This window comes from Marivivens marinus, from assembly GCF_035969385.1.
Lineage (GTDB): Bacteria > Pseudomonadota > Alphaproteobacteria > Rhodobacterales > Rhodobacteraceae > SELP01.
In genome coordinates this window covers 111,375-336,924 of record NZ_JAYKKJ010000003.1, presented here as the reverse complement: position 1 = coordinate 336,924, position 225,550 = coordinate 111,375, and the positions used below count along the sequence as shown (strand labels likewise).

Here is a 225,550-nt window from a genome sequence, read left to right as displayed (position 1 = left end):
GGCGGAAATGGCCCGCTACATGCCGCTGGCCCTGCTGATCGGCGTGGTGCTGATCATGCAACTGGCGCTGGCCTTTGGCGAATGGGGCTTTTCGGACGGGTTTGAAACCCGGCTGGCCGCCCCGGTCGAGGGCGGGATCCAGAACACCGCCGGGCTGGGGACGCTGATCTACGACAAATACATCATGCTGTTCCAGCTGGCCGGCCTGATCCTTCTGGTCGCGATGATCGGGGCGATCGTGCTGACGCTGCGCCACCGCACAGACATCAAGCGGCAGGACATCATCGCCCAGATGATGCGCGACCCGGCCAAGGCGATGGAACTGAAAGACGTGAAACCGGGGCAGGGGCTGTGAAGTTGTTGGTCGCAGCAACCATACCAGCAGCTTTGATAGGTTGCAGCGTGGCTTACCTGGAAAGGAATGCTCCAAGAGAAACTGTTGTGATCCCTCGCACTTCGGTTGATCCGCAGTCGTGCGCGACAAGTTTCATTCATCATTCGGCCGATGCACCCGAAGACTTTGGCCGTGGCATCGTTTCGACCCGTGCAGGTCATGTTGGGTACCATAGTGACTCTGATCATTGGGGTGCAGAGCGCATTTCTTTCACAGATTGCAGAAGCGGATCGTGGGTCACCTTGACGATTTCGGCGCGCGATGGCTCTGCCACTGAGATCATGAACAATGAAACAGTGCTGGCAGAGATCTTGGACCGCGGGTCTGATCTTTCTGGTCCTGATTTTGTTACATTCCTGCGTACAGAAGCAGAGTCGAATGAAATGGAACACTTCGCCGGACAAGCGACAAGCGAGAGCTGCGGCTGCCGGGCATTCTACCCATCCGCTGTTGGAGACAAAGCACCATATGAGGTTCAGCAATGATCGGACTTGAACATTACCTGACCGTTGCGGCGGCGTTGTTCGTTATCGGCATCTTCGGGCTCTTCCTGAACCGCAAGAACGTCATCATCCTGTTGATGAGCATCGAACTGATCCTTCTCAGCGTGAACATCAACTTTGTCGCCTTCTCGGCGCATCTGAATGACCTTGTGGGTCAGGTGTTCACCCTGTTCGTGCTGACCGTGGCCGCCGCCGAGGCCGCCATCGGGCTGGCGATCCTTGTGTGTTTCTTCCGCAACCGCGGGACCATCGACGTTGAAGACGTCAACGTGATGAAAGGCTGATCCGACATGGAAACGACAATCCTTTTCGCACCCCTTGTCGGGGCCATCATCGCGGGCTTCGGCTGGCGGATGATCGGGGAAACGGCGGCCCAATGGCTGACCACCGGTCTTCTGTTCCTTGCCGCGATCCTGTCCTGGGTCGTCTTCCTTGGCCATGACGGCACCACCCAGCACATTGAAATCCTGCGCTGGATCCAGTCCGGCGCACTGGACACCAGCTGGGGCATCCGGCTGGACCGCCTGACCGCGATCATGCTGATCGTGATCACGACGGTGTCGGCGCTCGTTCACCTGTATTCGATGGGCTACATGGCCCATGACGACAATTTCGAAGGGGCCAACTACAAGGCGCGCTTCTTCGCCTACCTGTCGTTCTTCACCTTCGCCATGCTGATGCTGGTCACATCGGACAACCTTGTTCAGATGTTCTTTGGCTGGGAAGGCGTGGGGGTCGCATCCTACCTGCTGATCGGCTTCTACTACAAGAAACCCAGCGCCAACGCCGCCGCGATCAAGGCCTTCGTGGTCAACCGGGTCGGTGACTTTGGCTTTGCCCTTGGCATTTTCGGCCTGTTCTTCCTGACCGACTCGATCAATTTCGACGTGATCTTTGCCGAGGCGCCGCATCTGGCGGAAACCCAACTGCACTTCCTCTGGACCGACTGGAACGCCGCGAACCTGCTGGCCTTCCTTCTGTTTGTCGGCGCGATGGGGAAATCGGCGCAGCTGATCCTGCACACCTGGTTGCCGGACGCGATGGAAGGCCCGACCCCTGTGTCGGCGCTGATCCACGCCGCGACCATGGTCACCGCCGGTGTCTTCCTTGTCTGCCGGATGTCGCCGCTTTATGAATTCGCGCCCGAGGCGAAGCAGTTCATCGTCTTCCTTGGCGCCTCGACCGCCTTCTTCGCCGCGACCGTGGGTCTGGTGCAGAACGACATCAAGCGTGTCATCGCCTATTCGACCTGTTCGCAGCTGGGCTACATGTTCGTCGCCGCCGGTGTGGGCGTCTATTCGGTCGCCATGTTCCACCTGCTGACCCACGCCTTCTTCAAGGCGATGCTGTTCCTTGGCGCGGGGTCCGTGATCCACGGGATGCACCATGAACAGGACATGCGGAATTATGGCGGTCTGCGTAAGAAACTGCCGCTGACCTTCTGGGCGATGCTGATCGGCACGCTGGCGATTACCGGTGTCGGGATCCCGCTAACCACGATCGGTTTTGCCGGGTTCCTGTCGAAGGACGCGATCATCGAAAGCGCCTATGCGGGCGGCACCGCCTATGCCTTCTGGCTTCTGGTGGTCGCGGCCGCGATGACCAGCTTCTACAGCTGGCGGCTGATGTTCCTGACCTTCTGGGGCACGCCGCGCGGCGACAAGCACACCCACGACCACGCCCATGAAAGCCCCGCCGTCATGACCGTTCCGCTGGGCGTTCTTGCGATCGGCGCGATCTTTTCGGGCATGGTGTTCTACGGGCCGTTCTTTGGCGACCACAACACGGTGAACAAGTTCTTTGGGATCACCCATGAAGAAACCGTGGCCGATGCCGGACATGGCGAAGACGCCGCCGCCGACGATCACGCCGCCCCCACCACGGAGGAAGGCGACCACGCCGCATCTACCGCGGAGGAGGGCGACCACGCCGCCACCGCTGCCGACGGTCATGCGGTTGCCGCGCCGGGGCAGGGGGCCATCTACATGGCCGCCGACAACCACGTGCTGGACGACGCGCACCACGCCCCGAAATGGGTCAAGGTTTCGCCCTTCGTTGCGATGATCCTTGGCTTTGCCCTGTCGTGGATCATGTATATCTGGCGCCCCGAATGGCCGGCCAAACTGGCCGAGCAGCAGCGCCCGCTGTATAACTTCCTGCTCAACAAGTGGTACTTTGACGAACTTTACGACGCGATCTTCGTGAAGCCCGCCAAGGCGCTTGGCCGCATCCTGTGGAAGGTCGGCGACGGCAAGATCATTGATGGCGCGATCAACGGGCTGGCGATGGGGATCGTTCCCTTCTTCACCCGCCTCGCGGGCCGGGCCCAGTCTGGCTACGTCTTCACCTATGCCTTCGCGATGGTTCTGGGCATCGTGGCAATCCTGACCTGGGTGGTTCTCACCGGGGGGGCGAACTAATGCAAAGTCTTCTGTCGATTACCACCTTCATCCCGCTGATCGCGGCCGCCATTCTGGCCCTGTTCCTGCGGGGCGATGATGCGGCGGCCCAACGCAATGCCAAATGGGTTGCGATGATCGCCACGCTGGCGACCTTCCTTGCCTCGCTGTTCATCTTCTTCGGCTTCGACCCCGCCGATACCGGGTTCCAGTTCGTGGAAGAACGCGATTGGATCCTTGGCCTGAAATACAAGATGGGCGTGGACGGGATCAGCGTGCTGTTCGTGATGCTGACCACGTTCCTCATGCCGCTGGTGATCTGGTCGGCCTGGGATGTGAAGGTCCGGGTCAAGGAATACATGATCGCCTTCCTGATCCTTGAAACGCTCATGCTGGGCGTGTTCATGGCGCTGGATCTTGTGCTGTTCTACCTCTTCTTCGAGGCGGGGCTGATCCCGATGTTCCTGATCATCGGTATCTGGGGCGGCAAGGACCGGATCTACGCCGCGTTCAAGTTCTTCCTATATACCTTCATCGGCTCGGTCCTGATGCTGGTTGCCATGATCGCCATGTATATGGATGCGGGCACCACCGATATTCCGACCCTGATGACCCATGTCTTCGCGCATGAGACCTTTGGCCTTCTGGGTATTCAGGTTGTCGGCGGGTTGCAGACACTTCTGTTCCTTGCCTTCTTCGCCAGCTTCGCGGTGAAAATGCCGATGTGGCCGGTCCACACCTGGTTGCCGGACGCCCACGTTCAGGCGCCGACCGCAGGGTCGGTCGTTCTGGCCGCGATCCTGTTGAAGATGGGCGGCTATGGTTTCCTGAGGTTCAGCCTGCCAATGTTCCCGGTCGGGACCACCGTGATGACCGACCTTGTCCTGTGGATGTCGGCGATTGCCATCGTCTACACCTCGCTGGTTGCGCTGGTGCAGGAAGACATGAAAAAGCTGATCGCCTATTCGTCGGTTGCGCACATGGGCTATGTCACCATGGGGATCTTCGCGGTGAACCAACAGGGGATCGACGGCGCCATCTTCCAGATGCTGTCCCACGGGTTCATTTCGGGCGCGCTGTTCCTTTGCGTCGGCGTGATCTATGACCGGATGCATACGCGTGAGATCGACGCCTATGGCGGCCTGGTGAACCGGATGCCCGCCTATGCGCTGATCTTCATGTTCTTCACCATGGCCAACGTCGGCCTGCCGGGCACCTCGGGCTTTATCGGGGAATTCCTGACGCTGATGGGTATCTTCCAGGTCAACACCTGGGTGGCGCTGGTTGCGACCTCGGGCGTGATCTTCTCTGCCGCCTATGCGCTCTGGCTCTATCGCCGGGTCGTGATGGGTGAACTGGTGAAGGAAGCGTTGAAGTCGATCACCGACATGACCGCGCGGGAAAAGATGATCTTTGCCCCGCTGGTGTTCTTCACCCTGCTTCTGGGCGTCTACCCGGCCCCGGTCCTTGACGTGATCGGGCCCAGCGTCGCCGCTCTTGTCGACCATGTCCACGCCAGCATCCCGGCCGAGATGATGGCCGATGCCGCAACCGCCGCCGCCGCGCATTAAGGAGAAGGCAAGATGATCTCTGCCGATATTCAGACCGTCCTGCCGGAAATCGTCCTGGCCGTTTACGCGATGCTGGCGCTGATCGGTGCCGTCTACACGACCAAGGACAAGGCCGCCCCCTTCTTGACATGGGCCACCGCTGGGCTGTTCGTGGTGCTCGCCGGGTGGGTCGGCATGAACGGGTCGGGCGTGACCGTGGCCTTTGACGGGGCCTTCGTCGACGACGCCTTCTCGCGCTTTGCCAAGGTGACGATCCTACTGTCCGCCGCCGCCGTTCTGGTGATGGGTCAGGACTACATGGCGCGCCGGGGTCTGCTGCGGTTCGAATACCCGATCCTGATCGCGCTCGCCGCCGTTGGGATGATGGTCATGGTCTCTGCCGGCGACCTGATGGCGCTCTACATGGGCCTCGAACTGCAATCCTTGTCGCTTTACGTCGTGGCCTCGCTGCGGCGTGACAGTGTGAAATCGACAGAAGCGGGTCTGAAATACTTCGTCCTCGGGGCGCTGTCCTCGGGCCTTCTGCTCTATGGTGCCTCGCTCACCTACGGCTTTGCAGGCACGACCCTGTTTTCGGGCATCATCGAGGCGGCAAGCCACGAACCGTCGCTGGGTCTGCTGTTTGGTCTGGTCTTCCTGATCTCTGGCTTCGCCTTCAAGGTCTCTGCCGCGCCGTTCCACATGTGGACGCCGGACGTCTACGAAGGGTCGCCGACCCCGGTCACCGCCTTCTTCGCAACCGCGCCCAAGGTCGCCGCGATGGGCCTGTTCGCCCGCGTCGTTTGGGATGCCTTCGGCGGGGTCACGGGCGAATGGCAGCAGATCGTCGCCTTCCTGTCGGTTGTGTCGATGTTCCTTGGGGCCGTGGCCGCCATTGGCCAGACCAATATCAAGCGTCTGATGGCCTATTCCTCGATCGCCCACATGGGCTTTGCCCTGATGGGTCTGGCTGCCGGGTCGCTTCTGGGTGTGCAGGCGATGCTGATCTACATGGCCATTTATGTGACCATGAACGTCGGCACCTTCGCCTTTATCCTGTCGATGGAAAAGGATGGCCGCCCGGTCACCGACATCGCCGCGCTGAACCAGTATTCCAAGCGCGAACCGCTCAAGGCGCTGGCCATGCTGGTGCTGATGTTCAGCCTTGCTGGCGTGCCGCCGATGGTGGGCTTCTTCGGCAAACTGTATGTGCTGCAGGCCGCTGTCGATGCGGGAATGGCATGGCTGGCGGTTGCCGGTGTGATCGCCTCGGTCATCGGGGCCTTCTACTACCTGCGGATCGTCTACTACATGTATTTCGGCAGCGATGGCGACGGCGTCGAAACCCGCATGTCGCCGGTTGGCTGGACGATGCTGATGGCCTCTGCTCTGATCATGGTCGTGGGCGTGGTGAACCTGTTCGGCATCGAACCGCTGGCCGCCGCCGCGGCCGGGTCGCTTGTCAACTGATCGCAGCCCCGGCGGGCATTGGCCCGAAGGATATGACCGCCTCATCCTGGACGAGGTGGACAGCACCATGGCGGAGGCCGCGCGTCGCGTCGGCCTTCTTGACCGTCCGACATGGATCATGGCCCGCAGGCAGACCGCCGGAAAAGGGCGGCAGGGGCGCCCGTGGTCCGATCCGCCGGGCAACCTTGCTGCCACGCTGATCTTCCGGCCCGAGGCCACCCCGGCAGAGGCCGCGCGGCGGTCCTTCCTTGCCGCCAACGCCCTTCTGGAATCCCTCGCGATCTATACCGATCGCGGCGGGCTGGCGCAGAAATGGCCCAATGACGTGCTGCTGAACGGCGGCAAGGTCGCAGGTATTCTGCTGGAAAGCTCCTCGGGCGGGGCTTTCGTCAATTGGCTGTCGATCGGGGTCGGCGTGAACCTGCGCCACCCACCCGCCGCCGTCAAAGACGCGACCTTTCGCCCGGTCAGCCTGCTGGACGAAGGCGGAGAGCCCGTCGCGCCCGAGGTGTTTCTGACCACTTTGGCCTCGGCCTATGCCACGCAGGAACGGAAACTGTCGCAGTTCGGCTTTGGCCGTATCCGGGCCGACTGGCTGCGGCACGCCGCCAAACTGGGCGAGGAAATCACCGCCCGCACCCCGCGCGAAGAGGTCACTGGCCTGTTCGACACGGTGGACGAGGACGGCAACCTTGTGCTTATCACCGCAACCGGACCCCGGCGGATCGCCGCGGCCGATGTGTATTTCTAGGGGACGGCCATGCTGCTGTGCATTGATACCGGCAATACGAACACCGTGTTTTCCATCTGGGACGGGACGCGGTTCATTTCCACTTGGCGGACCTCGACCGAGCATCAGCGCACGGCGGACCAGTATTTCGTCTGGCTGACGACCCTGATGCAGGCATCGAAGATCGACGTGACGATTGACGAGGTGATCATTTCCTCGACCGTGCCGCGCGTGGTGTTCAACCTACGCGTCCTGTGCGACCGGTATTTCAACTGCCGCCCGCTGGTCGTGGGTAAACCCGAATGCCTGCTGCCGGTGCCGCCGCGCGTCGATCCGGGCACAAGGGTCGGGCCGGACCGTCTGGCCAATGCGGTCGGCGCGTTTGACCGGCATGGCGGAAACTGTGTGGTGGTCGATTTCGGCACCGCCACCAACTTTGACGTGGTGGCCGAAGATGGTGCCTATGTCGGGGGTGTGATCTCTCCGGGGGTGAACCTCAGCCTCGAAGCCCTACATCAGGGGGCAGCGGCCCTGCCGCATGTTGATATTTCCCAGCCCGAGCGGGTGATCGGCACCAATACGGTGGCCTGTATCCAATCCGGTGTGTTCTGGGGCTACGTGGGCCTGATCCAGGGGATCATCGCCCGCATCAAGGACGAATACGGACGGCCGATGAAGGTCGTCGGCACCGGGGGGCTTGCGCCCCTCTTCGCGCAGGGTGAAGCCCTGTTTGACACAATTGAAGATGACCTGACGATGCACGGGCTGACCGTGATCCACAGGTTCAACAAGGAAACTCAATGAGTAATGAACGACTGATTTATCTCCCCCTCGGTGGCGCGGGGGAGATCGGGATGAACGCCTATGTCTACGGCTATGGCAAGCCCGGCAAGGAACGGCTGATCGTGGTCGATCTGGGCGTGACCTTCCCGGATATGGACACAAGCCCCGGCGTGGATCTGATCCTGCCTGATATCGCATGGCTTGAGGCCCGCAAGGGGCAGATCGACGGGATATTCATCACCCACGCCCACGAAGATCACATTGGCGCGATTGGCCATTTCTGGGAGCGTCTGGGCGCCCCGGTCTATGCCCGCGCCTTTACCGCCCATCACGCCCGCCGCAAGATGGAGGAAATGGGCCAGCCAGGGACCGCCGTTCACACGGCCAGCCCTTGGCCCGAGGTGACGCAGGCCGGTCCCTTTACCGTGGGCTTCGTGCCCCTGTCCCATTCCATCCCCGAAAGCGCGGGTCTGGTGATTGACAGTCCGGCAGGCCGGGTTGTCCATTCCGGCGACTTCAAGATCGACCATACGCCGGTCGTCGGCGAACCCTTTGACGAAGCGGTCTGGGAAGAGATTGCCAAGACCGGGGTCAAGGCGCTTGTCTGCGACTCGACCAATGTCTTCTCGCCAGACCCGGGCCGGTCCGAGGCGGGCCTTGCCGACCCGATCGAGGCCTTCATGCGCGACGCGACCGGCATGGTCGTGGCGACCACCTTTGCCTCCAACGTCGCGCGTCTGAAGACATTGGCCGAGGCCGCGAAAAAGGCGGGCCGGTCGGTCTGCCTTCTGGGCCGCGCCATGCGCCGCATGGTCGAGGCGGGGATCACCACCGGCGTCCTGTCGGATTTCCCATCCACCATCTCGCCAGAGGATGCGGTATCCGTCCCGCGCGAAAACCTGTTCCTGCTGGTGACCGGCAGCCAAGGCGAACGGCGCGCGGCCTCGGCCCAGCTGGCGCAGGGAAAATATCTTGGGATCAGTCTGAAAGAGGGCGATACCTTCCTGTTCAGTTCCAAGACCATTCCCGGCAACGAACGCGGCGTGATCAAGATCATGAACCAGCTGTCGGAAATGGGTGTCGACGTGGTCGACGACCGGGGCGGGCTGTATCACGTATCGGGCCACGCCAACCGGCCCGACCTTGAAACCATGCACCGGCTGATCCAGCCGCAGATCCTGATCCCGATGCACGGCGAACACCGGCATCTGCGCGAACATGCCAAACTGGGCACGGCAAAGGGGATCGAAAGCGTTGTCGCGGTCAACGGGATGATGATCGACCTGACCGGCAACCGCCCCGAGGTGGCCGACTATATCGAAACTGGCCGCACCTATCTGGACGGGTCGGTGAAGATCGGCGCGCTGGACGGGATCGTTCGCGACCGCATCCGCATGGCCCTGAACGGCCATGTCGCCGTGTCGCTCATCATGGATGAAAACGACGACCCGCTGGGCGATCCCTGGTGCGACCTGATGGGCCTGCCGGAACTGGGCCGCGGCAACGAACCGCTGGCCGAGGTGCTGGAGGCGGAACTGGCGCAGGTTCTGATGCGGATGGGGGACAAAACCCTGACCGACGACGACAAGCTGGAAAAGGAAATCCGGCAGACCGTGCGCCGCGCCGCCCAGAACGAGATCGGGAAGAAGCCCGAAGTGACGGTCATCATCAGCCGGCTGGGCTGACCGATTTCCGACCTCGGGGCGGTCGCAAAAGGCAAAGCATGGGCTAATTGGCGGGGGTCTCCTGAACGACAGGAGGACCCCGCCATGACCCATCGCGCCGAAGATCTGATAGACCTTGACCGCTACCCGATCCACGACCCCGCCCGCCGGGACGCGGTGATTGCACCCGTGCGCGAAAGCCTGCGACGGGACGGTTGCGCGGTGATCAAGGGATTCCTTCGGCCCGCGGGTGTCGCCGCGATCTGTGCCGAAGCCGACGCCGTGGCGCATCTGGGTCATCACAGCCGCAACCGCACAAATGTCTATTTCACCGCCGACAATCCGGACCTGCCCGACACGCATCCGGCCCGGCGGTTCTTTGACCGGTCGAACGCCTTCATCCCCGCCGATAATTTCGGCGCGGATGGCCCGCTGCGCACGGTCCATGATTTCGCGGCGTTCGAGCCGTTCATCAAGGACTGTCTGGAAGAGCCGAAGTTCTACCGCTACGCCGATCCGCTGGCCGATGTGATCGTGAACACCGCCGGGGAAGGCAACGGGTTCCCCTGGCATTTCGACACCAACAATTTCACCGTCACACTGGCGATCCAGAACGCAGAAGAGGGCGGGGAGTTCGAGTATGCCCCCAACATCCGCCGAGAAAATGAGAACCTGGACGAGGTGACTCGGGTCTTGGATGGCAGCTCGGACAAGGTCGTGTCGTTGCGGCTGGAACCGGGCGATCTGCAGCTGTTCCGGGGGCGGTATTCCCTGCATCGGGTCGCGCCCCTGCGTGGCGACAGGCCTCGCCATGTGGCGATCTTCAGCTATGTGGAAGAACCGGGCATGGTCGGCGCGCCCGAACGGACCCGGCAGCTCTACGGTCGTGTCCTGCCGATCCATCTGGAACGGGCCGGACATCGGGCCGATGCGCTGATGGACTAGCGCGCGGCCTCGGTCAGGCTGGCGACTTGCCGGGTAAGCCGGTCGGACAAAGCTCCGGGAAAGGCGGCGGTCAGGGCCGTGGACAGCGACTGGTAATACCAAAGCGTCCCGGCCTTTCCGGCGGTGAATCGGTCAAAAACCTCTGGTCCGACGGTGTGCAGGTCTTCAAGGATGGTGGTGACATTGTGGACCTTGTCCGCGCAGGTCACCAGCAGGGCATCGCCCTTGCCGGGGATCGCCGCGATATAGGCGTCCTTGCGTTGCTTCCACGGGGCCTTTTGGCCGCCGTCGCTGTCCGAACAGGCATAGACCATGTCGGCCACGCGGTCGCCGAACTGCGCGCGGATCGCCTCGCCGGTTGCATGGCCGCCCGCATCTTCGACCGCGTCGTGCAGCAGTCCCGCAATGGCCTGGTCTTCGTCCCCGCCATATTCGATCACGAGGGCCGAGACGGACAGAAGGTGAGACAGGTAAGGGATGGCCGTGACCTTGCGGCACTGGCTGCGATGCAACCGCGCGGCAAGGCACAACGCATCGTCGTAACGATGTGTCAGCATGGTGTTTTCCAATGTTTGGGAAGGTTGGGTGGGCCAAGGCCCACCCCTGTAAGATAGGCGTTCCGGTCAGGAACGCAAGGACGGGCCTATCCGGCCCGCCGTTCGGCAAAGCTGAGGCGGATGAAGGCGGGGGCGTCGTCGCCCATGCCAACGATCTGACGGTCATCACCGCCACGGCCGCCCTTACCACCGCGATTGCCTCGGTCGCCCCGATCCCCACGGTCACGGCGCGGCTTTTCGGCTTGCGGTTCCGCTGCGGGTGCCACGGGCTTGGCGGCCTCTTGCGGGGCGGCGGCCTGTTCCTGCGCCGGTGCGTCGTCCTTCTTGCGCGACCGGGACCGGCTGCGCTTGGGCTTGTCTTCGCGCGGGGTGTCGTCCCGTGCCTCGGCGGCAGGGGTGCCCAGCGGGTTTTCGATGCGCGGGATTTCCTTCTGGATCAGTTTCTCCACCGCATCGAAATACTTCTCGTCGCGGGGATTGCAGATCATCATCGCCTTGCCCGACCGACCGGCCCGGCCGGTGCGGCCGATGCGATGGACATAGTCCTCGGCATGGCTGGGCACGTCGAAGTTGAACACATGGCTGACCGCCGGAACGTCCAGCCCGCGGGCCGCCACGTCCGACGCCACCAGAAGGCGCAGCTTGCCGTTGCGGAAATCGTCCAATGTCCGGGTCCGCTGGCTTTGGTCCAGATCGCCATGGATGGCGGCGGCGTCATAGCCGTATTTCTTCAGGCTCTTGGCGACCACATCCACATCCATCTTGCGATTGCAGAAGATGATCGCGTTGGTGCAGGCCTCGCCCTCGCCGTCGATCAGGGCGCGCAGCAGGGCACGCTTTTCGCTGTCGGCCTTTTCCCGGCGCGACCCTTTGAACATGACCACGGCCTGTTCGATGGTCTCGGATGCGGTGGCCTGACGGGCAACCTCGATCCGGGCGGGGTTCGACAGGAAGGTGTTGGTGATCCGCTCGATCTCGGGCGCCATGGTGGCCGAGAAGAACAGCGTTTGCCGGGTAAAGGGCGTCAGCCCGAAGATGCGTTCGATATCGGGGATGAACCCCATGTCGAGCATCCGGTCGGCCTCGTCCACCACCATAACCTTCACGTCCGACAGGATCAGTTTGCCCCGTTCGAAATGGTCCAGCAGGCGGCCCGGCGTGGCGATCAGCACGTCGACGCCCTTGTCGATTAGCGTGTCCTGTTCCTTGAACGACACGCCGCCGATCAGCAGCGCCTTGGTCAGTTTGACGTTCTTGGCGTAGGTGTCGAAGTTTTCGGCCACCTGCGCCGCCAGTTCCCGCGTCGGGCAGAGGACAAGGCTGCGCGGCATCCGTGCCCGCGCACGCCCGCGTGCCAGCATGGTGATCATCGGCAGGGTGAAACTTGCGGTCTTGCCGGTGCCGGTCTGGGCGATTCCCAGAACATCGCGGCCTTCAAGGGCAGGGGGGATGGCCCCGGCCTGAATAGGGGTGGGGGTTTCGTAGCCGGCCTCTTCAATGGCCTTGAGAACCTTCTTATCAAGGTTCAGATCGGTGAATTTGGTCATATGCGTCCGTTCTAGGCGGCCCGACGGTTCGGGCGGCAGGTGATGGGACGCGAAATTCCGGGCGCCCCGCGATCGTCTTGGCCCAAACTCGGGCCACGCGCCGCTGCCTAAACCTTTGGGGGCAAAAGGTCAATCAATACGGGGGAAACACGCCGTTTTCGCAGGGCCGGGTTGTGCGTTTGACACTGGAATGCACGGGGCCAATCGGGTATCGGGGCGCCAAGCATCCGCAAAGGGGACCAAGATGGCACAGAAGAACGGGCTGACCTATGCCGACGCAGGGGTCGATATCGACGCGGGCAACACGCTGGTCGAGCGGATCAAACCGGCGGCGAAGGCCACCGCGCGGCCCGGCGTGATGTCCGGCCTTGGCGGATTTGGCGCACTGTTCGATCTCAAGGGCGCGGGCTATGTCGATCCGATCCTCGTTGCGGCCACCGATGGCGTCGGGACCAAGCTGCGCATCGCGATTGACACCGGAAACGTCGACACCATCGGCATCGACCTTGTCGCCATGTGCGTGAACGACCTTGTCTGCCAAGGGGCAGAGCCGCTGTTCTTCCTCGACTATTTCGCCACCGGCAAGCTGGAACTGGATCAAGCCACCCGGATCATCGAAGGCATCGCCAAGGGCTGTGAACTGTCCGGCTGCGCCCTGATCGGCGGCGAAACGGCGGAAATGCCCGGCATGTATCACAAGGGCGATTTCGACCTTGCGGGGTTCGCCGTGGGCGCGATGGAACGCGGCGCGGACCTGCCCGCCGGTGTGGCCGAAGGTGACGTGCTGCTGGGCCTTGGGTCCAACGGTGTTCATTCGAACGGCTATTCGCTGGTGCGCAAGGTGGTGGAACTGTCCGGCCTTGGCTGGGACGCTGCCAGCCCCTTTGGCGATGGCACACTGGGCGAGGCGCTTCTGGCCCCCACCCGTCTTTACGTCAAACAGGCGCTGGAAGCGGTTCGCGCGGGCGGCGTTCATGCGCTGGCCCATATCACTGGTGGCGGGCTGACCGAAAACCTGCCCCGCGTCCTGCCCGAGGGTCTGGGCGCCCATATCGACCTGTCGTCTTGGGAGTTGCCGCCGGTATTCCGCTGGTTGGCGGAAACCGCCGGTATGGCCGAATCCGAACTTCTGAAAACCTTCAACTCGGGCATCGGGATGATCCTTGTCGTCGACGCGGGCCGCGCCGACGCGTTGGAAGCCCTGCTGCTGGACGCGGGCGAAACCGTCAGCCGCCTTGGCACGGTCGAACCGGGCGAAGGCGTGCGCTACTCGGGTGCGTTTCTGTGACGAAACGGGTCGCCATCCTGATTTCGGGCGGCGGGTCCAATATGGTCACGCTGGCCGACAGTATGCGCGCAGACGATCACCCGGCGCGGCCGGTGCTGGTTCTGTCGAACGATCCGCAGGCGGGCGGGCTGGCCAAGGCGCGGGCGCTGAACATCCCGACCTTTGCCGTGGATCACCGCCCCTTTGGCAAGGACCGCGCGGGGTTTGAGGCGGAACTGAACCGCGTGCTGGAAAAGGCGCAGCCCGATATCATCTGCCTTGCCGGGTTCATGCGCATCCTGACCGCCGATTTCACGGCGAAATGGGAAGGGCGGATGCTGAACATCCACCCCTCGCTTCTGCCGAAATACAAAGGGCTGCATACCCATCAGCGCGCCATCGACGCGGGCGATACCGAGGCCGGGTGCACCGTGCACGAGGTGACCGCCGCGCTGGACGACGGCCCGATCCTTGGTCAGGCGCGGGTGCCGATCCTGCCGGGCGATACGGCCGATGATCTTGCCGCGCGGGTTCTGGTCCAGGAACACCGGCTGTATCCGGCTGTTCTGCGCCGCTACGCCGCCGCTGACCGGACCCCGGTTTTCCTGAGCGGCGAGATCAACGCGCCTTCGTAGGATTTCAGGCATGGCCGCGCCGTGGGCGTGTCCGCCGCGTCCAGTTCGGGGAACAGGACCGCGATTTCCGCCCGCGCCTCGTCCGACATTATCTCGATCGCCTCGGACCCAAGATGCAGGGATTCCGCCGGGCAGCCCTCGGCATAGATCACCTGATGCCCGTCAAGGATCATGTGGAAATAGGTCACCTTGGGGCAGGGGGTTTCACGGATCGTCCGGCCGTTCACAAGGTGTTTGGCCGCCACCAGGACCTGCGGGTCGCCGAATAGCAGCTCTGCCTGCCAGTCGCGGACCAGCATCCGGTGCTGGGGCGACACGCGCAGGCGGCGGTAATTGCCAAGGGCCCCCGGCTCGATCGTGATCGGGGCCATGGCGCGGTAACCCGGCACGGTGCTGGACCCGATCCAGAGGATTGGCATCAGCCCATCATCCATCGTCTTGACCAGATCACCGGCCTTCAGCGTCTCAATCGGCAGCGGTCCCATGTCGGTCTCAATCAGCGTACCCTTTGCAAAGCACGGGAAGGTGGGCGGAGTGGTCGCAAGATTGGAGAACGGAAATTCCTGATACCTTATTGGATTGAGGCCAGGGCCGATCTGATGTGTTCCGGTTCCAACACCGTCAAGGTCGATGATAAGCCCGGTGCTGCCGGGTCCGTCGATGATGATGTGTTCGGCTGACGTCGCCCGACCGTTGTAGTCATCCGTGTCGATTTCGAAGCTGTCATAAAGCGGAACCTCGGGGTCCGAGGTGGGCGGGTAGGCAAAAACCGAGACGGTCTGCCCCGTGACAAACCCGGTATCGCCGTCAACGATGTCTTCGATCACGATGCGAAAGCTGTCGGTCGCGCTGCCCAACGGATCTACGCCACCAAGGGTGACCTTGGTGCCGTTGGACTTTCCGCTGACTGAAACCGACGAGAAAAAACCGATCTCGTCGCCAGTCACAAACAGCTCGACTGTAGACAAGAAATGCTCCGCAACCTGCCCCCCAGGGTACGTGCGTAGAAAATAGCTTGAATTGTCGGGAACTACAACCCTAGCGGAAATCGGATGTCCTGCCCGCCCTTTCCAATCCCGACCCTTTCCAATATCAAGCATCAACCTTTTTTTGAACCGATGCAGGCCATATGAAAACGATTACCACGACCGAGGCGCTGGCCGAATTTTGTGAACGCGCCGCCCTTCACCCCTATGTAACCGTTGACACAGAGTTCCTGCGTGAGCGGACCTACTACTCAAAGTTGTGTCTGCTGCAAATGGCCTATTCCGATGCGGATGGTGGCGACGCTGTTCTGGTGGACCCGTTGGCCGAAGGGTTGTCGCTGGAACCGGTCTATGACCTGTTCCGCAATCCCAACGTGGTTAAGGTGTTCCACGCCGCACGGCAGGATCTGGAAATTTTCTATGTCGAGGCAGGGCTGATCCCCGAACCGCTGTTCGACACGCAGGTGGCGGCGATGGTCTGCGGCTATGGCGAACAGGTCGGATATGAAACGCTGGTCCGCAAGATCGCCAAGGCGGAGTTGGACAAATCCTCGCGGTTTACCGACTGGTCACGCCGCCCGCTGACCGATGCCCAGCTGACCTATGCAGTGGCCGATGTCACCCACCTGCGGCAGATCTACGAGGTGCTGTCCAAGCGGCTGGAACAGTCCGGCCGCGCCCGCTGGGTGGCCGAGGAAATGGCCGTTCTGCGCGACCCGGCCACCTATGTCACCAAGCCAAGCGAGGCCTGGGAACGGATCAAGACCCGCACCAACAGCCCGAAATTTCTGGCCGTGGTCAAGGAACTTGCCCGGTTCCGCGAAGGCTATGCTCAGTCCCGCAACATTCCGCGGACCCGGGTGTTCAAGGATGACGCGCTGATCGAGCTGGCGTCGACCAAACCCACGTCGGACAAGGATCTTAGCCGGTCCCGACTGCTGCTGCGCGAGGCCCGCAAGGGCGAGATCGCAGAGGGTATTCTGGCCGCGGTGAAGGCTGGGCTTGAAACCGCCCCCGACGACATGCCGCAACCTGACCGCAGCCGGGAAAAGCTACAGGTCAACCCGGCGCTGGCCGATCTGCTGCGCGTGCTTTTGAAGGCGCGTTCCGATCAGGAAGATGTGGCGCAGAAACTCATCGCTACCTCGGCGGACCTGGATCTGATCGCGGCGGGCGAACGGGATGTCCCGGCGCTCAAGGGCTGGCGGAAAGAAGTGTTCGGCGATGCGGCCATCGCGCTGTGCAATGGCAAGATCGGCCTTGCCACCAAGGGGCGCAAGGTCGTCACCTTCGATCTGGACTAGGATCAGCGGCTGGCGCTGCGGCTGTTGGAGGCACCCCGGACGACGATCCGGCGGATGCCCGCCAATTCCTCCGCGCTGATCGGTTCGGCCACGGTGATCCGGCGGCTTTGCGCGGGTCCGTCGGTGGTAAATTCACCGGGGGCCTCGACCCGGAAATCATAGGTGGCGGTGCCGTTTTCGACGGACACCAGAACCAGTTCGGCGTTGAAATACCCCTGCCGCGACGCGGTGCCGGTGGCCCGCAGGATCGCCCCGCTGGGCGAGCGAAGCACCTCGACCACATCGACCGTTGCGATCAGCACCCGGCCATCCACCACTTGCACCTGGCGGCCCTCAGGCACCAGCGGGCGGACCTCTTGCGGGGCGGTCGCCTCGGTCGCTTGGCGGCCATTGCCGAACCAGTTCATCGGGTTCATCCGGCTGTCGGCCAGACGGGCGCACCCCGACAGGGTCAGGGCAAGGCAAAGGGCGGTCACGGCGGGGCGCAGCATGGGCGAGCCTATCGGTTGGATCTTTCTGGAGAAAATGCCTAGCCCATCGCGGGCTTCTTGAAAAGCGCCCACTGGACCTTTGCGGCGCTGCCCCCTACATCACGGGCAACCGGAAAGGGATCGCCATGGCAACCGACGCCTTTGAAGAGATCGCAGAAACCTTCGATTTCCTTGACGATTGGGAGGACCGCTATCGTCATGTGATCGACCTTGGCAAGGCGATGGACCCGCTGGATGACGCGCTGAAGGTGCCCGCCTTCAAGGTGGATGGTTGCGCCAGTCAGGTCTGGCTGGTCCCGCAGATCGAAGGTGGGACATTCCGGTTCATGGGTGACAGTGACGCGATGATCGTGCGCGGGCTGATCGCGATCCTTGGCGCGCTTTACAACGGGCTGCCACTGGCCGAGGTCGGCAAGGTCGATGCGCGGGCGGAATTGGGGCGGTTGGGGCTGAACGAACACCTCTCGGCGCAACGGTCCAACGGGCTGCGCGCCATGGTGGAACGGATCGGCGCAACGGCGGCGGCCGCAGCCTAGGCCAGCTTTTCCAACGTGGTGGCCAGATCGCCGTAGCCGGTGAACCGCCGTTCAAACGCCAGACCCAGCCTGTCGGCGCAGGCACGGGCCTTTTCCGTCAGCTTCGGGTCGTCCACCTGCGCCTGATAGACCAGCTTGGTGTAATTGCCGAAGATCATGTCCCGCAACTGCGGGTGCCGGTCCAGGCCCATCGGTTTCCAGACGAAGGCATCGAACTGCCGCACCAGAAAGTCGGTCAGGAAAAAGGCGGTCATGTCCTCATCCGCCTTTGCGGCAAAGGCGTCGTTCCCTTCGAAAAAGGAATAGCAATGCGGCCCGGCGACCATTTCGACACCCAGATCCCGGCACCGCGCCTCAAGCAGCCCGCCGGTGCCGCAATCCGCGTAGACGACAAAGATCGTGTCATAGGCATCCCGGTGCTCTGCCACGGCTACGGTGACCGCTTCGGTGATCTGGTCGGGATAGAGGTGCAGCTTGGCGGGCAGGCATTGCAGGTCCATGTGGTCCCAGCCGTTGGCCCGCTTCAGCGCAAGGATTTCATGTGCCAGCGCCCCGCAGGCGATCAGCAGAATCCGGCCCTTGCCCTTGGGGTCAAGCCCGTCCTCGGTCAGCACCTTGTCGTCCAGATCGGCCATTGCGGTTCCTTTCGTATCGAGCGTGCCATGGGCGCCGGCCCCGGTCCCGGCGCAAATCGACATAAGCGGGGCAGGGCGCGGCATCAATGGGGTTGCGGGTTGCCATCCCCGCATCGAGTTTCGTAAACTTGGCCCGTGGTGTCGCGTCCTTCCCCCTTCTGGCGGCGCCCCTTCCCGATATCCACCGAAGGGGGGTGGCACATAGGGGAGGAACACCATGCCAGAAATTCTGATCCGCAACGCTGATACCATCCTGACGATGGATGACGACCGCCGCGAGCTTTCGGGCGCCGATATCCTGATCCGCGACGGGGTGGTTGCCGATGTCGGCCACGGACTGACTGCGCCGGGCGCACAGGTGGTCGAGGCGGCGGGCTGCGTCATCACACCCGGTCTCGTGAACACGCACCATCACCTGTATCAAACCCTGACCCGCGCGGTGCCAGGCGGGCAGGATGCGCTGCTGTTTGGCTGGTTGCAGACTCTCTACCCGATATGGGCTCGGTTCGGCCCGGACGAAATGTTCACCTCGGCGCAGGTGGGACTGGCCGAACTGGCGCTGTCGGGCTGCACCCTGACCTCGGATCACCTGTACCTCTATCCCAACGGGTCGCGGCTAGAGGACACCATTCACGCCGCGGCAGAGGTGGGACTCCGGTTCCATCCGACCCGGGGCGCAATGTCCATCGGCGAAAGCGATGGCGGGCTGCCGCCCGATGCGCTGGTCGAGCGGGAGCGGGACATTCTGGAGGATATGATCCGTGTGGTCGATGCCTTCCACAACCCGTCTGAGGGGGCGATGGTCCGCGTCGGTCTTGCGCCCTGTTCCCCTTTCTCGGTCAGCCGGGACCTGATGCGCGACGCCGCCTTGCTGGCCCGCGACAAGGGGGTAATGTTGCACACACACCTTGCCGAAAACGACGAGGACATCGCCTATTCCGAGGCGAAATTCGGCTGTCGTCCCGGCCAGTATGCCGAGGATCTGGGATGGACCGGGCCGGATGTCTGGCACGCCCATTGCGTGAAACTGGACGGGGCCGAGATTGACCTCTTCGCCCGGTCGCGCACCGGGGTCGCCCATTGCCCCTGTTCCAACTGCCGCCTTGGGTCCGGGATCGCGCCGGTCCGGGCGTTGCGCGACGCGGGCGTGCCGGTGGGCCTTGGCGTGGACGGGTCGGCCAGCAATGACGCGGGCAACCTGATTGCCGAGGCGCGACAAGCCATGCTGTTGCAGCGGGTGGCAGGCGGGGCCGACAAGATGAGCGCGCGCGAGGCGCTGGAGATCGCCACTAGGGGCGGGGCGGATGTGTTGGGTCGCCCGGATTGCGGGCGCATCGCGCCAGGCAAGCGGGCGGATATCGCCATCTGGGACACGACCGGGGTCGAAAGCGCCGGAAGCTGGGACCCGGCGGCGCTGCTACTGGCCGGGCCGACGCGGGTCCGGGATCTATTCGTCGAGGGGCGTCAGGTGGTTGCGGGCGGAGAGATGGCAACAATCGATCTTCCGCGCGTCATCGAAACCCAGAACCGCATGGCCCGTGCTTTGGCAGGCTAGAGCGTGTCGCGTTCAATTGAATTCATCGCCCCGGGCGAACGCGTTATGCTGCGCAAACGCTGCCTCGCCCAAGGCAATGAATACATGAATCCAATAAAACGCGATACACTCTAGATACAGCAAAATCCCGCCGGGCGGACCCGCGCCGCTTGATTGCGGCGCGGCGTGGTTGCAGAAGACTGCCATGCGTTTTCTTGCCCTCATCCTTCCGATTGCGCTTTCGGCCTGCATCGCCGTCGTTCCGGTCTATGTCCCGATCGGGCCGCAGCCGCCGGGCGAACCGGTTGCCCTGATGACGGGGCCAAACGCCGTCGACAGCTTTGGCCGCCGGTTGAACGCCGAGCGGGCGCGGGCCGGGGCTGGCCCGGTTGTCCGCAATCCGATGCTTGAGGCGGCGGCGATGGCCCACGCCCGCGACATGGCGGGCCGGGGCTATTTCGCGCATCGGTCGCCAGAGGGGCGCGGGGTGGGCGACCGGGCGCGCGCGCAGGGCTATGTCTGGTGCCAGATCGCAGAGAACCTCGCGCAGGGTCAGATGACCGAGGCGCAGGTGCTGGCCGATTGGATGGCCTCCACCGGGCACCGGCGCAACAACCTGCGGACCAGCGTCGATGAATACGGGCTTGCGCGGGTTGGCGACACCTGGGTCTTGGTCCTTGGGCGGCGCTGCTAGCCCAGCCGCTTTTCCCCAGCCACCCAGACCGCCCGCACTGCGCGGTCATCGCCCATCATGATGGTCGGGAACACCGCGTCCCAAATGTGTTCGGCCCGGTCCGTCCGCTGCTTGATGGCCGGGGTCGATCCAAGGTCCAAAACGGTAATGTCCGCCGCGGCGCCGGTGCCCAGATGGCCGATTTCACCGGACATATGCAGCGCCCGCGCTGACCCTTCGGTCGCCAGCCACATCAGCTGCGCCGGGTGCACGGCAATTCCCCGCAGCTGCCCGATCTCATAGGCCGCCGCCATGGTGTGCAGCATCGAAAAGGATGACCCGCCGCCGGTATCTGTCGCCAGACCCACGCGCATCCCCGCGCTGGCCAATCCCATCAAATCGAACAACCCAGACCCGATGAAGGTGTTCGAGGTCGGACAGTGTACAAGGCTGCAATCATATTCCGCCAGCCGCGCCTTTTCGCGATCTTCCAGCCAAATCGCATGGCCATAGAGGCCCTTGGTGCCCAGAAGGCCGAACTTTTCGTAGGTGTCCAGATAATCCCGCGCCTCGGGGAACAGCCGCTTGACCCAGTCGATTTCCGGCACCTGCTCGGACAGGTGGGTCTGCATCGGGCAGTCCGGAAATTCGGCCCAAAGCGCGCCCAGGGCCTCCAACTGCTCGGGCGTCGAAGTTGGGGAAAACCGGGGCGTGATCGCATAGGTCGCGCGACCAACCCCATGCCATTTCTGAAGCAGGCGTTTGCTGTCGTCATAGGCCGTCTGTGCCGTGTCGCGCAGCGTGTCGGGCGCGTTGCGGTCCATGCATGTCTTGCCCGCGACAACCGCCATGCCCCGATCCGCCGCCGCGCCAAAGAAGGCGTCCACGCTTTCGGGGTGGATGGTGCAGAAACTGGTCAGGGTCGTCGTGCCATGGGCCAGCGCAAGGTCACAGGTCCGGCCCGCTATGTCGGCGGCATAGGCCGGATCGCCGAACTTTGATTCCTCGGGGAAGGTGTAGGTGTTCAGCCAGTCGATCAGCTGCTTTCCCCAACTCGCGATCATCGCGGTCTGGGGATAATGCATATGGGCATCGACAAACCCGGCGGTGATCAACGCATCGCCATAATCCGTGACCGGCACCTGTGGGTTGGCCGCGCGCAGCACCTCCGCCTGACCAACCGCCGCAATCCGGCCGTCTTCAATCAGGACAGCCCCGCGCCGGGTGTGATGGGTCACATCCTCCCACGCGGTCTGGAACGGGTCGCCGGAAAAGGCCAGCGTCTGGCCAAGGAGAAGATGCTGTTGGGTCATGGGCGGACGTTATCCGTGACCCGTTTTCCGGTAAATCCGAAAAGTCCGAAGGGAGTTTATTCCGGAAGGCGAAAATCGACCGATCCTTCTCTCAAAGGATTGAGCGGGCCCGAAGGGGGCCCGCTCTGCTGATTTCGGGAATGCAACCGAAGGATCAGTTGAAGTTGTAGACGATCGAGGCGCCCAGCGTGTTTTCACTGTTCGACAGGGCGTTGAAGTCTGCCCCACCGAATTTCGACGTGTAGCTGGTGCGCATGGACAGGGTGTCGCTCAGCGCGACGTTCAGCGCCAGTTCGTTCACGATCGTCACGTCCGAGGCGGATCCGATCAGCTGCACATCGTCGGAAAGGAAGACACTGTCATTAAACCGCTGGAAGAAGTTGGCCTCGACGCTGTAGGCGGCTTCGTCGATCTGCGTGCCGACACCATCCTCGATGAAACGATAGCCCGGCCCGGCCTTGACCGCGAACTGGGTTTCCTCAGTGTTCACGATCCGGTAGCCGACCCCGACGCCAACAAAGGCATCGCGGGCGTTTTCGCCGACTTCATCGGCAAGACGGTCCCATTTCACGTTCAGATTGCCATAGCCAAAGAAGGCGTCGTTGAAATCGCGGGTATAGTCATAGCCCGCATTCAGGCTGTCGCGATCAACAACATCGCCGGTTTTGGAATAGGCGTAGGACAGGTTGAATTCCGACCCGTTGGTGCCGTCATAGAAGCCGTATTGCGCGCCCAGACCAATGGTCGTGGTCGTATCCGCGGTGTCCGAAGTCGAATGAAGGGCGCGCATCGCGATAGAGCCGTAGGTGCCCGGCGTCCGGCCTTCGTTCCCAAAGGTAAAGGTCGGCCGCTCGGCGTCGTCCTCGATGGCGTCCTGCAGGTCGGTCACCTCGTCCGAAGCGGACTGGGTTCCGAACAGGTCTTCTTGCGCATTGACCGCAGACACGGAAAAACCGGCAATCGCGGCGGCAAGGGCGAATTTCACTGTGGTAGACATGATGAACTCCTTTCAATCAGTTCCCCGCAAACATCGGGGATCGCTACATCACAGCGGCCAGATGATCCCGAATTCCGATGTCGACAACGGGGAAGAATTCGCCGGAATCCCCCCTCGGATTTTGTGCAACATAGGCGGTTTGCTGCGCAGTCCGTTCAAGGGTTTGAAGCAATTCCAGAAGCGAAAAACCCAATGCTTCGGCCCCAGATTCTTGCGCCTGGTTCCCGGCGAACTTCGGATGGGGCTTTTCCGCCGAAGGGCGGGAAATTTCTTGGACGGGGTCTTGCACAAATCTGCGTTCTGACAGGTGCGTGCGCGGTGCCTTTGGGCCCGCTTCAGGTCATTTTCGGCCGCACTTGCCGAGTCGAATCGCTGTGCGGCATCGGCCATGATCGCTCCTTTGTCAGGCGAACGCCGGTGAACCTGCCTGTCCCTGCGCAAGGCTGTTGTGGCGAGGCGCGCAATCGCTATGGTGCGCCAAGACCGGAGGTGCCGCCATGACCGAAGAGATTCTGGAGCATGAAGACGAAGAAGCCTTCGGTGTGACCGACAGGCTGATCGCCGAGGTTCTGGACGCGGTCGAGGCGCAGGACGCGGTGACGATCGACGCGCTTCTGGACCCGCTGCACGCTGCCGACATCGCCCACCTGATCGAACAGGTGGACGCCCGCGACCGGCGCGACCTGCTGACCGTCTGGAAGGGCGGGATGGACGGGGAAATCCTGTCCGAGCTTGATGAATCCCTGCGTGAAGAGATCATCGAAAACCTGGCCCCCGCCGAATTGGCCGAGGTCGTGCGCGACCTTGAATCCGATGACGTGGTCGATCTTGTCGAATACCTGGACGAAGACCAGCAGGAACAGGTTCTTGACGCGCTCGAGGCCACGGACAGGGTCGCGGTTGAAAAGGCGCTGACCTACCCCGAGGAATCGGCTGGCCGTCACATGCAGTCCGAGGTGGTTCGGGTTCCCGAACACTGGAGCGTGGGCGAGACCATCGACTTCCTGCGCTCCGACATCGAACTGCCCGACCAGTTCTATCACGTGATCCTTGTGGACCCACGGATGAAACCCGTGGCCTATGCCACCCTGGGTCGGATCCTGTCTTCAAAGCGGGAAGTGCCGCTGGCAGAAATCACCGAGGACAGTTTCAATACCTTTCACGTCGAAGACGATGTCGAGGACGTGGCCCATGCGTTCAACCACTACCACCTGATTTCGGCCCCGGTGGTCGATGACGACGACCGGCTGGTCGGGGTTATCACCATCGACGACGCTATGACCCTTCTGGACGAAGAACACGAAGAGGACATGCTGCGCCTTGCCGGTGTTGGCGAAGGCAGCCTGTCAGATTCCGTGCTGGACACCACCCGGCAGCGCCTGCCGTGGCTGGGGGTGAACCTTGTGACTGCGATCCTCGCCTCGGGGGTGATTGCCCTGTTCGAAGAGGTGATCGCCGGACTGGTCGCGCTGGCGGTGCTGATGCCGATCGTCGCTTCGATGGGCGGCAATGCGGGCACCCAGACCCTGACGGTCGCGGTGCGGGCCATTGCCACGCGCGACCTGACCGGGTCGAACGTCTGGCGGGTGATCCGGCGCGAGGTTCTGGTGGGCCTTTTGAACGGCATAATCTTTGCGCTGGTGATGGGGGTGATCGGATACCTCTGGTTCGGGACCATGATGCTGGGTGTCGTCATCGCCGCCGCAATGGTGATCAATCTGGTCGTTGCCGGGCTGGCGGGAACGGCAGTGCCGGTGCTTCTTGAAAAGGCGGGGGTGGACCCGGCGCTTGCGTCCGGGGCCTTCGTGACGACTGTGACCGACGTGGTGGGCTTCTTCGCCTTCCTTGGGCTTGCGGCTGTGTTCCTTCTATAATCCCGGCAAAGGTGCCCCTGTGATGACTGATCCTGACCTGACCGCCCGCAAGGCGGCTGCCCGCAAGGCCGCCTTTGTCCGCAGGGCCGAAGCCCATGCCCTTCATGGCAACGGCGCGACCGCCGCCCATCTGTCCGAGGTGCTGGCCGGGTATCGCGGCGTGCCGCTGGCGGGATACGCCCAGATGCGGACCGAGATCGACCCGACCCCGGCGATGGAAGAAGCGGCCGCCCACGGCCCGGTTGCCCTGCCTGTGATCATCGGCGCGGGTCAGGCCTTGAACTTCCGGGCATGGACTCCGGGCTGTGCCATGGCGGATGGCGAATTCGGCGCCCGTATTCCGGCCGAAGGCGATTGGATTGAACCCGAAATCCTGATCGTTCCGCTGGTGGCCTTTTCCCGCACGGGCGGGCGGCTGGGCTATGGCGGGGGGTTCTACGACCGGACGCTGGAAGGGCTGCGGGCCAAGCGCCCGACGATGGCCATCGGCTTTGCCTATTCGGCGCAGGAAGACGCGGACCTGCCACTGGAAGCGACAGACCAGTGGCTGGACCTGATCGTGACCGAAACCGGGGTGATCGAGCCCCGCCGCTAAGACATGGTGGGTCAAGACCCACCTTACCAGGAGGCGCTTCACCCACAGGGCCCCCAAAAGCGCATTTGAGTCCTGAAAAAGGATGATCTCTCATTTTGCCCCAAATACTCCGGGGTGAATGGCCCAAAGGGCCAGAGGGGCGGCGCCCCTTAAACGTAAGGTGGGTCTTGACCCACCATCCCCGCGCTTGCGCTTGTGCCGCCCCTTGCCTAGAGGAACCCCATGAGACTTTTATTCTTAGGCGATATCGTGGGCCGGGGTGGCCGTCAGGCCGTGGCCCAACGGCTGCCGAAGCTGCGTGACGACTGGCGGCTCGATTTTGTGGTGATCAACGGCGAAAACGCCACCGGCGGGATGGGCCTGTCGGGCAATCACGCCCGCGCCCTGTTCGAGGCGGGGGCCGATGTCGTTACCCTCGGCGATCATGCCTTCGACCAGAAGGACATGCTGCAATTCTGCGAACAGGAGCCGCGCATCATCCGGCCGCTGAACTTTTCCAAGGTCGCGCCGGGAAAGGGAGCGAGGGTGTTCACCGCCCGGGGCGGGCAAAAGGTTCTGGTGGCCCAGGTGCTGGGGCAGGTCTTCATGAAGCGGCCTTTTGACGATCCGTTCAGCGCCGTCGACGCCGTGCTGCGCCAATACCCCCTTGGCGGGATGGTACAGGCCAGCCTGATCGATGTGCATTGCGAGGCCACCAGCGAAAAGATGGCGATGGGCCATTTCTGCGACGGTCGCGCTTCGGTCATCGTCGGCACCCATACCCATGTGCCCACCGCCGATGCGATGATCCTGCCCAAGGGCAGCGCCTATCAGACCGACGCGGGCATGTGCGGCGACTACAATTCGGTCATCGGGATGAAGAAGGACGAACCGCTGCGTCGCTTCATTACTGGCATGGCGAAGGAGCGGTTCGAACCGGCCCTCGCCGATGTCACCCTGTCGGGCCTCTATGTCGAAACCGATGACCGCACCGGCAAGGCGACGAGGGTCGAACAGGTGCGTCAGGGCGGGCTCCTGTTCCCGGCCGGACCCGCATGACCGAGCCGGTCCGGGATCGGCTGGTTCTGAGCGGGATTCTTCTCGTGCTCGGGGCCGGTTGGGGGCTCTCTGTGCCGCTTAGCCGTATCGCCGTTTCCACCGGGCATCTGCCGTTCGGGCTTTTGTTCTGGCAGCTGTTGATCGGGTCCGTCCTGCTTGGGGGGCTGCTGGCCACGCGTCGCCGTCCCTTTCCGCTGGGCTGGGCCACGTTGCGGGTCTTCGTTGTGATCGCCTGTCTGGGGACAATTCTGCCCAATTCCTTCAGTTATCGCGCGGCGGCCCATCTTCCTGCCGGGATCATGGCGATCATCATCGCCACGGTGCCGATGTTCGCCTTTCCCGTGGCCTTGGCCCTTGGGCAGGACCGCTTTGCTCTGCGCCGCCTGGTCGGCCTGTGTCTAGGGCTTCTGGGCGTCGGTCTGATCGCGGCACCAGAGGCAAGCCTGCCCGACCCGGCCATGCTGGCCTGGATCCCCGTCGCCCTGATCGCGCCGCTTTGTTATGGGCTTGAGGGCAATGTCGTCGCCCGCTGGGGCCTGTCCGGGCTGGACCCGGTGCAGGCGCTTTTTGGTGCTTCGGTTCTGGGGGCTATTGTCATGGCGCCCGCCGCGCTGGCCACCGGGCAATTCATCGACCCGAGGGCGGGCATGGGCGCGCCGGAATGGGCGCTGGTCGCCTCGGCGCTGATCCACGCATCGGTCTATGCGGCCTATGTCTGGCTGGTGGGTCGTGCCGGGCCGGTCTTCGCCGGGCAAGTCGCCTATGTCGTCACCGGCTTTGGGGTGCTCTGGTCCATGATCCTCTTGTCCGAAACCTACGCCATCTGGGTCTGGGCGGCGCTGGGCGTGATGCTGTGCGGTATCGCGCTGGTGCAACCCCGCCCGCGCGAAACCCTTGCGCCAGAAGCGGAAGCGGTGGACAGTCAGGCGAACGCAGCGACCGAGGCCAGATGAACGACATTCTCCAACTGTCCGGAACCGGGCAGGCGATCCTTGCCCTGTCGGTTGTCGGGCTCATGTTCGCCCTTTTCCTGCGGGAAGTCCTGCCGACAGAAGTGGTCGCGCTGACCGGTGTGGCGCTTTTGCTCGTCACCGGCGTCCTGCCCTACCAAATGGCCGTGGATGTGCTGGCCAACCCCGCCCCATGGACCATTGCGGCGATGTTCATCGTCATGGGGGCGCTGGTGCGCACCGGGGCGCTGGATGTGTTGACCGGGCAGGCCGAACGATACGCGCGGACCCATCCAAAGGCCGCGATCCTTGGGCTGATGGCCTTTGTCATGGCGGGCTCGGCCTTCATGAACAACACGCCGGTCGTCGTCGTGATGATCCCGGTCTTTGTCACCATTTCCAAGACCATGGGCTTTGCCGCCTCACGCCTGCTGATCCCCTTGTCCTACGGGGCGATCATGGGCGGGTCGCTGACCCTGATCGGCACCTCGACCAACCTGCTGGTCGACGGGGTCGCGCGGGCAGGGGGGCTGGAACCCTTCACCATCTTCGAGATCACCCCCATCGGCCTTGTCGTCTGCCTGTGGGGGATGATCTATCTGGCCACCATCGGGCGGCGGCTTCTGCCGGACCGGGACAGCATGGCCAACCTGCTGTCCGACAAGTCCAAGATGCGGTTCTTTACCGAGGCCGTGATCCCCCCCGACAGCAACCTGATCGGGCGCGAGGTTCTGGGCGTGCAACTGTTCAAGCGTCCCGGTGTGCGGCTGGTGGACGTCGTGCGCGGCGATGCCTCATTGCGGCGCAATCTTCAGGGGGTTTCATTGCAGGTGGGCGACCGGGTCGTGCTGCGCACCCAGATGACCGAATTGCTGTCCCTGCAATCGAACAAGTCGCTGCGCCGGGTCGATCAGGTCAGCGCGGTGGAAACCACTACGGTCGAGGTGCTGATCACCCCCGATTGCCGGCTTGTGGGCCGCCGACTTGGCGAAATGCGTCTGCGCCGCCGCTATGGGGTCTATGTGCTGGCTGTGCACCGGCGGGACAAGAACATCGGCCGCCAGATCGACGATCTGGTGGTGCGAGTCGGGGATACGTTGCTTCTGGAAGGGGCGGCCGAGGATATTCAACGGCTGGCGGCGGATATGAACATGGTGGACGTGTCGCACCCGTCGGCCCGCGCCTTCCGCCGGGCCCATGCGCCGATTGCGCTGGCGGCGCTGGCGGGGATCGTGGTTCTGGCCGCGCTGGGCGTGGCCCCGATTCTGTTTTTGGCGGTCATCGCGGTGGCCGTGGTATTGGCGACCCGATGCATAGACGCGGAAGAGGCCTATGGCTATGTCGAAAGCAGCCTGCTGGTCCTGATCTTTTCAATGCTGGCCGTGGGCGCGGCCCTGCAACACACCGGCGCGGTGTCGCTGATCGTCGACGGGCTGACGCCGCTGATCGGTGACTTGCCGCCCTTTATGGTGGTCTGGGCGATCTACCTGATTACTTCGGTCCTGACCGAACTGGTGTCGAACAATGCGGTGGCCGTCGTGGTCACGCCGATTGCCATCGGGCTTGCGGGCGCGCTGGGCGTCGATCCGCGGCCCTTGGTCGTGGCGGTGATGGTCGCGGCCTCCGCCAGTTTCGCCACGCCCATCGGCTATCAGACCAACACGCTTGTCTACGGGCCGGGGGGCTACAAGTTCAAGGATTTCCTCAAGGTCGGGATTCCGCTGAACCTGTCGATGGGGCTCATCGTCTCTGCCGTGATCCCGCTGATCTGGCCGCTGTGATCCCGCCTTGCCGGGGCGCGGCAGGGTTGCTAGCGTCCGCCGGTCGGCACGTGGCAAAGGGGAGGTGGCAATGTCCGGACATGGTTACGAAAAAGGGCGGTTGAACCTGCCCTTCGTGGGTATTTCGACCTTTGGCAAGCGGCCCTATGTCGAGGATTGGTCAAAGATCGACGCCGATGTGGCAATCCTTGGCGCACCCTTCGATTTCGGCACGCAATGGCGGTCCGGCGCGCGGTTCGGCCCGCGCGGCGTGCGCGAGGCATCGACCCTGTTCAGCTTTGGCCACGCCGGAGCCTATGATCACGAGGACGACGCGACCTATTTGCCGGGCGATGTGCGGATCGTCGATATCGGGGATGCCGATATCGTTCACACAGATACCATGACATCGCACGCCAATATCGAAACCGGGGTGCGGGCGATCCTTGCAGCGGGCGCCTTGCCGGTGGTGATCGGTGGCGACCATTCGATCAACATCCCCTGCATCAATGCCTTCGACGATCAGGGGGATATCCACGTTCTGCAGATCGACGCGCACCTCGATTTCGTCGATGAACGGCACGGGGTCCGCTATGGGCACGGCAACCCGATGCGGCGGGCCGCCGACAAGCCCTATGTCACCGGGCTGACGCAGGTCGGCATCCGCAACGTCAGCTCGACCGCCAAGGAAGGCTATGACGACGCGCGGCGGATGGGGTCGTCGATCATCTCGGTCCGGCAGGCGCGGAAGATGGGGACCGAAGGGGTGGTCGGCCATATCCCCGAAAGGGCGCGGGTCTATATCACCATCGACATTGATGCCTTCTGCCCCTCGATCGCGCCGGGAACAGGCACGCCCAGCCATGGCGGGTTTCTCTATTACGAAGTGCTGGAGATGCTACAGGCGGTAGCGCAGCGGCACGAAGTTGTTGGGATTGATCTGGTCGAAGTGGCGCCGGACTATGACCCCACGGGTTCGACCAGCATCCTTGCGGCGCAGATCCTGCTGAACCTTCTGGGGTTCATTTTTCACGCCAAGGGGAAATAGCGGGGTCAGCCGTAGCGCGCCACGAACCGTTGCAGGATAAGTTCCGGCACGGTCACATCGGCCGCGCGGCACATGGCGATCAGGTCCTCGGCAGCCTCTGGTGGGAAATAGCCCTTATTTCGGTAGATGCGTATGCGGGTTTCGAACCCGGCCGCGTCCGCCTCGGGGTGGAACTGCGTGGCATAGACGTTCTGACCATAGCGGATCATCTGAAACGGGCAGGCATCCGAATGCAGCAGATGGGCGCAGCCCTCGGGCAGTGCCTGCGCCGCCTCCTTATGGCCGACAAAGGCGTCAAATCGGTCGGGCAGTCCGGACAGTAGCGGATCGGCGCGGCCCGCGTCGGTCAGTTCGCAGGTGGTCGTGCCGACGGGTTCACCATAGCGGGCTTTCGACACCTCTGCCCCAAGGTGGTGGGTCAGGATGCCGATGCCGTAGCAGCAGCCCATGAAGGGCATGTCGCGGGCGGTGATCTCGGGCATGAGCGACAGGCAGGCGGCTTCGATCCTTGCCTCGGTCGGGTCCTTGTCCTCGGGCGCGTCAGAGACGCAGCCGGGGCCGCCGCCGACGATGACGCCGGCATAGGCGTCAAGGGACAGGTCCGCGGGCAGATCCTGCTGATCCAGCCGGATTCGATGGGTGCGGTCCGCCGTCAGCCGGCCCTTGGCAAGGATGGCTGCGAATTCATCGTCGGCGGCCTCGGTTTCCGGGCGCAGTTGCAGGATCAGAAACGGTTTCATACCCGTCCCGATAGCCAAAACCCCGGCCAAGGGGAAGGGGGCGGTGGGTCAAGACCCACCTTACAAGGCAGGGGGCTCCGCCCCCTCGGCCCGCCGGGCCTCACCCCCGGAGTATTTCTGGCAAAATGAGAGTTCATTCCTTCTTTGGGTCTCAAATATCCTCTGGGGGCCATGAAACATCTGGTTGGGGGGCGAAGCGCCCCCGGGTAAGGTGGTTTTTAACCCACCACCCCCTAAAGCGGCCAGAACAGCAGGATCGACGGGATCGACACCGCGATCACGATCAGTTCCAACGGCAATCCCATCTGCCAATAATCCCCGAACCGGTAACCGCCGGGCCCAAGGATCAGCGTGTTGTTCTTGTGCCCGATGGGCGTGAGGAACGCGCAGGAGGCGGCGACCGCCACCGCCATCAGGAACGGGTCGGGCGAGACCCCAAGGGTTTGCGCCATTTGTATTCCTACCGGGGCCGCGACGATGGTTGTCGCCGTGTTGTTCAACACATCCGACAGCGACATCGTCACCACCATCAGGACCGTCAGCACCGCCCAGGCGGGCCATCCCGCTGTCAGCCCGGTCAGCGCGCCAGCGATGAGTTCCGTCCCGCCCGAGGTTTCCAGCGCCGCGCCCAGCGGGATCATCGAACCCAGCAAGACCACAACCGGCCATTCGATATGATCATAGATTTCGCGCAGCGGCAGAATGCCGGTCAGCACGAAGGCCACGACCACGATCCCCAACGCGACCGGCAGGTAGACCAGCCCGAGCGAAGCCGCGAGGACCGCCGCTGCGAACAGTCCGATCCCCAGCCAGACCTTGCGGTCAGCCGTGACCGTCAGGCCCCGGTCGGCCAGCGTCAGGCAGCCAAGCCAGTCGATCACATCCGCCGCCGCTTCTTTTGGGACCAGCAGCAGAAGGATGTCGCCCGCCTGCACCTCGGTCTTGCGGATCCGGCTGCGGATCGGTTTGCCGCGCCGCGACAGGCCCAGAAGGATTGCCCGCTGCCGCCACGCCAGCCCGATAGTTTGCGCCGATTTGCCGTTGATCCGCGCATCCGGCGTCGCCACGGCCTCGATAATCACCATGTCCGAACCGGCGGCGTCGACTGTATTGTCGGTCAGGTCCAGTTTCTGCGCGACCCGGAATTCATCCAGCGCGTCGGGCGCGGATTCGATCACCAGATGGTCGCCCGCCCGGATGGTGGAGTTCCGGGCCCGGCCGGGCATCCGTTTGCCATCCCGGATCAGGCCCAGAATGCCGATGTCGGCGGTTTCGGCCAGATCGTCGAGGTCCCGAACCCGTTGTCCAACCAAGGGCGATCCATCCGGCACCGCCAGTTCTGACAGGTATTCGGCGTAGTCCCGCAGCGGGTCGCCTTCCAGCCCCGCGCCGTCCTTTTGCGGGATCAGGCGCCAGCCGATCAGGGCCACGAAAACCAGGCCGGCAATCGCTACAATCCCGCCCACAGGCGCGAAATCAAACATGGCGAATGGTGTGCCCAAGGCCTCGCCCCGGATCGAGGCGATAATGATGTTCGGCGGGGTGCCGATCAGCGTGACCATACCGCCAAGGATCGTCGCGAAGGACAGCGGCATCAGTGTCACCCCCGCGGCCCGTCCGGCCTTGCGCGCGGTGGCGATATCGACCGGCATCAGAAGGGCCAGCGCGGCCACGTTGTTCATGAAGGCCGACAAGGCGCCGCCCACGGCCCCCATGATCGCGATATGGGTGCCCAGTTTGCGACTGCTGTCGACCAGCGTCCGGGTTATCAGCATCACCGCGCCGGACCGCACCAGCCCGGCCGAGACCACTAGCACCAGCGCAACGACCAACGTCGCGGGGTGCCCAAAGCCGCTGAACGCGTCCTTGGTCGGGACCACCCCCAGAACGACCCCGGCCATCAGCGCCGAGAAGGCAACGAGATCATAACGGTATCGCCCCCAAAGCAGCAGGGCAAAGACAAGTCCAAAGAGCGAAAACAGGATGATCTGGTGCTGGGTCATGCGGCCAGCCTGCCGGAATTCAGGCGGGGATGCCACGGGGAAATCGGGCGCGCGCGAATCCGGTGTGCGACGAACAGTGAAGTTGCAAAGGCGCTGAGCGCGCCGGGCGTGAAGGTCGGAGAAATGGTCGTCGACAACAAGTCCCCGCCGACGGGCGGCTGGCCCCAGGTCTCGCGCCTGTCCTAGCCGGACTTGGCTTCCAGCGCCTCGATCCGGGCCCTGAGGGTCTCGTTTTCCTCGCGGGCTTTCTGGGCCATGGCGCGGACCGCGTCGAATTCTTCGCGGGTCACGAAATCGCGGTCGGCAAGCCAGCGGTCCAGCAGGGACTTCATGGCCGTTTCCGCTTCGGTCTTGGCGCCTTGGGCGACGCCCATGGCGTTGGTCATCAGCTGGCCGATATCGTCCATGATCTTGTTGCGGGTTTGCATCGGGTCTCTCCGTGGCTTTGTCTGCTCTATATGGGGTGGAATGCGCGGGTTCACAACCGCGGAACCGGGCCAGACTGACAACCCGGGTTCAGGATGCCCAACCATCGTCTATGATGGCAGGGCTTGGATGCCCTGCATCGCGGGTGGCACAAGAAGGGCTTACAAGGCATAAACATATTTGAATATGATGTGGGAAACGAATCGGGGAGGACCAGACGTGCCCATTACCAGACGGGATTTCATTCAATACGGCATGAACGCCACTTTGACCCTTGGCGCCGCCGGCCTTGCCAGCAACCCGACGCGGGCGCTGGCCCAGCAGAAACTGACGCAGGACGACCTGCTGAAATTCGACGCCAAGGGGCAGGTGACGCTGCTGCACTTCACCGATGTGCACGCCCAACTGGCCCCCGTCTATTTCCGCCCGCCGGACACCAACATCGGTGTGGGTGACTATGCCGGTATCCCGCCGCATCTGGTGGGGGAAGAGTTCATGCGCCATTTCGGGATCGAACGGGGCAGCCCGCTGGCCTATGCGCATACCTTCGTCGACTACGTCGACCTTGCCCGCACCTACGGGCGTCTGGGCGGGCTGGACCGCACCGCGACTCTGGTCAAGGCGATCCGCGCCGACCGGGGCGACGACAAGGTTCTGTTCCTTGACGGTGGCGACACCTGGCAGGGCTCCTACACTTCGCTCAAGACCAATGGCGAAGACATGGTCGAATGCATGAAGCTGCTGAAACCCGATGCGATGACTGGCCACTGGGAATTCACCTTCGGCACCGACCGGTTCCTCGAACTGACGGAAAGCATGGGATACCCCTTCCTTGCGTCGAACATCTTTGACGTGGAATGGGACGAACCGGCGTTCGAGAATACCGCCTTCTTCGAAAAGGGCGGGGTCAATGTTGCGGTGATCGGGCAGGCCATGCCCTATACCCCCATCGCCAACCCGCGCTGGATGTTCCCCGAATACAGCTTTGGCATCCGTCCAGAGGTGCTTCAGGAAAACGTCGATGCCGCCCGCGCCGCCGGGGCCGAGGTCGTGGTGCTCTTGTCGCATGACGGGTTCGACGTGGACCGCAAGCTGGCCACCGTCGTTTCCGGGATCGACGTGATCCTGACTGGCCACACCCACGACGCCATCCCGCAGGCGGTCGAGGTGAACGGGACAATCATCCTGTCGTCGGGCAGCCATGGCAAATATCTGGGCCGGGTTGATCTGGAAGTGCAGGATGGCAAGGTCGTCGGCTACAGCTCCAACCTGATCCCGGTCTTCTCGGACGTGATCACCCCCGACCCGGAAATGGCCGCCAAGATCGCCGAATACCGCGACCCACATGCCGCCGAACTCAACCGCGTTCTGGGCAAGACCGAAACGCTCCTGTACCGGCGCGGCAACTTCAACGGGACCTGGGACGACCTGATCTGTCAGGGCATCCGCGAACAGCGCGACGTTCAGATCGCCCTGTCGCCGGGGTTCCGCTGGGGCACGACCCTTTTGCCCGGGCAGGACATCACGGTGGATGATCTCTATACCGAAACGTCGATGAGCTACCCGGCGGTCTACCGGACCGAGATGTCGGGCGAGCAGTTGAAGATCATCCTTGAAGATGTCTGCGACAACCTGTTCAACAAGGACCCGTTCTATCAGCAGGGCGGCGACATGGTTCGCGTCGGCGGCATGCGCTACACCTGCCACGTCAACAACGACGCTGGCAACCGGATCGCCGATATGACGCTGGATGACGGCACCCCGATCGAGGCCGACAAGACCTACACCGTCGGTGGCTGGGCCTCGGTCAACGAAGGCACCGAAGGCCCGGCGATCTACGACCTGATGGAGGATTACATCACCTCCAAGGGCGTGGTGAACGTGCCGGACGAACGGACCGTCAAGATCGAACTATAACGGGGCCCTCCCTGCACCCGTCGCGCGCCTCCCGTCACCCGGGGGGCGCGTTTTTCGTTCAGGCCACCGCCAGGACGATCCCGCCAAGTGCCCCCGCCAGCACCGCCAGCCAGGCTGGGCATTTCCAGACCGTCAGGGCCACGAACAGCGCCAGCGCCAGTGCAAAATCGGCCATGCCGCCCACGCTGCCCGTGAACACCGGGTCATTGAGTGCCGCACCAAGGATCCCGACCACCGCCGCGTTGATGCCCCGCAATGCGCGGCGAACCTGCGCGACCTGACGCAGTCGGTCCCAGAAGGGCAGGACCCCGATCAGGATCAGGAACCCCGGCAGGAAGATCGCGCACAGGGCCAGCGCCGCGCCAGCCACGCCACCCGGACCCGCAGTGCTGACCGCGCCCAGATAGGCGCTGAGCGTGAACAAAGGCCCCGGAACCGCCTGCGCCGCACCGTACCCCGCCAGAAAATCCGCATCGCTGACCCAGCCGGGCTGCACCACGGCGGCGTCCAGCAGGGGCAGGACCACATGGCCGCCCCCGAAGACCAATGCGCCGGACCGGTAGTAGGCATCGGCCACCGCCCAAACCTCTGCCCGATCCGCAAGGAGGGGCAGGGCAATCAGCCCGGTGGCAAAAAGCGCCAAGGCCGCGCCGCCGACCCAGCGATGCAAGGACAGGCTGGCCGTGCCTGTCGGTGCGGTTTCCCCCGCCCGGCCTGTGACTAGCCCCGCGATTGCCCCAAGACCAATCGCCCCGATCATGCCCATCCCGGATGGAAACGCCGCCAGCGCAATCACGGCCGCAACGGCAATCGCCGCGGTCTGGCGGTCCGGGCACAAGGTTCGCGCCATGCCAAGGACCGCCTGCGCCACCACGGCCACGGCGACGATCTTCAGCCCGTGCAGCGCGCCCACGGCCACAGGTCCGGTCAGTGATCCGACCCCCAACGCGAACCCCAGAAGGACAAGGGCGGACGGCAGGGTAAAACCCACAAACGCCGCCAGCGCCCCCAAGGGGCCCGCGCGCCGCAGCCCCAGTGCAAAACCCAGCTGGCTGGAGGCCGGGCCGGGCAATACCTGACACAGCGCCACAAGGTCGGCGTACTCCGCGTCAGACAGCCATCCACGCCGGTCCACGCATTCGGTCCGGAAATATCCCAGATGGACAACAGGGCCGCCAAAGGACGTGCAGCCAAGCCGAAGGAAGGTCCAGAACACCTCTGCCACGGTTCCCGTCGGTTTCCCTTTTTGTGCCATGCCGCCTGCGCCCCCAACCCATTGGCACAGGTCTAGGGCCAAACGCGCCTCTGGCCAAGACCGCCCGGCCTTGACTTCCCTCCGGTGCCGTCCCATCCATTCTTCCCATGCAGGCCGCGCTTTCCTTCCCCGACATCTCGCCCGAGATTTTCTCGATCACGCTCTTCGGGATGGAGTTCGCGCTGCGCTGGTATGCGCTGGGCTATATCGCCGGGATTGCCATCGGCTGGGCGATGATCCGCTGGCTGATCGGACGGGCCGGGTTGTGGCCGGATAACCAGCCGCCGATGACCCGGGAAGACCTTGAAAACCTTGCCACATGGATTGTTGTCGGCGTCATTCTGGGCGGGCGGATCGGCTATGTCCTGTTCTACAGCAAGGGCGCCTACCTGAGCGACCCATGGGCCATTCTGCGCGTCTGGGAAGGGGGTATGGCCTTTCACGGCGGGTTCCTAGGGGTGGTCGCCGCCGTCTATTTCTTCGCGCGCAGGCATGGCCTGCCGCTGGGGTCCACCGCCGACGTCGTTGCCATTGCCGCGCCGCCGGGCATCTTCCTTGTGCGCGTCGCCAATTTTATCAACGCCGAGCTTTGGGGGCGCCCGACGGACCTGCCCTGGGGCGTCGTGTTCCCGGGTGAGGCGGCACAGGATTGCCGGCCGGATGTTATCCTGCTTTGTGCCCGTCACCCCAGCCAGCTGTACGAGGCCGGGCTGGAGGGGCTGCTTCTGGGCCTTATCCTGATCGTGGTCGCCCTGCGTGGCGGCTTCAAGCGGCCGTGGCTGGTATCGGGGCTGTTTTTCGCGGGCTACGGGCTGTCCCGGTTCATGGTTGAATTCGTGCGCCAGCCCGACGCGCAATTCGTCACGCCCGGCAACCCGCTGGGGCTCTATCTGCATATCGACGGCTACGGTCTGACCGCGGGACAGCTGTTGTCGCTGCCAATGATCCTGATCGGGTTTTGGGTGATCCTGCGATCGCGGCGGCGGGCATGACTGCGCTGGCCGACCTGCTGACTCGCCGGATCGCGGCGACCGGTCCGATGACGCTGGCCGATTTCATGGCCGAAGCGCTGATGCACCCCGAGCACGGCTATTACAGCACCCGTGATCCGCTGGGCGCGGGGGGTGATTTCATCACCGCCCCTGAGATCAGCCAGATGTTTGGGGAGCTGATCGGCCTGTCGCTGGCGCAGGCGTGGATGGATCAGGGCAGCCCGGCCCGGATCACACTGTCCGAACTGGGTCCGGGGCGCGGGACCCTGATGGCCGATATTCTGCGGGCCACGCGCGGCGTGCCGGGGTTTCATGCCGCCACCGCTGTTCATCTGGTCGAAACTTCTGCCACGTTGCGGGCGGAACAGGCGGCGCGGGTTCCCGGTGCGATCTGGCACGACCGTGCTGATGACCTGCCCGAGGCACCGCTATTTCTGGTCGCGAACGAATTCCTTGATGCCCTTCCAATCCGGCAATTCACCCGCGACCAGAATGGTTGGCGCGAACGGATGGTCGGTGTGGCAGAGGGCACGCTGACCTTCGGCCTTTCCGCACCCGCGCCCATTGCCGCGCTGGACCACCGGCTGGACGATACGCAGCCCGGTGACATCGTCGAAACCTGCCCGGCGCTTCCGGGGATTGTCGGGGCTGTGGGGCGGCGCATCGCGGTCCACGGCGGCGCGGCCCTGTTCATCGACTACGGCGACTGGCGGTCGCTGGGCGATACGTTGCAGGCGCTGTCGGGTCACGCGGCGACGGACCCGCTTGCCGCGCCCGGTCAGGCGGACCTGACGGCGCACGTGGATTTCGAAGCGGTGGCCAATGCCGCCCTGCCCGCCCGGTATACGCGACTGGTAACGCAAGGGGTGTTTCTGGAACGGCTGGGCATCACGGCGCGGGCGCAATCGCTGGCTGCGCGGATGACCGGGCCGGCGCTGGAACAGCACATTGCCGCGCATCGGCGCTTGACCCACCCGGCGGAAATGGGTGACCTGTTCAAGGTAATGGGACTCTATCCTGACGGCTGTCCGCCGCCACCGGGGACCGAGGCATGACACTGGACATCATCACCTCTGACCTTCTGTCGCCCCTGCGGCACGGGTTCTTTGCCCGCAAGGGTGGGGCGTCGTCCGGCGTGTTCGAAGGGCTGAACTGCGGCTATGGCAGTTCGGACCAGCACGAGGCGGTCACCATCAACCGTACCCGCGTGGCCGAGGCGATGGGCGCGCCGATCAAGGCGCTGCAGGGGGTGCACCAGACCCATTCGGCAAAGGTTCTGACCGTCGATGGTCCGGTCGATGACCCCGAAGGCCCAAGGCCCGAGGCCGATGGAATCGTCACCGCGACACCGGGGATCGTCGTCTCAGTCCTGACCGCCGATTGCCAGCCCGTGCTGTTTGCCGACCCTCGCGCCGGTGTAGTCGGCGCGGCCCATGCGGGCTGGAAAGGGGCGCTGGGCGGGGTGTTGGAAGCCACTGTTGACGCGATGGAGGCGCTGGGCGCCGAGCGGCAGGACATCGTCGCGGTCATCGGCCCGTCGATCAGCCAGCGCGCCTACGAGGTCGGGCCGGAGTTCTTCGAAAACTTCATGGCCGAAGACCCCGCCTATGGCCGCTTCTTTGCGAACGGCGAGGGGGACAGATTCCTGTTCGATCTTCCGGGGTTTGGGCTGTATCGGCTGCGTAGCGCTGGCGTGGGGCAGGCGGAATGGACCCGGCATTGCACCTATTCCGACCCGGCGCGGTTCTACAGCTACCGGCGCACCACTCACGAGCGACAGGCGGACTACGGTCGGCTGATCTCGGCGATCCGGCTGTAAAACTGGCAGAAATCGGGCAGACCTGCTGATCCCGATCTGGAAACAAAGCCCGGGCATACAACTGCATTGTTCCCAAACCCCATGTTTTGTTGGGCTTTCGGCCTTTTGTTTCCAGATCACAGCGCAATCCCTGCGAAAAACCGGGATTTGATGCAATTCCTTGGAAAATCCTTGATTGGTCAAACTCGTGCCCAGAACCACCGCAATAGTGGGGCCAACGTCGGCAAGAACGGCGACCTAGTGAGCAGCAAAAGGATCGAGATTATGAAGAAGCGTTGGATGACCGGCATGATCGACGAAGCCGCCAAATGCACCTCCAAGATGCCTTGGGAACGGGGCCTGCGCCGTCAGGCGTTCATCAACAGCCGCAAGGCGTCGCTCAGTTCGGAAGAGGCAGCCGGCCTTGCCATGGTGGCCCGAGGGCGCGCACAGGCGTTCATCGGCGACCGGGTCGTCGCCTGATCAATCAAGGGCGGGTCGCACGGGCCCGTCTGCTTTTCCCTCGCGGTTCCTCCCGCCGCGATCCTGAAACGGCCCCTTGCCGCATGGCGGGGGCCGTATTCCGTTTCGGAGGCCGCAGCATCGCGGAATTGTGGCAGGATTGATCGACCGGCGTGGACAATACCCTAGCGCCCTTCCCATTGGTGCATGGATAGCGCCCTTCCACATCGAATTTTTGACAAATGCAGCCGGGTTGGGGAATCGTTTCCGCATAAATGATCTGCTGATCGTTGCCGGTGGGGGCCGGCGAAAAGCGCAACTTTGATAGGTTTCGCATGACTGCTGCCCCGACACTTGGCCATTTCGGCTCTTCCCGTTTGTCGCGTGATACAAAGAACCGTTTCGACACGTCTGGCGAACAGCCGCAGCGGCGTAGCGCCGTTATGCGCCGGTTCGAGGTTGTTCACCTTGCCCCCAACGGCGACATTTTTGACTTTGCCCGTGTGGCCCCGGCGATGGAGGCCTTCGAGGAAGCCTTTTCCGCATTTGCCCGCGGCACCCTGTTCCAGACCGAGGACGGCCCCCGCGCGGTCGAAGACCTTTTGCCGGGAGATCGGGTGAAGACCGCCGATCGCGGGTTTCAGCCGCTGATCTGGAAGGGCAGTTGCAGTCTGATCGCGAACATCCCCGAACAGGCGTCGAAGATGCGGTCGCTGACCCGAGTGTCTGCCGATTCTCTGGGGTTCGGTCGTCCGGGACGAGACATTGTTCTGGGCCCCTCGGCCCGGCTGTTCCACAGCTCGGAAGGGGTGCGCACCATGACCGGGCGGCCCACCGCCGTTGTGCCGGTGCGGGATTTCGAGGATGGGGTGAACATCGTCGATCTGACGCCGCAAAGCGCGGTGCAGGTTTATCACCTTGGGTTCGAAGAACAGGAACGGCTGCTGTCTGACGGGATCGAGTTGGAAAGCTTTCATCCCGGTCCGGCGCATCGGCTGCCGCTGCGGGGCGACCTTCTGGACCTGTACCTGTCCTTCTTCCCGCACATCCCGGACATCATGGGTTTCGGTGCGCCGCGGTTTCCACGGCTGCGGCTGGCGGACCTTGATCTCTTCTCGGCGGCCTAGGCGTCTTTCGCCAACCGCGCTTCCAGCACATCAAACGGGACGCCGGGGTCATCCTTGGCGCCCCGGATCACAAGGCTGGTCTTGACGCTGGCCACATTCGGTGCGGCGGTCAGCTGTTCGGTCAGGAAGGTCTGGAAACTGCGCAGGTCGGGCGCCACGCATTTCAGGATGAAATCCACCTCGCCGTTCAGCATGTGGCATTCACGAACCAGCGGCCAGTTGCGGCACCGTTCCTCAAATGCGCTCAGGTCTGCCTCGGCCTGGCTGACAAGGCCGACCATGGCAAAGACCTGCACTTCGAACCCCAGTTCGCGGGCGTCGACATCGGCGTGATAGCCCCGGATGAACCCCTGTTCCTCCAGCGTGCGCACCCGGCGCAGGCAGGGCGGGGCAGAGATGCCCACCCGCTTGGCCAGTTCGACGTTGGTCATCCGACCGTCCGCCTGCAGCTCTGCCAGAATCATCCGGTCGATTTCATCGAGTTTGGAACCCGGCATACATCATCCCCAAGAAATTTTGCGAACACTACGCCGAAGGCGCAGGCTGCGCAATATTGTTTCGTGTTGGCGCAAGATTCTTAGCGTTCGCCGTCCTTCCCCGGCTCTGTCCGGCATCGGTCGGCCCGGTATTCGCGCGACGCATGGTCGCCTTGCAGGGCCTTTCGGTTCCGGGGGCTGCCGTCTATATCGGGTGGGACGGAACACCAGAGTCGGGGGAACACATGGCCGAGACGCGTCACACCAAGGTATTGATCATCGGCTCCGGCCCTGCGGGCTATACCGCTGGCGTCTATGCCAGCCGCGCCATGCTGAACCCGATCCTTGTGCAGGGGATGGAACCCGGCGGCCAGCTGACCACCACGACCGAGGTCGAAAACTGGCCCGGCGATACCGAGGTGCAGGGCCCCGACCTCATGGTCCGGATGGAGGCCCACGCCCGCGCCATGGGCTGTGACATCGTGATGGACATCATCACCGATCTGGACCTGTCCAAGCGGCCCTTCACCGCCAAGGCCGACAGCGGCACCACCTACACCGCCGACGCGGTGATCCTGGCCACCGGCGCCCGCGCCAAATGGCTTGGCCTGCCGACCGAAGAGAAGTTCAAAGGCTTTGGCGTGTCTGCCTGCGCCACCTGTGACGGGTTCTTCTATCGCGGGCAGGAAATCGTGGTCATCGGCGGCGGCAATACCGCCGTGGAAGAGGCGCTGTTCCTGACCAATTTCGCGACCAAGGTGACCCTGATCCACCGCCGCGATGAACTGCGGGCCGAAAAGATCCTGATCGATCGGCTGATGAAAAACCCCAAGATCGAACCGCTGTGGGATCACACGCTGGAAGAGGTCGTTGGCACCGACAACCCGCTCGGGGTCGAAGCTGTCCGCGCCAAGCACGTCAAGACGGGCGAGATCACCGAAATCCCCGCCAAGGGCGTGTTCATTGCCATCGGCCATGCGCCCGCGTCGGAACTGGTCAAGGACCAACTGGAACTGCACAACGGCGGCTATGTGAAGGTCGAGGCCGGATCGACCAAAACCTCGATCCCCGGCGTATTCGCGGCGGGCGACCTGACCGACCATAAATATCGGCAGGCCGTCACCAGCGCCGGAATGGGCTGCATGGCCGCGCTGGACGCCGAACACTGGCTGGCCGAGCAGGACGATTGATGCCCTGGAGTAAAGCCCGAAAAGCGCCAGAGATCGGCGACATGCAGTGAAATCGAAACGGCCCGAACCAATGGTTCGGGCCGTTGTCGTTTTGCGGCATTCTGCTGATTTGGCAGCTACGGGGTGCGTGACCCACCGGACACAGTCCGGAATGGTCCGATATTGCCCAGATTTCCCCCTAGTCTCGCCATCTGCTTCGTCATATGTGTTCACGCGTGAACATATTGCGAGTCCCCGATGCCCACCTCTGTGGCCAAACATAATCCTGCCGAGGAAGACCTGATCTTCCGGCTCCTGCGCCAGCTGGATGCTGCGCCGGGGGCGTCGCAGCGTGCGACGGCGGCGGCGCTGGATATCTCGCTTGGGCGGCTCAATGCGCTGTTGCGTGGCGCGGCAGAGGCTGGGTTGATCACCATCAACGCCCGGTCCGGCCCCGACAAACGCCAAAGGTTCGCCTATACCATCACCACCCGTGGCGCCGCTGAAAAGACCCGGCTGCGCGACCAGTTTCTTGCCCGAAAATTCGCCGAATACGATGCGCTGCACGCAGAGCTGACCGGCACCTCCAGCGGTCTCTCTCCGCTCAAACACAGGACCCATCCGATGCAGAACAACCTTGCCCCCATCCCTGAGCTTTACGTCTCTTACGAGAGCGCGCAGAAGCTCAAGGTCGAAGCCGCCGACCTGACCAGTCACGACCTGACCCCGCGCCAGATCTGCGATCTGGAACTGCTGATGAACGGCGGTTTCAACCCGCTCAAGGGTTTCCTGTCCGTGGAAGATTACAACGGCGTCGTGGACAACATGCGCCTTGCCGACGGCACGCTGTGGCCGATGCCGATCACGCTGGACGTGTCGGAATCTTTTGCCGACAGCATCGAACTGGGTCAGGACATCGCGCTGCGCGATCAGGAAGGCGTGATCCTTGCCACCATGACCGTGACCGACCGCTGGACCCCGAACAAATCGCATGAGGCGGAAAAGGTGTTTGGCGCCGACGATCTGGCGCACCCGGCAGTGAACTACCTGCATCACACGGCGGGCAAGGTCTATCTGGGCGGCCCGATCACCGGCATCCAGCAGCCGGTGCACTATGATTTCCGGGGTCGTCGCGACACGCCGAACGAACTGCGCGCCTATTTCCGCAAGCTGGGCTGGCGCCGGGTTGTCGCCTTCCAGACCCGCAACCCGCTGCACCGCGCGCACCAGGAACTGACCTTCCGGGCCGCGAAAGAGGCTCAGGCCAACCTGCTGATCCACCCGGTCGTCGGCATGACCAAACCGGGTGACGTGGACCATTTCACTCGCGTCCGTTGCTACGAGGCGGTTCTGGACAAATACCCCCAGTCCACCACCACCATGTCGCTTCTGAACCTTGCCATGCGCATGGCTGGCCCGCGCGAGGCGGTCTGGCACGGGATTATCCGCCGCAACCACGGCTGCACCCATATGATTGTCGGCCGTGACCACGCGGGCCCCGGCAAGAACAGCGCAGGCGAGGATTTCTACGGCCCCTATGACGCGCAGGACCTGTTCCGCGAACACGAGGCCGAGATCGGCATCGAAATGGTCGACTTCAAGCATATGGTCTATGTGCAGGAACGCGCCCAATACGAACCCAACGACGAGATCGAGGACAAGGACAACGTCACCATCCTCAACATCTCGGGCACGGAACTGCGCCGCCGCCTGCGCGAAGGGCTGGAGATTCCGGAATGGTTCTCTTTCCCCGAGGTGGTGAAGGAGCTGCGCCGCACCTCTCCGCCCCGGTCCAAGCAGGGCTTTACCGTCTTCTTCACCGGCTTCTCCGGGTCGGGCAAGTCGACCATCGCCAACGCGCTCATGGTCAAGTTGATGGAGATGGGCGGCCGCCCGGTGACCCTTTTGGACGGGGATATCGTGCGGAAGAACCTGTCGTCGGAACTTGGGTTCTCGAAGGAACACCGCGACCTGAACATTCGCCGCATCGGCTATGTCGCGTCCGAGATCACCAAGAACGGCGGGATCGCCATTTGCGCCCCGATCGCGCCCTATACCGCAACCCGCCGCGCGGTCCGGGAAGAGATTGAACAGTATGGCGCCTTTGTCGAAGTGCACGTGGCCACCAGCATCGAAGAATGCGAACGGCGTGACCGCAAGGGTCTTTATAAGCTGGCCCGCGAAGGCAAGATCAAGGAATTCACCGGGATTTCTGACCCTTACGAAGAACCGGCGAACCCGGAACTGCGGGTCGAAACCGAAAACGTGGACGTGGACAACTGCGCCCACCAGGTGATCCTGAAACTGGAAAGCATGGGGCTGATCGCCGCGCACTAGTTCGGGTGCCAGGCCTGCAAAGGAAAACGCCGCCCTTCGGGGCGGCGTTCGTCGTTTCATGAATGGGTGTCAGCGCATCCGCGCCATAAGGTTATCCTTGACGATGAACTGGTGATAAAGCGCCGCACCGATGTGCAGCAGGATCAGGACCATCCCGAGCTGGAACAGCGGTTCGTGGAATTCGGCTGCCGCCTCGATCCCGGCGCCCACGGCCATCATCCCGGTGATCGGCAGGGCGAAGATCACGACATACAGGCCGATATGCGTGATCTTGGCGGCGAGGTCCTGAAGTTTCGGTGCAGGGACCGGGGCAGGGGCACCTTTGGTCAGCCGAAGGATGATCCGCACAACGGCCAGCACAAAGATCGTGATGCCGACCAATTGGTGAATGCGGGCGCCCCCTTCGATCACCGCAACGCCGCCATCTTCAACCGCGTCCCATGCCTCGCCCATCGCTTCGTGGGTGATGAAGCTGACAACCATAAGGGCGGCAATGGCCCAATGAAGGATGATTTGCAGGCGGCTGTATTTTTCCGGGGTTGCCATGATGTTGCCCTTCCCAAGCACATTGTTTCACTGACCAAACGCAGGAACGCGCCGGTTCCGTCGAAACTTTATGCCGATGGGAAGGACCCGTCTATGGTTTGTCTTCTTCCTAATGCACGGTGACCGGGGTCATGTCGTGCTGTCGGGCAAGGACAAAAGCCATGGCCCTGTCCGCGACAAGGGCCAGCCGGTCACCATCGGCGTTGTGCACGGCAAACAGCTGTTTCAGCCCCCCGGCCTCTGCCTGAGCCTGAACCTCGGCGGGCAGGTCGTCCACGGCGACCGGGCGGACATAAACGATCCCCTGGCCAACGGTGCTCAGATCGAATTTCGTGTTCATTTCGCGCCCCCTTTCCGGATCTTGATGGTCTGAACCACCGCGTCGGGCACCCGGCGGTTCAAGTCGACATGCAGCAGGCCGTTTTCCATGATCGCTTCGCCTACGTCCACGCCATCGGCCAGCACAAAGGACCGCTGGAACTGCCGCGCGGCAATTCCGCGGTGCAGAAAGATGCGGCCCTCGCTGTCGTCCGACTGGCGGCCCCGAATGACAAGCTGGTTGTCCTCGACGGTGATCGACAGATCGGTTTCGGCAAACCCGGCGACCGCAAGGGTGATCCGGTAGGACCGGTCCGAGGTCTGTTCGATGTTATAGGGGGGATAGCCGTCGTTGCCCGATTTGGCGGTCCGTTCGACCAGCCGTTCAAGCTGTTCAAATCCAAGAAGGAACGGATGCGTTCCAAGGGTCAGTTTCGTCATGCGACATGTCCTTTGTCAAAGCGACCGATGTCCGGATGGCCCCGATTGCGGCGGCCTGACTGGAAATATGGGCAGCGCGCGGCCCCTGCGCAAGAGGAAGGACTAGGCGAAACGCCTGCCAGCCCTTATCTTGGGGTGCAGGAAACAGGTTCGGGCCAACCGATGAACAAATCAGCGAAAATGGAACAGCTTGAGGTGCTTCGGGTCGAACTGGAGATCTTCAAGCAGCAGCATCGCGATCTGGACGAAGCGATTCATGCGCTGGAAGAGCGGGGCACCGGTGATCTGCTGACGATTCGGCGCCTGAAAAAGCAGAAGCTGGCGCTGAAGGACAAGATTGCCCGGATCGAAGACCGGCTTTTGCCTGATATCATCGCCTGAACGAAAAAGGCCGCCCGGTCGGGGCGGCCCTCTGACTAAGTCGCACCCCCATCAGACGAAGGGCGCAGTCGCTTCCTTGCCCGCACCGGCGACGGCCAATGCCTCGCCCAGATCGACGGACCGGTCGAACAGTGCACGGCCAATGATCGTGCCCGACACGTGGGGGACGTATTTCAGGCGGCTGATGTCATCCAAGGACCGGATGGTGCCGCGCGCGATCACCGGCGCGCTGGCCAGTTCTGCCGCCCGGGTGATCATGGCAAGCGAAGCATCGCTTTCCTCAATATCGGCATCAATGTCGGTGACGATCATCGCGGCGAGCGGGTCACGGTCGAACTGACGGATGAAATCCTCGGGGGCGAAGGCCGTGCTTTCGCGCCAGCCACCCGACATGACCTTGCCCTTGTAGACATCGACCGCGACGACGATCTGGTCGGGATAGGCATGGGCCGCCTCTTTGACCAGCTGCGCTTGGGTGACGGCGGCAGAGCTGATCACGATCCGGCCCGCGCCGGCCTCGGCCCAATGGGCGATCTGGTCCATCGACTTCACGCCGCCACCGTATTGCACCGGAATCCCGGCGGCGCGGATGATTTCCTGCACCAGCTCAGCGTTGGTCTCGGAAGTGCCGGCGACCGCGTCGAAATCGGTCAGATGCATCCAACTGGCCCCGGCAGCGGCAAAGCTGCGGGCCCGGTCAACCGGGTTCACGTGCCAGATTTGCGGCTCTTCCAGCCGTCCGCGGTGCAGGCTGACGCAGCGGCCCTTTTGCAGTTCGATTGTGGGGTAGATGATCATCCTGACCTCCGCTGAAATGTGGAATCCGATGTCGCGCTAAGGGCGAGTCGCCCCGACTCTAGGGTCCATGATACAGCATGGATCGCGCAAAAACGGCACTTTGGCAGCGTGCAGCGGGGAAGCGGCCTTGCGAAACGGCCCGTTGCGGTCGCGGTTCGTCTCTGGGGATTGCCATTTTGCCCCGCGCTGCCCTATAGACGCGCTGATCCAATTCAGATGACGAGGACGACCCATGGCCGGCCATTCCAAATGGGCGAATATTCAGCACCGCAAGGGGCGGCAGGACGCCGCCCGGTCCAAGCTTTTCTCCAAGCTTGCCAAGGAAATCACCGTGGCGGCAAAGATGGGCGACCCGGACCCGGACAAGAACCCCCGCCTGCGTCTTGCGGTGAAGGAAGCCAAGTCGCAATCGGTGCCAAAGGACGTGATCGAACGCGCGATCAAGAAATCGCAGGGCGGCGAGGGCGATGATTACGAAGAAATCCGCTACGAAGGCTATGGCCCGGGCGGCGTCGCCGTCATCGTCGAGGCGATGACCGACAACCGCAACCGGACCGCCTCGGTCGTGCGGTCGACCTTTGGCAAGCACGGCGGCAACCTTGGGGAAACCGGGTCGGTTGGTTTCATGTTCGATCGCAAGGGCGAAGTGGTCTACCCGGCCTCTGTCGGCGATGCGGACACGGTGATGATGGCCGCGATCGAAGCCGGGGCCGAGGACGTGGAAAGCGATGAAGACGGCCACGTTATCTATTGCGCCGATACCGACCTGAACGAAGTCTCCACCGCGCTGGAAGCCACCCTAGGCGAGTCGGAATCGACCAAGCTGGTTTGGAAAGCCACAACCACCGCCGAACTGGACCTTGAAGGGGTTCAAAAGCTGATGCGGTTGGTCGAGGTGCTGGAAGACGACGACGACGTGCAGCGCGTCACCACCAACATGGAAGCCTCGGACGAGGTCATGGAACAGTTCGCCAACTCCTGACAATCAGTCGTGAGGCTCTTGAAAAGCCCGGCCAGATTTGCCGGGCTTTTTCATTGGCGATGAGGTTTTGCGCCGCCTTCGGCGTCGCCGGGGGGCGCGGGCCTGCGGCCCGCGCGGCAGGGGCTCTGCCCCTCTGGCCCGTTCCGGGCCATTCACCCCGGGATATTTCTTACCCAAAGAAGGGATCAGACCTTCGTTTCCGCCGGGGCCGGGGTGATCCGCCGTTTCGCCCGTGCCTCGCGCCATGTGATGAAGCTGACCGATCCGACGATGACCAGCCCACCGGCGACGACCCAGCCGTCCACGGCCTCTTCGAAAACCACGGCCCCAAGCGCCACCGCCCAGACCAGCTGCAGGAAGGTCACCGGCTGCGTCACGGTCAGCGGTGCGGCGGCAAAGGCCAGCGTCATGGTGTAATGCCCGGCGGTGGCGAAACAGGCGACGCCGAACAGCCAGAGGCATTGTTCCAGCGTCGGCGTCACCCAGACCGCCGCGGCAAAGGGCGCAAGCCCGATTGTCACCGTGACCGATAACATCCCCACCACGACCGCCGGTTTCACCTCTCCGGACAGCTGCTTGGCCAGCATGTAGCCGACGGCGAATAGTGCTGCGGTAGCCAGCATGGCGATATGCCCCGGCTCCAACTCGCGCGCGCCGGGCCGCAGGATCAGAAGCGCCCCGCAGAGCGCGATCAGCACGGCGGCCAACCTGCGGGGCGGCAGTTTTTCCCCCATGAACAGCGCGGCCCCAAGGGTGACATAAACCGGGTTGAGGTAGTTGAGCGCCGTCACTTCGGCAATCGGGATGCGGGCCATCGCGAAGAACCACAGGATCACCGCCAGCGTATGGGCTACGCCGCGCGCGGCGAACAGGCCCAATTGGCGCCGGGTCAGCCGGGCGGCAAGGATCGGGCAGATCATCGGGATCAGGAAGACGATGCCAAGGGCATAGCGCAGAAAGGCGGCCTCGGCCGCGGGCACGTCATCGCCCACATGTTTCACAAGCGCGGTGACAGCGACGAAGTTCAGCCCCGTCACCACCATCCAGAATACCCCGGCCAGCGGCCGGTCCTGTTTCACGCCTGTTGTCATGGCGCCATAGGCGCACGGGAGGGCGGGGGGCGCAAGGGCCCTATCCCTTCAGGATCAGCCCGGCGGCGATGGACCACATGACACAGCCGATCACCACGTCGAGCACGCGCCACGCCAAGGGCCGCGCGAACAGCGGTGCGAGAAGCCGCGCACCATAGCCCAGCATGAAGAAGAACACGAAAGACGCGGCGATGGCCCCGGCCCCAAAGGCCCGTTCCTGCCCCGGGAACCCCTGTGCGATGGACCCAAGCAAGACCACCGTATCAAGATAGACGTGCGGGTTGAGCCATGTGAAGGCGAGGCAGGTCAGCACCGCCGCCCCAAGGCTCAATCCCCGGTCCGCCGTAGGGTCTAGCGCCGCGCCGCCACGGAGCGCCGCCCGGAACGACAGCGCACCATAGACGATCAGGAAACCGGCCCCCAGCCAGCGCATGACCGGGGCCAACCCCGGCAACACATCGGCCAACCCCGCGAAGCCCCAGACCCCGACCGAGATCAGAACTGCGTCAGACAACGCGCAGGTCAGCACCAGCGGCAAGACATGCGCTCGCCGCAGCCCCATTTTCAGGACAAAGGCGTTTTGCGCCCCGATGGCCATGATCAGGGAAAACGACAGGCCAAAGCCTGTGAAGAAGGTACCGAGCATTTGAGGCTCCTGTTGCGGTCTTGGAGGGGATAGCCAGTGGCCGAAAATAAGTGAAATGAATTGATCTGTGGGTTCATTAGTGAGACTTAATAGACATGCTGGACTACGATGCACTGTTCGCCCTTGCCGCCGTTCTGCGTACCGGATCGTTCGGCCGGGCGGCGGCGCAGCTTGGGGTGACGCCCTCGGCTGTGTCGCAGCGGATCAAGGGGCTGGAGGACCGGATGGGGGCGACGCTGGTGCTGCGGGGGCAGCCCTGCGCCGCGACGCCCACCGGCGCGCGGCTGCTGCGCCATCTGGACGATGTGGCGCTGATGGAGCAGGGGCTGGCCCGTGATCTTGGCACGCCCGCCAGCCCCCGGCCCACGGTGCGGATCGCGGTGAACGCCGATAGCCTTGCCACCTGGTTCCTGCCCGCCATTGCCCGCGTGCCCGACATGCTGTTCGAACTTGAGATTGACGATCAGGACCATTCCGACATCTGGCTGCGCAAGGCTGAGGTGGCGGCGGCGGTCACGGCGCGGGCGACCCCGGTGCAGGGCTGCGACAGCACCCCGCTTGGCACCCTGTCCTACATCGCGACCGCAAGCCCCGGTTTTGCCGCCCGCTGGTTCCCCAAGGGCGCGACGGCCACGGCGCTGGGGCAGGCCCCGGCGCTGGTCTTCTCGTTGAAGGACCGGTTGCAGCAGGACTGGGTGACAAAGGTCGCGGGACAGCGGGTGGCCTTGCCCGCGCACCGGATCGCCTCCAGCCACGATTTCCGCCGTGCGGCGATACTGGGGCTGGGCTGGGGCATGAACCCCGAACCGCTGGTGGCCGAAGATATCGCCGCGGGGCGGCTGGTCGCCATCGCGCCCGAGACGATGGAAACCCCGCTTTATTGGCAGGTCAGCCGCCTGTCGGCGCCCGCGCTTGCGCCCCTGACCCGCGCGATCCGGGAAACCGCCCGCAAGATGCTGCTGCAAAGCCGATAATTCGGGGCAATGCCCCCTCGCCCCCGGGGGCTGGTTTGCCTATAAGCGTTGGGAATCCCGCATTGCCCATGGAGCTGCCCCATGCCATCCGAACTGTCCCCGATCGACAAGGCCAAATTCGTCGCCGCCAAACGGGCGACCCAATATGTCGAAAGTGGCATGAAGGTGGGGCTGGGGACCGGGTCCACCGCCGCGTGGCTGGTCCGCTGCCTGGGCGACATGGTTCAGAACGAAGGGCTGAAGATCAAGGGGGTGCCGACGTCGTCGCGCACCGCCGAACTGGCCCGGCAGGTCGGGATCGAGGTGATCTCGCTGGACGAGGCGAAGTGGCTGGACGTGACCATCGACGGGGCGGACGAGTTTGACCCGAACCTGAACCTGATCAAGGGCGGCGGCGGGGCCCATCTTCAGGAAAAGATCGTCGCGACCGCCAGTGACCAGATGGTCGTGATCACCGATGCCACCAAGCAGGTTGAAACGCTGGGGGCCTTCCCGCTTCCGCTCGAGGTGATCCCCTTCGGCTGGCAGACCACCAAGACGCTGGTCGAAGAGGTGCTGATCGGCATGGATGTGCTGGGCCGTACCACCAGCCTGCGGATGAATGGCGACGCGCCCTTCATCACCGACGAAGGCAACCACATCCTTGACCTGCATCTGAACCGCATCGGCAACGCCCGGCAGCTCAGCCTTGTGCTGAACCAGATCCCCGGCGTGGTCGAAAACGGGCTGTTCATCGACATCTGCGACGCGGTGGTGATCGGCTATGGCGATGGCCGCGTGGAAGTGCGCGACATCAACGAAGGATCGGTCGAGAAGGAAAAATTCGACTTTCTGGACGACGACAACCTGTTTTCCGATCTGGGGGACTGACAACCGGCGGGACAGGGTGGGACTTCGCATTTGCGTGTTCCCGGCCCGCCCGGGCTTGCCCCCGCCGACGCCGCGACCCAAGTAGGCGGCACAGAAATTGGAAGGACAGGCAATGGCATTCGATTTTGATCTTTTCGTCATCGGTGGCGGGTCCGGCGGGGTCCGGGCGGCACGGGTGGCAGCAGCCACAGGCGCAAAGGTCGCGCTGGCCGAAGAATACCGGATGGGCGGCACCTGCGTGATCCGGGGCTGCGTCCCGAAAAAACTGATGGTCTTCGCCAGCGAATTTCACGAAGCCATGTCGGACGCGCGCGCTTATGGCTGGGACGTGCAGGACGGGTCGTTCAACTGGACCACGTTCCGGGGCAAGCTGGATTCTGAACTTGACCGGCTGGAAGGGGTCTATCGGCGGTTGCTGGACGGGTCCGGCGTGACCGTGTTTGACGCCCGCGCCGCGCTGGCCGACCCGCACACCGTGACCCTGTCGACCGGAGAGACCAAGACCGCCAAACATATCCTTGTCGCCACTGGCGGCCGCCCCGTGCTCCCGGACATGCCGGGAGCGGAACTGGGCATCACCTCGAACGAGATCTTCAAGCTGGACCAACTGCCCGACAGCATCTTGATCGTCGGCGGGGGCTATATCGCCTGCGAATTCGCGGGTATCCTGAACGGGTTGGGCGTGAAGGTGACGCAGTTCTACCGGGGGGCGCAGATCCTGCGTGGCTTTGATGGTGAAGCGCGCGGGCTGATCGCTGACCAGATGCGCGAGCGCGGCGTCGACCTGCATTGCGGCACCAACATCCTGTCGATGGAGCAGGTTGACGGTGGCATCCGGGTCAAGGGATCGAACGGGTCCGAGGCGACCTATGGGCAGGTCATGTTTGCAACCGGCCGGGTCCCCAATACCGACGGGATCGGGTTGGAAGAGGCCGGGGTGAAGATCGGCCGCCGGGGTGAAATCGCCGTCGACGACTATTCCCAGACCGCGGTGCCGTCGATCTATGCGGTGGGCGATGTGACCAACAGGGTCAACCTGACCCCGGTGGCGATCCGCGAAGGCATGGCGTTCGTCGAAACCGTGTTCAAGGGCAATCCGACGCCGGTCGATCACGATCTGATCCCCTCGGCCGTCTTTACCCAGCCCGAATTCGGCACCGTTGGCCTGTCCGAGGAAGACGCCCGCGAGATCGAACCGATCGAGGTCTATTGCACCTCGTTCAAGCCGATGAACCATTCCTTTGCGGGCCGGTCGGATCGGGTGATGATGAAACTGATCGTCAGCAAGGCCACCCGCAAGGTTTTGGGCTGTCATATCGTCGCGGATCACGCGGGCGAGTTGATCCAGATGGTTGGTATCGCGGTCAAGATGGGCGCCACGAAAGAGGACTTTGATCGAACCGTGGCAGTGCACCCGACCATCTCGGAAGAACTGGTGACAATGAAGGAACCGGTGCGCAGCGCTTGATTTTCTGCGCTGAACGCACAAGTTGAAGGACAACCCGGTGTGCGGCCTGACCGCGTCGCCGGCGATTGGAAACAGGAAGGACCAAAGGTAACCGATGGCTGGAAACAACGGCGGCCCCTGGGGCGGCGGCGGAAACCGTGGCCCGCGCGGCGGCGATGGCGGCAACAACGGCAATGGCGATGACCGGAACCGGGGCCCGCAGCGCCCGAACGAACCGCAGATCCCCGAACTTGACGATCTGATGAACAAGGGGCGCGAACAGCTTCGCGTTCTGATGGGCGGTGGCGGCGGTGGCCGTGGTCCGGGCGGTGCCGGCGGAAGCGGCGGCCCGTCCGGCCCCCTTCTGACGAAGGGCACCATCGGCCTTGGCGCCATTGGCGCTGTGGTTCTTTGGCTATTTGCCTCCTTGTACACGGTCAAGCCGGAAGAACGGTCGATCAACCTGTTCCTTGGCGAATACATGTCGACCGGCGAACCGGGCCTGAACTTTGCCCCCTGGCCGGTCGTGACCGCCGAAGTCGAAGCGGTGACCACCGAACGCAACATCGCCATCGGCACGGCCGCGTCGGGCCTAGATGCCGGGCTGATGCTGACCGGGGACGAAAACATCGTCGACATCGATTTTGAAGTGGTCTGGAACATCTCGGACCTGCGGGGGTTCAAGTTCAACCTTGCCGATCCCGCGTCCACGATCGAAGCGGTGGCGGAATCCGCCATGCGCGAAATCATTGCCCAGTCGGAAATGGCGCCGATCCTGAACCGGGACCGGGGCGCGATTGCCGACCGTCTGAAGGACCTGATCCAGTCCACGCTCGACAGCTATGACAGTGGCGTCAACATCGTTCGTGTGAACCTGAACGCCGCCGAACCGCCCTCGACCGAGGTCGCGGTCACCGACATCGACGGAAACCAGCGCCGCACCTCGCCGCTGGATGCCTTCCGCGACGTGCAAGATGCGGAACAGGAACGCGACCAGCTTCAGAACCGTGCAGATGCCTATGCCAACCGGGTTCTGGCAGAAGCACGCGGTCAATCCGCCCAGCTTCTGGAAGAGGCCGAGGCCTACCGTGCGCAGGTCGTCAACGAAGCCAGCGGTGAAGCCAGCCGGTTCAGCGCCGTTCTGGCCGAATACCGCAACGCGCCCGAAGTGACCCGCAAACGCCTGTATCTTGAAACGATGGAACAGGTTCTGGGTGGCGTCGACATCATCCTTCTGGATGAAGGTGCGGGGGATGGCGGCAATGGTGTCGTCCCCTACCTGCCCCTGAATGAAATTCGCCGAAGCACCACCACGGGAGGGTCGAACTGATGCGCAAGACTGCTTTGCTTCTGCCCGCTTTCGTGGCGCTTGTGGCCGCTGGCCTCGCCTCGATCTTCATCGTGGATGAACGCGAAAAGGTGTTGGTCCTGCAATTCGGACAGATTGTCCGGGTCGAGGACGATCCGGGCATCGGGTTCCGCATCCCGATCTTCCAGCAGGTTGTCAAATACGATGACCGTATCCTGTCCATCGACATGGACCCGCTGGAAGTCACGCCGCTGGACGATCGCCGCCTGATCGTGGACGCCTTCGCGCGGTTCCGGATCAACGACGTGGAACAGTTCCGTCAGGCCACTGGTGCCGGGGGCGATCAGGCGATCTTTGTCGCCAGCCGCCGCCTCGACTCGATCCTGCGTGCCGCGACGCGAGAGGTGCTTGGTTCGGTCAGCTCCAATGACATCCTGTCGACGGACCGGGCCGCGCTGATGCTGCGCATCCGTAACGCCGCGATTGCCGAAGCCAACGCGCTTGGTCTGTCGGTGATCGACGTCCGCCTGAAGCGGACCGATCTGCCGCCAGCGAACCTTGAAGCGACGTTCCGCCGGATGGTGGCCGAACGGGAACGCGAGGCCGAAGACGAACGCGCCCGTGGCCGTGAAGCCGCGCAGCGTATCCGTGCACAGGCCGACCGGACCGTGGTGGAACGGGTTTCCGACGCGACCCGTCAGGCGGAAATCATCCGTGGTGAGGCCGACGCCGAGCGGAACCGCATCTTTGCCGAGGCGTTTGGCGAAGACCCGGAATTCTTTGAGTTCTACCGCTCGATGACCGCCTATCAGAATTCGCTGCGACCCGGGTCCACCTCTTTGGTGCTGACCCCGGACAATGAATTCTTCAACTACCTGAAGTCGGACAGCGGTGCCGACGCGGACGCCTCGGCCAACTGATGGCAGAGGCGTTGGCCACCGCGCTACTGGCGCTGGGCCTTGTCTTCGTGGTGGAGGGGCTGATCTATGCGATCGCCCCCTCCATCATCGAAGATTTACTGGACGCAATGCGGCGGATGCCATTGGATCAGCGGCGGGCCTTCGGGCTGGGCGCGCTGGCGTTGGGCGTGGTCCTGGTCTGGATCGCAAAGGGGCTGGGCGCCTGACCGGCGGCTTCACGCGCAAGTGACGGAATGCGATCCGGGATTGCGTTGAACCCGGCGCGCCTTAGGATGACATTCAGCCCCGGAGGGTCACCGGTTTCCACCGGTGACGGCAAAGAAAACAAGGAGGTCCATCGTGACGAGCAAAGCAATTTCCCTGACCCGTCGGGACGAGGGGAAACTTCGTGCGGGCGTGACCGCACTGGTCCTTGGTCTGGCCCTTGCGTTGGCGCAAGCCCTGCCCATCGGGGCACAGGACCGGCCGGCAAGCTTTGCCGATCTGGCCGAACAGGTCAGCCCGGCAGTGGTCAATATCACCACCTCGACCGTTGTGGCGGGCAACACCGGCCCGCAGGGCGTCGTGCCCGAAGGATCCCCGTTCGAGGATTTCTTCCGCGACTTCCAGGATCGCGGCAACAATGGCCCGCGCCGGTCCTCGGCGCTCGGCTCCGGCTTCGTGATCTCCGCCGACGGGTTCATCGTGACCAACAATCACGTCATCGAAGGCGCGGATGAAATCCTGATCGAATTCTTCTCGGGTGACGAACTTCCTGCCGAATTGGTAGGCACCGACCCGAACACCGATATCGCCCTGTTGAAGGTCGACGCGCAGGGGCTGGATTTTGTGCCCTTCGGCGACAGCGACACCGCCCGCGTGGGCGATTGGGTCATGGCCATGGGCAACCCGCTCGGCCAGGGGTTCTCGGTTTCGGCCGGGATCGTATCGGCCCGCAACCGGGAACTGTCGGGAACCTATGACGATTACATCCAGACCGACGCGGCGATCAACCGGGGCAACTCTGGCGGACCGCTGTTCAATCTTGATGGTGAGGTGATCGGCGTGAATACCGCCATCCTGTCACCCAACGGTGGGTCTATCGGGATCGGCTTTTCTATGGCGTCGAACGTGGTCACCAATGTTGTCGATCAGCTGAAGGAATACGGGGAAACCCGGCGCGGCTGGCTGGGCGTCCGCATTCAGGACGTGACCGAGGACATGGTCGAGGCGATTGATGGGCTGGACGTGGCGCGCGGCGCGATGGTGTCCGACGTGCCCGAAGGCCCGGCCATGGATGGTGGTGTCGAAGCGGGTGATGTCATCACGTCTTTCGACGGGATCGAGATTGAAGATACCCGCGAACTGGTCCGCATCGTCGGCAATTCGCCCGTGGGCAAGACGGTCGAGGTGATCGTGCTGCGCGATGGCGAACCGGTGACGCTTGCCGTGACCCTTGGTCGCCGCGAAACTGCCGAGGCCGCGGCCTTCCCCGCCGAGGAACCGGCCGAACCGGAACTGGCGCAGGTTCTTGGGCTGACCCTGTCGGAAATCACCCCCGATCTTGCCGATCAGTTCAGCCTGACCCTGTCCGACGGGCTGGTCATCACCGAAGTCGCGCCCGGATCGGATGCGGAATCCAAGGGGCTTGTCCCGGGCGACCTGATCACCGAAGCGGGTCAGCAGCCGGTTGCAAGCGTCGAAGACCTTGAAGCGCGGATTGACGAAGCCCGCGAGGCCGGGCGGAAATCGATCCTCTTGCTGATCCGTCGGGGCGGCGACCCTCGGTTCGTGGCGCTGGGGCTGGACGGCTAGGGGCGATTTGCGCCTTGAAAAGAATTGGGGCGGCACCATACGGCGCCGCCCCTTTTTCGTGGTCTGCCGATCTTGGCGACGTTCTAGAACCGCGTCCGCGACATAGACAGGCCCAAGTCCGGATTTTCAACAGCAGGCGCATTCGTCAGAACGCAGTTCGCCGGCTGGCCCATAAGGTTCTGATGCTCGGGGTATTGCGCTGCAAAATGCAGCCCACGCTGGATCGTCCTTGTGCCAGAGCTGACATCCATCGCCCGCATGATTTGCCGCAGGGTCGGTGTGCGGCGAGACGAAACAGCGGCGCAAATCGCGATCTTTCCTTCATAGGGCAGGGCAGCGAGGGCGATGGTGATCCGGGGAAGACCGCCACGGGTTTCCAGTTCGTCAATGATGAATCCTTCGTCCACGGGAACGGCCCCAAGGCTCTGCCCCTGCTGCGCATGACTTGCGCCCGCGACGGTCAAGGCAATGGCGGCAGCGGCAAAATATCTTTTGAACATATGATTTATCTACTCTCACTCTGGTTGCGTCCAAGGCCACAGTAGCCTTGCACCTTAGGGCTGCCTAGCCCTGTGAACAAAGACTGATGTCATCTCTGGATCGACTCTAGCGGGTCATAGGCGGGTGCGCCGGGGTCTTTCCATGCGACGGCGGCAAGGCTGTCGGGTTTGCACCGAAGTCGCGACAGATCCTCCCGCGTGACCCAACGGCGGTGTGTCACCACCCCTTCCGGGTCGGTCCAGTCGCCGGTCAGATCCCCGCTGATGATGCGGCATCGGAAATAGATATCGACCTGATGAAATGGGCCGTCCGGATCGTGGAATTCGTTCACCAGACATGGGGTGCCAACGGCCACCTCCAACCCGCATTCCTCCATCACCTCGCGGGCGAGATTCTCGGGCAGGCTTTGATGCGGTTCGGCCCCGCCGCCGGGTGCACACCACAGATGCGTGCGGCCCTTCCATGCATTCACGATCAGCAACCGATTGTCGTGCATGATAATCGCGCGGGTGGCGATCCGGATGGGGCGGGGCGGCTGTGCCATGGCGCCAAATTGCCGGTTCTGGCATACTGACGCAAGGTCAGGATGACCTCACCTTATAACCGGTCTGGGCAGCTCTTATCTTTGACCCCATGAAACGACTTGTCGCCCTTTTTGCCCTGTTGGCCCTATCCGCAACGCCGCTACGTGCGGCGCCGTCGCCGGATACGGATTGCGTGGTTCTTCTGCATGGGCTGGCCCGGTCGGATTTCTCGCTTGCGCCGATGGAGCTGGTGCTGGAACGCGAAGGGTATTTCGTTGTCAACTCGGGCTACCCATCCACGGAACAGACCATCCAGACCCTTGTCGATATTGCCTTGCCCCATGATGTCGAGGCCTGTGGCGACCGGACCGTGAACTTTGTCACCCATTCGATGGGCGGCATCCTGGTCAGGGCCTGGCTGACCAAACACCGGCCCGCGAAAATGGGCCGTGTGGTGATGATGGGGCCGCCGAACCACGGGTCGGAACTGGTGGACATGTTCGGGGATTTCGAGCCGTTCCAATGGGTCAACGGCCCGGCCGGGCTGCAACTGGGCACCGCCGAGACCAGCCTGCCCAATTCCCTTGCCCTGCCAAGCTACGAGGTGGGGATCATCGCCGGAAACCAATCCCTGAACCCCATCTATTCCAGTCTGATCGAGGGGCCGGACGACGGCAAGGTCTCGGTCGCCTCGACCCGGATGGACGGGATGCGCGACCATATCGTCCTGCCGGTCACCCATACCTTCATGATGAACAACCCACTGGTCATGGCGCAGGTCATCGCCTTTCTGGACAGCGGGCGGTTTGACCGCAGCCTGACACTGACCGGGGTGATTTTTGGTGAGGACGATAGTTAGGACGCGGGGCCGGTCACCCGGTTGACGTGCCCCATCTTGCGGCCCGGCTTGGCCTCTGCCTTGCCATAAAGATGGATGGCCGCATCTGTCTTTGCGATTTCTGGGATACGGTCCACGTCCGCGCCAATCAGGTTTTCCATCACCACGTTGGAATGGCGGCTGCCGTTGCCAAGGGGCCAGCCCGCAACCGCGCGAATGTGCTGTTCGAACTGGTCGATGGCACATCCGTTCTGGGTCCAGTGGCCGGAATTGTGCACGCGCGGCGCAATCTCGTTCACGATCAGCCCCGCGGGCGTCACGAACAACTCCACCCCCATGACGCCAACGTAGTCCAACGCGTTCAGGATCTTTGCGGCGATCAGAACTGCGTCGGTCCGCTGCGACGGTGACAGGCGGGCAGGGACGGTGGTGGTGTGCAGGATGCCGTCGCGGTGGACATTTTCGCCGGGATCGAAACAGGCAACCGCCCCGTCCAGACCACGCGCGCCGATCACCGAGACCTCGTGGCTGAAATCGACAAACCCCTCAAAGATTGACGGGGCACCGGCCATCGCGTCCAGCGCGCTAGGGCCATCCTCTGCCGACCTGATCCGCGCTTGCCCCTTGCCGTCATAGCCGAAACGGCGGGTCTTCAGGATCGCCGGGGCGCCGATCTCGGCAATCGCCTCTGCCATGTCCTGGGCATCGTCCACGGCGGCAAAGGGGGCGGTCTGAAGCCCCAGATCAGTCAGGAACGCTTTTTCCACCAGCCGGTCCTGGCTGACGGCAAGCGCCTTGCGGTTGGGGCGGATCGGTTTCAGCGCTTCCAGCAGGTCCAGCGCCGAGGTCGGGATATTCTCGAACTCGTAGGTGATGACATCGACAGCACCCGCAAAGGACCGCAGTGCCGCCTCGTCCTCGTAAGCTGCGGTTGTTACCGCATCGGCCACCTGACCAGCGGGCGGGTTGGTGCCGGGCTCAAAAATATGGGTCTTGAACCCCAGCCGCGAGGCCGCGACGGACAACATCCGGCCAAGCTGGCCGCCGCCGAGAATACCAATGGTCGCACCGGGGGACAGCATATCAGTCATCGGAAGGCTCATCTGGGATAGAGGCGGACAGGGCATCGCGCCAGGCGTCCAGCCTGTCGGCAAGGGCGGGGTCCTGCAGGGCAAGGATACCAGCGGCCATGAGGCCCGCGTTGGCGGCCCCGGCCGCGCCGATCGCCATGGTGGCAACCGGGAACCCCTTGGGCATCTGCACGATGGAATAGAGACTGTCGACACCGGACAGGGCGCGGGTCTGCACCGGCACGCCGATCACCGGGATACGGGTCTTCGACGCCATCATCCCGGGCAGGTGGGCCGCCCCGCCAGCCCCGGCGATGATCACCTGAAGGCCACGGCTCGCGGCCTCTTTCCCATAGGTCCACAGCCGGTCCGGGGTGCGGTGCGCCGAGACTATCTTGGTCTCATAGGCCACGCCCAATTCGTCCAGAATGGTTGCGGCCTCCTTCATCGTGGCCCAGTCCGACTGGCTGCCCATGATGATCCCGACCTTGACCTGCGCCATATTCGCCCCCGTCTGAAAGGAAGCGGCACTATAGCGGCGCTGCGGCGCGGCGCAATGGGGCGATGCGCGGCCGGGGTCGGTAAATCAGGCGAATCCGGGACGTTTCTGACGTTCCGTCAGGCTTGCCTTTGGTCCGGCGGGCGCTCACCCTTCCGCTGGGTCAAAAAGGGGGCTGCGGATGCACAGCGTTGCCATCACCGGGTCGGGGCTGTTCACCCCGCCCGAGGTTATCACCAACGATGAACTGGTCGCGGCCTTCAACGCCTATGCGGACCGGTTCAACGCCGCCAATGCCGATGCCATCGCGGCGGGCGAGGTGGCGGCGAAACCCCAATCCTCGGCCGAGTTCATCTTCAACGCCTCCGGCATCGAACGTCGGCATGTGATGGACAAGGCAGGCGTGCTGGACCCTGACAGGATGTGCCCGCGCCTTGACGCCCGACCGGACGACGCCCCGTCGATCATGGCCGAGATGGGGGTGGATGCTTGCCGCAAGGCGCTGGACATGGCCGGGGTCGATCCGGGCGCGGTGGACGCGGTCATCTGCGCGGCGTCGAACCACGAACGGGCCTATCCGGCCATCGCGGTGGAAATCCAATCGCTGCTGGGGACCAGCGGCTTCGCTTTTGACATGAATGTGGCCTGTTCGTCGGCCACCTTCGGCATCCAGACCGCCGCCGACATGATCCGCGCGGGCAGCATCCGCCGGGCCCTGGTCGTGAACCCCGAGATTTGCTCGGGCCACCTCGAATGGCGGGACAGGGATTGCCATTTCATCTTTGGCGACGTGGCGACGGCGGTTCTGCTGGAAAGGGACGAGGGGCTGAGCAGTCCACGCTACCGCATTCTGTCCACCCGCTGCGCGACCCAGTTTTCCAACAACATCCGCAACAACAACGGGTTCCTGCGCCGCGCCCATGACCAGATGGAAGACCGGCGCGACATGCAGTTCATGCAGGAAGGCCGCAAGGTGTTCAAAGAGGTGCTGCCGATGGTATCGGCGCATATCGCGGGCCACATGGCGGACGAAGGGGTGACAACGGACAGCCTGAAACGGTTGTGGCTGCATCAGGCCAACAAGACCATGAACGACTATATCGGGAAGAAGGTGCTTTGCCGGACGCCAGAACCGGGCGAACAGCCCAATATCCTGCAGGACTACGCCAATACATCCTCGGCCGGGTCGATCATCGCCTTTGCCCTGCATTCCGGCGACCTTGCCCCCGGCGACCGGGGACTGATCTGTTCCTTCGGAGCGGGCTATTCCGTCGGATCGGTGATCGTCGAACGGGCGTGATCATCCGCCCTGAGGTTTGCTGCCTGCAATCCGTGCGCCAAAGAACTCTTTGGCGATCATGGCCAGTGCGGCCCCAAACACGGTTTCCACGCCTCCCACCGTCAGCTTTGCGGTTTCGGCGGCAAGGTCACCAGTGGATTTCGCGATCGGCACCGCCAAGAGAACCGCAAATACGGCAAGGACAACGGCACCGATGGCGATCCGGGCCTGCGGGCTGATCTTGCGCCTGTCCGACCGGCCGTCATCCACCGAAAGCCAGGTCAGCGCGGCAAGGAAATAGGCCGCTGTCACCGGCACGACGATCAACAGAAGATCGAGGAAAAACGGATCTCCCCGGGAGACGAGGAAAAAAACAATAACTGCAATTACTGCCAAATGGGCAAGAACCGAAAACAGGGCAAGGTTGCGCGAAAACTCGGCGCGGCTATGTGGTCTGGCCATTCGACTATCTCCCGTTCAGGCTGGCAAATTTGCGACCCGTGCAGGGTCCAACGTCTTCCTCGACGTGGTCGAGGTAATAGGCAACCCGCGACACTTCAGGTTCACGCAGGGCGTTGATGATCCCCGGTCGCATGCAGGACATGGTCAACCGGAAATCGTAGCGGAAATTCTGGCCCAACCCTTGATCAGCGTTCAACCATCCGACCCCGCCGGCAAGATCCACGGGGTTGCCCTGGTGGAACAGGTCGAAATAGTGCTGCGTGCAGTCGACGGTATGGGCAAGGGCGCGGACCACGGCATCGGCCTCCTGTCGGGTCGGCAGGGTCGTTTCGCGCATCAGGCGCAGCGCAACACGGGAAAACGACAAGCAACTGCGGGCGATTTCGCTGCGCTGGCCGGGGTCTGGCGTTTGCCGTAGGTCCAGCTGCCCCGCGAGATCGCGCAGGATCGCCGCCGATCGCAAGACACCGCCATCTTCATAGCTGCGCACCAGCCGCGACAGTTCTTCCAGCGCATAGTCCTCGACCGTCAGATCGCTGCGAACGATCAGGCGCCGATGGTCAGAACCGAGCAAACGGGTCAGAAGCTCTCGGTACCCATCCCGTAGCGTCAGGCTCAGCCTTGGCTCGCCCGGATAGGGACGCCAAACGAGGTCGTAGAGGGTCTTCAGAAGCTGCTCCCGGTCGTTCTGTGACCCCAGATCGAACAGGATGTCGCTTTCTCGAAGAATGTTGCGGATACGCGGGAAGGTGTCCGGGTCAAAGCCGGGTTCAGTTGCGAGGACTTCTGACAACAATTGCAGACGCCAGCCGAGGTTATCCACATCGGCCAAAAGCGTGCGTTCCTTTTGCAGTTCCGAGACATGATTGAGCGTCAACGTGCCGGAGGCTTCCATCCGGACCCGCAAAGGAACATCGACGCCAAAGCATTCCAGTTGGTCCATGTCGATCCGGTGCAACCCATTGGCCTGAAGCCGGGCCCCGCCAGCACGGGTCGAAATGAATGCAAGGTAGATCGCCCCGTCATCGACCAACTCGATGTCTTCCAGGGTAAAAGATTGATCCTTGGGAAAGACATCTCCGCGCAGCAGACCCGACTGCCTGGTTAGTCGTATCGGCAGGTCCGAAAGTCTGTGGACTCCGTCATCGTCGCGAACGATTGCATGGACGTCCATCGCTTCGGTCGCGTTGTTCAGATTGGTGAACCGGACCTCGATCTCGATATCGCAGGCACGTCCGACGGCAGGCTGGCAAAGAATGGCGGCAGTCGCCAGTGCTCTGATCGCGCCCAAACATGTCCGTACGCCAAAACCCATCGCACCCCCTCCGGTTGCGACGCTAGCAAAGAAATGCCCCTGTCGGCTAGTCTGGATAACCCTAGGTCAGGTGACCTCGTCCTCGAGGTGCAGCTTCATGTCGACCAACACTTTCTGAAGGGCCGTAGTTTCCCGCAAAAGCCGCTTGGCCTCGTTCACCGAAATCACACCGTCCTCGATGGACTGGTTGTATTCCGCCATCAGGATCGCGAACCGCTGTGACAGGGTGATCACGTCCGAATTGATCCCGCCTTCGGAGTTGCGGTGTTCGCTGTCGAAGGTCAGGGTAATGCCGCGCAACTCTGCAAGCGCGGCGGTCACATGCGGATAAGAGGCCCCCGCCTCCAGCGCTGCGACCGCGTCGACCGGAATGAACCGGTCGGAATGCTCATCCGCGTCGGAATAGTACCGACCAAGGGTGGCCTTGGATTTTCCTGTCAGTTCGCAGGCCGCTTCGATGCCTACGTCCTTGACCAGTGCTTCGGTATGTTTCTTCAGATAGCTGCCAACTGCCCGGCTCATCCACTCACCCACTCTCCTCGCCTCCCGCGTCAGGGGAAGCCACCATACCTTTTCCCATTAATGGTATGACATGCGTTTGTCATTGATAAACCTGTCTCGCATGGCGGGAAGCTTAACGAGTTCCAGTCTCTTCGGGGGCTGGGGGCCGGGGACCCCACAACCCCATCCTGCGCCCTCCTTGCGGTGGGCGCATGTGGGGCCCCGGCCCAGTTATTCCGCGCCCGTTTGTGGCTTGCGGCAGGCGGGCCTCTGCGGCTACGACGAGGCATGGCAAAGCTCTACTTCAACTACTCCACCATGAATGCCGGCAAGTCGACCGTGCTCCTTCAAGCCTCGCACAACTATGTTGAACGGGGAATGCAGACCTATCTACTCACGGCACAATTCGACAACCGGGCGGGGGAGGGCCGGATCGCCAGCCGGATCGGCATCGGGGCCGAGGCGGACACCTATGGCCCGGGCGAAGATCTCTTTGCCAAGATCGCCGCGCGGCTGGCTGAAGGCCCTTGCGCCTGCGTCTTCGTGGACGAAGCGCAATTTCTAGAGGCCGATCAGGTCTGGCAACTGGCCCGCGCAGTCGACGATCTTTCGGTGCCCGTCATGTGCTACGGGCTGCGGGTCGATTTTCTGGGCAACCTCTTTCCCGGCTCTGCCGCGCTTCTGGCGCTGGCCGACGAAATGCGCGAGGTGCGGACCATCTGCCATTGTGGGAAAAAGGCGACAATGGTGGTGCGCAAGGACGCGGAGGGCAAGGTTCTGACCGGCGGCGATCAGGTCGCGATCGGGGGCAATGAACGCTATGTCTCGCTCTGCCGCAGGCATTGGCGCGAGGCCGTGGGCGACAGTCCCGCCACATAACCCCTTCTTTGGGTTGATAAATATCCCGGGGTGAATGGCCCGGTCACGGGCCAGAGGGGCAGAGCCCCTGCGCGGGCCGAAGGCCCGCGCCCTCCGGCGACGCCGCAGGCGGCGCAAAGCATTGGAAGACGACGCCGCTGGCGGCGCAATACCTCCCCCCCTGAATCCTCTGATGTCAGGGCGTCAGTTCACCCGCTGCGGCGGATCGCGCCCGTCGTCCCAGGCAAGAATATTGTCCAATGCCATCTGGCCCATGGCCTGTCGGGTCTCGACCGTGGCCGATCCAAGGTGCGGCAGCAGCACGCAGTTTTCCAGCGCCCGCAGCCGTTCCGGCACATGTGGTTCCTTCTCGTAAACATCCAGCCCTGCGCCCGCGATGCGGCCCGCTTCCAGCACCTCGATCAGCGCCGCCTCGTCCACCACTTCGCCCCGCGCAATGTTGACGAAGATCCCCGTGGGCTTCATAGCCGCCAATGCTGCCGCGTTGATCAGTCTGGTTGTCTCCGCCCCGCCGGGCACGGTCACCACGACGAAATCCGCTGTCCCCATCAACTCATGCAGGCTGTCGACCTGCCGGGCCGGGAAATCGACCGCTTTGGGGGACCGGTTGTAATACAGCACCTCCATCCCGAATCCGAAGTGACCACGCCGGGCCACGGCCTGCCCGATCCGGCCCATGCCGACGACGCCCAGCACCTTGCCGGTGACATGGGTGCCGAGCATGGATTTCGGACCAAAGCCGCCCCATTGCCCGGCCCGCAGCATCCGTTCGCCTTCGCCCGCGCGACGCGCAGTGGACAGGATCAGGGTCCAGCCGATATCGGCGGTTGCGTCGGTCAGCACGTCGGGGGTGTTGGTCACGATCACCCCATGGGCGGCAGCTGCCGTCGCGTCGATATGATTGTAGCCGACCCCGAAGTTGCCAAGGATCTTGCAACGCGGGTTTGCCCCCGCTTCCTCAAACGCCTTCGCGGTAAAGGCATCGCCCAATGTCGGCAGGATCGCGTCGTAGGCGGTCAATGCGGCCGCCGCCTGATCCTCGGTCAGGGCCCCATCGCCCAGTGTCACGTCAAACCGGTCGCGGGCCTGATCCAGCACCGGTTCGGCGATGCGCCGCGTGATCAGCAGTTTCTTCATCAGCACATTCGCGCCCCTTCGGGCACCTCCTTGTCGGGCGACAGCAGGACAACCCCGCCCTCGGCATCATGCAGACCCAGCACCAGCACTTCGGACATGAATTTGCCGATCTGGCGGGGCGGGAAATTCACGACGCCGATCACCTGTTTGCCGATCAGGTCCTCCGGGCTGTAATGGGCCGTGATCTGGGCCGAGGTCTTGCGCTCGCCGATCTCGGCCCCGAAATCCACCCACATCTTGATCGCGGGCTTGCGCGCCTCGGGAAAGGGCTCGGCCCGCAGGACACGGCCCACCCGGATATCCACCTTCAGAAAATCGTCGAATGTGATCGCGTCAGCCACGGGCCAGCTCCTTTGACCGATTGGTGGCCGCCGCGACCGCGCGGGTCAGCAGGGGGGGGAAGCCGTCTGTCTCATCCATCAGAACCTCCAGCGCGGCCTGTGTCGTGCCGTTGGGCGAGGTGACGTTGATACGCAATTGCGCCGGGTCTTCCTCGGCCGCCTCGGCCAGGGCGCCTGCGCCCGCGACGGTGGCCTTGGCCAACTGCATTGACAGTTCAGGGGACAGCCCCTGCGCCACCCCGGCGGCGGCCAGCGTTTCGATCAGGTGGAACACATAGGCCGGGCCGGACCCGGACACCCCGGTGACCGCGTCCATCTGGTCCTCGCTGTCCAACCGGACAACCTGTCCCACCGCCTCCAGCAGCGATTGCGCCAGATCCAGATGGCCCGCACCCGTCATCCCGTTGCCGATGATCGCCGTGATCCCCCGGCCCACGGCGGCGGGGGTATTGGGCATGGCTCGGATGATCGGGGTCCGGTCCCCCAGAACGGTTTCGAAGGTTGCGATCGGGGTCCCGGCGGCGACCGACACAAACAGGGTGGTGCCGTTGCCAAGCGCCTGCATGGACGGCAGCGCATCGCCCATCATCTGCGGCTTGACCGCGATCAGCGCAATCGCCGGATCGGCTGGAAGGTCGGCGTTCACATGCACACCCTGCGCGGTGACCCAGTCGCTGGGGTAGGGGTCGATCACCCAGACCGATGCCGCCGGCAGCCCGCCTTTCAGCCAGCCCGCCAGCATTGCCGACCCCATCTTGCCACAGCCCAAAAGCACAAGGCCCCGGCGTGCCACGTCATCCTTGTTCATTGGAAATCCCCTTTGCGCGCGTCGCTTTGCGGGCACGTTAGCCAGCGGCTGAAAGGGGTGCAAGGCGGGGCGGGCATCGCGCGCCGCCCCTGCGCGGATCAGGCGGTACCGTAGGCCTCTGCGATGGCGACGTCCATCGACTCTGCCGGGGTCCGTTCGGCCCAGGTCACCAGTTGGAAGGCCGGGTAGAACCGCTCACAGCTCATCACCGCCGCGCCGATCATCGTGTCGATCTGCTCGGGGCTGGCGATCTGGTCGCCCGCAAGGATCAACCCGTAGCGGAACACCATCAGCTTTTGGTCGGGCCACCATGTAAAGGCCCCGGCCCAGCAATGTTCATTGGCCCGGCTCAGCGCCTCGTAAAGGGCGGCGGTCCGGTGTTCGGGTGGTTCCATTTCAAAGGTGCAGATCAGGCGCAGGGTCTGATCATAGTCGGACCACGCCAGCGTCAGCGAATAGGTCCGCCACTGGCCTTCGACCTGCATGGCGATCTGGTCATAGGCCAGCCTGTCGAACTCCCAGTCGTGGTGTTCGGCAATATGTTCCACCAGATCAATCGGATGAATGTCGCCTGTATCGAGAAAACTCTCGGACAATGCCATCGCACGTACCCCCGGTCTTGGCGCTCGGTATGAGGCAGCACCCAAGCGCTCGTTGACTGCTCTAGGGAGGGTGTTATGACCACGCCGCCCCTACGAGATATGGTGGGGGTTAAGCGGTGATCTGTAAAGCATTTTCTTGGGGATAAGTCCGCAGGGGACCGAATTGGGCGGGGATGAAATTGTGCCGTGACAGCAAAACTCGCCGTGAAAAACGGCGACGATTGCTGCGGCCGCCTCTATCGAGAATCGCGTCGGTTCAACGGAAGTTAGCGTTTAGGGCCTTGAGGAAATCCGCAATCGCTTGAATGGCTGCATCCATATCGTCGCTCGTCGCGAACTCTTCGGGTTTATGGCTGACCCCGTCCTTGCAGCGCACAAACAGCATCGAGATCGGGCAGAGGTCTGCCATGGCCGATGCGTCATGTGTGGCGCCGGACGGCAGGTGTGGCGCGGCCGGGCAGATCGCGCCTGCAGCGGTCGACAGGGTGTCAATCAGATCGTCATTGCAGGGCACGGCCGATTGTTCATAGGTCCGCTGCATGGAGAATCCGACATGGCGATCTTCAGACGTCGCCTCACCCAAGCTTCGCGCCAGTCTTGCGAAATCGTCGCGGACGGCGTCACTCAGTGCCCGGATCTCCAGGGTCAATTCAACCGCGCGTGGGATCGCGTTCACCACGTTGGGATGCAAGGACAATGCACCGACGGTCGCCCGCAGATCGGTGGCCTGTTTCGCCGCGTCATGGATGGCTGAGATGAAATCCGAAGCGGCCACCAGCGCGTCGCGGCGGCTGTCCATGGGAACTGTTCCGGCATGACCGGTATCACCGGTAAATGTAACAGTATTCCGCTCGATGCCACAGATGCCCGTGACAACCCCAAGCGCGCTATCCTTTGCCTCCAGCACCGGTCCTTGTTCGATATGGACCTCCAGATAGCCCAATGTCTTGGCGGGGTCCCGTGCCAGTGACGCGACGCAGTCCGGATCACCCCCAAAGCGGGCAAGCGCGGTCCGCAGGGAGACCCCGTCTTTGTCCATCATATCCAGGATCGCCGGATCAAAGGTGCCTGCCAAAGCGCGCGGCCCCATCAGGGCCGTGGGAAACCGAACGCCTTCTTCGTCAGCGAAGGCGAGGATCTCGACGGAAAACGGGAGCGCGACCCCGTCCGACATCAGTTTCTCGAGTGCGAGGCACCCCAGAACCACGCCCATGATACCGTCATATTTCCCACCGTTTCTGACCGAATCCTGATGCGAACCGATCAGGAAGCTTGGCGCCCCTTTGGGTCCCTCCTTGCGACCGACCAGTGTCCCTGCCGCGTCCATATGTATCTGTAGACCGGCCTGGGACATCCATAGTCGAATGACGTCCAGAGCTGCCGCGTGCTGTGGCGTAAACGGAAAGCGCGTAACACCCGTTGCGTCGACGCTGCATGCAGCGATTTCAGACAGTCGGTTCTGAGCGCATTGTCCCCAGTTCATCCCAGCCTCTTATTTATCATTATAAATTATCCTCTACACATAGGTGTCAGAGGTGTCTATGATTTTATCATGATAGAATTCGAGGTAACGAATGGACGGCAGCGGAGCGCCATCAGCCAAACACAGACGATCGCGGCCGGTCCGGGTTGCCGATGAAATCAAACAGTGGGTGGTCGAACGCGACTTGAAGGCGGGCGACAAGCTGCCCAACGAAGGCGCGATGATCGAACAATTCGGCGTCTCCAAGGGTACGGTTCGCGAAGCGCTGCGCATTCTCGAGGCGCAGGGCCTGATCGTGACCAAGACGGGCCCCGGCGGCGGCAGTATTGTTGGTGAGGTTTCGACAGAGCGCGCCCGGTCCCTTTTGGCCAATTACTTCTACTTTCAAAACCTGTCCGTCGCCGACATCTATCAAATGCGCAAGGTCTTGGAGCCCGAGCTCGCGGCGAGCCTTGCGGGGCGGCTTGACGAAGGACAGCTGGCGGAACTGCACAGCCTTGCGCTGAGGCACCCTGAACCCGCGACAACGGCCGAAGAAGAGAAGGAGCAGCACATCAGCTCTCTGGTCTTCCATGCCCGGCTTTCGGATTTCGCAGGCAATCGGTTGCTTGGCTTTATCATCGGATTCATGGCCCAGGCTCTGACCGATCTGACAGTCTACCGCCAGTTATATGATCCTCCCAACGTTGACCTTTGGCGCAAGGGGCGGCAACACCAACTGCAACTGGTCGAGGCACTGCGGCAGGGTGAACCGGAACGGGCCCGCAAGATCATGTATTCGCATATGCAGATCGCGGAAGAGTTGATGAGCGTTCAGGAAGCCCATTTGCAGCGGCGGTTTCTGGGAGAGTAATGTGGTCCTGACAGAGCGCATGTTGCGCGACATCCATGACGAGATTTTTCGTCAGGACGATTGGGGTACGCCTGCCCAGTACATTCCGGAATTGGCGAACGTTCCTTCGAACAGGTTCGCGATGAGCGTCTGCCTGGCAAACGGCGAATGCCTGAACGTCGGGGCTGCGGATGACCCCTTCTCGATACAAAGCGTGTCCAAGGTCTTTTCCCTTGCGGCGACACTGGGGCGTATTGGCGACCAATTGTGGAGCCGCGTCGGGCGCGAACCATCCGGCACGTCGTTTGACTCCGTTGTCCTGCTGGAACGCGAGAAGGGCCGCCCCCGCAATCCCTTCGTGAACGCAGGGGCAATTGTCACGACCGATGTGCTTTTGTCCGGACGGCAACCCAAACAGGCCCTCGCTGAAATTCTTGGTCTGGTCCGAACCCTGGCGGAAACCGACGACATCCATATCAACGAACGTGTCGCGGCGTCGGAAAAATCGACGGGCGCCCGCAACAAGGCGTTGGCACATTACCTTCAATCGCATGGCAACCTTGAAAATGCGCCGGACCTGACCCTTGGGACCTATTTCCATCAATGCGCCATCGAGATGACAACCCGGCAACTCGCCCTTGCCGGTAGATCGCTTGCCCGACTTGCGACCGGCCCGAACGTGATCTCGCCCCGACATGCGCGGCGTATCAATGCGCTGATGATGACATGCGGCCACTATGACGGGTCAGGAGAGTTCGCCTATCAGGTCGGCCTGCCCGGCAAGAGCGGGGTCGGGGGCGGCATTCTGGTGATCGCGCCAAAGGTCGCGTCAATCGCGATCTGGTCGCCGGGGCTGAACCACTATGGGAACTCACATGCAGGGACCCGCGCGGCGGCGATGCTGGCGCGGGCAACGGGCTGGTCGGTGTTCTAGGGCCCTGCCGGCATTGCGCTATCGCGGGGTGCAACTCTTGTCCTGGAGAACCGGAACCTCGCCAAGCCAATCGAAGTAAGGAGATTTCCGGGTTCTGTCATAGAGCCTTTCAAGATCAGCAATCGGATCGTCGCTGTAATCAATGCGCAGGTCGAGGGGCGGACGGTCAGGCGCGAGAACCAACAAGGCGGCGGACAAGAGCCCACGGCTGTCGCCACCCGCCTGCCGGGCCGCATTCAGGACACGGAGCATTCTTTGATCTGCCGCTTCCGAACAGGACTGTGCAGCTGCGTCCATTGCCTCTAGAACCTCGGCTCCCTTCAGCATGTTTCCGGCAATCGCCACCCCCTGCCGCGCAAGATGGCCGGCAAACGGGACGCTGTTTCCACCGGTAAAGCCATGGGTTGTTCCAGTGCGGTCCAACGCAATCAGTTGCCTATGCCCGCGCCCTGCGTCGACAGACGTCACTGCCTCGACAGCGTCACGCGCTGTCTGGCCACCGTGCATCGCACGTAGAACGTCATCCCGCCAAAAGGTGCTGGGCGATGTGCCCTGAGACGCCACGAGTCCCGATTCGATGTCGCCCCGCAGGACCCATCCCCCGACACAAAGGCTCCCCGTCGCGGCCGCGGCAGCAAAAGTGCCTGTTTTCTTGTCGAAAGTCAGAATCGAGAAGGTCATTCAACTGCCCTAACACATTTTTCTTGTATTTATCATGATAATTTGCGTGAATGCAATTCATCATGATAAATAACAGGGAGACACCTCATGAAACTGCTGAAACTGTCCCGCAGGGCAATGCTGGCTGCTGGTGCAGCCACGGCACTTGCTCTCTCTCCGCTCTCGGCCCAGGCGCAGACGCCCGAAGATGTTCTGATCGTTGGGCAGATCGCCGAACCCAAAGCGCTTGATCCGGCAGCCGTGACTGCGGTCAACGATTTCCGCATTTTGATGAACGTCTATGATGGGCTGGTGCGCTACAAGGACGGCACTCTTGAAGTCGAACCATCGCTGGCCACGTCCTGGGACATCAGTGAAGACGGCACAGTCTATACCTTTTCCCTGCGGGACGGCGTGACATTCCACGATGGAAGCGCCTTCAACGCCGATGCGGTAAAGTTCAACTTCGACCGGATGCTGGACGAAAACCACCCCTTCCACAACACCGGCCCATTCCCGCTGTCGTTCTTCTTCTCGGCCGTCGAGAATGTCGAGGTCGTGGACGATCTGACCGTTCGCTTTACCCTGAACGCGCCCTATGCGCCGTTCCTGTCGAATCTGGCCTATCCCACTGGCCTGATCGTTTCGCCGGCCGCTGTCGAACAGCACGGCGCAGAATTTGGCCGCAACCCGTCCGGCACCGGCGCATTCAAATTCGCAGAATGGCGGTCGAACGAAGCGGTGGTCATCGAGGCTAACGCAGACTATTGGGACGGCGCGCCTGAATTGCAGGCAGTCGTCTTCCGCCCGATCACCGATGCAAACACCCGCACCGCCGAAATGCTGGCAGGCGGCATCGACCTGATGGTCGAAGTGCCCCCCGTCGCGCTGAGCGAGTTTCAGGGTGAAACCTATACCGTGCACGAACAGGCCGGGCCGCACGTCTGGTTCCTGATCCTGAACGCCAAGGAAGGTCCCTTTGCCGATGTTCGCGTTCGTCAGGCCGCGAACTATGCGATCAACAAGGAAGCGATCGTAAACGACGTGCTGGAAGGCACTGCCGCAGTTGCCGCCGGTCCGACCCCACCGGCGTTCGCCTGGGCCTATAACGAAAGCCTGGAGCCCTACCCCTATGATCCCGACAAGGCGCGCGAACTGCTTGCCGAGGCGGGTGCCGAAGGCGCGGAGCTGACCTTCTATGTCACCGAGGGCGGGTCCGGGATGCTGGATCCCGTGGCGATGGGCACCGCGATCCAGGCCGATCTTCAGGCCGTCGGCCTGACTGTCAACATCGAGACCTATGAATGGAACACCTTCCTTGGCGAAGTGAACCCGGGCCTCGAAGGTAAGGCAGACATGGCCGAAATGGCGTGGATGACCAACGACCCGGACACGCTACCCTTCCTCGCTCTGCGGACAGCCGCATGGCCGGATCAGGGCGGGTTCAACTCGGGCTACTATTCCAACCCGAAGGTTGACGAACTGCTGGAAGCCGCCCGCGTGGCGACCGACCAGGCAGAGCGTGCGCGTTTGTATCAAGAGATGCAGGTGATCGTACAGGAAGACGCGCCTTGGGTCTTTGTGGCCAACTGGAAGCAGAATGCGGTCACATCCGACCGGGTCGAGAATTTCTCGCTCCAGCCATCGTTCTTCCTGCTGCTGGATGACGTGACCAAGAACTAATGCGACAGGTGCGGCCGCGCTTCCTGCGCGGCTGCACATTACCGGGAGGGGGCAATGGCAGGCTATATCCTCAAAAGGCTGATTTCCGCGATTCCGGTCTTGTTCGGAATTTCGATCATTGTCTTCGTCATCATGGCCATGATCCCCGGCGACCCCGCCACGGCCATTCTCGGGTCCTACGCGACCCCGGAAAACGTGGAAAAACTGAACCGCGACCTCGGCTTGGACAAGCCGATGGTGCAACGATATTTCATCTGGCTCGGCAACATGCTTCAAGGCGATTTCGGGCGCAGCTTCTCTCTCAACCGGGCGGTTCTGGACGAGGTGCTTGACCGCTTCGGGGCGACGTTGGTCCTCGCAGGCACTTCATTTGTCCTGTGCTCGCTCCTCGGTATCGCAGCAGGCGTCGTATCGGCCGCCCGGCAATACGGGTTGGCGGACAAGGCCATCACCTTCGCTGTGCTTCTTGGCATTTCAATCCCCTCGTTTTTCCTTGGTATGATGATGATCCTCATCTTTGCCGTGAAACTGCGCTGGTTCCCGGTGTCCGGCATGTGGCCCATCTATGGCGCGCGTGACCTGCCTGCACTGATCAACCACCTGACCCTGCCCGCTTTGGCGTTGGCGGTGGTGGCGACAGGTGTCATTGCGCGCCTGTCTCGCTCGGCCATGCTCGAGGTGCTGAGGCAGGATTTCATCCGTACCGCACGGGCCAAGGGCGTGCATGAACGATCGGTCATCTGGCGCCATGCCCTGCGCGCCGCGATGGTCAGCATCATTCCGGTGCTGGGGGTGCAAGCCGGGTTCGTTCTGTCCGGGGCGGTTTATATCGAAATGGTGTTCCAGTGGCCCGGTGTCGGGCGGATGCTGGTCGATGCCATCCTCAAACGGGACATCCTGCTGGTGCAAGGCGGCGTTGTCTTTGTCGCGGCCTGCTATGTGATGTTCAACATCGCGGTCGATGTCGCACAAAGCCTGCTCGACCCGAGGATCAAGACATGAAGGCCTTCTTTAAGCTTCTGGCGCGCAACCGGCTTGCGCTAGGCGGGCTGATTGTAATGGGGCTGGTCGTCCTGCTTGCGCTGATCACGCCGCTTCTGCCGTTGGCCGATCCCGATGTGACCGACACGGCGAACCGGTTCAAACGGCCGCTTTCCGATGGCGCGCTGCTGGGAACAGATCACCTTGGGCGCGATCTTCTAAGCCGCTTGCTTTGGGGCACGCGCCTATCGCTGGCCGTGGGTTTCGCCGCTGCAATCATCGCCGCGACGCTTGGCGCGGCCATCGGCATCATCGCCGGCTTTTACGGCGGGCGGACCGACAACATCATCATGCGCGGCGTCGATATGCTGATGGCATTCCCCTATATCCTGCTGGCGCTGGCCATTGTCGCAGCCCTTGGGCCGGGGCTGATGAACGCGCTGATCGCTGTTGCCGCTGTCAACATCCCGTTCTTTGCCCGCAACATCCGCGGAATCACCGTTGGCATCGCTCATAAGGAATTCGTCGATGCGGCGCGGCTGTCGGGCATGACGAACACCCGCATTATCCTGACCGAAGTGCTTCCCAACGTGATCCCGGTGATCGTGATCGCCATGTCCACCACGATCGGCTGGATGATCCTTGAAACCGCCGGTCTTAGCTTTTTGGGCCTTGGGTCGCAGCCGCCGCAGGCCGATCTGGGGTCGATGCTGGGCGAGGCGCGGTCGGCGCTGATTACCAATCCGCATACCTCGATCGTGCCGGGAGCAATGATCCTGATCATCGTTATGGCGATCAACCTTCTGGGGGATGGGGTGCGCGACGCGCTGGACCCGCGCCTGAAATCCGGCGCCCTGTCGCGCCCGATGCCGACCACAATGGTCAAGCGGACCGGACCGGTCCCGGAAGCCAAACCCGACACCTTGCTTGCATTGCGCGGGCTAAAGACCCAGTTCCACGTCAAGGACCGCGTTTACAAGGCCGTGGGCGGTGTGGATTTGCAGGTGAACCCTGGCGAATGCCTTGGGGTAATCGGCGAAAGCGGCTCCGGCAAATCCGTCACCGCGCTCAGCATCATGGGACTGGTGGCCTCGCCCCCAGGCGTTATCACCGGCGGAGCTGTCCACTATAAGGGCGAAGATCTGATTGGCGCGCCCTATGAAAAACTCCGGTCGCTCAGGGGCGATAGGATCGCCTACATTTTCCAGGACCCTCTCGCCACGCTGCACCCGCTATACACTGTTGGCGACCAGCTGATCGAAGCGGTTCGTGCCCATCACCCCTTTGACAGGACCAAGGCCCGCGCCCACGCCATAGACCTGTTGAAATCGGTGCGCATTCCCAATGCGGAACAGCGCGTTGACAGCTACCCGCACGAGATGTCCGGCGGCATGCGGCAGCGCGTGGGGATCGCCATGGCGCTGGCCAACGAGCCCGAGGTCATCATCGCGGATGAACCGACCACGGCGCTGGACGTGACCGTGCAGGCGCAAATCCTGTCGTTGCTGGATGATCTGCGGCGGGAACGCGGGTTGGCCATCATCTTTATCACCCATGATTTCGGCGTGGTCGCCCAATTGTGTGACCGGGTTGCGGTGATGTACGCGGGCCGGATCGTCGAGGAAGGCCCGACACAGACCATCCTGAACGCCCCGGCCCATCCCTATACCGCGCGGCTGATGGCCTGCGTACCCGAACTGGGGCAGGGACGCCGCGAACTTGCCGCCATTCCCGGTCTGCCCCCCGTGGTAGACAAATTGCCCGAGGGATGCGCCTTTGCCGATCGCTGCCACAGGGCAAGCGACTCTTGTCGGCGGGGGAACATCGCGCTTGCGCCGCATAGCGCCGACAGTCTTGTGCGTTGCATCACCCCGGAACTCCCCGCGCAGGAGGTACTCCAATGACCACGGCTCTCAAGCTGACAAGCCTTGGCAAGGTCTTTCCAGTAGGTAAGCGTCTGTTCGGCCCGCCAAAGGCGCATGTGCGTGCCGTTCAACCCTTGTCCCTGACGGTAGAAGAAGGCGAAACCCTTGGCATTGTCGGAGAGTCGGGCTGCGGCAAATCCACGCTCGCGCGGATGCTCGTCGGTCTCCTCCCACCCAGCTCCGGCACGATCGAGATCAATGGCGAACCACTGGACAACGCCGATCCGGCCTTGTTCGGACGCAAGATCCAATATGTGTTCCAGGACCCGATCAGCAGCCTCAACCCGCGCAAGACGATCCGGCAGATCATGGAAGCGCCGCTGAGGCACCTTCACAAGATGCCCACCGCAGACAGGGAACGAAGGATCGCGGAAATCTTTTCCGCAGTGAATTTGCGCGAAGAGTTTCTGGATCGCTATCCGCATGAGTTTTCAGGCGGGCAAGCACAGCGGATCGGCATTGCCCGTGCATTGGCGGCGGATGCGCGCATCCTCATCCTTGATGAACCCGTTTCGGCGCTGGACGTGTCGGTTCAGGCGCAGGTCCTGAACCTGTTGGCCGACTTGAAGCAGCAATTCGGGCTGACCTATCTGTTTATCAGCCACGACCTTGCCGTGGTCGAGGCAGTCAGCGACCGGGTCGCGGTGCTCTATTTCGGTGCGGTGGTCGAGGTCGGCCCGGCGGATCAGGTCTTTGCGCACCCCAAGCATCCCTATACCAAGCTTCTGGCTGACAGTGCGCCAGTCGTCGGACGTCCGCTGACCGCGCCAGAGGGGCGGGAAACCGAATTGCCCGACCCGTTGAACCCGCCTGTAGGATGCGCCTTCCGGGCCCGGTGTGCCTATGCCAGCGATCAATGCGGGCGCGAGGCGCCGCGTCTCGAAGAACAGTCCGATGGCGTTTGGACAGCCTGCTATCACCCGCTTGCGGTCTCTGACTAAGGCGTCATGCGAAATACTGAATGTCCGACGCTGCCTGAAACTAATGGATTTCAACGCATTAGGTGATGCCTGATGCTTCTGGCAATTCGTCAGACGCTCCATACCGGTCGCCGCGGATCGCAAGGGTACAAGCAATAGACCCGCGCCGGGCAGTTCTGAGCTTAGACCGGTGCCGTTGGGGATATGGCCAGGAGTCGCCAGTCACATACCATTGGCCAGAGCTGCCGATCGGATCGGAGGCATGTCTTGCCCTGAATTCAAACAACCACGCCCGCACGCGGTGCGATCGGCCTCCCACTCAATCCCGTCGGTCGGCGCTACCCCTGCAACGCCCGCACCCGCAGTTCGCCTTCCTTGCCTTCGCGCATTGCCAGTGCGGCGGCGTGCGAGGCAGCGGCGGTGGTGAAGTAGGGGATCTTGTCATAAAGCGCCACGGCCCGGATATCGCGGCTGTCCTCGACCGCCTGCGCCCCTTCGGTGGAGTTGAAGACCAGTTGCACCTCGCCGTCCTTCAGGCGGTCGACGATGGTGCGCCCGCCTTCATAGACCTTGTTGACCTTTTCGGCGGAAATTCCGTTTTCGGTCAGCCATTTGGCGGTGCCGGAGGTGGCGATGATCTTGAAGCCAAGACCTTCGATGATCTGGGCGCATTCCAACATCATCGGCCCCTTGTCGGCGTCCTTGATCGACAGGAAGACGGTGCCTTCGGTCGGCAGGTGCGTGCCTGCGCCCAGTTGTGCCTTGAGGAAGGCGCGGGCAAAGTTGCGGGCCCAGCCCATGACCTCGCCGGTAGAGCGCATTTCCGGCCCAAGGATCGTATCCACGCCGGGGAAGCGGGCGAAGGGCATGACGGCCTCTTTCACGCTGAACCACGGGGTGTTCGGATCTGCCAGGGTGAACGGGTTGCCCAGCGGCAGCACGGTCATCGGGTCTTCGGCCTCGGGGTAGGGGGCGCGCAGCGGGAAGTTCGACAACGGCTCGCCCGCCATCAGGCGCGCGGCGATCGACGCAATCGCGCTGTCGGTCGCTTTGGCGACGAAGGGCACGGTGCGCGAGGCACGCGGGTTCACCTCGATCAGGTAGACATCGCCATCCTTGACGGCGAATTGCACGTTCATCAGGCCGACCACATTCAGCGCCTTGGCCAGCGCCTCGGTCTGGCGGCGGATTTCGGCGATGATTTCGGCGGACAGGGAATGAGGCGGCAGGCAGCAGGCGCTGTCGCCGGAATGGACCCCGGCCTCTTCGATGTGCTGCATGATCCCCGCAACATGTGTGTCCTTGCCGTCGGACAGGCAGTCCACGTCCACTTCGACCGCGCCGGACAGGTAGCTGTCCAGAAGCACCGGGCTGTCGCCGGACACGACCACCGCGTCACGGATGTAGCGTTTGAGCTGATCCATGTCGCGGACGATTTCCATCGCCCGGCCGCCCAGAACGTAAGACGGGCGGATCACCAGCGGGAAGCCAATATCCTTGGCGATTTCAAAGGCTTGTTCGTCGGTCGACGCGATGCCGTTATGCGGCTGCTTCAGGCCAAGCCGGTTCACGAGGTCCTGGAACCGTTCGCGGTCTTCGGCAAGGTCGATGGCGTCGGGCGTGGTGCCTAGGATCGGGATACCCGCCTCTTCCAGCGCATTGGCCAGCTTCAGGGGGGTCTGGCCGCCGAACTGGACGATCACCCCGTGCAGGGTGCCATTGTCCTGCTCGACCCGCAGGATTTCCATGACGTGTTCAAAGGTCAGCGGTTCGAAATACAGCCGGTCCGACGTGTCATAGTCGGTCGACACCGTTTCCGGGTTGCAGTTGATCATGATCGTTTCATAGCCCTGATCGGTCAGGGCGAAACAGGCGTGACAGCAGCAATAGTCGAACTCGATCCCCTGACCGATCCGGTTGGGGCCGCCGCCAAGAATGACGACCTTCTTGCGGTCGCTTGGGCGGGCCTCGCATTCCACGTCGCCCATCGCGGGGGCCTCATAGGTGGAATACATATAGGGGGTCTGGGCCTCGAATTCGGCGGCGCAGGTGTCGATCCGTTTGAACACGGCGTTGACGCCAAGGTTCTGGCGGGCGCGGCGCACGTTGGCCTCGTCCCGGCCGGTCAGCTTGGCAAGGCGGGCATCGGTAAAGCCCATCATCTTGACATTGCGCAGGCCCTCTTCGGTCACCGGCAGGCCGTTCTTGCGGATATCTTCCTCGGCCTCGATGAGTTCGCGGATGCGGGCAAGGAACCACGGGTCAAAGGCGGTGACGCCGATGATCTCGTCATCGGTCAGCCCGTGGCGCATGGCCTGGGCGATGGTGCGCAAACGGTCGGGGGTGGCCACCGACAGGGCCTTGATCACCGCGGCCTTGTCCGGCGCGCCGGGGATCTCGACCTCGTCAAAGCCGGTCAGCCCGGTCTCCATCGACGCGAGCGCCTTTTGCACCGATTCATGGAAGGTGCGGCCGATGGACATTGCTTCGCCCACGGATTTCATCGCGGTGGTCAGATGCGGTTCGGACCCCGGGAATTTCTCGAACGCGAAGCGGGGGATCTTGGTCACGACATAGTCGATGGTGGGCTCGAAGGACGCCGGGGTCACCTTGGTGATGTCGTTGTCCAGCTCATCCAGCGTATAGCCCACCGCCAGCTTGGCCGCGATCTTGGCAATCGGGAAACCGGTCGCTTTGGAGGCCAGCGCCGAAGACCGCGACACGCGTGGGTTCATTTCGATCACGACCATCCGGCCATCTTCGGGGTTGATCGCCCATTGCACGTTCGACCCGCCGGTTTCCACGCCGATCTCGCGCAGCACGGCGATAGAGCCGTTGCGCATGATCTGGTATTCTTTGTCGGTCAGGGTCAGGGCCGGGGCGACGGTGATGCTGTCGCCGGTGTGGACGCCCATCGGGTCCACGTTTTCGATGGAACAGACGATGATCGCGTTATCCGCCTTGTCGCGGACGACCTCCATCTCGAATTCCTTCCAGCCCAGCAGGCTTTCGTCGACGAGGATCTGGTTCACCGGGCTGGCATCCATGCCCGAGCGACAGAAGTGGATGTATTCTTCGCGGTTGTAGGCCACGCCGCCGCCGGTGCCGCCAAGGGTAAAGGCGGGACGGATGATCGCAGGCAGGCCGATATGCTCCAATTCGTCCAGCGCCATTTGCACGCCTTTTTCAAGGTCGGCATTGCCGTTGGGTTTTTTCGGGGCTGTGATGATGGTGGCCTTGGGGTTTTCCAACCCGATCCGGTCCATCGCCTCGCGGAACAGTTTCCGGTCTTCGGCCATTTCGATGGCGTCGCGGTTGGCGCCGATCATCTGCACGCCAAATTTCTTCAGCACGCCCATTTCTTCCAGTGCGAGCGAGGTGTTCAGCCCGGTCTGCCCGCCCATGGTCGGCAACAGCGCGTCGGGGCGTTCCTTTTCGATGATCTTGGCCACGACCTCGGGGGTGATCGGTTCGATATAGGTGGCGTCGGCAAGGCCCGGGTCGGTCATGATCGTCGCCGGGTTGGAGTTGACCAGGATCACCCGGTATCCCTCTTCCCGCAGGGCCTTGCAGGCCTGTGCGCCAGAGTAGTCGAATTCGCAGGCTTGCCCGATAACAATGGGCCCCGCTCCGATGATCATGATCGACTTGATGTCGGTTCTTTTCGGCATGGGGCTCTCCGTCGTCTATGTGGCAGCGGGCCACCCGCCGCACCCGGAGGAATCTGTCCGGGGGCAGGGCGCGCCCAAATTGTCGTGGGTTATAGGGATGGAGTGGCGGGGCGCAAGGCCCCAATCGCCCCATTCAGGCGGAAACTTCAGTCTTTCGAACGGCTGGGTGCAAGGAACAGGGCCAAACCCAACCCGATCATCGCCAAGGTGCCCGCGATCTGCGGCAAAAGGATCGTTGCCGTTACCGATGAGAATACCCCCAACGCAGGCAGGGTCAGCGGCGCGGCAATCCCCAACACGATCAGCCCACCCCGGCGTGGCCCGAACCTGTCGATCATCGCGGGCAGAAAGGCCAGCGCCGGAAGGTAGTGATACCCCCAGCTTAGCGGGGAAATAAGTGCAAGTCCCACAAGGAAGGCGGGCCAGAAGAGAACATCCGACGTCCGCCTTGCATAACTTGCTCCCCCAAGTGCAAGGCCGAGCATCGCGGCAAGAGATAGTCCGGACCACACCGCGCCCTTTTGCAGAACCGACCAGCCCAGTAGTGCCTGCGCATCGGCCGCGTTATCCAACCCCGCAACGAACTGCAGGTCGTCGGCAAAGGCAATCTGCGCCACCGTCGGGTCCACTCCGAACGTGAAATAGGTGACAAGGGCGGTGTTCTTGATCGCAGACACATCGGACAAGAAGGTCTGATGCAGTGGCCACCCAGCAAGCAGGATGGACACCGCGCCCAGAACCGAACCGACAATCGCGAAACTGGCCACGCTGCGCCCCCGGCCAGAGGCCAGCCACAGAAGTGCGAGCATGGCCGGATAAAGCTTGATCGCGGCGGCCAGCGCTAGGGCCGCCCCGGCCAGCCGCGCCGCCCCGGCCCGATCCCGCTCAATTGCTGCGACGATCAGGAAGCTGACAAGGATCTGCGGCTGGTTCTGTTCCAGCGCGACCGATCCCGGCAGGGTGGCCACCATCACCCCAAGGCCCAGGAGGAGAAACCGGACCAAGGCCCAGTCGCGAAGCCCGGTGGCCCGTCCGGCAAGCGTGACCATCCCGGCCATCAGGAGCGGGTTGACAAAACTCGCCCCGGCCTGAAACGCGTCTAATCCGACGAACGGTGTGATCCAGCCTGCCAGAACCGCCCAGATTGGCGGATAGACGAAGGGAAAGACCGCCTTTTCCCGGCCCTGTTCTTGAAGAAACGGCCACCATTCGGACGGCGGCAACATGGTATAAAGCCCGTCATACCCGGCGTAGACCTGATCGGTCGCCCCTGCCGCGTGGAAATGACCCGCCAGCCAGGTTGCCATCAGATCTGGCGAATGCCCGAAACCGAACGCAGCGAAGGACACTGCCGTGAACCCAACAAAAATCGCCCAAAGGACAAGGGTCGCGCCGTTGATTTTGCCCATCTCTGCCCCTCGGGTCCGCCTTTTGTGGCTGTTTGGACGTTTTCTGCCCTGTCCTAACCTGCGTGGTCAACTTAAGTAGGCACCGATGAGTGGGATCGACAAAGGGTGTTGCGGTGCGGATTCGCTTTGATCGCGGACCAGAGCAGGAAACAGGTGGCGCAGCCGCCCGGTTCGACGCGCCCGAACGCCTGATCGAGGCGCAGACCCCCGAGGGCGTGCCGATGGCCCTTGCCGCGCTGGATGCCGCGCTGGCGGAGGGGCTGTGGATCGCGGGCTACGCCAGCTATGAACTTGGCTATGCGCTGGAACCACGCCTTTTGCCGCTGATCCCCGAAGACCGCCGAGTGCCCTTGTTGCGGTTCGGGGCCTATCGCGGGCCAGAGGAGGCCCCCGCACTGCACCGCGGCCCGGCCAGTCTGACCGCGCCGCGCCCGCAATGGGACTCGGACCGCTATGCCTATGCCTTTCGGCGGCTGCATGACTGGATCGGGGCCGGGGATATCTATCAGGCCAACCTGACCTTTCCGCTGGGCGCCGATGTGACCGGCACGACCGAGGCGATCTATGCCGCACTGACAGAACGGCAAGCCGTGGGTCACGGGGTGCTGATCGAACAGGACAGCGGCCCGGCGCTTCTGTCCCGCAGCCCGGAGCTGTTTTTTCGGATCCACGCGGGTGGCAAGCTGGAAACCCTTCCGATGAAAGGGACCATGCCGCGCGGGGAAACGGATGTCGACGATGCCGCCAACCGCGCCTTTCTGTGGAGTGACACGAAGAACCGGGCCGAAAACCTGATGATCGTGGACCTCTTGCGCAACGACCTGTCGCGCATCGCCGAGGTGGGCAGCGTCAAGGTGCCGGAACTGTTCAAGGTCGAAACCTACGCCACCGTTCACCAGATGGTCAGCCGCGTGACCGGGCAATTGCAGCCGGGCACCGGGCTGGGCGATGTGTTTCGCGCCCTTTATCCCTGCGGGTCGATCACCGGTGCGCCAAAACTGCGCTCGATGGAGATCATCCGGGCGCTGGAGGGGACCGCGCGGGACATCTATTGCGGGTCGATCGGATGGGCCGCGCCGGATGGGCGGGCCGAATTCAACGTGGCGATCCGCACCATGATGGTCGAGGATGGCAAGGCCCGCCTGAATGTGGGCGGCGGGGTGGTCTGGGATTCCACCGCCCCCAGCGAATACGAGGAAGCCCTGTGGAAAGCCCGTTACGCGGCCGCGTTCCAGACGGAACACGGCTGATCGAAACCTTTCGCGCCGATCCCGGCGGGGCTGTTGCCCACGCCGACCGTCACCTTGCGCGGATGGCGCGGGGGGCGGCCGCGCTGGGCTATTCGTTCGACGCGGGCGCGGCGCGGCAGGTGATGGCCGTGACGGTCGATACCGCGACCCGCTGCCGGCTGACGCTGGATGCGGCTGGGCGGTTTGACCTGACCACCGCCCCGTTGCCGCCCACCCCGGCGGAGTGGCGGGTGGCGATCCACCCCGACCGGGTGCAGTCGGATGATCCATGGTTGCGGCACAAGACCACGCAAAGGGCGCTTTACGATGCCGCCCGCGCGGATCTGCCCGCTGGCACCGATGAAGTCCTGTTCCTCAACGAACGGGGCGAGGTCTGCGAAGGGACGATCACCAATCTGTTCGCCGAACTGGCCGATGGGGCGCGGGTCACGCCGCCCCTGTCCTCGGGCCTGCTGCCCGGTATCCTGCGCGAAACCTGTCTGTCCGACGGGTGGCAGGAACGGGTTCTGACCCCCGCCGACCTGTCGGCTGCCCGCCGCATCTGGATGGGCAACGCCCTGCGCGGGCTGATCCCGGCCCGGATCGTCCCGATTGCTTGACAATGGTCGCGCAACCGAGTGTATCGGCGTGACGCCGACAAAAGACGCCCGAAACCCAAGGAACGCCCGAAAATGCACGCCTATCGCTCTCATACCTGCGCCGATCTGACCGCCAAGAACGTGGGCGATACCGTTCGCCTGTCGGGCTGGGTCCATCGGGTTCGTGACCACGGCGGGATCCTGTTCATCGACCTGCGCGACCACTACGGGATCACCCAGGTGCTGTGCGACCCCGACAGCCCCGTGTTCGCCGAGGTGGAAAAGGTGCGGTCCGAATGGTGCATCCGCATCGACGGCACGGTCAAGGCGCGCGACCCGGAACTGGTGAACCCCAAGATCCCGACCGGCGAGATCGAAGTTTTCGTGCGCGACCTTGAGGTGCTGGGCGCCGCGCAGGAACTGCCGCTGATGGTGTTCGGCGATCAGGAATACCCGGAAGAAACCCGGCTGCGCTATCGCTACCTCGACCTGCGGCGCGAAAACATGCAGCGGAACATGACCCTGCGGTCGGACGTCGTGGCGTCCATGCGCAAGCGGATGTGGGACAAGGGGTTCCGCGAATTCCAGACCCCGATCATCACGGCATCGAGCCCCGAAGGCGCGCGCGACTTCCTTGTGCCGTCGCGTCTGCACCCGGGCAAGTTCTATGCGCTGCCGCAGGCCCCGCAGCAGTTCAAACAGCTGATCATGGCCTCGGGCTATGACAAGTATTTCCAGATTGCGCCCTGCTTCCGCGATGAAGACCCGCGCGCCGACCGGTCGCCGACGGACTTCTACCAGCTTGACCTTGAAATGAGCTTTGTCACCCAACAAGACGTGTTCGACACGATCCAGCCGGTCCTGCAAGGCGTGTTCGAGGAATTTGGCGGTGGCCGCAAGGTCGATGCCGACTGGCCGCAGATTTCCTATGCCGATGCCGCCAAGTGGTATGGCACCGACAAGCCCGACCTGCGCAACCCGATCAAGATGCAGGATTGTTCGGAACATTTCCGCGGCTCCGGCTTTGCGATCTTCGCCAAGCTGCTGGAGCAGGACGGCACCGAGATCCGCGCGATCCCGGCGCCCACCGGCGGCAGCCGCAAGTTCTGCGACCGGATGAACGCCTTCGCCCAAAAAGAGGGCCTGCCGGGGATGGGGTATATCTTCTGGCGGGAGAAGGGCGCTCAGGAAGGTCATCTTACAGTCGGCGACATGCTAAGAAATGCTCTTGCCAAAACAGCCGCTTCAGAGATTCTCTTGACTGGCATCAAGGAGGAACAGGATCGAAAAGTAGCGGAGCAAGTCGCTGAGTTCTTGAAGACTGGTGAGACTTCCCGTGCTCGATTGCTTGTGGACGGATACTTCGGAAAACATGAAGCCGCAGGCCCGCTGGCCAAGAACATCGGCCCCGAGCGGACCGAGGCGATCCGCCAGCAGCTTGGCCTTGGCATCGGCGATGCGGCCTTCTTCCTTGGCGGCAAGCCGAAGACCTTTGAAGGCGTCGCCGGCAAGGCCCGCAACGTCATCGGCGAGGAACTGGGCCTGACCGACAAGGACCGGTTCGCCTTTGCGTGGATCGTGGATTTCCCGATCTACGAAAAGGACGCGGAAACCGGCGCGATCGACTTTGAACACAACCCCTTCTCCATGCCGCAGGGCGGGATGGAGGCGCTGATGGGCGACCCGCTGGAAGTCAAAGGCTTCCAGTATGACCTTGCCTGCAACGGCTATGAACTGGTCTCGGGCGCGATCCGCAACCACAAGCCGGACGTGATGCTGAAGGCGTTTGAAATCGCGGGCTATGGCGAGGACGAGGTCAAGAACCGGTTCGGCGCCCTGTTTCAGGCGTTCCACTATGGCGCCCCGCCGCACGGGGGCTGCGCCGCCGGGATCGACCGGATCGTCATGCTGCTGGCCGATACGGTCAATATCCGCGAGGTCATCATGTTCCCGATGAACCAGCGGGCTGAAGACCTGATGATGAACGCGCCCAGCGATCCCAGCAACGAACAGCTGCGTGAATTGCGGCTGCGGGTGCTGCCGCCCGAGGACTGATCGGCGGAAAATTGTATCAAGGTTCTGAAAAGGGGCGGCATTTGCAGCCCCTTTTCCTATATTGGGGGCATGAACCGTTGCGCGTGCCTCTATGTCGTTTGACCCCATCCTGTTTGAAACCCGGTTTGGCATGGGGCTGCGTCCCGGCCTGACCTCGCCCGACGGCGTCCCCGCGATCATCGCCCGCCTGTCCGGCCCCGATCTGGCCGCCGCCCGGTTTCCGATCCCCACCTATGCTGCCGCCGAACCGTCGCTGCGCCAGTTGTCCGAAGTGTCCCGCGACCGTAACGCCGCCCGCCGCGCCGGACAGGACGACCGCGCCGACCGGTTGGAGGAAGACCGGCGCGAAATGCTGCAAGCCGCACAGGTATTACGGCAGCAGACGCTTGCCGCCACACTCGCACGCGCGGTCGAGTCCGAGGACGGGCTGCGTGAACGTCTGGTCCGGTTCTGGGCCGATCATTTCACCCTGACCGCACGGGTTGGCGGGTCGTCCCACCTTGTGACCCCCTTCGTGGAAGAAGCGATCCGGCCACACGTCACGGGCCGCTTCGAGGAGATGCTGGTGGCGGTGACGCTGCACCCGATGATGCTCCTCTACCTCGATCAGGCGCAATCCGTCGGCCCGGAGAGCCGCGTGGGTGGCGGCGGACGCCGGGGGCTGAACGAAAACCTTGCCCGCGAGGTGCTTGAACTGCACACGATGGGGGTCGAAGGCGGATATTCCCAAACCGACGTGCGGCAACTGGCCGAGCTGTTCACCGGGCTGACACTGGATCGGGACCGGGAATTCTGGTTTCGGGCGGAGGCGGCGGAACCGGGCGAAGAGAGGGTTCTTGGGCAAACCTATGGCCCCACCCCACAACTGGCCGAGATCCGGCGCGCCCTGACCGATATCGCCGCCCGGCCCGAAACGGCCCGCCATATCGCCCGGAAACTGGCGGTACATTTCGTGTCCGACCTGCCGCCCTTGGGGCTGGTCGATGCGCTGGCGGCTGATTTTTCGGCCACGGGTGGGGACCTCCTGTCGTTTGTGCACAGGATGCTGGACCATCCCGCGGCATGGACGGCAGAACGCGCCAAGGTGAAAGACCCGTTTGGGTTTGTGGCGTCGTCCCTGAGGGCGCTGGCGGTTCCGGGCGCGGCGATCACAGCGCTTGACCCGCGGATCGTGCGGCGGGATTTTGAACGCCCCCTGGGGCTGATGGGGCAGCCTTGGGAGAAACCGATCGGCCCTGATGGATGGCCGGAAGAGCCCGACGCCTGGGTCACGCCGCAGGGGATGGCGGCGCGGATCAACTGGGCATTGTCGGTGCCACGCCGGATGGTCGACCGCCTGCCGATGCCCATGCGGTTTGTGCCCGATGCGCTTGGCCCCGGCGCGGCACCCGCCGTGACGCAGGCCGCCCGCGAGGCGCCCAGCCGACGCGACGGGGTGGCCGTTATCCTGTGTTCCGCCGCCTTCCAGAGGAGATAGGACATGGCGCTTTCCAGACGCGACCTTTTGCTGGGGCTGGGTTGTTCGGTGGCGGCGTCGCCCCTGATGACGCCCGTGGCCTTTGCCGATGTGCCCGGCGACAACCGGCTGGTGGTGATCGTGCTGCGCGGGGCGATGGACGGGCTGGACGTGCTGCGGCCCTATGGCGACCCGTTCTATGCGGGGCTGCGGCCGACGCTCGCGGCCGGGGGCGGGCCCGACCTTGACGGGTTCTTCGGGCTGCACCCGGCCCTTGCGCCCCTGCGCCCGCTGTGGGACGCGGGCGATCTTGGCTTTGCCCACGCGACCTCGACCCCTTATCGCGATGTCCGGTCCCATTTCGATGGGCAGGATGTGCTCGAGGCCGGGGTGGCGGACCCCAAGGGCGATCTGCGGGACGGTTGGCTGAACCGGCTGGTGCAGGTCGTGCCGGGCGCGCAATCCGACACCGCCTATGCCATCGGGCGCGACAGGATGCTGATTCTGGCAGGCGCGGCAGAGGTGGCGCATTGGGCGCCCGAGGCGCAGCTGGACCTGAACCCCAGCACCCGCCGCCTGATCGAACTGGTGCATGACGGTGACCCGCTTTTTGAACAGGCCAGCGCCGAGGCGATCGAAATCGCCCAGCAGATCGACGCAGAGGCCGGGGCCGACGCGGCGCTGGAAGACATGATCTCCAGCGATCCGATGATGGAAGGGATCGCCCTGCGCGGTGACCATATCAAGCTGGCCGAATTCGCGGCCGGGCGGCTGAGGGGCACATCGCGGATCGCCAGTTTCTCGCTGTCGGGCTGGGATACCCACAATCGGCAGGGCCAATACCTGTCCCGTGCACTGGACCGGCTGGCGGCGGTTCTTCTGACGCTTCGGGCGGGGCTGGCAGACCATTGGGACCGGACCGCGATCCTCTGTCTGACGGAATTCGGGCGCACCGCGCGGGAAAACGGAACCCTAGGCACGGATCACGGCACCGGCGGGGCGATGATCTATGCCGGGGGTGCCCTGCGGGGGGGCAGGGTGCTGGGCGACTGGCCGGGACTGTCCGATTTCGACCTTTACGATGGTCGCGACCTGATGCCGACGCGTGATGTGCGGGCCTATGCCGCCTGGGTCCTGCGGGCGCTATACGGGGTCAAACCGTCCACGCTTGCGGGAATGATCTTTCCCGGGGTCGACCTTGGGGCCGATCCCGGGATCGTCAGGTAGCCCTACAGGGTCGAAATGACCGCCGCGGTCTCGTCGGCGATCCCGGTGGTCGGGCCGCCGATGGCGGTTGCCACCGCCACGCTCAGAAGCAAAAGGCCGGCAGTCAGAACCATCCAGTCGATGGTCGTATTGCCGTCTTCGGATGTCACGAAGGTTTGCAGAAAAGGGGTCATTGCTCTGTCCTCTACTCGTTACAACTCATTGTTCACGGATATTGGTCAATTCCGCTTATTCTCTGGGATCGCACCCCAATTCGACCCGGCGGTGACAGGAGATTGACCGCCGCAGATCGTTTTTTGGGCAATATTGCGTCGGTGCCGCTTGGGCCGGCTGCCTGCGACAGTGCGCTAGATCGGCCCCGACGCACCCAGCCGGGCGGTGACCAGTCTTGACAGGTCGGCGCGGGCGGCGGCGATCAAGGCAGGGTCACTGCGGGACTGGCCAAGGCGGCCTGCAGCCTCGCCAAGGTCCGTATCGTCGGCGGTCCGGGCAAGGCCGCCCACGAATTGCGACAGATAAGCGACCGTGTCGGACGACAGGGCGCCCCTGTCGGCAAGAACATCCGCGACCAAGGCCAGATCGTCGCGCAGGGCCAGCGGATCAGGTTCGACCACCTCGTCCCGGACAAGGCGCGGGCCGGGCGGCTGCCGGTCCTTGGGCAGAAGCGACAGGATTGCGTTCTGGAACGCGGACAAAGAGGCGACGGGCTTGGCAATGAACCCATCCGCCCCGGCATCCATGGCACGGTTGGCAGCATCCGGGTCGCCGCTGGTGCCAAGGACGACGTCAACCCGTGGCGTCCCGTGGGTCAGGTCATGGATCAACCCTTCGCCCGGGCCGTCGGGCAGGCCAAGATCGACGATGACGACAGAAGGACGATAGACCTTCAGGTGCTGGCGGGCGTGGGCAAGGCTGTCGGCCCGCCGGATCCGCGCGCCGGACCGCTGGCACAAAAGGCGGATCGCGTCGCAGGCAAAGCGGCTGTCTTCCACCACCAGAACCGTCAGCCCCAGCAACGGGCGGTTGGCGGTCGGCGGCCGCATCACAAGGAAGTCGTCAAGGTTGTCCATGGTCCAGTCCTCTGGAAGGCAGCAGTTGAACTGGACAGATTGATGCACAGGCTTGGTGAACGCGGGGTTAACGCCGACGCGCGCGCCCCGCGACGCTTTGCCCGTTGCGTCATCGCGCCCGCCGGGGAATAACCGGCGCAAAGTTGCGAAAGGGATATTTCCATGATCGGTCGCCTGAATCACGTCGCCATCGCTGTTCCGGACCTCGACGCCGCATCGGCCCAATATCGCACCGCGCTGGGGGCCAAGGTCGGCGCGCCGCAGGACGAACCCGATCACGGCGTCACCGTGGTGTTCATCGAGCTTCCCAACACCAAGATCGAACTTCTGTATCCGCTGGGTGACGACAGCCCGATCAAGGGGTTTCTGGACAAGAACCCCTCGGGCGGCATTCACCATGTCTGCTACGAGGTTGAGGATATCATCGCCGCCCGCGACCATCTGAAGGCAACTGGCGCCCGGGTTCTGGGCACCGGCGAACCAAAGATCGGCGCCCATGGCAAGCCGGTCCTGTTTCTGCACCCGAAAGACTTTAACGGCTGCCTGGTCGAGCTAGAACAGGTCTAGGGCCCAAGGCCCGCATCGAACCGACGAAAGGAACCCCGCAATGGCTATTACATCGGCACTAGTCCTTCTGGCCGTGATCTGGTTCATGGTGCTGTTCATCGTTCTGCCGCTGCGGCTGGAAACCCAGGGCGACCGGGGCGATGTCGTGCCGGGCACCCATTCGTCGGCCCCGGCGGATTTCAGCTTCAAGCGCAAGGCAAAGATCGTGACCCTGGTCGCGGTGCCGATCTGGGTGGTGATCGCCGGGACGATCCTGTCGGGGGTGATCAGCGTGCGCGACATCGACTGGTTCCACCGGATGTCCACGCCGCAATCGGTGCAAACGGACTGACGCTTCGTTAGGGTGGGTCAAGACCCACCCTACGTTTCAGCGCAACACCGCAAGGTGGGTTTCAACCCACCTTTGCCGCCAGCCGGTGGTAGAGATGGGTAAAGGTCGCGGCCCCAAGGATCGGGACCAGAAGGTTCACCAGCGGGATCGTCAGCGGCACGGCCATCAGGCACCCCGCAAGCCAGATTTCCCCGAAATGCCGCGACCGTAGCGCCTTGGCCCCGTCGCGCCCTTCGCGCCGCATCGCGGCCAGTTGGAAGTATTCCCGCCCCAGCAGGAACCCGTTCAACCCGTAAAAGATGACCGGCGCGGCGAAGGGCAGGATCACATAGGCGAATATCGCAAGGATATTCGCCCCGAGGAGCACGCCAAGGAAATTGACGGAGTCCTTCAATCCCTCCCAGAAGGTCACGCGTGGGGGGCGGGGCAGGTGCGGGTAATGCGCGTCCTCGACCGCCTGTGCGATGTCGTCCAGAAACAGCGAGGTGATGGCCGAGGCGACCGGGATCATCAGGAAGATTGATAGAAACAGCATGAAGAACAGCGATCCCCAGGACAGAAGGTCGCCGATCCATGTGATTTCGCCCACGCCGGGCAGGGTTATGGCCTGCGGGTCGATCAGCGAGACAAGCCACAACAGCCCTGCATAGGCCCCGTACAAGAGCGCGATGGTCAGGGCGATGCCCAGCCACAGCACCCGCTGAAACCGGCCGTCGGGCAGTTGCCCCACGGCTTTCAGGAAGTCGGACAGGATCATTCGGAAACCCGGCTGACGATCTTTGACAGGTCCGGGCGGGGCCGGTCGGGCGCGGCGGGGCCGGGGGTGCCGATATGGATCAGCCCGGCAACGGTTTCGCCGGTCCCAATGCCCAGAACCTCGGTCGCGAAGGTCCGATCATGGCTGAACCAGCCCGATAGCCAGTTCGCGCCCCAGCCCGCCGCCGTGGCCGCGTTGACCAGCCCAAGGCAAAGCGCGGCCGCCGATTGGACCTGTTCGATCTCGGGGATCTTGTCGGAGGGCACGGGGGCTGACACCACCATCACCGCCAGCGGCGATCCCCGGTAGGTGCCCGCCGATTTGGCGATCTTGTCGGGGTCGACGCCTGCAGCTGGGCCACGCGCCTCGATCTCGGCCGCGATCCGGTTCAGGGCCGCATCTTCCAGCACCACCAGCCGCCAGGGTTCCAGCTTGCCATGATCCGGCACCCGCAGCGCCGCCGTCAGAATTTCGGTCAGCGCGGCCTCGTCCGGCCCCGGCCCGGTCATCATCTTGGCCGGGTAGGACCGGCGGGTCAGCAGGAAATCGAGGGCGGGTTGGTTCCGGTCGGGCATCTGCGGTCCTTCGTTCATGTGGTCAGCCCCTAGATAGGGTCAGGCAAGCGCCGATGCCATATCGGTGATCAACCCCTTGGTGAATTCTTCAAACCGGGCGTCGGGCTGGCGAATGTCCCAGATGTCGCCAAAGGGGTCTGGCGCGTCGATGGCGCTGCCCGACAGTTCCGCCAGAACAGCATGGCCACAGAAGGGAACATAGGTTTCGGAATAGCCGCCTTCGTGGACCATGACCAACCGGCCGTCGCAGACCTCGGCGGCAAGGTCCATCACCTGCCGGGTCATGGCGCGGAAGCTGCCCATGTGGCACAGCATCCGGCCCAGCGGGTCCATCGCGGCGGCGTCAAACCCGCAGGCGATGATCAGCACATCCGGGGAGAAATCGCGGATCGCGGGCAGGGCAAGGCGGTCCATCGCGTCCAGATAGGTCGCCTGGCCCGACCCGGCGGGCAGGGGGATGTTCAGATTGGTCCCTTCACCCGCGCCTACGCCCCGGTCCTCGAACGCGCCGGTGTCCCACGGGTAGTTCCGGTCCTGATGGATCGACACGGTCAGCACATCGGCCCGGTCGTAAAAGATCGCCTCGGTCCCGTTGCCGTGGTGCACGTCCCAGTCCAGCACGGCAAAGCGTTTGGCCAGTCCCGCGGCGCGGGCGGCCTCGATCGCGATGGCGATATTGGCGAACAGGCAGAATCCGTTGGGATATTCGGGCAGGCAATGGTGCCCGGGCGGGCGCGACAGGGAATAGGCGTTGTCCAGATCGCCGCGCAGGACCGAAAACAGTGCGGCTTTGGCAAGGCCCGCCGACTGCGCCGCCATCTCGTAGCCACCGGGGCCAAAGGGGGTGCGCCGCCCAAGTTCTCCGCCGCCCGTGTCGGACAGGCGCTTGAATTCGGTCAGGTAGCGTTGGGGGTGAACCCGCAGCAGGTCTTCGGTGGTCACCGGATCGGCCCCCTGCAGGACCAGGTCGCGGGCCAGCCCCGTCACCTCGATCAGGTTCTTCAAACGGCGCTTGGATTCCGGCGTCTCGGGCAGGCCGCCATTGACGACCGGTTGCACCAGCCCGCCGACAGGCAGGTTTTCGGCATAGTTGCCGCCCGAATGCCAGAAACATTTCTCGTCCCAGAAAAACCCTGTCGCCATGATTTGCCCCTTTGATCCCGTGTCGGCGGTGACAGTTCCACCGATCCGGGATAAGGGCAAGGGATGAGCCTCCCGGACCTGTCCCACCTTGCCCAAGAGGGCGCCGAGATTGCCGTGCGCGTGACCCCGAAGGCCGCGCGCGACAGGATTGTGGCAGAGGGTGGTGCGATCCGGGTCTATGTCACCACCGTGCCCGAGGACGGCAAGGCCAACAAGGCGGTGGTCAAGCTGCTGTCCAAGGCGCTGGGCCTGCCGAAAACCCGGCTGGACCTGATCCGCGGGGCGACCGCGCGCGACAAGGTGTTTCGGATCCTCTAGGCGGGCAGGGGCTTTCAGGGGATGGCCAGAGCGGTTATAGACCGGCCAGCCGGAGGCGCAGCGCGACGGGACGACGATGGACCTAGACGATTTCATCCCGAAAGGGGCGGCCAGCCTGAACGTCAGCTATGACGGCCCTCCGCGCGACTTTCACTTCCTGCTTTTGCCCAAGCTGACGATGCTGGCGTTTTCCTCGGCGGTAGAGCCGCTGCGGGTCGCCAATCAGGTCACCAAGCGGATGCTCTATCGCTGGTATACGGTGACTGCCGATGGGGTGGCCGTGCGCTGTTCCAACGGGGTTCGGATCACGCCCGACATGGGGCTGCCGAAACTGGGGGGCAAGGACACGGTCTTTGTCTGTTCCGGGGTGGAACCGAACGAAGCGGCCCAGCCCATCGACCTTGCCTGGCTGCGGCGGCAGCGCAGTTTCGGGGCGACGATGGGCGGGATCTGTTCCGGGGCCTTTGCGCTGGCGCAAGCGGGGCTGATCGGGGACCGGGCGTTCACATTGCACTGGGAAAACCAGCCGTCGTTCCGGGAACATTTCCCCGATCTGGAACCGACCCAGAACCTCTATGAAATCGAAGACAAGCTGATGACCTGCGGCGGCGGGTCGGCGGCGACCGACATGATGCTGGAAATCATCGAAAACGACCATGGCCGGGAACTGGCGGTGATCGTGGCCGACATGTGCATCCATGCCCGCGCGTCGAACCGGAAGGCGCCGCAAAAATCGGCCCTGTCAGTGGCCATTGGTAGCCGCAATCAGCACCTCTTGAACGCCATCCAGCTGATGACGGACCGGCTGGAAGACCCGCTTCAGATCGAGGATATCTGCGACCGGCTGGACGTGTCGCGACGCCAGCTGGAGCGCCTGTTCAAGAAATACACCAACGTGTCGCCCAGCCGGTTCTACTATGACCTGCGGATCAGCCGGGCCCATGCGCTGTTGAACGAAACCAACATGTCGGTGACGGAAATCGCGGCGGCGACGGGGTTCAATTCGACCGATCACCTGTCTGTGCAATTCCGCAAGAAATTCGGGGTCTCGCCCAAGGCCTTCCGCAAGGGCTGGAGCGCGGCGCGCGCCGCCGTCCCGGATGCCTGACCGGAGGGCTATGTGCCCAGCGCCCCCAAATGCATTGGCCCGCCTCGCCAACGTGGAAAGCCAAAGGCGTTGACCATCACCACATCGATGTCATCCGGGCTTTGCGCGATGCCTTCGTCCAGAATGCGCCCGGCCTCTGCCCGCATGACGCCAAGCAGCCGGTCGATGATCCGCGCGGGCGCGATGGGCTGACGCGTAATGCCCTTGCGCGCGCTTTCCGACAGGATCAGGGCCTCGGTCTCGGGGCTGGGCAGCGGTTTGCCCGCGGCGTCGTAGGTGTAATAGCCACGGCCCGACTTGCGCCCGAAATGTCCCGCCTCGCACAAAAGGTCGCCGATATGGACATAGCGCTGATCGGCGTCGCGGGTCGCCGCGCGGCGTTTACGCATGGCCCAGGAGATATCCAGCCCGGCAAGGTCCTGCATCTGAAACAGGCCCATCGGAAACCCGAAATCTTCCATCGCGGCGTCGATCTGCCACGGCAGGGCACCATCCTCCAGCATGTATTCGGCCTCTTGCCGGTAGGCGGACATGATCCGGTTGGCGATGAACCCGTCGCAGACCCCGGCCAGCACCGGGATCTTGCCCAGCTGTTTGGCCAGCGCGACGCCGGTGGCAAGCACCCTGTCGTCCAACCCGTTCGGCACCACGATTTCCAGAAGCTTCATGATGTGCGCAGGCGAAAAGAAATGAAGCCCGATCACCCGGCCCGGATCGGCAGACGCGGCGGCAAGGGCGCCCACGTCAAGGTAGGATGTATTGGTTGCCAGAACCGCGTCTGGCCGCACCACCCTATCAAGCTGAGCAAAGACCGTCTGTTTTACCGATATGTCTTCGAACACCGCTTCGATCACAAGATCGGCGTCGGACAGCGCGGCATAGGTATCGGTCGCGGCAAAGGCGGCAAGCCGGTCGGCGTGGGTCGCCGGGGTCAGCTTGCCACGCTTCAGGCTGTCGTCGAGGATGGTCTGGACACGGTCCCGCCCGGCACTGGCGGCAATGACGTCCCGTTCGATCATCGTGACGGTCAGCCCGGCCAGAAGGCAGGCCGCTGCGATCCCGGCGCCCATCGTGCCGCCGCCGATGATGCCCACATGGAACAGAGGCAGGGGGGTGACGCCCTTTAGCCGGTCCAGTCGCGTGGTTGCCCGTTCGGCAAAGAAGATGTGGCGCAAAGCTTTCGACTGGTCGCTGTCGCGCAGGGACTGGAACGTCGCCGCTTCCCGCAACAACGCCTGTTCAACAGGAAGGGCGATGGCATTGCGCAATGCCTCCACCGCTGCCTCTGGGGCAATCTGCCCACGCGCCCGCGACTGTATCCTTTCCGCCGCTGCATCGAATGCCCCCGGCGCGGTTTCAGACCTTACAGGCCGTGCAAGTGTCGGGGCAGGGGAAGTGCCGCTCCGCGCCATGTCGATGGCGGCTTCTAGCAGGTCGCTCGTTGCCACCGCATCGATCAGCCCGGTTTCGAACGCGCGGCGGGCGTTGACGGGTTTTCCTGTGGCGATCATGTCCAGCGCGACGTCCACGGCCACCAGCCGGGGCAGGCGCACGGTTCCGCCCGCGCCGGGGATAAGGCCCAGTGTCACCTCGGGCAGGCCAAGCCTGGCATCGGCACGCGCCACGCGCCGGCGGCAGGCCATGGCCAGTTCCAGCCCGCCCCCCAACGCCGTGCCGTGGATCGCGGCAACCCAGGGCTTGGTTGCCGCTTCGATCCGGCGCAGCACATCAGGCAGACGCGGGTCGCGCGGGGGGTGGCCAAATTCGCGAATGTCGGCACCCGCAACAAATGTGCGCCCGGAGCAGGCCAGCACGACCGCCGAAACCTCGGGGTCTGCCTCTGTCGCCGCCACGGCATCCCATAGTCCTTGGCGGACGGCCTGCCCGGTCGCGTTGACCGGCGGATTGTCGATCGTGACCACGGCGACCGTGCCGTTTCTTTCGATGCTGACGACCATTAGTGCCCTGCTGCCAAGAAACTGCACAGCGGGCGATCCGGCGCGATGGCCTGGAGATGGTTGTCGGGTTGGATCATGAGGGCCCGTTGCAGATTGCCGTATTCGCCAGATTCAATATCATTTAGGTCTAGATATTTCAAGCTTGAAGTAAATTCCGACTCTGGCTAGGCTGCTTCCACAGTCCGGGCGAAAGCCGCCTGCACTGGGCGTCACTGTGGAGGGCCGGAAATGCGTGTTGCATGTCTTGGTGGGGGTCCGGCGGGCCTGTATTTCGCCATCTCGATGAAGCTGCGCGACCCGTCACACGAGGTGGTGGTCGTCGAACGCAACCGCGCAAACGATACATTCGGCTGGGGCGTGGTCCTTTCCGACGATGCGCTGGAAAACCTTGAAATCAACGACCCGGTCAGCGCCCGCGCGATCCGCGATCATTTTGCCTATTGGGACGATATCGCTGTCATCCATGACGGGGTGCGTACGGTGTCAGGCGGGCACGGCTTTGCCGGGATCGGGCGTAGGCAGATGCTGATCCTGTTGCAGGAACGCGCCCGTGATCTGGGTGTGGACATGCGGTTTGAAACCGAATTCACCAGCGCCGAAGACTACCGCAAGGATTTTGATCTGGTGGTCGCGACCGATGGGATCAATTCGCGCGTCCGCGCCGAATACATTGATCAGTTCCGCCCGGATATTGACGTGCGCGAGTGCAAGTTTGTCTGGCTTGGCACCAACCAGAAATTCGACGACGCCTTTACCTTCATCTTTGAAAAGACGGAACACGGCTGGGTCTGGGCCCATGTCTATCAGTTCGACGAAAACACCGCGACATTCATCGTCGAATGCCAGCAGGACACCTGGGATCGCTGGGGGTTCGAAGGCATGTCCAAGGAAGAAACGGTCGAGACATGCCGCCGGATATTCGAGTCGCATCTGGGTGGGCATGAGCTGCGCTCGAACGCGGCCCATCTGCGCGGTTCCGCCGTCTGGATGAACTTCCCGCGCGTGATCTGCGAAACATGGCATTACGAAAACGTGGTGCTGATGGGCGACGCAGCGGCGACCGGACATTTCTCCATCGGTTCTGGGTCGCGTCTGGCCTTTGACAGCGCGATTTCGCTGGCCACCTACCTGCATTCGGAACCGACGATGGAAGCGGCGTTCGAACGCTATCAGGCAGAGCGCCGGCTGGAGGTTCTGCGCCTGCAATCGGCGGCGCGTAACTCGCTGGAATGGTTTGAACAGGTCGAACGCTATCTGGACCTTGACCCGGTGCAGTTCGCCTATTCCCTGCTTACCCGGTCGCAGCGGATCAGCCACGAAAACCTGCGCCTGCGCGATCCGAAGTGGCTGGAAAGCGCAGAACGCTGGTTCCAGACCCGGGCGGGGGTCGCAATGGACGCCCCGGTGCGCGCGCCGATGTTCGCGCCCTTTGCCCTACGCGACATGGCGCTGAAGAACCGGATCGTCGTGTCCCCCATGGCGCAATACAAGGCAGTCGACGGTTGCCCGACCGATTGGCATCTTGTCCATTACGGCGAACGGGCCAAGGGCGGGGCGGGTCTGGTCTATACCGAAATGACCTGTGTGTCGGCCGAAGGGCGGATCACGCCGGGCTGTCCGGGCCTTTATGCGTTGGAACACGAAACCGCATGGCGGCGGCTGACGGATTTCGTTCACGCCGAAACGGACGCGAAGATCTGCTGCCAGATCGGGCATTCGGGGCGCAAAGGGTCCACCCAACTGGGGTGGGAGGAGATGGACGCACCGCTGAAGGGCGGGAACTGGGAGGTCATGTCGGCCTCGGCCATTCCATGGTCTGACCGCAACGCAATCCCGCGCGAAATGACCCGCGCGGATATGGACATGGTTCGGGATCAGTTCGTCGCGGCGGCGCAGATGGCCGATCGGGCCGGGTTCGACATGATCGAACTGCATGCGGCGCATGGCTATCTACTGTCGTCCTTCATCTCACCCATGTCGAACAGGCGCGGCGACGAATATGGCGGGAGCCTTGAGAACCGGATGCGCTATCCGCTGGAGGTTTTTGCCGCCATGCGCGCGGTCTGGCCCGAGGCCAAGCCGATGTCGGTGCGAATATCCGCCAATGACTGGGTGGGAGAGGATGGCGTGACGCCGGAAGAGGCCGTTGAAATCGCAGGCGCCTTCAGCGCGGCAGGCGCCGACATCATAGACGTCAGCGCGGGCCAGACCAGCAGCCAGGCAAGGCCCGTCTATGGCCGCATGTTCCAGACCCCGTTCAGCGACCGGATACGCAACGAGGCGGGGATCGCCACGATGGCCGTCGGCAATATCTACGAGGCCGACCACGCCAATTCGATCCTCATGGCGGGCCGGGCCGATCTGGTCGCCGTGGGCCGCCCGCATCTGGCCGATCCCTTCTGGACCCTGCACGAGGCCGCCCGCATCGGGGACCGCGCGGCTCCGGATTGGCCGCTGCCCTATCTGGCGGGCCGCGATCAGGCGTGGCGGCTGGCTGACCGCGAAGCAGAGGCGATCCGGGTATGAGTGTCGACGGGCGTCATATCGTTGTGACCGGTGGCGGCACTGGCGTTGGCCGGGCCATGGCCGAGGCCTTTGCACATGCGGGCGCAAAGGTCACGATCTTGGGCCGCCGCGAAGGCCCCCTGCGCGAGGTGGCAAAGCAACATAAATTCATCGGTTGGGTGACCTGCGATGTGACAGACCCCGACACCGTACGCGCCGCGTTCCGGCAGGCGCGCGGGTTGAACGGGCCGGTTTCGGTGGTCGTGGCCAATGCCGGGGCCGCCGAAAGCACCCCGTTCCACCGGATGACCCCCGATCAGCTTCACGCGATGTTGGCCGTCAATCTGGGCGGGGTGGTCAACGCATGGCAGGCGGCCCTGCCCGACATGAAGACGGACGGATGGGGGCGGCTAATCGCCGTCGCCTCGACTGCCGGGCTGAAGGGCTATGCCTATGTGTCGGGCTATGCGGCGGCAAAACATGCGGTGGTCGGGCTAACCCGGTCGCTGGCGCTGGAACTGGGCAACAGCGGCGTCACCGCCAACGCGATTTGCCCCGGTTTCATCGAAACCCCGCTGCTGGACCGATCCATCGCCAATATCATCGAAAAGACCGGCATGGACGAATCCGCCGCCCGCGCCAGCCTTTTGGCCGGTAACCCGCAAGGGCGGTTCATCCAGCCCGAAGAGGTCGCGGGAACCGCGCTGTGGCTTTGTTCGGACGCGGCGCGCTCGGTCAATGGCCATGCGCTGACCCTGTCAGGAGGCGAGATATGACACCCAAACCGGCGGACGCCCGCAAATCCGAACCGATGTCGAAATCACGGCTGCGGCTGTGGCTGAAGCTGCTCAAGACCTCGGGCCTGATCGAAGAGGAACTGCGCCGCCGGTTGCGGTCGGAACTGGGCACGACCCTGCCGCGGTTCGATGTGATGTCGGCCCTGTCGCGGGTGCCCGAGGGGCTCAAGATGAGCGAGATTTCCCGCAGGCTGCGAGTGTCGAACGGCAACATCACCGGCATCGTCGACAAGCTGACAGAGGACGGGCTGGCGCTGCGGGTGTCGGTCCCGGGCGACCGGCGGGCCAACCTTGTGCGGCTGACACCCAAGGGCAACGCGGCCTTTGCCGAGCATGCCGCCCGCCACGAAGAGTGGATCGACGAAATTCTGGCCGGGCTGAATGCCGATGACGTGGCGGGCATGGTTCTTCGCCTCGACCATTTGCTGGACACGCTGGAGGACGACTGACATGCGCAGCGACGTGACCCATTTCCAGTGCCGCATCGAGGGCGGAATCGCGCATGTCGCGCTGGACCGTCCGGACCGAAAGAACCCCCTGACCTTCGACAGCTACGCCGAATTGCGCGACTGGTTTCGCGACCTGCACTACGACGAAGAGGTGAAGGCCGTGGTCTTCGGCCCAAATGGCGGGAATTTCAGTTCAGGCGGGGACGTGCACGATATCATCGGGCCGCTGACCAAGATGAACATGAAGGATCTGTTGGCCTTTACCCGTATGACCGGAGACCTGGTCAAGGCGATGATCGGCTGCGGCAAACCCATCATCGCGGCGGTTGATGGGGTCTGCGCCGGGGCCGGGGCGATCATTGCAATGGCGTCGGACCTGCGGGTGGCGACGCCAGAGGCAAAGGTCGCCTTTCTGTTCAACCGCGTCGGGCTGGCGGGCTGTGACATGGGCGCCTGCGCCATCCTTCCCCGGATCATCGGGCAGGGGCGGGCGGCAGAGCTTTTGTATCTGGGCCGGTCGATGACCGCCGAAGAAGGCGCCGCATGGGGGTTCTTCAACCGCGTCGTGCCGCAAGCCGACCTGATGGACACCGCCGGGGACATGGCGGCGCGCATCGCCGCCGGGCCAGGCTTTGCCAATATGATGACCAAGACGATGCTGGCGCAGGAATGGTCCATGGGCCTTGATCAGGCGATCGAGGCCGAGGCGCAGGCACAGGCGATCTGCATGCAGGGGCAGGATTTCCACCGCGCCTACCATGCGTTCGTTGCTAAAAAGAAACCTGTGTTCGAGGGCGACTGATGGCTGACCGGAGCTTTCTTGACTGGCCGTTTTTCGACGATCGCCACAGGCGTCTGGCGCAGGATCTGGATGAGTGGTCCACGCACACCCTGCAAGGCGTTGACCACGGGTGCACCGATTCCGCCTGCCACATCCTTGTCAGCAAGTTGGGTAAGGCCGGCTGGCTGGATCACACGGCCGCCGCAGACGGTGAAACACTGGACGTTCGCAGCCTGTGCCTGACCCGCGAAACCCTTGCCCGCCACGATGGTCTGGCCGATTTCGCCTTTGCCATGCAAGGGTTGGGTACGGGCGCGATTTCCCTGTTTGGCAGTCGTGCGCAGAAATCCGAATGGCTGCCCCTGACGCGGACCGGCCAGGCGATCGCTGCCTTTGCCCTGACCGAACCGGGGTCGGGGTCGGATGTGGCGAACAACACGATGACGGCCCGGCGGGACGGGAACCACTATGTCCTGAACGGCGAAAAGACATGGATATCCAACGGCGGGATCGCTGACGTCTATACGCTTTTTGCGCGGACGGGCGAAGCGCCTGGCGCGAAGGGCATGTCGGCCTTTGTCGTGCCTGCGGGTCTGCGGGGGTTCGAAGTGGTCGAACGGCTGGAGACCATTGCGCCGCATCCGCTGGCCACCCTGAGGTTCACCGATTGTCGCATTCCCGCGTCTTCCCTTATCGGCACGCCGGGGCAGGGGTTCAAGATCGCCATGTCCGTGCTGGACGTGTTCCGTTCTACCGTCGCGGCGGCCGCGCTGGGCTTTGCCCGTCGCGCGCTGGACGAGGCCCTTGCGCGTGTCACCTCCCGACATGTGCAAGGTGCCCCGCTGATCGACCTGCAAATGGTGCAGGGTCATATCGCGGATATGGCGCTGGACGTGGATGCATCGGCCCTGCTGACCTATCGCGCGGCATGGGCCAAGGACATGGGTGCGCCGCGTGTGACGCGCGAGGCAGCGATGGCCAAGCTGTTTTCGACCGAAGCCGCGCAAAAGGTCATCGACCGGGCGGTGCAGCTACATGGTGGGGACGGGGTCAGGTCGGGCGAAACCGTCGAACGGCTTTATCGCGAAATCCGGGCGCTGCGTATCTACGAAGGCGCGTCGGACGTGCAGCGCGTGGTGATCGCGCGGCAAACGCAGGCCAACATGGGAGAGGCATGAGATGCTCGGACAGACGGCGCATGTGGACAGTTTCGCTCGGGACAACCTGCCGCCACAGGACAGTTGGCCGGACCTGCTGCTGGACGGGTTCGACTACCCGGACCGGCTGAATGCGGCGGTCGAACTGACCGATGCGATGGTCGCGCGGGGCTTCGGCGATCATACCGCCCTGATCGGCAACGGGCGGCGGCGCACCTATAAGGAACTGACCGATTGGACCAACCGGCTGGCCCATGTGCTGGTCGATGATCTGGGGATAAAACCGGGCAACCGCGTTCTGATCCGGTCCGCCAATAACCCGGCGATGGTGGCCTGCTGGCTGGCCGCGACCAAGGCGGGCGCGGTAGTTGTCAACACCATGCCCATGCTGCGTGCCGCCGAACTGGCGAAATACGTCGAAAAGGCGCAGATCACCCACGCCCTGTGCGACATGCGTCTGATGGAGGAAATGACCGCCTGCGCCGCGCTTTGTGATGGGCTGACCTCGGTCACGGCATTTGATGGAACCTCGAACCATGACGCGGACCTTGACCGTCTGGCGCTGGAAAAGCCCGTCCGCTTTGACGCGGTGCAGACCAGTCAGGACGATGTGGCGCTGATCGGCTTCACTTCCGGCTCTACCGGCGATCCGAAGGGGACGATGCATTTCCACCGCGACCTGATGATCATCGCGGATGGCTACGCGCGCGAGGTGCTGGGCGTGACGCCAGACGATGTATTCGTCGGATCGCCCCCCTTGGCCTTTACCTTCGGGCTGGGCGGGCTGGCTGTGTTCCCGTTGCGGTTCGGGGCCGCAGCGACGCTTTTGGAAAATGCCTCGCCCCCCAATATGGTCGAAATCATCGAAAAATACCGCGCCACCGTCTGTTTCACCGCGCCGACCGCCTATCGGGCGATGATGCGGGCGATGGACGAAGGCGCGGACCTGTCCAGCCTGCGGGCGGCGGTTTCGGCGGGCGAAACCCTGCCCGGCCCGGTCTATAACGAATGGATGGCCAAGACGGGCAAGCCGATGCTGGATGGAATCGGTGCGACCGAGATGCTGCATATCTTCGTCACCAATCGGTTCGAAGACCACCGCCCCGCCAGCACCGGCAAACCGGTCGCGGGATACGAGGCAAAGGTCGTTGGCCCCGACGGTGCGGAACTGCCGCGCGGAGAGCCGGGGCGCATGGCCGTGCGTGGCCCAACCGGCTGCCGCTACCTGTTCGGGGAACGGCAGGCGGAATATGTGCAGGACGGTTGGAACATCACCGGCGATACTTTCGTGCAGGACGAAGAAGGGTATTTCCACTTTGCCGCCCGCAATGACGACATAATCCTGTCGTCCGGCTACAACATCGCCGGGCCCGAGGTGGAAGCGGCGCTGTTGTCCCATGACGCGGTGGCCGAATGCGCGGTGATCGGCGTGCCCGACGATGACCGCGGCCAGATCGTGCAGGCGCATGTGGTTTTGGGCGCGGACGCGGTGCCCGGCGACGCCATGGCAAAGATGCTTCAGGATCACGTCAAGGCGGTGATCGCCCCCTATAAATACCCCCGCTCGGTCGTATTCGCCAAATCGCTCCCCAAGACAGCGACCGGCAAGATCCAGCGTTTCAAACTCAGGACCCCGTCATGACCAGCCAACCCTATAACCCGGAAACCGATGGCGCCCGGATGAGTTTCGACGGGGCCATGTCCTATGGCGATTACCTGAAGATCGACGACATCCTGTCGCTGCAATCCCCGCTCAGCCCCGCGCATGATGAAATGCTGTTCATCATCCAACATCAGACCAGCGAGCTGTGGATGAAGCTGGCAATCCACGAACTTTCGGCGGCCCGCGCCGCGCTGGAGGCCGGGGAAATGCCCGCGATGTTCAAGATGCTGGCCCGTGTCAGCCGGATCTTCGAACAGCTTAACAGCGCATGGGACGTGCTGCGCACCATGACCCCGGCCGACTATACGCGGTTCCGCAAGACGCTTGGCAATTCATCCGGGTTCCAGTCCTACCAATACCGCATGATCGAATTCGTTCTTGGCAACCGCAATGCCAATATGCTGCGCCCCCATGCGCATGTGCCGGAGGTGCACGACTGGCTGTCTGCCGAGCTTGCCCGTCCAAGTTTCTATGACGACGTGGTTGCCCTCCTGTTCCGGGGGGTGCACGGCACCCTTGACGCCATGCCCGCGCCCAAGCTTGATGCCCCGCACGAAGCCCATCCCGCCATCCAGGCCGCGTGGACGACGGTCTATAGCGACGTAGATCGTTATTGGACGCTGTATGAACTGGGTGAAAAACTGGTTGATCTGGAAGATTACTTTCGCCGTTGGCGGTTCAACCATGTCACGACCGTGGAACGGGTGATCGGGTTCAAGCGTGGAACTGGCGGGACGTCCGGTGTGCAATACTTGCGTCGGATGCTGGGTGTGGAATTGTTCCCCGAACTGTGGAACGTCCGAGGAGAATTGTAAGATGGCTGCAAGCCTGCCGAGAAAAGACCTGTTCGATATTCCTGAAGGTGTCATCTATCTGGATGGCAATTCGCTGGGCGTCTTGCCCAAGGGGGCCGCAGCCCGGGCGACGGCTGTGATCGAACAGGAATGGGGCCAGCAGTTGATCCGCGCGTGGAACACGGCGGGCTGGATGGACCTTCCCCGCGTGGTGGGCGACCGGATTGCCGGTCTGATCGGCGCGCCCGAAGGGTCGGTTGCAACCGGCGATACCCTGTCGATCAAGGTCTATCAGGCATTGGATGCGGCCCTGAAGATGCGCCCGGACCGTCGGGTGATCCTGTCCGACAACGGCAATTTTCCAACGGACCTGTATATGGCGCAGGGACTGGCGGGCACCATCGGCAAGGGGCACGAGTTGCGCACTCCCGCGCCCGAAGCGGTGGCGGATGCGATCACCGAAGAGGTGGCCGTGGTCATGCTGACCCATGTCGATTACCGCTCTGGCCGGATGCACGACATGAAAGCCATTACCGAGGCCGCCCATGCCGCCGGCGCGGTCATGATCTGGGACCTTGCCCATTCCGCTGGCGCGGTAGAGTTGGACATCGCCGGGTCAGGCGCCGAATTCGCGGTTGGCTGCACCTATAAATACCTCAACGGCGGACCGGGTGCGCCTGCCTTCATCTATGCCCGTCCTGATGTCGTGGCTGGGATCGACCCGGCCCTGTCCGGGTGGCTTGGCCATGATGCGCCCTTTGCGATGGAACTGGGATATCGCCCGGCCATGTCCACCGAAAGGCTGCGGGTGGGCACCCCGCCGATCCTGCAACTGTCGGTCCTGCAAGAGGCGCTGACGGTTTGGGACGGGGTCGATATGGGCGACCTGCGGGCTGCGTCGATGCGGCTGGGCGACCTGTTCATCGCCGAAGTCGAGGCGCGCTGCCCGTCGCTGACCCTCGCTTCACCGCGCGACGCGACGCAGCGGGGCAGCCAGGTGTCTTTCGCCTTCGACCATGGCTATGCCGCTATGCAGGCGCTGATCGACCGGGGCGTGATCGGGGACTTCAGGGCACCTGACATCATGCGGTTCGGTTTTACCCCGCTCTATATCGACGAAGCCGATGTAATCGCCGCCGCCAAGATCCTGCAAGAGGTGCTGGATACCGAGGCCTGGCGTGACCCGAAATACCAGACCCGGTCACGGGTAACCTGACCTATGGGGGTTGGGTTCACCCATGATCAAAAGGTGCTGTTCCGGCATTGTGATCCGGCGGGGATCGTATTCTTTCCGCGCTACTTCGAGATGATCAACGATTGTGTCGAACATTTCTTCGCCGAATGCCTGGGCTGGCCGTTCGAGGAAATCCACAAGGTCGAAGCGGTTCCGACCGCCGAAATCTCGACCCGGTTCGTCGCGCCCAGCCGCCACGGGGATCGACTGCGCCTGACGTTGACGGTCACGCGGGTTGGCCGCAGTTCACTGGGCTACCGGATTGAAGGAACCTGTGACGACGCGCCCCGGTTCACGGCCGAGGCCACGCTGGTCTACGTCGACGGCAGCGGGAAACCAACGCCCTGGACCCAGGACATTCGCGACAAATTGACAAAGGAGGCGTCATGACCCACCGGATCGTTCAACCCGAAGGATGGCTGCCCGCCAAAGGCTATGCAAACGGGGTTCTGACCCGCGACGGAACGCTGCACATCGGGGGGCAGATCGGCTGGGACGGGGACCAGCGGTTTGTCGCGAATGATTTCGTCGGCCAGATGCGTCAAGCGTTAAGGAACATCGCCGACATCGTCGAAGCGGCGGGCGGGCAGGTGTCGGACGTCACCCGCCTGACATGGTTCGTGACGGACAAACGCGACTACCTTGCCCGTCAGGCCGAGGTCGGGGCCGCCTACCGCGAGGTGTTCGGCAAGCATTTCCCGGCCATGTCCATGGTCGTTGTGGCCGGGCTGGTCGAAGACGACGCGCTGGTCGAAATCGAAGCGACGGCGCATTTGTCATGACCCGCCGGGTCTTTGTCTGCGATTATCAACGCACGCCCATCGGGCGCTATGGCGGGGCACTGGCGCAGGTCCGGGCCGATGATCTGGCCACGGTCCCGGTCGATGCGCTGATGGCGCGCAACCCATCCGTCGATTGGTCGCAGCTGGATCAGGTCATCTTTGGCGCTGCCAATCAGGCGGGCGAGGACAACCGCAACCTTGCGCGGATGATCGTGCTTTTGTCCGGCCTGCCCGAAACCGTCCCCGCCCATACGGTAAACCGGCTGTGTGCCTCGGGCATGGATGCGGTGATCGCGGGCGCCCGGCAGATACAATGCGGAGAGGGCGAACTGGTGATTGCGGGCGGGTCCGAAAGCATGAGCCGTGCACCCTTTGTCATGCCCAAGGCCGGGGCCGCCTTTGATCGCGCAGCGGAAATTCACGACACGACGATCGGCTGGCGGTTCGTCAATAGGGCCATCGCCGATCAATACGGTATCGACAGCATGCCGGAAACCGCGGAAAACGTGGCGGCGGAATTCGGGGTGTCGCGCGCGGATCAGGATGCATTCGCATTGGCCAGCCAGGACAAAGCCGCGCGGGCGATCGCATCTGGAAGGCTGGCCGAGGAAATCGCGCCGGTGTTCATTCGCCATCGCAAAGGCGACCCGGTGACCGTTGGCACGGACGAGCACCCCCGGCCCACCAGCCTGGAAAAGCTGTCGGCGCTGCGGGCGCCCTTCCGCGATGGTGGCAGCGTCACCGCGGGCAATGCATCGGGCGTCAATGATGGGGCGGCGGCAGTCCTGCTGGCCTCGGAAGATGCGGTCCGGCGCCATGGTCTATCGCCCCTGGCGGAATACTTGGGCACGGCTAGCGCAGGCGTGCCGCCCCGTATCATGGGGATCGGGCCGGTGCCCGCGACCCGCCTGCTGGTGGACCGGCTGGGTCTATCCATCGCTGACTTCAACGTGATCGAATTGAACGAGGCGTTTGCCGCGCAGGCGCTTGCGGTCTGCCGTGAACTGGGGATCGACCCGTTGGCGAACGGGGTCAACCCCAATGGCGGGGCGATCGCGCTGGGCCATCCGCTGGGAATGACCGGGGCGCGTTTGATCGGAACCGCGGCACTGGAACTGTCTAAGTCCGGCATGGGGCATGCCCTGTGCACCCTGTGCGTTGGGGTGGGGCAAGGCGTGTCGGTGGCGCTGCGGGCGGCGGATTAAAGCACTTCCAGATTTCATTGATGCAAGACCATCGATTTTCTGCGTTGAAGCCAAAGGCGAGAGGCAGCGAAAACCGATTCAGTGTGACCTGAAAGTGCTCTAGGGATAATCAGACGTATTGAACCCGCGCGTCCATCTATGATGCTCGGGTCCGGCACGGTGCCGCCGGTTTCGGTGTCAGGCGGGAACGCAGGTCTGGCGTTGCCGGCCCAGTCCTTCGACCTCCAGTTCGATCACGTCGCCCGCTCTTAGAAAGACCGGGGGCTTCTTGCCTGACCCGACGCCCGGCGGGGTGCCGGTAGCGATCACGTCGCCGGGTTCCAGGGTCATGAATTGCGACAGGTGCGAAATGATCGTGGCAACGCCGAAATACATCGTTGCGGTCGTGCCGTCCTGCATCACCTGACCGTTCACACTCAGGCGCAGATTCAGGTTCTGCGGGTCCGCGACCTCGTCCCGCGTGACAAGCCAGGGGCCAAGCGGGCAGAAGGTGTCGTGCGATTTGCCCTTTACCCATTGGCCCGACCGTTTCATCTGGTAGTCGCGTTCGGACAGGTCGTTAAGCGTGCAATAGCCCGCAACATGGCTCAGCGCTTCTGCCTCGTTCACGTATTTGGCACGGGTGCCGATCACCACGCCCAGTTCCACCTCCCAGTCGGTGGCGACGGACCCGCGCGGGATTTCCACGCTGTCATCCGGACCGCAGACCGAACTTGTTGCCTTCATGAAGGTGATCGGTTCGGCGGGAAGGTCCATGCCCATTTCCTCGGCATGGTCGGAATAGTTCAGCCCAATCCCGATCACCTTGCCGATCCCGGCGACACAGGCCCCGATGCGGGCATCGGCGGGCAGAGCGGGGAGGCTGGCGGGGTCTATCGCGCGCAGCCGGTCCAGGCCTGCGTCCGACAGGGCATCGCCCGCGATGTCGCCGATCACGGCGGACAGGTCACGGGCCACGCCGGAAGCATCCAGCATGGCCGGTTTTTCGCCCCCCGCAGGGCCAACGCGCAGCAGTTTCATTCGGGGTTTCCCTTGTCATCGCGACGCAGCCGGTACACCCCTTCGGGCAGGTCCAGCGCCGCTTCCAAATCGGTCAGTTGGGTTAGCGACAGGGTGACGGTGACTACCTTGTCCTGCCGCGGGTCATATTGTTCGATGGTCACGCAATCGTCGAAGGCGTTGATCACAACGTCTTCCTTCAGGGGGGCGGGTCCTTCGTCGACAAGTGTGACGACGGTCGCGTCGAAGTCGTGCTCGATACTGAACATGGGGGAAGCGTAGCGGAGTCGCGCGGGGTTGCAAGGCGGCAATTCGCGCAAGCGGTGCAGAGGTGTTGCGCCGCCTTTGGCGTCGCGAGGGGGCGCTGCCCCTCTGGCCCGTTCCGGGCCATTCACCCCGGGATATTTATTGACCCAAAGAAGATAGGACGTGATGCAAGCAGGCCAAATCGCGAATAAGGTCAGGCGGAGACGAAGACGCCCAGCGCGATTGCCGCGAAAAAGCAGGCCGAGGCCGCCAGCACGAACCCGTGCCAGATCGCCAGCGAGAATTTCAAGCCTTCCCAGTTGAAGAAGATCACCCCCGCTGAATAGAGCAGCCCGCCGACACCGATCAGCACAGAGGCCGACAACGGCAGAAGGGGAAACAGCGACCAGACCAGAAAGACGCTCATCCAGCCGAGCGCGAGGTAGAGAAGCGGCCCGCCCTTGCCCGGTTTGCGCCAGAAGAAGAGTTTCATCACCGCGCCCGCCATCGCCAGCCCCCAGACAACCCCAAGAACCACATAGCCGAACCCGGTTCCCAAGAGGACCACAAGCGGCGTGTAGGTGCCTGCGATCTTGACGTAGATCGCCGCGTGGTCGACCCTGCGCAGCGCCGGGCGGGCGGCTTCCCACGGGGTGAAATGATAGATCGCCGAGGCGGCAAAGGACAGGATCAGGGCCCCACCGTAGATCGACAGCGCGGCAACCTTTCCCGCGCCTAGCCATTGGGCGCCGAAAACCACCAACAGGATTGTGCCGGTCAGGGCAAAGCCGACCCCGATCGCATGGATGACCGCATCCGCGATCCGTTCAGATCTGGCATAGGCGGGGTAGTCCGACATGGTGCGCCACCGGTGCTGAGCGTACATCTGGATGTGATCCTGACAGTTGTGGGTAACGGTCAGGTTAAGGCGCGGGCCGCGCCTGTCGAGGCTCACCCAACGTCAGCTTTGTCTTGCATCGGCGGGGATTTGCCGGGTTCACTGCATCCAAGCTGAAAAGGGGGCGGATCATGATCCTGCGGCAGATTGAAAAGGTGAAATGGCGGGTCGTCTGGTCATGGCAAGGTGCTGCCCATGTCTGGAAGACCGAAGGGTCGTTTCACCAGTGGATCTGGCTGAATGTGATTTTCGGGGTGCTGGCCTTTGTTCTGCCGCTATCCCTGACCACGCGGGGGTTCCTGCTGATGGGTGGGATCATGATCCTCGCGATGGAATGCGTGAACACGGCGCTGGAGCGGATCGTCGACGACATTTCCACGGAGAAACGCGATGCCGCCCGGCAGGCCAAGGACGCGGGATCAGCGGCCGTGGCAATCTGCGGGATCGGGGTCGGGGTAGCATGGGTATTCGTTTTGATCGCCTGGTGGACCGGCGCGCCGGTTTGATCTGGCGCAAGGACCGGCGCGCGGGACCGGTGCAGGGTCGGCCCGTTCAAGACCGGAGAGAGACATGCAAACCCTTGGCGACCTGCGCACCCATTTCTGGAAGACCGTTTCAATGGGCAAGACCTGCGGCGTCGATCTTCAGGCCGCGATCCGCGAAGGCATCCTGACCGAGGCGGATTACGCAGATGCGATCACCCGTTGCCGGGGCTGCCCCGAGCCGGAAAGCTGCCGCAAGTGGCTGCTGGACCATGACCGCGCCGATGCGCCGCCGGAGTTCTGCACCAACCGCGCGCTCTGGACCGAGCTGATGGCGGGCTGAGGAGGCCGCCACCGGCAGGAGGAGGACAGGCGCCCGGCCACCCGGGCGCCTGTTTTCATTCAGTCCCGCGCGTGGCGTGTTTCAGGGTGCAGCGCCTTGCCCAGAATGTGGCCGTCCTTATGGATCACCTTGGCGGCCGGACCGACGATGTCGCGGTCGGGGGCGCGGGCGATTTCGGGATCTTTGCCGGGGTAATCCAGCGTCGACAGGAAGTGGCGCATACAGTTGATCCGGGCGCGCTTCTTGTCGTTCGACTTCACCACGGTCCAGGGCGCATCGGCGGTATCGGTATAGAAGAACATCGCCTCTTTCGCCTCGGTATAGTCGGGCCACATGTTCAGGCTGGCCTTGTCGATCGGGGACAGTTTCCACTGTTTCAGAGGGTCGGTAGCGCGGCTGTCGAACCGGCGCTTCTGTTCGTCCTGCGTCACCGAGAACCAGTATTTGTAAAGCCGGATACCCGACCGGACCAGCATCCGTTCCAGTTCCGGGGTCTGGCGCATGAATTCGAGGTATTCGTTGGGCTCGCAGAACCCCATCACCCGTTCAACGCCCGCCCGGTTGTACCAACTGCGGTCATAGAACACCATTTCGCCCGAGGTCGGCAGGTGCTCGATATAGCGTTGAAAGAACCACTGCCCCTTTTCGCCGTCCGACGGTTTGTTCAGGGCCACCACCCGCGCGGCCCGCGGGTTCAGGTGTTCGGTAAACCGCTTGATCGTGCCGCCCTTGCCCGCGGCATCACGGCCCTCGAACAGCAGCACGAATTTCTGGCCGGTTTCCTGCGCCCAATGCTGGACCTTCAGAAGCTCGGCCTGCAGCTTGGCCTTTTCGTCCTCATAGGGTTTGCGGGCCATCTTGGCGCGGCGGGTTGTGGCGGGTTTCGGGGCGGCGGCGGGCTTGGCCGGGGCGGGTTTGGCGGTTGTCGTCATGCGGGGTCCTCTCTGTTCAGCGATCCCGAACCCCTACCAGCAACGGGGCGTTTTCGCCTTGATGTGGGTCAAGGGTCCGGGGCAGGGTCCGGCCATGCGGATTATGGACAACATCATTAGCGACCGGGGGTCGAAATACGCCGCGTCGGGGGCGCCATGTGCATCGGCCGAGGACGCGCGGGCGCTGATCAAGGAGCTGTGCCGCAAGAAGAAATTCGCGCGTGCCACCCACAACACATGGGCGGTGCTGCTGCCCGAAGGCCCGTTGAAGAACGATGACGGCGAGGCCGGGGCGGGGATGGTGATTGTCCGGATGCTGGAACGCGAGGGGCTGGAGGGGCACCTTATCTGCGTCACCCGCTGGTTCGGGGGCAAGCATCTGGGCGGCGACCGGTTCCGCCACGTGCAGGACGCCGTGCGGATCTATCTGGAGGGGCTTTAGTCCCGCTTGCGCGACGCCGCGGCCCCGCCCCCGGCCCAGCAGGTCAGGCCCAGAAGAAAGCCGAAGTCATACCAGCCGCCGGAATTGGGCACGGCGTAGATGCCGACCGTGTCGGAAAACCAGCTGACGACAAAGGCGATGGGGGCCACGGCCCCGTCGAACAGCCCCCAGAAGAACCCGCGCGACCCTTCCACCGCAGGCGGCACCGTGGCGCAGGCCGCAAGGAGGAGGAGGGCGGAGAGGGGCAGGATCAGCTTTTTCATGGGAGGAAGTCTGCGGCAGAACGCCAGATCGGGCAAGTGGCATGAACCGTTATCTGACCTCGTCTGCCCCTCAAAGCATCCCATGGCACGGGCGACCAGCCCGGGCCGCGCCCGTCCCGCCCCATGGGCGAGCGCATTGAAACGGATCAAGTCGCGGAACATTCAGGAGGTGCGGCACCGTGGGACATCCGAACTCACTCTGGACCAACTCCGAACTGGAAGGGGAGCGATCCATTGTGAGGTCTTATCAACAGAAATAACTGGTTGTAGGGAGGGCTCTTTACAAAGCTGGGCACGAATGGTTGCACTTTGGCGCAACAGTTTTTTGGGCAAGCTTTGTATCTATCTATTCGATTGTATCTGGTCGATTGCATCTGGATATTGAGTGCGCTGCGTGATTGGTTTGCCAAAATGGCAATCTCAAGATAAGTTTTCATATCAAGAGCTTACGGCCTGTTATAGGCTCAATTGAGCTGCCAAAGAATAGCCAAAGTTGTCGCAATAACAGCCGCGGTTGCGGCAGTTGAAGCCACCAAACCCTCTATCACAGCGGCTATCTTTCTACGGCTACTCTTTCTCAGAAATGCATTTGTCTGATATGTCTTGATGCTCATTGTATCGAAAGTGTCTACCACTTCGTGGACCGCATCATCAATCTCTCTTGCAGGCATAGCGTGATCTCGCAGCACTCGAGCGATACGGCGTTCAGTCCGCGCTTTGTCAGGTGCATCAATCATTTTGAAACTTCCCGAATCATCACGGAGCTAAAGGCCAATGCCACCAAGCTAAGTATGAGGGGTAAATAAACCGTAGTCCAGTCGTTCGCCCAATCAAGCTTTGGTGCTCCCAGTCGCAATACAATGCAGACAATCAATGCAATGAGAGGTGCCACCACAACAATGATCAGCTCTTGTCCGAGCTGTCTTTCATGGCCGGCACTAGCGTACGCCCAAGCAATAGCGCCAACCATTGAGATTGAAATAACTTCGATCCATGCACCGACGATATACGAATCAAAAAGGTGCAAGAAGGGATCGCCATTAGGCTCGTCAATTACCGCAAATTTGAAGGCCGCCCCCATTACCAAGGGTATCAACGGTAAGAGTGCAGCAGCAAGCTTATTGTCAAATAGTCGTCCCATTTGCGGAGTGTATTCCCACAAACAAAAACAATGTCAAGGAGAGTGGCTTCGGCCCTTGCCAGCTACCGAGCTCTCCCCCACAAATCATACTCCCCCGCCTCGTCAACTTCGACCTGAACGATCTCCCCGACGGACAGCCCCTCTGTCCCCTCGTCGATGAACAGGTTGCCGTCGATCTCGGGCGCGTCGCCCTTGGTTCGGCAGGTGGCGATGCCGTCTACGTCGATCTCGTCAACGATCACGTCTATGGTTTTTCCAACCTTGGCGGCCAGTTTCGCCTCGGAAATCGCCTGTGATTTTTCCATGAACCGATCCCAGCGGTCTTGTTTGACCTCGTCCGGCACATGGTCGGGCAGGTCGTTGGACCGGGCCCCGGCGACGTTTTCGTATTGGAAGCAGCCGACCCGATCCAGCTGCGCCTCGTCCAGCCAGTCCAGCAGGGTCTGGAACTCCTCCTCGGTCTCGCCGGGGTAGCCGACGATGAAGGTGGACCGCAGGGTGATGTCGGGGCAATCCCGCCGCCACGCCGCAATCTCGTCCAGCGTTTTCGCCGCCGCCGCGGGCCGCGCCATCCGCCGCAACGTCTCGGGGTGGGCATGCTGGAACGGGATGTCCAGATAGGGCAGCACCAGCCCCTCGGCCATCAGGGGGATCAGGTTGCGCACATGCGGATAGGGATAGACGTAGTGCAGCCGCACCCAAGCCCCTAGCGACCCCAGATCGCGGGCCAGATCGGTGATATGGGCCCGGTGCCCCCGGTCCTCGGCATGTTTGATATCCACCCCATAGGCCGAGGTGTCCTGGCTGATCACCAGAAGTTCCTTCACCCCCGCCTCGACCAGTTTTTCCGCCTCGCGGATCACCGCATGGGCTGGACGCGACGCCAGCCGCCCGCGCATGTCGGGGATGATGCAGAACTTGCACTTGTGGTTACAGCCTTCAGAAATCTTCAGATAGCTGTAGTGGCGCGGGGTCAATTTGACCCCCGATGCGGGCAGCAGGTCGATGAACGGGTCCGGGTCGGGCGGCACGGCCCCGTGTACCGCGTCCAGCACCTGTTCGTATTGATGCGGCCCGGTCACGGCCAGAACGCGCGGATGCACCCCGGTGATATACTCTGGTTCCGCCCCCAGGCAGCCGGTGACAATCACCTTGCCATTCTCCGTCAGCGCCTCGCCGATCGCCTCAAGGCTTTCCGCCTTGGCGCTGTCCAGAAACCCGCAGGTGTTCACGATCACCGCGTCGGCCCCGGCGTAATCGGGGCTGATCGCGTAACCTTCGGCGCGCAGCCGGGTCAGGATGCGTTCGCTGTCCACCAGCGCCTTGGGGCAGCCAAGGCTGACCATGCCGATGGTCGGTTGGCCGGGGCGGGCGGTTTCGGTGATCCGGGCGCGGGGCGCGAGGTCGGGGCGTAGATTAGGCGGGTTCTGGGACATGGCCGCCCTATAGTGCAGCGCGGGCCATCGGGGAAGGGGCGAAAGCGCTTGCGCCCGCGCGCGCGCTCGGTCCAGATCAGCGCATGGCGCAATTCAACTTCAAGCATGTGCAGGCCTTCGTCACCGTCGCGGACCTTGGCAATTTCCGCCGCGCGGCAGAACGGCTGAACACCACGCAACCGAATATCTCGAACCGGATATCGCAGTTGGAACATCAATTGGGCGACCGGCTGTTCGATCGCGATGCGGGGTCCGTTCTGCTGACCCGCAAGGGGGCGGCCCTGTTGCCCCATGCCCGCGCGATCCTGCGGGCGGTGGATGACATGGTGCAGGCCAACGGACGGGCCGATCTGTTCGATGGTGTCCTGCGCCTTGGGGTCAGCGAATTGGTCGCCCAGACCTGGCTGCGCCCCTTCCTGATGCGCTTCAAAGAAGCGTTCCCGGCGGTCGATGTGGAACTGACCGTGGACCTGAGCGCGAACCTGACCCGCGCGCTGGCCGAGCGGGACCTGGACCTGACCTTCCAAAGCGGCCCCTTCGACATCGCCGCCCGGCGCGAGCTGCCGTTGGGCCAATCCCCCTATGTCTGGGTCGTGGCCGCCGGTCAGCCCGCCCTGCCAGACCCGCTGACCGCGCGGGATTTGGCCGCGCAGCCGATCCTGACCCACGCGCGGGGCACCGCCCCGTTTCTGCAGTTGGAACAGCATTTCCGCGGCGCAGGCTGTCCGGCCCGTCTGGTCCCCTCGTCCAATATCGCCGCCTGCCTGCATCTGGCGATGGATGGGCTGGGTCTGGCCTGCCTGCCCGCCGCCATGGTGGCCGATCCGATCGCGGCGGGCCGTTTGCGCCGGATCGACTATGGCTGGACCCCCGAAAACCTGGCGTTTGCCGCCCGGTGGAACAGTGACCCGACGCCGCCCTACATCCGCACTGCTGCCGACATCGCGCAGGGGCTGTTTCCGCCGGAAGGATAAGCATTCCTGATTGCGGCAATCTGCAATGTGGATTTTTCCTGATCGGCCGAAGCGGCTACTCTGCCCCGGAAACGAATTGCGAGGGCGACAATGGCACGGGACGGAATACGGCTGGGCGCGGATATCGGCGGAACCTTTACGGACGTGGTTCTGGACGTGGGCGCGGACAGGTTTTCCACCAAGGTGCTGACGACCTATTCCGCGCCCGAAGATGCGATCATCGAAGGGATGCACCGGGTTTGCGGCAAGGCCGGGATCAGCCCCGACCAGATCGGCCAGATCATCCACGGGACGACCCTTGCCACCAACGCGCTGATCGAACGGCGCGGGGCAAAGACGGCGCTGATCACCACCCAAGGGTTCCGCGACGTGATCGAGATGCGGACCGAAAGCCGGTTTGAACAATACGACCTGAACCTGACCCTGCCAGAGCCGCTTTTGCCCCGGAACCGCCGCTATACCGTGGCCGAGAGGATGGATGCGCAGGGCAATGTCCTGATCCCGCTGGACCGGACCGAGGTCGAGGCGCTGGCCGATGATCTGGCCGCTGCCGGCTATGACAGCGTCGCGGTGGGCCTGTTGCATTCCTATGTGAACGACGCCCATGAACGGATGGTGGCCGAGGTTCTGGCGGAAAAGCTGCCCGGCGTGATGGTGTCCCTGTCGTCGCAGGTCAGCCCGCAGATGCGGGAATACGAACGGTTCAACACGACCATCGCCAACGCCTATATCAAGCCGCTGATGAAGTCCTACCTTGGGCGGTTGAAGGGGCGGCTGGCAGCGGAGGGGGCCGATTGCCCGGTGTTCCTGATGCACTCCGGTGGCGGGATCATCGACATCGACACCGCCGCCGATTTCCCGGTGCGGCTGGTGGAAAGCGGTCCGGCGGGCGGCGCGGTCTTTGCCGCCGACATCGCCGCGCGGCACGGGTTGGACAAGGTCCTTTCCTTCGACATGGGCGGCACCACCGCCAAGATCTGCCTGATCAAGAACCGCGCCCCGAAAACCGCCCGCGTGTTCGAGGTGGCCCGCACCTACCGGTTCAAGAAAGGGTCGGGGATGCCCATTTCGATCCCGGTGATCGACATGGTGGAAATCGGTGCGGGCGGCGGGTCGCTGGCCCATGTGGACCTGTTGGGTCAGATCCGGGTCGGCCCGGAAAGCGCTGGGTCCGAACCGGGGCCCGCCTGTTATGGCCGGGGCGGGGAAAAGCCCGCCGTGACCGACGCCGATCTAGTTCTCGGCAAACTGGACCCTGACAATTTCGCGGGCGGGACGATCCCGCTCTATCCCGACAGGTCGCGTGCCGCGCTGACGGCCCATCTGGGCGATCGTCTGGACATGGACCCGGTCGAAGCGGCCTGGGGCCTGGCCGAAGTGGTCGACGAAAACATGGCCAATGCCGCCCGCGTGCATGCCGTCGAAAACGGCGAGGATCTGAGCGAATATACGATGATCGCCTTCGGCGGCGCCGCCCCCCTGCACGCCGCCCGCCTGTGCGAAAAGCTGGGCATCGACCGCTGCCTGATCCCGCAGGGGGCCGGGGTAGGTTCCGCCATCGGGTTCCTGCGCGCGCCCTTCAGTTTCGAGGCGAACCGTTCTGTCTTCATGAAGATCGGCGCCTTCGATCAGGATCGGGTCAAGGCGCTGTTCGCCGAGATGGAGGAGGAAGCGCAGGGCTTTGTCCGGTCCTGCGACGCCAAGGCCGAGATCCTGACCGAACATAAGGTCTATATGCGCTATTCCGGGCAGGGCTGGGAAATCCCCGTGCCGCTGACCCCGGAACAGGCGCATGCCCCGGACGCCGCCACCTTCCTGCGGCTGTTCGAGGAGGATTATGCCAAGCTGTTCGGGCGGTCCGTGGATGGGATGGAGGCCGAGATCACCGTCTGGTCGGTCAACGCCACCACGCCATTGCCCCCGGTCGATCCGGCCGCCGATGTGGTCGACGCGGGCCAGCCCGCCGCCGTGGGGCAGCGCGAGTTGTTCGATGCGGCGCTGGGCCGGGCGAAACCTGCCGCGATCTACCTCCGCGCCGGACTGCAGCCGGGCAGCCGCGCAGACGGTCCCGCGCTGATCACCGAAGATGAAACGACCGTGGTCGTGCCCTCCAGCCGCCGGGCGCGCGCCCTGTCGGACGGCACCATCGACCTGAACGTGAAAGGGGCCTGAGCTATGACCCAACCGTCCAAAGTTGCCTATCAGGTCATGTGGAACCGCCTGATTTCTGTCGTCGAAGAACAGGCGCAGGCGCTGGTGCGCACCGCCTTCTCCACCTCGGTCCGCGAGGCGGGCGACCTGTCCGCCGGGGTCTATAACGAGGCGGGCCAGATGCTGGCGCAGGCGGTGACCGGCACCCCCGGTCACGTCAACGCCATGGCCGATGCGGTGCCGCATTTCATCCGCCGGATCGGGGCCGAGAACATGGTCGAGGGCGATATCTATATCACCAACGATCCGTGGGAAGGCACCGGCCACCTGCATGATATCACCGTGGTCACGCCCTCCTTCCATCAGGGCCGGCACGTCGGGTTCTTTGCCTGCACCGCCCATATCGTCGATATCGGCGGGCGCGGGTTTGGCGCCGACGCGAACTCGGTCTACGAGGAAGGCCTATATATCCCGATCATGAAATTCGCGGACCGGGGCAAGGTGGACCAGACCCTGATCCGGATCATCCGGGGCAACGTGCGCGAACCCGACCAACTTGTCGGGGATATCTACGCGCTGGCGACCTGTAACGACATCGGCCACCGACGGTTGATTGACATGATGCAGGAATTCGGGCTGGCCGATTTGGCCGGGATTTCCGACTTTATCCTGACCAATTCGCGCCGCGCAACGCTGGACCGGATCAACGCTCTGAAACCGGGCGTGGCCGACGGGCATATGCGGATCGACGGCTATTCCAACCCGGTGGACCTGAAGGTGCGATTGACCATCGAAAAGGATCGCATCCTGTGCGACTGGGACGGGACAAGCGGGCTGGATAAGAAGGGCATCAACGTGCCGCTGGTCTATACCAAGGCCTACGCCTGCTACGCGCTGAAATGCGCCATCGCCCCGGAGATCCCCAACAACGCGGCCTCCCTCGCCCCGTTCGAAGTGGTCGCGCCCGAGGACAGCATCGTGAACGCCCGGCATCCGGCCCCGGTGGCGCTGCGCCACGTGATCGGTCACATGGTGCCCGACACGGTCTATGACGCGCTGGACAAGCTGCTGCCCGATACGGTGCCCGCCGAAGGGGCCGGGTGCCTGTGCAACTTCCAGGTCTCGCTGCGCCCGCGCACCGACGCGCCCGCACCGAAATCGGCCGTCCGGGCCGAGGTGCTGACCTTCAACTCTGGCGGATCGGGGGCGCGGCCCGCACTGGACGGGATGAACGCCACCGCCTTCCCCTCGGGCGTGATGACCATGCCGGTCGAGGCGACGGAACAGGTCGGTCCGGTCATCATCTGGCGCAAGGAACTGCGGCCCGACAGCGGCGGTGCAGGTAAATCACGCGGCGGCTTGGGCCAGTTCATGGAGGTCGGCGCCCGCGACGGCCACGAGTTCGACTTTCAGGCGATGTTCGACCGGGTCAACCATCCGGCCCGGGGCCGGCGCGGCGGGTCCGAAGGCGCCCCCACGACAATCGGTCAGGACGACGGAACCCCGATGAAGGGCAAGGGCAAGCAATTCGTGCCGCATGGCCGCCGCGTCCTGATGGCCTTTCCCGGTGGGGCGGGCTATGGCCCCGCGTCCGAACGCGACCCGGCGCAAGTGCGCCGCGACCTTGCGCTGGGCTATATCAGTGCCGAGGTGGCCGCCCGTGATTACGGGCTTGATCGGGCCGAAATTGACGCCATTCTGGCCCGCGCGCGTATGGGAGAGGTGTTCTGATGGCGGCAAAGGGTTTCGGGGCGTCGCCCCGCCGGTCGTCCTATGACGTGGTGATCATTGGCGGCGCGATCATGGGGTCGTCGACCGCTTGGTGGCTGACGCAAAATCCGGATTTCGACGGGTCGATCCTCGTCCTTGAACGCGACCCCAGCTATGCGTGGTGTTCCACGGCCCACACGAACTCCTGCATCCGGCAGCAGTTCTCGATGGAGCTGAACATCCGCATGTCGCAGTTCACTGCCGATTTCATCCGTGACCTGCGCGCCAATATGGGTGGCGACGATCGGGTGCCGAACCTGACGGTGCAGAATTACGGCTACCTTTACCTTGCCGATAGCGAAGGCTTTGCCGATGTGCTGCGCGCCAACCAGCAGGTGCAGCTGGCCGCGGGGGCGGAAACCGAACTGTTGACGGCTGACGAGATCGCCACACGCTATCCGTTCTACCAGTTGGACGATATTGTCCTTGGCTCCATCAACACCCGCGACGAAGGGTATTGGGATGGGGGCACCCTGTTCGAATGGTTCCGGCGCAAGGCGATGGAACAGGGCGCGGAATATGTCGCGGCCGAGGTGACGGGCATGACCCTGAACGCTGCCGGGACGCGGGTGGAGAGCGTGACGCTCGCCAGCGGAGAGGTCGTGTCTTGCGGTCATTTGGTCAACGCCTCGGGCCCACGCGCGGCCCGCACCGCCGCAATGGCCGGGATCGACATCCCGGTAGAGCCGCGCAAGCGCTACACCTGGGTCTTCACCGCCGAAAACCCGATTAACATGGACCTGCCGCTGACGATCGACCCCTCGGGCGTTCATGTGCGGCAGGACGGACCGACAACCTATCTGGCGGGCAGCAAGGGCGACCCGGACCCGGCGGCGGACCCGTCCGATTTCACCATGGATCACGGGTTGTGGGAAAATACCGCGTGGCCCGCCATCGCCAGCCGTATCCCGCAGTTCGAAGCGATCCGCGTGATCAACGAATGGACCGGGCAATATGCCTATAACCTGCTGGATCAGAACGCCATTCTCGGGCCGCACACCCAGGTTGAAAACTTCCTGTTCCAGAACGGATTTTCCGGGCACGGTTTACAGCAGTCCCCCGCCATGGGGCGCGGCATGTCAGAGCTGATCACCTATGGCAAATATCGCACCTTCGATCTGTCGCCGTTCGCCTATGACCGGATCGCCGAGGGCCGTCCGATCCTTGAACGCGCCGTGATCTGACTCGATCCCACCCTATGCGTATGGCGCAAAGCGGGTTTCCGGTAGGGGGGCTATCGCGCTATCCTTTCAGTCTATATTGACTCCTAAAATCATGTTAACGCTAACAGTGGCGACATGGTACATGCTGTGACGCAATGGGAGGAAATCAATAATGGCCGATAAAAACGGGCCCGCATTCCTGACGCAGGAAGATATCGACCGGCTGTCTGCCGGGCGGCATGACCGGCCGTTCGACGTGCTGGGTCTGCACCGCGATGGCGGGGCCAATTGGGTCACGGCCTATCTGCCCGGCGCAACCGCGGTTAGTGCGATCTGCGGCAAGACAAAATCGACCCTTTCTTCAATGGGCGGCGACGTGTTTTCCGGAAAGATCAGGGGTAAGAACTACAGCCTTGTTGCCACCTACGCGGATGGGTCCGAGCATGGGTTTGAAGACCCCTACCGGTTCGGCCCGGTCATGGGCGAGTTGGATCAATACCTGATCGGCGAAGGCACGCACTACCGTCTGTGGGAGGCGCTGGGCGCCCATGTCATGACCCATGAAAAGGTTGCGGGCACCCATTTCGCCGTCTGGGCGCCGAACGCCGCCCGGGTATCTATTGTAGGCGACTTCAACGGCTGGGACGGACGCGGCAACCCAATGCGCCGGGTCGGCAACACCGGGGTCTGGGAAATCTTCCTGCCGGGCGTGGGCGATGGGGCGACCTATAAATATGAAATCATCGATCCCCACGGCGGTCTGCACCTGAAAGCGGACCCAACTGGGTTTGGCGCGCAACATCCGCCCGAAACCGCCTCGGTCGTGCGGGACATCGCGGGCTATGGCTGGAAAGACGCCAAATGGATGGAAACCCGCGCCGCCGCGAACGACCGCCGCGCCCCGATTTCGATCTACGAGGTGCACCTCGGGTCGTGGAAGCGGCGCTATGACGATGGTGGCCGCCCGTTGTCCTACAAGGAGTTGGCCAAGGAACTTGTGGCCTACGCCAAGGACATGGGATTTACCCACCTTGAATTCCTGCCGGTTTCGGAATTCCCGTTCGACGGGTCATGGGGCTATCAGCCGGTGGGCATGTATGCCCCAACCATCCGCTTTGGCCCGCCGCACGAATTCCGCGACCTGATCGAGGCCGCCCATGCCGAAGGCCTTGGGGTGCTGATTGACTGGGTGCCGGGGCATTTTCCCGCCGACGCGCATGGGTTGGGCCGGTTCGACGGAACCGCGCTTTATGAACACGCCGATCCGCGTGAAGGGTTCCATCAGGACTGGAACACGCTGATCTACAACTATGGCCGGACCGAGGTGAAGAACTACCTTGTGGCCAACGCCTTGTATTGGCTGGAAGAATACCACATCGACGGGCTGCGGGTGGACGCGGTGGCCTCCATGCTCTACCGCGACTATTCCCGCGACGATGGGCAATGGATTCCGAACAAGGACGGTGGCCGCGAAAACTACGAAGCCATCGACTTCATGAAGGCGATGAACGTCGAAGCCTATGGCCGCCACGACGGGATCATGACCGTGGCCGAGGAAAGCACCAGCTTTCCGGGCGTGTCGCGGCCGGTGGATCTGGGCGGCCTCGGGTTCGGGTTCAAATGGAACATGGGGTGGATGAACGATACCCTGCGCTACATCGAAAAGGACCCGATCTATCGCAAGTATGATCACCATCTGCTGACTTTCCCGATCGACTGGGCATTCAGCGAAAACTTCATCCTGCCGATCAGCCATGACGAAGTGGTGCATGGCAAAGGGTCGATGCTGGAAAAGATGCCCGGAAACGGTTGGGAGAAATTTGCCAACCTGCGGGCCTACTACGGCTACATGTGGACCTTCCCCGGCAAGAAGCTGCTGTTCATGGGCTGCGAGATCGCCCAGGCCCATGAATGGAAACATGACGAGCAGATTGATTGGGCCAGTTTGGCCGATCCGGCCCATGCCGGCATCCAGCGCCTGATCCGTGATCTGAACCAGCTTTATCGCGATGTTCCGGCGCTGCATGTGAACGATTGCGATCCGGCCGGATTCGAATGGATCGACGGTGGAAACAGCGAAGAGTCGGTCCTGACCTTCCTGCGCAAGGGCGATGCCGGCGATCCGCCGGTGCTGGTCGCCCTGAATCTGACGCCCGTTGAACGCAGCAGTTTCCGGATTGGGGCGCCCCACACCGGACAATGGGACGAAATCATGAATACCGACGCCAGCATCTATGGCGGCGGCAACCGGGGCAATCTGGGCGGTGTCGTTGCGACAGACACGCCCGCAAATGGCCGCCCCGCATCCATCGAAGTCACCTTGCCGCCCCTGTCGGCGGTTGTTTTCCGGGCCGCACAAGGCTGAAGAAGGGGAGAGAGACATGCAACCTACCACACGACGTCTGAGCCAACGGTCGATGGCCTTTGTTCTTGCCGGGGGGCGCGGCAGCCGACTTCATGAACTGACCGACCGCCGGGTGAAACCGGCCGTCTATTTCGGCGGCAAGACTCGGATCATCGACTTTGCCCTGTCGAACGCGATGAACTCCGGCATCCGCAAGATCGCGCTGGCGACCCAGTACAAGGCCCACAGCCTGATCCGCCACGTGCAGCGCGGCTGGAGCTTTTTCCGGGCGGAACGCAATGAATTCCTGGACATCCTGCCCGCCTCGCAGCGGGTGGACGAGGGCATGTGGTATCGCGGCACGGCCGATGCCGTGGCCCAGAACATCGACATCGTCGACAGCTACAACATCGACTACATCGTGATCCTTGCGGGCGACCACATCTACAAGATGGACTACGAACTGATGCTGCAACAGCATGTCGAGTCCAAGGCCGACGTGACCATCGGCTGCCTGACTGTTCCGCGAATGGAGGCCACCGCCTTTGGCGTGATGGCGACCGATGCAACGGGGCAGATCACCTCTTTCCTCGAAAAACCCAAAGACCCGCCCGCAACCCCGGAAGACCCGGATCAGGCGCTGGCCTCGATGGGGATCTATGTCTTCAACTGGAAATTCCTGCGTGAACTGCTGTTGAAAGACGCCGAAGACCCGAATTCCAGCCATGATTTCGGCAACGACCTGATCCCCGAGATCGTCAAGAACGGTAAGGCCGTGGCCCACCGGTTCACCGAAAGCTGCGTGCGCCACCCCGAGGCCAGCGCCTATTGGAAGGACGTGGGGACCGTCGATGCCTTCTGGGAGGCGAACATCGACCTGACCAACTTCACCCCGGAACTGAACCTCTGGGACCCGGAATGGCCGATCTGGACCTATGCCGAAAGCGTTCCGCCCGCGAAATTCATCCACGACGAAAAAGACCGCCGTGGGGTCGCGATATCGTCGATGGTGTCGGGCGGCTGCATCATTTCAGGGACCGAGGTGCGCAATTCGCTTCTGTTCACCGAGGTGCACACCAATTCCTACGCCGTCCTCGATCACGCGGTCGTCCTGCCCTATGTGACCGTGAACCGGCACGCCCGGCTGCGGAAATGCGTGATTGACCGGGGGGTTATCATCCCCGAAGGGCTTGTGGTGGGCGAGGACCCGGAAGAAGATGCAAAGTGGTTCCGCGTGACGCCCAAGGGCACCACGCTGATCACCCAAGACATGCTGGATAAGAGAGCAGCCGCCAAATGATCGACGTCCTTTCTGTCGTTTCGGAATGTGCGCCACTGGTAAAGACCGGGGGGCTGGCCGATGTGGCCGGCGCCCTGCCGGGGGCCCTGACATCCGAAGGGGTGCGGATGCGCACCCTTCTGCCCGGATACCCGGCGGTCATGGCCGCCGCGGCCGGGGCTGAAGCGGCGATGGAAATCGACGATCTGTTTGGCGGCCCGGCCAAAGTGCGCGCGGCAACGGTGGCGGGGCTTGACCTGCTGATCCTTGACGCGCCCCACCTGTATGACCGGCCCGGCAGCATCTATCTTGCGCCCCACGGTGGTGACTGGTCGGACAACCCTGAACGCTTCGCCGCCCTGTCCTGGGTCGCGGCCCGGATCGCCGCCCATGGCATCGGCGGCTGGCACCCGGCCATCCTGCATGGCCACGACTGGCAGGCGGGGCTGATGTGCGAATACCTGCACGACGCCGGGACCAAGGGCGTCCGCACGGTGATGACCATTCACAACATTGCCTTCCACGGCATCGCGCCGGCGGCCAAGCTGCGCCAGCTTCGGCTGGACCCGGCCCGGTTTACGCCGGAAGGGTTTGAATACTGGGGCAATATCTCGGCCCTGAAGGCGGGGTTGATGGGGGCGGACCGGCTGACCACGGTGTCCCCCACCTATGCCGAAGAACTGATGACGCCCGAATTCGGAATGGGACTGGATGGGGTGATGCGCGACCGCCGCGCCGATCTGTCGGGTATCCTGAATGGCATCGACGAAGATGTCTGGAACCCCGCGACCGACGATCAGATTGCCCCCTACAAAACCCCCAAAGGCAAGGCCAAGGCCAAGGCGGCGCTGCGCGAAGAGTTCTGCCTGCCCGACGCTGAAGGCCCCCTGTGCTGCGTCGTCTCGCGGCTGACCGAACAGAAGGGCCTCGACCTGCTGATCGAGGCGCTGCCAGCGCTGTTGGAACGCGGCGGACAGTTGGCGCTGTTGGGCAGCGGTGACGCCGCGTTGGAAGAGGCGTTCCGCCAGGCCGCCAATCACGAAAACGTCGCGGTGCGGATCGGCTATGATGAAGGCCTGTCGCATCGGCTGATCGCCGGGTCGGACGCAATCCTTGTGCCGTCCCGGTTCGAACCCTGCGGACTGACCCAGCTGTATGGGCTGCGCTATGGCACGGTGCCGCTGGTCGCCCTGACTGGCGGGCTGGCCGATACGGTGATCAATGCCTCGCCCGCCGCAATGGCCATGGGTGTGGCGACCGGGGTGCAGTTCCACCCGATCACCGCAGGCGCGCTGACCAATGCGCTGACTCGCCTCTGCGATCTGTATGCAGACCCGGACACATGGGATGCGCTGCAAAAGAACGCGATGGCGCAACCGGTCGGCTGGGGCACCTCGGCGGCGCGGTATGCGGCCCTCTACAAGGATCTGTTGGCCTGACCATGGCAGGAAATTACGCAATCCGGGCCGGAGAGCCGTACCCCCTTGGCGCGACCTTCGATGGTGAGGGCGTAAATTTCGCGGTGTTTTCAAAACACGCAACCCGAATGACCCTGTGCCTGTTCGACGACGACGGGCACGAGGTGTTCCTGATCGACCTGCCGGAACGGTCGGGCCATGTCTGGCATGGCTATTTCCCCGGAATGCGGCCCGGGCAGCTTTACGGCTACCGGGCGCATGGCCCCTATCGGCCGGACGAAGGGCATCGGTTCAACCACCACAAGCTGTTGATGGACCCCTACGCCAAGAAGGTGACGGGCCATCCGATCTGGCACGATGCGCTGCACGGCTACGATGTGACCTCGAACGCGGCGGACCTGTCCAAGGATCTGCGCGACAGCGCCCCCTACATGCCCAAATGCGTGGTCGTCGACCCGTCGTTCGGCTGGGGCAAAGACGCACCGCCACGAACGCCCATGTCCGATACGGTGATTTACGAGGCGCATGTAAAGGGGCAGACCGCGACACGCCGCGACATCCAGCATTCCGGCACCTTCCTTGGGATGGCGTCGAACCAGATGCTGGACCACCTGACCGACCTTGGGGTCACGGCGGTGGAATTGCTGCCGGTGCAGGCCTTTCTGAACGATCGGTTTCAGGTGGACAGGGGCCTGACCAATTACTGGGGCTACATGACCTATGGGTTCTTTGCCCCCGACCCGCGCTACATGTCCTATGGCGATATCGCCGAATTTCAGCAGATGGTCGCCCGGTTCCATTCCGCCGGGATCGAGGTGATCCTTGACGTGGTCTATAACCACACCGCCGAAGGCAGCGAGCTGGGGCCGACCCTGTCGTTCCGCGGGCTGGACAATGCCAGCTACTATAGGCTGGCCGAAGACCCGCGCTACTATGTCAATGACAGTGGCACGGGCAATGCGCTGAACCTCGACAACCCGTTCACCCTGCGTTTGGTGATGGACAGCCTGCGTTATTGGGTCGAGGCGATGCATGTGGACGGCTTCCGGTTCGACCTCTGTTCGACGCTTGGGCGGACGCGCGGGGCCTTTGACCGGGACGGGCCGTTCTTCCGGGCGATCCAGCAGGATCCGGTTCTGAACCGGGTCAAGATGATTGCTGAGCCGTGGGACGTCGGGCCGGGGGGCTATCAGCTTGGGGCCTATCCGGTGCCGTTCCACGAATGGAACGACAAGTATCGCGATCAGGTGCGCCGGTTCTGGCGCGGGGATGCGGGGATGGCATCCAAACTGGCCAGCCGGGTGGCTGGCTCTGCCCTGCGGTTCGACCATGACGGGCGGCCCGCGACATCCTCGGTCAATTTCTTGACAGCCCATGACGGGTTCACCCTGATGGACCTTGTCAGCTACAACCACAAACACAACGAGGCGAATGGCGAGGACGGCAAGGACGGCCATTCCAACAACTGTTCCGACAATTGCGGTGTCGAAGGGCCGACCGATGATCCCGATATCATCGCCCTGCGCGCCCGCCGCCGCCGCGCCATGATCGCCACCCTGATGCTCAGTCAGGGGACGCCGATGATCCTTGCGGGCGACGAATTCGGCAACAGCCAGTCCGGCAACAACAACGCCTATTGTCAGGACAACGAGATCGGCTGGCTGGACTGGGCTGGCGCGGACAAGGAGATGCAGGCCTTCTGCAAATCCGCCATCGCGTTTCGCAAGATGACCCCGATCCTCGGTCAACCCCGGTTCTTGCATGCGACAACCCGGCTTGTCGATGGCGCGCCGGACCTTTTCTGGCGCAAGGCGGATGGATCGGCCCTGATGGATGGCGATTGGTCCGACCCGGACCTGCGGCACCTGACGGTGGAAATGCGCATGGCGTCTGGCTCGCCCGAATACACGAAACGCGAAGGCGCGGTCTTTGCGGTCTTCAACGTGGGCGAGGCATTGGACGTGACCATGCCGGACAGCCCCAAGGGGCAACGCTGGATGCGGCGCTTGGATTCGTCCACCGCCAGCCAGACTGCCCGCCCGGCCATGGACGAAGAGAAGGTTGCGGCGCATAGTGTCGTGGCCTTCACCCTTGAACGCGATCAGTGACAGGAAGGGCCCCGGAAATGACCATCGTTCAGACTCAACCGATCGCCGGGCAGAAACCCGGAACCAGCGGGCTGCGCAAGAAGACCCGTGTTTTCATGGGTCCGCACTTCCTTGAAAACTACGTGCAGTCGATCTTTGACGGGATCGGCGGGGTCGCGGGAAAGACACTCGTCGTCGGGGGGGACGGTCGGTATTTCAACGACCGCGCCATTCAGGTGATCCTGCGGATGGCGGCGGCGAATGGCGCGGCGCGCTGCATTGTCGGGCAGGGGGGCATCCTGTCCACGCCTGCCGCGTCGCACCTGATCCGCAAGCGTGGAACGGACGGCGGGTTGATCCTCTCGGCCAGCCACAATCCCGGCGGCCCGGACGAGGATTTCGGCCTGAAATACAACGGCCCCAACGGCGGCCCCGCCAGCGAAGGCGTGACCGACAAGATCTTTGACCGAACCCTGAGCATCACCGAATACCGGATCGCCGAGGCCCATGACGCCGATCTGGCGACCCTTGGCGAAAGCGAACTGGCCGGCATGGTGGTCGAGGTGGTGGACCCGGTGAGTGACTATGCCGCCCTGATGGAGAGCCTGTTTGACTTCGACGCGATCCGTGCCCTGTTCGCGGGTGGGTTCCGGATGCGGTTCGACGCGATGCACGCTGTGACCGGCCCCTATGCGACCGAGATCCTTGAACGCCGCCTTGGCGCGGCCCCGGGAACCGTGGTCAACGGCACGCCGCTGCCCGACTTCGGTGGCGGGCATCCCGACCCGAACCCGATCTGGGCCAAGGATCTGATGGACGTGATGATGGGCCCGGACGCACCGGATTTCGGCGCCGCCTCGGACGGGGACGGCGACCGCAACATGATCGTCGGTCGGGGCTGCTATGTGACCCCGTCCGACAGTCTGGCCCTGCTTGCCGCCAAGGCGACGCTCGCCCCCGGCTATGCGACGGGGCTTTCGGGTGTGGCCCGGTCGATGCCGACTTCCGCGGCGGTGGACCGGGTGGCGGAAAAGCTGGGGATCGACTGCTTTGAAACCCCCACGGGCTGGAAGTTCTTCGGCAACCTGCTGGACGCGGGCCGGGCGACCCTGTGTGGCGAGGAAAGCGCCGGCACCGGATCGAACCACGTGCGGGAAAAGGATGGCCTCTGGGCGGTGTTGCTGTGGCTGAACATCCTTGCCGCGACGGGCAGGTCGGTGTCGGACCTCATGGCGGACCATTGGGCCGAGTTTGGGCGGAACTATTACAGCCGCCACGATTACGAGGCGGTCGTGACCGAGAAGGCAAACGCGCTGATGGACGGGCTGCGCGCCCGGTTTGCGGAACTGCCGGGGCGGTCGGTCGGGCCGGTCACCGTCGCGGCGGTGGACGAGTTTTCCTACGACGATCCGGTGGACGGGTCCCATTCTGCGGGGCAGGGGGTGCGGATCACTTTCACCTCGGGCGGACGGGTTGTGTTCCGGCTGTCGGGCACCGGCACCGAAGGGGCGACACTGCGGGTCTATCTGGAAGACAGGGAAACCGACCCCGCCCGCATGGACCGTGACCCGCAGGAAGCGCTGGCCCCGATCATCGCTGCGGCAGATGAAATCGCGGGGATATCGGCCCATACGGGGCGCAACGCGCCCGATGTTGTGACCTGAAGAGGGTTTGCGCCGCGCCCGCAGATATCCGCGGGCGGTGGGTCAGGTTGCTTGGCACTCCGCCAGTTCAGTACGGGCTTGGGGCAGGTGCCGACTTGACAGTGCCACCTTGCCTGCCGGACTCTGCCGTAGACGTGATTTGCGTTTCGGTTTGCAGGTGAGGCAGTCAGAATGACAGGACCACGGGCCATCGTGGCGAGCACGGGCGGTGAAGCACCGTTCCTTCTGGAGTGGGTCGCCTATCACCGGATGATCGGGTTCGATACGGTTGTCTTGTTCACACATGGGCCGGACGACGGAACCGCCCCCCTGTGCGACGCGATGCAGGCCGCCGGGCTGGTGCATCACGTCCCCAACGCCCACCTGATGAAGGGCTTGCCGGACGACCCCCAAGCACGGGCGTTTCGCCGCGCCTGGGGCATGGCCGAGGTCACGGGGGCCGAATGGGTTCTGGTCGCGGACACTTCTGAATTTCTTGCCGTTCATGCGGGGGAAGGGCGGCTGAACGACCTGTTCACCGCCGCGGGTCCGACCGAACTGATCTCGGCCACGTGGCGGGTGTTCGGGAACGGCGGGGAAGGGGTCTTTGACGATCGGCTGGTCACGCAGGCGTTTACCCGTGCGGCCCCGTTGTCACCGCCGCCGTCCCCGCGCCACTATGCCCTGCGGACCCTGTTTCGCCCGTCCGTCGCGCAGCGCCCGGGCGTGCACCGCCCCATCCTCCCGCCCGACCTGATCGCCGCCGAAATTCCGCCCCGTTGGCTGAACGGTTCGGGCAAAGAGGTGACCGAGCATTTCCTTGAAAAAGGCTGGGCCGCGACCGAGGCCACGGTGGGCTATGACCTGTGCCAGATGAACCGCTACGCCATCCGCGACAGCCAGTCCTTCATCCTGCGGATGATGGACAAAGCGGGCGAAGACGGGCCCGATCCATCCGATTTCGACGCCTTCAATTCGAACGAGGCCGAGGATACCAGTCTCAAGCGTTGGGTTGGTCCGTTGCGCCGGGAGATCCGCGCAATCCGCAAGGCGCACAAACCCGTCGCCCGTGCCCATGACGCGGCCGTGGCGCTGCATCGCGACCGGATCGCTGACGCGATTGCCGAACTTGCCGAAGTGGACTCGGCATTGGCGACGCGGATTCTTGCCGCGCCCCTTCCCCCGGCGGATCAGGACGACATAGAGGATGACGGGCTGACCGAACCGGTCGGGCCAGAGGATGCGGCGCCGCAATGGCTGGCCGATCTGCGCCGGTCGGACCACCGCAGCGGGTTCTATCAATCGGACCGGAACTTTGCCGCCCATTTCGCCGCCCGCGACCCGAAACAGCTGATCATCTCGTTCGACAACCTGTCGAACGTCAAGGATACCGCCCTGTCGCGGGAAAGCTGGGGTTATAGTTTCTACCGCTCTGAAGGTTGGTCGCATATGGGCGTGATGAGCTTTGCCAAGAACTGGTACCGGGACGAGGCTCTGTTCAACTTCATGGAAAACCTTGCCCGGTCCGGTTTCTTCAAGCGGTTCAAAAGGGTCACGCTGACCGGCACCTCGATGGGCGGCTATGCGGCAACGGCCTTTGCCCGGCTGATCCCCGGCTGCACGGTTCTGGCTTTTTCGCCGCAATACACGCTGGACGAGGCAAAGGTCCCTTGGGAAGAGCGGTTCAAATCCGGCCGATCGCAGGATTGGTCGGGCCGCTATCGCGACGCGACCGAGGAGTTGGAAAAGGCGGGCAAGGTCTATGTCCTTTATGATCCGCTGTTCGAACCGGACCGCCTGCACGGGCAGCAGTATCAGGGGCCGAACATTGTCCACCTGAAGGCATGGTATGCCAATCACAAATCGGCCCTGTTCCTGCGTCGCGCGAACCTTCTGAAACCACTTGTGCAGATGGCGGTGCGCGGCGAATTGGACGAAGCAGCGTTTTACCGGATGTATCGCGCCCGCCGCGCCCTGCCGTGGTATGTGAACGGGTTGGTCGATCATGCGATGGACCGGGGGCATGGTGATCTGGTGAAACGCGCCGGGGCCGCGCTTGTGCGGGATGGGCGCGGATTTCTGGGCAACTCGGTTCAGGCCCGGGCTAACGGAACCGGATCGGAATCGTGAACCCGTAGGACGGATCGGTCAGCCCCGCTGGCGCCGCCGGAAAACGACCCGCACGGCGCACGGCGGTCAGGGCGGCCTCGTCCAGCGCTGGGTTGCCCGAGGATTGCGCGACCGACACCCCCAAGAGCCCGCCGTCGCGTCCAATCCGAAGCGCGACCGTGACAACGCCACTGCCCCGGACCCGGGGCTGACTGCGGGCGACCCGGTTCTGGATCTGTCCGCCCCAATTGCCGATCAGGCTGCGCCGCTCGCTGGCCGATAGGGTCGCGGCAGCGGGTTGCGATTGCGCGTTCCCCTGCGCCTCGCCGCCGCCGTTACCCTGGGCACGCTGTTCGCGCTGAAGGGCCGACGGGGCCGATGGGGCAGGCCGGTTCGGCCGGGCCTCGGGCCGGGGAGAGGTGGCAACGGCAAGGTCGGACATCGGCGGTTCGGGATTGTCCGGCGCGGTGAACCCGTCAACCGGGGAAAGCTGCGCGGGCATCTGTGGGGGCGCAAATTCGGGCGGGCGGTCCGGGCTGTCCGACCGGGGCGCGGCGCTGTCGTCGATCATCGGCAGGGCCAGCCCGGCGGGCGCGGCGGTCGGAACCTCTATCGGCCGGGCCGGGGTCGGCGGGGCGACGGGCGCGCTGTCGATGGCTGCGAGGTCCGGCAAGGCCGGTGCTATAGTCGGCGTCGGCAAATGGTCAGGCGCTGGGGCGGTGATATCCAGCGGCGCGACCTGCGGCATGGCCGGGGTGTCCGGAAGGAACACCTCCGGCGGGGCGGTCCAGTCCTGCACGAGTGCTGCGACCGAGGCGCTTGCTGGTTCCACTGTCAGCCGGTCGGCCCCGCCCGCGCCCGCGGCTTCGGCCCCCAGATCGGGCAAGGTCATCATCGCCGCCGCATGCAACCCCGACGACAGGCCCAGAAACAATCCCAGTTCGATCAGCCGCCTCATGGCTGCACCGTCAACAGGTCGATCTGCGATACGCCCAACTTGGCCAGCCGGGGCAGAAGCGCGGCAAGAACGGCGGCAGGCAGGGCGGCGTCGGCGCGGATCGGCAGGGGCGCGTCATCCCGACCGGCCAGTGCCGCAAGGGCCGCATCGCCGATCGCACCGTTGAAATAGGGGGTGCCGTTCGGTCCGACGAACAGGATACCGGGCTGCCGTTCTGCCGCCTCTGCCGATGCCTCGGGCGGGGTCACGTCCACCGGATCGGGCGGGGCGATATGCGCGGTCATCAGAAAGAAGATTTGCAGCAGGAACACCACATTGATCATCGGAACGATGCTTTCGGCGCGGGGCCGTGCGGGGCGGGTGGGGGCGAAATCCATCATTCGACCAGCACCAGCGCGGTGAACCCCGCGTCCCGCAGGGCCTGCATCACCGTCACCAACCGTTGCAGGCTTGCGCCTTCCACCGCCCGCAGGACGATGGTGTCGGTTGGCGCCTCGGTCAGCGCGGTCAATTCGTCGGCCAGCGCCTCTGCACCGACCGCGATGCCGTTCAGGCGTAGCCCGTCCGGGCCAATATCCACAAGCCGCGGCGGGCCGGAGTAGGCGGTGCTGTCGGCTGCGCCCGGCAACGACAGGGCAAGCGCCCCATCCTGCCCGAACCGCGCCACCAACATGAAGAACACCAACAGCAGGAACACCACGTCGATCATCGGCGTGAGGCTGGGGCGGCGTCTGGGCCGGGGTATGCCAAAGCCAAAGCTCATCCCGCTGCGGACACCGGCGCGCGCGTGAAGATGCGGGTTGCGGCGTCTTCCATATCGGCCTGAACGCGGTCCACCTGCGCCTCGAACCAGACATGCGCCATCGAGGCGGGGATCGCCACGGCCATCCCGGCGGCGGTGGTCAACAGGGCCTCCCAGATGCCGCCGGCAAGGGTGGCCGGATCGGCGCTGCTGCCCGCGACCTGTAGCGCTTGAAAGGCCGCGATCATGCCCATGACCGTGCCCAGAAGGCCCAGAAGCGGGGCGATGGTGGCGATCAGGTCAAGCGCCCGCAGCCCGCGCCGCGCCTCTGCCAGAAGGCGTTTGGCGACGCGGGTAGTTTCCTCGCGCGCCTCTGCCTCGTCAAAGCGGTCCGACAAATGCGCGGACATGGCCGCATGGCCCAGCCGCGCCCGAAGCGAAGCCCGCCCCCGCAAGAGCGTCAGCGCGGCCGAGGTATCACCGGACTCCCAAGCGTCAATCGCCTGATTGGTCGCGGCCCCGCCGGACCATGTGCCCGCCAGCCACAGCCGCCACAGCTTCCACAGGATCAGCGCCAAGGTCAGCACCGACAAAAGGCCGATCACCCAGATCGCCAGCCCGCCTTTGGCAAGGATATCCGCCAGTCCGCTCATGCGCTTTCCCTTCTCTCGGCCGCGTCCCCCCAAAGGGCAGCAACAATGGCATCCAGCCCGTCCGTCAATGCCGCCGGTCCCGGTTGCAGGATCAGCGGCGATTTGATCTCGACAATCCGCCCGGACGCCACCGCCGGGATGACATCCCAGCCGGGCCGCGCGGAAATCTTTTCCGGGCGCACCTTCTTGCCGCACCAACTGGCGATGATCACCTCGGGCGCGGCGGGGATCACCAGATCATGCGGGATGATCCTGTCCTTCGCCGCCTGTTCATGGCGCAGGTGGGCGAAACAGTCGGTCCCGCCCGCGATTTCGATCAGTTCGGACACCCAGCCGATGCCGGTGATCGCCGGATCGTCCCATTCCTCGAAATAAACGCGGGGCGACTTAGGGCGCGGCGTGGCCCGCAGCCGGGCGATCCGTGCCTCGTATCCGCGTGCCAGTTGGTCGGCCCTGTCCGGGCAGCCGACCAGCGCGCCAAGGGTGCGGATCATCCGCAGGATGCCCGCGACGTCGCGCTGGTTGAAGGCATGAACCTGCACGCCCGCCCGGATCAGATCGGCGGCGATATCGGCCTGAAGGTCGCTGAAGGTCAGGACAAGATCGGGCTTCAGCGACAGGATCTTGGGCACATCCGCGCTGGTAAAGGCCCCCACGCGCGGCTTTTCCTTGCGCACCCGCGCCGGACGCACCGCATAGCCCGTGACCCCGACGATCCGGTCCTCTTCCCCCAGAAGGTAGAGGGTCTCGACCGTTTCTTCGGTCAGGCAGACGATGCGGGCCGGCGCGCAGGTCATGCCAGAACGCTGAGAGGCTGGAACAGAAGCCCCGATGCATCGGACGACAGATGCGCGTTGATCCGGAACACGCGGGCCATATTGTCGGCGGTCAGCACCTCTTCGGGGGTGCCGTCGGCGACCAGTTTGCCCTTGTCCATCAGGATCAGCCGGGTGCAATGCCGTGCCGCCAACCCCAGATCGTGGATCGAAGCGATGACGGTCTTCCCCGCCGCCGCCTCGCGCCGGAAAACCTCCATCGTGCTGATCTGGTGGGCCGGGTCGAGGCCCGCGATGGGTTCGTCCGCAAGGATCAGCGGCGTGTCCTGCGCCAGCACGCGGGCAATCAGCACGCGGGCCTGTTCGCCGCCCGACAGTTCCGTGGCCGGGCGGGTTTCAAAGCCTGCAAGATGCATCGCCGCGATGGCAGAGGCGACAGCGGCGTGGTCTGCCTCGGACGGTTTGGCGCCGCCCGCAAGGTGCGGCACGCGGCCCAGCATCACCAGCGTTTCCACCGGCACCGGCCAGGCGATTTCGCGCGCCTGCGGCATCCACGCTGCCGCCCGGGCCCGAGCGCGCGGGTCCAGCGCGGCCAGCGACGATGTGCCTTCGAATGGCAAGAGCGACAGGATCGCCCGCAAGAGCGTGGTTTTGCCCGCGCCATTGGGACCGATCAGGCCCACCACCTCGCCCGCGCCGACGGACAGGCTGACATCGTCCACCACCGGGCATTGCCCGCGCCGGACGGTAAGGTTCTGAACGTCCAAGCGGCTCATGCCATGGCCCTCCGCGTCTTGTATAGAAGGTGCAGGAACAGGGGCGCACCGATCAAGGCCATCAGAACCCCAAGCTTCAGGTCCTGTTCGGGCAGGATCACCCGGACAAAGACATCGGCCGCCAGCACCATCGCCGCCCCGCCAAGGGCCGAGGCCCACAAGAGCGCAGAGGGCCGTGCCTGTACCAGTGGCCGCAGGATATGCGGCACCACCAGCCCGACAAAGCCAATGGCGCCGGACACGGCAGTTGCCGCCCCGACACAGGCCGCGACCCCGATCACCATGGTCAGCCGCAGCCGGGTCAGTCGGATGCCCAATGCCTCGGCCGCGTCTTCGCCAAGGGTCAGCGCGTCCAGACCCCGGCCCAGCCGGGCCAGCATGACCCAGCCCACGGCCATGAAGGGCAGGGCGATCCAGACATGGCTGAACGACCGGTTCGCCAGTGACCCCATCATCCAGAACACGATTTCATAGATCGCGTAGGGGTTGGGCGACAGGTTCAGCACCAGCGAGGTCAGGGCCCCGGCAAGGGCGCTGATCGCGATCCCGGCAAGGATCAGCGTCAGGGAATTGCCGCGCGGCCCGGACAGGAACAGGATCAGCAGGACCGACACCACCGCCCCGGCCAGACCCGCCAGCGGCAGGCCCATAGTCAGTTCCGTGGTGATCCCGAGGATAGGAAGGGTAAAGGCGACGGTCTTGGCAAAGCCCGTCTGCATGGCGATCACCGCCCCCAACGCGGCCGAGGATGACACGCCGATCAGCCCCGGTTCGGCGAGCGGGTTGCGCAGATACCCCTGCAAGGCCGCCCCCGACATGCCAAGGCTGACCCCGACCATGACCCCCAGAAGGGCGCGGGGCAGGCGGATTTCCTGCATCACCAGCGTGATCGCATCGCCTTGCCCGCCAAACAGGGCCGACAGGCTTTCGCCTATGCCGAACCCCGCAGGGCCGATCAGAAGCGATGCCGCGAACAGGACCGCGCACAGGGCGGTCAGAAGGATCATCAAGCCGCGAAAACTCATTCGGCGGGCTCCTCTTGCAAGATACGGTCGCGGGCGGCGTGCAGGTCTTCCAGCGCCTCGATCACAAGGGGCGTGCCGCAATCCCAGGTGGCCGAGGTGGCAAAGGCCCCGGCATCCTTTGCCACGGCGCGGTAGGCCGGGTGGTCAAGGATGGATTCGGCCTGGCTCGCGCCTGCGTATAGTTCGGGGGAAAAGACGATATCGGGATCGGCCAGAACCAGCATTTCCAAGGGCAGTTGCCCGGCGGCGGTGATCTGAAGCTCGTCGGCGATATGGTGGAACCCGGCGGCGGTCACCAGTTGGTGCGACATCGACCAAGTGCCGGACGACACGCCGTTCGCCCCGTAGAAGGCCGCACGCGGGCCGGTTTCATCCGGGGTCGTCAATGTGGCAAGCCGGGTTTCATAGGCCGCGGCCATCGCTTCGGCCTCTGCCTCGCGGCCCAGAAGGCCGCCCACCAGCCGGATATTCGGGCCGATATCGGCCAGCGAATAGGCGTTGGGCACCTGTTCGACACGGATGCCCAGCCGCCGCAGCATCGAAATGGCGATCGGGTCCGACCATTCGAAGGCCAAAACCAGATCGGGTTGGAGCAGATAGATCTCTTCCGCCCCGCCGTGGTTGATGACGTAGTCCTGCGCTTCGTCCGCCATGGCCGACGACAGGGGGTCCAGCGCGACATAGCTGACAGACAAAAGCTGACCAGGGGCGGCCAGCAGCATCGCGAGTTGGTCGGTGCACAGGTTCATCGACACGACCCGCGCGGGCGGGTCGATGTCCTGCGCGGCAAGGGGGGCGGCGGTAAGAGCCGCCGCCGCCAAGACCACCGCGAAAGCGGGCTTAGAATGTGGTCGCAAGACCGACATAGATCGCCCTTCCGCTGGTGCCGTAGCCGTCCACGCTTTCGTAATCGGTATCCAGCAGGTTATCGACGCGAACGCGCACCTCGGTCCGGTCGTTGAGGTCATAGCTGAAGGCCGCGTTCACAAGAGTGTAGTCGGGCATTGGGCCGGAGACATCCACGCGGTCCATGACCCGTTGCAGGGTCAGCCCGCCGGCAATGCCCATCCCGAACTCGGCGCTTAGTCCGAGGGTCAGATCGTGACCCGGAACCCGGACTAGCCGGTCGCCCGCGCCATCGGTGGCGATGGTGCGGGTGTAGTTGCCGAACAGGGTCGTGCCGTTGCCCATGTCATAATCGGCAGACAGTTCGATACCCTGAATGCGCGACGTGCCCGGCACCTGATAATACATGTCGTCATCGGTGTCGGGCCACGGCGTGCCGCCATCGGTCCAGGCGATCAGGTCGGTGATCTCGCTGGCAAAAACGGTGCCCTGCACGGTCAGGCCATTGCCAAAATCATGCTCGACGCCCAGTTCGGCGCTTTGGCTGGTTTCAGGTTCCAGCGCCGCGTTGCCGTAGAAGGTCGAGTAGAGTTCATAAAGCGACGGTGCGCGGAACCCGGTGCCGACGCTTGCGCGGACAACCGTGCCCTCGGACGGACGCCACGCAAGTGCTGCGCGGCCAGTCGTGGCGCCACCGAATTCGGAATGGTCGTCATGGCGAAGCGATACGGCCAGATCGAGATCGCCGGTCAACGCGCGCGAGTAGTCCGCAAAGACGGAATTGATGCGGTGTTCGCCGCTGTCGGTGTCGCTGACAAACCCTTCGGTCGAACTCTGCAGCCCGAACACCAGCGTCGCATCTTCGCCGATCTCGGCGGTGCCCTTGTAGCTGAATTCGGTCCGGTCGCCATCGAAGCGGGTGTTGTAGCTGCTCAGCGGATATTCACGGTCGATCATGGTGCGGCTGACCGCGAATTCGTTGTCGATCCCGAAAGCCTCGACCGTGGCGAAGGCCCGTGCGCCGACGGTGCGGACCTGATCGTAGTCGTCGGTGTCGCCGAAGGCCCAGGGGAAGGTCGAGGCATAACCGTCCTGTTCGGTCCGGCTGTCGGAATAGAACAGGCTGCCCCCGATTTCGACGGTATCGGTCAGCTGGTAGGTGCCCTTGAGGGTGATCATCGTGGCGTCGTGCCCGTCGGCCTCGGTGTTGCCGTCGGCTTCGTTCGCGGCCGAGAAACCCTCGGACGTGATCCGGCTGGCGGAAACCGCAAAGGTGCTGCGGTCGGTGCGGATACCGTAGGACAGGCTGGCGCTGTAGGTTTCATAGCTGCCCGCCTCGATCTCGGCCTTGCCCTCGGCGCCGATTTCTTCGGGGGCGGACGCAGTTTCGATCGAGATCACGCCGCCGATCGCCTCGGACCCGTAAAGGGCGGACTGCGACCCGGTCAGAACCTCGACCCGCGACAGACCCGCGCCGGTCAGGGTGCCGAAGTTGAAATAGCTTTGGGTCAGCGACGGGTCGGTCATGTCGATCCCGTTGATGTAGACGGGCACATATTTGGCATCGAGCCCGCGCAGGCGCAGCTTTGCCTCGCCGCCGATGGGCCCTGCGGTGGTGATCGAAATTCCGGGACGGGTGTCCAGCACGTCGGACAGGCGGGCGCCTTCGCTGCCTTCAAGATCGTCTTCCCCGATCACGTCGACGCGGGCGCCGGTGCGGTCAGCGCTGACCGGAAACAGGTTGGCCGAGAACACGATTTCATCGAGCGCGAAAAACTCGGCATCCTGGCCCAGTGCGGGGGTGGTGAGGAGGGCGATCATCGCGGTCGCCGTGACGGTGGTCTTCATGGGTCTTGTCCCTCTGGTCGCGCCGGTCTTGTCCGGCACGGGTCTTGCATATGCGATGTCGTCGGAGGGATTGACCCTGCCGCAGACGGTGAAACGCCACCACTACGGAAAGGTCCGTTGTCCTTGGCGCGCCCCGCGCCCGGACAGGGTGATCACCTCGGCAGGTCTCCTGACTTGCGGGTCTGCGCTTGGCCAAACCTTCCCAGGGTTGGTGCCCCAGTGGTCTTTGTCGGCTTCGCTCTCCGCCTACAGTTGCGGGGGCAGTCGTGGAATTGGGAAAATCCCGCACCACGTTCCCTATTATCCGGGATGCCCCGGACCGAAGTGCGCCCTCCCTAGTCCTTGGTCTGAGTCGGCGCAAGTCGGAACGCGACGGGTTCAGGGCGGTTTTCGAAGCCGGTGGCCTAGCGGCGGCTGATTCCGGCGGTTTCCAGAAACAGATGCAGATCGACCGGCGTGATCGGCTTGGTCAGGATGCCGACCCCGACCGCTTCGGCGGCGGCCTGCACTTCGGCCGTGCGACGGGCGGTGATGATCCGGGCCGGGATCGGGCCGGCCGCGGCGCGAAGGTCGCGGATGGTGTCGGTGCCCCGTTCCTCTCCGGCCAGCTTGTAATCGACCAGCATCGCGTCCGGGATCAGGTCAATTTCCTCCATCAGCGCCTTGGCCTCGGCGCCAGAGGCGACATCGAGAACCTGCGCGTGCCACTTTTCCAGCAAGAGGGCCAATGCCCGGCGCATGTCAGGGTCGTTTTCGATGAGCAGGACCACCAGCCCGTCGTGCCGCCAGCGGTTATGCGGAATGCGCACGGCGGTGTTGCTCGCGCGGCGGCCCGCGCCCTTGACCACCGGCATCGTCACCCGAAACACGGTGCCAAGGCCGGGCGTCGAGTCCATCGACAAGGGATGGCCCAGCGTCGCGCAGGCCCGGTCCACGATGGCAAGCCCAAGCCCAAGGCCCTCGGTCGCGCCCTGACCCGTGCCGCGTTTGAATTCCTGAAACATTGCTTCTTGATCCTCGGCGGCGATGCCGGGGCCGGTATCCCAAACCTCGACCCGGACGGTCGCCCGCTGCCGACGCACCCCGACGACCACCTTTCCCGATGGTGTGTAGCGGATCGCGTTGGAGAGAAGGTTTTGCAGGATACGCCGACAATAGGTCGGGTCGGACCGGACCTGCGCCGATGTGGGCACGATCCGCAGGTCCAGCCCTTTGCGGGCAGCGACGGGGGCGAATTCGTCGGCCAGTTGGCGCAAGAGCGCGCCCAGGTCGATCTCGGCCAGATCGACGGCGGCGCGCCCGGCCTCGAGCCGGGAAATATCCAAAAGCGCCTCGATCATGCCGGTGACGCTGTCCAGCGCGTTTTGGGCCTTTCCCAGAACCCCGGCCTGCGGGCTACCGGTCAGATCCGCCTGAAGCGAGGAAAGATAAAGCTTCGCGGCAGAGAGCGGTTGCAACAGGTCATGACTGGCTGCCGCCACGAACCGGGACCGGGTCGCGATGGCCCGTTCCGCCACGCCAAGCGCATCTTCCAGTTCCAGCGTCCGTTCGGTGACACGTTCCTCAAGCCGTTCATTGGCGTCCGACAGGGCACGCGCCGCCTCGCGTTCGGTGGTGACGTCGGTCAGAGACACGACGAACCCCTGGTCGGGGATTTCCCGCGCGAACAGGGCAAAGACCCGCGATGCGCCGCGCCGGAATTCCAGCCGCAGAGGCCCGCGCCCGGCCCCTTCCGCGATCCAGCCCAGACAGGCTTCGGCATCCTCGGGCGGCAGGGCGGACAGCATCCGTTCGACCCCCGATCCGATCCGCAGACCAACAGCCAGATATTCATCCAGCCGCGCGTTGAAGCCCAGCAGGCGGGCGCCGGTGTCGAAGATGCCCACGCCCTCGTTGATATGGTCAAGGGTCACCCGGACCATCCGGGCCTGATCGTCCAGTTCCCGGCTGCGTTCCAGCCGTTCCATACGGATGATGTCGGACACATCCGTTTGAATGATGACGGTGCGCCCGTCCTCTGTCCGGTGCTGGCTGACCTGCATCCAGCGGTCGCCGGTCAGGGCCACGTTAAAGACGACGTGATCGTCCGACTGGCGGGCCTTGCGGCTGGCGGACCAGATTGCCGGGGTCTGCCCGTCCGGCAGGGCAAGGGCCGGGCTTTGACTTGCAAGGTCGATGTAGCGGTCGAAATGCAGACCCGGCAGAAGGTGCGGGCGCAGGTCGGGCATCCCCTGTCCAAAGCGGCTGTTGCACAGGACCAGTGCCCCATCGGGGCCAAACAGGGCAAACCCTTCGCGCAGGGTCTCGATCGCCTCGGCCAGGTCGGATCGGGCGCGTTCGGCCTCGGCGCTGGCAAGGGCAAGCTGGGCGTTCGACGCATTCAACAGGCCAAGCGCCTGTTCCAGGTCGCGGGTCCGCTGCCGAACCTGATCTTCCAGCAGAACAGCACGCTGGAACTGCGCATAGGCGGCCCCGGCATCATCCGACCCGCGTTCGATCCGCGTCATCAGCGCGGAACAGATCGTCAGAAGCTTGTCGATCTGACGATCTGGCGGGTCCGACGGGTTGATCAGGTCGCGGGCGGGCATCTGTCAGACCTCGGGGCCGTCTGGCGGGTAGATCGCGACACCGGTCATGGTCTGGTTCACATGCATCCCGCCGACCTGTTCACCATAGGTGGAAAAGCCCACGACCCGGTGCTGCGCCATGATCGCCGACAATGCCGCGCCCTGCTGCTTCTGTTCGGCTTCGATCCGGCGCAGGATGCAGTCGCAGGCCCAGATCGCCTCGGGCCGGGTGCCACCTTGGGACAGGGCGGCCATTTCGCGGGACAGGTGGTCGGGCATGTCGTCGGGTTCGGCAAGGGTCAGGACCAGACCTTCGTCGATGGCCGAATAGAAGACCAGATCGCCGTTTTCCAGAACCCGCTGGATCGACCGGACGTGGTGTTCTCCGCCAAAGCGAACCACGACGGGATGGGCGGCAAAGGTGAAGGCCGACAGCTGTTCGGGGTCTTTCCCCAGTAGGCGTGCATATTCGCGGGCGGCCGGTTCGGCGTTGATTTCCTGCACGATCCGGCGGGCCGGGTCGGCGCGGGTCACGACCATCCGCGTGTCGGTGGGTCGCAGGTGGTCAAGGCTGAACACCTTGACCGGGCAATCGCTGCGCACAAGGCACAGGACCGCCGCGTTTGTCAGAACCGCGCCATTGATGGACACGAAGGTTTCCCCGAACCGGTCGCCGTCCCCCGCCGAACCGCCGAACAGGGGCACCGGGCCAAGCCCCCCGGACAGGGCCGAGACAAGCGCATCCTCCCGCACCGACAGGCCGTCGATCATGAGAAAAGCAAACTCGTGGCGCCACAGCGGTTCCTCGGCGGTCAGCCGGGCCCGGCGGCGGATCATCCCGGCCACGATGTCCTGCGGGTCGATCCGCGACAGGTCGTCGATCACCACGGGCAGGGTGGCGAAATGGGCACGCGGCAGTCCTAGCGCAAGGATCGTCCCTTCGGCATAGCCGTCCGCCCCGATCTCGCCGGCGGTGGTGCAGCCGATAACGGTGGTGTCCATCCCGCCCCATTGGGTCCAGGCCGCGCGGGTTACCGCGTGAAAATCGGCCTCGGGGCTGACAAACAGCGCGACTAGCGCAAACGGACCTTTGCCGAGCCCGAGGGCCAATGCGCCGACCGGATCGGCATCGTCCGCCGTAACCTGCGCCTGCCTGAGGATCTGGGTCTTTGCGGTGCCGGTCATGATCCGCCGTCATCCTGAAGGACACTGGCAAAACTGGCCTCGCGCGCCAGAAGAACCGCCTGTGTCCGGCTTTGCACCCCCAGCTTGCGCATGATCGCGGTGACATGCGCCTTGACCGTGGTTTCGGCGATCGACAGGTCAAAAGCGATCTGCTTGTTCAGCTTGCCTTCGCACAGCAGTTGCAGGATGCGCGCCTGTTGCCGGGTCAACAGGGACAGGCGCTGCACCGCGTCTTCCTGATCGGAGGCCGGCGCGTCCGTGCCGCCGGTCAGGGGCACGCCGTCGGGTACGAATTGCCGCCCGTCGGCCAGTGCCTCGAACGCGGCACGAAAGACATCGCGCTGGGAATGCTTGGGGACGAACCCCGCGGCCCCCGCCCGGATCGCCGCGCCGATCATCCGATGGTCGGCCATGGAGGACACGACAAGGATTGGGCGGCCATCGACCGCGTTGCGCAGCCGTACCAGCCCGTCCAGCCCGCTGACGTCGGGCAGGTTCAGGTCCAGTACGATCACATCCGGCAGCGGTCCGTCCGACAGGGCGGTCAACGCCGCCTCTAGCGTCACCGCCGTGTCCACCCGCCCAATCCCCGCCACCGCCGGAAGCGTCATCGCCAGCGCATCGCAAAACAGCGGGTGATCGTCGATGATCAGGGCGGAACTGAATCCCGCCGTGGCCGGTCCGGTCACCATGCGCTGGTCCTCCCCTCTTGTCCTCTTTGGGCAAGTCTAGGCAGGTTCCGCGCCAAGGCCAACGGCACATTGGTCGAAGGCGCGGACTAGGCCATTGGTCGAATAGCCAGACGCGCCCCGAATCTCCTAGCCTGTTGCCAACGAATAGGGAGAACACCGTGGAGCTGAACGACACAAGGCAGATATCCGCCGCGCCAGAGATCGTCTGGGCGGCCCTTCTGGACCCGGAGGTTTTGAAGGAATGCATCCCCGGCTGTCAGGAGTTGACGGGCAGTGTTGAGGACGGGTTCGAGGCGGTGGTGACCCAGAAGATAGGCCCGGTGAAGGCGACCTTCAAAGGTGCCGTGACCCTGTCGGACATCGTTCCGGGTCAAAGCTGCACCATCTCGGGCGAGGGCAAGGGCGGGGCCGCGGGGTTCGCCAAGGGCGGAGCCAAGGTTGGCCTGACACCCGAAGAGGGCGGTACCCTTCTGACCTATGCAGTCGAGGCGCGGGTTGGCGGCAAGCTGGCCCAGCTTGGCAGCCGGATCATCGACGGGGTGGCCCGCAAACTGGCCGACGAATTCTTTGAACGGTTCCAGGCGGCGGTGGAAGGCCCGTCCGAGGGCGAGCCCGCCGAAGAGACAGACGAAGATACCAAGAAGAAAGGTTGGTTCGCCCGCGCGCTGGGCCGCTGACCCCAACAAGATCCATTTTCCAAGGGAGGAACAAATGGCAACGATCAAGATGACCGTGAACGGCAGGGAACGGTCCGGCGAGGCGGAGGGCCGGACGCTTCTTGTCGATTTTCTGCGGCAGGAGCTGAACCTGACCGGCACCCATGTGGGTTGTGACACCAGCCAATGCGGCGCCTGTGTCGTCCACGTGAACGGCGAGGCGGTCAAGGCCTGCACGATGTTCGCGGCCGAGGCTGACAGGGCCGAAGTGGTCACCGTCGAAGGCATGGCCAACCCCGACGGGTCGCTGTCTGTGATCCAGCAGGCGTTTCAGGATCACCACGGGCTTCAGTGCGGGTTCTGCACGCCGGGCATGATCATGTCTGCGGCGGCGCTGCTGAAGGACAACCCCAAGCCGACCGAGGCCGAGGTGCGCCACTACCTTGAAGGCAATATCTGCCGCTGCACCGGCTACCACAACATCGTCAAGGCGATCATGGCCGCCAGCGGACAGGACGTATCCGCGGTCGCCGCCGAATAACAAAAGCGAACCGGCGGGGATGGTGGATCAAGACCCACCTTACATGCCCCGCGCCCCAATTTCGTAAGGTGGGTTTCAACCCGCCACCCTCACAGGGAGGAAGATCAAGATGCCCAAAGATACCGGCATAGGCGCCAGCACCAAGCGGCGTGAAGACGTCCGTTTTCTAACCGGACGCGGAAAATACACAGATGACATTCAACTGACCGGGCAGGCCCACGCCGCCTTTGTCCGCAGTCAGGTGGCGCATGGCGAAATTCTGTCCATCGACACCTCGGACGCGGAAAAGATGCCGGGCGTTCTGGCCATCTTCACCGGCGAGGATTTCGTCGACGTTGGTGGCAACCCGGCGGGCTGGCTGATCAACAGCCGTGATGGCGAGCCGATGAAGGAACCCAAGCGTCCGGTTCTGGCCCATGGCAAGGTCCGCCATGTGGGCGATGCCTATGCCGCTGTCATCGCCGAAACCGCCGAACAGGCCCGCGACGCGGCCGAGGCGATCGTGGCCGACATCAAGGAACTGCCCGCCGTCACCAACATGGCGCAGGCCCTTGCCGGGGCGCCCTTCGTCCATGACGAGATTGCCACTAACCAGTGTTTCGACTGGGGCTGGATCGAAGACAACCGCGCCGCCACAGACGAGGCGATCAAGAACGCGCCCCATGTCACCACGTTGGAACTGGTCAACAACCGGCTGGTGCCCAATGCGATGGAACCCCGCGCCTCGACCGGCGACTATGACCCCGGTACCGGCTATTACACGCTCTATACCACCTCGCAGAACCCGCACCTGACCCGGCTTCTGATCTCGGCCTTCGTGCTGGGCATTCCGGAAAACAAGCTGCGGGTCATCGCCCCGGACGTGGGCGGCGGCTTTGGCTCGAAGATCTATCACTACGGTGAAGAGGCGCTCGTGCTGGCGGCGGCGAAAAAGCTGGGCCGCCCGGTCCGCTGGACCGCGACCCGGTCGGAAAGTTTCCTGACCGACGCCCACGGCCGCGACCACGTGACCAAGATCGAACTGGCCTGCGAAAAGGACGGCACGTTCATTGCCTTCCGCACGGAAACCATGGCCAACGTCGGCGCCTATCTGTCGAACTTCTCGACCGCGACGCCGACCTTCCTGCATGGCACGCTGATGGCGGGGAACTATACCGTCCCGCATGTCTATGTGAACGTGAAGGCCGTGTTCACCAACACCGCTCCGGTGGACGCCTATCGCGGCGCGGGCCGGCCCGAGGCGACCTATTCCATCGAACGGGTCATCGACAAGGCGGCGCGCGAACTGGGCCTGGACCCCATCGCAATCCGGCGCAAGAACTTCGTCAAGCCCGACCAGTTTCCGTTCACCAGCGCTGCCGGTCTGGAATACGACATCGGCAACTACGACGCGCTGATGGACAAGCTGGAAGAGCTGGCCGATTTCGGCGGCTTCGCCGAACGGCGCAAAGCATCCGAAGCGGCCGGCAAGCTGCGCGGTCTTGGGATCAACTCCTATATCGAGGCCTGCGGCATCGCCCCGTCGAACCTTGTCGGCATCCTCGGCAGCCGGGTGGGCCTTTATGATGCGGCCACGGTCCGGGTGAATGCCACTGGCAATATCTCGGTCATGGTGGGGGCGCACAGCCACGGGCAAGGGCACGAAACCGCCTTCCCGCAGGTCGTGGGCGAGATGCTGGGCATCGACCCGGCCTCGGTCGATATCGTGCATGGCGACACCTCCAAGATCCCCTTTGGCATGGGGTCCTACGGGTCGCGGTCGCTGGCGGTTTGCGGCTCGGCCGTGGTGCGGGCCACCGAAAAGGTGATCGCCAAGGCCAAGAAGATCGCCGCGCATATGTTGGAAGCCTCCGAGGCGGACGTGGAATTCGCCGAGGGCAATTTCACCGTCGCGGGCACCGACAAATCGGTGAGCTTTGGCGAGGTCGCGCTGAAGGCCTATATCCCGCACAACTTCCCGCTCGACAGTGTCGAACCGGGGTTGGAGGAAACCGCCTTTTACGATCCGGGCAATTTCACCTACCCGGCGGGCGGCTACGCCTGCGAGGTCGAGGTGGACCCGGAAACCGGAAAGGTCACTGTCGAACGGTTCACCGCCTGCGATGACTTCGGCAATGTGATCAACCCGTTGATCGTCGAAGGGCAGGTGCACGGGGGGCTTGGCCAGGGGATCGGTCAGGCGCTGCTGGAAAACACCGTTTATGACGAAAACGGTCAGCTCACCTCGGCCAGTTACATGGACTATGCCATGCCGCGCGCCGATGATCTGCCGTTCTACACGGTGGACCATTCCTGCGTGACGCCCTGCACCCATAACCCGTTGGGGGTGAAGGGGTGTGGCGAGGCTGGGGCCATCGGGTCGCCACCGGCGGTCGTCAACGCCGTGATCGACGCGCTGCAATCCGGCGGTCACAACGTCACCCATATCGATATGCCCGTGTCGCCGTCGCGCGTCTGGGCTGCGATGAACAACGCCTGAGTAGGAGGGACCACCCATGTATGCATTTGACATTGAACGGCCCACCACCATCGCCGATGCCGTCGCCGCCCTTGGCGCGGAGGACGCGCAGGCGCTGGGCGGCGGGCAGACCCTGATCCCGACGCTGAAACAACGGCTGGCGATGCCGTCGAAGCTGGTCAGCCTGACGGCCATCCCCGAAATGAAAGGGGTCTGCGTGGCGGATGACGGGGCGCTGTGTATCGGCGGCGGCACCACCCACGCCACGGTTGCCGCGCAGGCAACGCAGTATCCGGCGCTGGCTGCCCTTGCGGGTGGCATCGGCGATCCGGCGGTGCGCAACCGGGGCACCATTGGCGGCAGCCTAGCCAACAATGACCCGGCGGCCTGCTACCCGGCGGCGGCGTTGGCGTCAGGCGCGACCATCGTCACCAATGCCCGGCAGATCGCGGCGGATGACTTCTTTCAGGGGCTGTTCACCACCGCCCTCGATGAGGGTGAGATCATCACCGAGGTTCGCTTTCCCGTTCCCGAACGGGCGGCCTATATGAAGTTCCAGCAGCCCGCGTCGCGGTTTGCGCTGACCGGTGTGTTCGTCGCGAAATACGCGGACGGCGTTCGGGTGGCCGTGACAGGCGCGTCCGAGGGCGGCGTGTTCCGCTGGACCGAGGCAGAGGCGGCGCTCTCGGCCGATTTCTCGGCCGATGCGGTGGCCGGGCTGTCAGTTGCGGCTGACGGCATGATGGGCGATGTCCACGGCACACCGGACTACCGGGCGCATCTGGTCAAGGTGATGACCAAGCGGGCGGTCGCCGCCGCCTGACCCCCGGGCCGATCGACATGGGGCCGTGCGGATCGCCCGCGCGGCCCTTTTCATTTGCGCTCTACCGGGGGCTTCCGGTATCGCGGCAGCTATGACCCATGACGCCGAAATCGACGCCCGTGACCTGCTGTGCCCGCTGCCGGTTCTGAAGGCCCGCAAGGGGCTGGAACGCCTGCAACCGGGGCAGGTTCTGCGGGTGCTGGCGACGGACCCGGTGGCCGTGGTGGACATGCCGCATTTCTGCGGGCAGGCCGGGCACGAGTATCTGGGCATGACCGAGGAAGACGATGCGCAGGTGCATCTGATCCGGCGGGGTATCCCCTAAGCCGGATCGAAAGACCGGCAAATCGCCAGATTGGCCACGCGCCACCCGCGGTCGGCTAGGGTTGAAGCGGCACCGAAACACCTCGCTGAAACCCGTTCTCCAGTGCCCTGATATGGCCGACCCCCAATGTCCAGCCTTCATCCAGCAGGATGTCGCGCGGCACTTCGGGCCGCATCATCGCGGGTAATGCACCGGCCCGCGCCGCCCCAAGGAACGCGCGCGCCATGACCTGCACCTGCGCCGCATCCGCGACCATCCCCCCGGCGACCAACGGTCGGACCTGCTCCATCAGGTGGCTGGCGTAGACCTCTGCCAGAACGACCGTGGCGCCGGCCCAATCCTCGAACGGCCAGACAGCGACACCGGGCAGGCGGCGCAGCCGCGCCAGCATCGGAATGCCGGTCAGGGATTGCGCCCCAACCGCCCCGGCCCCGGCCAATTGCCAGATCGGTTTCGGGGACAGCCCCTTGATCCTTCCGCGCAGGTCGGTTTCCCGGTGCTCGGCCAACCCTGGCGGCAGGGCGGGCTTGCGGCGCGGCAGGCCCGGCACCTCCGCCTTGGCGCCATTTCCCCAGAACGGCCCATCCCCCGGCAGGGTCGCGTTGATCGCCGCCGCGACCGCGCGATAGTTGGTCTGGTTCCGGTCTGTGTCAGTCACGCGTGCCCCCAACCAATCCCATAGGGCCAGCGCCCTCGCGCTGCCCGTCAGATGGCGGGCCAACCCAGACGGAGCCCCAAAGTTGAAGTCGAACCCGATCAGCAAGCGGACCCCATCGGCACGACTCTCCGCGATCAGGTGCGCGAGGGTCTGTTCGGCCCCGATCCGGGTCGGGATATTGGTGGCGGTTACGCCCTTGTGGTCCGCCACCCCGATCCAGATCGAATCCTTGCCCCGCTTCGGCACGCCCGCCGCCGACCAATCGACGATGGCCACGCGGTCGGGGGTCACAGGCCCAGCTCTGCCGCGATGAAGCCCGCGATACCGCTTGTGTCGTCCAGATCGAACCGGGGCAGGGCGGTTGCAACGCCACTGTCACTTGCCACGGCACGGATCGTCGGGTTTTCCGGCGACAAGAGCGGTTGCCCCGTCGCGGCCCGGTAGCATTCGATCTTTGAATGGGGGGCAGCCTTGTAGCCCTCGATCAGAACCAGATCGACCGGCGACAGTTTGGCCAAAAGCGCGTCCAGCGGCGGTTCCGACGCCCCGCGCAGCTCTCCCATCAAGGCCCATCGGTAGGGGGAGGCAACGATCACCTCCGCCGCGCCCGCCGTGCGGTGCCGGAAACTGTCGCGGCCCGGATGGTCGATGTCGATCTCGTGGTGGGCGTGCTTGACCGTTGATACCCGCAGCCCCTGCGCGGTGAACTGCGCGACGAGCCGTTCGACAAGGCCGGTCTTGCCCGAATTCTTGCGGCCCGTGATCCCATAGACTTTCATCGCTGGATCATCCTTTCGGCATGGGCCAGATCTTCGGGCTTGTTGATGTTGAAAAACGGGTCCGGGTCGGCGGCGGGGAAGGGGACAGTCACCGCGCCCAGCCGGTCCGCGACCAGCCGGACCTTGCGCTCGCCCGTCTTCAGCAAGGTGCGCAGCCCGTCCCGGGCAGAAGTCGGCCAATAACCAAAGGTTGGATGTAGGTTGCCCTCTGCATCGGCTGCAAGGGCGACCCCGTCGCCCACCAGCCGCAGATCAAGATCGGACGGAAGAAAGGGGCTATCGGCAGCGGCGGTCAGGATGCCGTCAAACCCCTTCTCCCTTGCCCAGTCCAGCCCGGCCAGAACCCCCGCCAGCGGGCCCGCGAACCCGTCGATCGGGTCGGGCAGAACCGGCAGGTCGAACGCCGCGAATCGCGCCGCATCGCCATTCGCATTGATTGCCAGCGCCGCGCATTGCGGGGCCAGCCGGTCCGCCACATGCGCCAGAAGCGCACGTCCAGCCAGCGTCAGAAGACCCTTGTCGGCGCCGCCCATCCGGGTGCCTCGCCCGCCCGCAAGGATCACCCCGCCGACCCGCAGATTGCTGTCATTTCCCAAGGGGGACATCCTGTCGCTTTGCCAGTCCTTGCACATACTGTAAGCCGAAGGGACAGGTTGCAAGGGGACCGGCCATGCGGTTGGGCGTCATCAGGATCGAGGCGACAGCGGACGGGGCCGACCCGTTGCTAGCCGCTGTGGCCGACAGGCTGGGCGCGCGGGGGATTTCCGTCGCGGGCGCGGTGCAGGTGAATACGCCGGGCGCGGACACGGCGCATCGGGACATGGACCTGACCCTTTTGCCCGGTGGTGGCCGGGTACGGATCAGCCAGAACCTTGGGCCGGGGGCCAGTGGATGCAGGCTCGACCCCGCCGGTCTGGCCGAGGCGGTGGCCTATGTCGAGGGGCAGATCGCCACGAGGCCGGGGCTGATCGTGGTCAACAAATTCGGCAAGGAAGAGGCGGAGGGGCGCGGCTTTCGCCCTTTGATCGGCGCGGCACTGGCCGAGGGTATCCCGGTGCTGACCGCTGTGGCGGATGAAAACCGGCCCGCCTTTGACGATTTCGCGCAGGGGCTGGCGGAGGACCTATTGCCTGATAGCGACGCGCTGATGGATTGGGCCACGGCCGGGGGCAGGACCAACTAGGGCGACCCTGCGCGGGCTTTGTTGCCTAGACGGTATGCAGATACAGGTCGTAATCCACGTTCGAAATCGTCCGCTGCACCCGCGCATATTCGGCGGCCTTCACGGCGGTGAAGGTGCGGTGCATCTGTTCGCCCAAGGCATCCTTCAGAAATTCCGATCCCTGCGCTGCCCGGATTGCCTCGGCCCAGTCGCGGGGCATGGGCAAATCGCTGCCTTCTTCGTAGCCGTTGCCGGTGGTTTCGGGGCCGGGGTCAATCCGTTCGGCCAGCCCCTTGCGGATGCCCGCAAGCACGGTCGCGGCAACAAGATAGGGGTTGGCATCCACCCCCGATGGGCGGTGTTCGATCCGGCGGGCGGATTTGGATCCGGCGGGAATGCGTAGCGCGACCGAGCGGTTGTTCACCCCCCAGGTCGTCGACACCGGCGCGTAGCTTTGCGACGAAAACCGGCGCCAGCTGTTGCCATGTGGGGCGAAGACCAGCATCGATTCCCCCATTGTCTGCCGCAGGCCGCCGATGGCGTGGCGGATCGTGTCGGTCCAAGCCCCTTCGACCTCTTCGACAAAGACATTCTTGCCCGCATCGTCCAGCAGGCTGACGTGGAAATGCATGCCGGACCCGGCGTAATCCTCGTTCGGCTTGGCCATGAAGCAGGCGGTGACGCCATGCGCCCGGGCCTGTGCCCGCACGATCCGTTTCAGCCGGATCAGGTCGTCGGCGGCCTGCATCACGTCCTTGCGGTAATTCAGGGTCAGTTCGTATTGCCCCGGCGCATATTCCGAAATCGCGGTTTCGGCCGTGATCCCGGCCTTTTCGGCCCCCGCGTAGATATCGGAAAACAGCGGCCACATGCCGTGCAGGTGGTCGACGGAATAAACCTCGGTCTTGCGGCTGCCCTGGCGTCCGTCCAGAACGTCGCCCGCGGGACGGGGGCGGCCATCGGCATCGGGCTCATTGGCCAGCAGGAAGAATTCGAGTTCGAACGCACCCGCAGGGTGCAGGCCCTCGTCCGCCATCGCCGCCACCTGCCGGGCCAGTGCATGGCGCGGGTCGGACGTCATCGGCGTGCCGTCCAGTTCATAAAGTGACATCAGAACCTCGGCCCGGGGCGGATTGGTTCCATGCAGCGGGACCAGCGTGCCGGGGATGGGCCATGCCCGCAGGTCGCCATCGCCCTGATCCCAGATCAGCCCGGTTTCGTGTACGTCCTCGCCCACGATATCCAGACCAAGGATCGAAATCGGCATGTGGCGGCCCGAGGTATAGAGGCTTTCAAGTTCGTGCCGCCGGATGATCTTGCCCCGCGCGATCCCGTTGCTGTCGGTCAGGATCAGGTCCACCGCTTCGATCTCGGGGTGGGCGTCCAGAAAGGTCTGGGCTTCGGTCAAGGTGGCGCCAGAGGGGCAGGTCATCGGTCAGTCTTTCATCAATTGGTCCACCACATCGGCGAATGCGGCGATCAGCCGGTCGATCTGCGCAGCCGTGGTGACGGGGGAGATTAGCATCATGTTGTGGAAGGGCGCGATCAGGCAACCCCGGTTCAGAAGGCCCATGTGCAGCGCGGCCTCGAGCCGTGGCTGATGGGCGGCGGCAGCCTCGGTCCCGTTGCGCAGGGGACCGGGGGCGCAGATGAATTCCACCCGCGCGCCCACCCGGACAACATGCCAGGGCAGCCCATGCGCCGCGATCACCCGCGACAGACCCCGGTCGAGGCGCGCCGCACCCCGTTCCATCCGGGCGTAATTGGCGGGGGTCATGACCTCGGCCAGGTTGGCGGACAGGCAGGCGAATTGCATCGGGTTGGCCGACAGGGTCGTGCCCATGCCGCTGTGGCCGGGTGCGCGGGCCGCGTTCGCCTTTGCATAGCGATCGGCCATTGCGGGTGTCAGCCCCCAGACGGCGGTCGGCATCCCGCCCGCCACGCATTTGCCCGCGACAAAGATATCCGGGCGCAGCCCGTGCACACGGGTATATCCGCCCCAACCGCTGGAAATCGTATGGGTTTCGTCGATGATCAGCACCGCGCCATAGCGGTCGGCCAGTTCGCGCAGACCGGCATGGAACTCCGGGTTCGGCAGCACCATGCAGGAATTGGTCATCACCGGTTCGGTCAGGATCGCGGCGATGTCGCCGGACTTGAGCGCGTCCTCCACCCCGGCAAGGTCGTTGAATTCGCAGGCCACGGCCTTGGCGGTCAGGTCTTCGACCTGCCCCATCAGGCCGGGGCGGGTCATGGTTTGCCCGTCCCGCAGCTCGACCATCGCGTCGTCCACGGTGCCGTGGTAGCAGCCGTTGAACACCAGAACCTTGGACCTGCCCGTCACCGCGCGGGCGACCCGCAAGGCAAAGCGGTTGGCATCAGTGGCCGTCAGGGCGATCTGCCAGCGCATGTCGCCAAAGGTCTCTGACAACAGACGCGCGGCCTCATATGCGGCCTCGGTCGGCAGCATGTAGGTCAGGCCGCGCCCCGCCTGCGCCCGGATTGCGCGGGCAACCGGGGCGGGGGAATGGCCAAACATCGACCCGGTGTCGCCTAGGCAGAAATCATCCAGCTGATTGCCGTCGATATCGGTCAGCCGCGCGCCCTTTGCCACCTCGACAAGCATCGGCACGGGCTGTGGCCAGTCGGTCATCCAATGCATCGGCACCCGGTCAAGGAACCCGCCCGCCCCAGCCGCATGGGCAGCCTGCGTTTTGGGCCGCGCGGCAAGATAGGCCTGCGTTTCGGTCCGGGCAAAGCTGTCGATCCGGTCCTGAGCGAGCCCTGCGATTTGGGTCATGTCAGATGCGTCCCAGATAGGTGCGGTATTCCACGGGCGGGATGATGCGGGTCAGTTGTGCCGCCTCGTCCGTTTTTACCGCGCATAACACGCTGTGGAATTCGGCCCCCCAGATGTCGCGGGCGATGGGTGAGGCGCGGAAGGCGGCGATCGTGTCGAGCCAGTCGTGGGACAGCGGCGGCTTGTCCGAAACCTCACCCGCGCCAAGCGGGGCAGGGGGCACCAACCCCTGTTCGATCCCATGCAGCATGCCGCCCAGAATGCCGGTCAGCGCCAGGTAGGGGTTCACATCCGCGCCGCAGATCCGGTGTTCCAGACGCGCGGCCTTGCCCGCTGTTTCGGGCAGGCGCACGGCGACGCCCCGGTGGTCGATCCCCCAGTCGGGGCTGGTCGGGGCAAAGCTGTTGGGCTGGAACCGGCGGTAGGAATTTAGGTGCGGGGCAAAGACCAGTTGCAGGTCGCGCATGGTGGCCAGAACGCCCGCAACCGCATGGCCCAGCATGTCGCACACACCTTCAGAGGCGGCAAACACATTGTCGCCCGCATCGTTCAGCACCGACACATGCGCATGCATCCCATTGCCGGGATGATCGGCATAGGGTTTGGCCATGAACGTGGCCTCCAGCCCATGCGACCCGACCACACCCGCAACCAACCGCCGGAACAGCACCGCCATATCGGCGGCGGCCAGCACATCGGCGGTGTGCAGGAAATTGATCTCGAACTGGCCGGGGCCGTATTCGGCGGTCAGCGTATCGGTCGGCAGCCCCTGCGCCTGCGCGGCGGCGATGATTTCCGCCATCATCTCTTCCGCGCGGTCCAATGCGCCCATGTCATAGTTGCGCGCCCGGCCAAGGCCCGAGGGCGGTTCGGGCGCGTCGGTGGTTTCCTCGCGCGGGCGGCAGACGTAGAATTCCAACTCGGTCGCGACGACCGGATGCAGGCCCCGCGCCGCGAAACGGCCGAGCATGTGCGCAAGGTGTCCACGGGCCGATAGGGCAGACGGCGCGCCCGTGTCATCCACCATCTCGACCAGCATCTGCGCGACGTTTCCGTCCGACCAAGGCACCGGCAGCAACGTGCCGGGAATGGGCAAAAGCACCCCGTCCGGGTCGCCTTTCACGCTGCCAAGGCCGCTGTCATCCACCTCTTCCCCGAAGATGTTTGGCGCATAGGTGGATTCCGGCAGGCGCAGCCCGCCCTTGGCCAGTTTCCCAGCCTCGGTCCCCGGAAGCCATTTGCCGCGCGGGATGCAGTTGATGTCGGGCAGGATCGCCTCGATCCGGTCCGGGGTGCCGTGGGCCGCGACATGGGCGGCCCATTCGGCGTCGAAGGTGGTCATGCGGCGGCGGCCTTTTGTTCGTCCTTCTGGCGCTGCACCACCGCCCGTTTGTTCATGAAGGCGGCGATCAGAACCCCCACAGTCACGATCCCAATCATGATGGTGGACAGGGCGTTGATTTCCGGGCTGACACCCAGACGCACCGCGGACCAGATCTTGATCGGCAGGGTGGTGGACGACGGGCCGGACACGAAGGACGCGATCACAAGGTCATCCAGCGACAGGGTAAAGGCCAGAAGCCAGCCCGAGATGACCGCAGGCGCGATGATCGGCAGGGTGACCGATTTGAACGCATCGAATGGGGTGCAGCCCAAGTCCAGCGCCGCCTCTTCCAACGATCTGTCAAAGGACACCAGACGCGACGACACCACGACCGAGACATAGCACATCGAAAAGGTCGTATGGGCCAGAACGATGGTGGTCACGCTGCGGTCCAGCCCCACCGCGATGAACAGCAGAAGCAGCGACAGGCCGGTGATGACCTCTGGCATGACCAGCGGCGCGTAGATCGCTCCGGAAAACAGGGTCCGGCCATAGAACTTGCCGCCCCGGACCAGAACATAGGCCGCCATCGTCCCGAGGATCGTTGCCAGCGTCGACGACATCAGCCCGACCTTCAGCGTCACCAATGCGGCATCCAGAAAGGCTTCGTTCTTGACCAACTCGCCATACCATTTGGTCGAAAACCCGCCCCAGACGGCCACGTTGCGGCCGCCGTTGAAGCTGTAGACGACCAGCAGGATCATCGGGATGTAAAGGAAGGCAAACCCAAGCGTGAGCGAGGTCGCGTTGAACCAGCTGAACCGTCTCATTGGTCTGCCTCCGCCTGACGTTCCTGGTTTTTCTGGAACAGGATGATGGGGATGATCAGGATCAGCAGCAGGATGATCGCCACGGCGCTGGCCACCGGCCAGTCACGGTTGGAACTGAATTCTTCCCACAGGACCTTGCCGATCATCAGCGTCCCCGACCCGCCCAGAAGCGAGGGGATGACGAATTCCCCTAGCGCGGGAATGAAGACAAGGAAGCAGCCCGCGATAATGCCCGGCCGGGACATGGGCGCGGTCACCAGCCAAAAGGCCGAGGTGCGGGTGCAGCCCAGATCCTCGGCAGCTTCCAAGAGCGACACGTCCAGTTTGTCCAGCGTCGCGTAGATCGGCAGGATCATGAAGGGCAGGTAGGTGTAAACGATGCCGATATAGACCGCGACGTTGGTATTCAGGATTGTCAGCGGGTCGTCGATGATCCCAAGCCACAGCAGGGCCCCGTTCAGAAATCCCTCTTTGCCAAGGATGCCCATCCACGAATAGACGCGGATCAGGAACGAGGTCCAGAAGGGCAGGATCACCAGCATCATCAGGGTGGCACGCCATTCTTCCGGGGCGCGGGCCATGCCATAGGCGATGGGAAACCCGACCGACAAGGTAATCAGCGTGGCGATGATCGCAATCTGAAGGCTGGACAGGTAGGCCTTCCAGTACAGGTCATCGGTGGTCAGGAACTTGAAGGTTTCGAAATCCAGCTTCGAAAAGAAATCCGAGATCGACGCCCAGCCGCCGAAGATATCCAGCGTCGGCGTGTAGGGCGGGATCGACACCGCGTAGTCCGACAGGGAAATCTTCAGGACGATCAGAAACGGCGCGAGGAAGAACAGCACAAGCCAGAGGTAGGGAACCCCGATCAGTGAAAAACGGCGCAGGTTCATTGGATGATCCCCCTACCGCGTCAGGACGAGGCCAGCGGTGTCGGTCCACGACAGCCACACTTCGTCCTCCCAAGTGAAATCGCGGCGCGCCAAGCGGCGCGAATTGGTCATCTGTGCCGAGATCAGCTGCCCGCTGTCCAGCCGAACGTGGTAGGTCGAGATATTGCCAAGATAGCCGATATCCTCGATCTTTCCTTTCACCGCGTTGGTCCGGGTCGGGTCGGGTTCGTTGCCGACAACGATCTTTTCGGGCCGGATCGCAAAGGTGACGCGGGTGCCAAGCACACCGCTTTCGGGGGTGGCCGCCTTGATCGGGGCCGCGCCTTCGGCATAGCTGACCTCGCAGGTGCCTTCGTTGACGGCGGTCACGGTGCCTTCGATCAGGTTCACATCGCCGATGAAGTCGGCGACATAGACCGAATTCGGGTATTCATAGATATCCGCCGGGGTCGCGACCTGGATCAGTTGCCCGTGGTCCATGACGGCAACGCGGCTGGCCACCGTCATCGCCTCTTCCTGATCGTGGGTCACGATTACGAAAGTAGTGCCGGTCTTTTCCTGAATATCCATCAGCTCGAACTGGGTTTCCGTGCGCAGCTTCTTGTCCAGCGCGCCAAGCGGTTCATCCAGCAGTAGAAGTTTCGGGGCCTTGGCAAGCGACCGGGCCAGCGCCACGCGCTGGCGCTGGCCGCCGGAAATCTGGTGCGGCTTGCGGCGGGCGAATTTCTCCAGCCGGGTCAGGCGCAGCATTTCTTCGACACGGGGGCCGATTTCGTCCTTGGGCATGGCCGAACGGCGCAGCCCAAAGGCGATGTTGTCCCAGACCGATAGATGCGGAAACAGCGCGTAAGATTGGAACATCATGTTCACCGGGCGCTTGTTCGGCGGCACGGCGGCAATGTCCTCTCCGCCCAGACGGATTGTTCCTTCGGTCGGGGTTTCGAACCCGGCCAGCATCCGCATCAGCGTAGTTTTGCCGCAACCCGACGGGCCAAGCAGGGCAAAGAACTCTTTCTCGTAGATCGCAAGGTTCAGATCGTCGATCGCGGTGAAGGTTCCGAACCGTTTGGTCACATTGGAAAATTCGATCAGCGGTTTCTGGGTGTCGTCCAGCCAGGGGGCAAAGACGTTCTGTTTTTTCGCGGGCTGGGCCATGGAACTCTCGGGTCCGGAGGAATGAAAAGCCCCGCGCCGGAACCGGCACGGGGCGCTGTCGGTCAGGTCGGATCAGGTGCCCGACTTGATCCGGGTCCACAGGCGGGTGACAACCCGCTGCACGCCTGCGTCATAGGGCGTTGTGGTGAACAGTTTGCCCAGCGTTTCGGCGTCCGGGTAAACGGCCGGGTATTCAAGGATCTCCGGATCGATGAATTCCTGCGCGGCCTCGTTGCCGCTGGCATACCAGACATAGTTGGTGGCGGCGGCAGAGTTGTGGGCGTCCATGATGAAGTTGATGAACACATGGGCCGCGTCCGGGTTCGGCGCATCGGCCGGGATCGCCATCTGGTCAAACCACATCTGTGCGCCTTCCACCGGGATCGAATAGTCGATCTCGTGGCCGTTCTCGGCCTCGGAGGCCGCATATTGCGCCTGGAACACGTCGCCGGACCAGCCGACGGCCACGCAAATCTCGCCATTGGCCAACGCGGTGATGTATTCCGAGCTGTGGAACTTGCGGATGTAGGGGCGTACCGCCGCATAGACCTCTTCGGCCTTGGCGATCACGTCCGGGTCGTGGCTGTTCGGGTCTTCGCCGATATACAGCAGCGCTGCCGGGATCATCTCGGCCGGGGCGTCAAGGAAGTAGACGCCGCAATCCGCCAGCTTTTCCATGTTGGCCGGATCGAAGACCAGCGACCAGCTGTCCAGCGGCGCGTCTTCGCCAAGCGCTTCCTGTACCATGCCGATGTTATAGCCGATGCCGGTGGTGCCCCACATGTAGTTGACCGAATAGGCGTTGTTGGGGTCGTACTGTGCGGTGCGTTCCTCGATCACGTCCCACATGTTGCCAAGGTTCGGCAGCTTTGCGGGGTCCAGCGGCTGGAACGCGCCCGCTTCGATCTGGCGCTGAAGGAAGGTGCCCGAGGGAACCACCACGTCATAGCCTGACCCGCCGGCCAGCATTTTCGTTTCCAGAAGTTCATTGCTGTCGAAGACGTCGTAGATCAGGTCGATCCCGGTTTCTTCTTCGAATTTGGTCAGCAGCTCTTCGTCGATGTAGTCGGACCAGTTGTAGACGCGCACCTCTTCCGCGGTGGTCGCGCCAGCGACAGCGGCAAGGGCCGCGGCCATCGGCAGCCATGTCATCTTCATTTTGGGTCTCCCTGGTGATCTTTGTGAGTGGTTTCTTGGCGTCCTGCCGGTAAATTTGATCAAACGTTGTCTGTTTGGCAACATTTATCTTCGGATCATCCGGAAATCATCGGGCCATGACCGCAGGAGATTTGCAAGGGGGGAACCCGAAAACTGCTGCGAGGCCGGGGGCTTATGCCAAGAGCGCCCGGAAATCGCGCGTTGTGTTCAAATAATTGATAGATGGCGTCCACGCCCCCGGCCGGGCAACCGAATCGGTATCGGTTCATGGTAGGGAATGCCTGCGATATTGCTGTGCGGGGATTCGGCATTTCGCGGAAATCACGGGAGATTCCGAGGCGGTTCAGTTAGGTTCTGGCCGGGATCGAACTGTCCAGCTTAATAATTTGATCAAAAATATTGACTCCCCGACGGACCCCGATATTCTGTGTTCGATCCCGGTGCGCGACAGGCCGCCGGACTTTCTGACACCGACGGACGTGCCCGACCAAGGCGGCACATTTCCCGCAAGACGAGGCGAGGACCAGCCCATGACGACGATTTCCATCAACTCTCCCACCGCTGAATTGCAGGCGCTGGATGCCGCCCACCATATGCACCCGTTTACCGCCAATGCGGATCTGGCCAAGAAGGGCGCCCGCGTCATCACCCGCGCCGAAGGCAACTGGCTGACCGACAGCGAGGGCCACCGCATTCTGGACGCAATGGCCGGTCTGTGGTGCGTCAACATCGGCTATGGCCGCAAGGAACTGGCCGAGGTCGCGGCCCGCCAGATGATGGATCTGCCCTATTACAACACCTTCTTCCAGACGACCCACGTCCCCGCGATCCAGTTGGCCGAGAAGATCGCCCAGCTTGCCCCGGGCGACCTGAACCACGTCTTCTTTGCCGGGTCGGGATCGGAAGCCAATGACACCAACCTGCGCATGGTTCGCCATTATTGGGCAGCCAAGGGCAAGCCGGAAAAGCAGATCGTCATCAGCCGCAAGAACGCCTACCACGGATCGACCATGGCCGGGATGAGCCTTGGCGGCATGGCCGGGATGCACAAGCAGGGCGGTGTCATTCAGGGCATCCACCACATCAACCAGCCCAACTGGTGGTCCGAAGGCGGCGACATGACTCCCGAAGATTTCGGTCTTGCCCGCGCGCAGGAACTGGAACAGGCAATTCTTGAACTGGGCGAAGACCGCGTTGCCGCCTTTATCGGTGAACCAGTGCAGGGCGCCGGCGGCGTGATCATCCCGCCGGAAACCTACTGGCCCGAAATTCAACGCATCTGCGACAAGTATGAAATCCTGCTGATCGTGGACGAGGTGATCTGCGGGTTTGGCCGCACCGGTAACTGGTTCGGCTCCCAAACCTTCAACCTGCGCCCCGACATCATGACCATCGCCAAGGGTCTGTCCTCCGGTTACCTGCCGATAGGTGGCTCCGTGGTGTCGGACGAGGTCGCGGGCGTCATCGGCTCTGCCGGGGATTTCAACCACGGTTACACCTATTCCGGCCACCCCGTCGCCGCCGCCGTGGCACTAGAAAACCTGCGGATCATCGAAGATGAGGGCATCGTCGAACGGGTCCGGGATGACATCGGTCCGTATCTGGCCCAGGCGTGGCACAGCCTTGGCGACCACCCTCTGGTGGGCGAAACCAAGATCGTCGGCATGATGGCCTCGCTCGCGCTGGTGCCGGTCAAGGGCAGCCGCGCGCCCTTTGCCTATGATGCCGGAACCGTCGGCTGGCGCTGCCGCGAACGCTGCTTTGGCAATGACCTGATCATGCGCCATGTGGGCGACCGGATGATCGTGTCGCCGCCGCTGACCCTGACCCATGAAGAGGTCGATATCCTTGCCGCCCGCGCCCGCAAGGCGCTGGACGAAACCTACGAAGGGCTCAAGGCGGACGATATGCTCAAGCCCGCTGCCTGAGACCGGCAATGGATATCCTGACCGCCAACGACCGGACCGGGGAATTTCCCCGGTCCTGGTACGCAGACACCGCAGAACAGCCCGCGCCGCAACCCGTGGCGGTGGGGGACCTGGCCTGCGATGTCTGCGTCGTTGGGGGTGGGTTCACCGGGCTGTCCGCCGCCCTGCATCTGGCCGAACGCGGCTATGACGTGATCCTGCTGGAGGCGCATCGGGTTGGCTGGGGCGCCTCTGGCCGCAATGGCGGGCAGGTGTCGGGCGGCCAAAGGCTGGATCAGGATGAACTGGAGGGCATGGTCGGGCGCGACGTCGCGCGGGGCCTGTGGGACATCGCCCAAGACTCGGTCCGGCTGATCCGCGATCTGGATGCGCGGCATGACGCCCACGCGACCTTTGTCCCCGGCATCATCCACGCCGACCACCGGGAACGCTTTGTCGCCCATTCCCACGCCTATGCGCGAAAACTGCAAGAGGACTACGGCTATTCGGCCATCCGCACCCTCGACAGGGCGGAAACCTGCAAACTGGTGGGAAGCGAGGCCTACCACGGCGGCACGCTGGACATGGGCGCGGGGCATATCCACCCGCTGCGGTTCGCCTTCGGGCTTGCCCGCGCCTGCCTGTCCGCCGGGGTTCGCATCTTTGAGATGTCCCGCGTCACCGGCCTGACCGAGGCCGCACCCGCGATCGTCACCACGGAACAGGCGAAGATCACCGCCGATCACGTGATCCTTGGCTGCAACGGTTATCTGGGTAACCTTCAGGGCCGGGTGGCCTCGCGCGTTATGCCGATCAACAATTTCATCGTGGCGACCGATCCGCTGCCCGATGATTTTGCAGCGACGATCCTGCCGGACCGGCACGCGGTGGCCGACAGCAAATTCGTAATCAACTATTTCCGCCTGTCCGAAGACAACCGGATGCTGTTCGGCGGCACGGAAAGCTATGGCTACCGGTTTCCCAAGGATATCGCCGCCAATGTCCGCCGCCCGATGGAGGAGATCTATCCCCAGTTGAAGGGGATCGGGATCAGCCATGCCTGGGGCGGTACGCTGGGGATCACCATGAACCGGATGCCGCATTTCGAACGGTTGCGGGGCAACATCCTGTCTGCCTCCGGCTATTCCGGGCACGGGGTCGCCATGGCGACGATGGGCGGGAAACTGGCAGCCGATGCCGTTGCCGGACAAGCGGAACGGTTCGACCTTATGGCACAGGTGCCGACAACGCCGTTCCCGGGCGGGGTCCTCATGCGCTGGCCGCTTCTGGTGCTGGCGATGGTCTGGTTCTCGCTTCGGGACAAACTCTGATTCCAAACGCCCCAGGGAGGTGCGCCATGAAAGACCTGCGCAAGTTCTATATCAACGGCGAATGGGTGGATCCGATCACCCCGAACGATTTTCCGGTCCTGAACCCGGCGACCGAGGAGCAGATCGCTGTGATCAGCCTTGGGTCCGCCGCCGATGTGGACCGCGCAGTGGCCGCCGCCAATGCCGCCTTCCCTGCGTTTTCGCAGACGACCAAGGACGACCGGCTGGGCCTTCTCGCCGATATCCGGGCTGCCTATGTCGCCCGCTATGATGAAATCGCCGATGCGGTGATGCAGGAAATGGGCGCCCCGCGGGACCTGTCCTGGGGCGCGCAGGCTGCTGTGGGCAAGGGCCATCTGGATGGGGTTGTCGAGGCATTGAAGGCCCTGCAGTTCGACAGCACCTATCTGAACGGTGACCAGATCCTGCGTGAACCGATCGGGGTCTGCGGGCTGATTACCCCGTGGAACTGGCCGGTCAATCAGGTTGTGCTGAAGGTGCTTCCGGCGTTGGCGGCGGGCTGCACCATGGTGCTGAAGCCCTCCGAGCTGACCCCGTGGGACGCGATGATCTATGCCGAGATCCTGCATGAGGCCGGGGTGCCTGCCGGTGTCTTCAACCTTGTGAACGGCGAAGGACCTGTGGTGGGCGCGGCCATGTCCCGCCACCCGGACGTGCAGATGATGTCCTTCACCGGGTCCACACGAGCAGGCACCGCGATCATCAAGGATGCCGCCGACACGGTAAAGCGGGTGACGCTGGAACTGGGCGGCAAATCCCCGAACCTCGTGTTCGCCGACACCGATGTGGACGAGGCCGTCGCCCGTGGCGTGCGCCATTGCTTCCAGAACACTGGCCAGTCCTGCAACGCGCCGACCCGGATGCTGGTCGAGGCCTCGGTCTATGACCGCGCGGTCGAGGTGGCCCGCGAAACCGCGCTGGCCCAGAAGGTCGGTGATCCGACCCAGCCTGGGGATCACATCGGCCCGCTGATTTCGCAGATGCATTGGGACAAGGTGCAGGGGTTGATCCAGGCCGGGATCGACGAAGGCGCGCGGCTGATCGCGGGCGGCACGGGCAAGCCCGATGGGCTGAACGCGGGCTACTATTGCCGTCCTACCGTTTTTGCCGACGTGACCAACGACATGACCATTGCCCGAGAAGAAGTGTTTGGCCCGGTCCTTGTCATGTTGCGGTTCGAGACCGAGGAAGAGGCAGTGCGCATCGCCAATGACACCCCCTATGGTCTGGCCGCCTATGTCCAGACGGGCGATGCCGCCCGCGCCGACAGACTGGTTCGCGCGTTGCGGGCGGGGGATGTGCATGTCAACGACAGCGACATCAGCTGGGGCAGTCCCTTTGGCGGCTACAAGATGAGCGGGCAGGGCCGCGAAGGCGGTTTGTTCGGGATCGAGGACTTCCTTGAGATCAAGGCGGTGTCACGGGCCTGATCGGAGCGGCCTTCTTGCCCGGTCTTGCTGCCTAGTAATCCCGCTCGAAGAAGATCCCGAGAGAGGTTTCCCCGTCGCTGGATACACCGCCCTTGGCGGTGATGTCGCTGGTCACGTCAAGGTTCAGGTCGATCCGGGTTTCACCGGTCCCGGTCACCGTCACGTCGGTATAGACGTTTTCCGAGATGTATTTTCCGGCCCGCACGGCGGCATTGCCGTCCGCATCGGTCGTCACGTCCAGATCGTCCAGCCCGATACCCGCCCGGAGATTGTCCACGAACCCGGCTCCGCCGCGCCCGGCCAGCGTGCTGATTGCACCGGCCAGTTGCACCGCCTGAAACGGGGAAATCTCGCTCAGGTCACGGCCAAAGATCAACTGGGCCAGAATTTCGTCCTGCGGTAGTTCGGGGGAAGAGGTAAAGCTGACCTCTGGTTCGGTCACCACCCCTTCGATGATGACATTGATCATGGTGCCTGTCGCTGCCCGCGTGCTGGCCAGAAGCCGGACGTAGGGCACGAAATCCCCCTGAATGGCGGCAAAGCCTTCGGTCAGGTCGAACCGCTGTTGCAGGATCGACAGCCGGCCCCGGATCAGGTTGAACTGTCCCTGTGGGATGACAAGCGCAGTGGTTCCCGTCAGCCGCAGACTGCCGCCCAGTTCCGCGTCCAGACCCCGGCCCCTGACAAAGACCCGCGCAGGCGCATCGACAACGATATCCAGCGGGTAGGCCGGCCCGCCACTGCCGCCGGTCGACGGTTCGGTTCCTTGCAGGGTCAGGCCGGCCCGGTCCAGCGTCTGCCGCACCGGGGCAGGGGCGCCGATATGCGCGACCTCGGGCAGGGCGCCCAGCGTGCCGAAATCAGACGAAGGCACCCGCAGATTGGTTTCTCCAAGCGACAGCCGACCGTCAATTCGGGCCCCGCCCGCCAGCGGCCCGTTGATCCCCAGCGCCCCGCTGATCGTCGTGTCGTAAAGCTGCCGATCGCGCTGGACAAAATCTGCGGCCTCGACCGTCAGGGCCGCGTTGAACGGAGCGGTCATTCCCACCGACCCCCGCAATGCCAATTGCCCGCCGCTTTCTGGCGCGGCGGTCATGTCGATCCGGGCCGATCCGTTTGACAGGGTGACAGTGGTAGAAATCTGGTCGATCGACTGACCAAGGGTCGGTGCGGACAGTTGGGCGCTTTCGGTTGTGATCGTGCCAGAGAGGGCGGACAGGTCCGGCCGCCCGGACAGCCGCAGGTCATAGCGGGCGATCCCACCAAGTCGGCGCGGGGCCAGCATCCCGTTCAACAGGCCGAGTGGGGCCGATCCCGTCGCCGACAGGTTCAGCACCGGGTCTTCGGTCGCGGTGCCCCTCAGGGCCATGGTCGTCCCGCCGGGTCCGGATCCATTGGCGTTGATCGACCAGATACCATCGGCCCCCCGTTGGGCGGTGCCTGTCGCGCTGGCCGGGCCGCTGAAGTCCGGGGCCAACAGGCCCACATCGGCCAATCGGGCGTCAAACCGGCCCGTTCCCGCGCCCTCGGCCGAGGTTGACAGGGCGGCCGACAGGTTGGCCGCCGGGGTCACGATCTCGATCTCGGGCAGATCAATCCGCCCGTCTTCGGACCGGGCGATACGCGCCGAAACCCGGCCCGCGCCCCGCAAGAGCGGATCAACCGCAGTGTTCCCGGTCTGCAGGGATTGGCTTTGCGCGGCAACGGCAAGGTCGAAGGTCGAAAGGTCCTCGGCAAGTGTGCCCGTCACGCTGCTGGACACGGCGCCAGAGAGGGTCTGACCCGAGATCTCGGCAAATCGCGACAGGTTGGTCACCGTCGCCGCAAGGTTGGCGCGGATCGGGGCGCCTGTGTCTGTCTCTGGCAGGTCGGCCAGAAGGGCGATCCGGTCGGCGCCCGATTGCACCTCTGCCTCGATCCGGCCAAGCCCGCTGCTGGCGCGTTGGCCCGTGGCGGTCAGAACGGCAGGGCCGGATAGCCGGGGGTCAATATCGGCGATATCGACAAGCGCCATGCGGATATCCGCATTGGCCGCGGCGCTGGTCAGGGACAGATCGCCGGAAATCTCTGCGCGCGGCGTGGCGATGGACAGACCGTCCAGCCGGGTTCCGGTGTGGTCCCGCACGGCCATGACGGACAGTTGCCCTGCCCCGGTCAGTAGCGGGTCCACCTGCGCGATACCAACGCGAAGATCAACGGTTTCGCCCGCGACTTGCGCCCGGACAGCGCCAGAGGTGGGGATCAGCCGCGACACGATTGTCACATCCGCCGCCCCGCCAATGTCCTGCCCAAGAAGGCTGGCGAAACGGCCCATATCGCGGGCGGCAAGGTTGACCGAACTGTCGATTGCGAAATCCTGGTCCGCCCCCGCGATCTCGGCCCGCGCAGAAAGGGCAATGCCGGGGCCATCTAGGATCAGTTGGTCGATGTAGGTTGGTTCGCCTTCGACATGGCGCAGCGACAGAACGCCGGAAAGGCCATCGCCCAAGGCCTGTTGGATGCCCTCATCGGCCAGCGCGACGTCTTGGGCGGCATAGTCCACATCGGCGGTAAACGCCCCCGGCGCATCCGCACGGCCCGGGTCAATCATGCCGCCGCCGGTCACGATAATCTGCGCAATCGACAAATCGGGCCGGACAAGCCCCTTCAGGTCGGCATGAACCCGCCATTGATTGCCACGCGCCGCATCGAACCCCAGCATCAACGTGCCGCCGGCGACAGTGGTCGGGTCGCCCGCAATCGGCAGGCGCAGCGGCGCGCCGTCCGGCTCCGTCAACTGCCCCACCAGTGAAAAGCGTTCGGGCCAGCCATCCGCGCCGATCCGCGCGGTGCCCGACACGCCCAGCGTGCGGGCTGACAGATCCAGCTGGTCCAACTCAGTCGCGCCATCGGCAAAGCGGATCACACGGGTGTTCAGCCGGACCTGCGGGCCAAAGAAATCGCGGTATTCGGGTAAGAACAGCGCCGTGACATCGCCCGATGCGGCAAGGTCGATGGTCTGCGCTCCATCTTCGGCCCCCGTCACCATGTCAAATCGCCCGGTCAGGCGCGGGGTGTCGTCGGTGGCCAACCGCAGGTCAGCCCCGAAATCCTCCAGCGGTCCCCCGCCCACGATTTCCAGCCCCACCGACGGCAGCCCCGGCAGATCCAGAAGCCGCGCCGCGATGCCGCCGGGGCCCTCGTTCAAGATCAGCGACAGGTCAAGCTGCCGGGTGTCGTTGGAATAGGCGGCCGTGATATCGAATTCTCCGACCCGCCCGTCGTCCAGCCGCGCGGCACGGACCGTGGCACTGCCCGCGCCCCCATCCAGGCTGACCGTGCCGGTCAGGCCAACCGCGACCTGCTCCCCCAGCAGCGGCGCGCCCAGTTCGATGCGGGTCGCGGCCAGCGTGCCGATGTCGATGGAGACCGGCAAGTCGGGCAGGGCAAAGGGCGTCGCTTCGGGCGCGGGGCCGTCGGGGACGGTGTTGGGCAGGCGATCAACCGCGATCAGCCCGGCGGACAGTTCGGTGATATCGACCCGCCCGGACAAAAGGGCCGACCGCGACCAATCCAGCGTCAGGTCCTCCATCCGCAGCCAGACCCCGACGTCGTCCGCCACAGTCAGGCTGTCGATGGTTGCCTGCGCGCTGAGCGCCCCTTCGAATCCGTCGATGGTGATGACCCGCCCGGCCCCCGACAGGTTTTCTTCAAGAAAGGTGGTGATGTATCCCTTGTCGTCTTCCGCCGCGTCCTGCGACAGGGCAGGGGTGGCGACAAGGCAAAAGGCAAGGACCGCGCGCCGCATCAGAATGCCTGCCCGATGCCAACATAGAACGAAAGGCTGCCACCGGCATCCGGGCCGGTGACCGGCGTGGCAAGGTCCACCCGGATCGGACCCAGCCCGGTGTTGTATCGGATACCGACGCCCGCGCCGGCGTGCCAGTCGCCGCTTTCGAAAGGGGTGGCCGTGTCGCCAACGAACCCGGCGTCATAGAAGCCGACCAGCCCAATCTTGTTGGTCACATCCACCCGCGCCTCGATCGAGGCGGCGGCAAAAGACAACCCGCCGATTTCATTGCCACCGCCAAGGTCGATGGCCAATGACTGGTAGGGCTGCCCGCGCACGGTGTCGCCGCCGCCGGAATAGAACAGATAGTCCGACGGGCTGTCCGACAGGCCGGTCCCGATGACCGACCCAAGCTGCCCGCGAAACGCCAGTGTCACCCGGTCATCCGTCCCGAAACTGCGGTAGGCTCGCCCGTCCGCATAGATCCGCGCGCCGCTACCGGCGTCGCCAAAGCCAAGAAACGGCGTGATATCCAGCGACAGGTAAAAGCCCGAAGCGGGATCAAGCGGATCGTCGCGCCGGTCTTCGGTGCCGGTCAACGGCAGGGTCAAAAGCTGATAGCTGCGGCTGCCAAGGTCGTCTTCCACGGTGGCCGCAACAAAACCGATGGCCCCGCTGGCGGTGCGTTGTTCACTGACCCGGCGAGCGAACCCTGCCTCAAGCGCGATCTGGTCAAGGAAGAAGTCGGGCTCGTCCAGCCGTTCGATGCTGGCCCCGATCAGCAGGTCGTTGTCGGGGTGGAGCGTGCCGGGACGCCGGAAATCCGCAGACAGCCGATAGTCGGTGCCGCCCGTTTCCCCGCCGAGACCCGAGATATCGGCCTCCACCCGCAGGTTTTCGGCCCCGCCCAGGAGGTTGCGGTGCATCCAGTAGCCGGACAGGCCCAATCCCTCGACCGTGGAATACTCCAGACCAAACCCGAACCGGCGCGGTTTTTCTTCTGCGACCTGCGCCGTAATGGGCAGGGTGAAATCGGCGGTGTAATCTTCGGCCTCGGTCAGGGTGACAGCGCTGAAGGCCCCGGTGCGGCGCAGCCGCTGCGCGGCGAGCGAAACCTCCTCCGGGGAAAACACGGTGCCTTCCGGCAGGCCCGCGATTTCGACAATCCGCTCTGACCGGACCGCGACATTGCCCGATGGGATCAGCGGGCCGAACGTCAGGCGCGGGCCGGGGTCGATCCCGATGGACACATCCAGCCGGTTTTCGGAATGGACCGCCGTGATGTCCTGACTGTCCGGGGTTGCCTTGGCATGGCCCGCGTCACGCCAGCCATCGACGGCGGCAATCGCAGCCGCGCGGGCCATGTTGGACCGGGCCACCGCGCCGGGCTGGAAGCCTTCGGGCAGGGTGGTGCCCGGCGCAAGCGGGCCAATTCCCGCCTGCCCAAAGCTAAATCGCGGTCCCGGCGTCACCCGGATTTCGACCGATCCGATGGTGGCGGGCGCATCCAGCGGGGCAAGCCCGGCCGCCTCTCGCCCATCGATCAGGATCGACACCGTGCCGCCATAGAAACCCTCGGCATAAAGGCCGGTCAGCATCCGTCGATAGTCGGCTTGTGCTGCCGCCACGATATCCTGCGGTGTTCCCGTGCCTTCGGCCGCCAACGCCGCAGTCAGGGATGCCTGCCGCAGGGTGCTCCGCAGCCCCGCATCTTCGGTGGTCAGACGGAACTGCACATCCTGCGCGGGCAGGGGGGCCGCGGTCATCAGACCCGCGGCAAGTGCAAGCATGGGGGCAAATCGTCCCAAATATTCCGCTCCGTCCGGTGCCTTGGGCCGCTTTCGGACCCTTGTGGCCTTGATACCCTATGTAGAGCCGAAGAAAATGGGGAAACCCCCATCGGCAAGGCTTTGCCGACCACAAAATGGTGAGGATCGGCGGCTATCAGGTCAGGCGGCGAAGGGATCGACGGGGTAGGACACCCCGGCAAGATACAGGCCTTCGGGCGGGCAGACCGGGCCGCAGGCCGCGCGGTCCCGCGCTTCAAGCGCCACGGTGACATCGTCAGGCGTCCAAGCCCCCGCGCCGACCCGTTCCAGCGTGCCGACAAAGCTGCGGACCTGATTGTGCAGGAACGACCGGGCGCGCAGGTGGAACTGGAATTCCTGCCCGCCATCGGCCCGAGCAATTTCCTCGACCCGCAATTCATCCAGAGTCTTCACTGGGCTGGCCGCCTGACAGATCGACGACCGGAAGGTGGTGAAGTCATGCAGCCCGATCAGCCGGTCGGCCCCGTCCTGCATCGCCGCCCGGTCTAGTCGGTTCTTGACCTGCCAGACCAGCCCGGCCTCGTGCACCAATGGTGCGCGGCGGGCGACCAGCCGGAACAGATAGCGCCGCTCGACCGCCGAAAACCGCGCGTGCCAGTCATGGGCGACGGGCGCGCAGGCAACGATCGCCACGGGGGCGGGTTTCAGGTGGTAGTTCAACGCTTCGGACAGGCGGAACGGGTCCCAGTCGCGGGCCAGATCGCAATGGGCGACCTGAGCGGTTGCGTGCACCCCGGCATCGGTCCGGCCCGCGGCGGCGATGGTATGCTCCCCCGGTTCCAGCCGCGCCAGCGCGGCCTCGACCGCGCCCTGAACCGATGGCTGGTCAGCCTGACGTTGCCAGCCCGCGAAGGGCGCACCGTGGTATTCGATTTTCAGGGCATAGCGGGGCATGTCCGCGCCATAGGGGGAGGTGGCCGCGAAATCAATCCCTACACAGGGTCGGGGGCGATGCCTATCTTGGGCGGGACACAGGCCGAAAGGGGCGCAACTTGGCACTTGGCACGATTGCAGACGGGATCAGCCGGACGGTGGACGCCGTGGCCGAAACCCTGACAGCCCCCTTTTCCGACCCTGTTATCCGGCTGGGCGTCACCGGTCTGTCGCGGGCGGGCAAGACGGTGTTCATCACCTCTCTGGTCGCGAACCTGATGAACCGGGGCCGGATGCCGCAGCTTGTCGCCGCCGCCAACGGCGCGATCCGCACGGCCTACCTTCAGCCGCAGCCGGACGATACGATCCCGCGCTTTCCTTATGAAGACCACCTTGCCCGGCTGACCGCGCCAGAGCCGCGCTGGCCCGACGGCACCCGCCGGATCAGTGAACTGCGCCTGTCGCTGCGGGTTCAGCCGACCGGGCTTTTGTCCGGCCTGTCAGGGCCACGGACCGTGCATCTGGATATCGTCGACTACCCTGGTGAATGGCTACTGGACCTGTCGCTACTGGACAAGAGCTTTGCCGATTGGTCCGCCGGGGTTCTATCGCGGATCGGCGACCGGCCCAGCGGGGCGGACGTCAGCGCCGCGCTGGCGGCAATTGATCCCGCTGCCAATCTTGATGAACCGGTGGCCCAATCGCTGGCAGATGCCTTCACCGCGCACCTTCATGCCGCGCGGGATGCGGGATATTCGGATTGTTCGCCGGGGCGGTTCCTGTTGCCCGGGGATCTGGAAGGGTCGCCGGTGCTGACCTTTGCGCCCTTGCCGGCCACGCCGGGGGCCGGGCGGCGCAGCCTGTATCGCGAATTTGAACGGCGGTTTGAAAGTTACAAGAAGAACGTGGTCAAACCCTTCTTCCGCGATCACTTCGCCCGGATCGACCGGCAGATCGTGCTGGTTGACGTGCTGGGGGCGGTCCACGCGGGGCCGCGCGCGGTCGAAGACCTGCGCCACGCCATGGCCGAGATTCTCTCGGCCTTCCGGCCGGGGCGGAACGCGTGGCTGACCCGGCTTTTGGGCGGGCGGCGGGTGGAAAAGATCCTGTTCGCGGCGACCAAGGCCGACCATCTGCACCACTCCCAGCACCCGCAATTGACCGCCATCGCCGAAGCCCTTCTGCGCGAAGCGAAGGACCGTGCGGAATTCGCCGGGGCCGACACCGCCGCGATGTCCATCGCCGCCCTGCGCACCACGGTCGAGGATCGGGTGGATCACAACAGCGCCCCCCTGGACGTGGTCCGAGGTCGTCTGCTTGACAGCGGCAAGGTCGCGGCGTTTCACCCCGGTGCACTGCCTGACGACCCGGCCCATCTTTTGTCCCCGGCGCGTGACGGGGCCAAGGCGTGGCTGGACGAGGACTATGCCGTGATGCAATTCGCACCCCAGCCCCTGACCCTGAAACCGGGCGATGGCCCGCCACATATCCGGCTTGATAAGGCGGCGCAGTTCCTGATCGGAGACCGGCTATGACAAAGACGCGCGAGGCCACGAAGGGGCCTGTCCTGATCGAGATGGAGGAGGGCGCGCCCGCGCCGAAGGTGGAAGAAGCTGCGCCGGTGCCGGACCTTGCGGAGGTCCCGCAAGGGGTCGCGATGCAGCAGGTCGCTGCCCTTGCCGGGCGCAGGCCGTCACGGCTGGCCCGGTGGTTCTGGGGCAGCCTTCTGTCGCTTCTGACCTTCGCGGCCTCGCTGGCCGCCTATGACAATGTCATCGGGCTGATCGCGCGGTCGCCGATCCTTGGCGGGATCGCGACGGTGCTTCTGGTCGTGGTGCTGGCGATCCTGGCTCTGGTCGCTCTGCGCGAACTGGCGGCCTTCGGGCGGCTGCGCCGGGTGGACCGCATTCAGAAAGCCGCGGATGCGGCGCTGGCCATCGGACAATTGTCCGCGGCGCGGGCCGTAGTGGCCGATCTGACCCGCCTTTACGACCGGCGGCCCGACACCGACTGGGGCCGTGCCCGGCTGGCAGAGCGGCAGGGGGATGTTCTGGATGCCGACGGGCTTTTGCGGCTGGCGGAAGATACGGTTCTGGACCCGCTTGATGCCCGCGCACGGACCGAGGTTGAGGCCGCCGCCCGTCAGGTCGCCACGGTGACGGCCATCGTGCCCTTGGCGCTGGCCGACCTGTTCGCGGCGCTGACGGCGAACCTGAGGATGATCCGCCGGATCGCGGAAATCTACGGCGGTCGGTCCGGCACCTTGGGCAGCTGGCGTCTGACCCGCGCGGTCTTTGCCCATCTGGTGGCGACGGGCGCCGTGGCTGTGGGCGATGACCTGATCGGATCGGTCGCCGGGGGCGGGGTTCTGTCCAAGGTCTCGCGCCGCTTTGGCGAGGGGGTGATCAACGGTGCCCTGACCGCCCGCGTCGGCGTGGCCGCGATGGAGGTCTGCCGTCCGCTGCCGTTTTCGGCGGGCAAGCGCCCCTCGGTCAGCGGGGTTGTGAAGCGGGCGTTGACGGGGCTGTTCGGGCGGTCGGGCTGACCGGACCAAGGCTGCCAAGTGCGGGCAGCATCGTGCCTCGCACCAGCGCCGACAGGACCGGCGGGATCGGCCAGACCCGCGACAACGGCGCCAGAAGATGATCGCGCAGCACCGGCAGGCTGCGGCTGTCGGATTGGTATTGCGGGGTGAAGGCCGCGCTCATCCCCTGATAGGCAGCCACGTGCCAGCGCCGCCCCCGGCCATAGGCCCGCAGTGCGTCGGGCAGGCAATGGCGGTGCCGCTCCAGCGCCCGCGCAAGGGCCAGAGCATCCAACAGCGCCATATTCGCCCCCTGCCCAAGCTGCGGCGAGGTGCGGTGCGCCGCGTCGCCGATATGGGCGATCCCATCGCCAAAGGGCTGCCGCAGGGTGCCATGAGAGTAGCGGGCCATTGTCATCTGGGCCGGGTCGGTGATTTGGCCAAGGAAGGGCGCGACCTCGGGCCAAAGCCCGATCGCCTCGGCCTTCCAGCTGTCGATCCCGCCGGCCAGCCAATCGGCATGGCCACCCGCGGGCAGCGACCAGAAGACAGCCGCCTTTGGTGCTGTGTCCCCCGGCAGCAAGCCAATCGGCAAGACCCCGATCATCCGGCTGGCGCGGCGGTAGCATTGCCGCAATTCATCGCTTGGCAGGTTGGTCGCGGGCCAGTCCACGACACCCCAGACCGCGCCATAGGGCAGGGGGCGCGACCGCAGCGGGGACAGCGTCGACCCCGCACCGGTTGCATCGACGATCAGGTCGAACGGGCCGTGCCGCCGACCCGAGGTGTCCAGCAAGGTTCTACTTTCTCGCCCGATAATCCGCACCCCGGTCACAAGGGTCAGAGGCCGCGCCATTGCAGCGTCGAACAGGGCCTGAAACAGCGCTGCCCGGTGAATGGCCAACCCGTGCCAGCCCTTGCCCGACCGGTCGTAGGACACATCCAGAACAATGCGCCCGGCCTCGCCTTCATGTCCCAGCATCCGGTGCACGGCGCGGCCCCATACACGCGCCGAGGGTCCAGCTCCGACGATGTCCAGCACTGCCTGACCGACAGGCTGGATCACAAGGCCCGATCCGACCGGCGCGGGGGTGTCGAACTGGTCCAGCAGGGTGACGCGATGGCCAAGGTCGGAAAGCAGCGCGGCAGCGGCCAGTCCGCCAATCCCCGCGCCCGCAATGCCAATGGATAACCTGTTCAATCGCCCACCCCTTTTCGTGCAACCCTAGCGGGCGGCATGGCCCGCGCAAAGGTGCTATTTCAGGCGCGGCACCGCGCCCGGCAGATCGGCCTCCAGCCCCAATCGCAGCCCGCGCCCGATCCGGTGGGCAAGGGCAGACCATGCGGCGGCGGTGTCTTCGGGCAGTTCCAGCCGCAGCACGCTGTCGAACAGGCCAAGCCAGATATCGAACATCGGCGGGCGGACGTTTCCTGCGGCCCGGTGCACCTGCATCGGGTTTCCGTCATAGGACCGTTCGAACAGGATCGCGTTACGCCAGAACCGGGCGATCTTGGCCTCATGCGCGGGCCAGTCGGTGACATGGGCGGCAAAGACGGGGCCAAGCCCCGGATGGCGGCGGACGCAGTCATAGAATGTGGCGACGACCCGGTCGATCTGGTCGGCCGTCACATCGAACCGGGGCGGGAGTGTTGCGGTCATCACATGTCCTTTCGCCGGGCAGGCTCTGCCTCTTTTCCGGGCGCGGCAACACGACAGGCTGACGCAGGCCCGCGCCCCTTGTCCCCTTGGCCCGCCGCGCCTATAAGCCTGCCCATGATGCAACGGACCCCGATCATCATTCGAATTATTCACCCGGCGCTCTGACAGCCAGAGACGCCGGGCAAAGGTGTCTGAGACCTCGCACCGCCCCAACCAGACCCTTTCCGATCAAGGACAAAGGACGCCACCCATGTGCGCCGATACCCCCGACTACAAAGACACGCTGAACCTTCCGAAAACCGATTTCCCGATGCGCGCGGGCCTGCCGAACCGTGAACCCGGCTGGCTGGAGCGCTGGGCGCAGATCGGCGTCTATGAAAAGCTGCGCGAAAAGGCCAAGGACGGGTCGCGCAAGCCCTTCACCCTGCATGACGGCCCCCCCTATGCCAACGGGCATCTGCACATCGGGCACGCGCTGAACAAGATCCTCAAAGACATGGTCGTGCGCAGCCAGCAGATGATGGGCCGCGATGCCCGCTACATCCCCGGCTGGGACTGCCACGGCCTGCCCATCGAATGGAAGATCGAGGAACAGTATCGCGCCAAGGGCAAGAACAAGGACGAGGTACCGGTGATCGATTTCCGGCAGGAATGCCGCAAGTTCGCTGAGGGCTGGATCGACGTGCAGCGCGAGGAATTCAAACGTCTGGGTGTCACCGGCACTTGGGACCGGCCCTACCTGACGATGGATTTCCATGCCGAGCGCGTCATCGCCGAGGAATTCATGAAGTTCCTGATGAACGGCACGCTTTATCAGGGGTCCAAGCCCGTGATGTGGTCGCCGGTAGAAAAGACCGCGCTGGCCGAGGCCGAGATCGAATACCACGATCACAAGTCGCACACGATCTGGGTGCCGTTTGAGATCACCATGGCGCTCTCGAATGTCGTTCCCGCGAACACTCCGCCTGAACCATTGATCGGCGCGAAGGTTGTAATCTGGACAACCACGCCTTGGACCATCCCGTCCAACAAGGCTGTGGCCTATAACCCCTCCATCGCCTACGGGCTGTATCGGGTCGACGCCACGCAGGACGAAAGCTGGACTGCGCCGGGCGACCTCTATGTCTTTGCCGACGCACTGGCCGAGGATGCGCTGACGAAATCACGCGTCACCGAGTTCACCCGCGTCCGCGATGTGACCGCCGACGAATTGGGCGCGCTGACCCTTGCCCACCCCTTCCGAGGAATGGAGGGCGCGAACGGCTTCTGGGATTACGACGTGCCCATGATCGACGGCGACCATGTCACCGACGACGCGGGCACCGGTTTCGTCCACACCGCCCCCAGCCACGGCGCCGACGACTATGACTGTTTCGTCAAGCGGGGCTGGATGGACCGGATGACCCACAACGTGGGCGAAGAATCCGAGTTCCTGCCGCATGTGCCCTTCTTTGCCGGGCTTCAGGTTTTCGACGCCAAGGGCAAAGAGGGCAAGGCCAACGCCGCCGTCATCGACAAGCTGGTCGAGGCGGGGGGCATCATCGCACGCGGCCGCGTGACCCACAGCTATCCGCATTCCTGGCGGTCGAAGGCCCCGGTCATTTTCCGTAACACGCCGCAATGGTTCGCCGCGATCGACCGGCCCGTGGGCGACGGGCAGGACGACTATGGCACCACCATCCGCGAACGGGCGCTGACCAGCATCGACAAGCTGGTGCAATGGACGCCGCAGACCGGGCGCAACCGCCTTTATTCCATGATCGAGGCGCGGCCGGACTGGGTGCTGTCGCGGCAGCGGGCCTGGGGCGTGCCGTTGACCTGTTTCACCAAGAAGGGCGCATTGCCGACCGACGCGGATTTCCTTCTGCGCGATCCGGCCGTGAATGCCCGCATCGCCGAGGCGTTCGAGGCCGAGGGCGCCGATTGCTGGTATGCCGAGGGGGCAAAGGACCGGTTCCTGTCGGGTATCGTCAACCCTGATGACTACGAACAGGTCTTTGATATCCTTGACGTTTGGTTCGATAGCGGCTCGACCCACGCCTTTGTCCTGCGCGACCGGGAAGACGGGTCCGACGACGGGCTGGCCGATCTGTATCTGGAAGGGACCGACCAGCACCGGGGCTGGTTCCATTCCTCGATGCTGCAGGCCTGCGGCACCAAGGGGCGCGCGCCCTATCGCGGCGTGCTGACCCATGGCTTCACGCTCGACGAAAAGGGCATGAAGATGTCCAAGTCGCTGGGCAACACCATCGCGCCGGAACAGGTCGTCAAACAATATGGCGCCGATATCCTGCGTCTTTGGGTGGCGCAGTCGGACTATACCGCCGACCTGCGGATCGGGCCGGAGATCCTGAAAGGGGTCGCCGACAGCTATCGCCGGTTGCGCAACACCATGCGCTACATGCTGGGCAGCCTTGCCGACTTTTCCGAAAGCGACCGGATCGACCCGGCGGAGATGCCGGAACTGGAACGCTGGGTGCTGCACCGTCTGGCCGAGCTGGATCACAAGGTTCGCAGCGGTTATGCCGCCTATGACTTCCAGGGCGTGTTCCAGGCGGTCTTCACTTTTGCAACCGTGGACCTGTCTGCCTTCTACTTCGACATCCGCAAAGATGCACTTTACTGCGATGGGGACACGCCGCGCCGTCGTGCTGCGCGGACGGTTCTGGACCTGTTGTTCCACCGGCTGACGACCTGGCTGGCCCCGATCCTGACGTTCACGATGGAAGAGGTCTGGCTGGAACGGTTCCCTGGCGACGACAGCTCGGTCCATCTTGTGGATATCCCGGACACCCCCGCCGACTGGCTCGATGAACCGCTTGCCGCGAAATGGGCCAAGGTGCGTCGCGCCCGCCGGGTCGTGACTGGCGCGCTCGAAGTGCAGCGGACCGAAAAGGTCATCGGCGCCTCGCTTGAAGCGGCCCCGGTGGTCCATGTGGACGCGGAAACGGCCGAGGTGCTAAAGACCGTCGCGTTCGAAGACCTCTGCATCACGTCGGCGATCTCGGTCACCACCGACCCGGCCCCGGCCGAGGCGTTTCGCCTGCCGGAGGTCGAAGGGATCGGTGTAGTCTTTGAAAAAGCCGAGGGCGAGAAATGCCAGCGCTGCTGGAAGATCCTGCCCGACGTGGGCAGCCACAGCCACGCGGGCACCTGCGCCCGCTGCGACGAGGCCCTTGGATAGGCCGCAGAGAGAACTGGCCGGGCTGGACAGCCCGGTCGGACCGCTGACCGTCATCATCGACGGAGAAGCCATTTCGGGGCTGCGCTGGGGCGCGGCCCCGTCACCTTTGTCGGACCTGGGCCATTCGGCGGTCGCGCAGCTGACCGAATATTTCGGCGGGAACAGGCGCGCATTCGATCTGCCGCTTGCCCCGCGCGCCAGTGCGTTTCAGGCCCGGTTCTACGATGCCCTTTGCGCCATCCCCTTTGGGGAGACTCGCACCTATGGCGATATCGCCGCCGATCTGGGCGTCTCGGCACAGGCGATCGGGCAGGCCTGCGGCGCAAACCCCATCCCGATCCTCATTCCCTGCCACCGGGTTCTTGCTGCAAACGGTCTGGGCGGGTTTTCAGGTGGTGGCGGGATCGAGGCCAAGGTTGCCCTTTTGCGACTTGAGGGGGCGGCGGGCCTGTTGATCTGACCGGGAATGCCCCCTATCGCTTGTCCATTCCTGATCTGGACCCTGCGATGACCCCGACCGTATTCTTTGCCGTTCTGGCCGCCGCCCTGCTCCATGCAAGCTGGAACGCGGTGATCAAATTCGGCGCGTCGAAGATTTCGGGCGTGCTGGTCATGACGGTCATACAGGGCAGCGCCGGGCTGATCATCGCGCTGACCCGGCCCTTTCCGGGGCCCGAGGTCTGGCCGTGGTTGTTGGCCTCGGGCGTGCTGCATGCGGCCTACAAGCTGTTCCTTGGATTTGCCTATGAACAAGGCGACCTGAGCCGGGTTTATCCCATCGCCCGCGGTGCGGCACCGATGATGGTCCTTCTGGTCTCGGCGCTCTGGGGCATCGACGCGCTGACGGGCGCGGAACTTCTCGGGATACTCATCCTTGGCGGCGGGATTGCCCTGATGGCGCGTGGGGTGTTCACCTCGGGCGAAAGCAGGCGGCTCTTGCCCTTCGCGCTGGCCTCGGCCGTGGCAACGGCGGGCTATTCTCTGATCGACGGGGTGGGCGCACGGATCGGGGGCGACCCGGTGGCTTTTGTCGGCTGGATGTTCGCGCTGGATATGCTGTTCTTCACGCCCATCAGCATCGCCCTGCGGGGGCCGGGTATTGCGCGGGTCACGGCCCGGGGCTGGATGATCGGCGGGGTGGCGGCGACGGGGTCCTACGGGGCCTATGCCATTGCCGTCTGGGCCATGACGCAGGCGCCGATCGCACTGGTTACGGCGTTGCGCGAAACCTCGATCCTGTTTGCGATGGTCATCGGGGTCTTGCTGTTCCGGGAACGGCTGAACCCTGGCAAGATTGCCGCGGGGGCTCTGATCCTGATCGGGGTGATCCTGACCCGGATCTAGCCGTCCTTGCCGTAGATGACCTGCTGCATCGCGCCCGCGCCCACCAGATAGACCGAGGTGATCACAAGCCCCCAATGCGCCCAGCTTTCGGGGTGGAAATCGACCCAGGCCGCCCAGCCCGCAAAGAAGGTCCAGGCCAGCGCCATCGGCAGGGTCATGTTGCGCCAGCGGGCCGTGCGGGTCGGATGAACGAACTTGATCGGCAGGAACATCGCGATGGCCAGCACCGCCACAAGCGCAAGGATCACCCAGAACGACGGGCTGAGCGCGAACAGCACCAATACCACCTGGTTCCAGCAGCCGGGAAAGCCGGAGAAGGAATAATCCTTTGTCTTCATGCGGCTGTCGGCGAAGTACATCGCACTTGCAAAGGTGATCACGATGATCGCGACCCAGCCCGTCCAGCCGGGCAGAAGCCCGGATTTGAACAGCGCATAGGCCGGGACGAAAACATAGGTCAGATAGTCGATGATCAGGTCAAGAAGGACGCCATCGAAGATCGGCGCATTGGTCTTGACGTCGTACTTGCGTGCCAGCGGCCCGTCGATCCCATCGACGAAGAAGGCCACGACCAGCCAAAGGAACATCAGGCTCCATTTTTCGTCGACGGCGGCCAGCATTGCCAGCATGGCAAAGACGGCACCTGTCGCGGTAAGCAGGTGAACGGCGAGGGCTTTGTGGGCAAGTGTCATGAATCCGTCATGGCCGAAACCGGCCAGCCCCGCAACCGTGTTTCGGCCCGTCAGGTGGCAAGTTCGTCTTCGGTGGGAACTTCCAATCCCTGCATTGGCGGTTTGTCGGGATCGCGGATCGCCTGCATGACGGCGCGGGCAAGGAATTCTCCGGCCTGGGCGACGTCCTCTTTGGCGACGATCATGTCCTTGCGGAACAGGTTCAGAACCGTCACCGCCTCTTTCGCATAGACCTGGATTGTCTGGCCAACGACCCGGCCGATATCTTCCGATGCGGCCACAACCGCCATCGCGGCCCGTGTCGACGCGCAGATGTAGCCCCCCACCTCTGGCGACGCCAGAAGGCGCTTGCGCACCACGTCCTGAATGTGGTCGGCTTCGCTGTCCGAGGTTGCGTTCACCGCCACATGAAGCCCCAGCCCGAGCTTTTGCGCCTCTTCCGTCGCGGCCTGGATCATCAACTGTGAGTAGTTCTGGTCGACCGGCGGGGCAAGCATCGCAATCTGGCGGCACCCGCTTGCCGCAAGCCTGCGGACGCCGATACGCGCCCAGGCATCGTTGTCATAGTCGAAATAGGCGTGTTTGTCGGACAGGTTGGTGCGTCCGTGGGTGGCAAATGGGAATTTCCGGTCGATCAGGAATTTGACCCGTGGATCATCGGGCAAGGTCTGATTGAGGATTACCCCGTCCGCCATGTGGTTTTCCACGATATACCGCACAGGTTCCATCGGATCCTGATCGTTGAAGTAGGGCGTGATGGTCAGGTGATAAGGGGTGTGCCGCAAAGTCGATGCGATCGAGGCGATCAATTCCGGGGCATGGGTGGTGATCATCGTGCGTTCGGTCGGCAGGATCAGGCTGATGACGCTGGTCCGCCCGGTGCGCAGGCGCACGCCTGCCCGGTTGGGGACATAGCCGATCTCGCGGGCGATCCGCCGCACCAGAACCTTGGTGTCGTCCTTGATATCGGGCGCGTCGCTCAGGGCGCGCGACACGGTCGCGACGGCAAGCCCGCTGATCTGCGAGATCGTCTTGAGGGTGGGTTTGGCCCCCGAATCGGCGACCGCGACCGCGTGTCCTCCTGATGCTTTCGATTCGCGTGCCACGCGTCGTCTTCCTTCCTGCTTCCCCCGGCGACGCTCCTCCTCGGGGCAGGTTGCGCGGGTAGAAGTCCTTTGTTTGTCGCTGGATAGCCCGGAATAACAGGGGGCGATACAGCGATTTCGGATACTGAACTTTATCAAGATCGCGAGTGTCAAACAGTCTTGATTTGAGAAACTAAAACGTTATAGGAATTTCTGTAACGATTTAGATCAGGGAGGATAGAATCGTGAAACTCACTACCAAACTGCTTGCTGCGACCGCGATTGTTAGCGCAACCAGCGCTTCTGCGGTGGACCTTGAAGTCACCCATTGGTGGACTTCGGGCGGCGAAGCTGCTGCGGTTGCCAAGTTCGCCGAAGCGCTGAACAACAACACCGATCACAACTGGATCGACGGCGCGATCGCCGGGTCCGGCGGCACCGCCCGCCCGATCATCATCAGCCGCATCCTTGGTGGTGACCCGATGGCCGCGACCCAGCTGAACCACGGACGTCAGGCGGAAGAACTGATCGAGGCCGGTCTGATGACCGACCTGACCGAAGTGGCCGAGGCCGAAGGCTGGGCCGATATCGTGAACCCGTCGTCCCTGCTGGATGCCTGCACCTACGAAGGCCGCGTATACTGTGTTCCGGTCAACATCCATTCCGCTCAGTGGATCTGGATCAGCCACGGCGCGTTCGAAAAGGCCGGTGTTCCGGTCCCGACCAACTGGGACGAATTCGTTGCCGGTGCCCCCGCGCTGCAAGAAGCCGGGATCGTGCCGCTGGCCATGGGTCAGCAGGGCTGGCAGCAGTCCATCGCCTTTGGCGCGCTGGCCGTTGGTCTGGCCGGTGTCGATACCTGGCTGGCTGTGAACCGCGACAAGAACGCCGAAGTGGCCGCTGGCCCCGAATACGCCCGCGTCTTCGCTGCGGCAGCGGATGCCCGTGAACTGGCCCGCGACAGCAACGTTCAGGACTGGAACCTTGCCACCAACATGGTGATCACCGACACCGCCGGTGGCCAGATCATGGGTGACTGGGCGCAGGGTGAATTCCAGGTCGCTGGCGAAGTCGCTGGCGAAGACTACTCCTGCCTCCCGGGCCTTGGCTTCAACGAGGTTCTGGATACCGGTGGTGACGCCTTCTACTTCCCGGCCATCGACGATCCGGAAGTGCGCGCGGCCCAGCTGGAACTGGCTTCGCTGCTGATCTCGCCCGAGGTGCAGGTGTCCTTCAACCTCGCCAAGGGTTCGCTGCCCGTGCGTGGCGATATCGACATGTCGTCGGCCAACGACTGCATGCAGAAGGGTCTGAACATCCTCGCCAGCGGCGGCGTGCTGCCGTCGGGTGACATGAACCTCAGCCCCGACACCTCGACCCAGATCGAAGAGCTGATGGCCGAATTCTGGTCCTCGGACATGAGCGCGGAAGACGCTCAGGCCCGTTACGCCGCCATCATCGCCGACGCCGACTGATCCGGCGCCGACATCCGAAGGGTCCGGCCGCGTGCCGGGCCCTTCCATTCACTTCATAAACATCGGGGGGCTTTGACATGGACGCGTCCAGGCGGCCGAACCAGCTATTCCGCAATCTGAATGCCAAACTGGCGTCGATCCCCATGATCGTGACCGCGCTGGTGGTGTTCGTGGGCGGAACCACATGGACCGTGGTCCATTCCTTCACGAATTCTCGGCTCTTGCCAAAACTGGATTTCGTCGGGCTTGACCAATACGAACGGCTTTGGTCGTCCAGTCGCTGGATGATCTCGATCGAGAACCTGGCGATCTACGGCGCCTGTTCGATGATCCTGTCGCTGCTGATCGGCTTTACGCTGGCGGCACTTCTGGACCGCAAGATCCGTTTCGAAGGGGCCTTCCGCACGATCTTCCTCTATCCTTTTGCCTTGTCTTTCGTCGTCACGGGCCTTGCCTGGCAGTGGATCCTGAACCCCGATTTCGGCATTCAGGGCGTTGTGCGCGGCTGGGGCTGGGAAGGCTTTGTCTTCGACCCGCTGAACAACCCCGATATCGTGATCTTCGGGATCCTGATCGCGGGGATCTGGCAGGGGTCCGGCTTTATCATGGTGATCATGCTGGCCGGTCTGCGCGGGATCGACGAAGACATCTGGAAAGCCACCCGTGTCGAAGGCATCCCCGCCTGGAAGACCTATGTGCAGGTCATTATCCCGATGATGCGCCCGGTCTTCGTGACCGCGCTGGTGCTGATCGCCTCGGGCATCATCAAGCTTTACGATCTTGTGGTCGCACAAACAAACGGCGGCCCCGGCCTATCGTCGGAAGTGCCCGCCAAATACGTGATCGAATACATGTTCCGCGCCCAGAACCTCGCGCAGGGCTTTGCCGCCTCCACCATGATGCTGGTGTCGGTGATCATCATCCTCGTCCCCTGGGCTTACCTTGAATTCGGAGGAAAGAAGCGTGGCTGATATGACCGCAAACGCACCCGTCCTCGAAGGGCCAAGCGGCCCGAAACCGCGCCGCCGCTTTTCGCGCCGCAACATCTTCCTCTATGGCACGCTGATCGTCGTCTCGATGTATTACCTGCTGCCGCTTTACGTGATGGTCGTGACATCGCTGAAGGGGATGCCGGAAATCCGGTTGGGCAATATCTTTAGCCCGCCGATGGAGATCACCTATGAACCCTGGGTCAAGGCTTGGGCCGAGGCCTGCACCGGGATCAACTGCGACGGTCTTAGCCGCGGGTTCATGAATTCGGTGCAGATCCTTGTGCCCTCGGTCGTCCTGTCGATCGCGATCGCAAGCGTCAACGGCTATGCGCTGGCCAACTGGCGGTTCAAAGGGTCCGAGGTGTTCTTCACCATCCTGATCATCGGGGCCTTCATCCCCTACCAGACCATGCTGTATCCCATCGTGATCATGCTGCGCGAGATCGGGCTGATGGGGTCGATCTGGGGGCTGGTGCTGGTGCACACCGTGTTCGGGATGCCGATCCTGACGCTTTTGTTCCGTAACTACTTTACCTCGATACCCGAAGAATTGTTCAAAGCGGCCCGCGTCGATGGGGCCGGGTTCTGGGGCATCTACCTGCGGATCATGGTGCCCATGTCCCTGCCGATCTTCGTTGTTGCGATGATCCTTCAGGTGACGGGTATCTGGAACGACTTCCTGTTCGGTGTGATCTACACCAAGCCCGAAACCTACCCGATGACGGTTCAGTTGAACAACATCGTCAACTCGGTGCAGGGCATCAAGGAATACAACGTCAATATGGCCGCGACACTGCTGACGGGGCTTGTCCCCCTGATCATCTACTTCGTGTCTGGCAAACTTTTCGTCCGCGGCATCGCTGCCGGCGCCGTGAAAGGCTGAACTCATGAACTCTGTTGAAATCAAGAACCTCGACCTCAGCTTCGGCAATGTGAAGGTGCTGCAAAACCTGAATCTGGACATTGGGCAGGGCGAATTCATCGTGCTGCTCGGCTCGTCTGGTTGTGGCAAATCCACGCTTCTGAACTGCATCGCGGGCCTGTTGGACGTGACCGGCGGCCAGATCCACATCAACGGCAAGAACGTCACCTGGGCCGAACCGTCGGAACGCGGGATCGGCATGGTGTTCCAGTCCTACGCGCTGTACCCGCAAATGACGGTGGAAAAGAACCTGTCCTTCGGGTTGCGTAACGCCAAGATGCCGAAGGACGAAATCGACGCGCGGGTTGCCCGCGCTGCCGAGATCCTGCAAATCCAACCGCTCTTGAACCGCAAGCCGGGCGCGCTTTCGGGTGGTCAGCGGCAGCGGGTCGCCATCGGTCGGGCGCTGGTGCGGGACGTTGATGTCTTCCTGTTCGATGAACCCCTGTCGAACCTCGACGCCAAACTGCGCGCGGATCTTCGGGTCGAGATCAAGCGCCTGCACGGCCAGCTTCAGAACACGATGATCTATGTCACCCATGACCAGATCGAGGCAATGACCCTTGCCGACCGGATCGCGATCATGAAGGGCGGCAAGATCATGCAGCTGGGCAGCCCGCATGAAATCTATAACAAACCACAGAACCTCTACGTGGCCGATTTCATCGGGTCTCCGTCGATGAACTTCATCAATGGGGACCTGTCCGGCGGCAGTTTCCGTGCAGGCGATCTGACAATCCCGGTTGAAGGTTACGACTTTGCCGAAGGGACCAAGCGCGAGGGCGCGGCGATCTTTGGCGTTCGCCCCGAACATATCGCCACCGGCGACGCGCTGGCCTCTGCCCCGATCCGGACGCAGGTTACCGTCGATCTGGTCGAACCGATGGGGGCCGACACGCTGATCTATTCCTCGATTGCGGGGACCCCGGTGCATATTCGCATGGATGGGCAGGCCGTGGTCCGCAAGGGCGACACCGTGGAGATAGGGATCAACCCGAAGGACGCATCCCTGTTCGATCCCGACAGCGAACTGCGTCTCTGACCCGGACCCGGCCCCATGACCAATGTGATCCAACTTGCCGGGCGCTGGGCCCTGGCCGATGACACGGGCGACCACGCCTGTGACATCGACCTGCCCGGCGACGGGATCACCGGGCTGGAACGGGCCGGGCTGATCCCCGATCCCTATTGGGGCCGGAACGAATACGACCTGCGCTGGATCTGTGAACGGGACTGGACCGCGCGGCGGCGGGTGGTGCTTGCCGACCCCGCGGTCGATCTTGTGATCTCGGGGCTGGATACAGTGGCCGAAGTGCGCTGGAACGGCCACCTTGTCCTTGCGGCGGAAAATGTTCACCGAACCTATCGCGTGGACCTGAGTGGCATTGCCCGCGCCGGCGAAAACGAGGTCGAAATCACCTTCAAATCGGCCCTGCGCGAGGGGAAAGCCCGGCACGACCAGCTGCCGTTCCCCGTGCCGTGGAGCAAGAACAACAACCCGATCCCCTACGGAAACGCCCTTCGCAAGGTGCAGTGCGATTTCGGCTGGGACTGGAATATTGCGCTGGCATCCTTTGGCATTTCCGGGGACATCCGGTTGGAGCCCGCGGCCGCTCCCCGAATTGATGGGGTTCTGGTTTGGCAGGACCATGCAGAGGGCGCGGTGGCGGTGACTGTCAGGGTTCAGGCCACGGGCTGTGACGGTCAAGAGGCCGGGATCAACTTTTGCGGCCAGTCGGCAAAAGCCACGGTCGCGGGTGGCGTGGCAGAGGCGGTGCTGACCATCCCCGACCCGGTCCTGTGGTGGCCGAACGGGCAGGGCGCGCAGGTGCTTCACGACCTATCGGTCAAGGTCGGGCGTATGACCGCAACCCGCCGGATCGGGCTGCGCAAGATCGAACTGGTCACTGAACCGGACAGCGACGGGGCATCGTTCAAGTTCCGGGTCAACGGCCGGGACGTCTTTGCCAAGGGGGCCAACTGGATTCCTGCCGATGCGCTGCATGGGCGGATCACCCCGGACAAAACCCGCGCCCTGCTGCAATCCGCCGCCGACGCGCATATGAACATGATCCGGGTTTGGGGCGGGGGCCGCTACGAGACTGAAGATTTCTATGACACCTGCGATGAACTGGGCTTGCTGGTCTGGCAGGATTTCATGTTCGCCTGTTCGCTTTATCCGTCGACCGACGATTTCCTGGCCGAAGTCCGGGCCGAGGTGGCCGAACAGGTCGCCCGCCTGCAACATCGGACCTGTCTGGCCCTATGGTGCGGAGACAATGAATTGGTCGGCGCGCTCGACTGGTATCCCGAGGCGCGGGAGAACCGGGACCGCTATATCGTCAACTACGACCGGCTGAACCGGACCATTGAAACCGGACTGCGTTCCATCGACCCCGTCGCCAATTGGTGGCCGTCCTCGCCATCGCTGGGGGTGATGGATTTCCGCGACGGCTGGCACGTGGACGGGCAGGGGGACATGCATTTCTGGTCGGTCTGGCACGAGGGCCGGGATTTCGACCATTACCGCGATGTGAAACCGCGTTTCTGTTCCGAGTTTGGGTTCCAGTCCTACCCGTCGATGCCGGTGATCGAAACCTTCACCGATCCGAAGGACCGCAACATCGCCAGCCCGGTCTTTGAAAGTCACCAGAAGAACGCAGGCGGCAACGCGCGGATCGCCGAAACCATGTTCCGCTATTTCCGCTGGCCGGAGCGGTTTGCCGATTTCGTCTGGCTGAGCCAAATCCAGCAGGCCGAGGCAATCAAGACCGCCGTGACCCAATGGCGGGGCCTGAAACCCTATTGCATGGGCACGCTCTACTGGCAGCTGAATGATACATGGCCAGTTTGTTCCTGGTCCTCGCTCGACTACGGCGGCGGCTGGAAGATGCTGCACTACTACGCGCAGCGGTTCTATGCGCCCGTCACGGTCGTCGCGATGCTCGAAGGCGGGCGGATCCTGCTGCGCGGTGTGAATGACACCGACACGGATGTGCGGATGACTGTCACCGCCTATGCCGCAGCGCTGGATGGAACAACGCGCGAGATTGGGGCCGGGCAGGCAAGTGTCGGAGGTGCGGCGGCGATGCTGCTGGACCTTGACCGGGACGCGCTGGGTCCGGACGAACTCCTGACCTTTGTTTGGGACACCGACGCAGGGCATCGGGGCGGCGACATCTTTGCGCCGAAGCCCTTCAAGTCCTACGACCTGCGCGATCCCCAACTTTCCCTGACTCAAGACGGCAACAGCGTAACCGTCTCGGCGCAGGCACTGGCCCTTTTCGCCACGGTCGAGGCCGACGTCCCCGGCCGGTTTTCGACCAATGCCGTCACCCTGTTTCCCGGACACCCGGCGGTGCTGACCTTCACCCCCGACGATCCGGATGCTGTCGCGCGGTTCAGCCTGCGCGATCTTCACTCTGCCACGATGGCGCAACCAGCAAAGGACGCATGATGCCCTCGATCTCATTCCAGATGTTTTCCACCCGCAATTGGCCGGTAGAAGAGACCTTTTCCATGCTGTCCGAACTGGGCATCAAAGAGGTAGAGGGGTTCGGCCCCCTGTTCGAAGACCCGGCCGCAACCCGTGCGCTGATGGATCAATATGGGCTGTCGATGCCCACCGCGCACTTTGGGTTTGATCTGGTCGAAAGCGATCCGGCCAAGGTGATTGAGATTGCCAACACGCTTGGCGCCCACACGGTGATCGTGCCCTATCTGATGCCCGAGGACCGCCCGACGGATCGCGCTGGATGGCAGGCGTTCGCCGCTCGTCTGGCCGAAGCGGGCAAGCCGATCGTTGCAGCCGGCCTGACCTATGGCTGGCACAACCACGACTTTGAATTCCTGCCGACCGCCGACGGCTGTCTGCCAATTGAAGAGATCGCCGCCGCCTCGGACGACATCATGTTCGAACTGGATCTGGCTTGGATTCACGTCGCGGGGCAGGATCCGGTGGACTGGCTGAACCGCTACAAGGGCCGCGTCGTGGTTGCCCATGTTAAGGACCGCGCCGCCGCCGGCGACAACGCGGACGAAGACGGCTGGGCCGACCTTGGCCACGGGGTCATCGACTATTCCCGCATCGTTCCGGCACTGAAGGAAACCGGCGTGACGCGCTGGGTCCTTGAACATGACAACCCGTCCGACCAGCGGCGCTTTGCCAGCCGGTCGTTCGAAACCGTATCCAAATTCTAGGGGGCAGAGATGGCGAAACTTGGAATCGGGATTATTGGCTGCGGCAATATCTCTACCGCCTACCTGAAACTGGCGCCGACCTTCAAATCGCTTGAAGTACGGGCCGTGGCGGACATCAACGCAGAGGCAGCAAAGGCACAGGCCGAGGCGTTCAACGTCCGGGCCGAAACGGTCGAGGGGCTGCTGGCTGCCGATGACATCGACATGATCGTGAACCTGACGATTCCGGCGGTGCACTATCAGGTCACGCGGCAAATCCTTGAAGCGGGCAAACACGCCTATTCGGAAAAGCCGCTGGTCCTGACGCTGGAAGAGGCGGAGGATCTGCGCGCTTTGGCCACCCAGAAGGGCCTGCGGGTCGGGTCGGCCCCGGATACCTTCCTTGGCGGGGCGCACCAGTTGGCCCGTGCTGCCGTGGACAGTGGCAAGACCGGCCGCATCGTCGGCGGCACCTGCCATTTCATGAACCACGGCATGGAAAATTGGCACCCGAACCCGGACTTCTTCTTTCAGCCCGGTGCCGGGCCGGTTCTGGACATGGGCCCCTATTACATTACCAACCTTGTCCAGATGATCGGGCCGGTGCGGGCCGTGTCGGGCATGACCGCCGCCAGTTTCCCGACCCGCACCATTTCCAATGGCCCGCGCAATGGCGAAACAGTGCCCGTCGATACGCCGACGAACATCCATGCTCTGCTGGAGTTCGAAAACGGCGCCATCGTTACCCTTGGGATGAGCTGGGACGTTTGGGCTCACCGCCATGCCGAGATGGAGCTTTACGGTTCCGAAGGGTCGCTCTACGTGCCCGATCCGAATTTCTTTGGCGGCGATGTGGAGTTTACCGGTCCTGATGGCAAGACCGCGCCGCTGGACGCGTGGGATCACCCGTTCGGCGTGCCCAACATGGAGATGGGCAGTGGCGAGATGCGGGCGAACTACCGCTGCGCCGGTCTGGCCGATATGGCCGCGGCCATCGACGAAGGGCGCGAACACCGCTGCAACATCGACCTTGCCGTGCATGTGGTCGAGGTGATGACCGCGATCCTGAAGTCGGGGGAAACACGCGAATGGGTGACCATGACCACGACCTGCACCCGGCCAGAAGCCCTGTCCCCGGACGAGGCTCGCGCGTTGATGGCCTAGAAAACCGGCCCGGGCGCTTGGTCGCCGGGGTCACCCCTTAGGGTGGGCGCGTTCGTAAACCTCCATCAGGCGGGCAGTATCTACCGCGGTATAGGCCTGCGTCGTGGACAGGGACGCGTGGCCCAATAGTTCCTGAATGGCCCGAAGGTCGCCGCCCGCGTTCAGAAGATGGGTGGCGAAACTGTGCCGCATCGCGTGCGGCGTCGCCGTGGCGGGCAGGCCCAGTTGCAGCCGCGCCTGTTCCATCACCTTTTGCACCGCCCGCGGGTTCAACCCCTTGCCGCGCACCCCCCGGAACAGGGGCGCGGTCGGCTCTGGTTCAAAGGGGCAAGCGGCGACATAGGCATCCACCGCTGCCCGAGCGGCGGGCAGGACCGGGACAATCCGTTCTTTGCCGCCCTTACCGGTGATCCGCAGCACCTCGGGCAGGGGGGCGTCGGCGCCGGTCAGCGACAGCGCCTCGGAAATCCGCAGCCCGCACCCGTAAAGAAGCGTCACAACGGCCATATCCCGCGCCGCGACCCAAGGCTCACGTGCCTGCAACTCGACCGTGTCGATCATCGTCCGGGCAGCGTCTTCGGTCAGGGGGCGGGGCAACTTGCGCTGGAATTTGGGCGACCGCGTGGACAGGACGGCGGTGGGTTCAAACCCTTCCCGGTCCGACAGCCAGCGATAGAAGGATTTCACCGCCGACAGGGACCGGGCCAGCGACCGGGCCGCCACGCCGCGCCCCCGTTCCGACGCCATCCAGGCCCGCATGTCACTGACCGTGATCCGGGAAATCGGGCCAAGCCCCTGTGCGTCGCCATGATGCGACTGCATGAAGGCGAGAAAGCCCAGAACGTCGGACTGATAGGCCTTGATCGTGTTGTCAGAGGCGTCGTTCAGCGCGCGTGCGTGATCCAGCCATTCGTCAAGCGCGGAACTGAGCGCCGGGGAAATCACCGGATCAGGACAGCCACCGCCGCATGGCCCGTTCGAAGACCCCGGCGAAGAACGCCAGAAGATCGGTGCCCTGTTGCGGCGTGAACTGATGCGGGTCTTCGGCCCCCATGACCAGCAAGCCCGGCAGGCGGCCCTGCCCAAGATCCAGCTTCAGGCAGGCCTCGGAATGGATGAACCCGGCCTTGTCGCCATATAGGGCGACATCGTCCGATGCGATCTGGCGCAGGGTAACTTGCCGTGTGCTAACCGGCCGACCGGCGTTCAGGTAGGTTTCGATGAACCCCGGTTCGACCACCGAAAGAACACCCTTGAACCGTCTTACAGCCGGATCGTCGGTGTTGGCGGCCGATTCCAGCACCAGCTTCATCGAATCGACCCGAAGGATATCGGCCACGTCACCGCCCAGATCGCGCAGGAACACCTCGAATCGGGTCGCATCCATCAGGCGCAACACGGCGCGGTGAATCTGGTTCGTTCCGGCAAGGTTTTCGTAGGCGGCGGCGATCACGCTGCGATGGGTATCTTCCAGCCGGTCAAGCCGCGTTTCAAGCCGCGACATGGCGATGCCGCGCAGATCGACGATGTTTCCGCCCAGCGATTTCTCGTTCGCGCTGACCAGCGCACGCATGATATCGGCATCGTCCAGCAGGGTCTCCGGCTCTTCGATGATGCGGCGGCGAAGGGTTTCGTCGATGTTCGGCTTGGTGTTCATTCGGTGACTCGCAAAAGAATTGGCGGGACCATAACAGGCCCCGCCTCGGATTTCCTCAACTTTTTCGACCTTGCTGTCGGCAATTGCCAGCCGATGGTTCGAAAAGTGATATTTGGCTTAGAGGATCTTGATCCCGGCCTTTTCGATATCGGCCATGAACCCGGCAAGACCCTTGTCAGTCAGGACGTGGTTGGCCATCGCCTTGATCACCGACGGCGGGGCGGTGGCCACGTCGGCGCCGATCTTGGCGCATTCGGACATGTGGTTGGCCGAGCGGATCGACGCGGCAAGGATCTGCGTGTCGAACCCGTAGTTGTCATAGATGGTGCGGATGTCTTCGATCAGGTCGAGACCATCAAGGTTGATATCGTCCATCCGGCCGATGAAGGGCGAAATGAAGGTTGCGCCGGCCTTGGCGGCAAGGATCGCCTGATTGGCCGAAAAGCACAGGGTCACGTTGACCATGTTGCCTTCGTCCGACAGCACCTTGCAGGCCTTCAGACCGTCCCAGGTCAGCGGCACCTTGACGGCAATGTTCGGCGCGATCTTGGCCAGTTTGCGGCCCTCGGCGATCATGTCGTCGGCCTTCAACGAAACAACTTCGGCCGAAACCGGGCCCTCGACCATGTCGCAGATTTCCTTGGTCACTTCGAGGATGTTGCGGCCCGATTTCGCGATGATCGAGGGGTTGGTGGTCACGCCATCGACCATGCCAAGGTCGTTAAGCTCGCGGATGGCGTCAATATCGGCGGTATCTACAAAGAATTTCATGGCAGGCTCCTGTAGGGCAACGGTTCGCCGGTCATTTAGCGCAAACAGGCGGGCGATGAAAGCAACTATAGGGGCCTTTACACCCGAACCCGCCCCCGGCTTATTGGGCCAAAACCCCAGGAACCCATCCCATGTCGCAGGACTTTTTCCATGAAGGCGATCTTGTCGGCGTGCTGACCGCGCAGCCGCTGGACCGACTTTTGGATTACAAAGCCCCCGAAGGCGGCTGTTGGCTGGGGGCCTTTGTCGAGGTGCCGCTTGGCCCGCGCAAGGTGCTGGGTGTCGTCTGGGGGCCGGGGCAGGGCAATTTCGATATCGCTAAGGTCCGCAGCGTGATCCGGGTGCTAGACGTGGCCCCGATGCGCGAAGAGATGCGCCTTTTTCTGGGCAAGGTGGCCGATTACACGCTCACACCGATGTCCGCGATGTTGCGGCTTGCGACCCGTGCGCCGGGGTTGGGCGATGCACCGTCGATGCGCAAGGTCTACCGGCTGGGCGACGCCGACCCCGACCGTTTGACCGACGCCCGCGCCAAGGTGCTTGAGGTGCTGCGCGACTATGGCGGGCTGTCCTTTACCCTTGGGGAACTGGCCGAAATGGCGGGCGTGTCCACCAGCGTGGTCAAAGGGTTGGTCAAACAGGGCGCGGTGTCAGAGGAAGACACCCCCCGCGATACCCCATATCCGGCGTTGGACCCGGACTATGGCGGCAAGATCCTGACCAAAGATCAGGCCGCCGGGGCCGCCGTTCTGCGCGATGGGGTCCGGTCGGGCCGCTACGGAACCACCCTTCTGAAAGGCGTCACCGGATCGGGCAAGACCGAGGTCTATCTGGAGGCCGTCGCCGAATGCCTGCGGCAGGGGCGGCAGGCGCTGGTTCTGCTGCCCGAGATCGCGCTGACATCTGAATTCATCACGCGGGTCGAGGCCCGCTTTGGTATGAAGCCCGCCGAATGGCATTCCGGCGTGACCCTGACGGAACGCCGCCGCTGCTGGAAGATGGTGGGGCAGGGGGCGGCGCAGATGGTCGTGGGCGCGCGGTCGGCCCTCTATCTGCCGTTCCGCAATCTGGGCCTGATCGTCGTGGATGAAGAACACGACACCTCGTACAAACAGGAAGACGGGGTGGTTTATAACGCCCGCGACATGGCCGTGCTGCGGGCCAGCCTGAACGACGCGCAAGTGGTTCTGGCCTCGGCCACGCCCAGTCTGGAAAGCTGGGCCAATGTCGAGGCGGGGAAATACCGCCGCCTTGACCTGACCAGCCGGTTCGGCGCCGCCGTGATGCCCGATATGCGGGCCATCGACATGCGGGTCGAGGACGTGCCGCAGGGCCGCTGGATTTCCCCGACCCTGCAAGAGGGGATCGCCGCGCGGATCGCGCGGGGGGAACAGGCCTTGGTATTCCTGAACCGACGCGGCTATGCGCCGGTGACCATCTGCCGGGCCTGTGGCCACCAGATCGGCTGTGATCACTGCGATGCCCGGATGGTGGAACACCGGTTCCTGAAACGGCTGATGTGCCACCAGTGCGGCGAAACCAAACCCATGCCCGAGGCTTGCCCGTCCTGCGAGGCAGAGGGCAAGCTCGCCCCGGTCGGGCCTGGGGTGGAACGGATATCCGAAGAGGTCGCGGCCCTGTTCCCCGATGCCCGGGTCGCGGTCCTGTCGTCGGACCTGTTCGGATCGGCCCGCGCCCTGAAGGAAAAGATCGAAGAGATCGCAAAGGGCGAGGCCGACATCATCATCGGCACTCAACTTGTCGCCAAAGGGCACAATTTCCCCCTTTTGACGCTGGTGGGGGTGATCGACGCGGATCTTGGCCTTCAGGGGTCCGACCTGCGCGCCGCCGAACGCACCTTCCAATTGATGCGTCAGGTGGCGGGCCGCGCGGGCCGCGCCGAAACCCCCGGCGAGGCGCTGTTGCAGACCTATCAGCCCGAACACCCGGTGATCCGCGCGATCCTGTCGGGCGACGAAGAAAGCTTCTGGGCGGCAGAGGCGGCAGAGCGCAAGGCCGCCGGCGTGCCCCCCTATGGCCGGATGGCCGGGATCGTCCTGTCGTCGCCGGATGTGCAGGCGGTGTTCGATCTGGGCGGCGAAATGGCCCGGCGCGACGGCCCGCTGCGCCGGATCGGGGCGCAGGTCTTTGGCCCCGCGCCCGCGCCGATCGCCCGGATCAGGGGGCGGCATCGGGTCCGGCTTCTGGTAAAGGCAGAAAAGGGCGCGCCATTGCAGGCCGCGCTGGCCGAATGGGCCGGTCAGTTCCGACTGCCCAACAACCTGCGCCTGCAAATCGATATCGACCCGCAAAGTTTCTATTAGGGATTTGCGTCCTATCCAGTCAGGATGGCATCCATGACCAATCAACCCATTATCGTTGGGGCAGGGGCTGCAGGTCTGGCGGTCGCGGCCTGCCTGAAACAGGGCGGGCTGGACCCGCTGGTGCTGGACAAGGCGCAACGGCTGGGCGGCGGTTGGCGGCACCACTACGACCGGCTGGTGCTGCACACGTCGCGCGGGCGGTCCGGGCTGCCGGGGATGGAGATGCCTTCGCATTACTCCCGCTATCCCACCCGGGCGCAGGTCGTCGATTATCTGGACGGCTATGCCGCCAAGTTCCGGATTGGCCCCCGTTTGGGGGCCGAGGTCACGGGGGCCGACCGCCGCGGGCGGGGTTGGGCGGTGCATCTGGGGGACGAGGTGATCGAGACCCCCCACCTGATCTTCGCGACAGGCATCGCGATGATCCCCGACCTGCCTGACCTGCCAGGTCTGGACAGTTTCCCCGGTCTGACCCTGCATTCGGCGGATTACCGAAACGCAGATGGGTTCGCGGGAAAGCGGGTTCTGGTCGTGGGCTTCGGCAATTCGGCCGGGGATATCGCGGTTGACCTTGCTGAGGGCGGGGCGCGGGTCGATGTTGCGGTGCGCGGACCGGTCAATATCCTGCCAAAGGAACTGTTCGGCATTCCGATCACCAGCTTCGGCATCCTGCGCAGGGTCTTTCCTTACCCGGTCGCTGATGCCCTGACCCAGCCCGTTGTGCGCATGAAAATCGGACGTCCGTCGGACTACGGGTTACAAAACCCGCCGAAGGGGCCGCTGTCGCAGATCATCGAAGATGGGAAAATCCCCCTGATCGACATGGGCGTGCTTGCGGCGATCAAGGCGGGGCAGGTCGCGGTGCGGCCGGGGATTGCCCGGATAGACGGCGAACAGGTGTCCTTTGTCGATGGGGCCGGGGCGGATTACGACGCAATCGTTTTTGCGACCGGATACCGGCAGGACATGCGCCCGATCCTGGGGGCCTTGCCCGAGGTGCTGGATATCGACGGTCGGCCCAAGGTCAGCGGCGGGCCGTCAGGCCTGCCGGGGCTGTGGTTCTGTTCCTATCATGTCTCGCCCTCGGGCCAGCTTGCGCAGATGGGGATCGAGGCACGGGCCATCGCCGACGCAATCCTCAGGCTGTGCGCCTGACGGCGGCCCCGCCCTTCTGATCCACCACGAAATCGGTGATCATCCCGCCAATCCAGAAGGCGGTCAGCGCGGCCCAGGCCGTGCCCGCAAAGATCGACCCGCCGGTCACGCCCGCGCCGATGGCGCAGCCACCCGCCAGCATTCCGCCGAATCCCATCAGGGCGGCCCCGGTCAGGGCGCGGCGCATGTTCGCCTCTCCCTCAAACCCTTGGAACTTGAATTCCCGGGCCCAGAGCGAGGCAAGAAAGGCCCCCAGGAACACACCGGGCACCAGCCCGATGTCGAACTCAAGCACGGCGTTCCGGTCGAGGAAGAACATCAGTGTATTGGCGGACGGGCCGGTGAAGGTGGCGCTTTCGATGGGCATCGGGTCAAAGGATATCCGGGCCAGCGCCGAGGTCAGGACCCAACCCAGCGCCACGGCAAAGCCGACGCCTGCCCCGAACACCAGCCGCGACGCGCCGATCCGGTTCCGGCGCGAGATTTCAAGCGCGAGCAGCGCTGTCGCCACCCCGAATGCCAACCCGCCCCAGTCTGGCAAGTGAAGCGCGGCCAGAAGGTCAAGGTTGCGCCCCCCATCGGTGACCCACAGACCGGCGATCTGGTCGCGGACGGGTTTCAGCCAGCCGCCCATTGTCATCTGTGCTACCACGGCGAAAACCAGCCCGGACACGACGGACCGCAGGTTTCCCGTCGCCGCCAGAACCAGCAACCGCCCGGAACAGCCCCGCGCCAACACCATGCCCACACCGAACATCAGCCCGCCGATGATCGCGCCAGACCAGCTTCCGGTGACGGCCATCATCCGCGCCTCGGGCACGTTGATCAGCCCCATCAGATAGGCGCCCTGCACCCAGACCACCGCGGTTGAAAAGGTCAGCAGCCAGACCGCGACCTTGTCATCCAACCTGCCCCGCGCAAAGGACACGGTCGCCGCCCGCAGGCAGAACCGCGACCGCTGTGCGGCCACCCCAAAGGTCAGCCCCGTGGCAAGGCCGAACAGGGCAGCAACGGGGGACTCTCCCAGCCAGTCGGTCAATGCAATCAGGTCCATGGCGCGCCTCCGGTCAATCGGTTCCGCGCGAAGCTATCTGCCTGTCCTTCGAACTGGTCTTTGATATAAATCAGAATGTGTTGATGAAATTGCCGGTGGTGTCACGCATTCACGCTCGCCAAGCAGGCAAAAACAACGTAATCCCCCGCCATGGCCCGGATCGTGAAACTTGCTGATGCCCGTGAACTGCCGTTCTGGCGACGGCCGGTGACGCTATTGTTCCTGATGGCCATGGCCATGCCGGTGGCCTTTTCGACATGGTCGGCGCTTCTGAACAACTTTGTCATCGAGGTTGCGGATTTCGACGGGTCCGACATTGGCTGGTTGCATACGGTTCGGGAAATCCCCGGTTTCTTTGCGATCGGCGTGATCGCGATCATCATGGTGATGCGCGAACAGGTTCTGGGCACGGTCGCCCTGCTGCTACTAGGGGTGGCGACGGGGATAACGGCGTGGTTCCCTTCGATGGGCGGTATCCTGACCATCACCATGCTGTCGTCGATCGGGTTCCACTATTTCGAAACAGTCAACCAATCGCTGCAACTTCAATGGATCGACAAGCTGCGCGCTCCGCAGATGTTGGGCTGGATCCTCGCTGCCGGATCGGGGGCGACCCTTGTGGCCTATGGGCTGATCGTCCTGAGTTGGGACGCGCTGGGGCTGACCTATAACACGGTCTACATGATTTCCGGTGGCTTCACCGCGCTGGTCGCGATCTTCTGCTACCTCGCCTATCCGCAGTTCGAGGCCCCGAACCCGCAGGTGAAGAAGATGATCCTGCGGCGGCGGTACTGGCTTTATTACGCGCTTCAATTCATGTCGGGCGCGCGGCGGCAAATCTTCGTGGTTTTCGCGGGCTTCATGATGGTCGAGAAATTCGGCTTCAAGGTCCATGAGGTGACTGCGCTCTACCTGATCAACCTTGTCGCCAACATGATCTTTGCGCCGCTGATGGGGCGGGTCGTGACCCTTTGGGGCGAGCGGCGGGCGCTGGTCTTTGAATATGTCGGGCTGGCAGCGGTGTTCCTTGCCTATGGCGGGGTCTATTGGTTTGGCTGGGGGGTGGTCGTGGCGGCGACGCTTTATGTTCTGGACCATCTGTTCTTTGCATTGGCGCTGGCGCTGAAAACCTATTTCCAGAAGATCGCCGATCCGGGGGATATCGCGCCAACTGCCGCCGTGGCCTTCACCATCAACCATATCGCGGCGGTGTTCCTTCCGGCGATGCTCGGCTACCTCTGGCTTGTCTCGCCCGTGGCGGTCTTCGTTGCGGCGGCGGGCATGGCGATCTTGTCCCTGCTCTTGGCGTTGCTGATCCCGCGCCACCCCGAACCGGGCTTTGAAACCATCCTGACCCGCCCCGCGCCTGCGGCGGCGGCCTGACCGAAAGCTTTCCCATGTCGACCTTTACTGCCCTGACCACCGTTGCCGGCCTGGACGCCGCCGAAGCCCTTGCCGAAGCCTGCGAAGCCTTGGTGCCGGAACCGACCGGCGTCGGCACCTTCGAGATCGAGGATGGGTCTGGCCAATATGAGGTCGCCGCCTATTTTGTCGAGGCGCCGGACCTCGCTGGGCTTGCCCTGCTTGCCGCGGTTCACGGGGCGAAGGATTGGGCGGTGTCCGATGTCCCGGATCAGGATTGGGTCGCCAAGGTGCGCCGTGAACTTGCCCCGGTCGAGGCCGGGCGGTTCTTTGTCTATGGCAGCCATGACGCCGACAAGGTGCCCGCCGATGCGGTGCCCCTGTTGATCGACGCTGCGATGGCCTTTGGCACCGGGCACCATGGCACCACGCTCGGCTGTCTGCGGGCGCTGGACCGGCTGATCGCGGCGGGAGAGGTGAAGCACCGGGTCGCCGACATTGGCTGTGGTACCGCTGTTCTGGCGATGGCCGCAGCGCGGATCTGGCCGGAACAGGTCATCGCCAGCGATATCGACCCGGTCGCGGTCGATGTGGCGCTGGCCAATGCGCGGGCCAACGGGCTGGACGGACGGTTGGCCTGTGTCGTGGCGCCCGGATTTGACGCGACCGAGATCACGGAGGCTGCCCCCTATGATCTTGTCTTCGCAAATATCCTGAAAGGTCCGCTGATCGCCATCGCCCCGGACATGGGACGGCACACCGGAATCGGGGGTCACGCGATTCTGTCCGGCATTTTGAACGAACAGGCGGACGAGGTTATCGAGGTTTATTCACGCCACGGTTTCAATCTTGCCCATCGGGAAGAGATTGTTGACTGGACGACCCTCACGCTTCTCAAAACTTCCTAAATTCCTATGGAAATAAGGGCCTTCGGTGGTCCGTGCCATAGTTTTGACACATTCATGCGGGATTTTGGACATCAAGAGGTGGGGGCCTCGAATGGAGGCTGCCATGGGACATTCCCAGCTCCAATTTGATCGCCGAATTCGGCGTCTTGAGAAGACCGCCAGCCGCAGGCGTAATGGCGTTCGCTATGTTGTCGGCCCGGATGGGCTCGTCGTCGCCAAGGCCCGCCGCCGTGCACCAAGCTTTCCACTGCGTGGAATCATGATCCTTGCGGCTGCTGCCTTGTTGTTCAAGGCGTTCTTGCTGGTGAACCTTGGGGGGATCACCTACGCCGAACGGGTGGCGGAATTGCAGCAAGGTTCCGTCCTTGAACAGGCGGGGGCTTGGATCATGCAAGCCGATCCGGCGACCATCTGGATTGCCGAACAGATCAAATCCTTCCTCTGACCAACTGGCCCGGTTCGCGGGCCAGTCTACGTCCGGTCCGAACGAAAAAGGCCGCATCCTGTTGGATGCGGCCTTTTCGCTATTCACTGTCTTGGGACAGGGATAGATATCTGCGATTAGAAGCGCAGGCCCTTCTGGGCGATGTCTTCGATGTCGCCGCGGCACAGGCCGATATCGTCCAGTTCACGGTTGGACAGCTGCGACAGGGCCTTGCGGGTGACGCGGGCGTCGTTCCAGGCGCGCAGGGTTTCGGCGGCGTTCATGAAAGCAAGGATGGCGCGGTTGACCATCTGCGGGGCGGCGGAGCGGTTCGTGTCGATAGCGACCATTTCTTAATCCTTTCAGCGGGGCGCTGCTGCACTGCAGCGCGATTTGTTCGATGAGCGGCAAATAGGCGGGCAGATTTCGAAAAACCAGAGATCGTTTTGCATATGTGCCATGCAATGCGCGCATTCCTCTGAAATGCCATAAAGTCCAATAAATAAAGGGGCTTCGCCGGGGGCGAAAATGTCGTTTCCGTCGTTTCGGGTGGCGATTTTCGACCTCGATTGTGTCGCTTTTCCGATCCGCGAGGGTTCCGGACAATTTTATCTGTCTTGGCGTTTGTTCGCCTTTTGTGCTATCGGTGTTGCAAGAAGGACAACACGGGCGGGCAGGGATGCGGGTGATCGGGATCGATCCGGGGTTACGAAACCTTGGCTGGGGAATCATCGACGTGGCCGGATCGCGGCTGTCGCATGTGGCAAACGGCACCTGCACGTCTGATGGCAAGGCCGATCTGGCAAGTCGTCTTTTGTCGCTTCATTCCCAATTGACCGAGGTGTTTCGGACCTATTCGCCCGATCTTGCCGCCGTGGAACAGACCTTTGTGAACAAGGATGCCGTGGCCACGCTGAAACTGGGTCAGGCGCGCGGGATCGCCATGCTGGTCCCCGCGCAAGCGGGGCTGAGCGTCGGAGAATACCTGCCCAACGCCGTCAAGAAGGCGGTCGTCGGGGTGGGCCATGCCGACAAGCGCCAGATCGACCACATGGTGCGGTTGCAATTGCCCGGGGTGCAGATCGCCGGACCGGATGCGGCGGATGCGCTTGCCATCGCCATTTGTCACGCGCACCATTGCCAATCTGCGGGCCATCTGTCCCGCGCCATCCAAAGGGCCAGCGCATGATCGGCAAGGTTTCGGGCCGTCTGGAATATCGGGCCACCGATCACGTCCTGATCGACGTGCGCGGCGTGGGCTATATCGTCTATGTCTCGGACCGGACAATGGCCGGGTTGCCCCGCGCGGGCGAGGCGGTGGCGCTCTATACCGATCTTCTGGTGCGCGAAGACCTGATGCAGCTGTTCGGCTTTCCGACCCTCGTGGAAAAGGAATGGCACCGCCTGCTGACGGGCGTGCAGGGGATTGGCCCGAAGGCGTCGCTGGCCATCCTTGGCACGCTTGGCCCCGATGGGGTCAGCCGCGCCATCGCCTTGGGCGACTGGTCGGCGATTTCCAAGGCCAAGGGGGTTGGCCCCAAGACAGCCCAGAAGGTCATTCTGGAACTCAAGGACAAGGCCCCTTCGGTCATGGCCATGAGCGGGTCACTGGCCGAGGCAACGGCGGAGGACGCGGTAATCGAACCCAGCGCCCCCGCCCCAAGGCCCGCAGCCAAAACCGCCCCAGCAAATCTGGCCCAGCCCGAGGCGCTGTCGGCCCTGCAAAACCTTGGCTACGGTCCCTCCGACGCGGCGGGCGCGGTGGCGCAGGCATTGGGTGACAATCCGGATGCAGATACTTCGGCGCTGATCCGCGCGGCCTTGAAGCTCTTGGCGCCGAAGGGGTAGGGCATGGATATGACCGACCCGGATCCGACCCTGCGCCCCGAACGCCGCCCCGAAGATGGCCCGCCCGAGACCGACCGTGCCCTGCGCCCACAGGCGCTCGAGGAATTCATCGGGCAGGCCGAGGCGCGGGCGAACCTGCGCGTCTTCATCGAAAGCGCCAAGATGCGCGGCGAGGCGATGGACCACACGCTGTTCCACGGCCCGCCCGGACTGGGCAAGACCACGCTGGCGCAGATCATGGCGCGCGAGTTGGGCGTGAACTTTCGGATGACATCGGGGCCGGTTCTGGCCAAGGCGGGCGACCTGGCGGCGATCCTGACTAACCTTGAGGCGCGGGATGTTCTGTTCATCGACGAAATTCACCGGCTGAACCCGGCGGTCGAAGAGGTTCTCTATCCGGCGCTGGAAGATTTCGAACTGGATCTTGTGATCGGCGAAGGCCCGGCCGCGCGGACGGTGCGTATTGAATTGCAGCCCTTCACCCTTGTCGGGGCCACGACCCGGCTGGGCCTGCTGACCACCCCGCTGCGCGACCGGTTCGGCATTCCGACCCGGCTACAATTCTATTCGGTGGATGAACTGCACGAGATCGTCACCCGCGGCGCCCGCCTTTTGGGGTCGCCCGCGGACCCGGACGGCGCCCATGAAATCGCCGCACGGGCGCGGGGCACGCCCCGGATCGCTGGGCGGCTATTGCGCCGTGTGGTGGATTTCGCGCTGGTCGAAGGGGACGGGCGGGTGACCCGCGCCATTGCCGACCGGGCGCTGACCCGGCTGGGGGTGGACAAGCTGGGCCTTGATGGGGCTGACCGCCGGTATCTGCGGCTGATCGCCGAAAGCTATGGCGGAGGCCCGGTCGGGATTGAAACCCTGTCCGCCGCCCTGTCCGAAAGCCGCGACGCGCTGGAAGAGGTGATCGAACCCTACCTGCTGCAACAGGGGCTGATCCAGCGGACCCCGCGCGGGCGGATGCTGGCGCAGGCTGCGTGGCGGCACCTTGGGCTGGACGCGCCAAAGGGGCAGGCCGGGTTGTTTGAGTAGCCAGCGTCCTAACGTCGACGCCGGCGGCTGTTCATGGCCAACGCGATGAATTCATCGACCTTGAAGAGCTCTGGTTCGCATGCGTCCCAGTGCTGTTCAAGTGTGACCTCCTTAGTGCTGGGGTCAATAACGAGAGTAACGACATGCATTTTCAGTTGGGTCGGTTCCTTGCCTGAAAGCGCTTTCTTGACACGTCGAAGCAAGTGGGAAGGGCCACCGCTGCGGATTTCTTCGTCCAGGAATTGGATCGCGATATCTCGATTGGTTACCGCCAAGTCCGGCCGTCCTCGGTCATTTGGAACACTGCACGACATCACCGCATCTTTCGCGCAAGCGTGCAAGCGCCAAGGCAGTCCCGGCCCGGTGTAGCGCGGAGCAAACAGTCTTTCCAACCTCCGCATCTGGCGACTCGCCCGACGCTTTGCTAGCACCCGTCCCATGTCTCAAGAGTTGTTGTCCCCCGAGGCCGTCGCGGCCCTGTTCACCGGTGCCGACGGTGCCTTTCGTTTCGCCCGCTGGGGCCGCCCGATCGTTCCCGTGGTCTTCGGGGTCGAAGACCAGACGCTGGAGGTCTTCAAGGGCGCGGTCGAGGCCGTCGTCACCCTTGCCGGGCACAAAATGGCCGAGACCGATCCCGAACTGGGCGCGAACCTGATGGTGTTCTTCTGCCGCGACTGGGCAGAGCTGTCTGGCGTTCCGAACCTTGGCGATCTGGTGCCGGGGCTGGAGGGGTTGGTGGACCGGCTGATCGCGGCAGAGGCCACGCAATACCGCACCTTCCGCGTGGACGAGGCGGGCGCGATCAAGGTCTGCGTGGTCTTCATTCGCGTGGCCGGGGCGGTGGCAGAGATGCCCGCCGATGCGCTGTGCCTCAGCCAGGCTGCGCAGATGATCCTTCTTTGGGGCGACCGGGCTTTCGCCGAAACGTCGCCCCTGGCGCTGGCCAAGGGGGTTGCGGTGTTGAAACCGGAGGTGGGCGCGGTGATCCGCGCGGCCTATGACCCGGCCCTGCCTGCCGCGGGCGAAGACCCGTCACTGGCCCTGCGCCTGTATGCCCGGACGCTGGCCGGGGGTGCCGCATGATCCGCGCGTTCCTTGCCCTGCAATTGCCCGATGCAACTGTCGCCGCCGTGACCCGCATGGCCGACAGGCTGGACATCGGCCGCGTCGTGCCGCCCGAAAACTATCACATCACGCTGGCCTATCTGGGCGAACAGCCCGAGGACAAGCTGGAGGAGCTGCACCTGCGGCTGGAGGGAATCGGCTCTGGCCCTCTGACCCTGTCGGGGCAGGGGGTGGACCTGTTCGGTGGCGACAAGCCGCGCGTGCTGTTCGCCGCCATCGACCCGGACCCGGCGCTGGTTGCCCTGCGGGACCGGGTGCGCCGCATGGTGCGCATGGCGGGGATCGACCTGCGGCACGAGAAATTCCGCCCCCATATCACCCTGTCGCGGCTGCCCGGCCGGGTGGACCCGGCCGAGCGCACGCGGCTGGAGGCATTTATTGCCCGCAATACCGGGGTGCGGCTGCCGCCCTTCGACGTGCATGAACTGACGCTGTTCCAGTCGACCCTGCGGGACGATGCCCCCCTCTATACCCCGCTGGCCAGCTATCCGTTGACGGGGTGATCCCCGGACCCTAGCGTCGGGGAACTGCAACCGAAGGCCAGCGCATGACCCACCGTTTCCCTGTTCGCGTCTACTATGAAGATACCGACCTTGCGGGCATCGTCTACTACGCGAATTACCTGAAATTCATCGAACGGGCCCGGACCGAATGGGTGCGGGAACTGGGGGTGGATCAGGCCCGGCTGAAGGCGGAAGAGGGGATCGTTTTCGCCGTCCGGCGGGTCGAGGCGGATTATCTTCACCCCGCGCGGTTCGACGACGAACTGCAGGTCGAGACGGAACTGGAGCAGATGACCGGGGCGCGCATGGTGCTGCGCCAGACCGTCCTGCGCGACGGAGAGCGCCTGTTCGCGGCCATCGTCACGCTTGTGGCCATCGGCCCGACCGGGGCACCCGCCCGCATTCCGGCCATCCTGCGCCAGCCGCTGCACTGATCCGGCGGCATTCCGCCGAAGCCCCGCCGGTTGAAACCTGCTGAAATGGGGACGTGAACGCGGCTCTATTGGCTTTGTGCGGCGAAATGCTGTAAATCTGCCAAGAAACACGAACCGGCGCACGTCAAAGCACCGGACACAATCGAGCGAGCAGGCTTATGGACGTTGCAACCGACTATACCATGTGGGCGCTTTTTGCCCGCGCGACCCTTATCGTCAAACTGGTGATGATCCTTCTGGTCCTCGCCTCTGTCTGGTGCTGGGCCGTGGTGATCGACAAGATCATCCAGTATCGCAAGGCCCGGGCCGAGGCGGCAGTCTTCGACCGGTCCTTCTGGTCGGGCGAGCCGCTGGACGAATTGTTCGACCAGATCGGGACGAGCCCCACCGGGCAAAGCCAGAAGATCTTTGCCTCGGGCATGTTGGAATGGCGCCGCAGCCACCGGCAGGACGGCGGGCTGATTGCGGGGGCACAGGGCCGGATCGACCGCAGCATGGACGTGGCCATTGCCAAGGAAAGCGAACGCCTGCAAAAGGGCCTGCCGGTGTTGGCGACCGTCGCCTCGACCGCGCCTTTCGTGGGCCTGTTCGGGACCGTCTGGGGGATCATGAATTCCTTCATCGAAATCGCCGAACAGCAGAACACCAACCTTGCGGTCGTCGCCCCCGGTATCTCCGAGGCGCTGCTGGCAACTGGCCTTGGACTTCTGGCGGCGATCCCTGCGGCGATCTTCTATAACAAGCTGAGCGCCGATCAGGACCGCATCGTCGCGGGCTACGAGGCCTTTGCCGACGAATTCGCCACCATCCTGTCGCGCCAGCTGGACAGCTGACCGATGGGCGCCGCGATCCAGAACCAGCAGGATGACGGGGGCAATCACCGCCGCCGTCGCCGCCGCAACCGGCCCATGTCCGAGATCAACGTCACGCCCTTCGTCGATGTGATGCTGGTGCTTCTGATCATCTTCATGGTGGCAGCCCCCCTGTCGGTCGTCGGGATCGAGGTCAACATGCCCGACACCCAGGCCGCCGCCTTGCCGCCCGATCAGGAAGAACCGCTGACCGTGTCCATTGCCGCCGATGGCACCCTTGCCATCCAGACCACGGAAACGGCCGAAGCCGAATTGGTCGCGAAGTTGCAGGCGGTTCTGGCCGAACGCGACAGCGACCGGGTTTTCGTCCGGGCCGATGCCGCCAACAGCTGGGACAGGGTGGCCCATGTCATGGGCCTTCTGAACGCCGCCGGATTCACCAACATCGGGCTTGTCACCGATGCCGCGACCCGTACGGGGTCGGACGGATAGGGCGGCCGCGCCGTGTCACCCGGTCAGTATATCTCGGGCGTCAGCCATGTCGCGCTGATCAGCTGGCTGCTGATCGGTTGGGGGCTGAATCATGACCCGCTGGACTTCGAGGTAATCGAGGTCGCCATGGTCTCGGGCGAGGAGTATGACCAGCTGGTGCGGGCCACCACGCCCAACCCGCAGCCCGACGCGCCCGATGCCCCCGCCGTGCCGGTGATCGAAGAGACACCGACCCCGCCTGCGACCGAACCCGATGTCGCCCCGGCACAGGAAACCCCACCCCCGACCGAAGCCCCGGCAGAGGAAGCGCCGCCGCCCGCGCCACCCGCCCCGCCGACACCCCCGGCCGAGGTGCAGGAGAACGTGCCCGACCTTGTGCAGCCGGTCGAACCGCCCTCTGCCGCTGACCTGACTGATAGCCCGCGCCCGGTGCCCCGCCCATCGCCGCGCATCGCCGACACGCCCGCGCCGCCGCCGCCGCCCGAGGCCGAGACCGCGCCCGAGGTGCAGGTCGAGGTCGCACCGGACGCGCAGGAAACCCCCGAGGTCGCCGAGGAAGCGCAAGAGGCAACCGCCCCGCAAGAGGCTGCGCCCGAGATCGTGACCGAGGCGGAAACCCCATCCGGTGCGGTCGAAACCTCGGTCCGGCCGCGCAGCCGCCCGAACCGGCCCGCGCCGCAACCGGCGGAACCCGAAACCCGGACCGCCGAGGCCCCGGCACCGGCGAACGAAGCGCCGCAGGAGGATGCTGTTGCCGCGGCCCTTGCCGATGCGCTGGCCAGTGCCGCGCAGCCAACCTCGGCCCCCGTGGGTCCGCCGATGACCGGATCAGAGCGCGAGGCGTTCCGCGTCGCCGTCAACGGCTGCTGGAACGTCGATCCGGGTGCCGAATGGGCGCGGGTGACGGTGACGGTCGGCTTTGATCTGGGGCAGGACGGCAAGGTCGTCGGCAACACTGTGCGGCTTTTGTCGTCAACCGGTGGGACAGCGGCACAGGCCGAAACCGCCTATCAGACCGCCCGCCGCGCCATTCTGCGTTGTCAGGGCAGCGGCGGCTATGACTTGCCCGCCGACAAATACGACCACTGGAAAGAGGTGGAAATCACCTTTGACCCCACCGGCATGAGGCTGCGCTGATGCGGCTACGGCAAGCTTCCGCGCATTTTCCCCCTGCACCGACAGGTGCGTTGTTATTGAATGTCAATGCCGACACAGGCTTTGACTGGACCCGATCCCGGACCCGAGGACCGAAATGATGAAACGACTACTGGCCCTGTTTCTTGCCCTTATGCTTGCAGGCCCCCTTGCCGCGCCCGTCATGGCGCAGAACGGCCCCCTGCGGCTGACCATCACCGATGGGGTGATCGAACCCTTGCCCTTTGCCCTGCCGGTGTTTCAGGCTGAAACCGCCGGGTCCGAGCAGATGGCGGCGCAGATCAGCCAGGTGGTGGCCGACGATCTGGTCAACACGGCGCTGTTCCGGCAGATCCCGGCCTCTGCCTTTATCAGCCAGCATTCCAGTTTTGCCCAATCGGTGTCCTACGCCGACTGGCGCGCGATCAACGCGCAGGCGCTGATCACCGGGGCGGTGTCCGTCTCGGGCAATCAGGTGGTGGTGAAGTTCCGGCTTTATGATGTCTTCTCGGGGACCGAGATGGGCGACGGTCTGCAATTCGTGGGGTCTGTCGATGGCTGGCGCCGGATGGCCCATAAGGTGGCCGATACGGTCTACACCCGGATCACCGGCGAAGGGGCCTATTTCGACAGCCGCGTGGTCTTTGTCTCTGAATCCGGGCCCAAGGGCGACCGGCAGAAGCGGCTGGCGATCATGGACTATGACGGGGCCAATATCCAATATCTGACTGACAGCGCGGCCCTTGTTCTTGCGCCCCGGTTCTCGCCCACGGGCGACCGTGTGTTGTACACCAGTTTTGAAAGCGGCTTTCCCCGGATCAACGTGCTGGACGTGGCCAATGTCGGGCGGCAGCAAATCACGACCGCACCGGGCGAGATGTCTTTCTCGCCCCGGTTCAGCCGCGATGGCCGGCAGGTGATCTATAGCCTGTCCAACGGCGGCAATACCGATATCTGGCGCACCGATCTGGCAACCGGCCAGAACACCCGTCTGACCAGCGCACCGTCGATCGAAACGGCCCCCAGCTTCTCGCCCGATGGCAGCCAGATCGTCTTCGAAAGTGACCGGTCCGGCAGCCCGCAGCTTTATATCATGTCCGCCGATGGCGGCGAGGCGCGGCGCATTTCCTTTGGCGACGGGCGCTATGGCACGCCGGTCTGGTCCCCGCGCGGTGACCTGATTGCCTTCACCAAGCAGAACGCCGGACGGTTCCACATCGGTGTCGTGCGCACCGACGGGTCGGAAGAGCGTCTGCTGACGTCCTCGTTCCTTGACGAAGGCCCGACTTGGGCGCCAAACGGACGGGTCATCATGTTCTTCCGCGAAACCCAAGGGGCCAGCGGGGCGCCGTCGCTGTATTCCGTCGACATTTCGGGGCGGAACCTGCGGCAGGTCGCAACCCCGTCTTTCGCCTCTGACCCCAGCTGGGGCCCGCTGCAACGCTAACCCGCGCCGGGCTGCATTCCCAAGGGGGGCGGCCCGTGCTATCTTTCCGCCAATCGAGCACCAATAAGACCCAAAAGGACTTTAACCCATGCGCACCCTGACGAAAGCGGCCCTGCTTCTTGTGGCCCTCTCCACCGCAGCCTGTACCAATCCCAACCGCTTTGGCGGGGGCAATACCGTTGACCTGAACGCCAATGGGGCCGACGGGGCCATGGGCGGCGTCAACGATCCGGCCAGCCCGGCCTATTTCAGCCAGACCGTCGGCGATCGCGTGCTGTTCGCCGTTGACCAGTCGACCCTGACGCCAGAGGCGATGGTCACCCTGAATGGTCAGGCCCAGTGGCTGCTGACCAACTCTGACTACCTTGCCGTGATCGAAGGCCACGCCGACGAACAGGGCACCCGTGAATACAACCTTGCCCTTGGCGCCCGCCGCGCGAACGCGGTTCGCGAATACCTGATTTCGCAGGGTGTTCCGGCGTCCCGCATCCGCACCGTGTCTTACGGCAAGGAACGCCCGATCGCTGTCTGTTCGGACGAAAGCTGCTACACCCAGAACCGCCGGGCCGTGACCGTGATCTCGATCGGGTCGCTCAGCTGATCGTATCGTAAAGGGGGCCGCCATGTTCCGTTCCACCGCAGCCGCAATCGCCATCATGACCGGACTGACCCTGCCAGCCCCGGTCGCCGCGCAGGACCAGACCCTTGCCGATATCCGGCAAGAGCTTTCGGTGCTTTATGTCGAAATCCAGCGGTTGAAGGTCGAACTGTCCACGACTGGCGCCCCCACCACCCAGATCGGCGGCAATACCCCGCTGGAACGGCTCGACAGTATCGAGGCGCAGTTGCAATTACTGACCTCGAAAACCGAAGAGCTGGAATTCCGGATCAACCGGATTACCGCCGATGGGACCAACCGGATTGGCGACCTTGAATTCCGGCTGTGTGAGTTGGAAGAGGGCTGCGACATCGGCGCGCTTGGCGACACGCCCAGCCTTGGCGGGATCGACAATGCGGTGTCGGTGCCCACGGCCCAACCCGACAACGGCGGCCCGGTTCTGGCGATCAACGAACAGTCGGATTTCGAACGGGCGGAGGCCGCCCTTTCGGCGGGCGACTTTCGCGGCGCCGCTGACCAGTTTGCGGCCTTTGTCCAGACCTACCCGGGCGGACCGCTGAACGCCCGCGCCCACTATCTGCGGGGCGAGGCGCTGGAAAGCATGGGCGAGATGACCAACGCCGCCCGGGCCTATCTGGAAAGTTTCTCGACCGATCAGGCCGGGGACACCGCGCCGGACGCCCTGTTCAAGCTGGGCTTTGCGCTTGGCGCGATCGGGCAAGTGCAGGATGCCTGCATTACCCTGGCAGAGGTCGGCACCCGCTTCCCCGGAAGCGAGGCAAGCTTTGACGCGGACACCGCCCGCCGCACCTTTGGGTGCCAGTGACCGCAGCAGCCGACGCCGCCGCCGCGCTTGACGCCCAGTTGCGCCATTTCGTCGGCACCGCCATCTTTCCGGCTATGCCCGAACGGATTGCCGTCGCCGTATCGGGCGGCGGCGATTCCATGGCGCTGCTGCATCTCGCCTACGAGGTCTTTCACGGCACCGAGACGGTGCTAGAGGCGGTGACCGTCGACCATAGGTTACGGTCTGACAGCGCGGACGAGGCCCGCGCCGTTGCCGCCTACTGCGAGGGGCTGGGGATCAATCACGCGATCCTGCGCTGGGACGATTGGGACGGGCGCGGCAATGTGATGGACGCCGCCCGCCGTGCCCGCATCCACCTGATCGGCGCTTGGGCGAAGGGCAGGGGGATCGGCGGCATCCTTCTGGGCCATACCGCCGACGACATCGCGGAAACCTTCCTGATGCGGCTGGCCCGAAAATCCGGGCTGGACGGGTTGGCGGCGATGGAAGTGCAGTTCGAACGGGACGGCATACGCTGGGCGCGGCCCTTGTGGCAGCAAAGCCGCGCGGACCTGCGGGACTACCTGCGCCGGCACGAGGTGCCGTGGATCGACGATCCGACCAATGAAGACGACCGGTTCGACCGGGCCCGGGCGCGCAAGGCCTTGTCGGCCCTGTCGGACCTTGGGATCGGGGTGGAGGAGCTGTTCCATTCCGCCGATGCCCTGCGCGGCGCTCGGTCCGCGCTGGCCCATTACACCGCCGAGGCGGCCCACACCCATGTGACCATCGACGGGGGCGACCTCCTGATCCCGCGCCGGTCCCGCCCGCCGATGCATCCCGAGATCATTAACCGGCTGCTGGTCGCTGGTCTGCGTTGGGTCGGGCACGGCGACTACCCGCCCCGCTGGTCGGCGATGGTAGAGCTGTCCGCCGGGCTGTCGCTGGCGGGTAAACACACGCTGGCGGGCTGTCTCGTGACCGAACGCGACGGGGTGATCCGCATCAGCCGGGAATGGAACGCCGTGCGGGCCACAACCTGTCCGACAACCGGGGTCTGGGATGGCCGCTGGGCGGTCGACGGTCCCCATGCGCCGGGGTTGGAGGTTCGGGCGCTGGGCGAGGCTGTCAAGGATTGCCCGGATTGGCGCAGCACCGGCCTGCCCCGCGACAGCCTGCTGTCCAGCCCCGCGATCTGGTCGGGCGACACGCTCATCGCCGCCCCGCTGGCTGGTTTCAATCCCGAATGGTCGGTGCGGATTGTCGCGGATTTCATGTCATTTCTGCATTCGCATTGAACAACCCCGCGCGATCCCTATTTTAAGTCGCAAGCACGGGGCGCGACTCTCGCCCCGGAAAAGCGGATTTCAAAGGAGTTCCCCCTTGGGCAACGCGCGCAATCTCGTCTTCTGGGTCGTCTTGTTTCTGATGATCCTCGCCCTGTTCAGCGTTTTCAGCGGCGACAACAATACCGTCCAAAGCCGGATGCCTGCCTATTCGGAGTTCCTGTCCGAAGTGCGCGACGGCAGCGTGACCAACGTCACGATCGACGGAGAGCAGGTGGTGTACACGACGGCTTCCGGCAAATTCACCACGATCATGCCAGCGTCGCAGGAAACCACCGGTATCCTGATCGCCGAATTGACCGACCGTGGCGTGCCCTTCTCGGCGGAAAGCCAGGAACAAAGCACGTTCCAGACGTTCCTTCTGTCACTCTTGCCCTTCCTTCTGCTGATCGGCGTCTGGATCTACTTTATGAACCGGATGCAAGGCGGTGGACGCGGCGGCGCCATGGGCTTTGGCAAGTCCAAGGCAAAGCTGCTGACCGAACGGCACGGGCGCGTCACCTTTGATGACGTGGCCGGGATCGACGAGGCCAAGGAAGAACTGGAAGAGATCGTCGAATTCCTGCGCAACCCGCAGAAGTTTTCTCGCCTTGGCGGCAAGATCCCCAAGGGTGCGCTTCTGGTCGGCCCTCCGGGCACCGGTAAGACGTTGCTGGCCCGTGCCATCGCGGGCGAGGCCGGCGTGCCCTTCTTCACCATCTCGGGGTCTGACTTCGTGGAAATGTTCGTGGGCGTCGGTGCGTCCCGCGTCCGTGACATGTTCGAACAGGCCAAAAAGAACGCCCCCTGTATCGTCTTCATCGACGAGATCGACGCCGTGGGCCGTGCCCGTGGGGCCGGTTATGGCGGTGGCAATGACGAACGCGAACAGACGCTCAACCAGCTTCTGGTCGAAATGGACGGGTTCGAGGCGAACGAGGGCGTGATCATCATCGCCGCCACCAACCGCCGCGACGTTCTGGACCCGGCGCTGCTGCGTCCGGGCCGGTTCGACCGTCAGGTCACGGTGCCGAACCCGGATATCAAGGGTCGCGAGAAGATCCTTAACGTGCATGCCCGCAAGGTGCCGCTTGGCCCCAACGTGGACCTGCGGATCATTGCCCGCGGCACCCCCGGTTTTTCCGGCGCCGACCTTGCCAACCTGGTGAACGAGGCGGCGCTGATGGCCGCCCGCGTGGGCCGCAACTTTGTCACCATGGTGGATTTCGAAAACGCCAAGGACAAGGTGATGATGGGCGCTGAACGGCGGTCCATGGTGCTGACGCAGGATCAGAAGGAAAAGACCGCTTATCACGAGGCAGGCCATGCTGTTGTCGGCCTGACCCTGCCCAAGTGCGATCCGGTCTATAAGGCGACGATCATCCCGCGCGGTGGCGCGCTGGGCATGGTGGTGTCCCTGCCCGAGATCGACCGCCTGAACTGGCACAAATCCGAATGCGAACAGAAGCTGGCAATGACCATGGCCGGCAAAGCGGCGGAAATCCTGAAATACGGGGAAGACGACGTATCGAACGGGCCCGCCGGTGACATCCAACAGGCCAGTGCGCTGGCCCGGGCGATGGTGTTGCGCTGGGGCATGTCCGATAAGGTCGGCAACATCGACTATGCGGAAGCCCATGAAGGCTACCAGGGGAACACCGCAGGTTTCTCGGTCTCGGCCCATACCAAGGAAATGATCGAGGAAGAGGTGAAGCGGTTTATCGGCGAAGCCTACGACCGCGCTTTCCAGATCCTGACCGAGAAAAAGGACGAATGGGAACGCCTCGCACAGGGTCTTTTGGAATATGAAACCCTGACCGGTGAAGAGATTGAACGGGTGATGCGTGGGGAACCTCCGCACGCCGATGACAGCGAAGGCGGCAACACCGCCGAGGCCGAAGAGAAGCCTTCGGTCATCGCGATCCCCAAAGCAAAGTCCCGCAAGAAGTCCAAGCCCAAGGACGGTGACGGTGGGATGGAGCCGGAACCCACCGCGTGACCGACCCGGTCCAGACAGATTGGAACCCCGAAACCTACGCAAGGTTTCGGGGTTTGCGTTTGCGCTTGTCGATATTTCCCTAACGTTTCGCACCTTAGCTGAAGCGCTCGGAATCGCGCCTCTCGTATCACCGCAACGAAATGCAATGCTAATCGAAACGCTTTTGGTGTCGGTCGTCCACGCGCCCGATCCGGGTTGACAGCCTTGCGGGGCTTGCGTCTGCTTTCGCGGAACCAAACAGGAGCCCGCCCATGCCCGCCCTTGCCCCGACCGAATACTACGGCACCATCACCTGGCTGGGGGTGATGCACCACCGCGACGCGCCGGAACTAGACAGCCACCCACTGACCGAAATGGTGCTGACCTGGGCGGGGAACCCGGACGATGTGCACGCGGGCGAAACCCGACCCTCGTGCAGCCGGGTCAAGTCGCAATACCCAAAGGGAACCGAAATCCGGAACACCCGGCAATTGTCTGTCGTCAGTGCCGAGGAACTGGCGGAAATCGCCGCCACCCTCGGTCTGGACGAAATCGACCCGGCGCTTGTCGGCGCGTCGATCGTCGTCGAAGGGTTGCCCGACTTTTCACATCTACCGCCGTCGTCTCGGCTTCAGGCCGACGGCGGCGCGACCCTGACCGTGGATATGCAGAACCGCCCTTGCCAGTTCCCGGCCATGACCATCGAAAAGGCGGCCCCCGGGCACGGCAAGGCGTTCAAACCTGCGGCTGAAGGCAAGCGCGGGGTCACCGCATGGGTCGAACGGCCGGGCCTGCTGCGGGTTGGCGACCGGTTGCGGCTGCACATCCCCGACCAGCGGGTGTGGAGGCCTGCGTGATTCTACGGCGGATCGCCGGGTGACGGGCAAAACCCGCGCCACCGCCGGTCCATAGGAAATTTCTATCACTTCATTCGATGCTGACGGTTTCCTTTCGGCAACAGGCAGGGCGGGAACCGCCGATTCCCAGCGTAGAAATGTCGCAATCGCGGTGCAGCAGGCGTCGCTTTCTTTGTATGCAATGGGCGACGCAACTGTCTGCGGACACGGGGATCAGACTATCATGAGCTACAAGACCGACATCGAAATCGCCCGCGAGGCCAAGAAGCGCCCGATTCAGGAAATCGGCGCCAAGCTGGGCATCGGCTCGGACGACCTTCTGCCCTACGGCCACGACAAGGCCAAGGTCAGCCAGGACTTCATCAACAGCGTGCAGGACCGGCCCAACGGCAAGCTGATCCTTGTGACCGCGATCAACCCGACCCCGGCAGGCGAAGGCAAGACCACCACCACCGTGGGTCTTGGCGACGGTCTGAACCGGATCGGCAAGAAGGCCGCGATCTGCATCCGCGAAGCCTCGCTCGGGCCGAACTTCGGGATGAAGGGTGGGGCCGCTGGCGGTGGCTATGCGCAGGTTGTCCCGATGGAGGACATGAACCTCCACTTCACCGGCGACTTCCACGCGATCACTTCTGCTCACAACTTGCTGTCGGCGATGATCGACAACCACATCTACTGGGGCAACGAGCTCGAGATCGACATCCGCCGCGTCGCTTGGCGCCGCGTTGTCGACATGAACGACCGCGCCCTGCGTCAGATCACCGCCAGCCTTGGCGGCGTGTCCAACGGTTTCCCGCGCGAAGCCGGGTTCGACATCACCGTCGCGTCCGAAGTGATGGCGATCCTCTGCCTTGCCACCTCTCTGGAAGACCTGCAGCGCCGTCTGGGCGACATGATCGTTGCCTACCGCCGCGACAAGTCGCCGGTCTATTGCCGCGACATTAAGGCCGATGGTGCGATGACCGTCCTTCTCAAGGATGCGATGCAGCCGAACCTCGTGCAGACGCTGGAAAACAACCCGGCCTTCGTGCACGGCGGCCCCTTCGCAAACATCGCCCACGGCTGTAACTCTGTCATCGCGACCACCACGGCGCTGAAGATCGCCGACTACGTGGTGACCGAAGCCGGCTTCGGGGCCGACCTTGGTGCCGAGAAGTTCATGAACATCAAGTGCCGCAAGGCCGGGCTTGCCCCCGATGCGGTCGTCGTCGTGGCCACCGTTCGCGCGATGAAGATGAACGGCGGCGTTGCCAAGGCCGATCTGGGCGCCGAAAACGTTGATGCCGTCAAGAAGGGGTGCCCGAACCTTGGCCGCCACATCGCCAACGTCAAATCCTTTGGCGTGCCGGTGATCGTCGCGATCAACCACTTTGTCACCGACACCGACGCCGAAGTTGAAGCGGTAAAAGCCTACGTGAAGGAACAGGGGTCCGAGGCGATCCTTTGCCAGCACTGGGCCAAGGGCTCGGAAGGGACCGAGGAACTGGCCAAGCGCGTGGCCGAAGTGGCCGATGCGGGCATGGCGAACTTTGCCCCGCTCTACCCCGACGACATGCCGCTGTTCCAGAAGATCGACACCATCGCCAAGCGCATCTACCACGCCGACGAGGTGATCGCGGACAAGAAGATCCGCGACCAGCTCAAGGAGTGGGAAGCACAGGGCTATGGCAACCTGCCGATCTGCATGGCCAAGACGCAATACAGCTTCTCGACCGATCCGAACTGGCGCGGTGCCCCCACCGGCCACACCGTTCCGATCCGCGAAGTGCGCCTGTCCGCCGGTGCCGGTTTCGTCGTCGTCATCTGCGGCGAGATCATGACCATGCCGGGCCTGCCGCGCGTTCCTTCGGCCGAAAGCATCCGGCTGAATGACGAAGGCCTGATCGAAGGGCTGTTCTGACGATCGGCTTGATCTGAACAGGGGGCATGGCGCAAATGGTGCCATGCCCCTTTTCAGTTCGGGCGACCAGTTTCAGGGTGCCCCGTGGCATCCGCCAGAAGAAAGAGGAGGCAACCGAATGTCTGCCAAAATCATCGACGGTAAGGCCTTTGCGGCCGATGTCCGCGCCCGCGTCGCGGCCCATGTGGCCCGCCTGAAAGAAGAAAACGGGATTACCCCCGGTCTTGCAGTGGTTCTGGTGGGCGAAGACCCGGCCAGCCAGGTCTATGTTCGCTCCAAGGGCAAGCAGACCGTCGAAGTCGGGATGAACTCCTACGAACACAAGCTGGACGCCGATACGTCCGAGGCCGATCTGCTGGCGCTGATCGACAAGCTGAACAATGACCCGGCGGTGCATGGCATCCTTGTGCAGCTGCCGCTGCCCGGCCATCTGGATTCGGATCTTGTAATCAACTCGATCAACCCGGCCAAGGACGTGGACGGGTTCCACATTTCCAACGTGGGTCTTCTGGGCACCGGGCAGAAATCCATGGTGCCCTGCACCCCGCTGGGCTGCCTGATGATGCTGCGCGATTATCACGGGTCGCTGTCGGGAATGAACGCGGTGGTGATCGGTCGCTCGAACATTGTGGGTAAGCCGATGGCCCAGCTTCTGCTGGGGGACAGCTGCACCGTGACCATCGCCCACAGCCGCACCAAGGACATTGCTGATGTGGTGCGTGGCGCCGATATCGTCGTGGCCGCCGTGGGCCGCCCGGAAATGGTGCCGGGCGACTGGATCAAGCCGGGCGCGACCGTGATCGACGTCGGCATCAACCGCCTGCCGCCCGCCGAGGAAGGGGGCAAGTCGCGCCTTGTCGGCGACTGCCATTATGACAGCTGCGCCGAGGTGGCCGGGGCAATCACGCCGGTGCCTGGCGGGGTCGGTCCGATGACCATCGCCTGCCTTCTGGCCAACACGCTGACCGCCTGTTGCCGGGCCCATGGACTGGCAGAGCCGGAAGGGCTAACCGCCTGATTTGAAACACAACCATGCGCCAACCGGGAGAAATTCGCCCGGTTGACGCAACGTGACACATTCGTGCAACGCTATGCGTCGTTCGTGCCGAGTCAGGTTTTCAGAATCCAGATGACTTGGTATCGACCCCTCTAGCCGGCAGAGACCGGATGGAGGTATGTTTGGTTCCGTTGCTTTCGCCGATTTGGCGCTGTCTCAAGACGCGTAGAGTCTTATTTGCGTGGCTCGCGGCCTCACTCGCGGCCACTGTCACCGGCCCGTTTGACACCTATACATGGATGCCGTTCTGGACCCGTGCCGCATATTGGTTCGGATTGATCGCTGTGTCTGTGTCCCTCGGCTACGGCGTGCGCCGGATGACGGAGCGGCATCTGGGCAACAAGCTTGGGTTCGCGCAGGTCGAGGCGATCCGGATTCTGCTGTTTTCGGCGATCTACGCGCCGGTCGTCTACATGGTCACCGATGCATTGATGGGCGTCGAGGTCAGCCCCAACATGGTGTTTTGGGAGCTTTTCATCCTCATCGGGCTGATCTGCACGATCATGTCCGCAATCGGCTATTTCATCCTTGGCATCGGCATACCGGAACCGCCGTTTCGGCCACGGCTGGCCGATCGGCTGCCGGATGGGGCACAGGTAAGATCCAGCGGCTGTCGGTCGATGACCATTATGTCGAGGTCTTCATGGAAGACGGCAGCTATCACCGGTTGCTGATGCGTTTTGTCGATGCCATCGCAGAGATGGAAGGCGTGCCCGGTCATTGCACGCACCGGTCCCATTGGGTGACCGATGCGTCCGTCTCAGGGGCGTTTCGCCGATCAGGACGGGATTTCCTGATGCTCTCGGACGGTACGGAGATCCCGGTCAGCCGCAAATACAAGCCCGAGCTTGTAGAGAGCGGGTTGTTCAATCTTTCCGCTGAACCGGTGGATCATCCGGTTGCAGGCGGAGAGAAGGGCACGGCCAAGGCACGCGGCCCTGTCATGACCGCAACGGCGGGGGAATGAAACAACCCCGCAAAGGCCCGGTCGGATGACCGCAGCCCGCCGGTATAGGTGCCATAGGCTGGCAGGATCAGACGGGTCCGATCAAAAAGGAACGCAGGCCGCCAACCGCCGGTGATCCGGTGCTTGGGGTGGTAATGGCCTGACACCTCGCCCGGGGCCGCATTGGGCTGGGCAATATGCCGAAAGGTCAGCCCGGCGAGGGTCAGTTCGTTCAGATGTGTGCCGCCCAATGCCACGGGCCCCGGATCATGGTTGCCTTCGATCCAGACCCAGCGCCGCCCCGCCTGTAGCGTCGCCAGCCGATCCACGGCGTCCTGTTCCAGCGCGCCGGCAGAGGACAGATCGTCGAAACTGTCACCAAGGCAGATCACCGTTTCGGGGTCGCGGGCCGCGATGTCCGCCTCCAGCTTGTCCAGCGTGGCCTGCACCTCATAGGGGGGCAACAGCCCGCCGGTCCGACGCGCGATCCTTTCGGATTTTCCAAGGTGCAGGTCCGACGCGCACAAGACCCCGGCGTCGGGCAGCCAAAGCGCCCCGCTGGGCAGGGCGTGAAGCGGTGTTCCGGCAAGGGTGAATACGTGGGCCATGCCCCGGTGATGCCTGTCCCGCGTGGCGCAGGCAAGGGGGCAGGGCGATCCGCCCTTGACCTTGCCGCCCGCCCGGTCACTTTCAGGGGCATGACCGCCCTTCCGCCCCTCTTCCAGTCGTGGTTCGCCCGCCGGGGCTGGGCCATCCACCCGCATCAGCAGGCCATGCTGGACCGGGCAGACGCCCCCGCACTGATGCTAATCGCGCCGACGGGCGGGGGAAAGACATTGGCCGGTTTCCTGCCCACGCTTGTGGAACTGGCGGACGGGGCGCATCAGGGCCTTCACACGCTCTATGTCTCGCCGCTCAAGGCGCTGGCCGCTGATATCCGCCGCAACCTGCGCACACCGGTCGAGGATATGGGCCTGCCCATCCGGATCGAGGACCGGACCGGCGACACCAGCGCCACCCAGAAAAAGCGGCAGCGCGCCGACCCGCCCCATATCCTGCTGACCACGCCGGAAAGCCTCGCGCTGCTCACCTCCTACGAAGACGCGCCGCGCATCTTTGCCGGGCTGAAGCGGGTCATCGTCGACGAGATTCACGCCTTGGCGGAATCGAAGCGCGGGGATCAGCTGATGCTGGCGCTGTCGCGGCTGGAAACCCTGTCGCCGGGGCTGTGCCGGGTGGGTCTTTCGGCCACCGTCGAAGATCCCGCCGGGCTTGCCGCGCAACTGGCCCGTCACCCGGACCCGTGTGAGATCATTCAGGCCGACCCCGGCCCGCCGCCCGATATCGCCATGCTGGAAACTGAAGACCCGCCGCCATGGGCCGGGGGCGGTGGGGCCTATGCGATCCCCGCGATCCTTGATCTGGTGCGGCAACACAAGACAACGCTGATCTTTCACAACACCCGCGCCCAGGCCGAGATCTTCTTTCACAATCTCTGGCTAGCCAATGACGACGGCCTGCCCATCGGCATCCACCATGGCAGCCTCAGCCGCGATCAGCGCGAGGCGGTGGAGGCCGCGATGGTCGCGGGCGACCTGCGCGCCATTGTCTGCACAGGGTCGCTGGACCTTGGGATCGACTGGGGCGATGTGGACCTTGTGGTGCAGGTCGGTGCGCCAAAGAACGTCAAACGGCTGATCCAGCGGATCGGGCGGGCCAATCACCGTTACAACGCGCCGTCCAAGGCACGGCTGGTGCCCGCCAACCGGTTCGAGGTTGTGGAATGCCGGGCCGCGCTCGAGGCCGCGAGGGATGGCGATCTGGACGGCGATCCGAAGGGGCCGGGGCCGCGCGACGTGCTTTGCCAGCATATCCTGATCCGGGCTTGTGCCGGACCCTTTGACGAGGCCGACCTGCTGGCCGAGGTCCGATCGGTCGGGGCCTATGCCGGGCTGACCCGGGCAGAGTTTGACGATTGCCTCGATTTCGTGGCGACGGGGGGCTATGCGCTGCGGGCCTATGACCGTTGGCAGCGGCTGAAGCAGCGACCCGACGGCATGTGGCAATTGCGCGACCCGCGCGCGGCCCAGCGGATCCGCATGAACCTTGGCACCATTCAGGATACCGAAACGCTCAAGGTGCGGATGCGCGGCGCGGGCAAGCCGCTGGGCGAGGTCGAGGAAAGTTTCGCCGCCAGCCTGTCGCCCGGCGACACCTTCCTGATCGGCGGGCAAATCGTGCGCTATGATGCATTGCGCGAGATGGTGGTCGAGGTGAGCCGGTCCTCGGCCAAGAAACCCCGGCTGGCGGTTTTCAGTGGCACGAAATTCGCGACCACGACGCAGCTTTCGGCCCGTATCCTTGACCTTTTGGCGCAGGACAGCTGGCCCGACCTGCCGCGCCACACCGCCGAATGGTTGGCTCTGCAACGGCAGGTCAGCCGGATGCCCGAAGCCGACCGTATCCTTGTCGAAAGTTTCCCACATGACGGGCGGGCGCATACCTGTGTCTACGGGTTTGCCGGCAAGAACGCGCAGCAGACCCTTGGCCTCTTGCTGACCCAGCGGATGGAGGAATTGGGCCTTGGGCCACTGGGCTTCGTGTCCACCGATTATGCCACGCTGATTTGGGGGCTGGACCCGGTGGACGACCCCGCGCCCCTGTTCCGGGCCGAGGGGCTGCGCGACGGGCTGGACACATGGCTGGGCGGCAACGCCGTGATGAAACGGACCTTTCGCGGGGTGGCGACGATCGCGGGGCTGATCGAGCGGAACCTGCCGCAGAACCGCAAATCGGGAAAACAGGCGACGTTCTCCAGCGATATCCTCTATGACACCCTGCGCCGCTACGACCCAGACCACCTGATGATGCGGATCACGCAGGCAGAGGCGATGCGCGGGCTGGTCGATTTTGGCCGGATCGAGGAGATGCTGGCGCGGACGGCGGGCAGGGTCGATCATATCAGCACCGCGCGTGTCACCCCGCTTGCCGCGCCCCTGCTGCTTGAGGTCGGGAAAGTGCCGGTCATGGGCCGGGGTCGCGAACGTCTGGAAGAGGCAGAGGCGGCAGCACTGATGGCGCAGGCGGGGCTGGCGCCCTAGCGGCATTGCGCCACTGGACAGGGGCGACCCAGCCCTTAAGAAGGGCACATGACCAAGACCCCGGATATCCAAGACCTTGCCGACCGGCTGCGCGCCGGGGACCGTCGTGCCCTTGCCCGCGCAATCACCCTTGTCGAAAGCGGCCGCACCGACCACCGCGATCAGGCCATGGCCCTGCTAGAGGCCGTGGGCCAGGACCGGCAGGCGCTGCGCATCGGGCTGTCCGGCACGCCGGGCGTTGGCAAATCGACCTTTATCGAAGCCTTCGGCCTGCATCTGACGGGGCAGGGGCTACGGGTCGCGGTTCTGGCCGTGGACCCGTCCAGCGCCCGCACCGGCGGGTCGATCCTTGGCGACAAGACCCGGATGGAACGCCTGTCGCGCGATCCGAACGCATTTATCCGCCCCTCACCGTCGCAAAGCCAGTTGGGCGGTGTGGCGCGCCGCACCCGCGAGGCCGTGGCCCTGTGCGAGGCGGCAGGGTTCGACGTGGTGCTGATCGAAACCGTGGGCGTGGGCCAGTCGGAAACCATGGTGGCCGAAATGTGCGACCTGTTCCTGCTGCTGCTAGCCCCGGCGGGCGGCGACGAATTGCAGGGGGTCAAGCGCGGGATCATGGAAATCGCTGACATGATCCTTGTGAACAAGGCCGATGGCGATCTGAAACCGCAAGCGATGCGGACCTGCGCCGATTATGCCGGCGCCCTGCGTCTTCTGCGCAAACGCCCGCAAGACCCGGACGGGTTCCCCAAGGCGCTGACCGTTTCTGCCGTCGAAGGTGCGGGTCTGTCCGACGCCTGGGTCGAGATGCAGGCGCTGACCGATTGGCGCCGCGATCAGGGGCATTTCGCCCGCCGTCGCACGGAACAGGCCCGCCACTGGTTCGAGGAAGAGGTGCGCCTGCAACTTCTGGCCCGGATCGCCGGGGACGGGGCGCTGGCCGCCCGGATGCGCGACGCCGAAGCCGCCGTTGAAAGAGGCGAAATGAGCCCCGCCCGCGCCGCCGCCGCCGTTCTGGCAGGGGGCAGCTAGGGTCCGGGATCGGAAACACCCTGCCCAAGACTGACAGCGTGTCGAGCACGCGCACAGGAGACTTGAGAGAAACGGTCCGATCGCGGCTTTGAGCCTGGGCTGCCAAATGCTGCAAGATGCACCGATGTCAGCTTTTGTGAAGTTTGACATTGAGCTTGTCAAAATGACATGTATAATGTCAATATGAAAGCAGAACACCTTCACCGACTGATTTGGATGTCACGCCCCTTGATGCAGGCGGCAGAAGCCTGCGTTGAGGCCGGTCTCATCGGAACCAACCTGACCGTCCGGATGCGGGCCGTTCTAGAGATACTGGACAAGTACGGAGACCAGACTGTCCCGGAGCTTGCGGCAAGGCTCGAAATCAAACGGCAATACGTCCAGATCATGTGCAACGAAACGCTGGCTTCAGGTTTCATCGAGCAACGCTCAAATCCTCGCCACAAGCGCTCAGCTATCCTGACTTTGACCGATCGCGGCCGGGCTGTCATCGAAGAGATCATCGCAAAGGAAATGAAACTCGTGGAGGAGCTAGGTGAAAATCTAAGCAATGAAGACGTTGCTACAGCGCTTGCGGTCGTATCCGCAGTGACGGACAGCTTGAAAAAACGAGCGGGAGAGAGTGAATGACGTTCGGAATTGGTCTGGGTGCTGCTGTCCTTCTCATCATACTTTGGCTCGGCAACGGTATTAGGCGCATCGGTTCGGTCAGTGTCGGAACACCGATACCGGAGCGAACGGGATCAGCGCTTCTGCTGATTGATCTACAGTCCGTATTCTGGGAACGCGGTTCATACTCTGACGCTGCAAAAGAAGCCGCTGCAAGCACCATTCTTGAGGAAGCAAATTCTGCAAGGGTCCAAGGCCATCCCGTTATCGCCGTTCGCCAGGAATGGTCGATCCCTTCCACGAAGGTTCTGGCGACCCTCACGATGAAAGGTCAGGCGATAGAGGGCAGTGAAGGGACCGAAATCGCAGAGCCGTTCTCGTCGTTGCCCGAACATGTCATCGTAAAACGTGTGCAGGATGCCTTTGAAACTGGTGAACTGGATGCACTTTTGGAGCGCCTTAGCATCGGCAAACTGCGCCTCGTTGGTTTGGACTTTAACTATTGTGTACAGAAGACGGCGCTGGCTGCGAGAAGCCGAGGTTATGACGTTACCGTTGTGAAGGACGGAACTCTCTCAGCCGCATCGACGAATGTTGCGAAAACGCGGATGTCGTCGGCGGGTGTGGTCTTTTCTTGAGCGGACATGGATCCTTTTGGCGCGAAAGACGTTTCGTCCCGCAGAGCGACCTCTCGGACCCGATGTGCAATTGAAGCCGTGTCATGGGATCGGTGAGTTCCCACGGCCAGTTCCCGAACATCAGGCCATACGCCTTTCCCGCTTGACGGACTGGTGGAATCTGCCTATTGCCCCGCCCTTGTGACGGGGTCTGCATGTGCTGGCCCCTGACGGGCATTGCCCACCACCCAAAGCCGGCCCCGGGGGCCGGGACAACAACAAAGGATTAGACCCATGTCGCGCAAGTGCGAACTCACCGGTAAAGGCCCGATGACTGGCAACAATGTCAGCCACGCCAACAACAAGACCCGCCGCCGCTTTCTGCCGAACCTGCAGGACGTCACCCTGCAATCCGATGCTCTGGGCCGGTCGTTCCGGTTCCGCGTGTCCTCGGCCGCGCTGCGCACCGTTGACCACCGGGGTGGTCTGGACGCCTTCCTTGCCAAAGCCAAGGATGACCAGCTGTCGACCCAGGCCCTGAAGGTCAAGAAGATGATCGCGGCCGCCGCCGCCAACTGATCCGATCATCGACAGATCGAATTGCACCGCCCGGCCCCCGCGCCGGGCGTTCGCATTTCCGCCGCCGCGACCTTCTGGCGCTTTTCCCGGCCCCGCGCAGGTGCTAGCGGTTGGCCCATGAAACTGATGCGCCCCTTCGTGGCTGTCCTGATGGCCCTTGCCCTGCTGGTGACGACCCAGCAGATGGCGGCGGCGCGTGGGCAGGCCCCCGTAGTGGGCGAGGCGGTTCTGTGCATCGGCGGACAGGCGGTGACCGTGGCGCTGGATGCCAATGGCCAACCCGTCGAAGGGGGCGGTCCAGCGCACTTTTGCCCGGACTGTATCCTTCACTTCACCGATACCCAGCATCCACCCGTCGCGGTTGCGGTATCCCAGATTCTGCGGCCCGTCGTCTTTGGCTCGGACCACGCCTCTCTTGCGGGCCCAGTTGCCGCGCCTTGCCCCTCGGCCCGTGGGCCGCCTGTCCTTGTCTGATCCCAAACCAACACCTTCAGACAAACAGACAGGAGACAGCGATGTCTTTCAAATCCACCATTCTTGGCGCGGTGAGCGCCGTCTTTCTTGCCGTGCCCGCCTTTGCCGCCGACCTCATGGTCGAGGATGCCTATGCGATTTCATCCGGCGGGCCCAATGGCGCGGCCTTCATGGTCATCCACAATATGGGCGAGGAAGATCTGCGGATCGTCGATGTCCGGTCTGATCTGGCCGCGCGGACCGAACTGCACACCCACATCGACGAGGGCGATGGCATCATGCGCATGGTTCACGTCGAAGAGGGCTTTGACCTGCCTTCAGGCGGCGAACTGGTGCTCGAACGCGGCGGCAAGCACGTGATGTTCATGGGGATCGGCGATCCCTTTGAAGAAGGGCAAGAGATCGAGATTATCCTCGTCCTCGACAACGGCGAAGAGATCACGGTCAGCCCGATAGTGGACAACACCCGGATGCCCATGGGGCATGGCACCATGAACCACGGCAACTGATCCCGGACCCGTCCGCGCCCCTTCAAACCTGTCGCGGGCGGGCCGACTTCATGTTACCCTTTCCCTATTTGGGAAAGGGTTTTTCATGCGCACCCCTTGGCATATCTGGGCCGTCGGCATCCTGTCG

At 63.8% G+C, this 225,550-nt stretch carries 218 protein-coding genes and 1 riboswitch (2 of these 219 only partly in view); of the genes, 134 read left to right on the top strand and 84 right to left on the bottom strand.

Annotated features, from left to right (window positions below; all coding sequences use genetic code 11):
* From U3648_RS06430 to U3648_RS06385, 10 genes are all read left to right on the top strand, one after another.
* A protein-coding gene (locus tag U3648_RS06430; protein ID WP_420858417.1) for an NADH-quinone oxidoreductase subunit J crosses the window boundary here: on the top strand, positions 1 to 355 show its 3' portion. It extends 254 nt beyond the left edge of the window; the window shows 355 of its 609 coding nt (coding positions 255-609); its start codon lies beyond the left edge, outside the window; its stop codon occupies positions 353 to 355.
* A gap of 320 nt (positions 356 to 675) precedes the next feature.
* Positions 676 to 879, top strand: coding sequence for a hypothetical protein (locus U3648_RS06425; protein ID WP_420858416.1), 204 nt, complete (start codon positions 676 to 678; stop codon positions 877 to 879).
* Positions 876 to 1,181, top strand: a complete 306-nt coding sequence (gene nuoK, locus U3648_RS06420) for an NADH-quinone oxidoreductase subunit NuoK (protein ID WP_129682994.1) — start codon at positions 876 to 878, stop codon at positions 1,179 to 1,181. Before U3648_RS06425 ends, nuoK begins: the two co-directional genes overlap by 4 nt.
* Positions 1,182 to 1,187: 6 nt before the next feature.
* Positions 1,188 to 3,317, top strand: a complete 2,130-nt coding sequence (gene nuoL / locus U3648_RS06415; RefSeq protein ID WP_420858415.1) for an NADH-quinone oxidoreductase subunit L — start codon at positions 1,188 to 1,190, stop codon at positions 3,315 to 3,317.
* Positions 3,317 to 4,867, top strand: coding sequence for an NADH-quinone oxidoreductase subunit M (locus U3648_RS06410; protein WP_420858414.1), 1,551 nt, complete (start codon positions 3,317 to 3,319; stop codon positions 4,865 to 4,867). Before nuoL ends, U3648_RS06410 begins: the two co-directional genes overlap by 1 nt.
* Before the next feature lie 12 nt (positions 4,868 to 4,879).
* Positions 4,880 to 6,316, top strand: a complete 1,437-nt coding sequence (gene nuoN, locus U3648_RS06405) for an NADH-quinone oxidoreductase subunit NuoN (protein WP_420858413.1) — start codon at positions 4,880 to 4,882, stop codon at positions 6,314 to 6,316.
* Positions 6,306 to 7,067: a biotin--[acetyl-CoA-carboxylase] ligase gene (locus tag U3648_RS06400; RefSeq protein WP_420858412.1), complete on the top strand. Its 762-nt coding sequence runs from the start codon at positions 6,306 to 6,308 to the stop codon at positions 7,065 to 7,067. The genes nuoN and U3648_RS06400 overlap by 11 nt, the downstream gene beginning before the upstream one ends.
* Positions 7,068 to 7,076: 9 nt before the next feature.
* Positions 7,077 to 7,850 (top strand): type III pantothenate kinase, encoded by a 774-nt coding sequence (locus tag U3648_RS06395; protein ID WP_420858411.1) that lies wholly within the window; start codon positions 7,077 to 7,079, stop codon positions 7,848 to 7,850.
* Positions 7,847 to 9,514: a ribonuclease J gene (locus U3648_RS06390; protein ID WP_420858410.1), complete on the top strand. Its 1,668-nt coding sequence runs from the start codon at positions 7,847 to 7,849 to the stop codon at positions 9,512 to 9,514. The genes U3648_RS06395 and U3648_RS06390 overlap by 4 nt, the downstream gene beginning before the upstream one ends.
* A gap of 84 nt (positions 9,515 to 9,598) precedes the next feature.
* Positions 9,599 to 10,438 carry a HalD/BesD family halogenase gene (locus U3648_RS06385; RefSeq protein ID WP_420858409.1) on the top strand — a complete coding sequence of 280 codons (840 nt, stop codon included), beginning with the start codon at positions 9,599 to 9,601 and terminating at the stop codon, positions 10,436 to 10,438.
* Here U3648_RS06385 and U3648_RS06380 read toward each other — a convergent pair.
* Both U3648_RS06380 and U3648_RS06375 read right to left on the bottom strand, forming a co-directional pair.
* Positions 10,435 to 10,995, bottom strand: a complete 561-nt coding sequence (locus tag U3648_RS06380; protein WP_420858408.1) for an HD domain-containing protein — start codon at positions 10,993 to 10,995, stop codon at positions 10,435 to 10,437. The two genes, U3648_RS06385 and U3648_RS06380, sit on opposite strands and share 4 nt — an antisense overlap.
* Before the next feature lie 86 nt (positions 10,996 to 11,081).
* Positions 11,082 to 12,542, bottom strand: coding sequence for a DEAD/DEAH box helicase (locus U3648_RS06375; protein ID WP_420858407.1), 1,461 nt, complete (start codon positions 12,540 to 12,542; stop codon positions 11,082 to 11,084).
* A gap of 244 nt (positions 12,543 to 12,786) precedes the next feature.
* Between U3648_RS06375 and purM the strand changes: the two genes are divergently transcribed.
* Positions 12,787 to 13,830: a phosphoribosylformylglycinamidine cyclo-ligase gene (gene purM / locus U3648_RS06370; protein WP_420858406.1), complete on the top strand. Its 1,044-nt coding sequence runs from the start codon at positions 12,787 to 12,789 to the stop codon at positions 13,828 to 13,830.
* Positions 13,827 to 14,444, top strand: coding sequence for a phosphoribosylglycinamide formyltransferase (gene purN / locus U3648_RS06365; RefSeq protein WP_420858405.1), 618 nt, complete (start codon positions 13,827 to 13,829; stop codon positions 14,442 to 14,444). The genes purM and purN overlap by 4 nt, the downstream gene beginning before the upstream one ends.
* Here the strand turns inward: purN and U3648_RS06360 are convergent.
* Positions 14,384 to 15,412 carry a Hint domain-containing protein gene (locus U3648_RS06360; protein WP_420858404.1) on the bottom strand — a complete coding sequence of 343 codons (1,029 nt, stop codon included), beginning with the start codon at positions 15,410 to 15,412 and terminating at the stop codon, positions 14,384 to 14,386. The genes purN and U3648_RS06360 overlap by 61 nt on opposite strands.
* 161 nt (positions 15,413 to 15,573) lie before the next feature.
* Here U3648_RS06360 and rnd point away from each other — a divergent pair, with 161 nt between their 5' ends.
* Positions 15,574 to 16,734, top strand: a complete 1,161-nt coding sequence (gene rnd / locus U3648_RS06355; RefSeq protein WP_420858403.1) for a ribonuclease D — start codon at positions 15,574 to 15,576, stop codon at positions 16,732 to 16,734.
* A 2-nt stretch (positions 16,735 to 16,736) separates the two neighbouring features.
* Here rnd and U3648_RS06350 read toward each other — a convergent pair whose 3' ends face one another.
* Complete coding sequence (locus U3648_RS06350; protein WP_420858402.1) at positions 16,737 to 17,225, bottom strand: hypothetical protein; 489 nt, start codon at positions 17,223 to 17,225, stop codon at positions 16,737 to 16,739.
* Between the two features lie 125 nt (positions 17,226 to 17,350).
* On the opposite strand from U3648_RS06350, the gene U3648_RS06345 reads away from it, so the two are divergent.
* Positions 17,351 to 17,761, top strand: coding sequence for a SufE family protein (locus U3648_RS06345; protein WP_129683021.1), 411 nt, complete (start codon positions 17,351 to 17,353; stop codon positions 17,759 to 17,761).
* Here U3648_RS06345 and U3648_RS06340 read toward each other — a convergent pair.
* Complete coding sequence (locus U3648_RS06340; protein ID WP_420858401.1) at positions 17,758 to 18,396, bottom strand: DUF1638 domain-containing protein; 639 nt, start codon at positions 18,394 to 18,396, stop codon at positions 17,758 to 17,760. The genes U3648_RS06345 and U3648_RS06340 overlap by 4 nt on opposite strands.
* A 217-nt stretch (positions 18,397 to 18,613) precedes the next feature.
* On the opposite strand from U3648_RS06340, the gene U3648_RS06335 reads away from it, so the two are divergent.
* Positions 18,614 to 19,951: an 8-oxoguanine deaminase gene (locus tag U3648_RS06335; protein WP_420858400.1), complete on the top strand. Its 1,338-nt coding sequence runs from the start codon at positions 18,614 to 18,616 to the stop codon at positions 19,949 to 19,951.
* Between the two features lie 184 nt (positions 19,952 to 20,135).
* The gene (locus tag U3648_RS06330; protein ID WP_420858399.1) at positions 20,136 to 20,624 is read left to right on the top strand and encodes a CAP domain-containing protein; all 489 of its coding nucleotides are present in this window, start codon (positions 20,136 to 20,138) and stop codon (positions 20,622 to 20,624) included.
* Here the strand turns inward: U3648_RS06330 and guaD are convergent.
* The 3 genes from guaD to U3648_RS06315 all read right to left on the bottom strand — a co-directional run bounded on the left by guaD (position 20,621) and on the right by U3648_RS06315 (position 23,202).
* Complete coding sequence (gene guaD, locus U3648_RS06325) at positions 20,621 to 21,916, bottom strand: guanine deaminase (protein WP_420858398.1); 1,296 nt, start codon at positions 21,914 to 21,916, stop codon at positions 20,621 to 20,623. The two genes, U3648_RS06330 and guaD, sit on opposite strands and share 4 nt — an antisense overlap.
* A gap of 154 nt (positions 21,917 to 22,070) precedes the next feature.
* Positions 22,071 to 22,913, bottom strand: a complete 843-nt coding sequence (locus U3648_RS06320; RefSeq protein WP_420858397.1) for a DUF481 domain-containing protein — start codon at positions 22,911 to 22,913, stop codon at positions 22,071 to 22,073.
* Between the two features lie 43 nt (positions 22,914 to 22,956).
* Positions 22,957 to 23,202 (bottom strand): hypothetical protein, encoded by a 246-nt coding sequence (locus U3648_RS06315; RefSeq protein ID WP_420858396.1) that lies wholly within the window; start codon positions 23,200 to 23,202, stop codon positions 22,957 to 22,959.
* Between the two features lie 208 nt (positions 23,203 to 23,410).
* On the opposite strand from U3648_RS06315, the gene mgtE reads away from it, so the two are divergent.
* From mgtE to speB, 6 genes are all read left to right on the top strand, one after another.
* Entirely contained in the window at positions 23,411 to 24,787 is a 1,377-nt protein-coding gene (gene mgtE, locus U3648_RS06310; protein WP_420858395.1) for a magnesium transporter, read from the top strand.
* A gap of 22 nt (positions 24,788 to 24,809) precedes the next feature.
* The gene (locus tag U3648_RS06305) at positions 24,810 to 25,382 is read left to right on the top strand and encodes a 5-formyltetrahydrofolate cyclo-ligase (protein WP_420858394.1); all 573 of its coding nucleotides are present in this window, start codon (positions 24,810 to 24,812) and stop codon (positions 25,380 to 25,382) included.
* 222 nt (positions 25,383 to 25,604) lie between these two features.
* The gene (locus tag U3648_RS06300) at positions 25,605 to 26,420 is read left to right on the top strand and encodes a TIGR00282 family metallophosphoesterase (protein ID WP_420858393.1); all 816 of its coding nucleotides are present in this window, start codon (positions 25,605 to 25,607) and stop codon (positions 26,418 to 26,420) included.
* Positions 26,417 to 27,373 (top strand): DMT family transporter, encoded by a 957-nt coding sequence (locus tag U3648_RS06295; RefSeq protein ID WP_420858392.1) that lies wholly within the window; start codon positions 26,417 to 26,419, stop codon positions 27,371 to 27,373. The genes U3648_RS06300 and U3648_RS06295 overlap by 4 nt, the downstream gene beginning before the upstream one ends.
* Positions 27,370 to 29,151: an SLC13 family permease gene (locus U3648_RS06290; RefSeq protein WP_420858391.1), complete on the top strand. Its 1,782-nt coding sequence runs from the start codon at positions 27,370 to 27,372 to the stop codon at positions 29,149 to 29,151. The genes U3648_RS06295 and U3648_RS06290 overlap by 4 nt, the downstream gene beginning before the upstream one ends.
* Positions 29,152 to 29,221: 70 nt before the next feature.
* Complete coding sequence (gene speB, locus U3648_RS06285; RefSeq protein WP_420858390.1) at positions 29,222 to 30,178, top strand: agmatinase; 957 nt, start codon at positions 29,222 to 29,224, stop codon at positions 30,176 to 30,178.
* A gap of 5 nt (positions 30,179 to 30,183) precedes the next feature.
* Here the strand turns inward: speB and U3648_RS06280 are convergent, their stop codons facing one another.
* From U3648_RS06280 to U3648_RS06270, 3 genes are all read right to left on the bottom strand, one after another.
* Positions 30,184 to 30,918: a glutamine amidotransferase gene (locus tag U3648_RS06280; RefSeq protein ID WP_420858389.1), complete on the bottom strand. Its 735-nt coding sequence runs from the start codon at positions 30,916 to 30,918 to the stop codon at positions 30,184 to 30,186.
* Between the two features lie 233 nt (positions 30,919 to 31,151).
* Entirely contained in the window at positions 31,152 to 32,957 is a 1,806-nt protein-coding gene (locus tag U3648_RS06275; protein WP_420858388.1) for an SLC13 family permease, read from the bottom strand.
* Between the two features lie 146 nt (positions 32,958 to 33,103).
* A complete protein-coding gene (locus U3648_RS06270; protein WP_420858387.1) occupies positions 33,104 to 33,349 on the bottom strand; it encodes an accessory factor UbiK family protein in 246 nt (81 codons plus the stop codon).
* Between the two features lie 217 nt (positions 33,350 to 33,566).
* Here U3648_RS06270 and soxB point away from each other — a divergent pair, with 217 nt between their 5' ends.
* Positions 33,567 to 35,264 carry a thiosulfohydrolase SoxB gene (gene soxB, locus U3648_RS06265; protein WP_420858386.1) on the top strand — a complete coding sequence of 566 codons (1,698 nt, stop codon included), beginning with the start codon at positions 33,567 to 33,569 and terminating at the stop codon, positions 35,262 to 35,264.
* Between the two features lie 58 nt (positions 35,265 to 35,322).
* Here the strand turns inward: soxB and chrA are convergent, their stop codons facing one another.
* Positions 35,323 to 36,519, bottom strand: a complete 1,197-nt coding sequence (gene chrA, locus U3648_RS06260) for a chromate efflux transporter (protein ID WP_420858385.1) — start codon at positions 36,517 to 36,519, stop codon at positions 35,323 to 35,325.
* A 107-nt stretch (positions 36,520 to 36,626) separates the two neighbouring features.
* Between chrA and lgt the strand changes: the two genes are divergently transcribed.
* From lgt to U3648_RS06235, 5 genes are all read left to right on the top strand, one after another.
* A complete protein-coding gene (gene lgt / locus U3648_RS06255) occupies positions 36,627 to 37,511 on the top strand; it encodes a prolipoprotein diacylglyceryl transferase (RefSeq protein ID WP_420858384.1) in 885 nt (294 codons plus the stop codon).
* On the top strand, positions 37,508 to 38,566 hold the full coding sequence (locus U3648_RS06250; RefSeq protein WP_420858383.1) for a class I SAM-dependent methyltransferase: 1,059 nt from the start codon (positions 37,508 to 37,510) through the stop codon (positions 38,564 to 38,566). The genes lgt and U3648_RS06250 overlap by 4 nt, the downstream gene beginning before the upstream one ends.
* The gene (gene pgeF, locus U3648_RS06245; protein WP_420858382.1) at positions 38,563 to 39,330 is read left to right on the top strand and encodes a peptidoglycan editing factor PgeF; all 768 of its coding nucleotides are present in this window, start codon (positions 38,563 to 38,565) and stop codon (positions 39,328 to 39,330) included. Before U3648_RS06250 ends, pgeF begins: the two co-directional genes overlap by 4 nt.
* Before the next feature lie 264 nt (positions 39,331 to 39,594).
* Positions 39,595 to 39,792, top strand: a complete 198-nt coding sequence (locus tag U3648_RS06240; RefSeq protein ID WP_420858381.1) for a hypothetical protein — start codon at positions 39,595 to 39,597, stop codon at positions 39,790 to 39,792.
* 314 nt (positions 39,793 to 40,106) lie between these two features.
* Positions 40,107 to 40,898: a Hint domain-containing protein gene (locus tag U3648_RS06235; RefSeq protein ID WP_420858380.1), complete on the top strand. Its 792-nt coding sequence runs from the start codon at positions 40,107 to 40,109 to the stop codon at positions 40,896 to 40,898.
* Here the strand turns inward: U3648_RS06235 and U3648_RS06230 are convergent.
* The gene (locus tag U3648_RS06230; protein ID WP_420858379.1) at positions 40,895 to 41,395 is read right to left on the bottom strand and encodes an Lrp/AsnC family transcriptional regulator; all 501 of its coding nucleotides are present in this window, start codon (positions 41,393 to 41,395) and stop codon (positions 40,895 to 40,897) included. The two genes, U3648_RS06235 and U3648_RS06230, sit on opposite strands and share 4 nt — an antisense overlap.
* A 224-nt stretch (positions 41,396 to 41,619) precedes the next feature.
* Between U3648_RS06230 and trxB the strand changes: the two genes are divergently transcribed.
* Positions 41,620 to 42,564, top strand: coding sequence for a thioredoxin-disulfide reductase (gene trxB, locus U3648_RS06225; RefSeq protein ID WP_420858530.1), 945 nt, complete (start codon positions 41,620 to 41,622; stop codon positions 42,562 to 42,564).
* A gap of 237 nt (positions 42,565 to 42,801) precedes the next feature.
* Positions 42,802 to 44,880 (top strand): bifunctional sulfate adenylyltransferase/adenylylsulfate kinase, encoded by a 2,079-nt coding sequence (locus U3648_RS06220; RefSeq protein WP_420858378.1) that lies wholly within the window; start codon positions 42,802 to 42,804, stop codon positions 44,878 to 44,880.
* Between the two features lie 69 nt (positions 44,881 to 44,949).
* On the opposite strand, the gene U3648_RS06215 is transcribed toward U3648_RS06220, so the two are convergent.
* The 3 genes from U3648_RS06215 to U3648_RS06205 all read right to left on the bottom strand — a co-directional run bounded on the left by U3648_RS06215 (position 44,950) and on the right by U3648_RS06205 (position 46,185).
* Positions 44,950 to 45,426: a cytochrome b gene (locus U3648_RS06215; protein WP_420858377.1), complete on the bottom strand. Its 477-nt coding sequence runs from the start codon at positions 45,424 to 45,426 to the stop codon at positions 44,950 to 44,952.
* Between the two features lie 109 nt (positions 45,427 to 45,535).
* The gene (locus U3648_RS06210) at positions 45,536 to 45,766 is read right to left on the bottom strand and encodes a DUF1150 family protein (RefSeq protein WP_420858376.1); all 231 of its coding nucleotides are present in this window, start codon (positions 45,764 to 45,766) and stop codon (positions 45,536 to 45,538) included.
* The gene (locus U3648_RS06205; RefSeq protein ID WP_420858375.1) at positions 45,763 to 46,185 is read right to left on the bottom strand and encodes an Hsp20 family protein; all 423 of its coding nucleotides are present in this window, start codon (positions 46,183 to 46,185) and stop codon (positions 45,763 to 45,765) included. Before U3648_RS06205 ends, U3648_RS06210 begins: the two co-directional genes overlap by 4 nt.
* A 162-nt stretch (positions 46,186 to 46,347) precedes the next feature.
* Here U3648_RS06205 and U3648_RS06200 point away from each other — a divergent pair, with 162 nt between their 5' ends.
* Positions 46,348 to 46,566: a YdcH family protein gene (locus tag U3648_RS06200; protein ID WP_420858373.1), complete on the top strand. Its 219-nt coding sequence runs from the start codon at positions 46,348 to 46,350 to the stop codon at positions 46,564 to 46,566.
* 51 nt (positions 46,567 to 46,617) lie between these two features.
* On the opposite strand, the gene U3648_RS06195 is transcribed toward U3648_RS06200, so the two are convergent.
* A complete protein-coding gene (locus tag U3648_RS06195; protein WP_420858372.1) occupies positions 46,618 to 47,364 on the bottom strand; it encodes a 1-(5-phosphoribosyl)-5-[(5-phosphoribosylamino)methylideneamino]imidazole-4-carboxamide isomerase in 747 nt (248 codons plus the stop codon).
* 232 nt (positions 47,365 to 47,596) lie between these two features.
* Between U3648_RS06195 and U3648_RS06190 the strand changes: the two genes are divergently transcribed.
* Complete coding sequence (locus tag U3648_RS06190) at positions 47,597 to 48,346, top strand: YebC/PmpR family DNA-binding transcriptional regulator (RefSeq protein WP_420858371.1); 750 nt, start codon at positions 47,597 to 47,599, stop codon at positions 48,344 to 48,346.
* Between the two features lie 185 nt (positions 48,347 to 48,531).
* On the opposite strand, the gene U3648_RS06185 is transcribed toward U3648_RS06190, so the two are convergent.
* Both U3648_RS06185 and U3648_RS06180 read right to left on the bottom strand, forming a co-directional pair.
* Entirely contained in the window at positions 48,532 to 49,437 is a 906-nt protein-coding gene (locus tag U3648_RS06185) for a DMT family transporter (protein WP_420858370.1), read from the bottom strand.
* A 40-nt stretch (positions 49,438 to 49,477) separates the two neighbouring features.
* Positions 49,478 to 50,083 (bottom strand): LysE/ArgO family amino acid transporter, encoded by a 606-nt coding sequence (locus tag U3648_RS06180; protein WP_420858369.1) that lies wholly within the window; start codon positions 50,081 to 50,083, stop codon positions 49,478 to 49,480.
* Positions 50,084 to 50,178: 95 nt separating this feature from the next.
* On the opposite strand from U3648_RS06180, the gene U3648_RS06175 reads away from it, so the two are divergent.
* The 7 genes from U3648_RS06175 to U3648_RS06145 all read left to right on the top strand — a co-directional run bounded on the left by U3648_RS06175 (position 50,179) and on the right by U3648_RS06145 (position 57,397).
* Positions 50,179 to 51,057, top strand: a complete 879-nt coding sequence (locus U3648_RS06175) for a LysR family transcriptional regulator ArgP (RefSeq protein ID WP_420858368.1) — start codon at positions 50,179 to 50,181, stop codon at positions 51,055 to 51,057.
* Between the two features lie 81 nt (positions 51,058 to 51,138).
* Positions 51,139 to 51,927, top strand: a complete 789-nt coding sequence (gene rpiA / locus U3648_RS06170; protein WP_129683089.1) for a ribose-5-phosphate isomerase RpiA — start codon at positions 51,139 to 51,141, stop codon at positions 51,925 to 51,927.
* A gap of 112 nt (positions 51,928 to 52,039) precedes the next feature.
* Positions 52,040 to 53,395, top strand: a complete 1,356-nt coding sequence (gene gor / locus U3648_RS06165) for a glutathione-disulfide reductase (protein ID WP_420858367.1) — start codon at positions 52,040 to 52,042, stop codon at positions 53,393 to 53,395.
* Between the two features lie 94 nt (positions 53,396 to 53,489).
* Positions 53,490 to 54,704: an FtsH protease activity modulator HflK gene (gene hflK, locus U3648_RS06160; protein WP_420858366.1), complete on the top strand. Its 1,215-nt coding sequence runs from the start codon at positions 53,490 to 53,492 to the stop codon at positions 54,702 to 54,704.
* On the top strand, positions 54,704 to 55,603 hold the full coding sequence (gene hflC / locus U3648_RS06155; RefSeq protein WP_420858365.1) for a protease modulator HflC: 900 nt from the start codon (positions 54,704 to 54,706) through the stop codon (positions 55,601 to 55,603). Before hflK ends, hflC begins: the two co-directional genes overlap by 1 nt.
* The gene (locus U3648_RS06150; protein ID WP_420858364.1) at positions 55,603 to 55,809 is read left to right on the top strand and encodes a DUF2065 domain-containing protein; all 207 of its coding nucleotides are present in this window, start codon (positions 55,603 to 55,605) and stop codon (positions 55,807 to 55,809) included. Before hflC ends, U3648_RS06150 begins: the two co-directional genes overlap by 1 nt.
* A gap of 133 nt (positions 55,810 to 55,942) precedes the next feature.
* Positions 55,943 to 57,397 (top strand): Do family serine endopeptidase, encoded by a 1,455-nt coding sequence (locus U3648_RS06145; protein WP_420858363.1) that lies wholly within the window; start codon positions 55,943 to 55,945, stop codon positions 57,395 to 57,397.
* Between the two features lie 83 nt (positions 57,398 to 57,480).
* On the opposite strand, the gene U3648_RS06140 is transcribed toward U3648_RS06145, so the two are convergent.
* The gene (locus U3648_RS06140; protein ID WP_420858362.1) at positions 57,481 to 57,897 is read right to left on the bottom strand and encodes a hypothetical protein; all 417 of its coding nucleotides are present in this window, start codon (positions 57,895 to 57,897) and stop codon (positions 57,481 to 57,483) included.
* An 89-nt stretch (positions 57,898 to 57,986) separates the two neighbouring features.
* Positions 57,987 to 58,442 (bottom strand): NUDIX domain-containing protein, encoded by a 456-nt coding sequence (locus U3648_RS06135; RefSeq protein WP_420858361.1) that lies wholly within the window; start codon positions 58,440 to 58,442, stop codon positions 57,987 to 57,989.
* A gap of 89 nt (positions 58,443 to 58,531) precedes the next feature.
* Between U3648_RS06135 and U3648_RS06130 the strand changes: the two genes are divergently transcribed.
* Positions 58,532 to 59,281, top strand: coding sequence for an alpha/beta fold hydrolase (locus U3648_RS06130; protein ID WP_420858360.1), 750 nt, complete (start codon positions 58,532 to 58,534; stop codon positions 59,279 to 59,281).
* Here the strand turns inward: U3648_RS06130 and U3648_RS06125 are convergent.
* Together U3648_RS06125 and purE are read right to left on the bottom strand one after the other, a co-directional pair.
* On the bottom strand, positions 59,278 to 60,351 hold the full coding sequence (locus U3648_RS06125; protein ID WP_420858359.1) for a 5-(carboxyamino)imidazole ribonucleotide synthase: 1,074 nt from the start codon (positions 60,349 to 60,351) through the stop codon (positions 59,278 to 59,280). The genes U3648_RS06130 and U3648_RS06125 overlap by 4 nt on opposite strands.
* The gene (gene purE, locus U3648_RS06120) at positions 60,344 to 60,832 is read right to left on the bottom strand and encodes a 5-(carboxyamino)imidazole ribonucleotide mutase (RefSeq protein WP_420858358.1); all 489 of its coding nucleotides are present in this window, start codon (positions 60,830 to 60,832) and stop codon (positions 60,344 to 60,346) included. Before purE ends, U3648_RS06125 begins: the two co-directional genes overlap by 8 nt.
* Positions 60,833 to 61,010: 178 nt before the next feature.
* Here purE and U3648_RS06115 point away from each other — a divergent pair, with 178 nt between their 5' ends.
* On the top strand, positions 61,011 to 62,129 hold the full coding sequence (locus U3648_RS06115; RefSeq protein WP_420858357.1) for a beta-ketoacyl-ACP synthase III: 1,119 nt from the start codon (positions 61,011 to 61,013) through the stop codon (positions 62,127 to 62,129).
* On the opposite strand, the gene U3648_RS06110 is transcribed toward U3648_RS06115, so the two are convergent.
* From U3648_RS06110 to U3648_RS06100, 3 genes are all read right to left on the bottom strand, one after another.
* Positions 62,130 to 62,570: a hypothetical protein gene (locus U3648_RS06110; protein WP_420858356.1), complete on the bottom strand. Its 441-nt coding sequence runs from the start codon at positions 62,568 to 62,570 to the stop codon at positions 62,130 to 62,132.
* Positions 62,571 to 62,574: 4 nt separating this feature from the next.
* Positions 62,575 to 63,885, bottom strand: coding sequence for a hypothetical protein (locus U3648_RS06105; protein WP_420858355.1), 1,311 nt, complete (start codon positions 63,883 to 63,885; stop codon positions 62,575 to 62,577).
* A gap of 66 nt (positions 63,886 to 63,951) precedes the next feature.
* On the bottom strand, positions 63,952 to 64,407 hold the full coding sequence (locus tag U3648_RS06100; protein ID WP_420858354.1) for a hypothetical protein: 456 nt from the start codon (positions 64,405 to 64,407) through the stop codon (positions 63,952 to 63,954).
* A gap of 267 nt (positions 64,408 to 64,674) precedes the next feature.
* Between U3648_RS06100 and U3648_RS06095 the strand changes: the two genes are divergently transcribed.
* Positions 64,675 to 65,265: a thymidine kinase gene (locus tag U3648_RS06095; RefSeq protein ID WP_420858353.1), complete on the top strand. Its 591-nt coding sequence runs from the start codon at positions 64,675 to 64,677 to the stop codon at positions 65,263 to 65,265.
* 183 nt (positions 65,266 to 65,448) lie between these two features.
* Here U3648_RS06095 and U3648_RS06090 read toward each other — a convergent pair whose 3' ends face one another.
* The 5 genes from U3648_RS06090 to U3648_RS06070 all read right to left on the bottom strand — a co-directional run bounded on the left by U3648_RS06090 (position 65,449) and on the right by U3648_RS06070 (position 69,636).
* Positions 65,449 to 66,402, bottom strand: coding sequence for a 2-hydroxyacid dehydrogenase (locus U3648_RS06090; RefSeq protein WP_420858352.1), 954 nt, complete (start codon positions 66,400 to 66,402; stop codon positions 65,449 to 65,451).
* Positions 66,402 to 66,743, bottom strand: a complete 342-nt coding sequence (locus U3648_RS06085; RefSeq protein WP_420858351.1) for a tRNA-binding protein — start codon at positions 66,741 to 66,743, stop codon at positions 66,402 to 66,404. Before U3648_RS06085 ends, U3648_RS06090 begins: the two co-directional genes overlap by 1 nt.
* Positions 66,736 to 67,551, bottom strand: coding sequence for a pyrroline-5-carboxylate reductase (proC, locus tag U3648_RS06080; RefSeq protein WP_420858350.1), 816 nt, complete (start codon positions 67,549 to 67,551; stop codon positions 66,736 to 66,738). Before proC ends, U3648_RS06085 begins: the two co-directional genes overlap by 8 nt.
* Before the next feature lie 98 nt (positions 67,552 to 67,649).
* Positions 67,650 to 68,153, bottom strand: coding sequence for a type III secretion system chaperone family protein (locus U3648_RS06075; RefSeq protein ID WP_129683116.1), 504 nt, complete (start codon positions 68,151 to 68,153; stop codon positions 67,650 to 67,652).
* A 256-nt stretch (positions 68,154 to 68,409) separates the two neighbouring features.
* A complete protein-coding gene (locus U3648_RS06070; protein WP_420858349.1) occupies positions 68,410 to 69,636 on the bottom strand; it encodes a M20 family metallo-hydrolase in 1,227 nt (408 codons plus the stop codon).
* Positions 69,637 to 69,805: 169 nt separating this feature from the next.
* Between U3648_RS06070 and U3648_RS06065 the strand changes: the two genes are divergently transcribed.
* The gene (locus U3648_RS06065) at positions 69,806 to 70,489 is read left to right on the top strand and encodes a FadR/GntR family transcriptional regulator (RefSeq protein ID WP_420858348.1); all 684 of its coding nucleotides are present in this window, start codon (positions 69,806 to 69,808) and stop codon (positions 70,487 to 70,489) included.
* 19 nt (positions 70,490 to 70,508) lie between these two features.
* On the top strand, positions 70,509 to 71,402 hold the full coding sequence (locus U3648_RS06060; protein ID WP_420858529.1) for a glutaminase: 894 nt from the start codon (positions 70,509 to 70,511) through the stop codon (positions 71,400 to 71,402).
* 18 nt (positions 71,403 to 71,420) lie between these two features.
* Here U3648_RS06060 and U3648_RS06055 read toward each other — a convergent pair whose 3' ends face one another.
* Positions 71,421 to 72,083, bottom strand: coding sequence for a DUF1028 domain-containing protein (locus tag U3648_RS06055; RefSeq protein ID WP_420858347.1), 663 nt, complete (start codon positions 72,081 to 72,083; stop codon positions 71,421 to 71,423).
* 87 nt (positions 72,084 to 72,170) lie between these two features.
* On the opposite strand from U3648_RS06055, the gene U3648_RS06050 reads away from it, so the two are divergent.
* The 4 genes from U3648_RS06050 to U3648_RS06035 are packed head-to-tail and all read left to right on the top strand — an operon-like array spanning position 72,171 to position 77,592.
* On the top strand, positions 72,171 to 73,745 hold the full coding sequence (locus U3648_RS06050) for an ABC transporter substrate-binding protein (RefSeq protein ID WP_420858346.1): 1,575 nt from the start codon (positions 72,171 to 72,173) through the stop codon (positions 73,743 to 73,745).
* A 54-nt stretch (positions 73,746 to 73,799) separates the two neighbouring features.
* Positions 73,800 to 74,747: an ABC transporter permease gene (locus U3648_RS06045; RefSeq protein ID WP_420858345.1), complete on the top strand. Its 948-nt coding sequence runs from the start codon at positions 73,800 to 73,802 to the stop codon at positions 74,745 to 74,747.
* Positions 74,744 to 76,630 carry a dipeptide/oligopeptide/nickel ABC transporter permease/ATP-binding protein gene (locus U3648_RS06040; protein WP_420858344.1) on the top strand — a complete coding sequence of 629 codons (1,887 nt, stop codon included), beginning with the start codon at positions 74,744 to 74,746 and terminating at the stop codon, positions 76,628 to 76,630. Before U3648_RS06045 ends, U3648_RS06040 begins: the two co-directional genes overlap by 4 nt.
* Positions 76,627 to 77,592, top strand: coding sequence for an ABC transporter ATP-binding protein (locus U3648_RS06035; RefSeq protein WP_420858343.1), 966 nt, complete (start codon positions 76,627 to 76,629; stop codon positions 77,590 to 77,592). Before U3648_RS06040 ends, U3648_RS06035 begins: the two co-directional genes overlap by 4 nt.
* A gap of 317 nt (positions 77,593 to 77,909) precedes the next feature.
* Here the strand turns inward: U3648_RS06035 and carB are convergent, their stop codons facing one another.
* On the bottom strand, positions 77,910 to 81,242 hold the full coding sequence (gene carB, locus U3648_RS06030; RefSeq protein ID WP_420858342.1) for a carbamoyl-phosphate synthase large subunit: 3,333 nt from the start codon (positions 81,240 to 81,242) through the stop codon (positions 77,910 to 77,912).
* Between the two features lie 146 nt (positions 81,243 to 81,388).
* Positions 81,389 to 82,651: a glycosyltransferase 87 family protein gene (locus tag U3648_RS06025; protein ID WP_420858341.1), complete on the bottom strand. Its 1,263-nt coding sequence runs from the start codon at positions 82,649 to 82,651 to the stop codon at positions 81,389 to 81,391.
* A gap of 113 nt (positions 82,652 to 82,764) precedes the next feature.
* Here U3648_RS06025 and U3648_RS06020 point away from each other — a divergent pair, with 113 nt between their 5' ends.
* From U3648_RS06020 to U3648_RS06000, 5 genes are all read left to right on the top strand, one after another.
* Entirely contained in the window at positions 82,765 to 83,901 is a 1,137-nt protein-coding gene (locus tag U3648_RS06020; RefSeq protein ID WP_420858340.1) for an aminodeoxychorismate synthase component I, read from the top strand.
* Positions 83,856 to 84,500, top strand: a complete 645-nt coding sequence (locus tag U3648_RS06015) for an aminotransferase class IV family protein (protein WP_420858339.1) — start codon at positions 83,856 to 83,858, stop codon at positions 84,498 to 84,500. The genes U3648_RS06020 and U3648_RS06015 overlap by 46 nt, the downstream gene beginning before the upstream one ends.
* A 72-nt stretch (positions 84,501 to 84,572) precedes the next feature.
* Positions 84,573 to 86,534, top strand: coding sequence for an aspartate--tRNA ligase (gene aspS, locus U3648_RS06010; protein ID WP_420858338.1), 1,962 nt, complete (start codon positions 84,573 to 84,575; stop codon positions 86,532 to 86,534).
* 91 nt (positions 86,535 to 86,625) lie between these two features.
* Positions 86,626 to 88,011 (top strand): DUF1800 domain-containing protein, encoded by a 1,386-nt coding sequence (locus tag U3648_RS06005; protein WP_420858337.1) that lies wholly within the window; start codon positions 86,626 to 86,628, stop codon positions 88,009 to 88,011.
* 3 nt (positions 88,012 to 88,014) lie between these two features.
* Positions 88,015 to 89,217, top strand: a complete 1,203-nt coding sequence (locus U3648_RS06000) for a DUF1501 domain-containing protein (RefSeq protein WP_420858336.1) — start codon at positions 88,015 to 88,017, stop codon at positions 89,215 to 89,217.
* Positions 89,218 to 89,219: 2 nt separating this feature from the next.
* On the opposite strand, the gene U3648_RS05995 is transcribed toward U3648_RS06000, so the two are convergent.
* Both U3648_RS05995 and U3648_RS05990 read right to left on the bottom strand, forming a co-directional pair.
* Positions 89,220 to 89,390: a hypothetical protein gene (locus U3648_RS05995; RefSeq protein WP_420858335.1), complete on the bottom strand. Its 171-nt coding sequence runs from the start codon at positions 89,388 to 89,390 to the stop codon at positions 89,220 to 89,222.
* Between the two features lie 174 nt (positions 89,391 to 89,564).
* On the bottom strand, positions 89,565 to 90,287 hold the full coding sequence (locus tag U3648_RS05990; protein WP_420858334.1) for a response regulator: 723 nt from the start codon (positions 90,285 to 90,287) through the stop codon (positions 89,565 to 89,567).
* Between the two features lie 162 nt (positions 90,288 to 90,449).
* On the opposite strand from U3648_RS05990, the gene mce reads away from it, so the two are divergent.
* Positions 90,450 to 90,854: a methylmalonyl-CoA epimerase gene (gene mce, locus U3648_RS05985; RefSeq protein ID WP_420858333.1), complete on the top strand. Its 405-nt coding sequence runs from the start codon at positions 90,450 to 90,452 to the stop codon at positions 90,852 to 90,854.
* Between the two features lie 40 nt (positions 90,855 to 90,894).
* Complete coding sequence (locus tag U3648_RS05980) at positions 90,895 to 91,185, top strand: DUF1467 family protein (protein ID WP_420858332.1); 291 nt, start codon at positions 90,895 to 90,897, stop codon at positions 91,183 to 91,185.
* 61 nt (positions 91,186 to 91,246) lie between these two features.
* Here the strand turns inward: U3648_RS05980 and U3648_RS05975 are convergent, their stop codons facing one another.
* Genes U3648_RS05975 through U3648_RS05965 form a run of 3 tightly spaced genes read right to left on the bottom strand, consistent with a single transcriptional unit; the run spans position 91,247 to position 93,660 of the window.
* Complete coding sequence (locus U3648_RS05975; protein ID WP_420858331.1) at positions 91,247 to 91,942, bottom strand: EI24 domain-containing protein; 696 nt, start codon at positions 91,940 to 91,942, stop codon at positions 91,247 to 91,249.
* A complete protein-coding gene (locus tag U3648_RS05970; RefSeq protein WP_420858528.1) occupies positions 91,939 to 92,517 on the bottom strand; it encodes a nitroreductase family protein in 579 nt (192 codons plus the stop codon). The genes U3648_RS05975 and U3648_RS05970 overlap by 4 nt, the downstream gene beginning before the upstream one ends.
* Before the next feature lie 39 nt (positions 92,518 to 92,556).
* Complete coding sequence (locus U3648_RS05965; RefSeq protein WP_420858330.1) at positions 92,557 to 93,660, bottom strand: class II histone deacetylase; 1,104 nt, start codon at positions 93,658 to 93,660, stop codon at positions 92,557 to 92,559.
* A 63-nt stretch (positions 93,661 to 93,723) separates the two neighbouring features.
* Between U3648_RS05965 and U3648_RS05960 the strand changes: the two genes are divergently transcribed.
* Together U3648_RS05960 and U3648_RS05955 are read left to right on the top strand one after the other, a co-directional pair.
* Positions 93,724 to 93,978, top strand: coding sequence for a DUF167 domain-containing protein (locus U3648_RS05960; protein WP_420858329.1), 255 nt, complete (start codon positions 93,724 to 93,726; stop codon positions 93,976 to 93,978).
* Positions 93,979 to 94,054: 76 nt separating this feature from the next.
* The gene (locus tag U3648_RS05955; protein ID WP_420858328.1) at positions 94,055 to 95,086 is read left to right on the top strand and encodes a GlxA family transcriptional regulator; all 1,032 of its coding nucleotides are present in this window, start codon (positions 94,055 to 94,057) and stop codon (positions 95,084 to 95,086) included.
* A gap of 8 nt (positions 95,087 to 95,094) precedes the next feature.
* Here U3648_RS05955 and U3648_RS05950 read toward each other — a convergent pair whose 3' ends face one another.
* Positions 95,095 to 97,044: a 3-hydroxyacyl-CoA dehydrogenase NAD-binding domain-containing protein gene (locus U3648_RS05950; protein ID WP_420858327.1), complete on the bottom strand. Its 1,950-nt coding sequence runs from the start codon at positions 97,042 to 97,044 to the stop codon at positions 95,095 to 95,097.
* A gap of 228 nt (positions 97,045 to 97,272) precedes the next feature.
* On the opposite strand from U3648_RS05950, the gene U3648_RS05945 reads away from it, so the two are divergent.
* The 11 genes from U3648_RS05945 to pcaF are packed head-to-tail and all read left to right on the top strand — an operon-like array spanning position 97,273 to position 108,411.
* Positions 97,273 to 99,570 (top strand): bifunctional salicylyl-CoA 5-hydroxylase/oxidoreductase, encoded by a 2,298-nt coding sequence (locus U3648_RS05945; RefSeq protein ID WP_420858326.1) that lies wholly within the window; start codon positions 97,273 to 97,275, stop codon positions 99,568 to 99,570.
* The gene (locus U3648_RS05940) at positions 99,567 to 100,325 is read left to right on the top strand and encodes an SDR family NAD(P)-dependent oxidoreductase (RefSeq protein WP_420858325.1); all 759 of its coding nucleotides are present in this window, start codon (positions 99,567 to 99,569) and stop codon (positions 100,323 to 100,325) included. The genes U3648_RS05945 and U3648_RS05940 overlap by 4 nt, the downstream gene beginning before the upstream one ends.
* The gene (locus U3648_RS05935; RefSeq protein ID WP_420858324.1) at positions 100,322 to 100,795 is read left to right on the top strand and encodes a MarR family winged helix-turn-helix transcriptional regulator; all 474 of its coding nucleotides are present in this window, start codon (positions 100,322 to 100,324) and stop codon (positions 100,793 to 100,795) included. Before U3648_RS05940 ends, U3648_RS05935 begins: the two co-directional genes overlap by 4 nt.
* Position 100,796: 1 nt before the next feature.
* Positions 100,797 to 101,597 carry an enoyl-CoA hydratase family protein gene (locus U3648_RS05930; protein WP_420858323.1) on the top strand — a complete coding sequence of 267 codons (801 nt, stop codon included), beginning with the start codon at positions 100,797 to 100,799 and terminating at the stop codon, positions 101,595 to 101,597.
* Entirely contained in the window at positions 101,597 to 102,754 is a 1,158-nt protein-coding gene (locus U3648_RS05925) for an acyl-CoA dehydrogenase family protein (RefSeq protein WP_420858322.1), read from the top strand. Before U3648_RS05930 ends, U3648_RS05925 begins: the two co-directional genes overlap by 1 nt.
* 1 nt (position 102,755) lies before the next feature.
* Entirely contained in the window at positions 102,756 to 104,375 is a 1,620-nt protein-coding gene (locus tag U3648_RS05920; RefSeq protein WP_420858321.1) for an AMP-binding protein, read from the top strand.
* A complete protein-coding gene (kynA, locus tag U3648_RS05915) occupies positions 104,372 to 105,211 on the top strand; it encodes a tryptophan 2,3-dioxygenase (protein ID WP_420858320.1) in 840 nt (279 codons plus the stop codon). The genes U3648_RS05920 and kynA overlap by 4 nt, the downstream gene beginning before the upstream one ends.
* A 1-nt stretch (position 105,212) precedes the next feature.
* Positions 105,213 to 106,406, top strand: a complete 1,194-nt coding sequence (kynU, locus tag U3648_RS05910; protein ID WP_420858319.1) for a kynureninase — start codon at positions 105,213 to 105,215, stop codon at positions 106,404 to 106,406.
* 33 nt (positions 106,407 to 106,439) lie between these two features.
* Positions 106,440 to 106,814 carry an acyl-CoA thioesterase gene (locus U3648_RS05905; protein ID WP_420858318.1) on the top strand — a complete coding sequence of 125 codons (375 nt, stop codon included), beginning with the start codon at positions 106,440 to 106,442 and terminating at the stop codon, positions 106,812 to 106,814.
* Positions 106,811 to 107,206 (top strand): RidA family protein, encoded by a 396-nt coding sequence (locus U3648_RS05900; protein ID WP_420858317.1) that lies wholly within the window; start codon positions 106,811 to 106,813, stop codon positions 107,204 to 107,206. Before U3648_RS05905 ends, U3648_RS05900 begins: the two co-directional genes overlap by 4 nt.
* Positions 107,203 to 108,411 carry a 3-oxoadipyl-CoA thiolase gene (gene pcaF / locus U3648_RS05895; protein ID WP_420858316.1) on the top strand — a complete coding sequence of 403 codons (1,209 nt, stop codon included), beginning with the start codon at positions 107,203 to 107,205 and terminating at the stop codon, positions 108,409 to 108,411. Before U3648_RS05900 ends, pcaF begins: the two co-directional genes overlap by 4 nt.
* Before the next feature lie 177 nt (positions 108,412 to 108,588).
* Here the strand turns inward: pcaF and U3648_RS05890 are convergent, their stop codons facing one another.
* The 3 genes from U3648_RS05890 to trhA all read right to left on the bottom strand — a co-directional run bounded on the left by U3648_RS05890 (position 108,589) and on the right by trhA (position 110,611).
* Positions 108,589 to 109,431, bottom strand: a complete 843-nt coding sequence (locus tag U3648_RS05890) for a fumarylacetoacetate hydrolase family protein (RefSeq protein ID WP_420858315.1) — start codon at positions 109,429 to 109,431, stop codon at positions 108,589 to 108,591.
* Positions 109,428 to 109,679, bottom strand: coding sequence for a hypothetical protein (locus tag U3648_RS05885; protein ID WP_420858314.1), 252 nt, complete (start codon positions 109,677 to 109,679; stop codon positions 109,428 to 109,430). Before U3648_RS05885 ends, U3648_RS05890 begins: the two co-directional genes overlap by 4 nt.
* Before the next feature lie 191 nt (positions 109,680 to 109,870).
* Entirely contained in the window at positions 109,871 to 110,611 is a 741-nt protein-coding gene (gene trhA, locus U3648_RS05880) for a PAQR family membrane homeostasis protein TrhA (RefSeq protein ID WP_420858313.1), read from the bottom strand.
* 74 nt (positions 110,612 to 110,685) lie between these two features.
* On the opposite strand from trhA, the gene U3648_RS05875 reads away from it, so the two are divergent.
* Together U3648_RS05875 and U3648_RS05870 are read left to right on the top strand one after the other, a co-directional pair.
* A complete protein-coding gene (locus U3648_RS05875) occupies positions 110,686 to 111,060 on the top strand; it encodes a diacylglycerol kinase (RefSeq protein WP_420858312.1) in 375 nt (124 codons plus the stop codon).
* A 64-nt stretch (positions 111,061 to 111,124) separates the two neighbouring features.
* Positions 111,125 to 111,379, top strand: coding sequence for a DUF6455 family protein (locus U3648_RS05870; protein ID WP_420858311.1), 255 nt, complete (start codon positions 111,125 to 111,127; stop codon positions 111,377 to 111,379).
* Between the two features lie 59 nt (positions 111,380 to 111,438).
* Here U3648_RS05870 and ppk2 read toward each other — a convergent pair whose 3' ends face one another.
* Entirely contained in the window at positions 111,439 to 112,311 is an 873-nt protein-coding gene (gene ppk2 / locus U3648_RS05865; protein WP_420858310.1) for a polyphosphate kinase 2, read from the bottom strand.
* A gap of 94 nt (positions 112,312 to 112,405) precedes the next feature.
* On the opposite strand from ppk2, the gene U3648_RS05860 reads away from it, so the two are divergent.
* Positions 112,406 to 112,753 (top strand): YigZ family protein, encoded by a 348-nt coding sequence (locus U3648_RS05860; RefSeq protein WP_420858309.1) that lies wholly within the window; start codon positions 112,406 to 112,408, stop codon positions 112,751 to 112,753.
* On the opposite strand, the gene U3648_RS05855 is transcribed toward U3648_RS05860, so the two are convergent.
* From U3648_RS05855 to rimO, 4 genes are all read right to left on the bottom strand, one after another.
* Positions 112,750 to 113,016, bottom strand: coding sequence for a hypothetical protein (locus U3648_RS05855; protein ID WP_420858308.1), 267 nt, complete (start codon positions 113,014 to 113,016; stop codon positions 112,750 to 112,752). The two genes, U3648_RS05860 and U3648_RS05855, sit on opposite strands and share 4 nt — an antisense overlap.
* A 464-nt stretch (positions 113,017 to 113,480) precedes the next feature.
* Positions 113,481 to 113,753, bottom strand: a complete 273-nt coding sequence (locus U3648_RS05850) for a hypothetical protein (protein ID WP_420858307.1) — start codon at positions 113,751 to 113,753, stop codon at positions 113,481 to 113,483.
* Complete coding sequence (locus tag U3648_RS05845) at positions 113,750 to 114,157, bottom strand: hypothetical protein (RefSeq protein WP_420858306.1); 408 nt, start codon at positions 114,155 to 114,157, stop codon at positions 113,750 to 113,752. The genes U3648_RS05850 and U3648_RS05845 overlap by 4 nt, the downstream gene beginning before the upstream one ends.
* A 62-nt stretch (positions 114,158 to 114,219) precedes the next feature.
* On the bottom strand, positions 114,220 to 115,593 hold the full coding sequence (rimO, locus tag U3648_RS05840) for a 30S ribosomal protein S12 methylthiotransferase RimO (RefSeq protein ID WP_420858305.1): 1,374 nt from the start codon (positions 115,591 to 115,593) through the stop codon (positions 114,220 to 114,222).
* 83 nt (positions 115,594 to 115,676) lie between these two features.
* On the opposite strand from rimO, the gene U3648_RS05835 reads away from it, so the two are divergent.
* The 10 genes from U3648_RS05835 (at position 115,677) to U3648_RS05790 (ending at position 132,552) form a co-directional block, all read left to right on the top strand.
* Positions 115,677 to 116,567, top strand: a complete 891-nt coding sequence (locus tag U3648_RS05835; RefSeq protein ID WP_420858304.1) for a LysR family transcriptional regulator — start codon at positions 115,677 to 115,679, stop codon at positions 116,565 to 116,567.
* Between the two features lie 90 nt (positions 116,568 to 116,657).
* Complete coding sequence (locus U3648_RS05830; protein ID WP_420858303.1) at positions 116,658 to 118,739, top strand: hydantoinase/oxoprolinase family protein; 2,082 nt, start codon at positions 116,658 to 116,660, stop codon at positions 118,737 to 118,739.
* A gap of 3 nt (positions 118,740 to 118,742) precedes the next feature.
* Complete coding sequence (locus U3648_RS05825; protein WP_420858302.1) at positions 118,743 to 120,449, top strand: hydantoinase B/oxoprolinase family protein; 1,707 nt, start codon at positions 118,743 to 118,745, stop codon at positions 120,447 to 120,449.
* On the top strand, positions 120,449 to 121,672 hold the full coding sequence (locus tag U3648_RS05820; RefSeq protein ID WP_420858301.1) for an NAD(P)/FAD-dependent oxidoreductase: 1,224 nt from the start codon (positions 120,449 to 120,451) through the stop codon (positions 121,670 to 121,672). Before U3648_RS05825 ends, U3648_RS05820 begins: the two co-directional genes overlap by 1 nt.
* 151 nt (positions 121,673 to 121,823) lie before the next feature.
* Positions 121,824 to 124,016 carry a 1,4-alpha-glucan branching protein GlgB gene (glgB, locus tag U3648_RS05815; protein WP_420858300.1) on the top strand — a complete coding sequence of 731 codons (2,193 nt, stop codon included), beginning with the start codon at positions 121,824 to 121,826 and terminating at the stop codon, positions 124,014 to 124,016.
* Between the two features lie 16 nt (positions 124,017 to 124,032).
* The gene (gene glgC, locus U3648_RS05810) at positions 124,033 to 125,295 is read left to right on the top strand and encodes a glucose-1-phosphate adenylyltransferase (protein WP_420858299.1); all 1,263 of its coding nucleotides are present in this window, start codon (positions 124,033 to 124,035) and stop codon (positions 125,293 to 125,295) included.
* Entirely contained in the window at positions 125,292 to 126,713 is a 1,422-nt protein-coding gene (gene glgA / locus U3648_RS05805; protein ID WP_420858298.1) for a glycogen synthase GlgA, read from the top strand. The genes glgC and glgA overlap by 4 nt, the downstream gene beginning before the upstream one ends.
* A gap of 2 nt (positions 126,714 to 126,715) precedes the next feature.
* Positions 126,716 to 128,800, top strand: coding sequence for a glycogen debranching protein GlgX (gene glgX / locus U3648_RS05800; protein WP_420858297.1), 2,085 nt, complete (start codon positions 126,716 to 126,718; stop codon positions 128,798 to 128,800).
* A 17-nt stretch (positions 128,801 to 128,817) separates the two neighbouring features.
* Positions 128,818 to 130,443, top strand: coding sequence for an alpha-D-glucose phosphate-specific phosphoglucomutase (locus U3648_RS05795; RefSeq protein ID WP_420858296.1), 1,626 nt, complete (start codon positions 128,818 to 128,820; stop codon positions 130,441 to 130,443).
* A 171-nt stretch (positions 130,444 to 130,614) separates the two neighbouring features.
* The gene (locus tag U3648_RS05790; protein ID WP_420858295.1) at positions 130,615 to 132,552 is read left to right on the top strand and encodes a glycosyltransferase family 2 protein; all 1,938 of its coding nucleotides are present in this window, start codon (positions 130,615 to 130,617) and stop codon (positions 132,550 to 132,552) included.
* On the opposite strand, the gene tolA is transcribed toward U3648_RS05790, so the two are convergent.
* The 12 genes from tolA to U3648_RS05730 form a co-directional block, all read right to left on the bottom strand.
* On the bottom strand, positions 132,527 to 133,489 hold the full coding sequence (tolA, locus tag U3648_RS05785; protein WP_420858294.1) for a cell envelope integrity protein TolA: 963 nt from the start codon (positions 133,487 to 133,489) through the stop codon (positions 132,527 to 132,529). The genes U3648_RS05790 and tolA overlap by 26 nt on opposite strands.
* Positions 133,486 to 133,869, bottom strand: coding sequence for an ExbD/TolR family protein (locus U3648_RS05780; RefSeq protein ID WP_420858293.1), 384 nt, complete (start codon positions 133,867 to 133,869; stop codon positions 133,486 to 133,488). Before U3648_RS05780 ends, tolA begins: the two co-directional genes overlap by 4 nt.
* Positions 133,866 to 134,252: an ExbD/TolR family protein gene (locus tag U3648_RS05775; protein WP_420858292.1), complete on the bottom strand. Its 387-nt coding sequence runs from the start codon at positions 134,250 to 134,252 to the stop codon at positions 133,866 to 133,868. The genes U3648_RS05780 and U3648_RS05775 overlap by 4 nt, the downstream gene beginning before the upstream one ends.
* Positions 134,249 to 134,884 carry a MotA/TolQ/ExbB proton channel family protein gene (locus U3648_RS05770; RefSeq protein ID WP_420858291.1) on the bottom strand — a complete coding sequence of 212 codons (636 nt, stop codon included), beginning with the start codon at positions 134,882 to 134,884 and terminating at the stop codon, positions 134,249 to 134,251. Before U3648_RS05770 ends, U3648_RS05775 begins: the two co-directional genes overlap by 4 nt.
* Positions 134,881 to 135,681 (bottom strand): cobalamin-binding protein, encoded by an 801-nt coding sequence (locus tag U3648_RS05765; RefSeq protein WP_420858290.1) that lies wholly within the window; start codon positions 135,679 to 135,681, stop codon positions 134,881 to 134,883. Before U3648_RS05765 ends, U3648_RS05770 begins: the two co-directional genes overlap by 4 nt.
* The gene (locus U3648_RS05760; RefSeq protein WP_420858289.1) at positions 135,678 to 136,436 is read right to left on the bottom strand and encodes an ABC transporter ATP-binding protein; all 759 of its coding nucleotides are present in this window, start codon (positions 136,434 to 136,436) and stop codon (positions 135,678 to 135,680) included. The genes U3648_RS05765 and U3648_RS05760 overlap by 4 nt, the downstream gene beginning before the upstream one ends.
* Positions 136,433 to 137,461, bottom strand: a complete 1,029-nt coding sequence (locus U3648_RS05755) for a FecCD family ABC transporter permease (protein WP_129683185.1) — start codon at positions 137,459 to 137,461, stop codon at positions 136,433 to 136,435. The genes U3648_RS05760 and U3648_RS05755 overlap by 4 nt, the downstream gene beginning before the upstream one ends.
* Positions 137,458 to 138,327 carry an ABC transporter substrate-binding protein gene (locus U3648_RS05750; protein ID WP_420858288.1) on the bottom strand — a complete coding sequence of 290 codons (870 nt, stop codon included), beginning with the start codon at positions 138,325 to 138,327 and terminating at the stop codon, positions 137,458 to 137,460. Before U3648_RS05750 ends, U3648_RS05755 begins: the two co-directional genes overlap by 4 nt.
* The gene (locus tag U3648_RS05745) at positions 138,302 to 140,155 is read right to left on the bottom strand and encodes a TonB-dependent receptor plug domain-containing protein (protein WP_420858287.1); all 1,854 of its coding nucleotides are present in this window, start codon (positions 140,153 to 140,155) and stop codon (positions 138,302 to 138,304) included. The genes U3648_RS05750 and U3648_RS05745 overlap by 26 nt, the downstream gene beginning before the upstream one ends.
* Before the next feature lie 142 nt (positions 140,156 to 140,297).
* A riboswitch (cobalamin riboswitch) is annotated at positions 140,298 to 140,494 on the bottom strand.
* A 65-nt stretch (positions 140,495 to 140,559) separates the two neighbouring features.
* On the bottom strand, positions 140,560 to 142,743 hold the full coding sequence (locus U3648_RS05740) for a hybrid sensor histidine kinase/response regulator (RefSeq protein ID WP_420858286.1): 2,184 nt from the start codon (positions 142,741 to 142,743) through the stop codon (positions 140,560 to 140,562).
* 3 nt (positions 142,744 to 142,746) lie between these two features.
* A complete protein-coding gene (locus tag U3648_RS05735; protein ID WP_420858285.1) occupies positions 142,747 to 143,907 on the bottom strand; it encodes an FIST N-terminal domain-containing protein in 1,161 nt (386 codons plus the stop codon).
* Positions 143,904 to 144,599, bottom strand: a complete 696-nt coding sequence (locus U3648_RS05730; protein WP_420858284.1) for a response regulator transcription factor — start codon at positions 144,597 to 144,599, stop codon at positions 143,904 to 143,906. Before U3648_RS05730 ends, U3648_RS05735 begins: the two co-directional genes overlap by 4 nt.
* 158 nt (positions 144,600 to 144,757) lie before the next feature.
* On the opposite strand from U3648_RS05730, the gene U3648_RS05725 reads away from it, so the two are divergent.
* The 5 genes from U3648_RS05725 (at position 144,758) to U3648_RS05705 (ending at position 149,402) form a co-directional block, all read left to right on the top strand.
* Positions 144,758 to 145,276 (top strand): SRPBCC family protein, encoded by a 519-nt coding sequence (locus U3648_RS05725; protein ID WP_420858283.1) that lies wholly within the window; start codon positions 144,758 to 144,760, stop codon positions 145,274 to 145,276.
* Between the two features lie 34 nt (positions 145,277 to 145,310).
* Complete coding sequence (locus U3648_RS05720) at positions 145,311 to 145,796, top strand: (2Fe-2S)-binding protein (protein ID WP_420858282.1); 486 nt, start codon at positions 145,311 to 145,313, stop codon at positions 145,794 to 145,796.
* Positions 145,797 to 145,905: 109 nt separating this feature from the next.
* Entirely contained in the window at positions 145,906 to 148,275 is a 2,370-nt protein-coding gene (locus tag U3648_RS05715; protein ID WP_420858281.1) for a xanthine dehydrogenase family protein molybdopterin-binding subunit, read from the top strand.
* Positions 148,276 to 148,291: 16 nt separating this feature from the next.
* Positions 148,292 to 149,077, top strand: a complete 786-nt coding sequence (locus tag U3648_RS05710; RefSeq protein ID WP_420858280.1) for an FAD binding domain-containing protein — start codon at positions 148,292 to 148,294, stop codon at positions 149,075 to 149,077.
* Between the two features lie 91 nt (positions 149,078 to 149,168).
* Positions 149,169 to 149,402, top strand: a complete 234-nt coding sequence (locus tag U3648_RS05705; protein WP_420858279.1) for a sulfurtransferase TusA family protein — start codon at positions 149,169 to 149,171, stop codon at positions 149,400 to 149,402.
* Between the two features lie 55 nt (positions 149,403 to 149,457).
* Here the strand turns inward: U3648_RS05705 and U3648_RS05700 are convergent, their stop codons facing one another.
* From U3648_RS05700 to mobA, 3 genes are read right to left on the bottom strand one after another with little or no spacing between them, the layout of a single operon-like run.
* A complete protein-coding gene (locus U3648_RS05700) occupies positions 149,458 to 150,351 on the bottom strand; it encodes a molybdopterin guanine dinucleotide synthesis (protein ID WP_420858278.1) in 894 nt (297 codons plus the stop codon).
* Entirely contained in the window at positions 150,348 to 150,839 is a 492-nt protein-coding gene (gene mobB, locus U3648_RS05695; RefSeq protein WP_420858277.1) for a molybdopterin-guanine dinucleotide biosynthesis protein B, read from the bottom strand. Before mobB ends, U3648_RS05700 begins: the two co-directional genes overlap by 4 nt.
* Positions 150,836 to 151,444: a molybdenum cofactor guanylyltransferase MobA gene (gene mobA, locus U3648_RS05690; RefSeq protein WP_420858276.1), complete on the bottom strand. Its 609-nt coding sequence runs from the start codon at positions 151,442 to 151,444 to the stop codon at positions 150,836 to 150,838. The genes mobB and mobA overlap by 4 nt, the downstream gene beginning before the upstream one ends.
* A gap of 65 nt (positions 151,445 to 151,509) precedes the next feature.
* Here mobA and U3648_RS05685 point away from each other — a divergent pair, with 65 nt between their 5' ends.
* Positions 151,510 to 152,022: a DUF2478 domain-containing protein gene (locus tag U3648_RS05685; RefSeq protein WP_420858275.1), complete on the top strand. Its 513-nt coding sequence runs from the start codon at positions 151,510 to 151,512 to the stop codon at positions 152,020 to 152,022.
* A 25-nt stretch (positions 152,023 to 152,047) separates the two neighbouring features.
* On the opposite strand, the gene U3648_RS05680 is transcribed toward U3648_RS05685, so the two are convergent.
* The 7 genes from U3648_RS05680 to U3648_RS05650 form a co-directional block, all read right to left on the bottom strand.
* On the bottom strand, positions 152,048 to 153,433 hold the full coding sequence (locus U3648_RS05680; RefSeq protein WP_420858274.1) for a glutamine synthetase family protein: 1,386 nt from the start codon (positions 153,431 to 153,433) through the stop codon (positions 152,048 to 152,050).
* Between the two features lie 3 nt (positions 153,434 to 153,436).
* Entirely contained in the window at positions 153,437 to 154,801 is a 1,365-nt protein-coding gene (locus U3648_RS05675) for an aspartate aminotransferase family protein (RefSeq protein ID WP_420858273.1), read from the bottom strand.
* Between the two features lies 1 nt (position 154,802).
* A complete protein-coding gene (locus U3648_RS05670) occupies positions 154,803 to 156,143 on the bottom strand; it encodes a glutamine synthetase family protein (RefSeq protein WP_420858272.1) in 1,341 nt (446 codons plus the stop codon).
* On the bottom strand, positions 156,140 to 156,955 hold the full coding sequence (locus U3648_RS05665) for an ABC transporter permease (RefSeq protein WP_420858271.1): 816 nt from the start codon (positions 156,953 to 156,955) through the stop codon (positions 156,140 to 156,142). Before U3648_RS05665 ends, U3648_RS05670 begins: the two co-directional genes overlap by 4 nt.
* Positions 156,952 to 157,848: an ABC transporter permease subunit gene (locus U3648_RS05660; protein ID WP_420858270.1), complete on the bottom strand. Its 897-nt coding sequence runs from the start codon at positions 157,846 to 157,848 to the stop codon at positions 156,952 to 156,954. The genes U3648_RS05665 and U3648_RS05660 overlap by 4 nt, the downstream gene beginning before the upstream one ends.
* Before the next feature lie 12 nt (positions 157,849 to 157,860).
* Positions 157,861 to 159,003, bottom strand: a complete 1,143-nt coding sequence (locus U3648_RS05655) for an ABC transporter ATP-binding protein (RefSeq protein WP_420858269.1) — start codon at positions 159,001 to 159,003, stop codon at positions 157,861 to 157,863.
* 72 nt (positions 159,004 to 159,075) lie between these two features.
* On the bottom strand, positions 159,076 to 160,161 hold the full coding sequence (locus tag U3648_RS05650; RefSeq protein ID WP_420858268.1) for a polyamine ABC transporter substrate-binding protein: 1,086 nt from the start codon (positions 160,159 to 160,161) through the stop codon (positions 159,076 to 159,078).
* A 530-nt stretch (positions 160,162 to 160,691) separates the two neighbouring features.
* Here U3648_RS05650 and U3648_RS05645 point away from each other — a divergent pair.
* Genes U3648_RS05645 through U3648_RS05635 form a run of 3 tightly spaced genes read left to right on the top strand, consistent with a single transcriptional unit; the run spans position 160,692 to position 164,850 of the window.
* Positions 160,692 to 162,089: an aspartate aminotransferase family protein gene (locus U3648_RS05645; RefSeq protein ID WP_420858267.1), complete on the top strand. Its 1,398-nt coding sequence runs from the start codon at positions 160,692 to 160,694 to the stop codon at positions 162,087 to 162,089.
* 8 nt (positions 162,090 to 162,097) lie between these two features.
* A complete protein-coding gene (locus tag U3648_RS05640) occupies positions 162,098 to 163,399 on the top strand; it encodes an NAD(P)/FAD-dependent oxidoreductase (RefSeq protein ID WP_420858266.1) in 1,302 nt (433 codons plus the stop codon).
* Positions 163,400 to 163,425: 26 nt separating this feature from the next.
* Positions 163,426 to 164,850, top strand: a complete 1,425-nt coding sequence (locus U3648_RS05635; protein WP_420858265.1) for an aldehyde dehydrogenase family protein — start codon at positions 163,426 to 163,428, stop codon at positions 164,848 to 164,850.
* Between the two features lie 31 nt (positions 164,851 to 164,881).
* Here U3648_RS05635 and U3648_RS05630 read toward each other — a convergent pair whose 3' ends face one another.
* The 3 genes from U3648_RS05630 to truA all read right to left on the bottom strand — a co-directional run bounded on the left by U3648_RS05630 (position 164,882) and on the right by truA (position 171,342).
* Positions 164,882 to 168,637, bottom strand: a complete 3,756-nt coding sequence (locus U3648_RS05630) for a translocation/assembly module TamB domain-containing protein (protein ID WP_420858264.1) — start codon at positions 168,635 to 168,637, stop codon at positions 164,882 to 164,884.
* Positions 168,637 to 170,385, bottom strand: coding sequence for an autotransporter assembly complex protein TamA (locus tag U3648_RS05625; protein WP_420858263.1), 1,749 nt, complete (start codon positions 170,383 to 170,385; stop codon positions 168,637 to 168,639). The genes U3648_RS05630 and U3648_RS05625 overlap by 1 nt, the downstream gene beginning before the upstream one ends.
* 183 nt (positions 170,386 to 170,568) lie before the next feature.
* On the bottom strand, positions 170,569 to 171,342 hold the full coding sequence (gene truA, locus U3648_RS05620; protein WP_420858262.1) for a tRNA pseudouridine(38-40) synthase TruA: 774 nt from the start codon (positions 171,340 to 171,342) through the stop codon (positions 170,569 to 170,571).
* A 98-nt stretch (positions 171,343 to 171,440) separates the two neighbouring features.
* Between truA and U3648_RS05615 the strand changes: the two genes are divergently transcribed.
* Entirely contained in the window at positions 171,441 to 172,856 is a 1,416-nt protein-coding gene (locus U3648_RS05615) for a YcjX family GTP-binding protein (RefSeq protein WP_420858261.1), read from the top strand.
* The gene (locus tag U3648_RS05610) at positions 172,853 to 173,866 is read left to right on the top strand and encodes a YcjF family protein (RefSeq protein ID WP_420858260.1); all 1,014 of its coding nucleotides are present in this window, start codon (positions 172,853 to 172,855) and stop codon (positions 173,864 to 173,866) included. The genes U3648_RS05615 and U3648_RS05610 overlap by 4 nt, the downstream gene beginning before the upstream one ends.
* On the opposite strand, the gene U3648_RS05605 is transcribed toward U3648_RS05610, so the two are convergent.
* On the bottom strand, positions 173,814 to 175,046 hold the full coding sequence (locus U3648_RS05605; RefSeq protein WP_420858259.1) for an FAD-dependent oxidoreductase: 1,233 nt from the start codon (positions 175,044 to 175,046) through the stop codon (positions 173,814 to 173,816). The two genes, U3648_RS05610 and U3648_RS05605, sit on opposite strands and share 53 nt — an antisense overlap.
* A 54-nt stretch (positions 175,047 to 175,100) precedes the next feature.
* Positions 175,101 to 175,505 (bottom strand): group III truncated hemoglobin, encoded by a 405-nt coding sequence (locus U3648_RS05600; RefSeq protein ID WP_420858258.1) that lies wholly within the window; start codon positions 175,503 to 175,505, stop codon positions 175,101 to 175,103.
* A gap of 250 nt (positions 175,506 to 175,755) precedes the next feature.
* Between U3648_RS05600 and ileS the strand changes: the two genes are divergently transcribed.
* Genes ileS through U3648_RS05585 form a run of 3 tightly spaced genes read left to right on the top strand, consistent with a single transcriptional unit; the run spans position 175,756 to position 180,033 of the window.
* Complete coding sequence (ileS, locus tag U3648_RS05595) at positions 175,756 to 178,689, top strand: isoleucine--tRNA ligase (protein ID WP_420858257.1); 2,934 nt, start codon at positions 175,756 to 175,758, stop codon at positions 178,687 to 178,689.
* Entirely contained in the window at positions 178,682 to 179,149 is a 468-nt protein-coding gene (locus U3648_RS05590) for a methylated-DNA--[protein]-cysteine S-methyltransferase (protein WP_420858256.1), read from the top strand. Before ileS ends, U3648_RS05590 begins: the two co-directional genes overlap by 8 nt.
* Before the next feature lie 47 nt (positions 179,150 to 179,196).
* Positions 179,197 to 180,033 (top strand): EamA family transporter, encoded by an 837-nt coding sequence (locus U3648_RS05585; RefSeq protein WP_420858255.1) that lies wholly within the window; start codon positions 179,197 to 179,199, stop codon positions 180,031 to 180,033.
* On the opposite strand, the gene U3648_RS05580 is transcribed toward U3648_RS05585, so the two are convergent.
* Both U3648_RS05580 and U3648_RS05575 read right to left on the bottom strand, forming a co-directional pair.
* On the bottom strand, positions 180,030 to 180,725 hold the full coding sequence (locus U3648_RS05580) for a CDP-alcohol phosphatidyltransferase family protein (RefSeq protein ID WP_420858254.1): 696 nt from the start codon (positions 180,723 to 180,725) through the stop codon (positions 180,030 to 180,032). The genes U3648_RS05585 and U3648_RS05580 overlap by 4 nt on opposite strands.
* A 50-nt stretch (positions 180,726 to 180,775) precedes the next feature.
* The gene (locus U3648_RS05575; RefSeq protein WP_420858253.1) at positions 180,776 to 181,831 is read right to left on the bottom strand and encodes a LacI family transcriptional regulator; all 1,056 of its coding nucleotides are present in this window, start codon (positions 181,829 to 181,831) and stop codon (positions 180,776 to 180,778) included.
* Between the two features lie 224 nt (positions 181,832 to 182,055).
* On the opposite strand from U3648_RS05575, the gene U3648_RS05570 reads away from it, so the two are divergent.
* The 7 genes from U3648_RS05570 to U3648_RS05540 all read left to right on the top strand — a co-directional run bounded on the left by U3648_RS05570 (position 182,056) and on the right by U3648_RS05540 (position 190,542).
* Positions 182,056 to 183,285 carry an ABC transporter substrate-binding protein gene (locus U3648_RS05570; RefSeq protein WP_420858252.1) on the top strand — a complete coding sequence of 410 codons (1,230 nt, stop codon included), beginning with the start codon at positions 182,056 to 182,058 and terminating at the stop codon, positions 183,283 to 183,285.
* Between the two features lie 77 nt (positions 183,286 to 183,362).
* Entirely contained in the window at positions 183,363 to 184,256 is an 894-nt protein-coding gene (locus tag U3648_RS05565) for a carbohydrate ABC transporter permease (RefSeq protein ID WP_420858251.1), read from the top strand.
* A 1-nt stretch (position 184,257) separates the two neighbouring features.
* Positions 184,258 to 185,160 carry a carbohydrate ABC transporter permease gene (locus U3648_RS05560; protein ID WP_207209197.1) on the top strand — a complete coding sequence of 301 codons (903 nt, stop codon included), beginning with the start codon at positions 184,258 to 184,260 and terminating at the stop codon, positions 185,158 to 185,160.
* A 4-nt stretch (positions 185,161 to 185,164) separates the two neighbouring features.
* Positions 185,165 to 186,241, top strand: a complete 1,077-nt coding sequence (locus U3648_RS05555; RefSeq protein ID WP_420858250.1) for an ABC transporter ATP-binding protein — start codon at positions 185,165 to 185,167, stop codon at positions 186,239 to 186,241.
* 15 nt (positions 186,242 to 186,256) lie between these two features.
* Positions 186,257 to 188,656, top strand: a complete 2,400-nt coding sequence (locus U3648_RS05550) for a beta-mannosidase (RefSeq protein ID WP_420858249.1) — start codon at positions 186,257 to 186,259, stop codon at positions 188,654 to 188,656.
* Positions 188,656 to 189,399, top strand: a complete 744-nt coding sequence (locus tag U3648_RS05545) for a sugar phosphate isomerase/epimerase family protein (RefSeq protein ID WP_420858248.1) — start codon at positions 188,656 to 188,658, stop codon at positions 189,397 to 189,399. The genes U3648_RS05550 and U3648_RS05545 overlap by 1 nt, the downstream gene beginning before the upstream one ends.
* A 9-nt stretch (positions 189,400 to 189,408) precedes the next feature.
* Entirely contained in the window at positions 189,409 to 190,542 is a 1,134-nt protein-coding gene (locus tag U3648_RS05540) for a Gfo/Idh/MocA family protein (protein ID WP_420858247.1), read from the top strand.
* A 30-nt stretch (positions 190,543 to 190,572) separates the two neighbouring features.
* Here the strand turns inward: U3648_RS05540 and U3648_RS05535 are convergent, their stop codons facing one another.
* The 3 genes from U3648_RS05535 to fsa all read right to left on the bottom strand — a co-directional run bounded on the left by U3648_RS05535 (position 190,573) and on the right by fsa (position 192,970).
* Positions 190,573 to 191,487, bottom strand: a complete 915-nt coding sequence (locus U3648_RS05535; protein ID WP_420858246.1) for a tyrosine recombinase XerC — start codon at positions 191,485 to 191,487, stop codon at positions 190,573 to 190,575.
* Positions 191,488 to 191,491: 4 nt separating this feature from the next.
* Positions 191,492 to 192,199 carry a DUF484 family protein gene (locus tag U3648_RS05530; RefSeq protein WP_420858245.1) on the bottom strand — a complete coding sequence of 236 codons (708 nt, stop codon included), beginning with the start codon at positions 192,197 to 192,199 and terminating at the stop codon, positions 191,492 to 191,494.
* 117 nt (positions 192,200 to 192,316) lie between these two features.
* Positions 192,317 to 192,970, bottom strand: a complete 654-nt coding sequence (fsa, locus tag U3648_RS05525) for a fructose-6-phosphate aldolase (protein ID WP_420858244.1) — start codon at positions 192,968 to 192,970, stop codon at positions 192,317 to 192,319.
* Positions 192,971 to 193,101: 131 nt separating this feature from the next.
* Here fsa and U3648_RS05520 point away from each other — a divergent pair, with 131 nt between their 5' ends.
* Together U3648_RS05520 and U3648_RS05515 are read left to right on the top strand one after the other, a co-directional pair.
* Complete coding sequence (locus U3648_RS05520; protein ID WP_420858243.1) at positions 193,102 to 195,294, top strand: primosomal protein N'; 2,193 nt, start codon at positions 193,102 to 193,104, stop codon at positions 195,292 to 195,294.
* A gap of 33 nt (positions 195,295 to 195,327) precedes the next feature.
* The gene (locus tag U3648_RS05515) at positions 195,328 to 196,449 is read left to right on the top strand and encodes a flavin-containing monooxygenase (RefSeq protein WP_420858242.1); all 1,122 of its coding nucleotides are present in this window, start codon (positions 195,328 to 195,330) and stop codon (positions 196,447 to 196,449) included.
* On the opposite strand, the gene U3648_RS05510 is transcribed toward U3648_RS05515, so the two are convergent.
* A complete protein-coding gene (locus U3648_RS05510; RefSeq protein ID WP_420858241.1) occupies positions 196,433 to 197,503 on the bottom strand; it encodes a YeeE/YedE family protein in 1,071 nt (356 codons plus the stop codon). The two genes, U3648_RS05515 and U3648_RS05510, sit on opposite strands and share 17 nt — an antisense overlap.
* A gap of 150 nt (positions 197,504 to 197,653) precedes the next feature.
* Between U3648_RS05510 and U3648_RS05505 the strand changes: the two genes are divergently transcribed.
* The 3 genes from U3648_RS05505 (at position 197,654) to U3648_RS05495 (ending at position 200,218) form a co-directional block, all read left to right on the top strand.
* Entirely contained in the window at positions 197,654 to 198,886 is a 1,233-nt protein-coding gene (locus U3648_RS05505) for an MFS transporter (RefSeq protein WP_420858240.1), read from the top strand.
* Between the two features lie 14 nt (positions 198,887 to 198,900).
* Positions 198,901 to 199,773: a 50S ribosomal protein L11 methyltransferase gene (locus U3648_RS05500; protein WP_420858239.1), complete on the top strand. Its 873-nt coding sequence runs from the start codon at positions 198,901 to 198,903 to the stop codon at positions 199,771 to 199,773.
* A gap of 103 nt (positions 199,774 to 199,876) precedes the next feature.
* Positions 199,877 to 200,218: a hypothetical protein gene (locus U3648_RS05495; protein ID WP_420858238.1), complete on the top strand. Its 342-nt coding sequence runs from the start codon at positions 199,877 to 199,879 to the stop codon at positions 200,216 to 200,218.
* 116 nt (positions 200,219 to 200,334) lie between these two features.
* Here the strand turns inward: U3648_RS05495 and U3648_RS05490 are convergent, their stop codons facing one another.
* A complete protein-coding gene (locus tag U3648_RS05490; protein WP_420858237.1) occupies positions 200,335 to 200,547 on the bottom strand; it encodes a DUF1127 domain-containing protein in 213 nt (70 codons plus the stop codon).
* A gap of 329 nt (positions 200,548 to 200,876) precedes the next feature.
* Between U3648_RS05490 and ruvC the strand changes: the two genes are divergently transcribed.
* The 3 genes from ruvC to ruvB are packed head-to-tail and all read left to right on the top strand — an operon-like array spanning position 200,877 to position 203,086.
* Positions 200,877 to 201,386, top strand: a complete 510-nt coding sequence (gene ruvC / locus U3648_RS05485; RefSeq protein ID WP_420858527.1) for a crossover junction endodeoxyribonuclease RuvC — start codon at positions 200,877 to 200,879, stop codon at positions 201,384 to 201,386.
* The gene (ruvA, locus tag U3648_RS05480) at positions 201,383 to 202,045 is read left to right on the top strand and encodes a Holliday junction branch migration protein RuvA (RefSeq protein ID WP_420858236.1); all 663 of its coding nucleotides are present in this window, start codon (positions 201,383 to 201,385) and stop codon (positions 202,043 to 202,045) included. The genes ruvC and ruvA overlap by 4 nt, the downstream gene beginning before the upstream one ends.
* A 9-nt stretch (positions 202,046 to 202,054) precedes the next feature.
* Positions 202,055 to 203,086 (top strand): Holliday junction branch migration DNA helicase RuvB, encoded by a 1,032-nt coding sequence (gene ruvB / locus U3648_RS05475; RefSeq protein WP_129683735.1) that lies wholly within the window; start codon positions 202,055 to 202,057, stop codon positions 203,084 to 203,086.
* Between the two features lie 8 nt (positions 203,087 to 203,094).
* On the opposite strand, the gene U3648_RS05470 is transcribed toward ruvB, so the two are convergent.
* On the bottom strand, positions 203,095 to 203,478 hold the full coding sequence (locus tag U3648_RS05470) for a hypothetical protein (protein ID WP_420858235.1): 384 nt from the start codon (positions 203,476 to 203,478) through the stop codon (positions 203,095 to 203,097).
* Between the two features lie 46 nt (positions 203,479 to 203,524).
* Between U3648_RS05470 and U3648_RS05465 the strand changes: the two genes are divergently transcribed.
* From U3648_RS05465 to U3648_RS05390, 16 genes are all read left to right on the top strand, one after another.
* Positions 203,525 to 204,169: a hypothetical protein gene (locus tag U3648_RS05465; RefSeq protein ID WP_420858234.1), complete on the top strand. Its 645-nt coding sequence runs from the start codon at positions 203,525 to 203,527 to the stop codon at positions 204,167 to 204,169.
* Positions 204,166 to 204,714: an RNA 2',3'-cyclic phosphodiesterase gene (gene thpR / locus U3648_RS05460; protein ID WP_420858233.1), complete on the top strand. Its 549-nt coding sequence runs from the start codon at positions 204,166 to 204,168 to the stop codon at positions 204,712 to 204,714. Before U3648_RS05465 ends, thpR begins: the two co-directional genes overlap by 4 nt.
* A gap of 44 nt (positions 204,715 to 204,758) precedes the next feature.
* Entirely contained in the window at positions 204,759 to 205,148 is a 390-nt protein-coding gene (ybgC, locus tag U3648_RS05455; protein WP_420858232.1) for a tol-pal system-associated acyl-CoA thioesterase, read from the top strand.
* Between the two features lie 158 nt (positions 205,149 to 205,306).
* Positions 205,307 to 205,981 carry a protein TolQ gene (gene tolQ / locus U3648_RS05450; protein ID WP_207209198.1) on the top strand — a complete coding sequence of 225 codons (675 nt, stop codon included), beginning with the start codon at positions 205,307 to 205,309 and terminating at the stop codon, positions 205,979 to 205,981.
* Between the two features lie 3 nt (positions 205,982 to 205,984).
* Positions 205,985 to 206,452 carry a protein TolR gene (gene tolR / locus U3648_RS05445; RefSeq protein WP_129683305.1) on the top strand — a complete coding sequence of 156 codons (468 nt, stop codon included), beginning with the start codon at positions 205,985 to 205,987 and terminating at the stop codon, positions 206,450 to 206,452.
* A 12-nt stretch (positions 206,453 to 206,464) separates the two neighbouring features.
* Positions 206,465 to 207,589: an energy transducer TonB gene (locus U3648_RS05440; protein ID WP_420858231.1), complete on the top strand. Its 1,125-nt coding sequence runs from the start codon at positions 206,465 to 206,467 to the stop codon at positions 207,587 to 207,589.
* 115 nt (positions 207,590 to 207,704) lie between these two features.
* A complete protein-coding gene (gene tolB / locus U3648_RS05435) occupies positions 207,705 to 209,033 on the top strand; it encodes a Tol-Pal system beta propeller repeat protein TolB (RefSeq protein ID WP_420858230.1) in 1,329 nt (442 codons plus the stop codon).
* Positions 209,034 to 209,121: 88 nt separating this feature from the next.
* A complete protein-coding gene (pal, locus tag U3648_RS05430; RefSeq protein ID WP_420858229.1) occupies positions 209,122 to 209,634 on the top strand; it encodes a peptidoglycan-associated lipoprotein Pal in 513 nt (170 codons plus the stop codon).
* 22 nt (positions 209,635 to 209,656) lie between these two features.
* The gene (ybgF, locus tag U3648_RS05425; RefSeq protein ID WP_420858228.1) at positions 209,657 to 210,478 is read left to right on the top strand and encodes a tol-pal system protein YbgF; all 822 of its coding nucleotides are present in this window, start codon (positions 209,657 to 209,659) and stop codon (positions 210,476 to 210,478) included.
* A complete protein-coding gene (tilS, locus tag U3648_RS05420; protein ID WP_420858227.1) occupies positions 210,475 to 211,737 on the top strand; it encodes a tRNA lysidine(34) synthetase TilS in 1,263 nt (420 codons plus the stop codon). Before ybgF ends, tilS begins: the two co-directional genes overlap by 4 nt.
* A gap of 85 nt (positions 211,738 to 211,822) precedes the next feature.
* Positions 211,823 to 213,763 (top strand): ATP-dependent zinc metalloprotease FtsH, encoded by a 1,941-nt coding sequence (ftsH, locus tag U3648_RS05415; RefSeq protein WP_420858226.1) that lies wholly within the window; start codon positions 211,823 to 211,825, stop codon positions 213,761 to 213,763.
* Between the two features lie 251 nt (positions 213,764 to 214,014).
* Positions 214,015 to 214,599: an MOSC domain-containing protein gene (locus U3648_RS05410; RefSeq protein WP_420858225.1), complete on the top strand. Its 585-nt coding sequence runs from the start codon at positions 214,015 to 214,017 to the stop codon at positions 214,597 to 214,599.
* A gap of 223 nt (positions 214,600 to 214,822) precedes the next feature.
* Positions 214,823 to 216,499 (top strand): formate--tetrahydrofolate ligase, encoded by a 1,677-nt coding sequence (locus U3648_RS05405; RefSeq protein WP_420858224.1) that lies wholly within the window; start codon positions 214,823 to 214,825, stop codon positions 216,497 to 216,499.
* A gap of 118 nt (positions 216,500 to 216,617) precedes the next feature.
* The gene (gene folD / locus U3648_RS05400; RefSeq protein WP_420858223.1) at positions 216,618 to 217,517 is read left to right on the top strand and encodes a bifunctional methylenetetrahydrofolate dehydrogenase/methenyltetrahydrofolate cyclohydrolase FolD; all 900 of its coding nucleotides are present in this window, start codon (positions 216,618 to 216,620) and stop codon (positions 217,515 to 217,517) included.
* Between the two features lie 323 nt (positions 217,518 to 217,840).
* On the top strand, positions 217,841 to 218,230 hold the full coding sequence (locus tag U3648_RS05395; RefSeq protein WP_420858222.1) for a hypothetical protein: 390 nt from the start codon (positions 217,841 to 217,843) through the stop codon (positions 218,228 to 218,230).
* Entirely contained in the window at positions 218,200 to 218,523 is a 324-nt protein-coding gene (locus U3648_RS05390) for a LytTR family DNA-binding domain-containing protein (protein ID WP_420858221.1), read from the top strand. The genes U3648_RS05395 and U3648_RS05390 overlap by 31 nt, the downstream gene beginning before the upstream one ends.
* Here the strand turns inward: U3648_RS05390 and pdeM are convergent.
* Positions 218,448 to 219,110 (bottom strand): ligase-associated DNA damage response endonuclease PdeM, encoded by a 663-nt coding sequence (gene pdeM, locus U3648_RS05385; protein ID WP_420858220.1) that lies wholly within the window; start codon positions 219,108 to 219,110, stop codon positions 218,448 to 218,450. The two genes, U3648_RS05390 and pdeM, sit on opposite strands and share 76 nt — an antisense overlap.
* A 90-nt stretch (positions 219,111 to 219,200) precedes the next feature.
* On the opposite strand from pdeM, the gene U3648_RS05380 reads away from it, so the two are divergent.
* The 8 genes from U3648_RS05380 to U3648_RS05345 all read left to right on the top strand — a co-directional run.
* Entirely contained in the window at positions 219,201 to 221,603 is a 2,403-nt protein-coding gene (locus U3648_RS05380) for a ligase-associated DNA damage response DEXH box helicase (protein WP_420858219.1), read from the top strand.
* A 48-nt stretch (positions 221,604 to 221,651) separates the two neighbouring features.
* Positions 221,652 to 222,635 (top strand): methylmalonyl Co-A mutase-associated GTPase MeaB, encoded by a 984-nt coding sequence (gene meaB, locus U3648_RS05375; protein WP_420858218.1) that lies wholly within the window; start codon positions 221,652 to 221,654, stop codon positions 222,633 to 222,635.
* A gap of 168 nt (positions 222,636 to 222,803) precedes the next feature.
* On the top strand, positions 222,804 to 223,265 hold the full coding sequence (locus U3648_RS05370; protein ID WP_420858217.1) for a MarR family winged helix-turn-helix transcriptional regulator: 462 nt from the start codon (positions 222,804 to 222,806) through the stop codon (positions 223,263 to 223,265).
* A complete protein-coding gene (locus tag U3648_RS05365) occupies positions 223,262 to 223,882 on the top strand; it encodes a cysteine hydrolase family protein (protein WP_420858216.1) in 621 nt (206 codons plus the stop codon). Before U3648_RS05370 ends, U3648_RS05365 begins: the two co-directional genes overlap by 4 nt.
* 273 nt (positions 223,883 to 224,155) lie before the next feature.
* Positions 224,156 to 224,440, top strand: coding sequence for a 50S ribosomal protein L28 (gene rpmB / locus U3648_RS05360; RefSeq protein WP_129683330.1), 285 nt, complete (start codon positions 224,156 to 224,158; stop codon positions 224,438 to 224,440).
* A gap of 117 nt (positions 224,441 to 224,557) precedes the next feature.
* Complete coding sequence (locus U3648_RS05355) at positions 224,558 to 224,914, top strand: hypothetical protein (protein ID WP_420858215.1); 357 nt, start codon at positions 224,558 to 224,560, stop codon at positions 224,912 to 224,914.
* 41 nt (positions 224,915 to 224,955) lie between these two features.
* Positions 224,956 to 225,423: a copper chaperone PCu(A)C gene (locus tag U3648_RS05350; RefSeq protein ID WP_420858214.1), complete on the top strand. Its 468-nt coding sequence runs from the start codon at positions 224,956 to 224,958 to the stop codon at positions 225,421 to 225,423.
* An 85-nt stretch (positions 225,424 to 225,508) separates the two neighbouring features.
* On the top strand, positions 225,509 to 225,550 hold the 5' portion of the coding sequence (locus U3648_RS05345; RefSeq protein WP_420858213.1) for a hypothetical protein. Its footprint extends 384 nt past the window's final position; 42 of the gene's 426 nt are visible here — the first part of the coding sequence; its start codon is at positions 225,509 to 225,511; its stop codon lies off the right edge, out of view.

What these genes read in the sequence shown, in the direction of transcription:
- U3648_RS06425 (WP_420858416.1), top strand. Translation starts at nt 676, where the DNA reads ATGAACAATGAAACAGTGCTGGCAGAGATCTTGGACCGCGGGTCTGAT.
- nuoK (WP_129682994.1), top strand. Translation starts at nt 876, where the DNA reads ATGATCGGACTTGAACATTACCTGACCGTTGCGGCGGCGTTGTTCGTT.
- nuoL (WP_420858415.1), top strand. Translation starts at nt 1,188, where the DNA reads ATGGAAACGACAATCCTTTTCGCACCCCTTGTCGGGGCCATCATCGCG.
- U3648_RS06410 (WP_420858414.1), top strand. Translation starts at nt 3,317, where the DNA reads ATGCAAAGTCTTCTGTCGATTACCACCTTCATCCCGCTGATCGCGGCC.
- nuoN (WP_420858413.1), top strand. Translation starts at nt 4,880, where the DNA reads ATGATCTCTGCCGATATTCAGACCGTCCTGCCGGAAATCGTCCTGGCC.
- U3648_RS06395 (WP_420858411.1), top strand. Translation starts at nt 7,077, where the DNA reads ATGCTGCTGTGCATTGATACCGGCAATACGAACACCGTGTTTTCCATC.
- U3648_RS06390 (WP_420858410.1), top strand. Translation starts at nt 7,847, where the DNA reads ATGAGTAATGAACGACTGATTTATCTCCCCCTCGGTGGCGCGGGGGAG.
- U3648_RS06385 (WP_420858409.1), top strand. Translation starts at nt 9,599, where the DNA reads ATGACCCATCGCGCCGAAGATCTGATAGACCTTGACCGCTACCCGATC.
- U3648_RS06380 (WP_420858408.1), bottom strand. Translation starts at nt 10,995, where the DNA reads ATGCTGACACATCGTTACGACGATGCGTTGTGCCTTGCCGCGCGGTTG.
- U3648_RS06375 (WP_420858407.1), bottom strand. Translation starts at nt 12,542, where the DNA reads ATGACCAAATTCACCGATCTGAACCTTGATAAGAAGGTTCTCAAGGCC.
- purM (WP_420858406.1), top strand. Translation starts at nt 12,787, where the DNA reads ATGGCACAGAAGAACGGGCTGACCTATGCCGACGCAGGGGTCGATATC.
- rnd (WP_420858403.1), top strand. Translation starts at nt 15,574, where the DNA reads ATGAAAACGATTACCACGACCGAGGCGCTGGCCGAATTTTGTGAACGC.
- U3648_RS06350 (WP_420858402.1), bottom strand. Translation starts at nt 17,225, where the DNA reads ATGCTGCGCCCCGCCGTGACCGCCCTTTGCCTTGCCCTGACCCTGTCG.
- U3648_RS06345 (WP_129683021.1), top strand. Translation starts at nt 17,351, where the DNA reads ATGGCAACCGACGCCTTTGAAGAGATCGCAGAAACCTTCGATTTCCTT.
- U3648_RS06340 (WP_420858401.1), bottom strand. Translation starts at nt 18,396, where the DNA reads ATGGCCGATCTGGACGACAAGGTGCTGACCGAGGACGGGCTTGACCCC.
- U3648_RS06335 (WP_420858400.1), top strand. Translation starts at nt 18,614, where the DNA reads ATGCCAGAAATTCTGATCCGCAACGCTGATACCATCCTGACGATGGAT.
- U3648_RS06330 (WP_420858399.1), top strand. Translation starts at nt 20,136, where the DNA reads ATGCGTTTTCTTGCCCTCATCCTTCCGATTGCGCTTTCGGCCTGCATC.
- guaD (WP_420858398.1), bottom strand. Translation starts at nt 21,916, where the DNA reads ATGACCCAACAGCATCTTCTCCTTGGCCAGACGCTGGCCTTTTCCGGC.
- U3648_RS06320 (WP_420858397.1), bottom strand. Translation starts at nt 22,913, where the DNA reads ATGTCTACCACAGTGAAATTCGCCCTTGCCGCCGCGATTGCCGGTTTT.
- mgtE (WP_420858395.1), top strand. Translation starts at nt 23,411, where the DNA reads ATGACCGAAGAGATTCTGGAGCATGAAGACGAAGAAGCCTTCGGTGTG.
- U3648_RS06305 (WP_420858394.1), top strand. Translation starts at nt 24,810, where the DNA reads ATGACTGATCCTGACCTGACCGCCCGCAAGGCGGCTGCCCGCAAGGCC.
- U3648_RS06300 (WP_420858393.1), top strand. Translation starts at nt 25,605, where the DNA reads ATGAGACTTTTATTCTTAGGCGATATCGTGGGCCGGGGTGGCCGTCAG.
- U3648_RS06295 (WP_420858392.1), top strand. Translation starts at nt 26,417, where the DNA reads ATGACCGAGCCGGTCCGGGATCGGCTGGTTCTGAGCGGGATTCTTCTC.
- U3648_RS06290 (WP_420858391.1), top strand. Translation starts at nt 27,370, where the DNA reads ATGAACGACATTCTCCAACTGTCCGGAACCGGGCAGGCGATCCTTGCC.
- speB (WP_420858390.1), top strand. Translation starts at nt 29,222, where the DNA reads ATGTCCGGACATGGTTACGAAAAAGGGCGGTTGAACCTGCCCTTCGTG.
- U3648_RS06280 (WP_420858389.1), bottom strand. Translation starts at nt 30,918, where the DNA reads ATGAAACCGTTTCTGATCCTGCAACTGCGCCCGGAAACCGAGGCCGCC.
- U3648_RS06270 (WP_420858387.1), bottom strand. Translation starts at nt 33,349, where the DNA reads ATGCAAACCCGCAACAAGATCATGGACGATATCGGCCAGCTGATGACC.
- chrA (WP_420858385.1), bottom strand. Translation starts at nt 36,519, where the DNA reads ATGGCACAAAAAGGGAAACCGACGGGAACCGTGGCAGAGGTGTTCTGG.
- lgt (WP_420858384.1), top strand. Translation starts at nt 36,627, where the DNA reads ATGCAGGCCGCGCTTTCCTTCCCCGACATCTCGCCCGAGATTTTCTCG.
- U3648_RS06250 (WP_420858383.1), top strand. Translation starts at nt 37,508, where the DNA reads ATGACTGCGCTGGCCGACCTGCTGACTCGCCGGATCGCGGCGACCGGT.
- pgeF (WP_420858382.1), top strand. Translation starts at nt 38,563, where the DNA reads ATGACACTGGACATCATCACCTCTGACCTTCTGTCGCCCCTGCGGCAC.
- U3648_RS06240 (WP_420858381.1), top strand. Translation starts at nt 39,595, where the DNA reads ATGAAGAAGCGTTGGATGACCGGCATGATCGACGAAGCCGCCAAATGC.
- U3648_RS06235 (WP_420858380.1), top strand. Translation starts at nt 40,107, where the DNA reads ATGACTGCTGCCCCGACACTTGGCCATTTCGGCTCTTCCCGTTTGTCG.
- U3648_RS06230 (WP_420858379.1), bottom strand. Translation starts at nt 41,395, where the DNA reads ATGCCGGGTTCCAAACTCGATGAAATCGACCGGATGATTCTGGCAGAG.
- trxB (WP_420858530.1), top strand. Translation starts at nt 41,620, where the DNA reads ATGGCCGAGACGCGTCACACCAAGGTATTGATCATCGGCTCCGGCCCT.
- U3648_RS06220 (WP_420858378.1), top strand. Translation starts at nt 42,802, where the DNA reads ATGCCCACCTCTGTGGCCAAACATAATCCTGCCGAGGAAGACCTGATC.
- U3648_RS06215 (WP_420858377.1), bottom strand. Translation starts at nt 45,426, where the DNA reads ATGGCAACCCCGGAAAAATACAGCCGCCTGCAAATCATCCTTCATTGG.
- U3648_RS06210 (WP_420858376.1), bottom strand. Translation starts at nt 45,766, where the DNA reads ATGAACACGAAATTCGATCTGAGCACCGTTGGCCAGGGGATCGTTTAT.
- U3648_RS06205 (WP_420858375.1), bottom strand. Translation starts at nt 46,185, where the DNA reads ATGACGAAACTGACCCTTGGAACGCATCCGTTCCTTCTTGGATTTGAA.
- U3648_RS06200 (WP_420858373.1), top strand. Translation starts at nt 46,348, where the DNA reads ATGAACAAATCAGCGAAAATGGAACAGCTTGAGGTGCTTCGGGTCGAA.
- U3648_RS06195 (WP_420858372.1), bottom strand. Translation starts at nt 47,364, where the DNA reads ATGATCATCTACCCCACAATCGAACTGCAAAAGGGCCGCTGCGTCAGC.
- U3648_RS06190 (WP_420858371.1), top strand. Translation starts at nt 47,597, where the DNA reads ATGGCCGGCCATTCCAAATGGGCGAATATTCAGCACCGCAAGGGGCGG.
- U3648_RS06185 (WP_420858370.1), bottom strand. Translation starts at nt 49,437, where the DNA reads ATGACAACAGGCGTGAAACAGGACCGGCCGCTGGCCGGGGTATTCTGG.
- U3648_RS06180 (WP_420858369.1), bottom strand. Translation starts at nt 50,083, where the DNA reads ATGCTCGGTACCTTCTTCACAGGCTTTGGCCTGTCGTTTTCCCTGATC.
- U3648_RS06175 (WP_420858368.1), top strand. Translation starts at nt 50,179, where the DNA reads ATGCTGGACTACGATGCACTGTTCGCCCTTGCCGCCGTTCTGCGTACC.
- rpiA (WP_129683089.1), top strand. Translation starts at nt 51,139, where the DNA reads ATGCCATCCGAACTGTCCCCGATCGACAAGGCCAAATTCGTCGCCGCC.
- gor (WP_420858367.1), top strand. Translation starts at nt 52,040, where the DNA reads ATGGCATTCGATTTTGATCTTTTCGTCATCGGTGGCGGGTCCGGCGGG.
- hflK (WP_420858366.1), top strand. Translation starts at nt 53,490, where the DNA reads ATGGCTGGAAACAACGGCGGCCCCTGGGGCGGCGGCGGAAACCGTGGC.
- hflC (WP_420858365.1), top strand. Translation starts at nt 54,704, where the DNA reads ATGCGCAAGACTGCTTTGCTTCTGCCCGCTTTCGTGGCGCTTGTGGCC.
- U3648_RS06150 (WP_420858364.1), top strand. Translation starts at nt 55,603, where the DNA reads ATGGCAGAGGCGTTGGCCACCGCGCTACTGGCGCTGGGCCTTGTCTTC.
- U3648_RS06140 (WP_420858362.1), bottom strand. Translation starts at nt 57,897, where the DNA reads ATGTTCAAAAGATATTTTGCCGCTGCCGCCATTGCCTTGACCGTCGCG.
- U3648_RS06135 (WP_420858361.1), bottom strand. Translation starts at nt 58,442, where the DNA reads ATGGCACAGCCGCCCCGCCCCATCCGGATCGCCACCCGCGCGATTATC.
- U3648_RS06130 (WP_420858360.1), top strand. Translation starts at nt 58,532, where the DNA reads ATGAAACGACTTGTCGCCCTTTTTGCCCTGTTGGCCCTATCCGCAACG.
- U3648_RS06125 (WP_420858359.1), bottom strand. Translation starts at nt 60,351, where the DNA reads ATGACTGATATGCTGTCCCCCGGTGCGACCATTGGTATTCTCGGCGGC.
- purE (WP_420858358.1), bottom strand. Translation starts at nt 60,832, where the DNA reads ATGGCGCAGGTCAAGGTCGGGATCATCATGGGCAGCCAGTCGGACTGG.
- U3648_RS06115 (WP_420858357.1), top strand. Translation starts at nt 61,011, where the DNA reads ATGCACAGCGTTGCCATCACCGGGTCGGGGCTGTTCACCCCGCCCGAG.
- U3648_RS06110 (WP_420858356.1), bottom strand. Translation starts at nt 62,570, where the DNA reads ATGGCCAGACCACATAGCCGCGCCGAGTTTTCGCGCAACCTTGCCCTG.
- U3648_RS06105 (WP_420858355.1), bottom strand. Translation starts at nt 63,885, where the DNA reads ATGGGTTTTGGCGTACGGACATGTTTGGGCGCGATCAGAGCACTGGCG.
- U3648_RS06100 (WP_420858354.1), bottom strand. Translation starts at nt 64,407, where the DNA reads ATGAGCCGGGCAGTTGGCAGCTATCTGAAGAAACATACCGAAGCACTG.
- U3648_RS06095 (WP_420858353.1), top strand. Translation starts at nt 64,675, where the DNA reads ATGGCAAAGCTCTACTTCAACTACTCCACCATGAATGCCGGCAAGTCG.
- U3648_RS06090 (WP_420858352.1), bottom strand. Translation starts at nt 66,402, where the DNA reads ATGAAGAAACTGCTGATCACGCGGCGCATCGCCGAACCGGTGCTGGAT.
- proC (WP_420858350.1), bottom strand. Translation starts at nt 67,551, where the DNA reads ATGAACAAGGATGACGTGGCACGCCGGGGCCTTGTGCTTTTGGGCTGT.
- U3648_RS06075 (WP_129683116.1), bottom strand. Translation starts at nt 68,153, where the DNA reads ATGGCATTGTCCGAGAGTTTTCTCGATACAGGCGACATTCATCCGATT.
- U3648_RS06070 (WP_420858349.1), bottom strand. Translation starts at nt 69,636, where the DNA reads ATGAACTGGGGACAATGCGCTCAGAACCGACTGTCTGAAATCGCTGCA.
- U3648_RS06060 (WP_420858529.1), top strand. Translation starts at nt 70,509, where the DNA reads ATGTTGCGCGACATCCATGACGAGATTTTTCGTCAGGACGATTGGGGT.
- U3648_RS06055 (WP_420858347.1), bottom strand. Translation starts at nt 72,083, where the DNA reads ATGACCTTCTCGATTCTGACTTTCGACAAGAAAACAGGCACTTTTGCT.
- U3648_RS06050 (WP_420858346.1), top strand. Translation starts at nt 72,171, where the DNA reads ATGAAACTGCTGAAACTGTCCCGCAGGGCAATGCTGGCTGCTGGTGCA.
- U3648_RS06045 (WP_420858345.1), top strand. Translation starts at nt 73,800, where the DNA reads ATGGCAGGCTATATCCTCAAAAGGCTGATTTCCGCGATTCCGGTCTTG.
- U3648_RS06040 (WP_420858344.1), top strand. Translation starts at nt 74,744, where the DNA reads ATGAAGGCCTTCTTTAAGCTTCTGGCGCGCAACCGGCTTGCGCTAGGC.
- U3648_RS06035 (WP_420858343.1), top strand. Translation starts at nt 76,627, where the DNA reads ATGACCACGGCTCTCAAGCTGACAAGCCTTGGCAAGGTCTTTCCAGTA.
- carB (WP_420858342.1), bottom strand. Translation starts at nt 81,242, where the DNA reads ATGCCGAAAAGAACCGACATCAAGTCGATCATGATCATCGGAGCGGGG.
- U3648_RS06025 (WP_420858341.1), bottom strand. Translation starts at nt 82,651, where the DNA reads ATGGGCAAAATCAACGGCGCGACCCTTGTCCTTTGGGCGATTTTTGTT.
- aspS (WP_420858338.1), top strand. Translation starts at nt 84,573, where the DNA reads ATGCACGCCTATCGCTCTCATACCTGCGCCGATCTGACCGCCAAGAAC.
- U3648_RS06005 (WP_420858337.1), top strand. Translation starts at nt 86,626, where the DNA reads ATGTCGTTTGACCCCATCCTGTTTGAAACCCGGTTTGGCATGGGGCTG.
- U3648_RS06000 (WP_420858336.1), top strand. Translation starts at nt 88,015, where the DNA reads ATGGCGCTTTCCAGACGCGACCTTTTGCTGGGGCTGGGTTGTTCGGTG.
- U3648_RS05995 (WP_420858335.1), bottom strand. Translation starts at nt 89,390, where the DNA reads ATGACCCCTTTTCTGCAAACCTTCGTGACATCCGAAGACGGCAATACG.
- U3648_RS05990 (WP_420858334.1), bottom strand. Translation starts at nt 90,287, where the DNA reads ATGGACAACCTTGACGACTTCCTTGTGATGCGGCCGCCGACCGCCAAC.
- mce (WP_420858333.1), top strand. Translation starts at nt 90,450, where the DNA reads ATGATCGGTCGCCTGAATCACGTCGCCATCGCTGTTCCGGACCTCGAC.
- U3648_RS05980 (WP_420858332.1), top strand. Translation starts at nt 90,895, where the DNA reads ATGGCTATTACATCGGCACTAGTCCTTCTGGCCGTGATCTGGTTCATG.
- U3648_RS05975 (WP_420858331.1), bottom strand. Translation starts at nt 91,942, where the DNA reads ATGATCCTGTCCGACTTCCTGAAAGCCGTGGGGCAACTGCCCGACGGC.
- U3648_RS05970 (WP_420858528.1), bottom strand. Translation starts at nt 92,517, where the DNA reads ATGCCCGACCGGAACCAACCCGCCCTCGATTTCCTGCTGACCCGCCGG.
- U3648_RS05965 (WP_420858330.1), bottom strand. Translation starts at nt 93,660, where the DNA reads ATGGCGACAGGGTTTTTCTGGGACGAGAAATGTTTCTGGCATTCGGGC.
- U3648_RS05960 (WP_420858329.1), top strand. Translation starts at nt 93,724, where the DNA reads ATGAGCCTCCCGGACCTGTCCCACCTTGCCCAAGAGGGCGCCGAGATT.
- U3648_RS05955 (WP_420858328.1), top strand. Translation starts at nt 94,055, where the DNA reads ATGGACCTAGACGATTTCATCCCGAAAGGGGCGGCCAGCCTGAACGTC.
- U3648_RS05950 (WP_420858327.1), bottom strand. Translation starts at nt 97,044, where the DNA reads ATGGTCGTCAGCATCGAAAGAAACGGCACGGTCGCCGTGGTCACGATC.
- U3648_RS05945 (WP_420858326.1), top strand. Translation starts at nt 97,273, where the DNA reads ATGCGTGTTGCATGTCTTGGTGGGGGTCCGGCGGGCCTGTATTTCGCC.
- U3648_RS05940 (WP_420858325.1), top strand. Translation starts at nt 99,567, where the DNA reads ATGAGTGTCGACGGGCGTCATATCGTTGTGACCGGTGGCGGCACTGGC.
- U3648_RS05935 (WP_420858324.1), top strand. Translation starts at nt 100,322, where the DNA reads ATGACACCCAAACCGGCGGACGCCCGCAAATCCGAACCGATGTCGAAA.
- U3648_RS05930 (WP_420858323.1), top strand. Translation starts at nt 100,797, where the DNA reads ATGCGCAGCGACGTGACCCATTTCCAGTGCCGCATCGAGGGCGGAATC.
- U3648_RS05925 (WP_420858322.1), top strand. Translation starts at nt 101,597, where the DNA reads ATGGCTGACCGGAGCTTTCTTGACTGGCCGTTTTTCGACGATCGCCAC.
- U3648_RS05920 (WP_420858321.1), top strand. Translation starts at nt 102,756, where the DNA reads ATGCTCGGACAGACGGCGCATGTGGACAGTTTCGCTCGGGACAACCTG.
- kynA (WP_420858320.1), top strand. Translation starts at nt 104,372, where the DNA reads ATGACCAGCCAACCCTATAACCCGGAAACCGATGGCGCCCGGATGAGT.
- kynU (WP_420858319.1), top strand. Translation starts at nt 105,213, where the DNA reads ATGGCTGCAAGCCTGCCGAGAAAAGACCTGTTCGATATTCCTGAAGGT.
- U3648_RS05900 (WP_420858317.1), top strand. Translation starts at nt 106,811, where the DNA reads ATGACCCACCGGATCGTTCAACCCGAAGGATGGCTGCCCGCCAAAGGC.
- pcaF (WP_420858316.1), top strand. Translation starts at nt 107,203, where the DNA reads ATGACCCGCCGGGTCTTTGTCTGCGATTATCAACGCACGCCCATCGGG.
- U3648_RS05890 (WP_420858315.1), bottom strand. Translation starts at nt 109,431, where the DNA reads ATGAAACTGCTGCGCGTTGGCCCTGCGGGGGGCGAAAAACCGGCCATG.
- U3648_RS05885 (WP_420858314.1), bottom strand. Translation starts at nt 109,679, where the DNA reads ATGTTCAGTATCGAGCACGACTTCGACGCGACCGTCGTCACACTTGTC.
- U3648_RS05875 (WP_420858312.1), top strand. Translation starts at nt 110,686, where the DNA reads ATGATCCTGCGGCAGATTGAAAAGGTGAAATGGCGGGTCGTCTGGTCA.
- U3648_RS05870 (WP_420858311.1), top strand. Translation starts at nt 111,125, where the DNA reads ATGCAAACCCTTGGCGACCTGCGCACCCATTTCTGGAAGACCGTTTCA.
- ppk2 (WP_420858310.1), bottom strand. Translation starts at nt 112,311, where the DNA reads ATGACGACAACCGCCAAACCCGCCCCGGCCAAGCCCGCCGCCGCCCCG.
- U3648_RS05860 (WP_420858309.1), top strand. Translation starts at nt 112,406, where the DNA reads ATGCGGATTATGGACAACATCATTAGCGACCGGGGGTCGAAATACGCC.
- U3648_RS05855 (WP_420858308.1), bottom strand. Translation starts at nt 113,016, where the DNA reads ATGAAAAAGCTGATCCTGCCCCTCTCCGCCCTCCTCCTCCTTGCGGCC.
- U3648_RS05850 (WP_420858307.1), bottom strand. Translation starts at nt 113,753, where the DNA reads ATGATTGATGCACCTGACAAAGCGCGGACTGAACGCCGTATCGCTCGA.
- U3648_RS05845 (WP_420858306.1), bottom strand. Translation starts at nt 114,157, where the DNA reads ATGGGACGACTATTTGACAATAAGCTTGCTGCTGCACTCTTACCGTTG.
- rimO (WP_420858305.1), bottom strand. Translation starts at nt 115,593, where the DNA reads ATGTCCCAGAACCCGCCTAATCTACGCCCCGACCTCGCGCCCCGCGCC.
- U3648_RS05835 (WP_420858304.1), top strand. Translation starts at nt 115,677, where the DNA reads ATGGCGCAATTCAACTTCAAGCATGTGCAGGCCTTCGTCACCGTCGCG.
- U3648_RS05830 (WP_420858303.1), top strand. Translation starts at nt 116,658, where the DNA reads ATGGCACGGGACGGAATACGGCTGGGCGCGGATATCGGCGGAACCTTT.
- U3648_RS05825 (WP_420858302.1), top strand. Translation starts at nt 118,743, where the DNA reads ATGACCCAACCGTCCAAAGTTGCCTATCAGGTCATGTGGAACCGCCTG.
- U3648_RS05820 (WP_420858301.1), top strand. Translation starts at nt 120,449, where the DNA reads ATGGCGGCAAAGGGTTTCGGGGCGTCGCCCCGCCGGTCGTCCTATGAC.
- glgB (WP_420858300.1), top strand. Translation starts at nt 121,824, where the DNA reads ATGGCCGATAAAAACGGGCCCGCATTCCTGACGCAGGAAGATATCGAC.
- glgC (WP_420858299.1), top strand. Translation starts at nt 124,033, where the DNA reads ATGCAACCTACCACACGACGTCTGAGCCAACGGTCGATGGCCTTTGTT.
- glgA (WP_420858298.1), top strand. Translation starts at nt 125,292, where the DNA reads ATGATCGACGTCCTTTCTGTCGTTTCGGAATGTGCGCCACTGGTAAAG.
- glgX (WP_420858297.1), top strand. Translation starts at nt 126,716, where the DNA reads ATGGCAGGAAATTACGCAATCCGGGCCGGAGAGCCGTACCCCCTTGGC.
- U3648_RS05795 (WP_420858296.1), top strand. Translation starts at nt 128,818, where the DNA reads ATGACCATCGTTCAGACTCAACCGATCGCCGGGCAGAAACCCGGAACC.
- U3648_RS05790 (WP_420858295.1), top strand. Translation starts at nt 130,615, where the DNA reads ATGACAGGACCACGGGCCATCGTGGCGAGCACGGGCGGTGAAGCACCG.
- tolA (WP_420858294.1), bottom strand. Translation starts at nt 133,489, where the DNA reads ATGAGGCGGCTGATCGAACTGGGATTGTTTCTGGGCCTGTCGTCGGGG.
- U3648_RS05780 (WP_420858293.1), bottom strand. Translation starts at nt 133,869, where the DNA reads ATGATGGATTTCGCCCCCACCCGCCCCGCACGGCCCCGCGCCGAAAGC.
- U3648_RS05775 (WP_420858292.1), bottom strand. Translation starts at nt 134,252, where the DNA reads ATGAGCTTTGGCTTTGGCATACCCCGGCCCAGACGCCGCCCCAGCCTC.
- U3648_RS05770 (WP_420858291.1), bottom strand. Translation starts at nt 134,884, where the DNA reads ATGAGCGGACTGGCGGATATCCTTGCCAAAGGCGGGCTGGCGATCTGG.
- U3648_RS05765 (WP_420858290.1), bottom strand. Translation starts at nt 135,681, where the DNA reads ATGACCTGCGCGCCGGCCCGCATCGTCTGCCTGACCGAAGAAACGGTC.
- U3648_RS05760 (WP_420858289.1), bottom strand. Translation starts at nt 136,436, where the DNA reads ATGAGCCGCTTGGACGTTCAGAACCTTACCGTCCGGCGCGGGCAATGC.
- U3648_RS05755 (WP_129683185.1), bottom strand. Translation starts at nt 137,461, where the DNA reads ATGAGTTTTCGCGGCTTGATGATCCTTCTGACCGCCCTGTGCGCGGTC.
- U3648_RS05750 (WP_420858288.1), bottom strand. Translation starts at nt 138,327, where the DNA reads ATGTCGGTCTTGCGACCACATTCTAAGCCCGCTTTCGCGGTGGTCTTG.
- U3648_RS05745 (WP_420858287.1), bottom strand. Translation starts at nt 140,155, where the DNA reads ATGAAGACCACCGTCACGGCGACCGCGATGATCGCCCTCCTCACCACC.
- U3648_RS05740 (WP_420858286.1), bottom strand. Translation starts at nt 142,743, where the DNA reads ATGCCCGCCCGCGACCTGATCAACCCGTCGGACCCGCCAGATCGTCAG.
- U3648_RS05735 (WP_420858285.1), bottom strand. Translation starts at nt 143,907, where the DNA reads ATGACCGGCACCGCAAAGACCCAGATCCTCAGGCAGGCGCAGGTTACG.
- U3648_RS05730 (WP_420858284.1), bottom strand. Translation starts at nt 144,599, where the DNA reads ATGGTGACCGGACCGGCCACGGCGGGATTCAGTTCCGCCCTGATCATC.
- U3648_RS05720 (WP_420858282.1), top strand. Translation starts at nt 145,311, where the DNA reads ATGGCAACGATCAAGATGACCGTGAACGGCAGGGAACGGTCCGGCGAG.
- U3648_RS05715 (WP_420858281.1), top strand. Translation starts at nt 145,906, where the DNA reads ATGCCCAAAGATACCGGCATAGGCGCCAGCACCAAGCGGCGTGAAGAC.
- U3648_RS05710 (WP_420858280.1), top strand. Translation starts at nt 148,292, where the DNA reads ATGTATGCATTTGACATTGAACGGCCCACCACCATCGCCGATGCCGTC.
- U3648_RS05705 (WP_420858279.1), top strand. Translation starts at nt 149,169, where the DNA reads ATGACCCATGACGCCGAAATCGACGCCCGTGACCTGCTGTGCCCGCTG.
- mobB (WP_420858277.1), bottom strand. Translation starts at nt 150,839, where the DNA reads ATGAAAGTCTATGGGATCACGGGCCGCAAGAATTCGGGCAAGACCGGC.
- mobA (WP_420858276.1), bottom strand. Translation starts at nt 151,444, where the DNA reads ATGTCCCCCTTGGGAAATGACAGCAATCTGCGGGTCGGCGGGGTGATC.
- U3648_RS05685 (WP_420858275.1), top strand. Translation starts at nt 151,510, where the DNA reads ATGCGGTTGGGCGTCATCAGGATCGAGGCGACAGCGGACGGGGCCGAC.
- U3648_RS05680 (WP_420858274.1), bottom strand. Translation starts at nt 153,433, where the DNA reads ATGACCTGCCCCTCTGGCGCCACCTTGACCGAAGCCCAGACCTTTCTG.
- U3648_RS05675 (WP_420858273.1), bottom strand. Translation starts at nt 154,801, where the DNA reads ATGACCCAAATCGCAGGGCTCGCTCAGGACCGGATCGACAGCTTTGCC.
- U3648_RS05670 (WP_420858272.1), bottom strand. Translation starts at nt 156,143, where the DNA reads ATGACCACCTTCGACGCCGAATGGGCCGCCCATGTCGCGGCCCACGGC.
- U3648_RS05665 (WP_420858271.1), bottom strand. Translation starts at nt 156,955, where the DNA reads ATGAGACGGTTCAGCTGGTTCAACGCGACCTCGCTCACGCTTGGGTTT.
- U3648_RS05660 (WP_420858270.1), bottom strand. Translation starts at nt 157,848, where the DNA reads ATGAACCTGCGCCGTTTTTCACTGATCGGGGTTCCCTACCTCTGGCTT.
- U3648_RS05655 (WP_420858269.1), bottom strand. Translation starts at nt 159,003, where the DNA reads ATGGCCCAGCCCGCGAAAAAACAGAACGTCTTTGCCCCCTGGCTGGAC.
- U3648_RS05650 (WP_420858268.1), bottom strand. Translation starts at nt 160,161, where the DNA reads ATGAAGATGACATGGCTGCCGATGGCCGCGGCCCTTGCCGCTGTCGCT.
- U3648_RS05645 (WP_420858267.1), top strand. Translation starts at nt 160,692, where the DNA reads ATGACGACGATTTCCATCAACTCTCCCACCGCTGAATTGCAGGCGCTG.
- U3648_RS05640 (WP_420858266.1), top strand. Translation starts at nt 162,098, where the DNA reads ATGGATATCCTGACCGCCAACGACCGGACCGGGGAATTTCCCCGGTCC.
- U3648_RS05635 (WP_420858265.1), top strand. Translation starts at nt 163,426, where the DNA reads ATGAAAGACCTGCGCAAGTTCTATATCAACGGCGAATGGGTGGATCCG.
- U3648_RS05630 (WP_420858264.1), bottom strand. Translation starts at nt 168,637, where the DNA reads ATGCGGCGCGCGGTCCTTGCCTTTTGCCTTGTCGCCACCCCTGCCCTG.
- U3648_RS05625 (WP_420858263.1), bottom strand. Translation starts at nt 170,385, where the DNA reads ATGACCGCGGCCCCCCTGCCCGCGCAGGATGTGCAGTTCCGTCTGACC.
- truA (WP_420858262.1), bottom strand. Translation starts at nt 171,342, where the DNA reads ATGCCCCGCTATGCCCTGAAAATCGAATACCACGGTGCGCCCTTCGCG.
- U3648_RS05610 (WP_420858260.1), top strand. Translation starts at nt 172,853, where the DNA reads ATGACAAAGACGCGCGAGGCCACGAAGGGGCCTGTCCTGATCGAGATG.
- U3648_RS05600 (WP_420858258.1), bottom strand. Translation starts at nt 175,505, where the DNA reads ATGACCGCAACACTCCCGCCCCGGTTCGATGTGACGGCCGACCAGATC.
- ileS (WP_420858257.1), top strand. Translation starts at nt 175,756, where the DNA reads ATGTGCGCCGATACCCCCGACTACAAAGACACGCTGAACCTTCCGAAA.
- U3648_RS05585 (WP_420858255.1), top strand. Translation starts at nt 179,197, where the DNA reads ATGACCCCGACCGTATTCTTTGCCGTTCTGGCCGCCGCCCTGCTCCAT.
- U3648_RS05580 (WP_420858254.1), bottom strand. Translation starts at nt 180,725, where the DNA reads ATGACACTTGCCCACAAAGCCCTCGCCGTTCACCTGCTTACCGCGACA.
- U3648_RS05565 (WP_420858251.1), top strand. Translation starts at nt 183,363, where the DNA reads ATGGACGCGTCCAGGCGGCCGAACCAGCTATTCCGCAATCTGAATGCC.
- U3648_RS05560 (WP_207209197.1), top strand. Translation starts at nt 184,258, where the DNA reads ATGACCGCAAACGCACCCGTCCTCGAAGGGCCAAGCGGCCCGAAACCG.
- U3648_RS05555 (WP_420858250.1), top strand. Translation starts at nt 185,165, where the DNA reads ATGAACTCTGTTGAAATCAAGAACCTCGACCTCAGCTTCGGCAATGTG.
- U3648_RS05550 (WP_420858249.1), top strand. Translation starts at nt 186,257, where the DNA reads ATGACCAATGTGATCCAACTTGCCGGGCGCTGGGCCCTGGCCGATGAC.
- U3648_RS05545 (WP_420858248.1), top strand. Translation starts at nt 188,656, where the DNA reads ATGCCCTCGATCTCATTCCAGATGTTTTCCACCCGCAATTGGCCGGTA.
- U3648_RS05540 (WP_420858247.1), top strand. Translation starts at nt 189,409, where the DNA reads ATGGCGAAACTTGGAATCGGGATTATTGGCTGCGGCAATATCTCTACC.
- U3648_RS05530 (WP_420858245.1), bottom strand. Translation starts at nt 192,199, where the DNA reads ATGAACACCAAGCCGAACATCGACGAAACCCTTCGCCGCCGCATCATC.
- fsa (WP_420858244.1), bottom strand. Translation starts at nt 192,970, where the DNA reads ATGAAATTCTTTGTAGATACCGCCGATATTGACGCCATCCGCGAGCTT.
- U3648_RS05520 (WP_420858243.1), top strand. Translation starts at nt 193,102, where the DNA reads ATGTCGCAGGACTTTTTCCATGAAGGCGATCTTGTCGGCGTGCTGACC.
- U3648_RS05515 (WP_420858242.1), top strand. Translation starts at nt 195,328, where the DNA reads ATGACCAATCAACCCATTATCGTTGGGGCAGGGGCTGCAGGTCTGGCG.
- U3648_RS05510 (WP_420858241.1), bottom strand. Translation starts at nt 197,503, where the DNA reads ATGGACCTGATTGCATTGACCGACTGGCTGGGAGAGTCCCCCGTTGCT.
- U3648_RS05505 (WP_420858240.1), top strand. Translation starts at nt 197,654, where the DNA reads ATGGCCCGGATCGTGAAACTTGCTGATGCCCGTGAACTGCCGTTCTGG.
- U3648_RS05500 (WP_420858239.1), top strand. Translation starts at nt 198,901, where the DNA reads ATGTCGACCTTTACTGCCCTGACCACCGTTGCCGGCCTGGACGCCGCC.
- U3648_RS05495 (WP_420858238.1), top strand. Translation starts at nt 199,877, where the DNA reads ATGGGACATTCCCAGCTCCAATTTGATCGCCGAATTCGGCGTCTTGAG.
- U3648_RS05490 (WP_420858237.1), bottom strand. Translation starts at nt 200,547, where the DNA reads ATGGTCGCTATCGACACGAACCGCTCCGCCGCCCCGCAGATGGTCAAC.
- ruvC (WP_420858527.1), top strand. Translation starts at nt 200,877, where the DNA reads ATGCGGGTGATCGGGATCGATCCGGGGTTACGAAACCTTGGCTGGGGA.
- ruvA (WP_420858236.1), top strand. Translation starts at nt 201,383, where the DNA reads ATGATCGGCAAGGTTTCGGGCCGTCTGGAATATCGGGCCACCGATCAC.
- ruvB (WP_129683735.1), top strand. Translation starts at nt 202,055, where the DNA reads ATGACCGACCCGGATCCGACCCTGCGCCCCGAACGCCGCCCCGAAGAT.
- U3648_RS05465 (WP_420858234.1), top strand. Translation starts at nt 203,525, where the DNA reads ATGTCTCAAGAGTTGTTGTCCCCCGAGGCCGTCGCGGCCCTGTTCACC.
- thpR (WP_420858233.1), top strand. Translation starts at nt 204,166, where the DNA reads ATGATCCGCGCGTTCCTTGCCCTGCAATTGCCCGATGCAACTGTCGCC.
- ybgC (WP_420858232.1), top strand. Translation starts at nt 204,759, where the DNA reads ATGACCCACCGTTTCCCTGTTCGCGTCTACTATGAAGATACCGACCTT.
- tolQ (WP_207209198.1), top strand. Translation starts at nt 205,307, where the DNA reads ATGGACGTTGCAACCGACTATACCATGTGGGCGCTTTTTGCCCGCGCG.
- tolR (WP_129683305.1), top strand. Translation starts at nt 205,985, where the DNA reads ATGGGCGCCGCGATCCAGAACCAGCAGGATGACGGGGGCAATCACCGC.
- tolB (WP_420858230.1), top strand. Translation starts at nt 207,705, where the DNA reads ATGATGAAACGACTACTGGCCCTGTTTCTTGCCCTTATGCTTGCAGGC.
- pal (WP_420858229.1), top strand. Translation starts at nt 209,122, where the DNA reads ATGCGCACCCTGACGAAAGCGGCCCTGCTTCTTGTGGCCCTCTCCACC.
- ybgF (WP_420858228.1), top strand. Translation starts at nt 209,657, where the DNA reads ATGTTCCGTTCCACCGCAGCCGCAATCGCCATCATGACCGGACTGACC.
- U3648_RS05410 (WP_420858225.1), top strand. Translation starts at nt 214,015, where the DNA reads ATGCCCGCCCTTGCCCCGACCGAATACTACGGCACCATCACCTGGCTG.
- U3648_RS05405 (WP_420858224.1), top strand. Translation starts at nt 214,823, where the DNA reads ATGAGCTACAAGACCGACATCGAAATCGCCCGCGAGGCCAAGAAGCGC.
- folD (WP_420858223.1), top strand. Translation starts at nt 216,618, where the DNA reads ATGTCTGCCAAAATCATCGACGGTAAGGCCTTTGCGGCCGATGTCCGC.
- U3648_RS05390 (WP_420858221.1), top strand. Translation starts at nt 218,200, where the DNA reads ATGGAAGACGGCAGCTATCACCGGTTGCTGATGCGTTTTGTCGATGCC.
- pdeM (WP_420858220.1), bottom strand. Translation starts at nt 219,110, where the DNA reads ATGGCCCACGTATTCACCCTTGCCGGAACACCGCTTCACGCCCTGCCC.
- U3648_RS05380 (WP_420858219.1), top strand. Translation starts at nt 219,201, where the DNA reads ATGACCGCCCTTCCGCCCCTCTTCCAGTCGTGGTTCGCCCGCCGGGGC.
- meaB (WP_420858218.1), top strand. Translation starts at nt 221,652, where the DNA reads ATGACCAAGACCCCGGATATCCAAGACCTTGCCGACCGGCTGCGCGCC.
- U3648_RS05370 (WP_420858217.1), top strand. Translation starts at nt 222,804, where the DNA reads ATGTATAATGTCAATATGAAAGCAGAACACCTTCACCGACTGATTTGG.
- U3648_RS05365 (WP_420858216.1), top strand. Translation starts at nt 223,262, where the DNA reads ATGACGTTCGGAATTGGTCTGGGTGCTGCTGTCCTTCTCATCATACTT.
- rpmB (WP_129683330.1), top strand. Translation starts at nt 224,156, where the DNA reads ATGTCGCGCAAGTGCGAACTCACCGGTAAAGGCCCGATGACTGGCAAC.
- U3648_RS05355 (WP_420858215.1), top strand. Translation starts at nt 224,558, where the DNA reads ATGAAACTGATGCGCCCCTTCGTGGCTGTCCTGATGGCCCTTGCCCTG.
- U3648_RS05350 (WP_420858214.1), top strand. Translation starts at nt 224,956, where the DNA reads ATGTCTTTCAAATCCACCATTCTTGGCGCGGTGAGCGCCGTCTTTCTT.